The following is a 206906-nucleotide window of genomic DNA, read 5'->3' as shown; positions in this document are numbered from 1 at the left end:
CCCGCCCGCCCGCCCTCGCGGCCCCGGGGGGGGGTGCCACCGTGGCCCCCCCCGCCGGGCCCCGCCCCGGCGCCGGCGCGCGGGGCCCCGCGCCGGTGAACCGGACGGGGCCCCGTCGCGCGGAGCGGGCGGTCAGCGTGTGACGACGTGCCGCTCATTGGGAACGCAGTGCGTCATGGTGAGCCCTTCGACGTCCCGGGGCGGGTTGTCCCCGAGATTGGCCAGGCGCTTGCGGTCCTCCTCGGTGAGGTCCTGGCTCTGCAGCGGCTCCAGGTGGGCGACGTCCTTCGGGGCGATGCCCAGACCCTCGCCGACCCGCAGCCCGAGGTCGTTCTCGACCAGCAGGAAGTGCCACACCATGCGCTCCTGCACCGGCCGGTCGCACTGGGACAGCAGGTTGACGAAGTTGTGCACCAGGTCGTCGCGCTCCCACTCCTGCATGAGCAGGTAGCGCTGGCCCGCCTGGAGGTAGTCGTTGGTGCGCGGGATGCGCTTGCGGGTGAGCCCGCCCCGGATCTCCGGGCCCTGCTCGTCATGGGTGGGGTACTCGGCCTCGCGCAGGCCGCCCAGGATCGACGGCTCGTAGTTCACGGTGGGGTTCTCCCCGCCGCCGTCCACGTAGTACGCCATCTGGCCGCCGCGCTGGTTGGTGCGCACCGACGCGTTCTTGGCGTGGTTGACCGGGAGCTGGAGGTAGTTGGGGCCGACCCGGTAGCGCTGGGTGTCGCTGTACGAGAAGGTCCGGCCGACGAGCATCTTGTCGTCGGAGAAGTCCAGGCCGTCGACGAGGACACCGGTGCCGAACGAGATCTGCTCGTTCTCGGCGAAGAAGTCCTCCGGCATCCGGTCCAGCACCATCCGGCCCACCGGCTTCGGCGGGAACTCCTGCTCCGGCCAGGTCTTGGTGTCGTCGAGCGGGTCGAAGTCGAGCTCCGGGTGCTCGCCGTCCTCCATCATCTGGACCAGCAGCTCCCACTCGGGGTGGTCCCCGCGGGCGACCGCCTCGTACAGGTCCTTGGTGGCGTGACCCAGCGAGTCGGCCTGGACGTTGGCCGCGTCCTCCTCGGTCATGCTGCGCACACCCTGCTTGGGCATCCAGTGGTACTTGACCAGGACGGTCTTCCCCTCGGCGTTGACCCACTTGTAGGTGTTGACGCCGAACCCCTGCATGTGGCGGTAGTCGGCGGGGATCCCGCGCGGGGAGAACAGGTTGACCAGCATGTGCATCGCCTCGGGCGTCTGCGACATGAAGTCGAAGATCCGGCGCGGCTGCTGCTCGAAGGTGACCGGGTCGGGCTTGAGGGCGTGGATGACGTCCGGGAACTTGATCGCGTCCCGGATGAAGAAGACGCCCAGGTTGTTGCCGACCAGGTCCCAGTTGCCGTCCTCGGTGTAGAACTTGACCGCGAAGCCGCGCGGGTCGCGGGCCGCCTCGGAGGAGTCACGGCCGCCGATGACCGTGGAGAAGCGCACGGCCAGGTCGGTGCGCTTGCCGCGCTCCTGGAACAGCTTGGCCCGGGTGTAGCGGCTGATCGGCTCGTCCCCCCAGGACCCGTAGGCCTCGAAGTAGCCGTAGGCGGTGACACCACGGGCGTGGACCACCCGCTCGGGGATCCGCTCCCGGTCGAAGTGGCTGATCTTCTCCAGGAACTGGTAGTTCTCCAGCGTGGCCGGTCCCCGGGCGCCGACCGTGCGCTGATTCTGGTTGTCGTAGACCGGGTGGCCCTGCCGATTGGTGAGTACCTTCCGGTCGTCGCCGGGTGCGGGCCCCTGGCTCGATACGTCCGTCACGATCCTCGGCTCCTCTGCTTCGTCGGTACGACGCCTGTAGGGCAATGCCTGATATGTCGCAGTATGCTCCGTTACCCCTCGCGCGGGCCCCCCTAACCCGCCACGGAATCCGGCCGCCGGCCGGCGCCCGGTGCGGCCCGGCCGCTACCGGCGGCCCGCCGCCGAGCCCACCGCCGCTCCCGCGCTCACGGCGCCGTCGCCGGAGGGGCCGCGTCCGGCGTGCACCGGCAGGTGGTAGACCGCGAACGCCCGGCCGATCACCGGCTGGGCGACATTGCGCACCCGTACCCCCGCGCTCGTCATGCCGTGCTCGGTGCCCATGTGCGCGTGCCCGTGGACGGCCAGGTCGGCGCCGGCCTCGTCCACCGCCTCCGCCAGCAGGTAGCTGCCCAGGAACGGGTAGATCTCCAGCGGCTCGCCCGCGAGGGTGTCCGGCACCGGGGCGTAGTGGGTCAGGGCGATGCGTACCGCGCAGTCGGCCTCCGACAGCATGGTCAGCGAGTCCCGCAGCCCGTCCGCGCAGCGGCGGGTGTACCGGATGAACTCCTTCATGACCGGTTCGCCGAACTCGCCGCCGCTGCGCCCGGCGAAACCGCCGCCGAACCCCTTGGTCCCGGCGATGCCCACGCGCGTCCCGCCGACGCTCAGCACGGTGCCCGCCCCCTCCAGCACGGTCACGCCCGCGCTGTCGAGGGCGGCCGTCACCTCGTCCTGCTGGTCGCTCTGGTAGTCGTGGTTGCCCAGGACCGCCACCACCGGCACATCGAGGCCCCGCACCTCGCCGGCCACGATCTCGGCCTCCTGGACCGTGCCGTGGCGCGTCAGGTCACCGGCGAGCAGCAGCAGGTCCGCGCAGTCGCCGAGGGACTCGAAGGCCGGCCGGAGCACCCCCGCGCTCCCCGGGCCCAGGTGGATGTCGCCCACCGCCGCTACTCGGATCACGACAGCTCCTCCGGATGGTCGGGTGCGTCGCCGCAGACGACGACGAGGTCCGCGCGCAGGGGCAGCCCGGACAGCTCCTCCTCGGCGATCCGCAGGATCTCCTCCCGGCAGGCCGGGCTGGAGACCGTGCCGTAGAGCATCACGGCCGTCCCGCGCTGTTCGATACGGATGCCGAGTTCGGCGATGTCCTCGCTCGCCAGCCGGTCCCGCAGATGGGCGATGCGGTACTCGGCGGTGTCGGCGGCGCTCATGACGATGCCTCCGGTGGGTCGATGACGTTCAGGCGTTCCAGCAGGAACAGGAACGCCTCGGGCATCGGGGACCCCTCGCTCTCCGCGCGCAGCAGGTCCCAGTCGATCTTCTCACGCAGGGTCCGCGCGATCGGGAGTACGGCTCCGAAGTCGCAGTGGTGCTCGGAGAACGCGGCCAGCAGGCTGGCCAGCAGGTCGGTCGGCGCCAGCACCGGCATGCGCACCGAGTCCACCGGCAGCGTCTGGGCGCGGCCGAGGAGTTCGGGGGTCACCGGGTGCCGGGCCAGTTCGAAGATCAGGTCGATCTCCTCGCCGTAGCACCGGGCCTTGATCAGCCAGTCCTCCGGCGGTACCCGGACCTGGATGCCGGCCTTCTCCAGCTCCTCGGTCACCGCCCCGGCGTCCTCGCGCAGAATGGCGAAGTCCGTGTCGTGCTGGAGGCTCTTGGGCACACCGTGCGCGTACGCGGCGACGCTGCCGGCCAGGGCGAAGGGGTGGCCCGCGCTCTTGAGCAGCGCCGCCACCTGCTTGGTGGCCTCCAGAATGGCCTGGGTGCGGTCCGGGGGCAGCCCGGCTGCGTCCGTCGCCTCGGCGCCCGGGCGGGCGGCCGGGGGCGGCCCTTCGGCGGCGCCCGCCACCGCCTTCCCGCCGGCCAGTCGCAGTCCGGACGGCTCTGCCGGGCTGGCTGGCTGGGCGGCGTCTTGCGGGTGATTCCTCACGGTGTTCCGTCCTCCTCGTCGGCCTGCGGGAGGCGGTTCGGGTACCCGCCGTTCCCACATGTATGGCTGCCGGGCGAACGGCTCAGCCACCGGTGCGCCGGCGGCGCCGGGACACCGTGGTGGTGAGGACGGTGCCGGTGGTGACGAGCACCGCGGCGGTGGCGGCGAGCAGCCACAGGACGGACCGCGACCCGGTGTCGGCGATCTCGCCGGCCGGGACGGACGCGGTGGCCGGGCCGTCCGCCGCGGGGAGGGCACCGGCGGCCGGCCCGGTGTCCTCCGGGCCGGGGCCGTCCGCCGGCGGCACGGCGCCGGACGGGGGCGGCGTGGTGTCGTTCGCCTCCGGGGACGGTGGGACGGCGGACTCGGTGGCGAGCGCGGTGGTGGACGCGGTGGCGGTCGGGACGTCGCGCGCCGGCGGCCGGAGTCCGTGGGCCGGCGCGCCGGGCGTCCGCGAGGCCGCCGCGTCACCGTTCCCGTGCCCGTCGTCCCCGTCGTTCCCGTTCCCGTCGGTGCCGGTGCCGGTGCCGGTGCCGGCACCGGTGGCCGGGTCCTGAGCGGTGCCCGTGCCGCACTCCAGCCGCGCGGCGAACGGCGCGCGGCGCATCTCACCGGCGTCCACGGCGCCGCCCCGCGCCCCGGCGAGCCGCCCCGCCGCCAGCGAACGCACCACCACGTCGCCCTCGACGGCTGCCGGGCTCAGGTCCGTCAGGTGCGCCCGGGGCGCGTAGACACTGCCCCGGAGCGTCGCGCCCGCCCTCAGGGTGATCGCGGTGGCGTCGGGGAAGGCCCACAGGATGTACCGGGCGTCGGCTTCGCCGAGGCCCCTCATCTCGGGCGCACGCCAGGAGAGCTCGCCGCCCGAGCCCCGGGTGTCGACCACCACCACGAGCGGTGCCGTCGCGGCCGGCCGGCTCTCGAAGGTGAGCGTCCCGGTGCCGGCCAGCTCCGCGCCGGTCAGGCGCAGCACATTCGTCCGGCCGGCGACCGGCCGCACGGCGCCGCCGTCGCCCACCACAACGGTCGCCGGGCACCGGGCGAGCCGGTCGGCGCGCTCCCGGTGGGTGGCGAAGAGGGCGTCGAAGTCCGGCAGGCCGCGTGCCCGGCTCACCGAGGCGGCCGGCTGCGGGGTGGACAGCTCGATGCGCGGGACACCGTCGTAGCCGGCGCGGGCGGGGACGACCCGGGTGTTGACCGCGGCGCCGTCGGCATCGGTGTCCACGGCCGCGCTGCCGTCCAGGTCGCCGATCTTGACGTACCCGTCGCCCAGGACCCTGACGACGCCGTTCGCGGCGCTTCCGGTGAAGTCGACACCGCCCCCGACCAGGAGCGCCGAGGGCTGCGAGTCGCCGGGCGCGACGAAAGTGCCCGCCGAGCGGCGCGCGATGTCGTAGCCCGGCCCGAAGGCCAGGTCGCCGCCCACCGCGACGGTGCCCTCCGCCGCCGTACCGGCCAGCAGCGCGTTCCCGTGGGTCATGACGCCGAAGCCGTGGTTCCCGGCCAGCGGGTTGCCGATCGCGTCCGCCGCCTGTGCCCCGGGCGCCGGCGGAGCCGCCCCGAGGCTCATCGCGCACAGCACCGGCAGGAGAACCGTTCCCGTGAATCGCATAGCAGCAGAAAATATGACCAATGTGGTCGTTCGCGGCGGCGACGCGCCCACCGGCCGGGGCCGCCGGCCGGTGGTTCACCTGGCCGGGGGAGGGCCGGCGCCCGAGGGTCAGTCGCCGCGGGGCGGTTCGGCGGCGGCCGGGTCCAGGATGCGGGTGAGGAAGTGCCGGGTGCGTTCGTGCCGGGGGTCGCCCACCACCTGCGCCGCCGGGCCCTCTTCGACGATCCGTCCGTCGTCCATGAAGACCACCCGGTCGGCGACCTCGCGGGCGAAGCTCATCTCATGGGTGACCACCATCATGGTCATGCCCTCGGCGGCCAGCATCCGCATGACGGCGAGCACGTCCCCGACGAGCTCGGGGTCCAGCGCCGAGGTGGGCTCGTCGAAGAGCATCACCTCCGGCCCCATGGCCAGCGCCCGCGCGATCGCCACCCGCTGCTGCTGCCCGCCGGAGAGCTGGGCCGGGTAGGCGTCCGCCTTGTCGGCCAGACCGACGCGCGCCAGGTTCTCCCGGGCGGTCCTCGCCGCCTCCTCCTTGCCGCGCCGCAGCACCCGCCGCTGCGGGAGGACCAGGTTCTCGGTCACGGTCACATGCGGGAAGAGGTTGAACTGCTGGAAGACCATGCCGATACGGCGGCGTACGGCGTCGATGTCGACGTCCGGGTCGGTCACCTCGGTCCCGCCGACGAACACCCGGCCCGCCGTCGGCTCCTCCAGCAGGTTCACGCACCGCAGCAGCGTCGACTTGCCGGAGCCGGAGGGACCGATGACACAGACCACCTCCCCGGCGGCGACCTCCAGGTCGATGCCGCGCAGCACCTCGTTGTCGCCGAACGACTTGTGCAGGTCCCGGACCTCGATCTCCGGCCGCCCGGCGTCCCCCGCCGTCGTTCCCCGGCCCTTGCCCAGGTACCCGCCCGTTTCCTCGCGCATCGCGTCCCTCACTTCGCCTTCGCGGCACGGGCCTCGAGGCGGCGCACCACGAAGCTCAGCGGAACCGTCACCAGCAGGTAGCACAAACCGGCGACGAGGATGGGCGTCGAGTTGGCGGTCTGACTGGCCAGGTCCCGGCCGAACTTGGTCAGTTCGCGCTCCTCCAGGGTGACGCCGAGGAACAGCACCAACGAGGAGTCCTTGAACAGCAGGACCAGTTCGTTGGTCAGCGGCGGGATGACGATCCGGAACGCCTGCGGAATGATCACCGACACCATGGCGCGACCGTGGGAGAAGCCCAGCGACCGCGCCGCCTCCATCTGACCCTTGGGCACGGCCTGGATGCCGGCCCGGATGGTCTCGGCCATGTACGCGGCGGCGACCAGCCCCAGGCCGAGCGCCACCTTGCCGTACGTGCCGCCCGGGATCTCCGTCCCCGGGAACGCCAGCGGCACCGCCACACCAACGAAGATGAAGATCAGCAGGGCGGGCAGGCCCCGGAACAGCTCGATGTAGACGCTCGCCACCCACCGGTACGGCGCGACCGACGACAACCGCATCAGCGCGATGACCAGCCCGAGCACCAGGCCGAACAGGAAACCGGAGAGGGTGTAGACGACCGTGTTGCGCAGCGCGGTGGTGATGATGTCGGGGAAGAGCTGCTCGGCCAGGTCCGCCTGCGCGAACTGGTTCCGCAGGCGGTCCCAGTCGGCCTTGACGGCGATCAGCGCCACCACGGCGGCGAACACGGCGTACTGCACGCCCTGCCCGATGCGGCGCCGCTGGCGCCGGGTCACGCGAGAGGTCACGACCGGCCCTTGGGCATGGGGCCGATCCACTGTTCGTACAGCTTCTTGTACGTGCCGTCGGCCCGCGCGTCCTTGATCGCCTTGTCGATGGCGGCCCGGAGCTTGTCGTTGCCCTTCTTCACCGAGAAGCCGTACTGCTCACCGGTCTCGATGTTCTGGCCCACGGCGAACGCGCCGGCGTTGGCCTTGTCCTTCAGCCAGCCCTGGACCACGGGGTAGTCGATGACCACCGCGTCGACCTGGCCGGTGCGCAGCCCGTTGAGGACGGCGTCGGAGCTCTCGAACGCCACCGGGTCGAATCCCTGGCTCTTGGCGTAGCTCTCGCCGGTGGTCTCGGCCTGCGCGCCGAGCTTCAGCTTCCCGCTCCTGACGTCGGCGAGTGTCGTCGCGCCGCTCTTCCTGGTGGCCAGCAGCGCCTGTGTGGCGTCGAAGTACGGGACGGAGAAGTCGACGTTCTTCTTGCGCTCGTCGGTGATGGTCATACCGGCGGCGGCGAGGTCGCACTCGCCGGAGTTGAGGAAGGCGCCGGTCTTGAAGTTCTCGAACGGCGTGTCGAGGATCTTCTGTTCGACTCCGAGGTTCTTCGCCACCAGGTCCACCAGCGCCACGTCGAAGCCGACGACCTTGCCGTTCTGCTCGAACTGGAACGGTGGATAGGGCAGGTGGGTGCAGGTGGTGAGCTTCCCCTTCTCCACCACGGGCACTCCGCCGGCCGCCTCGCCGGGGCCCTCCCCGCCGGAGGAACAGCCGGCCGCCAGCACCAGCGCGGCCGCGGCGGCACAGGCGGCGGTGAGGTCGCGGGGGGTGCGGTGGACGCGCTTGCCGTCGGTAGTCCTGGACACGCTTGACCTCCATGGGCGCGGGGCGGTGCCGGTGGGGCGACCACTGCCCATGATCGTATGACATGAACGGCGCGGCGTCGCGGAGCTGGACGGAGCGGGCCGGCCGGTTCCCGGGCAGCGCCGGTGACCTGGCGTCGTCCGGCCGCCGGGCGGGCCGCGGCGCCCACGGGCGGCCGGACGCCGCAGAGCGGACCTGGACAGGGAGCTCCTTCAGGAAGCAGACCCGGTCCTGTCCCGGATCGTTGTGGTCGCTGTGCACCGGCAGCCCCTCGATCTCCCGGTCGCCCTTCTCCGGGCTGAAGCCCATGGCCCGGTGGAACGCCAGGGCGCCGGCGTTGCCCGGTGAGGTCGGCGCCCGCACCTCGTGCCGCCCCGCCGCCGCGGCCCGGGTCATGAAGGCCGCGTACATGCCCCGCGCCAGCCCCTGGCCGCGCAGCCCGGGATCCACCGCGACCAGGTGGATGTACGCCTCCGCGGGGTTGTCGGCGGAGTGCAGACCGATCAGGAACGCCCTGACCCCCGTGATGTCCTCGACCACCAGACTCGTCCCGCCGAAACAGCGCAGAAGAGCCTGGGCAGCGTCAGTGCCGGATCGCGGGACTCGGCCGGGGTACGCGCGCCGTCCCACCACCGCTGGACGCACTCGACGATGGCGCGATGGTCCGAGACGCGCGCTCGGCGCGTGAGTGGCATGTCGCTCCCTCGTGGGTCTGCGGGTTCCCCCAGGAGAGTCCGGCCCGCCGAGCCGGTGCGCCATGCCGGCCGCGGCCCGGCCCGGTGCCCGGCCCACGGCGTGTCGCGCCGCCGGGCCCACCCGGACCGGCGCCGCGGGGCGCCGGTCCGCCCCGACCGGAGCGGGCCCACCCGTACCCGGGCGGGGGAACGGCGCGCGGCAGGTGGCGCAGACGGGGACGGCCGCCGCGACCATCCGTCGCCCCCGCCCTCCCGGCCGGGGGGCCGGGCCGGTCCGGGCGGAGCCGGTGGGCGTGCCCCGCGCCCCGGGCGCACCGGCGGACGCGGACCGGGGCCGCACCGGCCGCGGGCGGCGCCGCGGGTCGTCATCCGTGCCCGGTGTCCGGGGCGCGCAGCGCCGAGACCAGGCGCAGCAGCCGGGCCTCGTTGCCCGACAGGCCGGCGGCGCGCAGGGCCCTGTCCGCCTCCGCCATGGGCGAGGACAGATACGCCGCCGCCAGGGGGGCGAGCGCCGGATCGGTGAGCACGGCCTGCGCGGTCTCGACCAGACGTACGTAGGCCTGGGCCGCGGCGCGCTCGTCGGTGGTCAGCGTGGTGGTCATCTCTGGCTCCCTGTCGACCTGTTGGGGCCTCCCACTCTGGCGCACGGCACTGACAACGCCCTCGGTCCGCGTCGGCCGGCCCGGGCGCCCGGGGCTACCGGGACGCCCGTCCCGACAGGTACTCCTCCAGCCGCGCCAGGAAGGTCTCCTGGCCCCGGACCAGCAGCGGCGCCGCCTCCCGGGGCGTGCGCCACGCCACCCGGTCCACCTCGGGGAATTCGACGGACACGCCCGATCCGCGCGGCCACTCCATGCTGAACGTGCCCGGCACCACCCGCGCCGGATCGAGGTCCCCCTCGACGGCCCACACCGTGACCAGCTTGCCGTTCGCCTGGCGCGCCTCCCCGAGCGGCACCCGCTCGCCGTCCGGGGCCGGCAGCCCCAGCTCCTCGGCGAACTCCCGGCGCGCCGCGGCCTCGGCGGCCTCACCGGGCTCGTACTCGCCCTTGGGGATCGACCAGGCCCCGGCGTCGCGCGAGGCCCAGTACGGCCCGCCCATATGGGCGATGAGCACTTCCAGGCGGCCCTCCCGGGTACGGAACAGCAGCAGACCCGCACTTCGCTTCACCGTCATACCGGCCAGTCTGCCCGCCGGCCGCCGCCCGGCCCCCGGTTCCGGCGGGCCGAATGGACCACCCCGAGCGAGGGAACCGGAACACGATGTCCGAAGCACCCGGCCCGCACCCCCACCACCCCGGCCCGCACCCCGACCGCCCCGGGGACCCCGAGGACCCCGGTTTCCCCGAGCGTGAGGCGGCCGGGGCGCCGTCGGTGCCCCGGCTCGACGAACGCGTCACCCACTGCCGGGCCTGCCCCCGTCTGGTGGCCTGGCGCGAGCAGGTCGCCCGCGAGGGCCGCCGGGCGTACACCGGCTGGGACTACTGGGCCCGGCCGGTCCCCGGGTTCGGACCGGACGACGCCGCGCTCCTGATCGTCGGCCTCGCCCCCGCCGCCCACGGCGGCAACCGCACCGGACGGATGTTCACCGGCGACCGTTCCGGCGACGTCCTGTACGCGGCCCTGCACGAGACCGGCCTCGCCAGCCAGGCCGAGGCCACCGACGCGCACGACGGACTGCGCCTGTACGGGGTACGGGTCACCGCCCCGGTCCACTGTGCCCCGCCCGCCAACAGGCCCACCCCCCAGGAGCGTGACACCTGCCGCCCCTGGCTGGCCGGTGAGCTGCGGCTGCTGCGGCCCACCGTGCGCGCGGCCGTGGTGCTGGGCGGCTTCGGCTGGCAGGCGGTGCTGCCCGCGCTGACCGCCGCCGGCTGGGCGGTGCCGCGCCCCCGGCCCGCCTTCGCGCACGGCGCCCGGGTGACCCTGGCGGCCACCGACGGGGGGGCGGACCTCGAACTGTTCGGCTGCTACCACGTCAGCCAGCGCAACACCTTCACCGGTCGGCTGACCCCGGCCATGCTCACGGACGTGCTCACCCGCGCGGCCTCGGCCGCGGGACTGGGAGGGTGACGGAACGCCGCCGTCAGGGGCCCACCCCGATCCGCACCGGGCCGCCCGCCGGGTCGGCCCCGGCCACCCAGGCGCCGGGCAGCGACACCGAGCGGGACGGTGTGAGCGTGCCGGGCAGGCGCCGCCGGTACAGCGGTACGCCGTCCTGAGCGGCCACCAGGACCGGCCGGACCAGGCGCCGGCCGGCCCGTACCAGGAACCGTCCGGGCACCGCGCCGGTGAGGTTGGGCGCCACCCACCGCAGCGGCTCGTCCACCACCACCGCCACCCGGCTCCCCGGCCACGGCGCCGCCCCGGACAGGTGGGCGAGCACCCCGGCCGCCACCGCCCGGCCCTCGGTGACGGCCCGGGAGGAGCCCTCACCACCGTGCAGGACGTCGCCCACGGCGAACACCCCGGTCGCCGAGGTGCGCAGCGCGGCGTCGACCGCCGGGCCGCGCGTCCCCGGGTCCAGCGCCACCCCGCCGTGCCGGGCCAGTTCGTGCTCGGGGATCCAGTCGCCGGTGAACACCACCGTGTCGCACGCCACGGTCGTCTCCCGCCCGCCGGCGTGCCGCAGCCGCACTCCCGACAGCCGCCCCCGGCCCAGCAGTCCGGTCACCTGCGTCCGCCCGAGCACCGGGACCGGTGCCACGAGCCGCCCCGGCGCGAACGCCCCGGGGCGCGGCCACGGCTCCGTGGTGACCAGCGCGGCCACCTCGGCGCCGGCCCGGCCGAGCGCCCGGACCGCGTGCCGGGCGCTCGGCTCCGCGCCGACCACCACGGCCCGGGTGCCGACGTCCTGCCCGTACAGGTACACGGCCTGCTGGAGCTCGCCGGCCGTGAACACCCCGGCCGGGCGGGTGCCGGGTACCAGGCGGGCGCTGCGCGGACGCTCCCGGGCGCCGGTCGCCAGCACCACCGCCCGCGCGGTGATCCGCTCCAGCCCGGCCGGGCTCGTCGTGTCCAGGGTGAGCGCGCCGGCCCAGCCGGTGGCGGTGACACCGGTCCGCACCACCGCCCCCGCCGCCACCGCCGCGCCGGCCAGGTGCCGTGCGAGACCCGGGCCGCCCACCGTCCGGGGCGGCTCCCGCAGTGCCGACCCGGAGCGGTGGCAGTGTCGCAGCGCGCCCCCCGGGTGCCGTTCGCGCTCCAGCACCTCCACCGTGCCCACGCCGGTGGCGGCCAGCCGCGCGGCGGCGGCGAGCCCGGCCGGCCCGGCGCCGACCACCAGTACGTCCACCACCCTGGTACGGCGGTTCACCGCGGGCCTCCCTCGAACAGCGCCCGCACGGCCGCCCCGCAGGAGTACCCCTGGCACCGGCCGGCCCGGGCCCGGGTGCGGCGCCGCAGCCCGTCCAGCGAGGCGGGCGGGACCGTGCTGGCGAGCGCGTCGCGGATCTCGCCGCGCGTGACCCGCTCGCAGTGGCACACCACCACGCCGTACTCCGGGTCGGCGGCGATGCGCTCCGCGCTGCGGTAGGGGCGGTCGAACGCCTCGCCCAGGTTGGGCATCGTCACCGCGGGCACCTCGGCGGGCGCCCCGAGCTCCAGCCCGGCGTCCGCCAGCAGCCCGGTCACCTGGGCGGCGATGGCCATGGACGCGGTCAGGCCGGTGGAGCGGATGCCGCCGACCGTGACGTACCGCTGCCCGGGGTGGCAGGTGATGCGGTAGTCGTCGTGCCCGGTCGCGGCGCGCAGCCCGGCGTACACCGCGGTCACCTCCTCCGCCAACAGCTCCGGCAGGATCCGCCGGCCCCGCTCGAGCAGGTAGGCGATGCCCTCCGCCGTGGACTCGGTGGCCGTCCTGTCGCCGGGGCCCAGGTCCTCGGCCGTCGGGCCGAGCATCACCTTGCCGTGCACGGTGGGGGAGACCAGCACGCCCTTGCCGAGCGCGGTCGGCACCGGCAGCAGGATGTGGCGGACCAGGCCGCGCGCGAACGCGTCGAACACGATGAGCTGGCCGCGCCGGGGAGTCACGGTGAAGTCCTCGTGCCCGAGCCGCCGGTCGAGCTCGTCGGCGTACAGGCCGGCCGCGTTGACCAGGTAGCGGGTGCGCAGGACGCCCCGGCCGGTGGCCAGTTCGTGCGAGCCGGTGACCGCCTCCACCCGGCAGTTCAGATGCAGGTCGACGCCCGCGCGCACGGCCTGTGTCGCGTAGGCCAGGGTGGTCGTCCAGGGGCAGATGACGCTCTCGCCCGGCACGTCGAGCGCGCCGAGCGCCCCCGGTCCCAAACGCGGTTCGCGGGCGCGCAGTTCGGCGGCGCCGATGATCCGGGTGTCGTGGCAGCCGTTGCGCTCGGCCTTGCGGACCAGCGCGGGCAGGGCGGCGAGCTGTTCCCGGTCCCAGGCGACCAGCAGTGCCCCCAGCGGTTCGACCGGTATGCCGCTGGACGCGGCGTAGGCGGCCAGCCGCCGCCGGCCGTCCCGTACGAGGCGGGCCTCCAGCGAGCCGGGCACCGCGTCGAAACCGGTGTGCAGGATCGCGGTGTTGGCCTTCGACGTGCCTTGCCCGACATCGTCCGCCGCTTCCACCAGCGCGGTGCGCACCGGGTGGCGGGCCAGCTCCCGGGCGATGGCCGAACCCACCACCCCGGCGCCGACGACCACCACGTCGTACGGGTCGGCGGGCAGCGGGCCGGCCGTGGTGAGCGTCATGGCGTGGGGCCCGGCAGGGCGGCCACCGCCGCACGGAACCTGTCCATCCGCTCGGCCGCCCGGTCCGCCGGGACGCGGGGCTCGTACACGGCGGCGGGTCTCCACTCCGGGATCACCCGCTGCAGCGGGAGCGCCGGATCCAGGCCCAGCCGGGCGAGGGCGCCCACGCCCAGCGCGGTGGCGTCCGGCAGCGCCGACACCTCCACGGGCAGTTGCAGCAGGTCCGCCTGGGTCTGCATGAGCAGCGCCGAACGGGTCAGTCCGCCGTCCACGCGCAGGGACTCCAGCGGCGTGCCGAGGTCGGCGGCGGCCGCCCGCGCCAGCTCCACCACCTGGGCCGCGATGCCCTCGCACAGCGCCCGCACCAGGTGCCCGGCGGTGGTGTCCAGGCCCAGTCCGGTCAGCGAGCCGCGCAGGTCGCCGCGCCACCACGGCGCCGCGAGCCCGGCCAGCGCCGGTACGAAGGTGACGCCGCCGGCGTCCGGTACGGAGGCACCGACCGGGTCCAGGTCCGCCGCGCCGGAGATCACGCCCAGGTCGGTGAGCCAGCGCACCGCGGACGCGGCCGTGTACACCTGCCCGTCCAGGCAGTAGCTGGTCCGTCCGGCGAGCCGCCACGCCACACAGCTGACCAGCCCGGACGTCCCGCGCCGGGGGCGGGAACCGGTCTGCGCGAGGAGGAACGCGCCGGTGCCGTAGGTGCACTTGGCGGCGCCCGGCCCGGTCGCGCCCTGGGCGAACAGGGCCGCCTGCTGGTCCACCAGCAGACCGGTCAGGGGCACCTCGCCGGTGCCGAACGCCGAGGTGGCGCCCGCCGCCGGCCCGGCCGAGTCGACGATCCGCGGCAGCCGCTCACCGGACAGTCCGTACACCTCCAGGGCGGCGGGCGACCACTCCACACCGTCCAGGTCGAGCAGCTGGGTGCGCCCGGCCGTCGCCGCGTCCGTCACGAACGCCCCGGTCAGCCGGTGGACCAGCCAGGAGTCACTGGTGGTGACCACGCCCTCGCGGGTCAGGTGGCGGCGTATCCACGCCATCTTGGGGGCGGCGAAGTACGGGTCGAGCGGCAGCCCGGTCGTCCGGCGCAACAGGTCGGCGTGCGGGGCGAGTCCGGCGCACAGCTCCGCCGCCCGGCGGTCCTGCCATCCGATCGCCTCGGTGAGCGGCCGGCCGGTGCGGGGGTCCCACGCCAGGACCGTCTCGCCCTGGTTGGCCAGCCCCACGGCGATGACCGGTTCACCGGCCTCGGCCAGCGCCCGGCGCCCGGCGGCCAGGACCGAGTCGAGCAGCTCGCGGGGGCCGACCTCCACCCGGCCGCCCGGCAGGTACCGGGGGCGCACCGCGGCGGCCCCGGATCCGATCACACCCCGCTCCGGACACACGACCAGGGCCTTGGTGCCCGAAGTGCCCTGGTCGACGGCCAGCACAGGGCCCGTCATCGCCCACTCCCGTCCGGTCGGGTCGACCTCGTTCGGAAAACGCCGAAGGTGCCGATCGGAAGACCTTGATCGCCGCACGGAAGCCTGCGGCAGCTCGGCGGCGGCGTCAAGGCGCGGTGCTGTCCGATGACATCTCAACTTCCGAAACTGGCCGGATAGTTACGATCTTTTATGAAAGTGGACCGCCGCGGTCCAGAGCGCTCTATAGTGATCGCCGATCAACGCCATGTGACCACCCCCGAGTTCGGTCTCTCTTGTGGCACCGGCCTGGCCGCAGCACGGCGGCCCGCCGCCGGTACGCCGACACCCCCCGCTCAGAGGACCCATGACCACCACACCGCCACCGGCCTGCCGTGCGCGTCCCGCCCGCCGGCCCCGCACCCCGGACGGGACGGGCTGATGCCCGGTCCCGAGTTCCGGCCGGTCTACCACCCCGCGGGCCACGACGCCGCGCTGCGCGCGGTGGTGCAGGACCTGCGCACCGGGCGCTGGGTGTCGATGGCCCAGCTGCTGGCGGGCACCTCCGACTGGGCGCTGTGGACCCAGCGCACCCAGGTGCTGGCCGCCGTCGCCGCCGGTTCCGACGTGGTGCGGGCCTGGCGGGCGGAGGAACCGCACAGCGTGGCGGCGGCCGTGATGCACGCCAGGGTCGCCGTGGAGCGCGCCGTACGCGGCCACCGCGAGGGGCACCCGAGCACCGGTGAGCTCTGGCGGCGGGCCTGGGACGCCTGTCGCGCCGCCGCCGACGCGGCCCCCGACGACCCGGTGCCCTGGGTGTGCCTGCTGGCCCTCGCCGTGCTGGACGACCAGCAGAGCATGGCGGAGCACCGGATGCGCCCGCCCGGGCCGTTACTGCCGGCGGGCCCCTGGGGCCTGCTGGCCCAGGCCGACAAACGGGACCCGCACAACCGCGAGGCGTACCACCGCATGCTGCAGTTCCTCTACGCGCGCCGGCCGGGGCCGGGGGCCGGCTCGCTGTCCGAGGCGGTCAACTTCGTCCAGTGGGCCGCCGGTTCGGCACCGCCGGGATCCGCCCTGCACGTCCTCCCGCTGTATCTCAGGGTCGAGCGCTACCGTCGCGAGCGCGGCCAGGACAGGGCCCTGGACCTGCACTGGGTCGCCGAGGACGCGACCCGCGACGCCCTGCGGGCGCTGCTGACCTGGTTCGACCACGCCGTGCCAGCCACCTCCTCGCTGCTGGACCTCAACCACCTGGCGCACGCCCTGTGGGGAGCCCTCCGGTTCGGCGACGCCGCCCGGGTCTTCGCGGCCCTCGGCCCGTACTACACCCCGCAGCCCTGGGCGTACCGCACCCGCGACCCCGGCGACCGCGCGCTGGCCGAGGAAGTGTTCGCGCGCGCCCGCGGCCGGTGCCTGAGCGCCGCCCCGGACGGCTGACCGCGCCCGCGGGCGCCACCGGGACTCCGGCACCCGCTCCCGCACGACCCGCACCGTCGCTCCTTCCCGTCGTCCCCACCCGGAGGTAACACCGCCATGTCCCGCACCCTGTGGGCCGGTCCGGAAGAGCCGGCACCGCCCAAGGACGAAGAGCAGCGGCTGAGAGAGCTCGGCTACCAACCGGTGCTGGCCCGCCGCATGGGCGGTTTCGGCAACTTCGCCATCAGCTTCTCCGTGATCTCCATCCTCTCCGGCTGCATGACCCTGTACGGCTTCGGGCTCGGCACCGGCGGGCCCGCGGTGATGATGTGGGGGTGGCTGGGCGTCGGCCTGTTCGTGCTGTGCGTCGGCATGGCGCTCGCCGAGGTCACCAGCGCCTACCCGACCTCCGGAGCCCTCTACTACATGGCCGACCGGCTCGGCGGGCGCCGCTGGGGCTGGTACACCGGGTGGCTCAACCTGCTGGGCCTGCTCGGGGCGATCGCCGGGATCGACTACGGCGCCGCGCTGTTCACCGGCGCGTTCCTCAACCTCCAGTTCGGCTTCGCGCCCACGCCCGGCTCGACGTTCGTCATCTTCCTCTGCGTCCTGCTGCTGCACGCCGTGCTGAACCTCTTCGGTGTCCGCCTGGTCAGCCTGCTCAACTCGGTGAGTGTCTGGTGGCACCTGGCCGGTGTCGCCGTCATCGTCGGCGCCCTGGTCGTGGTTCCCGACCGTCACCAGTCGGCCGAGTTCGTCTTCACCGAGTTCGTCAACGACACCGGCTGGGCCAGCCCGTTCTACGTGGCGGCGGTCGGCCTGCTGCTCGCCCAGTACACCTTCTCCGGCTACGACGCCTCCGCCCACCTGTCCGAGGAGACCTCCAACGCCTCGGTCTCGGCCGCCAAGGGCATCGTCCGGGCCATCTGGGTGTCGTGGATCGCCGGCTTCGTACTGCTGGCCGGACTCACCTTCGCGATCCAGGACTACGCGGGCACCCGGAACAGCGCCACCGGCGTGCCGCCCGCGCAGATCCTGCTCGACGCGCTCGGCACCGGCGGCGCCTCGGCCCTGCTGCTGGTCGTGATCGTGGCCCAGCTCTTCTGCGGCAACGCCGAGGTGGCCGCCGCGAGCCGGATGGTGTTCGCCTTCAGCCGCGACAACGCGCTGCCCGGCTCCGCCCTGTGGCGCAAGGTCTCCAGCCGCACCCAGACCCCGGCCAACGCGGTGTGGCTCTCGGTGGCCGTGGCCGGCGTGCTCGCCCTGCCCTCGCTGTACTCGGCGACCGCCTACGGCGCGGTCACCGCCATCAACGTCATCGGCATCACCCCCGCGTACGCCATCCCCGTCCTCCTGCGGCTGCGGGCCGGTGACCGCTTCGAGCCCGGCCCCTGGAACCTGGGGCGCTGGAGCCGGCCCATCGGCTGGACGGCGGTGGTCTGGGTCGCGTTCGTCACGGTCCTGTTCTGCCTGCCGCAGAAGTCGCCGGTGACCGTCGACTCGATGAACTACGCCGTGATCGCCCTCGCCGCGGTGCTCGCCCTGTCCAGCGTCTGGTGGTACGTGGCCCGCCGCTCCTACGGCACCCCCGCCCCCTACGGCACCGCCCGCGAGCAGGCGGAGATCTCCGAGGGCATCGTCTGAGCCGCCGGCCGGTGCGCCGGCGCACCGGTCAGGCCGTGAACTCGTAGGTCCAGCAGGCGGCGTCCGGCGCGAACCGGATGTCGGTGACCTCCAGCACATGACCGTGCTGGTCGCAGACCTCCCGGTGGACGGCCAGGCGGGCCGCCGTGCCCGGGCCGCTGCTGACGCCGATGGACTCCCGGCGCGTCAGCCGCAGCCCGGCCCGGTGCATCCAGTGGTACAGCAGCCGCAGGTCGGGCCGGTCCGGCCAGTCCTCCGCACGGAGCAACCGGCCCAGCTCCGGCACCTCGGCCAGTGCGTGCCGGGAGAAGCGGGAGTGCGCCTCCTGTGCCGCCGGGTCCGCCGCGGCACCGGCCCGCGGGACCCGGTGGCGGTGGACGAGCGAGCGCTCACCGGGCCGCAGGCCCAGCCGCTCGGCGAGCTCCGGCGGGGTCGGTTCCCAGGCCAGGCTGGTCACGGCGGAGGCGTCCGGGGCGCCCGGGCCGCACGGGAAGTGCAGCAGGGCGGGGGCGAGGACCGGCCCCCGGCTCACGGGTCCCCCGGGCGCGGCGAACGTGCCCCGTCGCTCGGTGACCACCAGCCGCTCCTCGCGCAGGAGTTGCAGCGCGTTGCGCACGGTCTGCCGGTTGACCCGGAACCGGTGGACCAGGGAGCGCTCGGACGGCAGCCGGGTGCCGGGCGCGATGCGCCGCTGGGTGAGGTCGTCGCGGAGTGCCGCGGCGACCTGGAGGTAGAGCGGCAGTGCCGCGGGGGCGTGGGACTCAGCCATGTTCAACCCTCAATTTCCTTAGCTCAGCGTAGTCGTGTGCGCCCTGTCGGTGATCAATGCCTATCATTGGTCTAAACCCTTTGGAAGGGCCGTCCGGGCAGCCGCCCGCACTCTGACCGAAAACGGATTCACCGCCCCTGGCCTCGGGTACCCGGGCGGCGCCCCCGCAGGATTCCGGTGAAGGGACAGGCGAGATGAGGGCCGTGACATGGCAGGGCAAGCGGGACGTGCGCGTGGAGACGGTGCCCGACCCGAGGATCGAACAGCCGACGGACGCGGTCATCAAGGTCACGTCCACCGCGCTGTGCGGCTCGGACCTGCACCTGTACGAGGTGCTCACGCCGTTCATGAGCCCGGGGGACATCCTGGGGCACGAACCGATGGGCATCGTCGAGGAGGTCGGCGCCGGTGTGGCCGGGCTCAGGCCCGGTGACCGCGTGGTGGTCCCCTTCCAGATCGCCTGCGGCCACTGCTGGATGTGCACCGCCGGCCTGCCGACCCAGTGCGAGACCACCCAGGTGACCGAGGAGGGAATGGGCGCCGCCCTGTTCGGCTACTCCCGGCTGTACGGCTCCGTACCGGGCGGCCAGGCCGAGTACCTGCGCGTCCCGCAGGCGCAGTTCGGCCCGATCAAGGTTCCCGAGGGCCCGCCCGACGACCGTTTCCTGTACCTGTCCGACGTCCTGCCCACCGCCTGGCAGGCCGTCCAGTACGCGGCCGTCCCGCCCGGCGGCTCGGTCGCGGTCCTCGGACTGGGCCCGATCGGCGACATGTGCTGCCGCATCGCCCTCCACCAGGGCGCCGCCCAGGTGATCGGCGTCGACCTGGTGCCCGAACGCCTGCGCCGCGCGGCGGACCGGGGCGTGGAGGTCTTCGACCTGGGCGCCCACGACAGCCAGGACGAGCTCCTGGAGGCGGTCAGGGACCGCACCAAGGGCCGGGGACCCGACGCCGTGATCGACGCCGTCGGCACCGAGGCCCACGGCAGCCCGCTCGCCCGCACCCAGCAGCAGGCGGCCGGACTGCTCCCCAAGGCGTGGGCGGCCCGGCTGCACCAGAAGGCCGGCACCGACCGGCTGGCCGCGCTGTACCTGGCCATCGAGCTGGTACGGCGCGGCGGCACCATCTCGCTGAGCGGCGTCTACGGCGGCGCCGCCGACCCGCTGCCGATGATGACCCTGTTCGACAAGCAGATCCAGCTGCGCATGGGGCAGGCCAACGTGCGGCGCTGGACCGACGACATCCTGCCGCTGCTGACCGACGAGGACCCGCTGGGCGTGGACGGCTTCGCCACCCACCACGTGCCGCTGTCCGACGCCCCGCACGCGTACCGGATGTTCCAGCAGAAGGAGGACGGCGCGGTCAAGGTCGTCATGCGGCCCTGAGGGCTCCGGCCGGTTCGTCGCCCTCCCGCTGCGGGGGCGGTCCCGCCGGCGACGGGTGGACCGGCCCGAACAGCACCGCGCGCACGATCGCGGGCGTGAACAGCGCGCTCGCCGGAGCCGTCAGCGAGAGCACGGCCCGGAACGCGGCGCCGACCAGCGGGTCACCGGGGGCCCGCTCCTGGACGCGCCGCAGGTACCAGCCGGCCGGCCGGTCGGCCCGCCCGGCGCGTACCGCGTCGCCCTCGGCGCCGGGCATGTTCCGGTCCGCCCCGGCGGAGATGTCCCACGCGGGACCCGCCGCCGCGCACAGGGCCCGCTGGACGCGCCGGGTGGACGGCGTACGGCGCGGGTCGGCCAGCGCGTCGCGCAGCGCCACCGCGCCGATCGCCGCGACCGACACGCCCTGCCCGTAGACCGGGTTGAAGGTGCACAGGGCGTCGCCGGCCGCCAGGAAGCCGGCCGGACGGCGCCCCGGGAGGTCGTACCTGCGCCGGACGTTGGCGGTGCGGCGGAAGCCGTGCACGGGGGACTCCGGCTCGGCCTTGACCAGCCAGTCCCGCAGGACCGGATGGGGCAGCTTCCCGGCGAACCGCTCGAACCCCTCCCCGTCCGTGGGCGGTTCGCCGCCCCGCAGCCCGGACAGGGTCACCAGGTGGCGTCCGCCCTCGACGGGGAGCGCCACACCGCCGTACGGCTGGCCGGGGCCGGGTACGAAGTAGTACCCGACGCAGTCGGTGTCGGCGCCCGCGCGCCGCCGGTACAGCCGGGAGGCGTAGGCCAGACCGGTGTCGAGCGTCTCCTCGTGCGGCGGTTCGGCGCCGATGGCGGCCAGCCACGCGGGGGCGCGCGAGCCGCGCCCGGACGCGTCCACGACCAGGTCCGCCGCCAGGACGCGCGGCTCCGCCCCGCCGGGCCCGCCCGCGGCGGCGCCCGCGCCGCGCTCGCGCACCAGCACCCCGCGCACCCGGGCGGCGTCGCCGGCCAGCCCCACCGCCTCGGTGCCCTGGAGGGTCACGATCCGCGGGTCGGCCAGCACCCGGCGGCGGATCAGCCCCTCCAGGAGCGGCCGCGACCCGGTGAACAGGTAGGCGGACGCCGCCGTGCGGCGGTACCAGCGGCCCGCCTCCCAGTGGCCGATGTCCTCGGGCATGCCGACCCTGGGCGCGCCCTGCGCGCGCAGCTCGCCGGTCACCCCGGGCAGCAGCTCCTCCAGGGCCCGCAGGCCGCCCTCCAGCAGGACGTGCGTGTGGTGTCCCTGCGGAACGCCCGCCCGGGGAGCCGGCTCGCCCGGGTAGTGGTCCCGCTCGACGACGGTGACCCGCCCGGCGTGCTCGGCGAGCACCCGGGCCGTGAGCAGTCCGGCGACGCTGCCGCCGATCACCACCGCGTGCCGCGCCCGGCGGTTCGTCAACTGGTCGGCCATGCCCGCCCCTTGGTGTCGTGGGTCTAGGGCTGACCAGTATCCACGGCGGGCCGGGGAACGTCGCGCGCGCCGAGCCGGAGATGCTCGATGTGGTACACGGCCTCGTCCAGGAGCTGGGCCACGTGGTTGTCGTACAGGCTGTACTCGATCCGGCGGCCCTGGCGTGTGCCGGTCACCAGGCCCAGCGCCCGCAGGAGCCGGAGCTGGTGGGAGACCGCCGACTGCTCCATGGCGACCGCCTCGGCCAGCTCGGTCACTCCGCAGGGGCCCTGCCGCAGCCGGGTGAGGATCATCAGCCGGGACGGGGTGGCGAGCGCCTGGAGCGTGGCGGCGATGGTGGCCGCCGACTCCGCGTCGAGGCGGGCGGTGGGGGTGATCTCACCGTGTACTCCATGTCCCATGCAGATCATCGTAGCCGCGGGCCCTCGCACACAGATGAAGAGCTCTTCATGTGTTCAGCTATGGTGGTGCCGTTCCCGCCCTCGACGCGAGAGGTGTGCCCGACGATGGTTTCCCCGGCACTCGACACCCGGCTCCCGGCACCGCCCGCCGCCGCCCCGCCCCCGACCCGCAGGACCAGGCTGTCCGCGCTGCCCGAGGTCCGCTGGGCCGCCCTGTCGGCGGCGGCCTTCCTCGCCGCTCTCCCGCTCGACCTCGCCGGGGCGCCCGCGTGGGCCTGGGGACCGCTGTACGCCCTGTGCTACGCCGCGGGTGGCTGGGAGCCGGGCTGGGAGGGGCTGAAGGCGCTGCGCGCGAAGTCCCTCGACGTGGACCTGCTGATGGTGGTCGCCGCGCTGGGCGCCGCCGCGATCGGGCAGTACCTCGACGGCGGCCTGCTCGTGGTGATCTTCGCGGTCTCCGGCGCGCTGGAGGCGCTCGCCACCCGCCGCACCGCCGACTCCGTACGCGGTCTGCTGGACCTCGCCCCCGAGCGGGCCGTCCGGCTCGCCGGCGAGCGGGAGGAGCCGGTCGACGTCGCCGCCCTGCGGGTCGGGGACACCGTCCTGGTGCGGCCGGGGGAGCGGCTGCCCGCCGACGGCACCGTCGTCGACGGGGCGAGCGACGTCGACCAGGCCACCATCACCGGTGAACCGCTGCCCGCCCCCAAGACCCCGGGCGACCAGGTCTTCGCGGGCAGCCTCAACGGCACCGGGGCGCTGCGGGTGCGCGTCGACAAGGACGCCTCCGACTCGGTCATCGCCCGGATCGTCGCCCTGGTCGAGGAGGCCAGCGCCACCAAGGCGCCCACCCAGCTGTTCATCGAACGCGTCGAACAGCGGTACTCGGTCGGTGTCGTCGTCGCCACCCTCGCGCTGTTCGCCGTGCCCCTCGCCCTGGGCGCGGACTTCACCGGGACGCTGCTGCGGGCCATGACCTTCATGATCGTGGCGTCCCCCTGCGCGGTGGTCCTGGCCACCATGCCGCCGCTGCTCTCCGCGATCGCCAACGCGGGCCGCCACGGCGTGCTCGTCAAGTCGGCCGTGGTGATGGAGCGGCTGGGCACGGTCGACCGCGTCGCCCTGGACAAGACCGGCACCCTCACCGAGGGCGCGCCGCGCGTCGCCGGGGTACGGCTGCTGGCCGGCGCCCCGGCGGAGGAGGACGTCCTGTCCCTGGCCGCCGCCGCGGAGTTGCCCAGCGAGCACCCGCTCGCCCGCGCCGTGGTGGCCGCCGCCCGTGAGCGCGGCCTGCCGGTGGGGCGCGCCGAGGAGTTCTCCTCCGCGCCGGGCCGGGGGGTGCGTGCCCTCGTCGGGGGCCGTGAGGTCCGGGTCGGCCGGCCATCGACCGCGGCTCCCGCCTCCGGGTCCCGGGCCTCCGCGCGGACGGCGCCGGATCCCGTCTCCGGCGTGGTGAGCGAGGTGGAGGAGGCCGGGCACAGTGCCGTGGTGGTGACCGTCGACGGGGCCCCGGTGGCCGTTCTCGGCATCGCCGACCGGCTGCGGGAGGGGGCCCCGGCGGCCGTCGCCGCGCTCGGCCGGCTCACGGGGTCCGCGCCCACCCTGCTGACCGGTGACAACGCCCCCGCGGCGCGGCGTGTCGCGGCCGAGGCGGGCATCACCGACGTACGGGCCGGGCTGCTGCCGGCCGACAAGGCCGCGGCGGTACGGGAGTGGGAGCGCGCCGGGCAGCGCACCCTCGTCGTGGGCGACGGTGTCAACGACGCGCCGGCGCTGGCCGCCGCGCACAGCGGTGTCGCCATGGGCCGGGCCGGCTCCGACCTGGCCCTGGAGACCGCCGACGCCGTCGTGGTGCGGGACGAACTGACCACCGTCCCGGCGGTGGTGGCCCTCTCCCGGCGGGCCCGCCGGCTCGTCACGCAGAACCTGGTGATCGCCGGGGTGTGCATCGGCGCCCTGGTGATCTGGGACCTGGCCGGACACCTGCCGCTGCCGCTGGGCGTCGCCGGCCACGAGGGGTCCACCGTCCTGGTCGGCCTCAACGGGCTGCGGCTGCTGCGGGAGTCCGCCTGGCGCAGGGCGGCCGCCACCGCGGCGTGAGCCACCGCGCCGGGCCGGCGGTCAGCCGCTGGTGGCGACCCCGCAGCCGATGGCGATGAACAGCCACCCGGTGACCCGCTCCCAGCGCCGCCGAACGGCGGGCCGGTCGAGCGCCTGCCCCACCGCGCCGGCCAGGGCCACCAGGGCCGCCCAGTACACCGCGCCGACCGCGACGTCCAGCAGCCCGAGCAGGAGGATCTGCCCGGGCAGCGGGGCGTCGCGGTCCACGAACTGGGGCAGCACGCTCAGGAAGAACAGCGCCGCCTTGGGGTTGAGCACATTGGTCAGCAGCCCTTCGGCGAAGTGGGACCGGACGCCCCGGTGGTCCGGTCCCGTCCGGTCGCGGCCGGGGCGCCCGGGGCGCGCGGCGACCGTGCGGCGCGCGTCGCGCAGCGCCCGCACGCCCAGGTACACCAGGTACAGCGCGCCGGCCAGCTTGACGGCGGTGAAGGCGGCCGCCGAGGTGGTGGCGAGGGCGGACAGCCCGGCCGCCGCGGCCAGCATGTGGACGCACAGTCCGCACTGGGCCCCGGCGGCCGCCGCCAGCCCGAGGGCGCGCCGCCGGGCCGCCGAGCGGACGACCACGAGGAAGTCGGGGCCGGGGATCACATAGGCGAGCACCACCACGGCCAGGAACCCGGCGAGGTCGACGGACACGCGCGCACTCCGATCGCGGCGGACGCCGATGCCGTGACCGGCCGCGCGCCGCCCGCCACGGGCGTGGGCCGTACCGGGTCCGGTGCCCCGTACGGCCGGGTTCACGCAGGATCCGGACGGGACCGGGCGCCTCGGGGTGGCCCGGAGCGGTCTCCCGGGCCGCGCGGGGTGCCGGCGCCGGCGGGCCGGCGGGGCCGCCCGGTCGCCGGGTCTCAGCCCGCCGGGTGGATCAGGCCGCGCTCGTAGGCCTTCACCAGGCGCTGCGGCACCTGATGGGCCGTGCCGTCGACCGTGACGGTCACCAGCTGGGGCGTGCTCGCCTTCCACTGGGCGCGGCGGTGGCGGGTGTTGGAGCGGGACATCTTCCGCTTGGGTACGGCCATGACTGCGGGACCTCCATCGTCGGTACGGTGGCGGTCACGCTATATGAAAACGATTGCCATTAGCAATCCGGTCGGCCGAGCCCCTCCAGCGCCTCGGTCAGCCACGCCACCCAGAACCGCTCAAGCTCGATCCCGCCGCGCAGGACGAGATGGCGCAGCCGGTCCGCCTCGGTGTCCCGCTCCGGCGGGAACTGGCGCCGCTCCATGTCGGCGTACTCGTCGAGCTGCCGCCGGTGCAGCGCCAGATGGCGCTCCAGCTCGTCCGCCATCCCCTCGGTGCCGACCACCGCCGCCGCGCGCAGACGCAGCAGCAGGGCGTCCCGGGTGGGCCTGGGGTCCTCGCTGCGGCGGACCCAGGCGGTCAGCTCCGCCCGGCCCTCGGGCAGTACCTCGTACTCCTTCTTCTGCCCCCTGGCCGGAACCGGCGCGGGCAGGGCCCTGATGTGCCCCGCCCGCTCCAGCTTCCCCAGCTCGCGATAGATCTGCTGGTGCGTCGCCGACCAGAAGTAGCCGATCGACCGGTCGAAGCGGCGGGTCAGCTCCAGGCCCGACGACGGCTTCTCGAGCAGGGCGGTGAGGATCGCGTGCGGGAGTGACATGACCGCATCCTAGGGACGGCGGATCACAGGCCGGCCGCCAGCCGGGTCCCCTGGTCGATGGCCCGCTTGGCGTCCAGCTCCGCCGCCACGTCGGCGCCGCCGATGAGGTGGACCGGCCGTCCGGCCGCCACCAGCTCCTCGTACAGCTCGCGCCGCGGCTCCTGCCCCGCGCACAGCACCACCGTGTCCACGGGCACGGTGCGGGCCTCGCCGTCCACGGTGATGTGCAGGCCCTCGTCGTCGATCCGCTCGTACGCCGCCCCGGCGACCATCGTCACGCCCCGGTGCTTGAGCTCGGTGCGGTGGATCCAGCCCGTCGTCTTGCCGAGACCCGCGCCGACCTTGGACGCCTTGCGCTGGAGCAGGTGCACGGTGCGCGGCGGCCTCGGCCGCTCGGGCGCGCGCAGCCCGCCGCGCCCGGTGTAGTCGGTGTCCACGCCCCACTGCCGGAAGTACGTCTCGGCGTCCCGGCTCGCGCCCTCGCCGCCGTCCGTGAGGAACTCGGCGACGTCGAACCCGATGCCGCCCGCCCCGATGATCGCCACCCGTTCGCCGACGGGCGCCCCGTCGCGCAGCACGTCCAGGTAGCTGACGACGGACGGGTGGTCCACGCCCTCGATGGCGGGCGTGCGCGGGGTGACACCGGTCGCGACGACGACCTCGTCGTACTCCGCGAGCAGCCCGGCCGTGGCGTGGATGCCCAGCCGCACGTCCACACCGCGCAGCTCCAGTTGGGTGCGGAAGTAGCGCAGCGTCTCGTCGAACTCCTCCTTGCCCGGCACCCGCCTGGCGATGTCGAGCTGCCCGCCGATCCGGTCCGCCGCGTCGAACAGCGTGACGTCGTGGCCGCGTTCGGCGGCGGAGACCGCGCAGGCGAGCCCGGCGGGACCGGCGCCGACCACCGCGATCCGCTTGCGCAGCCGGGTGGGGGACAGGACCAGCTCGGTCTCGTGGCAGGCGCGCGGGTTGACCAGGCAGGAGGTGATCTTCCCGCTGAAGGTGTGGTCCAGGCAGGCCTGGTTGCAGCCGACGCAGGTGTTGATGGCCTCCGGGCGCCCCTCGGCGGCCTTGGCGACGAAGTCCGGGTCGGCGAGGAACGGACGGGCCATCGACACCATGTCGGCGCGGCCCTCGGCCAGCAGCCGCTCGGCCACCTCGGGGGTGTTGATCCGGTTGCTGGTGATCAGCGGTACGGAGACCGCGCCCATGAGCTTCTTCGTCACCCAGCTGTAGGCGCCGCGCGGCACCGAGGTGGCGATGGTCGGGATGCGGGCCTCGTGCCAGCCGATCCCGGTGTTGATCATCGTGGCGCCGGCCGCCTCGATCTCCTTGGCGAGCGCGACGACCTCCTCCAGGGACGACCCGCCCGGGACCAGGTCCAGCATGGAGAGCCGGTAGACGAGGATGAAGTCCTCGCCCACCCGCTCGCGGGTGCGGCGGACGATCTCCAGCGGGAAGCGGACGCGGTTCTCGTACGAACCGCCCCAGCGGTCCTCGCGGCGGTTGGTGGCGGCGGCGATGAACTCGTTGATCAGATAGCCCTCGGAGCCCATGATCTCGACCCCGTCGTACCCGGCCGACCTGGCCAGCTCGGCGGCCCGTACGTAGTCCTCGATCGTCCGCTCGACCTGGGCGTCGGTCAGCTCGTTGGGGACGAAGGGGCTGATCGGCGCCTGGAGGGCGCTCGGCGCGACCAGGTCGCGGTGGTAGGCGTACCGGCCGAAGTGCAGGATCTGCATCGCGATGCGCCCGCCCGCCGCGTGCACCGCGTCCGTCACGACCCGGTGCCGCGCGGCCTCCTCCTCGGTGGTGAGCTTGGCGCCGCCCTCGTACGGGCGCCCCGCCTCGTTCGGCGCGATTCCGCCGGTCACGATCAGGCCGGCGCCGCCCCGGGCGCGGGCCGCGTAGAAGGCGGCCATGCGCTCGAAGCCGTTCTCGGCCTCCTCCAGCCCGACGTGCATGGAGCCCATGAGGACCCGGTTGGGCAGGGTCGTGAACCCGAGGTCCAGCGGGCTGAGCAGGTGCGGGTACGGGGCCGGGGTGGGGGTCGCGGTCATGGGGCGCCTTCCTCGCGCGGTGTCGTCGTCCCAGTTCTAGACGACCCCGCGGTCCTTGTGCAACAAGTTGCACAACCTGGCCGGCGTGAGCTGCGCTACGTGCCGGTCCGGCGGCCTCCCGGGGCGGGGGGCCACGGCCGGGACGCGCCCCCACCGCCACCGAGGCCACCGAGGTAGTCGGTGAGGCAGCGCCGTGCCGTCCATCCCTGCTCCTGGGCCCTGCCCACGTCGAGGACCACACCGTGCGCGAGCTGCCGCACGGCGTACCGGGTGAGGGCCGGCTCGGTGTCCGGGCGCGACCGGGCGACGGCCTCGGCGACGGCGCCGGCCGCCGCCGCCAGCCGGACCGGGAGGTGCAGGACCCGTACCGCCACCCCGTGGGCGCGGGCCACCGACCGGAGCGTCTCGTCCCGGCGGTACGGCCGGGGGTCGGCGATGTTGTAGGCGCCCGGCGGCCAGCCGGCGGCCGTCAGGCACGCGTCGGCGAGGTTCTCCACGGCCGTCAGGCTCAGCTCGACGTCCGCGCCGGGCAGCGGCAGCACACCGCGGCGCACCCGGGCGAGCAGCCGGGGGACCAGGTGCGGGTCGCCCGGGCCGTACACGGCCCGCGGCCGCAGCACCACCGCGCCGGCCGCCAGGGCCAGCGCCTCCCCGGCCGCCTTGGTCCGCCCGTAGGCGTTCGGCTGCCCGCCCACCGGGTGGTCCTCGCCGATCGGGGACCGCCCGGCGCCCGGGGCGTACACGCTGGCACTGCTCACCCACACCACGGGGCGGCCCGCCGCCGCCCGGAGCAGCCGGGCCGTGCCGTCGACGTTGACCGCGCGCATCGTCCGCTCGGCCGGCGAGCCCGGCACCGGGTCGCCGACGGCCGCCGCGCAGTGCACCACGACATCGGCGCCGGCCAGGTCGGGCACGGCCGTCTCCGCGTCCCAGGGCACGTGCCGGCCGACGGGTCCGGGCCGCCGGCCCACGCACAGCACGTCGGCACCCCGGGCGGCGGCGGTGGCGGCGACGTGGGAGCCGCAGAAGCCGCTGGCCCCGGTCACGGCGATGGTGGTCATGACTCCTCCGGGAGCCCGCGGCCGGCGGCGGCCCGGACGGTGAGGGAGCGCCAGCCCGGAAGGGCGGCGCGGCGGTCCGCACGGGCGCGGACGACATACGGGCGGTACGGCGCCAGGGCGGCGAGGGTGTCGTCGAGCTGGGCCCGGGCCAGCCGGGCGCCGGGGCACGCGTGCGCGCCCGCCCCGAAGACCAGTCGGGCCACGGCGGGGGAGGCCGGACGCAGCGCGTCGGGCGGGTCGCTGTGCGCACCGGCCGCGTGCCGGGCCACCAGGATCAGCCGGTCGCCGGCCCGCACCGGGCAGCCGTCCACGGTGGTGTCGGCGCCGGCCGCCGCGACGCGCGGCAGCAGCGGGGAAGGGGCGGTGACCCGCAGCAGCTCCCCGACCAGGTCGGGCCGCAGCCGGTCGTCCGCCGCCTGGCCCCACAGCCCGGCGTCGGCGCACCAGGCCGCGGCCCTGGGCAGGGCGGCGACGGTGGTGTTGACCGCCGCGACGGCGAGCACGGCGCGCAGCCCGGCGTCCGCAGCGGCGTCCGTACCGTTCTCCGTCCCGGTCCGCGTGCCGGGCGGGGAGAGCAGGGACTGGAGCCGGGCGGTCGCCGCGGCGGCGGCCCGCGCGGCACCGCGTGCGCCGGGCCCGGGCAGGTGATCGCGCACGGCCGCGGCCGCGGCCTCGGCCGCCGCGTCCGCGACGGCGAGGGGGTCGGCAGCGGTGCCGAGCAGGGCGCGGACCGTGGCACCGGCGAGTTCCCGGGCCAGAGGCACGAGGTCGACGTCGTGCCCCCGGCCCAGCGGGGCCAGGCGACGGTCGAGTACCTCCAGCCACACGGGCCGCAGCCGCGCCACGCCGGCCGCCCCCAGGCTGTCGGCGACCGCCCGGCGGGTGTCGCGGTGACCGGCGCCCTGCTGGTCGAACAGCATCCGCCCCTCGCCGCCCGACAGCTCCCGCGCGGCGCCCCCCGTGGTCCCGGCGGCCGTCCGGTCGAGCGGGACCCGGGTGAGGACCTGCCGGTACGCCTGGGCGCCGTGGACGAGCACCGTCCCGCCGAACCGTGTCACGGTACGCCGGCGGGTGGCTGCCAGCAGGGCGAACAGGACCGGGTGGGAGCGGGTGTAGACCCGCCGGTCCCGGCGGCGGGCCGCGCGGTCCGCCGGGGAGGAGGGGGAGCTGGTGACGGCCGACTCCTCGTCAGGGGTGGGGGCGGCCGCGGCCGTCCGGGGCGCGTCGGCCGCACCGGAGGCGGCGGACCCGGGGCAGGGGCGTACCGGGACGGCGCTCATCCGGCGCTCCCGGGCGCGCCGGGCCGGACCCCGGGGGACGGCCGGGTGTCCGGCGGGGTCGCCTCGGACGAACAGGCCGCCGCCGGGTGGCCCGCCGCCGCGCGAACGGCGGCTCCGGGCAGCCCGGCCCCGGGGACGGCCCCGGAGAGCCGGGCCTGCGGCCGGCGGAACCGGGGCCGGCGGTTCCAGGCCCGGGACACGGTGCCCGCTTCGGGGTCCCCGGCCAGCCGGGTCGCGGCGAGCCGCGCCGTGGCCGCCCGGTCGGGCTTCAGCGAGCGGCCCGACAACGGGATGTCGGCCAGCAGCAGCGCGTCCGGCCGTGCGGTGCCCATCCGCTCCAGCGGTCCGGCCAGGGCGGCGCGGACCCGGCCGTGGTCGGCGCCCCGGGCGGGCTGGACCACGGCGACGAGGCGTTCGTCGCCGTCACCGGCCGGAACGCCCACCAGCAGGGCCAGTTCGACCCCGGGCACGTGCAGGGCGGGTTCGTACAGACCCGGGTAGACGTTCTCCGCCCGCCGGAGCACCATGTCCTTGCAGCGGCCCTCCAGCACGATCCGGCCGTCCGCCAGGCGTGCCCGGTCACCGGTGGCGACCCAGGGATCGGGGTCCTCGCCGAGGTAGCGGTGCCGGGCGGCCGGCCCGGACAGCAGCAGCTCGCCGGCGGCCCCGGTCCTCGCCTCGACACCCGGCAGCGGCCGGCCCACGAGGTCGCCCGCGGCGGTGAACGCGGCCTTGTCCGCCTGTTCGACGGCAGCCGCGGGGAACAGCTCGGTGAGCGCGTACACGCCCCACGCCTCGTCGGCGCCGGCGTCCTTGACCCGGGTGAGCAGGCCGGCGCCGGCCGGTGCCGACCCGGTCCACACCCGGCCGGTGAACCCGGCGCCCGCGTCCAGTGCCGCCCGTAGCGCGGGCGGCGTCAGATACGTGGCCCGCGGCTCCAGACGGCGCAGTTGCCGGGCCAGGACGCGGGGCGAACGGGCGGGCAGCGCGACCGGCGCGCCGCTCGCCAGGGACGGCACCAGCACGAAGAACGTCCCGCCGAGCACGGGCAGGCCCGCCTCCGGCCGCACCAGGCCGGTCACCGTGGCCATCCCGGCGGCGAGCGACGAGCGGGAGTGGACCACCGCGCGGGGCCGGGACGTCGTTCCGGAGGTGAAGACGACGACGGCGTCGCCGTCCTCGTCCACCGGCCGGGGCAGCACCACCGCGCGGCCGGCGTCCAGCGCCGGGGCGCAGCCGGGCAGCCGGGGCCCGACCGTCGCGACCGGGCCGAGCGCGGCCAGGTCGGGCAGGGCGAGACGGGCGCGGCGGGCCAGCGGACGCGCCCATCCGGCGACGGCCTGCGCGGTCGCGTCGGCGAGTACGACGTCGGGGCGGGCCAGGGCGAGCCGGGCCCGCAGGACGTCGGGGCCGGCCCCGGGGTCCAGGACCGCGGCCCGCAGCCCGAGGCGGTGCGCGGCGAGCATCACCGCCAGGGCGCGCGGCCCGGGCCGCACCGCGACACCGACCGTGCCACCGCGCTCCAGGCCCCGGGCGTGCAGGGCGGCGGCGTAATGGCCGGCGAGGTCGGACAGTTCGCCCCGGGTGGCCCTGGTGCGCGTGGCTCCGGTACGGGTGGTGCCGAGCACGGCGGGCCGGTGCGGGTCGCGCCGCAGCGCGCGGTCGAGGGCGTCCAGCATCAGCGCGGGTCCTCCCCGTGGCGGCCCGGGCCCTTGTCCAGGTACCAGCGGGCGGTTCCGACGACCCCGTAGGCGCGCAGCCGCCGGGTGGAGTTCTCCACGACCATGTCGCGGGCGTGGACGATGGCCGTCGTGCGGCGCCGCACCCGGTTCAGGAAGAGCCGGTCGGTGGGCGAGGGGCGGCGCGGCATTCCGCCGACGGCCTCGTACAGCCGGGCCGTGATGGCCATGTTGTTGCCCGCGTGCATCCGGTAGGGGGCCAGGTAGCCATGGCGCCGCCGGTGCGCGGGGCGTATCCGTCCGAAGAACGCCGCGAGCGCCACCATGGCGCGGAACCCGGCCCGGCCCAGCGGCCCGTGCTCGTCACGGCGGGCCTCGATACGGCCGCAGACCATCCCGGCACCCCGCTCCAGCGCGGCCCGCGCCGCCCCGGTCCAGCCGGGGTGCGGCACGCAGTCGGCGTCGGTGCGGGCGAGGAGGGTGGCGCCGTGCTCGACGGCGTAGCGGAAACCGGTGTCCACCGCACACCCCACGCCCTTGTCCCGCTCGGTCAGCACGTGCACGGGGAACGGCGCCCGGCGGGCGAACTCCCGGGCGATCCCGGCGGTGGAGTCGCCGGAGGCGTTGTCGACCACGACGAGGGTGAAGTCCCGGTCCCGCTGGGAGGCCAGCGCCTCCAGGGTGGTCCCGATCCGGGCCGCCTCCTGGTGGGCGGGCACGACGACCCACAGGGCGCTCATGACTTCTCCCAGACCATGGTCATGATGCTGACGCCGCCGCCGAGGCCGACGAAGAGCACCCGGTCCCCCGGGCGCAGCCCGTCGTGGACGCGGTCGAGCTGGATCCCGAGGGTGGCGGAGGCGACATTGCCGGTCTCCGGGACCGTGACGACCAGCCGGTCCGCCGGCACCCCGGTGATCTCCCTGAAGCGTTCCAGGTACGGCACCGTCACCTGGTGCACCAGGACGTGCCGGTAGTCCGCCCACTCCGGGCCGGTGCGCCGGCGGACCCGGTCGAGCACCGACGCGCCCACCTTCTCGAACACCTCGCGCAGTTCGCGGCCGTCGCCGTGGAAGTACGTGTGCTCCTCCCCGCGCGGGTGGCGCGAACCGCCGCCGGCGATCCCGCCGACCGGCCAGTGCTCGGAGTGCGTCTCGGTGTCCACGTCCAGGATCCCGCCGCGTTCCACCGGCTCCAGGACGACGGCCGCGCCCGCGTCGCCGAAGGTGTAGCCCGCGAACCCGTCCCGGAACTGGCGCAGGCTGTCCGGCCGGTGGCGGACCGCCCGGCTCGGTGTCTCACCGGTGACGACGAGGGCCCGGCGGGCCCGCCCGGCCATGATCATGGCGCGGGCGGTGTCGATGCCGTTGACGAAGGAGTTGCACGCGTTGGTGACGTCGAGGGCGTGGGCGCGCGAGCCGAGTTCCGCCTGCACGATGTGCGCGGTCGCCGGCTCGACCATGTCCCGCGTGGCGGAGGCGAACAGCAGCAGGTCGACGTCGAGCGGGTCGAGACCGGCCCGGTCGAGCGCGGTGCGGGCCGCGGTCACCGCCAGGGTCGAGGCGTACTCGCCCTCGGCGGCGACCCGGCGGGTCGTGATCCCGGTGACCCGCTCGAACACACCGGCCGGCAGCGGCAGCCCACTGGCCGTTGCCACCCGCTGCCGCAGGTGCTCGGAGGTCACGGTCCGATCGGGCAGGCAGGAGCCCACCCCGGTGATGCCGACGCGGACGGGACCGCCCTCGGCGGCGTTCTGTCTGTGCATGTCAGGAAGCTATGCGGGCGGCGGACGGTGGGCATGAGTGCGCGTACTCATCCCGACGTGGGTAGCGGGGCCCCGCCGCCGGGTCGCCCGGGCCCCCGCGACCGGGGGTCCGGGACGCCGGCCCGGTCCGGGGCGCGGGCGGTGGCTCGTACGCCGGTCAGTCCCGGTTCCGCTCCGCTCTCCACACGGTGCCGCGCGCTTCGTATTCGAGCATCTGCTCGATGTTGATCGCCGCTTCGGCGCCCAGTTCACGGCGGACCAGCCACAGGGCGAGGTCCAGGCCCGAGGTGACGCCGCCGGCGGTGACCAGGTCACCGTCGTCGACGACGCGGGCGTTCTTGAGCACACCGCCCTGCTTCTCGAGGTCGGCACGCGCCCGGTGGTGGGTGGTGCAGGGGCGTCCCCGGGTCAGTCCGGCGGCCGACAGCAGCATCACCCCGGTGCACAGGGCGCTGATGGTGAGGCCCTCGCGGCGCGCGGCGGACAGGGCCCGGGGAAGGACACCGTGCCGGATCTCCGCCCGGACACCCGGCTCGTCAGGGCGCGCGTACCCGCCGCCGGGCACCACCAGGACGTCCGCCTCACTGGGCGCCCAGCGGTGGTCCACGCGCACCTGTGTCCCGTACGCGCAGGTGACGGCGCGGGCGCCGGTCGCGCTGACGTAGCGGACATCGACCGTGCGGTCGGTGAAGTAGCCGGATGCCGAGAACACCTCGTAGGGCGAGACGAAGTCGAGTTCCTCCACACCGTCGAACAGCACGACGTGTACGCGCAGGGGTCCTCCGGGACGGGGGGCGCGAGGTGGCGTCGCGGCGGCGCGGTCCGCCGTGCCGGCGGCCAGTGTCGCGGCACCGAGTGCCGTCGAGGTGCGCAGCAGGGTTCGTCGCTTCATGTCATACCTCTCTTCGCGCGGCTGGGCGCGACAGCGATGGGGTGGGGGACGGGCGGGGCATCGGCGCCGGGCCCGGAGTCGCTCGGCCCTGCCGGTCAGGGGGCGACACCGGCCCGGCGGGCGGGCGGGCGCGGGAGGCGGACCCGCCCGGTGGTCCGGGAGGCGGGGCGCGGCGGCGCCACCGGCGCCGGCCGACCGCGCGGTCGACGGCGGCGCCGCGCGGCGGCGGGCGCGGTGACCGCGTGGCCCCGGCCGGCACCGGGCCGACGGCCGGTCAGCGGGCGAGCGGCTCGTCCGCGAGGTAGGGGGGCGCGGGGTCGTACTGCAGGGTGCGCCGTACGGAGCGGGCATGGTCCCGGCCGTGCAACTGGCCGACGAGCCAGAGGGCGCTGTCGATGCCGGCCGAGACTCCCTGGCTGGTGAGCAGGTTGCCGTCGACGACGTAGCGGGCGTCGCGCACGACGGTGACGTCACCGCGCGCCTCGAGTTCGTCGTTGTGCTGCCAGTGCGTCGCCACCCGGCGTCCCCGGGCCGGCCCGGCGGCATGCAGCAGGAACGCTCCGGTGCAGACTCCCACGACCCACGCGCTCCGCGCGGAGGTCTCCGCTATCCAGTCGGTGACCCGCCGGTTGTGCGGCTCGGTCTCCCTGGCCCCGCGGCCGCCCGGGACGAGCAGCACGTCCAGTGCTGGATGGTTGTCGAGGGTGTGGTCCGGCAGGACCCGCATGCCCTTGGCGCAGCGCACCGGGGCGTCCCGCTCGGAGATGAGCACGGTGTCGTCGGCGCCGTCGCGCAGGGCGGAAGAGGTGGTCAGTACTTCCCAGGGGCCGGCGAAGTCGAGTTCCTCCGCGGTGTCGAAGAGGAGGATGCCGTACGTCGTCATGGGTGGTCGCTCCGGTCTCAGCGGGGTGGGTGGTGGGGGAGGCCCCCCGGGGCGCGGGCCGCCCCCGAGAGGGCCGCGTCCAGGTGTGTGGCCCGGTCCGGCCTTTTCCGGCCTGATCGAGACACCCCTAGGCGTGCCAGACGGTGCCACGGCGCTCGTACTCGAGAACTTCCTCGGCGAACACGGCCGTCTCCGGTCCGAAGAAGCGCTCGACCAGCCACAGCCCCAGGTCGATGCCCGAAGTGACCCCGCCGCAGGTGACCAGGTCACCGTCGTCGACGACCCGGCCGCCGACGACCCGGCCGCCCTGGGCCTTGAGGTCCGCCACGGCGATGTGGTGGGTGGTGCACGGCCGGCCGGCGGTGAGCCCGGCGGCGGACAGCAGCATCGTGCCGCTGCACACCGCGCCCAGCACCAGGCCGGGACGCCGGGCGGCGGCCAGTGCCCGGGGCAGCACCCCGCGCCGTACCTCCCGCTGGAGCCCGGACCCGGCACCGTACCCGCCACCGGGCACGAGGATCAGATCGGCCGAACGCGGCGACCAGGGGGTACGGCAGACGATCTCCATACCGGTGGCCGTCGTCACGGTGCGGGGCCCGTCGACGGACACGAACGACTGCGCCGCCAACTCCGCCCCGACGATGCCGAACACCTCGATGTGACCGGCGAAGTCCTGCTCCTCCACCCCGTCGTAGAGCACGGTGTGCACGCGCAGCGGTCCACCGCGCCGACGGGCGGACGCACCGGCGGACGTGGCCGTGGACGCGGAGTACGCCGCCGCGCGGGCCGATGCCGCGGCGTTCGGTGCCGCGCCCGCCAGACCGGCGCCGGCCGCCACGGCGGCGCCGGTGCGCAGCATCTCTCGTCTGGGGACAGGGGACATGTGGTTCCTCCGGAAGGGCCTCGGGCGCGGCGCCCGGGCCGCCCGCGGGCGTCGCGGGCGGCCCGGGCTGTGCGGACGCGTCCAGTCTTCCGGCGGGTGGTGACCGGCGACAGTGGCACCAGTGCCGATGAGGCGCAAGATGCTGCCAGGGCCCGGCCGCCGCACCGGGAGACAGCCGGAGGGGCCGTGTGGTCAGGGCCGCACCCGGAAGGCCGCCCGGTAGGCGGAGGGCGTGGTCCCCACCTGGCGCGCGAAGTGATGGCGGAGCGTTTCGACGGATCCGAACCCGGTGGCCTCCGCCACGAGCCGCACGGGGACCTCGGTGGTCTCCAGCAGTTCCCGCGCGCGCTGCAGACGGTGGGCCAGCAGCCACCGCAGAGGGGTACTGCCGGTCTGGGCCTGGAAGTGCCGTGCCAGGCTGCGCTTGCTCATCATGGCGTGCGCGGCGATGTCGGCGACCGTCAGCGGTTCGTGCAGCCTGTCCCGCATCCACTGCATCGTGTCACCGAGGTCGGCCGAATCGGACTCCGGAACCCGGTAGTCGATGAACTGCGCCTGCCCGCCGGTGCGTTGCGGGGCCATGACCATCAGGCGGGCGACGTCGGCGGCCATCGCCGCGCCGTAGTCGCGGCGCACCAGGTGCAGACACAGGTCGAGACCCGCCGCTACCCCCGCCGAGGTCAGCACCCGCCCCTCGTCGACGAACAGCACCGACGGATCGACGTGTGCCCCCGGGTACTCCCTGGCCAGCGCCTCGGCGAACCGCCAGTGCGTCGTCGCGCGCCGTCCTTCCAGCAGCCCCGCCCGGGCGAGCACGAAGGCCCCCGTGCAGATGGAAGCCACCCGCGCCCCCCGGCCGGCCGCCTCCGCCAGCAGCCGCACGGCCCGCTGGTGCGGCTCCCGTTCCGCCGGAACACCGGGAACGACGACGGTGTCCGCGTCGAGGGCGTCATCCCACCGGTACGCGGAGGAGAGCCGGAACGGCTGTGCCGGACCGGCCGCCGCCGTCACCGTGTCCTCGGCGCAGACCCGCACCTCGTAGGCCGGCTCTCCGTCCGGGTGCGCCGCGAACGCGAACACCTGGCAGGGAATGGCCAGGTCGAAAGCCGATACGGAGTCGAGCGCCAGAACCGCAACCACATGCATACGACCGGACCCTATGACAACGGCTCAACCGCATCACCACCGCCAACGCGTGGGTGAGCGACGCCGTCCCGGCCGGCCGCCCCGGCACCGGGCAGGAGGGCTGCGTCGCCGTCCGGGACGATCCGTCCCGGCGCCCGCCTCGGCGGTGGCGGGCGCCCCCCACCCGCCACCGCCCCGGCCGCCGGTGCGGGGAGCGGCGGGCACTAGCCGCCCCGTACCGCCGCGGCCCAGGTCTCCAGCTCCTCGGGGGTACGCGGCCCGGGGTCGCCGGCGCCCAGCAGGCCCCGTTCGCGCAGCACCCGCGCCACCGCCATGCCCCACGGCCTGCGCAGCCGCGCCGCGTCCAGCAGCTCCTGGTCCGCCAGCAGTTCCGCGACCGGGCCGGTGCGCAGGCCGTCCGGGGACAGCACCGCCGCGTCGTCGGCCCAGCGCAGCGCCAGGTCCACGTCGTGCGTGGCCATCACCACCGTGGTCCCGGCCGCGCGCAACCGGTCCAGGACGTCGAGCAGCCGCTCCTGTCCGTGGGGGTCCAGGCCGGCCGTCGGCTCGTCCAGGATCAGCACCCGGGGCCGCATGGCGACCGCGCCCGCGATGGCCGCCCGCTTGCGCTGCCCGTACGAGAGCAGGTGCGTCGGCCGGTCCTCCAGCGCCACGATGTCCAGCGCCTCCAGTGCCTCACGCACCCGGTCCCGCACCTCCGCCTCGGCCAGGCCGAGGTTCATCGGCCCGAACGACACGTCCTGCCCCACCGACGCGGCGAACAGCTGGTCGTCCGGGTCCTGCACGACGAGCTGCACCGTCGTCCGCAGCCGGGTCAGCCCCGCCCTGTCGTACGAGACGTCCTTACCGGCCAGCCGCAGCCGCCCGCTCGCGCACTTCAGCCCACCGCTGAGCAGCCGCAGCATGGTGGTCTTGCCGCTGCCGTTGCGGCCCAGCAGGGCGATGGCACGCCGTTCCGGTACGGCGAAGTCGACGCCCCGCAGCACGGCGGGCCCGTCCTCGTAGGCGTATCCCGCGCCGACGAGCTCCACGACGGGGGACGGATTCATGGCAGGAACCTTTCGAGTACGAGAGTGAGGGCGACGAGTCCGGCGAGCAGTGCCCCGCTGGCGCCCAGGAACCGGCGGTCCACCGTCGCCGGGGGTACCAGCACCCGCAGCGTCCCGTCGTAACCGCGCCCCGCCAGGCCGCTCTGCAGCCGCGCCGCCCGGTCGAAGGCGCGCACGAAGGCCGTCGATCCCAGCCCCGCGAGGGACCGCCAGGCGGCCGCCCGGCCGGTCAGCCCGAGCCGGGCCGCCTGCGCCTGCCGGATGCGCGCGACGGAGTCGAGCAGCAGGAAGCTGATCCGGTACATCACCAGGGCCACGTCGACGACCGGCGCGGGCACTCCCGCCCGCACCAGCCGGGGCAGTACGTCGGAGACCGGCGTGGTGAACGCGAACAGCAGCACCCCCAGCGAGGCCGCCGACGTGCGCAGCAGCAGGTTTCCCGCCTGCACCGGTCCGTCCGGCGCCGGTGTCACCCACCCGTCCGCCCCGCCCACCTGGAACAGCAGCGGGACCGCGCCCGTCACACAGAACCCGAGCGGCACCCGCCACGCCCGCCACAGCCGGCGTGGCGCCACCCCGGCCGGGCCCAGCAGGACGGCCAGCGCGGCGGCCGCGACGAGCACGGCACCGGGCCACGGCGGCAGGGAGACCGCGCACAGGGTCAGGCCGAAGCCCAGCACGGCCTTCTCGCAGGGATGACGGCGGCGCCAGCGGCTGCTGTGCGCCGCCGCGTCGATCGGCAGCATTCCCGGCCCGGCTAGGCGGAGGGCCGCCGGGCACCGGCCCCGGTGCCGCCTCCTGTACCGGTGCCGGCTCCCGTACCGGCCCCGGCTCCGGTGCCGCTGTCCGTGCCGGTGCCCGCGCCGCCCCCGGCGAGCGCCCGCTCCGCACCCTGCCGACGGCCCTTGCGCAGCCCGAAGTAGTACGCCAGCACCCCGGCCCCGAGGGCGGCCTGCACCGCGAACAGGGCCGACTCGACCTCGCCCGACGGCGGCTCGTACAGGGGGGTGAACCACGGCTCGTAATCCGGCTCCAGCTCGGTGATCGCCGTCTCCGCCTGGGCGTCCGCGCCCGCGAACGGCTCCTCCTTGTGGTCGCCCATGCCCAGCGCGAGGGGCAGGACGGCCAGCGCGACGACGACGAGCACCAGCAGCGTGTTGATCTTGGCGTTACGGCTCATCGGGCCACGGCCTCCTTCTTCTTCCCGTTCACCAGGAGCACCCCGAGGCGGGTCAGCTCACCCTTGCTGGACTGGATCAGCAGCCGCATCACCAGCACGGTGAGCAGCCCCTCGCTGACCGCCAGCGGGATCTGCGTGACCGCGAAGATCCCCAGGAACTTCGCCAGCGAGCCGGCGATGCCGGTCGCCGGGTCGGGGAACGCCAGCGCGAGCTGCACACTGGTCACGCAGTACGTGGACAGATCGGCGACGAAGGCCCCGAAGAACACGCCGACCATCAGCGGCACACCGGACGCCCGCAGCAACCGGTACACCCCGTACCCCGCCCACGGCCCGACGACCGCCATGGAGAAGGCGTTGGCGCCCAGTGTGGTCAGCCCGCCGTGCGCCAGCAGCAGCGCCTGGAAGAGCAGGGTGATGGTGCCCAGGACCGCCATGACCGGCGGCCGGAACAGGATGGCGCCCAGACCCGTGCCGGTAGGGTGGGAGCAACTGCCCGTCACCGACGGGATCTTCAGGGCGGACAGCACGAAGGTGAACGCGCCGGACGCGCCGAGCAGGAGCGTCGACTCGGGGTTCGCCTTGACCTCCCGGGTCAGCGCCCGGACGCCGTGGGCGACGAAGGGGGCGGCCGCGACGCCCCAGGCGGCGGCGTGTATCGGGGGCAGATAGCCCTCGGCGATATGCATGATGGGGAGACCCTCTCCAGCACCTCGTGGATGGACAACGCGCCCTGGCCGGTCTCCTGGCTGACGGGTCATGCCGCCGCGACTCCGCCTTCCCGGACGCTGCGGTCTCCCGCGGCGGTCCAGTGGCTTCCCGGGGGATGGAGCCGGACTTCCCGATCACAGTGGCGAGGGCCGCACCGGTACTTCACCGGTTTCCCGTACACCAAGGCCCTGCGACACTAGTGGTTTGACCAGGTACATCACAACCCGCGCACGCACCGGCGCGCGGTCCGGCCCCACGCCCCCCGATCAACCCTCGCGGCAGCCGTACGCCTCGGTGCGCCGCCGCCACCGCCCGGGTCGGCCCCTGGCGGGCCGGTACCCCGGCCGCCGCCCGCCGGGATTCTCACTGCCTGCCCTTCTCCGGGGGCGGGCACCACCGACTCTGGCGCAGACCACCCCGCTTGCCGCAGAAACCGACCTGCCGGGGCGGCTTCTCGCCGTCGACGTGCTGCACCGAGATCAGCTTGTCGAGGGGGATCTGCCGGTCCACCACTCCACCGAAGTCGATCCTCCCGCTCTCCCCGTCCAGGGCCGCGCCGCCGTGGATGCTGCTCAGTGAGTGCCACACCGCGGGCGCGGTGAGCGGCAGGTCGGGAGCCGTGTCCTGGAGCTGCCCCAGTGCCTTCACGTACAGGTTCACCGCGTCGAACGCGAGGGAGGCGTGCCCGTCCAGTGAGGTGTTCGCGAGCTGCTCGCACTCCGTGGGGAACAGTTTCCGCATGGTGCTGTAGAGATCGCTCTCACTGTCGCAGGAGGCCGACCCCAGGGTGAAGTCGAGGAAGTCGAACGGCACCTTGGGGAAGGCGCTGCGCCGTACCGGGTCGGCGGCGAGCCGTGCCACGTCGTCACCGCCCAGCAGAGCCGGCGGATCCGATCCGCACGCGGAGTTCACCCCCGACAGCAGGGTCTCGAAGTCCTCCGACCGGCCCGCGAAGAAGACCAGTCCCTGATACCCGCAGGCCCGTTCCCCCACGGTCCGCGCCCCTGGCCGGCCCGCTGCCTCCGGCGGCGCTGGTGAGGGTTTGTAGCCCTGTTGCTCCACCGGGAAACCGGCGGCGGCGAACGCCGCGGCCGCGTCGTCCCGCAGGTTCTCGCTGTACTCGTCGGTCGGGTCGGCGGAGTAGACGACCCGGACCTGGCGGCGCGGCAGTCGCGCGCGGCCCAGGGAGGACGCGTACGCCGCGGCGACCGTGGCCTCGCGGCGGTTCTGCGGCGACACCTGGTAGTACATGGGCGAGTGGTCGTCGAGCGTGTCGGCCGAGAGCGTCGTCGCCACCATCGGCAGTCCGATGCGGGTCAGCTCCTTTATCGTGGTGATCGTCGCCTTCCGGCTCTGATCGAGCCCGGTCACTCCCACGATGGACGGGTCGCGCCGCATCATCCGCTCCACCGTGCCGACGACCTTCGGCCCGAAGCGCATCCCCGACCCGGCGCTCGCCGGGTAGACGCGCAGCAGCGGATCGGTGGCTCCCCTCTTGTCCAGCTGGCGCCGCTGCGCGCTCGCCGCGCCCTGCAGCGCCTCCCGCACGTACGCGAGCGCGTTCGGTGCCTGCCCGGAGCTGCTGAGCAGGGCCGAGAGGTGCACCAATGTCACCACGGGCCGCCGCTTGAACCTCCGGTGGATCCCGTCGACCTCGTCGTTCTGCCTGGCGATCACCCGCAGGGCGTTCTGCAGGGCCTTGTCCGTGGTCCCGAACGCGTAGCCGTTCGGCGCCACTCCGACGCACTCGCCGGTGCTCTGCCGTTCCAGGGTGGCCGCGTCGGGGTCCGAGCGGCTCAGCCCGCAGTGCCGCTGCTCCCACCGGTCCTCGGCGACCGGGTTGACCAGGCCGACGATCCCGCCTCCCAGGAGCGCCACGGCGACCAGGGCGGCGACCACCGTCACCCAACGCCTCGCCCAGCGGGGCGGTGGATCGACCTCCAGTTGCCTGGCCGGCCCCAGCTGGTCCAAGTGCAGTTGGTAGGCGGTGTCGCCCGGCGGCAGCGGCGCCGGCACATCGACCACCAGGTACCAGACGTCGGCCGTCCGGCTCCGCCCCGCCTCGTGGAACCAGTGCCGCCAGATGCCGTGGACATCCACCGACAGGGGCCTGCGGACGAGCCCTTCGAAGCCGGAACCGTCGCCGGCGCAGACGACCAGCAGCGGATCGAACACACCGGTCTCGTTGCGTACGTCGATGATCGACCTGATCAGCCCGGTACCGCAGTTCTCGTCGCTCACGTCCCGGAGGAACGCCACGCAGTAGGACGTGCGGCGCGCGGCCCGCCGCCGCCAGAACCGCCGCCGGTAGGCCACCCTGAGATCTTCCAGGAAGGCGTTGACCATCAGCTTGCCGACCTGTTCGGGGTTCTCCCGTCCCCAGCGGGGCTGCGTCAGGCGCATGGCGAACCCGGCGAAGGTCCCCGGGTCACGTGGCGCCATGTAGGGCTGGCGCATCAACCACCGGTATTCGGCGCCCAGTCCGCGCCACGCGCGGAACCAGACGATGGGAAACACGTGCAGGCCCAGGACCAGCGCCCACCAGGGCACCTGTCCCTGTACGGACACCTCGGTGTCCGGGCTGCGCAGCACACCGAACAGACGCCTGCGCATGAACTCCCGGTCACGCAGTCTGCGCAGCAGCTCCCGGTCGTGCTGGGGGTCGGCCTCCTCCCCGGTGTAATTCGACTCCAGCAGCCAGTTGACGAGACCGAACCGGCGGAACCTGACCCGTCCGTCGCTGCCGTTGCTCGCGGATGAATACTCCTGTGCCAGTGCGACGAGAACGCGCCGGTAGAATTCGATGGGCTGCCAGTCGGCGTCCAGATCAGCACGCTCCCGGGCCACCTCTTCGCGCAGCCGCGACGTCTGGATGAACTCGTGCGGAATGCGAACGGGCCGCGCCCGCCCCAGGGACGACTTGATGTCGTCGACCAGCGCCTGCTGGTCAGGGCCTATCAGGCAGACCACCGGAAGCCCGCTCCGGCCGGGAACGCCTTCCGGCAATTCTCCTTTCCTCGGCCGGCGGACGAGTCTGTTCAGTAAGCTGAATACTTTGTCGGCGTTCTCGAAGACGGATACCATGGTCTCCCCGTTGACCTGGCTGACGGCGTGCCGATGTGCTGTCGCAGCCATTCCACGTTACCGTCCGACGCCGAATGTTCACCCGGTCGTCCGCGAATCCCTCCACTCCACCCGGCCCCGGCGCCCCGTTCCCCGACGGCGCCGGGCACCCTCGCGCGCCCGGGCGCGGCGACGACCGGCGCGCTTCGGCAGCGTCGCGGGGTGAGTTGGCCTGTTCCGGCGGGGGTGGTGCGCGGCCGGCGGTGGTGGGGCCGCACCACGGGCGGATCGCGTCCGGCTCCGGGACGCACCAACCGGTTTCGGTCATCACTCTGTTGCCTGGCCGAAACTGGTGCCATGCTGTGGCGCCTGGCCCCATCGCCCCGGTGAGGGGTACAGGGCCCCGCCCGCACGCTGCCGCCCGGGCGGGGCCGCCTCCCCTCGGGAGGGTCGACGCCCGCCCGTGTCCCGATCCGGTAACCCGCGCCCGGCCGTCGCCGGACCTGTCCAGGCTGGCGGCTCCGCCGGGCCCGATGTCGGGGGGTGCCCGGCCGTACCGTGAGGGACATTCGTGCTCCGTACCCGTACCGCAGCCGCCGCCGTGACCGTGGCGGCCTTCGCCGGCCTGATAGCCCTGCCCGCCCCCGCGCAGGCCGCCGGCCATGCGGCACAGTCTCCCAGCCGCGCTCCTCGCCGGCACCGCGCCCCTGGCCCGGCCCCGGTCGTCGCCGGTGCCGTACCGGAAACGCTTCCCCGAACGGCCGGCGCCGTCCGTGACACGGCGGCCGGAAAGCGGCAGCGTGGGGAGCACGGAGCGCGGCCCCCACCCGAAGGAGACGTCCATGCCCCTGCCCGTGATCCTGGACTGCGACCCCGGGCACGACGACGCCTTCACCATCATGCTGGCCGCCGCCCACCCCGCCGTCGAACTGCTCGCCATCACCACCGTCGCGGGAAACGCGACGATCGAGAAGACCACCCTCAACGCCCGCCGGATCTGCACCGTCGCCGGGATCGAGGGCGTGCCCGTCAGCGCCGGCCTGGGGCGTCCGCTGTGCGGGACGGGCCTGGTGGCCGGGAACATCCACGGTGAGTCCGGCCTGGACGGCCCGGGGTTCGGCGAGCCGACCGTACCGCTCGACCCGCGTGACGCCGTGACGCTCATCCGCGAGACGCTGCTGGCCCATCCGGTCCCGGTGACGCTGGTGCCCACCGGGCCGCTCAGCAATGTCGCGGCCTTCCTGCTCGCCCACCCGGCCCTCGCCGCCGAGCGGGTCGAGCGGATCGTGCTGATGGGCGGTTACACCGGGCGCGGGAACCGCACGCCCGCCGCCGAGTTCAACATCGCCGCCGACCCCGAGGCCGCCGACATCGTGTTCTCCAGCGGCCTGCCCGTCACGATGATCGGACTGAACGTCAGCCACCAGGTACCGGCCACTGCCGATGTGCTGGACCGTCTCGACGCGCTCGGTACGCCGCTGGCGCGGTTGTGCGCCGAGCTGCTGACGTTCTTCGGCACCACCTACCGTGAGGTCTTCGGCCTCACCGCGCCGCCGCTGCACGATCCGCTGACGGTGGCCCACCTCGTCGCCCCCGGCCTGGTCACCCTGGTGAGGGCCCCGGTCGCCGTCGAGCTGACCGGCACCCATACCCGGGGCGCCACGGTCGTCGACCTCGACGGAGTCACCGGCCGCCCCGCCAACGCCGACGTCGGCATCGGTGTGGACGCCCCCGCCTACTGGGACCTGATCATCGAAGCCGTACGCACGCTCGGCTCCGCCCGGTGACGCCCCCGGCGGACGCCGGCGCGTCCACGGCATCCGCTACGACAACGGGGCGCCGGCGCGTCATGGCGGTCGTCGGCGTGCGGCTGATCCCCGAGGACGAGCGGCCGGGGTGCTAACGGATCGTCCGGTCGGACCGAGCCGGGCGACGTGTCCGGGGCGGCGACCTGCCCGGCGAACGGCCGGCCCGGCCGGGCGACATGTCCGGGCGACCTGGCCGGCGCCCTGTCCGGGCCGGCCACGGGCGGAGCGGGCGGGCGGGGAAACGGGCAGGCCCCGGAGCGGTGCTCCGGGGCCTGCCGTGCCGTGCCGGGTCAGGCGGGGGTGATGTTCTCCGCCTGCGGGCCCTTCTGGCCCTGCGTGATGTCGAAGGTCACGGCCTGGCCTTCCTGGAGCTCACGGTAGCCAGTGGAGTTGATGTTGGAGTAGTGCGCGAAGACGTCCGGACCGCCGCCGTCCTGCGCGATGAAGCCGAAACCCTTTTCGGAGTTGAACCACTTGACGGTTCCGCTGGCCATGCTCGTGCCTCTCAGTCGATATCGGATCCGCACCGCGCGGACCCGGAGGTGATCGCCCTGGTCCCGCACTGCACAGCAAAGCGCCCACGCGAGCGCGCGGGCAGGTACTGCGAACCACGACATCTGGGAAACGACGCTACACCGCGGAACGGCCTCTCACCAGAGAGCAACGATCACCAGTTCGGGCTAGTGGCCACCGAACAGCCGGGATGAGCAGCGCCGAAAGGAGCCGCAGCGGCGCCCGAAACGCCAGGGATCTGCTCGTTCGCCCGGCTCCGCCGGCCGCCGGCCCCACCCGGGCGTCCCCGCCCGGCCGTCGCGGGCGACAACCGGTGGCCGAGCCGTCCGGCCCAGGCCGGACGACCCACCGGGTCAGTCGGGCACCGGGTCGCCGAACCCCCGCCGGCGGGCGGCTCCGGGGCGGCAGCGCAACAGCCGGCCCAGGACCAGCCGGCCGCCGCGCAGCGCGCCGTGCCGGCCCAGGGCCTTGACGGCATAGGTGGAGCAACTGGGCGTGTACGGGCAGCAGGCGGGCCGGGCGGGGCTGACCCTGGCCCGGTAGTGGCGGACCGCCTCGTACATGGCGCCGGCCACCCGTCCCGCCGGACGCGGGGCCGCGGGGTCCTCGGCGGACGCGGCGCCCGGCCGCCCGGCCGGCCGGGCCAGGGCGAGGACCAGCACGGCCGGCCACAGGCCGGAACAGGACCGGCCGCAGCAGGCGCAGCCGTCGAGCGCGCCCTCGACGCAGTGCTCGTCCCGCCCGTCGTCCCCCCTGCGCCCGCGCCGCCGCTTCCCGTACCGCTGTCCAGGCATCCCGCCCGCCCCTCCCGACGTCCGACCCGGATGCTACCGGCGGCGCCGGGAGGCCCGGTCAGGGCCCTGCCACGACGGCGGTGACGGAACCGGAACGGCCGGTCAGCCTCCGACCGTTCCGGCCAGACCGGTCAGCTCCGGGCCCGCCGCCCTGGCCGCCGGGCGGGCGGCACGGCGCAGCGCGACCGGCGACATGGTGGGGGAGAGGGGAGCGGACACGAAGGAAGGGGCGGACGGAGCCGGGGCCGGGGACGAACCGAGTGTGGAGCCTCCCCGCGTCTCGGCGGTGATCAGGTCCACGCAGGCGAGCAGGTCCTCCTCGTGGGCCACCCGGCGCAGGCGGTGCGCCGCGCTTCCGTCGGCCAGGGCCCGCTCCGCGAGGTCGCGTACGGTCTGCCAGTCGCCGCAGGCCTCCAGCGCCGGGCGCAGGCGCCGCACCATGTCCCGCACGACGGCGGACGCGGGTGCCGGCATCCGGGTGACCGGGTCGATCAGGTCACCCTCCAGACCGGACCGGGCGGCGCGCCAGGTGGCGGTGCGCAGCCACTCGCGCCGGCCGCCGCCGCAGGCGCACGGGGCGGCACCGTCCTCCAGCCGTGCGGTGGCGTCCGTGACGAGCGCGCGGAACAGTCCCGCGAGCAGCACCACCGTCTCGGCGCGCGGACAGGCGTCGCTGATCCGCAGTTCCAGCGTCCCCAGGTGCGCGGAGGGCCGTACGTCGTAATAGACCATGCCCGGGTCGCTGATGACCCCCGACCGGACCAGCTCGTCCAGCGTCGCGTCGTACTCGGCGGCGCTCTCGAAGCAGCCGGCGGGGCCGGCGGTGGGCCAGCGCTGCCACACCATGGTCCGCCAGCTCGCGTACCCGGTGTCCGAACCGAGCCAGAAGGGGGAGCTGGCGGACAGGGCCAGCAGGACCGGCAGCCACGGCGAGACGGCGCACATGACGCGTACGGCGGTGTCGCGGTCCGGCACGTCCACATGGACCTGGGCACCGCAGATGAGCTGCTCGTCCACGAGGCGCCGGTACTCGTCGGCCATGTGGGCGTAGCGGTCGTCCGCGGTGACTCCGCGCGGCCGGGGGGGGCCCAGCGGAACGGTGCCCGCCGCGGCGACGGCCAGTCCCTGGCGTGCGGCTGCCGCGTCCAGGAGCCGCCGTGACCTGAGCAGGTCGGTGTGCAGGTCCTCCAGCGAGGCGTGGACCCCGCTGTTGGACTCCACCACCGACCGGTGCAGTTCGGCGGTGAACTCCTTGCCGGGCAGCCGGCTCAGGATCGACCCCGCCCGGTCGACCATGACACCGCTCTCCACGTCCACGACGTGGAATTCCTCCTCGACCCCCATGCGTGCTGGCACGGCCACTCCTACCCGGTGACTTCTCGGACGCTCCGCCGTGCCCCGTGGGGCCGGCGAAGCACTGTGCGACGCCTGGTGCCCGGCTTTCCGGCGTCCAACCGGAGCGGACGCGTGTTCGTCGTGTCACACCCGTGTCGCGCGTGTCACGCTCGTGCCGCACCCGTTCGACACCGGTGAGCGGCGCGGGTCCGGGGTACCCGGGGCGGGCGAGCCGACAGAGAGGCGACTTTCGAAATGATCAATGAGAGCCAGGTACGCGAGCTGCTCGAAGCGGCCGACGACGACACCGCACTGGTGCTCCTGGAGGGCCGGGCGCGGGTGCTCGACCCGGCGGAGCTCAGGTCCGACGAACACCGGGGGGCCGCGGTCCTCCTCACCCGTGGCGACCTCGTGGAACGGCTGGGCACCTCGTCACCGGCGGAGCACGACCTGAAGGCCCTCTCGGCGACGCTGCGGACCATGGCCGCGGAACTCGGCGCCTGACCGCGAGCGGTGCCTGGTCCCGGGCGGCGCCCCGGCCTCCGGCGGGCCCGCCCGGGACGGTCTCCCGCCCCCGTCGCGTCCCGGCCCCGGAGTGCCTGTCCCGTGGCCGGGGGCGGGACCGCGGTGGTCCCCGGCCCGCTTCCACCCCGGTCACGGTTTCACCCTCCCGCGCGGGGAACTCGTCCGGTCCCGCTCGTCGGGCGACCGACCGAGCGCCGACACCGACGAGCCCCCAGGAGGAGCCGTGCCAGAGCCAGGTAAGCGGGACGAGCAGGACAAGTCGCCGCTGGAACGTGTCACCGGCGAGAACGACGTCCATCCGGAGGAGGAGCGCGGCGAGCGCGCGGGCGGCGCCGAACGGAGCGGCGGGGGCGGGCCGGGCACCGCGCCCGGGGAGGGGCCGCACGACCCCGACAGCGGCTGACCCACCCGCGGAAGGCCGGCGCGAACCACGGCCCGCCCCGCTCGCGCCGGCTGGTCCGCGCCCGCCCCGACCGGTCACGCGCCACCGGGTCAGGTGATCGACGCGCCCTGCCGCACCAGCAGCGCCACATCGATGCCCGCCACGACGATCGAGGCGAGGAACGGCGCCCCGGCCCGTCGCCGCCCGGCGACCGCGCCGCCCACGGCGACCAGCACGGCCGCCGCCAGGGCGGCCGGACAGGCGGTCCCCGACGCCCCCGGCCGGCCGAGGGCCAGCAGCGCGGAGGCCGCCACCAGCGGGACGGGCAGCAGCAGCCGCGTCCTGGCCGGGCCCAGCCGCTGCGGCCATCCGCGCACCCCGGTGGCCAGGTCCGCACCGATGTCCGGCAGCACATTGCCCAGATGCGCCCCCACGCCCAGCAGGGCCCCGGCGACCCACACCCACCAGGTCGGCCAGGGGCTCCCCGGCAGGCCCAGCGCGACGAACGCGGGCAGCGCGGCGAACCCCACCGCGTACGGCAGCCAGGACAGGGCCGTCCCCTTCAGGCCGAGGTTGTACGCCCATGCCGCGCCGACACCGAGGAGGTGGACGCCGCCGGCGGCCGGTCCGCAGGCGAACGAGAGCGGTACGGCGAGTACCAGCGCCACCACGGCCGCCGCCCGCAGGGCCGGGGCGCTCACCGAGCCGGACACCACCGGTTTGCCGTACCGCCCGGCGGCGCGGTCCCGGCCGGCGTCGACCGCGTCGTTGCTCCAGCCGACGGAGAGCTGCCCCGCGAGGACGGCCGCCGCCACCAGCGCGCAGCCGCCCGTGCCCCGGCCGGCCGTCGCCGCCAGCGCCGTCACCAGCAGGGTGACGGCCACGGCGGGAACGGGGTGGCAGGCCGCCGCCAGCCCGGCGGCGGTACTCCGGCGGCGCGGCGCGCAGGATTGCGCCGGGGCGCCGGCCCCGGTGTCCCGGCGGGCGGCGTCCCCGCCCGCGGCGTTCTCGACGGCGTCCCGACCGGTGGCGTCCACCCGCCGATGGTAGGCATCCAACGGGGGACCGGGCGGTACGACGGCCCGGCGCGGGGGCAGGCATGGGGACCACACCCCCCACCTGGAGCTCGGATGACCCGGATCGCAGCCGTGCACGGAGTCCTCGCCCCGTACCGGCACGCCCAGCGGGACATCACCGACATGGTGGCCCGGCACTGCCTGTCCGAGGGCGCGGACCGGGGCCCGCTGGACCGTCTGCACCGCGGGGTGCGGGTGCGCTCGCGCCACACGGTGCTCCCGCTGGACCGGTACGGCGAACTGGACGACTTCGGCGCGGTCAACGACGCCTTCATCGCCGGTGCCGCGGACCTGGGGGCGGAGGCGGTCACCGGAGCACTGGGCGAGGCGGGACTGTCCCCACGCGATGTGGACCTGCTGGTCTTCACCTCGGTCACCGGTATCGCCGCGCCCTCCGTGGACGCCCGGCTCGCCGGACGGCTGGGGCTGCGCCCGGACGTGAAACGGCTGCCGGTCTTCGGCCTGGGCTGCGTCGCCGGCGCCACGGGGATCGCCCGGCTGCACGACTACCTGCTGGGCCGGCCCGAGCAGGTCGCCGTCCTGCTCTCGGTCGAACTGTGCTCACTGACCTTCCAGCGGGCCGACACCTCCCCGGCCAACCTGGTCGCGACCGCGCTGTTCGGGGACGGCGCCGCCGCCGTCGTCGCCTGCGGCGCGCGGCGGCATCCGCCGGCCGGCACCGGCCCCACCGTGGTGGCGAGCCGCAGCCGCCTCTACCCGGACACCGAACGGCTGCTGGGCTGGGACATCACCGGCGCCGGTTTCCGCGTGGTCCTCGACGCGGCCGTCCCCGACGTGGTGCGCAAGACCCTCGCCGGCGAGGTCGACGGCTTCCTCGCCGACCACGGCCTCCGGCGGCACGACGTGACCGCCTGGGTGAGCCATACCGGTGGCCCGAGGATCCTCGACGCGGTCGCGGAGGCGCTGGACCTGCCGGAGGGCGCGCTCGACGCCAGCCGGCACTCGCTCGCCGAGGCCGGCAACCTCTCGTCGGCCTCCGTGCTGCACGTCCTGCGCGACACGCTGACGGCCGCCCGCCGCCCGCCCGCCGGAACCCCCGGGCTGCTGCTCGCCATGGGGCCCGGCTTCTGCACCGAACTGGTCCTGCTGCGCTGGTAGACACGTGGAAACGGGGAGAGAGCCGTGATGTGGTACGCCGTGCTCGTACTGGCCGTCGGCGCGGAACGCGTGGCCGAGCTCGTGGTCGCGCGCCGCAACGCGCGCTGGAGCCTGGCGCGGGGCGCCGTCGAGTCGGGACGGCGCCACTATCCCGTGATGGTGGCCCTCCACACCGGGTTGCTGGCCGGCTGCCTGGGTGAGGTGTGGGCCCTGGGGCGGCCGTTCCACCCGGTGCTCGGCTGGAGCATGCTCGCGGTGACCGCGGCGGCCCAGGGGCTGCGCTGGTGGTGCGTGCGCACCCTGGGGCCGCGCTGGAACACCCGGGTGCTCGTCCTGCCCGGCCTGCCCCTGGTGTGCGCGGGGCCCTACCGGTGGCTGCGGCACCCCAACTACGTGGCGGTGGTGGCCGAGGGCCTGGCACTGCCGTTGGTGCACGGTGCCTGGCTGACCGCGACGCTCTTCACCGTGGGCAACGCCGCGCTCCTCACCGTGCGCGTCCGCTGCGAGGAACGGGCGCTGGGACGGACGGGGGCCGTGAGGACCCCGGAACCGGTGGCCGGCCGGGCGGCCCGGGCCCCCGCGGCCGGCCCGGCGCAGGACGGCTCCGGGGCGGCGGCCGGCCCCGCGGCGGGGACCGGCGGCGGGCCCAGGTGATCGACGTCCTCGTGGCGGGCGGCGGGCCCGCCGGGCTGGCCACCGCGATCCACGCCGCGCTGAACGGGATGGAGGCGGTGGTGGTCGAGCCGCGGCCCGGGCCCGTCGACAAGGCGTGCGGGGAAGGGGTCATGCCGGGCGGAGTGCGCTCCCTGCGCGCCCTGGGCGTGCACCCGGCCGGCCGGGAGCTGCGCGGCATCCGGTACGTCGACGGACCGCAGATGGCGCAGGCCCACTTCCGGGACGGCGGCGGCCTGGGCGTACGCCGTACCGTCCTGCACGACGCGCTGGCCCGGCGGGCCGCCGAACTCGGGGTGCGGGTGCTGCCCGGCCGGGTCGGCGACGTACGGCAGGGGGCGCGGTACGTGACCGCCGCCGGGCTCACGGCCCGGTGGCTCGTGGCGGCGGACGGTCTGCACTCCCCGGTCCGCCGCGCGGTCGGCCTGGACCTGCCCGACCGCCTGCCCCGGCGGTACGGCCTGCGGCGGCACTACCGCGTGCCGCCCTGGTCGGAGCTGGTGGAGGTGTACTGGTCACGGTACGGCGAGGCCTATGTGACACCGGTCGCCGGCGACCTGGTCGGGGTGGCCGTGCTCAGCACGGCGCGCTGTGACTACGGCACCCACCTGGCCCGGTTCCCCGAACTGGCCGCCCGCCTCGGCGCCGGGACCGCCGTCGGCGGGGTGCGGGGCGCCGGACCCCTGCGGCAACGGGTGCGGGGCCGGACGGCGGGCCGCGTCCTGCTGGTCGGTGACGCGGCCGGGTACGTCGACGCGCTCACCGGCGAGGGCATCGCGCTCGCCCTGGCGTCGGCCGACGCGGCGGTGCGGTGCCTGCGGTCGGGGCGGCCCGGTGACTACGAGCGGGCCTGGCGCCGGCTGTCCCGGCGGCACCGGCTGCTCACCGAGGCGCTGGTCCGGGTCTCCTGCCGGCCGGGCGCCGCCCGTCTGGTGGTGCCGGCGGCCTCGCGCATGGCGCCGCTGTTCACCGCGGCCGTCCACGCCCTCCGGTGACCGTGCCCGCCGCGACGGGCGCTCGCCGGCGGAGAACCGGCGGTCCCGGCCCTTGCGGCGGGACCGCCGTACGGGCGGATACTTGACAGATGGACTTGTCCGCACCAGGGCTCGCCGGTCTGCGCGAGCGGCTCGGGAGCAGCCTGTTCACCCGGGTCGCCGGTCCCTCGGGCCCGGACAACCGCGCCCGGATCCACGGCACGCCGGGACCCCGCTGGTTCGCCCCCGGCCGGCCGATCCGGACCGTCCACGGCGACGCCTCGATGTTCATCGGCGGGCTGAGAGCACTGCTGCTCCAGTCGCTGCACCCCCTGGCCATGGCCGCGGTGGCGGCCCACTCCGGCTACCGGGGCGACCCGTGGGGGCGCCTCCAGCGCACCAGCACCTTCCTCGCCGTGACGACCTACGGCACCGCGGACGACGCGCGCCGGGCGGTGGAACGGGTCCGCGCGGTGCACGGGCGCGTCCACGGCACCACCGCGGCGGGGGAGCCGTACCACGCCGCCGACCCGCACCTGCTGGCCTGGGTGCACACCGCCGAGGCCGACAGCTTCCTCCGCGCCCACCAGCGCTACGGCGCCCACCCCCTGGACCCGGCCGGCTGCGACGCGTACGTCGCCGACATGGCTCGGGTGGCGGTGGCGCTGGGCGTGCCCGACCCGCCGCGCGACCAGGCCGAGCTGGCCGAGCGGATGGCCGCCTACCGGCCGGAACTGCGTGCCACCCGGGAGGCCCGCGAGGCGGCGCGCTTCATTCTGCTCCGCCCGCCCCTGCCGTGGATCGCCCGGGCCCCCTACGCCGTACTCGCCGCCAACGCGGTGTCCACGCTCCCCCGGTGGGCCCGCGAGCCACTGGGACTGCCCCGCCTGCCCGGCGTGGAGGAGACCTGTGTGCGGCCGGCCGGACAGGCGCTCACCCGGACGATCCGCTGGGCCATGACACCTCCCGCGCCCCCTCGGGGGGAGGTGGGCGCCGGGCCGTGACGGCGGGTCAGCCCGCCGGGGATTCCGCGCCGGCCGACGTCCGGCACTCCGGATGACCCCAGCCCCTGTCCAGCTTGGTGATCGCCGCGCCCGCCGGATAGGGCGCGCCGCACGCGCAGCGACCGGGGAACTTGGCCTTGATCGTCCGCGCCGGCCCGCCGGCGGCCTTCCCGCCCGTCGCGTCCTTCGCGGTGCCGCCCCGGCCGGCCGGGGTCCTGCGTGCCCCGCCTGCCCTGGCGCGGGACGGGGCGGCGCGGGCGGGGTCGGGCACGGGAATGTCCGGCCGGCCCAGAGCCGTCCCCGAGGGCTGCTGGCTGGCGGCCGCCTCGCCGGCGGCCTGGTCCGCGATGGCGTTCAGCGGATCGCCGTCCACCTGGTGGGCGGGCACGTACACGAACTCCACCTCCCGGTCGGCCAGCAGCAGGTCGATGCGCTCGATCAGCTCGCGGTTGGCGACCGGCTTGCCGCCCGCGGTCCTCCACCCGCCGCGCTTCCAGCCGGGCAGCCACTGGGTGACGGCCTTCATCGCGTACTGCGAGTCCATCCGTACCTCCAGGGACGTCCCCGGGGCGACGCTCTCCAACAGCTTGAGCAGCGCGGTCAGTTCGCCCACGTTGTTGGTGGACCTGCCCAGCGCTCCCGACTCCCAGCGCTCGGGCCTGCCCTGGGCGTCGGCGAGCACCCAGGCCCAGCCGGCCGGACCGGGATTACCCTTGGCCGCCCCGTCACACGCGGCGATGATGCGTTCAGACATCCCTCGATCATGCCAGTGCGCCGGCCGGGACCGGTCCCCGGTGCGGGCCGGGGTGGAGCGGGACCGCGCCGGTCGCGCCGCGCCGGGCTGCGAGGGCGGCGGGCCCCGGCTCGTCGCGGGGCCCTCCGGCGGGGCGGGTAGCGTAGGCCACGCAGGACACCGGGCCGCAGGGAAAGGAAGACGCTTGCCTCAGCCCTCCGACGCCCCCAAGGCGCCGACCATGGCGGACGTCGCCCGGGTGGCGGGCGTGTCCCACCAGACGGTGTCACGGGTGCTCAGCAACCACCCGAACGTCCGGGAGACGACCCGTACGCAGGTCCACCAGGCCATCGCCCGGCTGGGGTACCGCCGCAACTCGGCCGCCCGGGCACTGGCCACGCGTCGCACGCACACCCTCGGCGTCATCGCGGTCAACACCACCCTCCACGGGCCGGCGAGTACCCTCGCCGGGGTGCAGGAAGCGGCCCGGGACCAGGGCTACCTGGTCTCGACCGTCACCCTGCGCACCGCCACCCGCGCGGCGCTCACCCAGGCCATGGACCACCTCACCGCGTGGGGGGTGGAGGGCGTCGTGGCCATCACCCCGCAGCGCGAGACGGTGCGGGCCCTCGCCACCCTGGACACCCCCTGTCCGGTGGTCACGGTGGAGGGCGGGCACAGTCTCGACCTGCCCGGCGTCTCCGTCGACCAGGTGCTCGGCGCCCGTATGGTCACCGAGCACCTGCTCGCCACCGGGCACCGTACGGTGTGGCACGTCGCCGGCCCCCGGGACTGGCTGGAGAGCGAGGCGCGCACCGAGGGGTGGCGCAGCGCGCTGCGGGAGGCGGGGGCCGAGACTCCGCCGCTCCTGCGCGGCGACTGGAGCCCCCTGTCCGGCTACCACGCCGGGCAGCAGCTCGCGGGGCACGCGGCGGCCCTCGTCCCCGGGCAGCCGGCCCGGCTGACGGCGGTCTTCGTGGCGAACGACCAGATGGCCCTGGGAGTGCTGCGGGCGCTGCGGGAAGCGGGCGTCCGGACCCCGGCCGACGTGGCGGTGGCCGGTTTCGACGACATTCCGGAGGCGGAGTTCTTCCCTCCGCCGCTCACCACCGTCCGCCAGGACTTCGCCGCGATCGGCCGGAGCAGCATCGCCCTGCTGCTGGACCACATCGAGGGCCGGACCACCGAGATCACCCACCTGACGGTCGAGCCGGAACTGATCGTCCGCGCCAGTACCGCCCGCCGCCCGGACCGCGCGTCACCCCACTGAACCGGACCCGTCCCGGCACCGGCCGGTGGCGGATGACTTCGGCCCACTTTTGTTAGCGCACACAGACCGGCTCCGCCCCAGGGTGTGGCGGGAGGGTGCGTCCCGTCGCGTCCGGCCCCTGAGTCGCGACCCTGTCGGCTGGTTGGGTGCGGGCGCTGTTGACAGTCGCTTTGTTAGCGCTAACAATTCCGGGGCGGGTCCGCACCGGACACGCATACCGGGCGGCGCCCGGCCCAGCGGCGGGCAGCCAGCACCCCGCCCCGCCACGACGAAGGACGTGAAAGTGACCGCGACCCCTCCCGCCCGCCACCCGGAGAGCTACGTCGTCGGTGTCGACTTCGGCACCCTGTCCGGCCGGGCCGTGGTCGTCCGGGTGCGCGACGGCGAGGAGCTGGGCTCCGCCGTCCACGCCTACCCGCACGGCGTCATCGACCGGGCGCTGCCCGGCGGCGGCGCGGTACTGCCTCCCGACTGGGCCCTGCAGCACCCCGAGGACTGGCGCGAGGTCCTGCGCACCGCGGTCCCCGCCGCCGTCGCCGCGGCCGGTGTCGACCCGGCGGCCGTCATCGGCATCGCCACGGACTTCACCGCCTGCACCGTCCTGCCGGTCCGCCGTGACGGCACCCCGCTCGCCGAGACCGGGCTGGGCGTACGCCCGCACGCCTGGCCCAAGCTCTGGAAGCACCACGCGGCCCAGGGGCAGGCCGACCGGATCAACCACCTCGCCCACCAGCGGTCCGAGAAGTGGCTCTCCCGCTACGGCGGCCGGATCTCCGCCGAATGGCAGTACGCCAAGGCCCTCCAGGTGCTGGAGGAGGACCCGACGGTCTACGCGGCCACCGAGCGCTGGATCGAGGCCGCCGACTGGATCGTCTGGCAGCTGACCGGAGCCGAGAGCCGCAACACCTGCACCGCCGGCTACAAGGGCATCCACCAGGACGGCCACTACCCGGGCGAGGACTACCTGGGCGCGCTGCACCCCGGCTTCGCCGACTTCGCGCGCACCCGGCTGGAGCACCCGCTCTCCCCGCTCGGCTCGCGGGCCGGGTCGCTGACCGCCGAGGCCGCCGCCTGGACCGGGCTGCCCGAGGGGATCGCCGTCGCCGCCGGGAACGTCGACGCCCATGTGGCGGCCGCCGCGGCGCAGGCGGTCGACAACGGCCGGCTCCTCGCCGTCATGGGCACCTCCACCTGCCACGTCGTCAACGCCGCCACCCTCGCCGACGTCCCCGGCATCTGCGGAGTCGTCGACGGCGGCATCGTCGAGGGCGCCTTCGGCTACGAGGCGGGCCAGAGCGCGGTCGGTGACATCTTCGCCTGGTGGCTGGGGCAGGGCGTACCGGAGGAGTACCGGGCCGAGGCCGACGCCAACGGCGAGGATCTGCACCAGCTGCTGTCCCGCAAGGCCGCCGGCCAGCCGGTCGGAGGTCACGGGCTGGTGGCCCTCGACTGGATGAACGGCAACCGCTCCACCCTGGTCGACCACCACCTTTCCGGTGTCGTCGTCGGCCTCACCCTGGCGACCCGCCCGGAGGACGTGTACCGCGCGCTGCTGGAGGCCACCGCCTTCGGCACCCGCGCCGTCGTCGAGGCCCTGGAGCGGGGCGGCGTGCCCGTCCACGAGTACGTCGTCACCGGCGGGCTGAAGAAGAACGCCCTGCTGATGCAGATCCACGCCGATGTGCTGCGGCGGCCCGTCTCGCTCGCCGTGTCCTCCCAGGGCCCGGCGCTGGGCTCGGCCATCCACGCGGCGGTCGCCGCCGGCGCCTACCCCGACGTGCGCGCCGCGGCCTCGGCCATGGGCCGGGTCGACCGCGCCGTGTACCGGCCGGACCCGGCGCGGGCCGATGTCTACGACGCGCTGTACGCCGAGTACCGCGCCCTGCACGACCACTTCGGCACCGGACCCGACAAGCAGATGCACCGGCTCCGGGCCATCCGCGACCGCGCCCTGGCCGGCCGGAGCGCCCGGACCGCCAACGACAGTGAGGTGTGACCCATGACGTCCCCCATCGACCTGCTGCGCCGCCAGGTCAGCGACCTGCACCAGGACCTGGTCCGTTACCGGCTCGTCGTGTGGACGGCCGGCAACGTCTCCGCCCGTGTCCCGGGCGAGGACCTCATGGTGATCAAGCCCAGCGGTGTCGCCTACGACGAGCTGGCCCCCGACAACATGATCCTCTGCGACCTGGACGGGAACGTGGTCGAGGGCGAGTACGCGCCCTCCTCCGACACCGCCGCGCACGCCTACGTCTACCGGCACATGCCCGAGGTCGGGGGAGTGGTGCACACCCACTCCACCTACGCCAGCGCCTGGGCGGCGCGGGGCGAGGCGGTGCCCTGCGTACTGACCGCCATGGCCGACGAGTTCGGCGCCGAGATCCCCGTCGGGCCCTTCGCGCTGATCGGTGACGACTCCATCGGCCGCGGGATCGTCGAGACGCTCCGGGGCCACCGCTCGCCCGCGGTGCTGATGAAGAGCCATGGCGTCTTCACCATCGGCAAGGACGCCAGGGCCGCCGTGAAGGCAGCGGTGATGTGCGAGGACGTGGCCCGCACCGTCCACATCTCCCGTCAGCTCGGCGAGCCGCTGCCGATCGCGCAGGACGACATCGACCGCCTGAACCACCGCTATCAGAACGTGTACGGCCAGCCGCGCGCTGCCCGGTGAGGAGTTCCCCCATGACGTCACCCGAGGAACGCGAGATCTGGTTCCTGACGGGCAGTCAGAGCCTGTACGGCGACGACACCCTGCGCCAGGTGGCCGAGCAGTCGCGCCGGATCGCCGACGCGCTCGACGACGACCCCGGCGTCCCCTTCCGCGTCGTCTGGAAGCCCGTCCTCACCGAGGCCGGATCGATCCGGCGGATCTGCCTGGACGCCAACGCCGACGACGCCTGCATCGGCCTCGTCGCCTGGATGCACACCTTCTCCCCGGCCAAGATGTGGATCGCCGGCCTCGACGCGCTGCGCAAGCCGCTGCTGCACCTGCACACCCAGGCCGACGCGGCCCTGCCGTGGTCGTCCATCGACATGGACTTCATGAACCTCAACCAGGCGGCCCACGGGGACCGGGAGTTCGGATACGTCCAGTCCCGTCTCGGCATCGCCCGCAAGACCGTCGCCGGACACGTCTCCGACCCGTCGGTGGCCGCCCGGATCGCCGCCTGGGCCAGGGCCGCCGCCGGCCGGGCGGAGCTGAGCGGCCTGCGGCTGGCCCGGTTCGGCGACAACATGCGCGACGTCGCCGTCACCGAGGGGGACAAGGTCGAGGCCCAGCTCCGCTTCGGTGTGTCCGTCAACACCTACGGGGTCAACGACCTGGTCGCGGCCGTCGACGCGGTCGCCGACGCCGACATCACCGCACTGGTGGAGGAGTACGAGGAGACCTACCGGGTCGCCCCCGAACTGCGCGGCGGCAAGGACCGCCACGACTCGCTGCGCTACGCCGCCCGGATCGAGCTCGGGATGCGCCGCTTCCTCACCGACGGCGGATTCCGGGCGTTCACCACGAACTTCGAGGACCTGGGCGGGCTGCGCCAGCTCCCGGGGCTCGCGGTGCAGCGCCTGATGGCCGACGGCTACGGCTTCGGCGGCGAGGGCGACTGGAAGACCTCGGTCCTGCTGCGCACCCTCAAGGTGATGGCCGCCGGCCTGCCCGGCGGCACGTCCTTCATGGAGGACTACACCTACCACCTGGAGCCCGGGCGGGAGCTGATCCTGGGCGCGCACATGCTGGAGGTGTGCCCGAGCATCTCGGCCGGGGTGCCGTCCTGCGAGATCCACCCCCTGGGCATCGGCGGACGCGAGGACCCGGTACGGCTCGTCTTCGACGCGCACACCGGCCCGGCGGTGGTGGTCGGACTGGCCGACATGGGGGACCGCTTCCGGCTGGTCGCCAACGAGGTCGACCTGGTGGAGCCGGTCGAACCGCTGCCGAACCTGCCGGTGGCCCGGGCGGTGTGGCGGCCCCGCCCCGACCTCCGTACCTCCACCGAGGCCTGGCTGACCGCCGGCGCCCCGCACCACACCGTCCTGTCGAGCGCCGTCGGCGCCGAGGAGCTCGGTGACCTCGCGGACATGCTGGGAACGGAACTCCTGCTGATCGACGAGGACACCACGATCCGCCGGTTCGCCCAGGAGCTGCGCTGGAACCAGGCGTACCACCGCGTGGCACAGGGCCTGTGAGATGAACGGGCGCTGGGGCGGCGACGGGGCTGCGGCCGGGCGCCGGTCACCGTCCCGCCCGGCGGCACGTCCCCGCCCCCCACCCGGGGGCCCCGCCCCGCCGGGTACCCACCCGGCGGGGCGCCCGACGCGCGGGGCGTGCCTCGCGCGAGCCGACCGTCCACGGCGCCGCCCGCGCGCCATCACCCCGAGGGACAGATGTGAGCCGCACTCACCCCCGTACTTGGATCGCCCTCACGATCGCCGTCGTCCTCTCCCTGTTCTGCACCGCCGTCGGCGGGCCGGCCGCGGCGGCCGCCGGTGCCGCCTACACCAACCCGGTGAAGGCACAGAAGGGCGCCGATCCCTGGCTGGAGTACCACGACGGCAACTACTACCTGGTGACCACCTCGTGGTCCTCCGAGATCACCATGCGCAAGTCGCCCACCCTCGCCGGTCTCGCCACCGCGCCCAGCGTGCAGGTGTGGTCGGACAGCACGCCCTCCCGCTGCTGCAACATCTGGGCCCCCGAGATCCACTTCCTCGACGGCCGCTGGTACCTCTACTACACCGCCGGGGAGGGCATCACCGACTACAACAGGACGCAGCGCCTGCACGTGCTGGAGAGCACCGGGGCCGACCCGATGGGCCCGTACCGCTACAAGAACCGGCTGTACGACCCCGCCCACGACGCCTGGCTGATCGACGGCAGTGTGCTGCGGGCCGGCGGGAAGCTGTACCTGCTCGGCAGCGCGACGGGCAACGGCACCCAGAACCTGGTCATCGCGCCGATGAGCAACCCCTACACGGTCAGCGGTTCCCTGCGCACCATCTCCACGCCCACGCACGCCTGGGAGCGGCAGGGCGGGACCGTCAACGAAGGCCCCGAGCCGCTGTACCGGAACGGCAGGACCTTCGTCGTGTACTCGGCCAGCTTCTGCAACACCCCCGACTACAAGCTCGGCCAGCTGGAGCTGACCGGCCCCGACCCGCTGAACGCCGCGTCCTGGACCAAGAAGGCCACCCCGGTCTTCCAGCGCGACGACGCCGCCGGCGTCTACGGACCGGGCCACAACGGCTTCTTCACCTCGCCCGACGGCACCGAGAGCTGGATCGTCTACCACGCCAACGACCGCGCGGCCGAAGGCTGCGACAACGGCCGTACCACCCGCGCCCAGAAGTTCACCTGGAACGCGGACGGCACACCGCATTTCGGCACCCCCGTGGCGCTGGGCGCCTCCCGGCCCGGCCCCTCCGGCGAGACGGCGGCCACCCCCACCTCCTACACCCTGGTGAACCGCGCCACCGGCAAGTGCCTGGACCTGGAGAACGCCTCCCCGGCCGACGGGGCGAACGTCCGCCAGTGGACCTGCAACGGCGCCGCCGCCCAGAAATGGCGCTTCGAGGACCTGGCCGACGACACCAGCAGGCTGGTCAACGTCGCCAGTGGCAAGGCCCTGGACGTCGCCGGCTGCTCCACCGCGGACGGGGCCGACGTACGCCAGTGGACCTGGCTGGACAACACCTGCCAGCGCTTCCGGACGGTGGTCAGCGCCACCGGCGGATGGGTGCGGCTGGTCAACGCCAACAGTGGCAAGGCCCTGGACGTCGCCGGCTGCTCCACCGCGGACGGGGCCGACGTACGCCAGTGGACCTGGCTGGACAACACCTGCCAGCAGTGGCGGATCAAGACCGGCTGACCCCTCCGGCCCCCACCACACAGGAGAAGGAAACCGCGATGAGAACACGTCAGCTCCCCGGCGCCCTGATCGCCGGAACCGCCCTGGCGGCCGCCGTGCTGCTGCCCGCGCCGGCCGGGGCGGCGTCGGCCGCGCCCACCGCGTCGCCCGCCGTCACCTACACCAACCCCCTGGTGAACCGGCGTGCCGACCCGCACATCGTCAAACACACCGACGGCTACTACTACTTCACCGCGACCGTCCCCGAGTACGACCGCATCGTCCTGCGCCGGGCGACCACCATCCAGGGCCTGTCCACCGCCCCCGAGAAGGTGATATGGACCAGGCACGCCACCGGCGAGATGGGCGCGCACATCTGGGCACCCGAGATCCACTTCATCGACGGCAAGTGGTACGTCTACTTCGCCGCCGGACGGACCGACGACATCTGGAAGATCCGGATGTACGCCCTGGAGAGCTCCGCCGCCGACCCGCTGACCGGCGCCTGGACCGAGAAGGGCCGCATCGCCACCCCGATGGACAGTTTCGCCCTGGACGCGACCACCTTCGTGGTGAGGGGGGTCCGCTACCTCAGCTGGGCGCAGAAGGACCCGGCGATCGACACCAACTCCAACGTCTACATCGCCAGACTCGCCAACCCCTGGACCATCAGCGGCACCCCGGTCCGCCTCACCGTGCCCACGTACCCGTGGGAGACGGTCGGCTTCAAGGTCAACGAGGGACCGGCCGTGATCCAGCGCGGCGGCAAGGTGTTCATGAGCTACTCGGCGTCCGCGACCGACAGCAACTACTGCCTCGGTCTGCTCACCGCCTCCGCCACCGGGAACCTGCTCGACCCCGCCGCCTGGAAGAAGAGCCCCACCCCGGTCTTCACCAGCAACACCGCCACCGGCCAGTACGGCCCGGGCCACAACTCCTTCACCACCTCGGAGGACGGCGGGAGCGACATCCTCGTCTACCACGACCGCGGCTACAAGGACATCACCGGTGACCCGCTGAACGACCCCAACCGCCGCACCCGGGTGCAGAAACTCCACTGGAGGGCCGACGGCACCCCCGACTTCGGCATCCCGGTCGCCGACGGCGCCACGCCCGGGCGGCTGGCCTCCCACAACTTCCCCGACCACTACGTCCGGCACCGGGAGTTCCGCGCCCGGCTGGAGGCGGACGTCGACAACCTCGCCGACTCGCAGTTCCGCACCGTCACCGGGCTCGCCGGCGGCGGGACCGTCTCCCTGGAGTCGGCCAACTTCCCCGGTCACTACCTCCGCGGCAGGAACGGCGAGGTCCGGGTCGAGCGGAACGACGGCACCGCGGCCTTCCGGGAGAGCGCCAGCTTCCACCAGCGGCCCGGCCTCGCCGACCCGGCCGGTGTCTCCTACGAGGCGTACGCCTCCCCGGGCCAGTACCTCCGGCACGCCGGCTTCCTGCTCCACGTCCAGCGGGCCGACACCGCGCTCGCCCGGCAGGACGCCACCTTCCACCAGCACTGAGCCGCCGCGGCCGGGCGCCGGCCGAGGCACACCGAAACGCTCCGCCCGGTCGCGCGACCGGACGGAGCGTTTCGGTGTGCGCAGGGGTCAGGAGCCGGCCCGGCGCTTGTTGTAGACGTCGAAGCCGACGGCCGCCAGCAGCACCAGCCCCTTGATGACCTGCTGGTAGTCGGTGCCGATGCCGACCAGCGACATGCCGTTGTTCAGCACTCCGAGCACCAGGCCGCCGATGATCGCGCCGAGTACGGTGCCGACGCCTCCGGAGGCCGAGGCACCGCCGATGAAGGCCGCCGCGATCGCCTCCAGTTCGAAGTTGATACCGGCCTGAGGGGTACCGGCGTTGAGCCGCGCCGCGAAGACCAGACCCGCCAGCGCGGCCAGCACGCCCATGTTGACGAAGGCCAGGAAGACGATCCGCTTGCTCTTCACCCCGGACAGCCTGGCGGCGGCCTCGTTGCCGCCGATGGCGTAGGTGTGGCGGCCGAGGACGGAGTTGCGCATCACATAGCCGAAGGCGACGAGCAGGACACCCAGGATCAGCAGCACGATCGGGAAGCCGTGGTAGCTGGCCAGCAGCATGGTGAACGCCACGACGGCGGCCGTGATGGCGGCCAGCTTCGCCAGGAAGAAGCCCAGCGGCAGCAGTTCCAGCCCGTACGAAGCGGCCCGGCGCCGGCCGCGGACCTCCTGGAGGACGGCCACGGCCAGCACGCACAGACCCAGCAGCAGCGTCAGGTTGTGGTAGTCGGTGTACGGCCCGGCCTCGGGCAGGAAGCCACTGCTGATCTGGCGGAAGCCCTGGGGGAAGGGGGCCACCGACTGGCCCTGGAGCAGGATCTGGGTGCCGCCGCGGAACAGCAGCATGCCCGCCAGGGTGACGATGAACGAGGGGATGCCGACGTAGGCGATCCAGAAGCCCTGCCAGGCGCCGGCCACCGCGCCGATCAGCAGCGCCAGCACCAGGGCCACCGGCCACGGCACGTCGTGCTTGACCATCATCACGGCGGAGGCGGCGCCGACGAAGGCGGCCAGTGAGCCGACCGACAGGTCGATGTGCCCGGCGATGATGACGATCATCATGCCGATGGCCAGAATGAGGATGTAGCCGTTCTGCTGGATCAGGTTGGTGACGTTCAGCGGCTTGAGCAGCGTGCCGTCGGTCCAGACCTGGAAGAGCAGCACGATCAGCGCCAGCGCGACCAGCATGCCGTACTGCCGGAGGTTGCCCCGCAGGGTGCGGAGCAGCAGCGCGCCGGCGCCGCCCCCGCCGGTGGGTCCGGCGGGCCCGGGGTCCGGGGCGGACGCCGGGATGTCCTTGATGTTCACCTGAGCCATGCCTTACACCTGCTCGTTCGGGGTTGCCGCGCTCACGGTCATGAGGCGCATGAGGTTTTCCTGGGTGGCGTCGGCGCGGTCCACCTCGCCGGTGATCCGGCCTTCGGCCATGGTGTAGATCCGGTCGCACATGCCGAGCAGCTCCGGCAGCTCCGAGGAGATGACCAGGACGGCCTTGCCCTGGGCGGCCAGATCGGCGATGACCGTGTAGATTTCGGCCTTGGCGCCGATGTCGATGCCCCGGGTGGGTTCGTCGAGGATCAGCACCTCGGGCTCCGAGAAGATCCACTTGCTGAGGACGACCTTCTGCTGGTTGCCGCCGCTCAACTTGCCGGTCTGCGCGAACACCGAGGGCGCCTTGATGTTCATCGCGCGGCGGAAGCGCTCCGCGACCTTCGTCTCCTCGTGCTCGCTGACCCAGCCGCGCCGGGAGACCTTGCCCAGGGCGCTCAGCGAGATGTTGCGGCTGATGCCGTCCATCAGGTTGAGTCCCAGGTGCTTGCGGTCCTCGGTGACGTACGCGATGCCGTGGCCGATGGCCTCCGGCACCGTGCGGGTGCTGATCTCCTCGCCGTGCAGCAGCACCCGGCCGCCGGTGCGGCGGCCGTAGGAGCGGCCGAAGACGCTCATCGCGAGTTCGGTGCGGCCGGCGCCCATCAGGCCCGCGATGCCCACGATCTCGCCCCGCCGCACCTGGACGGACACCCCGTCGACCACCTTGCGGTGCAGGTCGATCGGGTGGAGGACGGTCCAGTCCTCCACGGCGAAGGCGACGTCGCCGATGTCGGGCGTGCGCTCGGGGTACCGGTGCTCCAGGTCGCGCCCGACCATTCCCCGGATGATGCGGTCCTCGGAGATCCCGCCGGCGCCGACCGGGATCGTCTCGATGGTCCGGCCGTCGCGCAGGATGGTGACGGCGTCGGCGACCCGGGCGATCTCGTTCAGCTTGTGCGAGATGATGATGCAGGCGATGCCCTGGTCCCTGAGCTCCAGGATGAGGTCGAGCAGCTTGCGGCTGTCCTCGTCGTTCAGCGCGGCCGTCGGCTCGTCCAGGATCAGCAGCCGGACGTCCTTGGCGAGGGCCTTGGCGATCTCGACGAGTTGCTGCTTGCCCACACCGATGTCGGCGACCCGGGTCTGCGGGTTCTCGTGGAGGCCGACGCGGGCGAGGAGCTCCTTGGCGTGGGTGAGGGTCCGCTGCCATCCGATGATGCCGTGCGAGGCGTGCTCGTTGCCCAGGAAGATGTTCTCCGCGATGGACAGGTAGGGGATCAGGGCGAGTTCCTGGTGAATGATCACGATGCCGCGCCGCTCGCTGGCGCGGATGTCCTTGAAGGCGCAGCTCTCGCCCTCGAAGAGGATCTCGCCCTCGTAGGAACCGTGCGGGTGCACTCCGCTGAGCACCTTCATCAGGGTGGACTTGCCGGCGCCGTTCTCGCCGCAGATGGCGTGGACCTCCCCGGGGGCCACGCGCAGGTTGACGTCGCTGAGCGCTCTGACGCCGGGGAAGGACTTGCTGATCGAACGCATCTCGAGGACGGGTCCGGCCATGGTGGTGCATCCGTTCGACTCGGGGTGGCGGGTGCGGGGCGGCGCCGGTCGTGGCACGGCCGCCCGTACGCCCGCCACCGGCTTCGCGGCCCGGCACGGGCCGGATCGTGGCTAGGAGAGCTGGTCCGCGGTGTACTGGCCCGACTCGACCAGCACCTTGCGGTAGTTGCCCTTGTCCACGCTGACCGGTTGCAGCAGATGGGCGGGGACGACCTTGACGCCGTTGTCGTACTGCTCGGTGTCGTTCACGGCGGGCTCGCCGCCGGTGAGCACGGCGTCACCCATCTGCACGGCCACCTTGGCCAGTGCGCGGGTGTCCTTGTACACGGTCTGGGTCTGCTCGCCGGCGATGATGGACTTCACCGAGGCGAGCTCGGCGTCCTGGCCGGTCACCACCGGCAGCGGCTTTCCGGCCCCGCCGTACCCGACGCCCTTGAGGGACGACAGGATGCCGATGGAGATGCCGTCGTAGGGCGAGAGCACCGCGTCGACGCGGGCGGACGTGTACGCCTTGCTGAGCAGGTTGTCCATCCGGGACTGCGCGACACCGCCGTCCCAGCGCAGGGTCGCCACCTGGCTGAAGGCGGTCTGCCCGCTGCGGACGACCAGCTTCCCGGCGTCGATGTGCGGCTTGAGGACGCTCATCGCGCCCTGGAAGAAGAAGGTGGCGTTGTTGTCGTCCGGGGAGCCGGCGAACAGTTCGATGTTGAAGGGCCCCTTGGCGTTGCTGAGGCCGAGCCGGTCGGCGATGTACCTGCCCTGGAGGACACCGACCTTGAAGTTGTCGAAGGTCGCGTAGTAGTCGACGTTCCCGGTGCCGCGGATCAGCCGGTCGTAGGAGATGACCTCGACGCCCGCGTCGGCGGCCTTCCGCAGGACGTCGGTGAGCGAGGAGCCGTCGATCGCGGCCACCACCAGCAGCCGGGCGCCCTTGGTGATCATGTTCTCGATCTGCGAGATCTGGTTCTCCACGACGTTGTCGCCGTACTGCAGATCCGTCCGGTAGCCCTTCGCCCGGAACTGCTCGGCCATGTTGGCACCGTCGTTGATCCAGCGTTCCGAGGACTTGGTGGGCATCGCGATGCCCACGAGACCACCCCGGTCGTCCTTCTTGTCCGCGTGGGGACCGACGCCGTTGGCGCTCTGGCCGCAGGCCGCCAGCGTCAGTGTGAGAGCCGCCGCAGCGAGGCCCGCCGAACCCTTCCGCACATTTCCTCCAGTGATCCGCCGCGACGTCCCTGTCCCGGCCCAGACTGCTTCTCCGTCTGGCGTGACAAGAGTGTTAACGCTAACAGGACGGGGGTCAAGGGCTGGTGAGATCACCGTTGCGCATCGCATTCCGGCGGTGAGGGGGTGGGTGGGCCAGCCGTCCGCTCACACGCGCGAGGGCTCGACCGAGCGTGGACCGCAGTGTTTTGTTAGCGCTAACAATGGCTTGTGGCGCCGGTCACCGCCGTGCGGCGCGCCGGAGCCTCCGGCGCAACCAGGCCCGCAGCCGCCGCAGCGGTCGTGGCGCCGCCCGTCCCGGCGGCCCACTGTGCGGGACCAGCGGTACCCGCGGCATCAAGTACCGCTCCCCGGAGGTCTCCAGGACGCAGAAGGGCACCTCGCCCAGGTCCCCCACCCGGACGGTGATGGGCCGGGGCGGGTCACCGGGCAGCTCGGCGGCGAGCACGGCGACCCCGCGCCGCCGGCCCGGGCACAGGGCGACCACCTTGCCGTCCACCAGCACCTCCACCGGACCGGACGGCCCGGTGAGCTCGACCGAGACGGAATGCCCGTCCTGGTCGAGGTGGAAACGATGACCGCGAGCCATGGCGCGCCTCCGGCCGCTGCGTGCCGCCACCGGTCCCCCCGGACCTCCAGGGTAGGCGCCGCCGCCCCGGCGCGCCGGGTCCGGCGGGGGGGCCGCACGCCAGCCGGCGACCCCACGGCCCGGACGCGCGCGCGGCGCGGCAGCGTGCCCCGTCGCCGGAGGTCGCCGGAGACCTCCGGGAGTCCCGGACGGGCGTGCCGGTCCGCGCGGCCGTGCCGGTGGCACACGTGGTGGCCGTACCGGGAGCGCCCGCGGGTGACGCCGGGTCAGGCCGGACGGTGTTCGATCGCCACCGCCACGGGGCCACCGGGGCCCGGGGCGCACCGCGCCACCGCGCCGCGCGTGGCACCGGGCTCCACCTCCACCCAGGGGGACCACCCGTTCAGTCCGCCGTCGCACAGCACCTGGGCCCGGAACCGGCCCGCCCTGTCCCCGCTGTTGAGGCAGGTGGCGGTCCCGGTCTCCTGGACCGTGTCGACGCTCCAGACGCACTCCAGCACGTGTGTGGCGCCGGGCCCCGCCCGGTGCGCGGGCGGGTGCGCCCCGGCCCGTGCCGGGGAGAGGGCCACCAGGAACATCGCCACCGCCGCCACCGCGGCGGCCCGTGGCGGTACCGGGTGCCGGACCGTTCGCTCGTTCACGTCGACTCGTTTCTCGCGCGCCCGCCGGCGGCGGGGTCGTCCGCCTCCCAGTCAACGGCCCCGGCTCGCCGCTCGGCGCGTGAGGAGGGCAATCGGGTGACCCGGCCGGGGGCGGAGCCGTGCCCCACCGGCCCCGGCCGGCGCCACCGCCCCGGGGGACCCGGACGCGCCGCCGCCGCGCCGCCGGGCGGTCCGGTGCGCGGGGATGGGCCGCCCGGCGGCGGGAACAAGGAGTCCATGACTGTGCCGAAGACCAGCGTCCTCGTACTCGACAGCGCCGAACCCGAAGACCTGGCGGACTTCTACGCCAAACTGCTGGACGCCCGGGCGCGACGCGGAACCGACCCCGACTTCATCGAAGTCGTCGGCCAGAACGGCGTGTGCCTGGCGATCCGCCGCGACCACGGCTACGCGCCGCCCAGTTGGCCGCGCCCCGACGACTCGCAGCAGGCCCATGTGCTCATCCTGGTGGCCCAGGACGACATGGACGAGGCGGAGCGGGAGGCCGTATCCCTGGGTGCCCGACCGGTGGAGACCAGGGACAACTCCGGTCCGCGCGACATCCGCACCTACGCCGACCCGGCCGGCCACTCCTTCACCCTCGCCGCCCGCGAAGGACGCTCGGCGGAGTGACCCGACGCGGACGCGGCGACGTTACTCGTGCGTTCCGCACAGCCGATTGCTGACTCCTGTGACTGTCGGCGGCGGGCCCCCCGGTGACACCGTCGTGTCTGTCGCCGACCGAGGGAGCAGGTGTGATCAAAGGCTACGCCGCCTTCTGCGACGCGGACCGTCACTTCTACGACGCGCCGCACCGGGTGTCCGCCGACGGCACCGGACGCGGGGGAGTGCTGTACGACGCCGCGCTCGCCCCGGTGCCCGCCGGATGGCAGCGCCACCGCAGTGGGGACTGGCTGGCCCTGCGGCCGATCGACCACACGCTGCCCGCCCAGGGATGGAAGATCCATGTCTCGGCCCGCCTGGAGAACGCCGAACGGATCCTGGCGAAGGTCGCGGAGTACTGCCTCACCCGTTCCATCGCCTTCAAGTTCGTGCCCAGCCGGTACCTGCTGCACAACCGCAACGCCAAGTACGCCGACCGTGCCGCCAGCGGCAAGTTCATCACCGTGTATCCCGCCGACGACGCACGGTGCCACCGGATCGCCGACGACCTGGCGGCGCTGCTGGCCGGCGAGAGCGGTCCGTACATCCTCAGCGACCTGCGCTGGGGCGAGGGGCCGGTGTACGTCCGCTACGGCAGCTTCACCCGCCGCCACTGCTACGGCGAGGACGGCGAGCTGTGCCCGGCCGTCGAGGACGCCGAGGGGCGGCTCGTACCCGACCTGCGGGGACCGGTCTTCCAGATCCCCGCCTGGCTGGAGGCGCCCGCCTTCCTCAAGCCCCACCTGCACGCCCGGGCCGCCGTGACCCTGGCCGACATCCCGTACACCATCGAGCGCGCCCTGCACTTCTCCAACGGCGGAGGCGTGTACGTCGGCCACGACCGCCGCACCGGCGAGAAGGTCGTCCTCAAGGAGGGCCGGCCGCACGCCGGTCTGGCCGCGGACGGCGCCGACGCCGTGGAGCGCCTGCGGCGCGAACAGGCCGCCCTGGAACGGCTGGCCGGACTGCCCTGCACGCCCGAGGTCCGCTCCGCCTTCACCCTGGGCGAGCACCACTTCCTCGCCATGCAGTTCATCGAGGGCAAGCCGCTCAACAGCTTCTTCGCCCGCAGGCACCCGCTCATCGAGGCGGACCCGACCCCGGAGAGGCTGGCCGAGTACACCGACTGGGCCCTGCGGACACACGGCCTGGTGGAGGAGGCCGTCGACGCGGTGCACGCCCGCGGAGTGGTGTTCAACGACCTGCACCTGTTCAACATCATGGTGTCCGAGGACGAGTCGTCCGTGGTGCTGCTGGACTTCGAGGCCGCCGCCCACATCGACGAGGGCCGCCGCCAGACCGTCGCCAACCCGGCCTTCGTCGCCCCGGCCCACCTGCGGGGCTTCGCCGTCGACCGGTACGCCCTGGCCTGCCTGCGCCTGGCCCTTTTCCTGCCGCTGACCAGCCTGTTCGCCCTGGATCGCGGTAAGGCCCGGCATCTCGCCGACATCGCGGCCGAGCAGTTCCCGGTGCCGCGCGCGTTCCTGGACGAGGCGGTCGAGGAGATCACCGGAGGGCCGGCCGGACCGGAGCACGGACCCGGCCGGGGGCCGTACCTGCCGGTCCGGCCCGCCGACTGGCCCCGCAGCCGGGACTCCATGGCGGGCGCCGTGCTCGCCTCCGCCACCCCGGAGCGCGAGGACCGCTGCTTCCCCGGCGACATCGCCCAGTTCGCCACCCCCGGCGGCGGTCTGACGTTCGGCTACGGCACCGCCGGAGTCCTGTACGCCCTCGCCGGGACCGGCGCCCCGCCGAGTCCGGACGCCGAGGAATGGCTGCTGCGGCACACCAAGGAGCCCGAGTCCGGCACGCCCCTGGGCTTCTACGACGGCCTGGCCGGCATCGCCTGGACCCTGGAGCGGCTCGGACACCCCGCACGCGCCCTGGAACTGGCCGAGCTGACGCTGCGCCGCCCCTGGGAGGACATCGCCCCCGACCTGCACAGCGGGCTCGCCGGCGTCGGTCTGGCCCTGGACTCGCTCGCCGCCTCCACGGGTGAGGGCGCCCTGCGCGACGCGGCCCTGCGCTGCGCCGACCTGGTCGCCCGCGCCGCGCCCGGCATCACCCGGGCCGGCCTGCTGCACGGCTCGTCCGGCGCCGCCCTGCTCTTCATACGCCTGTACGAGAGCCACGGCGACCCCGCCCTGCTGGACCTCGCGGCCGAGGCGCTGCGCCGCGACCTGGACCACTGCGTGACCAGTGCGGGCGGCACGCTCCAGGTCGACGAGGGCTGGCGGACCATGCCGTACCTCGGCGCCGGGAGCGTGGGCATCGGCATGGTGCTGGACGACTACCTCGCCCACCGCGACGACGACGCCTTCGAGCGGGCCAGGCGCGAGATCGTCCGGGCCGCCCAGGCCACCTTCTACGCGCAGCCCGGACTGTTCCGCGGCGCCGCCGGCATGGTGCTGTACCTCAGCCGTACCACCACGCCCGGCCCGGGCACCGGGCCCTTCGACGTACGGCGCCAGATCGACGCCCTCGCCCGGCACGCCGTGCCGTACCAGGGCCATCTGGCCTTCCCCGGTGAGCAGATGATGCGGCTGTCGATGGACCTCGCCACGGGGACCTCCGGCTGCCTGCTCGCCCTCGGCAGTGCCGCGCCCGGCGCGGACGCGCACCTGCCGTTCCTCCCGCCGCTGAGGCGGCCCACGAGCCGGCCCCATCCAGGGGCCGCGACCATGCACACCGTCCCCCTGAAGGAAAGGAAATCATCATGACGCTTCTCGACCTGCAGTCCATGGACATCCCGAAGGAAGAGGCCGCGGGCGACGTCGCCACCGGCAGCCGCGCCAGCCTGCTCCTCTGCGGTGACAGCAGCCTGAGCGTCACCACCTGTAACTGACCCTTCCCGCCGCGCGGTGCCGACTGCCGCGCGACTGAACGGTCAACCGGTCCCGGGCGGCGTGAGCCGCCCGGGACCACCCGTGCCACCGCACCGACCTCGCCCGAGGAGGACACCCGCCGAGATGACCTCCCCGCCGCCCCCCGCCGACCCGGCGGACCCGACCGGCCCGGGCGCCCGTGCCCACGACCGTGCCACCACCGGCCCGGCCGCCACCACCACCGGCCCGGCCGCCACCACCACCGGCCCGGCCGCTACCACCACCGGCCCGGCCGCCGCCGCGGCCCCCGGCCCCGCCCCGTCCACCGTCCGGGACGCCGCCGCCGACCGGCTGCTGCTGGCCGCCGCGCGGCACAGCGCGGGCCGCACCGCGGCGATCGCCGTCTGTTCCGTGGCCTCGGCCGCCGCCGCCCTCGCCGAGCCGGCCGTCCTCGGCCGCACCCTCGACCTGCTGCTCGACCGCTCCGCCGACGCGGCCCGCTGGACCGCCCTGTGTGCCGCGGTGATCGCGGCGGAGGTCCTCCTCGACGCGGTCGTCGCCCTGCTCACCGGCACCGTCAACGCCCGCTCCACCGCCTGGCTGCGCCGGCGCGGCACGGCCCGGCTGCTCGCCGCCGCCCCGCACCGGGCGGCCCGGTTCGCCCCCGGCGACCTGGCGACCCGGCTGACCGCCAACGCCACCGACGCGGGCACCGTGCCCGCGGCCGCCGCCGGAACGGTGGCCACGCTGCTGCCACCGCTGGGCGGGCTGATCGCCCTGCTGCTCATCGACCTGTGGACGGCCGCGGCGTTCCTGGCCGGAGTGCCGCTGCTGGTGCTGCTGCTCCGCGCCTTCGCCCGGGGCTCCTCCGACACCGTCTCCCGCTACCAGCGGGTGCAGGGGCGCATGGCCGACCGGCTGGTCGAGGCGCTGGCCGGGGCGCGGACCATCGCCGCCGCCGGCACCGCCGCGCGCGAACAGCGGCGCATCCTGGCCCAGTTGCCCGAGCTGTCCGCCGAGGGACGCCGGATGTGGCTGGTCTACGGCCGGGCCGTGGCCCGCAGCGGTGTCCTGATGCCGCTGCTGGTGTGCGTCGTCCTCGCCGTCGGAGGTGTCCGGCTCGCGGCCGGGGCCATCGGCGTGGGCGAGCTGCTGGCTGCCTCCCGGTACGCCGCGCTCGCCGCCGGCGTGGGCGCGGTCGCCGCGACCCTGGGGGCGCTGGTCCGCGGCCGTACCGCCGCCCGCCGCACCGGCGAGCTGCACACCCTGCCGCCGCTCTCCGCGCCGGCGCCCGGCCCGCCCGCCGACGGCCCCCGGGCGTCCGGCCGCGGCGGCCGGTGGGCCTCCCTGCCCGCCGGCGGCCCCGGCACCCTGGAACTGCGCGGTGTCACCGTCGTACGGGACGGGGCGGCCCGGCTGCGCGGCGTCGACCTGCGGGTTCCCGGCGGGGCCACCGCGGCCGTGGTCGGCCGGTCGGGGGCGGGCAAGTCCCTCCTGGCCGCCGTCGCCGGGCGGCTCACCGGCCCCGACGAGGGCCGCGTGCTGCTCGACGGGGTGCCCCTGGACGCCGTCGGCCCCGGGGAGTTGCGGCGCGAGATCGGGTACGCCTTCGCACGGCCCGCCCTGTTCGGGGCGACGGTCGCGGACGCGATCGCCTTCGGCGGTGAACGGCCGGCGGCCGGCGCGCTCCGCCACGCCGCCCGGGCGGCGGGCGCGGACGACTTCGTCCAGCGGCTGCCCCGGGGGTACGACACCCCGCTCGACGACGCTCCGCTGTCCGGCGGCGAACTGCAACGCCTCGGTCTGGCCCGGGCCTTCGCCCACGTGGGGCGGCTGCTGATCCTGGACGACGCCACCTCCAGCCTCGACACCGTGACCGAACGGGAGGTGGAGCGGGCGCTGGCCGCCGACGTGCGGGCGGGCACCCGGCTGGTCGTCGCCCACCGCCTGTCGTCCGCCGCCCGCGCCGACCTGGTGATCTGGCTGGACGCCGGGCGGGTACGCGCGGTCGGCGCGCACCGGGCCCTGTGGCGGGACCCCGCCTACCGGGCGGTCTTCGCCGCCGCGCCGCCCGCGGCCCCGGGGACCGCCCCGCCGTCCGTGCCCGCCGGGCCCGCCGGGCCCGCCGTGCCGGGCGCGGCCGACCGGCCGGGCCGCCCGTGACGGCCGCCGGGACGGCGTACGAACGAGGGGCACTGCGCCGGGTGCTGCCCCAGGGGCGGCGCTTCCTGCTGCGCAGGAAGCGTGCCCTGCTCGCCCTGGCCGGCTGGTCCGTGCTGGAGTCCGCGCAGACCTTCGCCGGCGGCTACGGCGTCGCGCGGGCCCTGGACGACGGTTTCCTGGCCGGCCGCACCGACGTGGGCCTGCTGTGGCTGGCCATGACCGGCGCCGCGACCGTCCTGGGCGGCCTGGCCGTGCGCGGGGTCTTCACCGGCCTGGCCGGCCTGGTGGAGCCGCTGCGCGACGGGCTCGTCCGCCGCGCCGTGTCCCAGGCACTCGCCACGGCGGTGGCCGACCCCGCGCGCGCCGACGGCACGGCGGTCTCCCGGCTCACCCACCAGACCGAGATCGCCAGGGACAGCTTCGCCGGGCTCGTCCTGACGGTCAGGTCCTTCGTCTTCACCGCCCTGGGAGCCCTGCTCGGCATGGCCTCGCTGGCTCCCGCGCTCCTGCTGGTGGTCCTGCCGCCACTGCTGCTGGGGCTGGTGGTGTTCCTGGCCACGCTGGTGCCGATGGCCGCCGCGCAACGCGCGTTCCTCGACGCCGACGAGGCCCTCGCCGCGCGGGTGGGAGCCGTCGGTGCCGGACTGCGCGACGTGGTGGCGTGCGGCGGTGAGCGGCGGACCGCCGAGGCGCTGGACCGGCTCATCGACGCGGAGGCCCGGCTGACGCGCTGCCTGGCGCGGTGGGCGGCGGTCCGCACGCTCGCCCTGGGCGCCGCCGGGCGGCTGCCGGTGGTCGCCCTCCTGGTGGCCGCACCGTGGCTGCTGCGGGGCGGGCTCTCCGCGGGCGCGCTGCTCGGCGCGCTGACCTACCTCGTACAGGCGCTGCTGCCGGCGCTGCACGCCCTGATGACCGCACTCGGCGCGGCGGGCACGCGGCTGCTCGTGGTCCTCGACCGGTTCCCCGCCGGGACGCCGGCCCCGCCGCCGGGCCGTCGCCCGGCCGGCGCCCCCGGGAAGGATCCCGGTGTTGGGGGCGGCCCGCCCGCCGCGGAACTGCGGGGCGTCTCCTTCGCCTACGGCTGCGGCGCCCGTCCGGTGCTGGACGGACTCGACCTGGTGGTGGCGCCCGGGGAGCACCTCGCCGTGGTGGGCCCCAGCGGCATCGGCAAGTCCACGCTCACCGCGCTGCTCGCCGGGCTGCTGACGCCCACCCGGGGCACCGTGGCGCTCTGGGGCGTCCCCGCGCGGGACCACGGCCGCCAGGAGCCGCCGCCGCGGGCCCTGCTGCCGCAACAGGCCTACGTGTTCACCGGTACCGTCCGCGAGAACCTGCTCTACCTGTGCCCCGACGCCCCGCCCGAGCGAGTGGAGCGGATGACGCGGGCGCTGGGGCTGCGGCCCCTGGTGCGGCGGCTCGGCGGCCTCGACGCCATGACGGGGCCCGGGGAACTGTCCAACGGGGAGCGGCAGTTGCTGGCGCTGGGGCGGGCCTATCTGTCACCCGCCCCGCTGCTGCTGCTGGACGAGGCCACCTGCCATCTGGACCCGGAGGCGGAGGAGCGGGCCGAACGCGCCCTGGCGGCACGGCCGGGCACGCTCGTGGTGGTCGCGCACCGCGTCTCGTCGGCGCTGCGGGCCGATCGGGTGCTGGTCCTGGACGGCGAGCGGGCGGACTGCGGCACGCACGGGGAACTGCTCGGCCGCTCCGCTCTCTACCGTGATCTGGTGGGCCTGTGGCGGCCCGGTGCGGGGTGAGGGGCACCGCACCGGCGCGGGCTCACATCCAGCCGGCCCCCTGGGATATGCGGATCGCGTCGATCCGGTTGCGGGCGCCGACCTTGCGGGTCGCCGAGGACATGTAGTTCCGGACCGTGCCGTTGGACAGGTGCAGGCCCCTGGCTATCTCGGCTATGGACTCCCCCTCGGCCGCCCGGGCCAGCACGCTGAGCTCCCGCGCGGTGAGCGGCATGCGCGCCGCCTCCAGAAAGCCGAAGGCGAGCGATTCGTCCACGAACCGCTCGCCTTCGGCGACCTTTCTGATGGCGCGTACCAACCTGTTGGGGGACCCGTCCTTGTCCACGTATCCCAGCGCGCGCGCCTCGAACGCTCTGCGCAGCGCGCCCGGCCTGCCCGCCGAGGCGAGCACCAGCAGGGCGGTACGCGAGTGCAGCAGGCTTCTGGCCGGACCGCGCCCGCCGTCCCCGCCCTCACCCCGGTCCCGGCCGGCGCGGTCCGCGAGCAGGCCGCCGGTCCCGCCGCCACGGTGGAGGTGGCCGCCGCCCTCGTCGTCCCGGCCGCCGTCGAGCAGCCCCCCGGCCCCGGGACAGTCCAGGTCGACCACGCAGACGTCCGGCCGTAACGACTCCGCGTCACGCCCCGCCGTGCGCCAGCCCGCCGAGAAGACGTCGAACGAGCCCTCCGATTTCAACAGTGCCGTCAGCGCCGATCTCATCAGGCTGACGCTGTGCACCACAAGAACCCTGGTCACACTGGTCCCCCCTCCACTTGACTACCCGAAACCCCACGGTGACCGTCGTCATGGTCACCCATCGGCTGCCCCCGAGTACGAGGGAAGAACCTTTCTGCGGGTGGTGTAAGGGCGCGTGGACCCCCGTATTGCGCCCCTTGTGCTTCAGTGCCACTCGTACGGGGTATTGCCGATCGGCCGGGGAATCCCTGGTGGGGCGCCGGCTCAGACGAAGTTCACCCCAGTCCGCTCCAGCAGCGGATCGTCGGCGAGTTGCCACAGCGGTACCGCGTAGTTGCCGACGCCGTAGCGCCCGCCGAAGTGCAGGCCCAGCACCCGGTGGTCGACCAGGTCGAAGACCGGTGAGCCGCTGTTGCCGCCCAGGGTCGAGCAGTCGTGCTTCATGACGTTCGCGTCCGGCACGAGTTCCGTGGCCGTGCCGGGCTGGAGCCGCTTGACGTTGTAGACGTCCATGAAGATCCGGCGCATCGACTCCGGTTCGTTGCGCCGCCCGTCCCACGCCGGGTACCCGACGCAGTACACCGGGTGCCCCGGCAGGTCGGGCGGCCCGTCGGCGGCCACGGCCAGCGGCGCGGGCAGCGGGCCCGAGCCGTCCCGGGCAGCGACCCGCAGCAGCGCCATGTCGACCTCGGGGTGCACGCCCAGCACCTCGACGACCTCGAAGGACGGCCCGCCCTCACCGGGCGGCGCCCCGAACTCCTCACCCATGTCGAGCCGGGCCGCCATGCCCTGCTGGACGGTCCAGCCCTCACCGTCGCTCGCGGTGAACTCGACCGCCACATGGCGGTTGGTCATCACGACGTCCGTGCCGACCAGGAAGGCGGTGCCCACCCAGTCCAGGCTGTGGTGGCCGGTCACCTCCACCCGGCCCACGCGCGCGATCGACTCGCGGATCGCCGCCCGGTGGCCGTCCAGCACCGCCCAGTCGCCCGCCTGCGCCGGGAAGTCGCATCCCCGCACCAGGATGGCGGGCCGCCCCTCGAGCAGGACGATCGCCTCCATGCCGAAGGACTCGTCATCGGTGATCTCGTCGGCGCGCCCCTCGGCCAGCTTGTCCAGACCGTCGGCGCCGGACGACAGCACCCGGTCGCGCTCCTGGGCGGCGAACCGTTCGATCTCGCCGGAGGGCTGCTCCTCGGCCGGGAGGTCCTCCGCCGACTCGGGGACCTCCCGTGCCAGGAAGTCCCGCACCCGCCGGGCGACCTCCCGGGGGTCCGGGAAGACCTGCTCGGGCCCGGTCGCCACCGGGGACACCGGTGCCCGCCACGGCCTGTCCCGTCCGCCGGTCCCGCTGCCACCGCTCACTTCGCTCACTTCGCTCACCTCGCTCCGCCTCGGGCGGCGTCCTGCGCCGCCCGGACCTCGGCATGGACCTCCGGGCTGCCGGCCTCCAGATGCCGCATCACGGTCGCCACCTGAGTGCCGACGTTCACGAAACCCGTGGCCCGCCCCTGGAACATCACGTTCTCCACGCGCCGCGTCCCCCGGTGCAGCGCGACCACCTCCCAGTCGTCGGTCAGCACCGGCGACCCGGACGATCCGCCGCGGGTGTCGGTGAAGTACCGCAGGTCGCGCTCGTCGGCCTCGTAGACGAGGTTGTTGCGCAGGGCGACCCGCTTGGGCTGCCCGCCGGGGTGCTGGATGATGTTGACGGCGACGAAGTCGCCCGGCGCGACCGCCAGGGGACCTCGCGCGAGCCGCAGCACCGGCCGGGCCGGTTCGCCGTCCAGCCGCAGGACCGCGTAGTCCAGGTCCGCGTCCCAGGCGAGGAGATCCGCGACCGTCGCCTCCTCGGCGGCCTCCTCGTCGTCGTCGGTGTCGTACCCGAACCGGCAGTGGGTGTGCCGGGCCTGGAGGAGCAGGTCGCCGTCACCGGCCGGCGGCCGCCCGGCGCCGGTACCGGTCCGGGCGTTGACCACATGGTGGTTGGTCACCAGCAGTGACGGGGCCAGCAGCCACCCGGTGCCGGAGTGGGGGAAGCCGTTCGGCCGGAGCGGGGCGCCGTCCTCGTACGGCGGGACCTTGAGCCGGGCGACCGCCGCCCCGGCCTGCTCGCCGTCGCGCAGGAAGGCGAACGGGACGGTGTCGTCGCGGTGGACGATCTGCTCCTTGGTCTCCGGGACGGGCAGCCCCGCCGGTATGTCCGGCTCCCCGCCGGCCCGCCGGGCGACCTCGTCCAGGGCGCGCTGGAAGACCGCCATGGGCCCGGCCTCGGTGGTCTGCGCGACCGCGTTGCGCAGCCAGATCTCCAGCGGCACCGAACCGTCCACCAGCCGCTCCACGCGGTTCATCCCACTCAGGTCGGAGTGCACCTGGAGGCCCGGCGCGGCCAGTTGCGGCAGCGTCCCCCGGTAACGCGGCAGGATGCCGTCGAACAGCAGGGGCCGTACCGAGGGGTCGGCAAGTCCGCTGTCCAGGGCGGCGTCCCGGACCTCCAGGAGCTCCTGCGGGGAGAGGTAGGTGTTCATGACGGGCCGTTCCCTTCCGCACGCGGCCGGGCGGCGGAGTGCTCGGCGGCGCCGCCCGGCATGTCACCGCCCGAGCCCAGGCCCATGGCCTCGGCCACCCCGGCCGCGATCTCGCCGCTGTCGTCGGGCACCTCCAGCAGCCGCCGGGCGAGCGCGTCGAGGCTGCCGTGGGCGTGCGCCAGGCGCAGGATCCCGGTGATGCCGGAGGGCGGGGCCGTCCCCGGCCGGCGCCCCGGCGCCGCCTCCTGGCGCAGCACCTCCATCACCGGGCCCAGCAGCGCCGGTTCCCGCGACACCGCCCGGCAGATCGCCGCCCCGAGGACCCGCGGCGCCTCCTCGCCGGCCGGCAGCCCCACCACGTCCAGCGCCTCGTCGAGCACCCCGGGATAGCGGGTGTGCATCTGCGACGCCACCGCCCGTACCAGCACCGGCTGGTCGGCCAGGACGGAACCGGGCAGCAGCCGCAGCCGGCGGACGAGCCGGGTACCGGCGTCGCCGCCCGGCGGGCCGGCCGCGTCCGCCCTGGGGAGCAGCCGGGCACGGGCCAGCAGGGCGCCCACCGCCTCCAGTTCCAGCCCGGCCCGTACCGCCAGGTCCTCCGCCGCGCGCAGGTCCCGTTCGGCGCCCGCCAGGTCGCCCGCCTCCCGGGCGAGCCGGGCGGACAGCAGCAGCAGTTCCAGGTGCCGGTGCGCGCACCCGGCACGCTCGGCGGGGCCGGTGGCGGCCGCCACGACCCGCCGCGCCTCCTCCAAGCGCCCCAGCCGGTCCAGCGTCTCGGCCAGCAGGGCGTGCAGCGCGCTGCACGGCGTCCACGGTCGCCGCTCGGCCAGCCGGGTCAGCGCGGCGTCGGCGAGCCCCTGCGCCAGCAGGTCCTCGACCTCCCGGGCGGCCATCCGCTCCCAGTCCTCCTGGTCGGCGCCGGCCATCACCCGCTCCTGGGCACCGGTGCCGAGCCGGGCGGTGAGCAGCGCGGCCGCCCGGGGGCCCATCTCCCGTTCCGCCCCGGCCAGGAACCGTTCGACGCCCGGCAGCCAGCGCTCCTCCACCGCGCGCGGATCCTCCTCCAGCCGCAGCCGGTGGTAGATCTCCTCGGCGCGGGCCTCGACCCCCTCGCGGGCCGCGTAGTACTGGACCGCGCGGCGCTCCACCTCACGGGTCAGGGCACCGCGGTCGCCGCCCGTCAGCCGCAGCATGATCGCGCGTACGTCCTTGCGGTGCCGCACGGTCCCCGGACGGTACGGCTCGACCAGGTCGAGCCCGGCCAGCTCGTCGAAGAGCGCGCGGGCCTCCTCCGGGGTGCCCACCCGCAGTCCGCACGGCGCGGCCAGGACGTCCTTGATGATCTCGGGGGTGATGATCCGCAGCACCAGCCCGGGGTGGGCCAGGCGGCGCACCCGCTCGTCGGTGATGTGGTGCAGGATCCGGTCGTACAGGATTCCCTGGACCAGCATCTGGTCCACCTGGTGGAAGAACTCGTCCCGCCGTTCGGGCAGGTCGTCGATCAGGGCGCCGGTGCGCCCGGGGTCCTTCCCGGCGAGTGCGGCCGCCCGGGCGGCGAGCCGCAGACTCAGCGGATGGCCCCCGACCCGGCCGGCCAGCGCCCGCGCCACCCCGGGGTCCGCCACCCCGCACGCCTCCAGCAGGGCGACGGCCGCCTCCCGGTCCAGCTCGCCGAGCTCCAGGTCCAGGGACGCCATGGGCTGGGCGGGATGCCCCACCGGCGCCCGCCCGGACACCAGCACCCGCAACCGGGGGTAGACGTTCCGGAAGGCCAGGAACATCGCCCACAGCCTGCCCAGCGCCGGCGACCCCCGGTACTGGGCGGCCTCGAACGAATCCAGCACCAGCACGAACGGCGTGTCCGCCCGGCCGGCCGCCGACACGGCCCGCAGCAGCACGTCCGCGACCCGCCGGAACAGGTCCGTCTCGCGCTCGGTGGCCAGCGCCTGCATCTCCCGTGACGAACCGCGCCCCACCGTCGCCCGGGTGGTGGCCAGCCGGTGCAGCTGCGCCACCCGCTCCTCGTCCTCCCGCTCCAGGCGCGCGGCGCGCTGGCACTCCTGCGCCAGCACGTCCAGCTCGGCGTGGTACGCCGGGTACTGCACGCCCAGCTGGCGGGCCGCCTCACCGATCAAGGTGGCCGGCTCGTGCACCGAGAGGGTGGGCCGTTCGAAGTCGACGTACGCGAACGGGAACCCCTGCTCCGGCCGGCGGACGCTGCCGAGCAGGAACGCGGCCAGCAGGGTGCTCTTGCCGATGCCGCCGGGACCGTGGACGACCAGCGGCGGCGCCGGACCGGGCGGCGGCGCGCGGCCCTCCGACAGCCCGGCGTACTCGCGCAGCCGCGCCAGCTCCCGGTCCCGGCCCTGGAACGGCCCGCCGACGAGGCGTTCCAGGGGTTCGAACAGCCGGGCCCGCTCCAGCTCGCGCTGGAGCTCCTCGGTGGCGGGCAGCCCGCTCACCCCCGGCACGCAGGACAGCCAGAGCACCGCCTGGAGGATGTCGGTCAGCTCGTCGGCGCTCCTGCCCTCCGGGCGCGGCGGGTGGCCCGACAGGTACGCCAGGCAGGCCCGTTCCGGCCCCGGCTCCCCGCCGAACAGGGCGGCGTTGTCCGCCAGGGCGCGCAGCGCGGCGTGCGGACCCGCCAGGGAGCGCAGCGCCTCCTCGCGCACCTCCGACCGCAGCGTCCAGGTCGCGCGGCCCGCCCCGCCGACGGCCACGCAGTCGTCGAGCAGCTCCAGCACCGCTCCGCCCTTGGGGTGCCCCTCGCCGGGCAGCCGCAGCAGCAGCGGGTCGAAGCGGGTCAGCAGACAGGCCGCCTGCCGGTAGGCGCGGCGGGTCTCGGAGACGGCGGGGGAGTCGTCGTCCCCGGCCCGCAACTCCTCGCGCAGCCGGGTGGCGAAGATCTCGCGCAGGTCAGAGCGACCGATAGACATGGATGGCCCTCTCCGCGGCCGTGCACACCGCGCGCATGTAGCTCTCGCCGCCGTCCGCCGCGCGGTGCGCGGCACGCAGGACCTCCTCCACAGCCACGTCCACCAGCGCCGCCAGGGTGGCCTCGGCCTGCTCACCGTCGCCCAGGGACGGCGGAGGCGACTCGTGGAAGTACTGCTCGAAGAAGCCGTACAGGTCGTCCCGGTCCACGACCCGCGCCGTGTCCCGGCACACGCTGCCCCGCAGGTCGTAGGGGAGCTGGCGCATCGAGGGCCCGTAACCGAGCAGCACCAGGCGGGGCGCCCGGTCGTGGCGGACGCCGGCGTGCTCGTAGATGGCCAGGGCGAGCTTGCCGATCAGGTCCCACACGTCGGAGGTCGGGTCCAGCTTGTCGCAGTCGTCCAGCACCAGCCAGAAGTGGTCGTCGGCGGCGGTGGCCCGGCCGACCACCCAGTGCACCGCGTCGTCGAGGGAGGGGAGCGGATCGCTCAGCTCCGACGGGGGCGGTGGCGCGAGCCCCGCCCGGGGGTCGGCGACGAACTCGGCGAGCCGCCGGACGACCTTGACGGCGGTCGAGGTCCGGCACAGGGTGACCCGGGCCGGCCGGAAGCCGCTGTGCTGGCCCACGTGGCGGATCAGGTGGTACGTGTACGACCTCCCGCTGCCCGGCTCGCCGTCCACCAGCAGCACCGACTTCTCCGGATCGGTGACGAACCGTCGCAGGGTCTCCCGCAGCCGCCGGCGGTCGATGAAGACCACGGTTCCGTTCTTCATCACGCAGCTGCGGAAGCTGTCCTGCGAGGCGTGCACCCGCTGGTCCTCGCGCAGCCGCTCCAGGAACTCCTGGGCCTTGGCGACCTCCGGCCGCACGAGCAGGTGGTCGGACGACGCCACCGCTTCGACCAGCCTGAGCTGGGCGGGGATGTCCCGGCGCGAAGCCCGCACCAGCGCGCGGGCGTTGTCGGAGCTGACCGCCGTCAGCGGCAGCGCGGAGACGAACTCGGCCGGGAACCCGTGCTGCGCGAGCCTGCTGTGCGGTTCGGTGGTCTCCAGCAGGCACTCCCGCGCCCACAGGGTGACCAGGTCCCATTCCGTTTCCGCCAAAGGCATGCCGCACCACCTGCCGGGACGGCCTCGCTTTCCCGATACCAACTGCCTCCGCTTGTCATGTTTCCACCCGTCTCAGCCCGCCGCAAGACGGTCGAGCAGACGGCGGCACACCTCATTGACCTGCGGGTTCGCCAAATATTCAACGATGCCGTGATGGTTGTCGCTGTCGTTGCTGACCAGCAGGTCGGTGACCCGCTCGGCCGGCGGGTACTCCGGCCTCAGGGTGTGGTCCAGGGCCACCAGGTCCCGCGGGTCGGAGGCGTTCAGCCAGGACCGGACTCCCGCCGGCACCGCGGGCGGCTCGGCCAGGTGGTCCTGCACCTCGGTGACGGCCAGCGGTGAGCCCACGGTGACGAAGAGCTCGGTCTCCCGCTCCAGCTCCGTCAGTACCTCGTAGGCGACGATCGACCCGAGGCTGTGTCCGACGACGATCAGCGGGGCGCCCTCCACCGCCGCCAGTTCCGCCCGCACCACCTCGCGGATCGCGTCCCCAGCGCCGCCGAAGAAGTAGGCGTGGACGTCCTTGAAGGTGTACTTGACCAGCGTCCGGAACACCGCCTTGCGGGCGGGCGCCGGCAGCGGCAGGGCCTCGGCGGGGACGCCGCCCGGCGGGCCGTCGGGGTTCCGCCCGCTCCCGGCATTCCCGGCGCTCCCCGCACTCACGGTGCTCTCGGCGAGGGTGTCCGCGAGGTAGGTCATGTCCCGCAGCCAGCCGCCGAGCGGGTCGCCCTCCCCGCCGGTCCAGGGTCCCTCCGGCGCCGCACCGCCCGACTCGAACCAGGCCTCGCCCAGGGCCCGCGCCACGAACTCCTCGGGCGGCTCGGCCGCCACCGGCTGCGGCATCTCCTCGACGCCCCCGGCTTCCCGGCCGTCCAGCGGGTCGGGCCGGTCGTCCGGCAGTGGCGCGTCGTACCGGAGCGGAGCCCAGTACGCCATGCGCGAGACCCCGGCCATGTCGGTGCCGAACAGCGCCCGGTCCCACTGGGACTTCAGGAGCTCGGCGCGGACCTTGTTCCCATTGCCGTGCACATAGATCACCGCGGGGCGCATGGTGCCTCCCACCACCGCCGGAAGACGGAACGGCGGTCACTGTCAGTATTGGCCCGCCCCGGGCCCGCCGCAATCGGCGCCGCCGGTTCAGCCCCCGGCGTGCGCCGGGGCCCGGTCGCGGCCGCCCGGGTGGCGGTGGCGCCACGCCCAGAACACGGCGCAGGACACCAGGGCCCAGCCCGCCAGCACCGCGAACGGGAAGAGGTGCTGGTGGCCGCCGAAGTAGACGGCCGTGTGCTGGGCGTTGACCGAGGCGCCGGGCGGCAGCCAGCGCCCCAGGAGTCCCAGGGGGGACGGCAGCAGCGGCCAGGAGACCGCGCCGCCCGACGAGGGATTGCCGAGCAGCACCATCAGCCCCCAGGTGGGCAGCATCGCCCAGCGCCCGATCAGGGTGTTGAACATGGTGAAGACCATGCCGGAGGCGAACATGGTCAGGGACAGGATCAGCCACGACTCCGCGAACGGCAGATCGACCGCGCCCAGCAGCCAGTCCACGGTGGCCGCGACGGCGAACCCGCCGAGCAGCGCGTACGCCGCGGTGAACGCGATCCGCTCGGCCGGGTCGAGCCCCCGGGCGTGCACGCTCAGCTGGATGGCACCCACGAACCCGATGATCACCGCGGCCAGGGAGACGTAGAACAGCGCCAGCCCGCGCGGGTCGCCCGGCTGGAGCGGGGCGACGTCCCGTACCCGCACCGGCACCCCGGTCGCCCTGCTCACCGCCGCACCCGACTCGCTCAGCAGCTGCGCCACCGAGGCGCCCGACGCGCCGGCCACGTCCAGCTCGACCCGGCCCGGCAGGACCGCGAGGATCGCGAAGACCCGCTGCTCCTCCACCGCGGCCCGCGCCTCCTCCCGGCTGCCGTACCTGCGCAGCTCCACCGACGCGTTGAGCGCCTCCTCCAGGCCGGCCACGAACCGCCTGCCGTGGGCCGAGTCAGGGGCGCCGACCACGGCGGTGGGAATGTGCCGGGGAGTGGGGTCGGCCATCGTGTAGGTGTAGGAGCCGGCGAACAGCGCGGCCGCCGCCGCCAGGATCAGCACCAGCACCGAGGCCGGCAGGAAGGGCGACTGCCGGAACGCCGCCCACCGGGTCGGGGTCCTGGCGTGCGCGCCGTGTGCGGGGCGCTCCGCGGATGTATCGGGCATGGCGCCAGGCTAGGACACGCATATCGCCTCAATCGGGGCGGCTCGCACACCGGTGCGGGGCCGCTGTCGCCCCCCGACCTGCTTGAACCGGCAAGGACGGGGTACCGTCGGAGGAGCCGAACAGCGGCGAGGCAGGTACGCGGAGGTGGGATGGCGGTCCGGTATGGCGCGGAGGGGGCCATGGACGAGCGCCCCCATTCCACCCTGGTCGTCGACCGGACGGCGCACCCTCGGGGCGTGCGCGTGTCCGGTGAGGTGTATCTGGACACCAGGGCCGAGTGGGATCACGCACTGCACCGCCTCGCCCTGCGCGACGAGGACATTCACATGGATCTGACGGGGCTCACCTTCGTCGACGTGGCGGGAGCGACCTCGCTGGCGCACGCGGCGCGCAACCTGCCCGCGGGCCGGCGCATCGTCGTCCGCAACCCCCCGCCCTCCCTGAGCCGTGCGCTGGACCTGTTCTGGCCGGGCCTGACGGCGATCGAGGTCGCGAGGTGAACCCCAGCATGACGCCCGAGACGGAGCCGTTCGTCCATCCGGCGCTGTTCTACGCGGACGAGGACGCCTATCTGGCGGGCACCGTGCCCTTCATGGAGGCCGGGCTGGCCGCGGACGAGCCGGTGGCGGCGGCCGTGCCCGGGGAGAACCTCGCACTGCTGCGCAAGGCACTGGGCCGGCACGCCGAGCGGGTGCGCCTGCTCGACATGCAGGAGGCCGGCCGCAACCCGGGCCGGATCATCCCCCGGGTGCTGCGCGCCTTCGCCGACGCCCACCCCGGCCGGCACGTGCGGATCATCGGAGAGCCGATCTGGCACGGCCGCAGCGACGCCGAGTACCCCGCCTGCGCCCAGCACGAGGCGCTCATCAACCACGCCTTCAGCGGCCGTACGGCGACCATCCTGTGCCCGTACGACACCTCCCGGCTGGACGAGCGGGTGCTCGCCGACGCGCACGCCACGCACCCGCTGCTCATCGAGGACGGCGCCGAGCGGGCCAGCGACGCCTACGCGCCCGACCGCGTCGTCGCCGACTACAACGTGTCCTTCTCCCCGCCGTCCGGCGCGCGGGAGCTGGCCTACGACGCCGACCTGCTGCCCGACGCGCGCAACTTCGCCACCCACCACGCGGCCGCCCTGGGGCTGGCCGCGGAGCGCCGTGACGACTTCGCCCTGGTGGTCGCCGAGCTCACCACCAACAGCGTGGTCCACGGCGGCGGCACCGGCACGGTACGGGTCTGGGCCGAGGCCGGGCAGGTGGTGTGCGAGGTGCAGGACGGCGGGCTGCTGAGCGATCCGCTCGCCGGCCGCCGGCCCGCCGCACCCGGCCAGATCGGCGGGCGCGGCCTGCTGCTGGTCAACTACCTCTCGGACCTGGTCCGGGTGCACACGGACCGCCGGGGCACCACGATCCGCTGCTGGTTCCCCCTGCTCCCCGGCGGCCCCGCCACCGCCTGAGACGGCTCGGGCCACCGCCCGAGCACGTCGGGGACCACCGTCCGAGGACACGTCGGGGACCACCGTCCGAGGACACGTCCGGGACCGGGCTCGGCGAACCCCCTCCGGGACGTCCGAAACAGCTCGCGCCGAGGCCGCTGCCCCGCGCGCCCGGGGGCCCCGATCCACGGATCGGGGCCCCCGGAGCGGACCGGCGCCCGGGGGCGGGCGGCTCAGCTCACCTCGACACCGACCAGACAGGTGTCGTCGTCGGTGTCCGAACGGCTGTGCGTCAGCAGCCGGTCCAGGTAGCCGTCCAGCTCCTCCGCCGGCGCGCCCGCGATGGACAGCAGCTGCTCCAGGGCCTGCTCCACGGAGCGGTCCCGGCGCTCGATCAGGCCGTCGGTGTACATCAGCAGCCGATCCCCGGCCTCCAGCCTCACCTGCCGCTCCTCGTACGGCGCCTGTCCCACGGCGCCGAGGAGTATCCCGGCCGGCAGCGGCAGGGACGCCGCCTTGCCCTCCCGGACCAGCACCGGCGGCGGATGGCCCGCCCGGGCCCAGCTCAGCACACGCGTGTCCGGGTCGTAGATCCCGCAGATCGCGGTGGCCGTCACGTGGTCCGTCAGATGGTGGGCCACCTCGTTCAGCCAGCCCAGCAACTGCGCGGGGCCCGCTCCGGTGGCGGCCAGGCCCCGCAGCGCGTTGCGCAGCACGACCATGCCGGTCGCGGCCTTGATGCCGTGCCCGGCGACGTCCCCCACCGCCAGCATGACCTTCCTGGTGGGCAGTACGACCGCGTCGTACCAGTCACCGCCGACCAGGTGCTCCTCCTCGGCGGGCCGGTAGCGCACCGCCACCCGCAGCCCGGAGGTGTCGACCGGGGCCGGCGACGGAGGCATGATCGCCTGCTGCAACTGGAGGGCCAGCCGGTTGCGCTCGGCCGACCGCTCCTCGGAGTCGGCCAGCCGGTCGCGCGTCGCCGCCAGCGCGACCTCGGTCCAGTGCTGGGCCGAGACGTCCTGGAACGCCCCGCGGACCGCGAGCAGGTTGCCGCCCGGGTCGACCACCGGCTCGGCCACGACCCGGATGTAGCGCACCACACCGTCGGCCCGCTGGAGCCGGAACGCCGTGGAGGCGGCGTGGCGGTGGTGCAGCAGCGTGCGCAGGAACCGCCCGATCGTGACGGAGTCGTCCGCGTGGGCGTGCTTGTGCAGCCGGTCCAGCGGGATGGGCGACGCGCTGGTCGGCAGCCCGAACAGCGAGAACAGCTCGTTGTTCCAGATGATCTCGCCGCTGACCGGGTTCTCCTCGAAGCCGCCGATACGGCCCAGCCGCTGCGCGTGCTGCAACAGCTCGGCCAGCCGGGAGGCCTCGTCCTCCAGCCGCCAGCTGACCAGCACACTGTCCCCGAACCGGCCCACGCCCACGCGGGCGACCGGCATCAGCGGTATGTCGGCGACCAGCGCGTTGAGCGTCATCCGCTCGGCGCGGAAGGGCTCGCCGGTGGCGTGGACGCGCAGCACCTGGTCGTAGAGGCTGCCCTCGCGGGCGCTCAGCGGGTAGGCCTCCAGCAGGCTCAGCCCGATGACCGCCCCCCGGGAGCGGCCGGCCGGATCGGTGAACTGCCCGTTGACGTGCGCGATCCTGAAGTCGACCACGCTGTCCCGCTCGTCGAGGAGCGGACGCAGCACCAGCGCCGGGTCGAGCAGCCCGTCGGCCAGGTCCACCAGCGCGGTCAGCGCGGCGTCCGGCTCCTGGCCGGCACCGCCGACCGCGCCGGGATCCGTCCCCGGCAGCGTGTGGGCGCACAGCTCCGCCAGCGCGTCGAGCTGCCGCATGGTGATCGAGCTGAGCGGCGGCTGCGGATGCGGCCAGCACACCTCCAGCACCCCCAGCAGCCGGCCGGAGAGCTGCGCCGGCAGCACCGCCCGGGCGCCGCCGGTGCCACGCCGGTGGCCGATGCCCACCACATCGGTGGGGAGCGTGCCGAACCAGAGCGGCGCCCGCTCGGCCAGCACCCGCTGCGGCAGTGTCCTCATGCCCGGGGGCACATAGCGCCACCGTTCGGCCTCACCGCGCGGGAAGCCGGCGTGACCGGCCAGCGTCAGCCCGCCGTCCCGGTCGGCGGACCACAGCGCCAGGGCGCAGGCACCCAGCGGCGCGAGCGCCTGGTCGAGCAGCGACTCCACCGCGGACTGCGGGTCGCCGGCCAGCGAACCGGCCTCGGCCGCCCGCAGCCGGAGCACCGCCGGGGCGACCACGCCGTCGCCACCGGTCCGGGCCCGGGGCAGGGCGTCGGTGACGTGGTCACCGGACGCCCCGTTCACGATGTCGGCGGCCAGCTCCAGCAGCGGCAGCCGCGCCGCCTCGGACAGCTCCTCCAGATGGCGCGCCGACTCGGTCGGGCCGCCGTGCCCGCGCTCCACCAGGATGCCCGTCGCGATCCCGATCAGCGCCCGCGCGTCGGCGGACTGCTGGGCCAGCGCGAGATCGCGGCGCAGTTGCTCCACCGTCCCCGCGAGCGCGTCGACCCGCTGCTCCTCCCGGCTCACCGGTTCAGCCACCGGCGCATGCAGGCCACCAGGGCGTCCGCGTCGACCGGCTTGGTGATGTAGTCGTTGGCGCCCGAGGCCAGGCTCTTGTCCCGGTCGCCCTCCATGGCCTTGGCGGTCACCGCGATGATCGGCAGGTCGGCGTGCTCGGGCATGGCCCGGATCGCGGCGGTCGCCGCGTAGCCGTCCATCTCCGGCATCATCACGTCCATCAGGATCAGCTCGATGCCGTCGTGCTGGGACAGCACCTCCAGCCCCTTGCGGCCGTTGTCCGCGTGCAGCACCCGCATCCCGTGCAGTTCGAGGATGCCGGTCAGCGCGTAGACGTTACGGGCGTCGTCGTCGACGACCAGCACCGTCCGGCCCGACAGACCGCCGTCGGCGGGCACCTCGGAGTCGGCCACCGGCTGGAGCGGGGCGGCGGGGGTCGACGAGCGCACCAGGGGCAGCACGTCCGTGGGACGCTCGGCGGTCAGGTGCAGCGCGATGCGCTCGCGCAGCTCGTCCAGGCTGGGCAGCAGCTCCAGCGGCCGCAGCCGGGACCACTCGGTCAGTCTGCGCTCCTGCACGTGGTCCAGCCGGCGCGTGTGGTGCGCCAGCACCGGGACCTGGCGCAGCGCCGGGTCGCCCTCCATCGCCTCCAGGAACCGCATCGCGGCCCCGTCGGGCATGTCCAGGCCCAGGACGACGCAGTGGCACGGCTCGGAGGCCAGCGCGGCGGCGGCCTCCTCCGGGCCCACCGCGGTCCGCAGGTGCACCGGACCGCGCGCGTCACCGACACTGCTGCTGTCGGCGAGCTCGGCGACCGCGCTCTCGGCGACCAGCGACAGCAGGCCGCCCTGGCGGTCCTCGATCACCAGCAGACGGCGCTGCCGGGCGGCGGGTGCCGGCTCGGGGACCGTCAGGTGCTCACCGGTGCTCTCCGGTCCGGCGTCCCGGGCCTCGAACCGGGCCGTGGGCAGGTAGAGCGTGAACGTGCTGCCCTCGCCGGGGCTGCTCGCCGCGTGGATCGCGCCGCCCAGCAGGTGGGCGATCTCCCGGCTGATGGACAGCCCCAGGCCGGTGCCGCCGTACTTGCGGCTGGTGGTGCCGTCGGCCTGCTGGAACGCGCCGAAGATCGCCTCAAGGTGCTCCTCGGCGATGCCGATACCGGTGTCCAGGACCCGGAAGGCCAGTGCCGGTCCGTGCTCGCGGACCGACGCCGGCACATCCGCCTCGACGGCCGGCGCGATGCGCAGCTCCACCGCGCCCGCCTCGGTGAACTTGACCGCGTTGGACAGCAGGTTGCGCAGGATCTGGCGCAGCCGGGAGTCGTCGGTGACCAGGTCGGTGGGGACGCCCGGGGCGACGCTGACCCGGAAGTCCAGGCCCTTCTGCGCCGTCATGGGGCGGAACGTCGCCTCGACGTACTCCAGCAGCCGGCGCAGCGGTACCCGCTCCGGGTTGACGTCCATCTTTCCGGCCTCGACCTTGGACAGGTCCAGGATGTCGTTGATCAGCTGGAGCAGGTCCGAACCGGCGGAGTGGATGACCCCCGCGTACTCCACTTGCTTGGGCGTCAGGTTGCGGGTCGGGTTCTGCGCCAGCAACTGCGCCAGGATGAGCAGGCTGTTGAGCGGGGTGCGCAGTTCGTGGCTCATGTTGGCCAGGAACTCCGACTTGTACTTGGACGCCAGCGACAGCTGCTGGGCCCGGTCCTCCAGCTCCTGCCGGGCCTGCTCGATCTCCAGGTTCTTGGTCTCGATGTCCCGGTTCTGCGCGGCCAGCAGCGCCGCCTTCTCCTCCAGCTCCGCGTTGGAGGTCTGCAGCTCCTCCTGGCGGATCTGCAACTCCTCGGAGCGCGCCTGGAGTTCGGTGGCCAGACGCTGCGACTCGCCCAGCAGCTCATCGGTGCGGGCGTTGGCGACGATGGTGTTGACGTTGACGCCGACGACCTCCATGAGCTGGTCCAGGAAGTCCCGGTGCACCTGGGTGAAGGCGTTCACCGAGGCCAGCTCGATCACCCCGAGCACCTGGTCCTCCACCACCACCGGCAGCACGATCAGGCTCGACGGGTCGGTGGCCCCCAGGCCGGAGGAGACGGTGATGTAGCCGGGCGGCAGGTTGTCGACGGCGATGGTGCGCCGGCTGCGGGCCGCCTGGCCCACCAGGGACTGGCCCAGCCGGAAACTGACCGGCCGGTCGACGGCGCCGGGGCTGCCCGGGTGGCCGTAGGAGGCGATCAGGTCGAGCTCGGCCTCGCTCTCGGTGTCCTGGGCCAGGTAGAAGCCGCCGTACTGCGCGCCGACCAGCGGCGTCAGCTCGTCCATGACCAGCTCGGCGACGACCGTCAGGTCCCGGCGGCCCTGCATGAGCCCCGAGATGCGCGCCAGGTTGCTCTTGAGCCAGTCCTGCTCCTGGTTGGCCCGGGTGGTCTCGCGCAGCGACCGCACCATCGAGTTGATGTTGTCCTTGAGCTCCGCGACCTCCCCGGAGGCGTCCACGGTGATGGACCGGGTCAGGTCGCCCTCGGCGACCGCGCTCGTCACCCCGGCGATGGCCCGCACCTGCCTGGTGAGGTTGCCGGCCAGCTCGTTGACGTTCTCGGTCAGCCGCTTCCAGGTGCCGGACACGCCCTCGACCTCGGCCTGCCCGCCGAGCCGTCCCTCACTGCCCACCTCGCGGGCCACGCGGGTCACCTCGGCGGCGAACGACGAGAGCTGGTCGACCATCGTGTTGATGGTGGTCTTCAGCTCCAGGATCTCGCCCCGGGCGTCGACGTCGATCTTCCGGGTCAGGTCGCCCTGGGCGACGGCGGTGGTGACCTGGGCGATGTTGCGCACCTGGTTGGTCAGGTTGTTCGCCATCGAGTTGACGTTGTCGGTCAGGTCCTTCCAGGTACCCGCGACGTTCGGTACGTGTGCCTGCCCGCCGAGCTGTCCCTCGGTGCCCACCTCGCGGGCCACCCGGGTCACCTCGTCGGCGAAGGCGGAGAGCGTGTCGACCATGGTGTTGATCACACCGGCCAGCGCGGCCACCTCGCCCTTGGCCTCGACGGTGATCTTCTGGGACAGGTCGCCGCGGGCCACCGCCGTCGCCACCTGGGCGATCGAGCGGACCTGGCCGGTCAGGTTGGAGGCCATGACGTTGACGTTGTCGGTCAGGTCCTTCCAGGTGCCCGACACGCCCCGCACGGTGGCCTGGCCGCCCAGGTTCCCCTCGGTGCCCACCTCGCGGGCCACCCGGGTCACCTCGTCGGCGAACGCGGAGAGCTGGTCGACCATCGTGTTGATGGTCTCCTTGAGCTCCAGGATCTCGCCGCGCGCGTCCACCCGGATCTTCTGGGAGAGGTCACCCTGCGCCACCGCCGTGGTGACCTGGGCGATCGACCGGACCTGCGCGGTCAGGTTGTCGCCCATCACGTTCACGGACTCGGTCAGGTCCTTCCAGGTGCCCGAGACCCCCTTGACGTCGGCCTGGCCGCCCAGGCGGCCCTCGGTGCCCACCTCGCGGGCCACCCTGGTCACCTCGGAGGCGAACGCCGAGAGGGTGTCCACCATGGTGTTGATGGTGGTCTTGAGCTCCAGGATCTCGCCCCGGGCGTCGACGTCGATCTTGCGGGTGAGGTCGCCCTGCGCCACGGAGGTGGCCACCGCCGCGATCGAGCGGACCTGGGCGGTGAGGTTGCCCGCCATGAAGTTCACCGAGTCGGTCAGGTCCCGCCAGGTGCCGCCCACGCCCGGTACCTGTGCCTGGCCGCCCAGGCGGCCCTCGGTGCCCACCTCACGGGCCACCCGGGTCACCTCGTCGGCGAAGGCCGACAGCTCGTCGACCATGGTGTTGATGGTGTTCTTCAGCTCGTGGATCTCGCCGCGCGCGTCAACGGTGATCTTCTGTGAGAGGTCGCCCTTGGCCACGGCCGTCGCCACCTGGGCGATGTCACGCACCTGGGTGGTCAGATTGCCGGCCATCGCGTTGACCGAGTCGGTCAGGTCCTTCCACGTGCCGTGCACGCCGGTGACCTCGGCCTGACCGCCCAGCCTGCCCTCGGTGCCCACCTCGCGGGCCACCCTGGTCACCTCGGAGGTGAACAGCGAGAGCTGGTCGACCATGCCGTTGAAGACGCCCGCGATCTCCCCCAGGAGGCCGTCGGCGTCGGTCGGCAGCCGCGTACCGAAGTCGCCGTCGCGGACGGCCGTGAGCCCCGCCAGCAACTGGCGCAGCTCGGGCTCACCGGCCACGCCGGCGGCCTTGCCCGTCCTGGCGCCGCGTACGGCCGTACGCCCGTCGGTGCCCTGCCCTGACGCCATCGTCACTCCCGCCCCTCGCCGTCCTCGTACCACTGTGACCGGCCGGAAAGGACCGGTCGGGGACGCGTCCTCGACGGCGTCCCGACGTACAGTGTCACAGTTGTCATCAGGCAACAGTCTCGCAGGTGTACGGGGGGCCGCGCCCCACGGACCGGCTCGCCGGAGCGCGGCCGGAAAAATTTGGCGGGATTTCCGAGGCATGGACGGGTGTGACGCGGGTAAGCGCGCCGCACCGGCGCCGCCGGAGTGATCCGCGGCACGAGAACGACCAAGGGGAGACGAACGTGACCACCGTTGCCTGGACGCGGACGACGACCGGGACCGGTGCGCCGGACGCGGACGGGGCCGGTGCCGGACGGGTCGTCGAGGTCGCCGACCCCCGGGCCCTGGCGCCCAAGGACGCGCGGGCCCTGTCCAAGCCGCTCTTCGAGCGGCTGGCCGTCCTGGAGGAGGGTACGCCGGAGCACCAGTACGCGCGCAACACCCTCATTGAGATGAACATGTCGCTCGTGCGCTACGCGGCCGGCCGCTTCCGCAGCCGGGGCGACGACATGGAGGACATCGTCCAGGTCGGCATGATCGGGCTGATCAAGGCGATCGACCGGTTCGAGCTGTCCCGCGAGGTGGAGTTCACCACCTTCGCCGTGCCCTACATCGTCGGGGAGATCAAGCGGTTCTTCCGTGACACCAGCTGGGCCGTCCACGTGCCGCGCCGGCTCCAGGAGGCGCGGATCGAACTGGCCAGGGCCACCGAGGAGCTCAGGTCCAGGCTCGGCCGGACCCCCACGGCGGGCGAACTGGCGGAGCTGATGAACCTCACCGAGGCGGAGGTCACCGAGGCCCGCCTCGCTTCCAACGGCTACAACTCCGCCTCCCTCGACGCCGCGCTGAGCGGTGACGACGAGGACGGCGAGGCGAGCCTGGCGGACTTCATCGGCCAGGAGGAGCCGGCCCTGGAGCTCGTGGAGGACTTCCACGCCCTGGCCCCGCTCATCGCCGAGCTGGACGAGCGCGACCGCCGGATCATCCACCTGCGCTTCGTCGAGGAGCTCACCCAGGCACAGATCGGGGAACGGCTGGGCGTCTCCCAGATGCACGTCTCGCGGCTGCTGTCCCGCACCCTGAGCCGGCTGCGGGCGGGCCTGCTGACCGCCGACTGACCGTTCGCCGGAAACCCGTGGTGCCCCTGGTGATCGCGAACCTAGGGTGAGGGGCATGGACCACACAACGGTGAACGGCGTCACCCTCCGCTACGACGACTCGGGGCCCCGGGACGGCCTGCCCGTCGTCCTCCTGCACGGGCACCCCTTCAACCGCACCCTGTGGGACCCGCAGGCCGCCGCGCTGACGGCGGCCGGCCACCGGGTGGTCGTTCCGGACCTGCGCGGTTACGGGGACAGCGAGGTCGTGCCGGGCCGGACGACGCTGGACCGCTTCGCCGACGACACCGCCGCGCTGCTCGACCACCTGGGGGTGGAGCGCGCGGTGGTCGGTGGTGTGTCGATGGGCGGGCAGATCGCGATGGAGTTCCACCGCCTGCACCGGGAGCGGGTGCGGGCCCTGGTGCTCTCCGACACCTCGCCGGTCGCCGAGACCGAGGAGGGCAAGGCCGCCCGCAACGGCCTGGCCGACCGGCTGCTCGCCGAGGGGATGGACGGGTACGCGCGGGAGGTCATCGACCGGATGATCGCCCCCTACAACGTGACCGGACGGCCGGACGTCGCCGCGCACGTGCTGGGCATGATGCGCGCGACCGCGCCGGAGGGTGCGGCGGCGGCCCTGCGCGGCCGGGCCGAGCGCCCGGACTACCGTGAGTCGCTGGCCGCCGCGGCCGTCCCGGTGCTGGTCGTGGTGGGCGCGGACGACGTCTACACCCCGGTCCGCGACGCCGAGGCGCTCCACGCGCTGGTCCCGCACTCCGCACTCGTCGTCATCGACGGCGCCGGTCACCTGCCCGGCCTGGAACAGCCCGAGCGGTTCAACGCCGCGCTGCTGCCCTTCCTGGACGCCCTGGTCTGAGCCCCGTCCGCCGGCCCCCGTCCGCTCAGGACTCCGGCGGCGGCGCGGAGCCCTCGGTGTCGGGCGCGGGCGGGGAGCCGGGAGCGGGCGGCTGCTCCTCGGGAGTGGTCTCGCCGGCGGGTTCCTCCGTCGTCGTGGTGTCGTCCGGAGGCGTGGTGGTGGTGTCGTCCGGAGGCGCGGTGGTCTCGTCCGCGGGCGTGGTGGTGGTGTCGTCCGGGGGCGCGGAGGGCGGCAGGTGCGAGGTCGAGGGGGGAGCCGTGGGCGTCGGCGGCAGCGTGGAGACCGTCGGGGAGGGGCTGGCGTCCGGCGGCGCGGTCTCCGTGTCGCGCGGCTTCCCGCCCGGCTTGCGGGCGATCCAGTCCCCGGTCCTCACGTCCCGCAGGACGAAGGTGTCCACGTCCCGCTCCGCGGGCGCCACGACCACCGCGTTCGCCGTCCGGTAACCGGGCCACGGCTTGCCGACCGGCCGGGGCTTCTTGTGCAGTACCGGTTCGTCCAGCGGGTTTCCGCAGGCGCACCGCACCCGGGGCACGCCCTGCCGGTCGACGAGGACGGCGGTGCCGGCCTGGAGCACCGCCTGGTATCTGGTGGCGGCGCCGTCGCGGTAGCCGTGGTTGGTGACCCAGGTGTCGTAGCGCAGCCGCACCGGGGTCAGGGACCGCAGGTGGTCGGGGACGGCGGACGGCTCGATGCCCAGGGCGGAGGCGAACGCGCGGTTCTTCGCCGGGTCGCCGGCCAGGTAGTCGATCTGGCGCGGGACGTCGCAGCTCGCCACGTTCTTCGTGCCGCCGTACAGGCCGGCCGTCGAGCCGCGGAACTGGCGCAGGGCGGTCGGGGTGCCCTGCCTGGTCGGGCTGGCGTCGGTGGCGGGGGCCCGCGGCTCGTCCTCGTCCCGTGCCGTGGACGGGGTGAACGGGTCGGGCCCGGTGGCGGACACCGGCAGCAGGGACAGCTCGCCGCCCGCGGTGCCGCCGCCGTCCCCGTCCCCGCCGGGCCGGGTGAGGACGACGACGAGGACCACCGCCACCACGAGCGCCGCCACGGCCGCGGCCACCTTCGGCACCGACCGCCACCACGGGCGGCCCGGCCCGCCGCCCGGGCCGCCCCCGGTCCGGCCGGGGCCGCCCGCGCCACCGCCCGCACCGTCGCGGGCCCCGCCGCCGGAGCGCGGCGGCGGCGGTGGGCCGGCCTCCTCCGGGCGGGAGGACCCGCCGGACAGCGGCCCCGACGGGGGACCGGTGGGGCGGCCGGAGGAGGGGTCGGACGGGCCGGAGGGCGGGTGGGAAGTCACGTTTTTCCCTTTCTTCCGTTCCGCGCCATTGTGTGTCTGCTCCCCGTACTCCCCGCAAGCCGGGAGGACGCCCGGCCCGGGCCTCCGCCCGGCGCGGGCCGGCCGCCGGCGGGCGGCCCCGCCGGCCCCCGCTTAACGTGGCAGGGTGAGCCGCCAGCGACCCAGCACACCGGACACCGCGCCCCCCGGCGCCCCGCCCGGCACCGCGCGGCGCGTCGTCCGCGACTGGCGCGACGCCCTCGTCGCGGTGCTCGCGGGCCTGGTCGCCATGGCCGTCACGGCCGCCCTCGGGCTGTGGGCGGCCGGCGCCGGCGACCTGCCGGGAGGCACCTTCCCGCACGTCCTGGCCGCCGTCGTGGTCATGGCGGCGGGCGGCTCGGTCGAACTGACCGGTGGCGCCGGGATCATCGCCGGGACGGACGCCCGGCTGACCGCCATGCCCCTGACGGTGACCCTCGTCGGCGCCCTGGCGGCCGGCGGCTGCTTCCTGTGGCCGCTGCGGCACCACGCCGTCGCCGGCACCGGCGCCCTGCTCGGCCGGATCGCCCGTACGGCGGTGCTGTGGCTGGCGGCCCTCGCCCTGCTCACCGCCCTGGCCCGGCGCAGCTTCGAGGTCGCCCCGGCCGACTCGCCGGCCGCCCTGATCGGCGACCTGCTGGACGCCACGCCCACCGTGGGCTTCCGCGCCGAGCTGTGGCCCACCCTCGGTCTCGGCCTGCTGTGGCTCCTGGGCGTCCTGCTGATCGCCCTGCTCGTCTCCCGCCGTGCCCCGCTCCCGGTCCGGCTGCTGCGCCACCAGGAGGCGGTCCGCCCGGCCGCCTTCGCGATGCTGCTGCTCCTCCTCGCCTACGTGGGGCTGGGCCTGCTGATCGGCCTGGTCGTGGCGGCCACCCGGGGCCACCCCGCCGAGACGTTCGCGGTGCTCCTGCTGGGGCTGCCCAACGTCGTCTGGACCGCCCTGGGCCTGGGCATCGGGGGCTCGTGGGACGGCAAGGTGGACGGGCCGTTCGGCCTGCCGATGCCCCAGCTCCTCGACCGCGTCCTGCGCGGCGAGCGGGAGACCACCCTCGACGTGGGGGCCCTCGCCGCGTACGACGCGCGGGCCTGGTGGCTGGTGCCGGTCGCCGCCCTCCTGCTGCTCGCCGCCGCCTTCACCGCCGCGGTCCGCTCACCGGCCCGCACCCGGCTGTGGCAGCACGCCCTGCGCCTGGGAGTCGCCTTCGCGCTCACCCTCCTGGCCGTCTGCCCGGTCACGGACCTGTTCGCCCGCTACGGCCTGTCCCTGCTGGGCATCGGCGAGATCGAGGAGCTGGGCGGCGAGGTGGCCCTGCGCCCCCACACCTGGACGGCGGCCGGCCTGGCCCTGCTGTGGGGCCTGGTCGCCGGCTTCCTCGGCGGGCTGCTCGCCACCCGGGTACGCCGCCGCGGCGAGACCACCACCGGGCCCTAGCCGCCGAGCCCGGGGAACACCGGCAGCGCCCAGCGCGGCGGCAGCGGCGGCGGCTCCACCGGCCGCGCCCCGGACGGCGCCGTACGGGCCGGCCCGCCACCGCGTCCCGTGACCGCGGCCCGCAGCTCGGCCACGAACCGCAGACAGGTGTCGTACCGCTCGTCCGGGGCCTTCGCCAGGGCCCGCGCCAGCACTCCGTCGACGGCGGCCGGCAGCCCGGGCCGCTCCCCGGTCACCGGCGGCGGCGGATCGTACTGGTGGGCCCACAGCAGGGCCATGTCGTCGTCCCGGCGGAACGGCGGTACGCCCGTGAGGGTCTCGAAGACCACGCAGCCGAGGCTGTACACGTCGCACCTGCCGTCCACCGGGCGGCCGGAGATCTGCTCGGGCGCCACGTAGTCGAGGGTGCCCACGAACTGGCCCACGCTGGTGAACCCGGTGAGCGACAGGGACTTCTTGGTCAACCCGAAGTCGGTGAGGTAGACGTGCTCGGGGTGGTCGCTGTCGGTGCCCTCCGCGACCAGGATGTTGCCCGGCTTGACGTCCCGGTGCACCAGGTCGTGCGCGTGCGCCGCGTCCAGCGCGGAGGCCACCTGCACGGCGATCCGCGCGGCCTTCTCCGGCGGCAGCGGGCCCTCGTGGTCCAGCAGCGCCCGCAGGTCCTGCCCGGCGACGTACCGCATGGCGATGTAGAGCACCCCCTCGGTCTCCCCGGCCTCGAACACCGGCACGATGTGCGGGTGGTCGATGGCGGCGGCCACCCGGGACTCGTGCGCGAACCGCTTGCGGAAGGTGTCGTTGCGGGCCAGTTCCGGGGCGAGCAGCTTCAGCGCCACCGTACGGTCGAGCCGCAGGTCCCGCGCCCGGTACACCACCGCCATGCCGCCGCGCCCGATCTCGCCCTCCACCAGGTAGTCGGCCACCCGCCGGCCGATCAGCCCGGACGCCCGGCCCGACGGCAGCCGGGTGTCGTCCGGCGGACCGTTCACCGCTCCTCACCCGCCGGGCCGGAGGGACGCCCGGCCTCGCCGGCGCGCTCCACCAGCCGGGTCGGCTCGGCGTCCGCGCCCCGTGCCGCCGACGGGCCACGGGCGGGCGCGGAGCCCCGGCCGGCCGCCGGAACGGGTCCCTGGGCGGGCCCCGTGGGCTGCTCGGCGAGCTGAGTGGGCCGGTACCCGGCGGTCGGGGCCGCCCCGTCCGCGTTCGGCGCCGCCGGCCCGGCGGCCGCCGACGGGCCCGCCGGAGCGGCGTAGGTGCTCAGCCGGGTGCCGTCGCAGTACACCCAGCGCTCGTGCTCGGCCTCGTACAGCCACAGCCCCTCGCCGTCGACGACCAGCCCCACCCGCAGGCCGCGCGTGCGGCGCCGGAAGGTGTCGCCGTCCCCCCGCCCCGCGGCCAGGTCGCCGGCCGCCTGCCGGTAGCGGCTCAGCGACTCCTCCACCCGGGCCAGCAGCGGCCCGGGGTCGGCCGTCCTCGCCATCGGCTGACCGGCCACCGGCGGATCCGGCGGCACGGAGACCAGCAGCCGCCCGTCCACCCAGGCCGACCAGCCGTTGGAGCAGGCGACCAGGGCCCAGTCGCCGAGCCGGTCCACCAGTTCCACCGGCAGGAACGGGTCCAGCGGCACGCTCGGCCGGGAGGGGTCGGGGGCCTCCCAGGTGGGCAGCCCGTCACGCGGCACCACATGGGTGGGCCGGAAGTCCGGGTCTGCGGCCGGGAGGGAGGAGCCGGGAAGGACCATGGGCCGGGCCTACTTTCGCATGATCACGGGTTCGTGCCGGCGCAGCAGTCGGGTGACCGCGTACCCGAGGACCAGGCAGAGGGCCACGAGCATCCCCATGTCGAACAGCCAGGTGCCCAGGGAGTGCGCGAACAGCGGGTCCGCCGTCTTCTCGTCCGGCACGATCCGCGCGATGTCGATGGTCGAGCCCATGGCCCCGAACGCCCACCGCGACGGAATGAGCCAGGAGAGCTGCTCGACCACCGGCGATCCGTGGATCGTCAGCAGCGCGCCGCAGAAGACGACCTGGACGATGGCGAGGAGCACCAGCAGTGGCATGGTGACCTCCTCCTTGCGCACCATCGCCGACACGAACAGGCCGAGCATCATCGCCGTGAACGACAGCAGCGCCACCGCCAGGGTGAGTTCCACCAGCGCGGGCAGGACCACCCCGTCACCGCCCGGGACGTTCAGCGGGACACCGATCAGGGCGACCAGGGTCAGCACCACGGCCTGCACCACCGTGATCAGACCGAGCACCACCACCTTGGACATCAGGTACGCCGATCTGGACAGGCCCACGGCTCTCTCCCGGCGGTAGATGGTCCGTTCCTTCACCAGCTCCCGCACCGCGTTGGCGGCGCCCGTGAGGACACCGCCGACGCACAGGATGAGCAGCACGTTCAGCGTCGACTCGGGCCCCAGGCCGCCCTCGGACAGCGCCCGGGCCATCGCGCCCATCACGAACGGCAGCGCGACCATGATGGCGAGGAAGGTCCGGTCGGCGGCGAGCGCCGCGGCGTACCGGCGCACCAGCGTCCGCAACTGGGTGCCCCAGCTCTGCGCCTTCGGCGGGGGCGGGGGAGCGGCCGGAGCCAGGGGCCCGTCCGGCCCCGGCCGGCTCATGGCGGCGGTGATGTACTGGTGGTGGAAGCGGGAGGCGCGGTACCGCTCGGCCCAGTCGCGTTCCCGGTCGTTCTCGAACGCCTCGAACGCCTCGGGCCACTCGGCGAAGCCGAAGAAGCCCAGGGCGTCCCCCGGCGGTCCGTAGTAGGCGATCCGGCCGCCCGGCGCGAGCACCAGCAGCCGGTCGCAGACCTCCAGGCTCAGCACACTGTGGGTGACCACGACGACCGTACGGCCGTCGTCGGCCAGCCCCCGCAACATGTGCATCACCGAGCGGTCCATGCCCGGGTCGAGGCCCGAGGTCGGCTCGTCGAGGAACAGCAGCGACGGCTTGGTCAGCAGCTCGAGCGCCACGCTGACCCGCTTGCGCTGGCCGCCGGACAGACTGTGGACCGGCTGGCCCGCCCGCTGCTCCAGGCCGAGCTCCCGGATGACCTCGGTCACCCGGGCCCGCCGCTCCGACTTCTCGGTGTCCTCGGGGAAGCGCAGTTCGGCGGCGTAGCCCAGGGCCCGCCGTACGGTCAGCTGGAGGTGCAGGATGTCGTCCTGCGGCACCAGGCCGATGCGCTGGCGCAGCTCGGCGTAGTCCCGGTACAGGTCGCGCCCGTCGTACAGCACCGTGCCCCGGTCGGCGGGCCGCAGGCCGGTGAGCGCGTTGAGCAGTGTGGACTTGCCGGCGCCGCTCGGCCCCACCACCGCCAGCAGGCACTTCTCGCCGACCGGGAACGACACCCCGTCCAGCAGGGTCTTGCGGCCGTGGTCGACCGTCACCGACAGGTCCTGCACGTCCAGCGAGACCTCGCCGGTGTCGGTGAACTCCACGAGCCGGCCGCCGGCCAGGCAGAACGCCGAGTGGCCGATACCGATGATGTCGTCGGGCGCCACCCGCTCCAGGGTGACCGGCCGGCCGTTGAGAAAGGTGCCGTTGTGGCTGCCCAGGTCGTGGATCCAGTAGGTGCCGTCCGGCTCGGCGCGCAGCTCCGCGTGCCGCCGGGAGACCACCAGGTCGTCGACGACCAGGTCGTTGTCCGAGCCGCGCCCGATGCGCACGGTGCGAGCCGGCAGCGGCCGTACCGAGGTGGGCCGGCGGAAGGTGCCGGTGGCGGCGGGCACGGATACGGCGGACGGGCGGGGTGTCGCGGCGGGCGGCCCGTGGCCCGCCAGTACGGCGCGCGGGCCGTCGGCGGGGTGCCCGAACCGGATGACGCTGCCGGGCCCCACGTTCCACAGGTGGACGCGCCGGCCACCTTCGGTGAAGGTGCCGTTGGTGCTGTCCTCGTCCTCCAGCGTCCAGTGCCCGTCGTCGGGCCGCAGCACCGCGTGGTGCCAGGAGACCCGGGCATCGGCGAGCACGATGTCGCTGGTGGGGTCGCGCCCGATGCGGTAGGCCCGGGTGGGACTCATCACGGTGGAGTCCCCGCCGACGTCGACGACGAGCTCGGGCGTGGGCGCGGCGGGCACGGAAGGCCGCTCTGCCATAGCAGAATCGTATCTTTCCGGACCTGTCCCCGCCTGGTCGGAGCGGCGCGCCGGCGGCCCGGCGCCGGCACCCGCCGCCATGTGCCGGGCGGCAGCGCGGGGGCCGTCCGGCCGGCGCGCCGCCGGTGGCGCGTTCCCTCCCGTTGTGTGCCGAATGGTTTGGACCCCGGCTCCCGGGAACGCGAACAGCCGGACCGCCGCCGATCAGGACCGCGCCGGTCCGCGACCAAGGAATCAGGAGGCACCATGACCGACGACCGCGAACCCCAGGACCCCACCACCGGCCACCCGCGGCCCGACTTCCCCGACCAGGAGCAGCGCCACCCGGGCTGGACCGGCCCCATGGACCCGCCACCGGACCACGGTGAGGACTCCTATACGGGCAGCGGGCTGCTGGAGGGCCGCGCGGCCGTGGTCACCGGCGGCGACTCCGGCATCGGCAGGGCGGTGTGCCTGGCCTACGCGCGCGAGGGCGCCGACGTGCTGTTCACCCACCTCCCGGAGGAGGAGGACGAGGCCCGCGAGACGGCCCGGCTGGTGGAGGAGGCCGGGCGCAAGGCGGTCCCCGTGGTCTGCGACATCCGGGACGAGGAGCAGTGCCGCGCCCTGATCGAGCGGGCCACCGGCGAGTTCGGGCGGATCGACATCCTGGTGAACAACGCCGCCTTCCAGATGGCGCAGCCCGACGGCATCGAGGCCATCACCACCGAGCAGTTCGACCGGGTGATGAAGACCAACCTGTACGGGATGTTCTGGCTCACCAAGATGGCCCTGCCGCACATCCCCCGGGGCGGCAGCGTCATCAACTCCACCTCGGTGCAGGCCTACAAGCCCAGCCCGCCGCTGCTCGACTACGCCATGACCAAGGGGGCCATCGTCACCTTCACCCAGGGGCTGGCCCAGATGGTCGCCGAGCGCGGCATCCGCGTCAACGCCGTCGCCCCCGGCCCGGTGTGGACGCCGCTGATCCCCGCGACCATGCCCGACACCGCCGAGTTCGGCAAGCAGTCGCCGCTGGGCCGCCCGGCCCAGCCCGCCGAGATGGCACCGGCGTACGTCTTCCTCGCCTCGCAGCGCGCGAGCTACATCACCGCGGAGATCGTGAACGCCACCGGTGGCACCCCGCTTCCGTGAGCGGGCGGACCGGCCGGGGAACCCTCTGGTCCTGGACCACCTGGGAGGCGGCCGCGGTCGGGCGCTCGGTACGCCGGGCGCTGACCGGCCCGGGGCCCGAACGGGACATGGCCGTCCAGTCGCTGAAGGCCGCGGGCGCCGCCATCCTCGCCTGGGCGGTGGCCGGCTGGTGGTGGCAGGCGCCGCTCGCGCTGATGGCGCCCTGGACGGCCGTCGCCCTGGTGCAGAGCACCGTCTACCGCTCGGTGCGGGCCGGCCTCCAGCAGGTGGTACTGATCTTCGCCGGCACGGTGCTGGCCGCCGGAGCCGTCCAGCTCACCGGCGACACCATGGCGGCCATGGCGATCGTCCTGCCGCTGACCGCCCTGCTGGGCAACTACTCGCGCTTCGGCGACCAGGGCGTCTACGCGTCCACCACCGCGCTGTTCGTCCTGGTCTACGGCTCGTACTCCGGCTTCGACATCGTGCACCGGCTGCTGGAGACCCTGCTCGGCGCGGCCATCGGCATCGGCGTCAACGCCCTGGTCCTCCCGCCGGTCCACCTGCGCCACGCCCGTGAGTCGCTGCACCGGGTCCCCCGGGACGGCGCCGAACTGCTGCGGGCCATGGCCGAGGGCATCGAGCGGGGCCACGGACAGCGCGACGCCCAGGAGTGGCACAGCCGGGCCAGGCGGTTCGCCTCCTACCTCGGTGACCTGCGCAACGCCCGGACCTGGGCCAGGGAGAGCCACCGGTTCAACCCCGCCGGCCGGATCCGGCGCCGCGGCGAACCCGGGCTGCCCCCTGCCGAGTGGGACGCCGCCTGGGAACGCGTCGCCGACCACCTGACCGCGCTGACCGCCCTGCTCGCCGGAGCGGCGGGAGACGAGCCCAGGCTCAGGCCGCCCCCGGACAGCGTCCTGCGGGACGTACCGGCGCTGCTGCGTCCCCTGGCGGACGTCTGCGAGGCGGACTGCGCCGCGCTGGGCGCCCGGGCGGGGACCGGTGCCGGAGCAGGACGCGACGCCGACCGGCCCGGCGGTGACCGCGGCGCGCAGCAGGACGGGGGTCCCGACCGGGACGAGGCCATGGCCCGGGCCTGGGAGGCGCACGCCCGGCTCAAGGCCCGGCTGGCCGACGCCGAGGCCGGCGACCACGAGACGGCCACCTCCGTCGGCGGCCTGGCGGCCGAGACGCAGCAACTGCTGTACGTCCTCCAGGACGCCCGCCCCGCCCCCACCACCCCGGAGAGCTGAGCGCCGGCCGCCACCGTCCCGGACGGTGGCGGCCGGTCGCGCTGCGCCCCGGGAGGCCGGCGGCGCCCGCTCGCCGGGCCCGGCCCGGGCGGGCCCGGCCCTGCGACACGGCAGGCGCGTCCCGGCACCGCTACGGCTCCCGGCCGTCCTCGCGCGCCTCGTGCGCTTCGCGCTCCTCGCGCGGCCAGGTGCGGGTGTCGCGGGGCTCCACGTACGGCTCCTGGGTCTCCGGCATACCACCGCTGATCGCGCGCTGCCGCGCCAACTCCGCGTCCAGCTCCAGGCCCAGCAGGATCGCCAGGTTCGACAGCCACAGCCAGATCAGGAACGTGATGACACCGGCCAGGGTGCCGTAGGTCTTGTTGTAGGACCCGAAGTTGGCCACGTACAGGGCGAACCCGCCCGACGCGAGCAGCCACAGCAGCACCGCCAGCAGGCTGCCCGGGGTCAGCCAGCGGAGGCTCTGGCCATGGACGTTGGGCGCCCGCCAGAACAGCAGGCCGATCATCACCACGACCAGGACGACCAGCACCGGCCACTTGGCGATGCTCCACGCCGTGACCGCCGCGTCACCCAGACCGATCGCCTGGCCCGCCCGCCGGGCCAGCGGCCCGGTGAACACCACGATCACCGCGCTCATCGCGAGCAACAGCATGAGGACCAGCGTCAGTCCGACCCGCAGCGGCGTCACCTTCCACACCGGACGCCCCTCCGGCAGGTCGTACACGGCGTTCGCGGTACGGATGAAGGCGCCCACGTAGCCGGAGGCGGACCAGACGGCCGCGACCAGGGAGACGATCGCGATCAGGCCGCTGGTGCCGGAGCTGTCCTGGAGCTGGCGCACCGCGTCGCCGAGGATGTCCCGTACCGGACCGGGAGTCAGCCGCTGGAGGTTGTCCAGCACGGCCCGGGTCGCCGACTCCCCGACCACGCCGAGCACGGACACCATCACCAGCAGGGCCGGGAAGGTGGACAGCACGCCGTAGTACGTCAGGGCCGCGGCCCGGTCGGGGAGCTCGTCGTCCATGAACTCCCGGCCGGTGCGCCGCAGGACCGCCGCCCACGAGCCGGCGGGCAGGTCCGTCGGCGCCTCGGGCGTGCTCCGCCGCTCCGGCGGGTCGCCGCCGGCCGTCCGCCCCCGGGCCGGAGCCGTGCCGTCGCCCTTGTCGATGTTTGCCATGCGCGTACGGGTTACCCGGCAGGCGCGCCCCAAGCCGCCGCCGGCCGCCCGCGTTGCGGCGCCGCCCGGGGCGCGGCAGGGTCGACAGAGCGACTGCGAGGAGGACCCCATGCCCATCGCGACGGTGAACCCGGCGACCGGCGAGACACTGAAGACCTTCGACCCGCTGGAGCCCGCCGAGGTGGAACGGCGGCTGGCCGCCGCCGGGACGGCCTTCCGGGAACACCGCACCACACCGTTCGCCGAACGGGCCCGCCTGCTGCGGCGCGCCGCGGACCTGCTGGAGGAGGATCGGGACGACATCGCCCGCACCATGACCACCGAGATGGGCAAGCCGCTCGCGGCGGCCCGCGCCGAGGCGGCCAAGTGCGTCAAGGCGATGCGCTGGTACGCCGACAACGCCGAACGGCTGCTCGCCGACGAGCACCCCGACGCCGACCAGGTCCGGGACTCCGGCGCCGTCACCGCCCGGATCCACTACCGGCCGCTCGGCCCGGTGCTGGCCGTGATGCCCTGGAACTTCCCCCTCTGGCAGGTCGTGCGGTTCGCCGCGCCCGCGCTGATGGCCGGCAACGTGGGACTGCTCAAGCACGCCTCGAACGTCCCGCAGACCGCGCTGTACCTGGAGGACCTGTTCCGCCGGGCGGGCTACCCCGAAGGCTGTTTCCAGACCCTGCTGGTCGGCTCGGCCGCCGTCGAGGGCATCCTGCGCGACCCGCGGGTGGCCGCGGCCACCCTCACCGGCAGTGAACCGGCCGGGCGCTCGGTCGCCTCCGTCGCCGGCGACGAGGTCAAGAAGACCGTCCTGGAGCTCGGTGGCAGCGACCCGTACGTGGTGATGCCGTCGGCCGACGTCGGGCGGGCCGCCGAGGTGGCGGTCACCGCCCGGGTGCAGAACAACGGCCAGTCCTGCATCGCCGCCAAACGGTTCATCGTCCACGCCGACGTGTACGACGCGTTCACGGAACGCTTCACGGCCGGCATGGCGGCGCTCACCGTCGGCGACCCGATGGACGAGTCCACCGACGTCGGGCCGCTCGCCAGCGAGCGGGGGCGCGACGAACTGGCGGAGCTGGTGGACGACGCCGTCGGCGCGGGCGCGACCGTACGGTGCGGCGGCGGCCGGCCCGAGGGGCTGGAGCGCGGCTGGTACTACCGGCCGACCGTGCTGAGCGACGTCACCCCCGGCATGCGGATCCACCGCGAGGAGACCTTCGGCCCGGTGGCGGTGGTCTACCGGGTGGGGAGCCTCGACGAGGCGGTCGACCTGGCCAACGACACGCCTTTCGGACTCAGCTCCAACGTCTGGACGCGCGACGAGGAGGACGTACGCCGCTTCGTCCGCGACCTCCAGGCGGGCGGCGTCTTCGTCAACGGCATGACCGCCTCCCACCCGGCGCTGCCGTTCGGCGGCGTCAAGCGCTCCGGGTACGGGCGGGAGCTGTCCGGCCACGGCATCAAGGAGTTCTGCAACGCCACCACGGTCTGGCAGGCCGGCTGACGCCCCGGCGCCGTGCCGCCCTCACCCCTCCTGGAGCGGCCGCGCCACCTCGCCGGCGGGCGGAGGGGGTGGCGGCGTGCCGTCACCGAACGGACGGCCGCCCAGCTCCTCCCGGTGGTGCGGGGTGAGCCAGCCGCGCGGGTCGGGGCCCCGGGGCACGATCCGGGTCGGATTGATGTCCTCGTGGACCTGGTAGTAGTGCCGCTTGATGTGATCGAAGTCGACGGTGTCGCCGAAGCCGGGTGTCTGGAAGAGGTCACGCGCGTAGGCCCACAGCACCCGGTCCTCGGTCAGCTTGTTGCGGTTGCACTTGAAGTGGCCGTGGTAGACCGCGTCGAACCGGACCAGGGTGGTGAACAGCCGGACGTCCGCCTCGGTGATGGTGTCGCCGACCAGGTAGCGGCGGGTGGACAGGTGCTCCGACACCTGGTCGAGGCGGGCGAACAGCCGCCCGTACGCCGCGTCGTAGGACTCCTGGCGTTCGGCGAAGCCGGCCCGGTACACCCCGTTGTTGATGTCGCGGTAGACGCTTTCCATCCGCTCGTCGATCTCGTCGCGCAGTGCCTCGGGGTAGAGGTCCGGCGCTCCGTCGCGGTGCAGGGCGCGCCACTCGGTGGCCAGGTCCAGTGTGATGCGGTGGTAGTCGTTGGTGACCAGCCGCCCGCTCGGTACGTCCACCACCGCCGGGACGCTCACGCCCCCCGCGTGGTCCCGCTCCCGGGCCCGGTACGCCTCGGACAGGTACCGGATCCCGAGCACCGGGTCCCGGCCGTCCGGGTCCAGCGTGAACCGCCAGCCGCCCTCGTCCTGGACGGGGTCGGCGACCGCGAGGGACAGCGCGTCCTCCAGGCCCAGCAGCCGCCGCACGACCAGGGACCGGCTCGCCCACGGGCAGGCCCGGCTGACGACCAGCCGGTAGCGCCCGGCCTCGACCGGCCAGCCGTCCCGGCCGTCGGCGGTGATCCGGTCCGTGAAGTGGCCAGGGGAGCGGGTGAAGCCGGCGGAGTAGTTCACGGGAGCCCTTTCTCGCGGCACGGCGCGCGGACCGCGCCGAGACTGCGGGTACCCGTACCCGCCCACCGCCACCGGCGTACCACCTCGACCGCGCGCACCACCGGAACCGGGCAGCGCGGGGGCACCGGCCGTGTGTCCCGCCGGGCGTCGCGTGGGCAGCGCGAGGCCGCTGCCAGGGCCTGGGCGGAACGCGCCGCCCCTCGTCGAGCCCCGCGTGGCGGGGCGCCGTCCCCGACGCCCCGGCCCGCGGCGCCAACCCGGTTGCCCCGGCCGCCGGTTGCGGCGGTGGGGGCCGGGTGCGGATGCCACCAGGAGGAGCAGTACTGTGCGCGATACGCCGCGACCGGCGGCGTACGACAGTACCGGCACCCGTCTCCGTACGGAGGACCCCCCTGATGACCCTGACCGCCAGACCGAGGCGGAGCGCCGCGGCGCTCGCGACCGCCGCGCTCCTCGGCATCACCGGCGTGGCGCTCTCGGCCACCGCCGCCGAGGCACACACGCCCGCCTGGTCCGTGACCTGCTCCCAGGTCCAGGTCGACCTGACGGACTACTCACCGACCGCCCCCAACGAGGTGACCGTCACCGTCGACGGCAAGGACCTGCTGCCGACGGAGAAGTTCGGCCGCGAGTTCCACAAGGAGCTGGCGCTGCCCGAGCACGACAAGGAGCTGACCGTCCGACTGGTCGTCAAGGCCGGCGACGGCGACGGCTTCTCGCGCGACGAGACCAAGACCGCCCCCGTGTGCGACGGCACCAGGCCGACCCCGACGCCCACGCCCAGCACCACCTCGCCGTCGCCCACGCCGAGCACCGCCTCGCCCACGCCCACGCCGAGCACCACGCCCAGCGAGACCGCACCCGCCCCGGCGCCCCCGACGACGCCGTCCGCGGTGCCCTCCGCCCCGCAGTCGGCCGCGCCCAGCCCCGCCGGGCCCGACCTCGCCGAGACGGGCTCGTCCAGCTCCACGCCGCTCATCGGTGGCGCGGCCGTGGCCGTGCTGGTGGCCGGTGGCGTCATCCTGTGGGCCGTCCGCAGGCGTCGCGCCGCCTAGGACGCGTCCGCGCGACGACCCGTCACCCGCCCCCGGGCGGACCGGGCGCCACTCGCGCCCGGGCCCGGCCGGACACGGCAGACCGGAGACGGTCAGGCCGGGAACGGCGGGCCGGGAACGGTCCGGTCCGGCCGCGCCGCCCGGCCCCGCCGCGCCGGTTCGCCGGCCGGCGCCTGACGCGTGCGGGTCCAGGTGAGCAGTTGTCCGGCCGACCAGGTGTTGATCACCCGGTCGGCCGGTACGCCGCACTCCTCGGCCCGAGCGCATCCCAGGATCTGCCAGTCCAGCTGGCCCGGCGCGTGCGCGTCGGTGTCGACGGCGAAGAACACCCCGGTCGCCACCGCCCGCCGCAACAGCCGGCGGGGTGGATCGAGCCGCTCCGGACGGCAGTTGATCTCCACGGCCGTACCGGAGTCGGCGCACGCGGCGAAGACGCGTTCCGCGTCGAACTCCGACTCCGGCCGGCCCCGCCCCGACAGCAGCCGCCCGGTGCAGTGCCCCAGTACGTCCATCAGCGGGTTCGCCACGGCCCTCAGCAGCCGCCGGGTCATGGCGGGGCCGTCCATCCGCAGCTTGGAGTGGACCGACCCCACCACCAGGTCCAGCCGGTCAAGCAGCTCCGGCTCCTGGTCGAGCGAACCGTCCAGCAGGATGTCGCACTCGATCCCGGTCAGCAGCCGGAACGGCGCCCACTCCTCGTTGAGCCGGGCCACCACGTCCAGTTGCTCGCGCAGCCGCTCGGCCGACAGGCCGCGCGCGACCGTCAGCCGGGGCGAGTGGTCGGTGAGCACCGCCCACTCGTGCCCCAGGGCCGCCGCCGCCCGGCCCATGACGTCGATCGGGCTGCCCCCGTCCGACCAGTCGGAGTGCAGGTGGCAGTCGCCCCGCAGCGCCGCCCGCAGGGCCGCGCCCGGCGCGTCCGCGTTCCGCGCGAGCGCCTCGCCGGCCTCGCTCGTCAGCCGCCGCAGATACGCCGGTTCCTCACCGGCCAGGGCCTCGCGCACGACCTGCGCGGTCTTCGGGCCGACGCCCTTGAGGTCCTCCAGGGTGCCGGCCGCCACCCGCCGGGCCACCTCGTCCTCGCCCAGGGCCGCCAGGGCCGCCGACGCCGTACGGAAGGCGCGCACCCGGTAGGTCGGTGCCTGCGCCCGCTCCAGCAGGAAGGCGATCTCGTCCAGCGCCTCTACGGGGTCCATCACGACCCACCCGGTCCGTGGCCCGGCGCCGCGCCGCCCTGCCTGGACGACGGCGACGGTCCGATCTCGCACCACACGGCCTTGCCCTCGCCGCGCGGCTCCACCCCCCAGCGCAGGGCCAGCGCGTCCAGGAGCAACAGCCCGCGGCCCGATGTGGCGGCCTCGCCCGGGGTACGGCGCCGGGGCCACGCGCTGGACCGGTCCTGCACCGACAGCCGCACCCGGCGGGTCGGCTCCGGCAGCACCTCCAGGGTCAGCACCGCGCCGCCCTCGGTGTGCAGCAGCACGTTGCCCAGCAGCTCGCCGGTGATCAGCTCGGCGTCGTCCGCGAACGTCCCCATCTCCCAGTCGCGCAGCGCCCGCCGCACCACCGCCCGCGCTTCGGACAGCCCCTGCGGATCGGCCTGGTGGATGTACTGGTGGATGCGCGGCGCGCGCGGCGTACCGGGGTCCGGGCTGCGCCGCAGCACCAGCAGGGCCACGTCGTCACCCGCCCCCCACCGCTCCCAGAACCGCTCCGAGAGGTGGTCGGCCAGCGCCTGCGCCTCGGGCGGCCCGCCGCTCACCGCCTCCGCCAGCGCGGCGATCCCGTCCTCGATGTCGGCGCCCGGCTCCTCGACCAGCCCGTCGGTGCACATCACCAGCGTCTCGCCCGGCACCAGGTCGAGCCGGGTCTCGGGGAACTCCTCGTCCTCGAAGAACGACGCCACGCCCAGCGGCAGCCCGCCGCGCAGCTTGGGCAGCCCCACCCGGCCGTCCGTGTGCCGGATCAGCGGCCCCAGATGCCCGGCGCGCACCGCCCGCACCGTGCCCGTGTCCAGGTCGACCTGGGCGTAGGTGCAGGTCGCGAACCGCTCGGTGTCCAGTTCGGCGAGGAACCGCGACGCCCGGGCCAGCACGGTCGAGGGGGCGTGCCCCTCCCCGGCGTAGGCGCGCAGGGCGATCCGCAGCTGACCCATGATCGCGGCGGCGTGCGTGTCGTGGCCCTGCACGTCGCCGACGACGACGCCCACCCGGCTCTTGGGCAGCGGGATCACGTCGTACCAGTCGCCGCCGACCTGCCGGCCGCTCCAGGCCGAGTGGTACCGCACGGCGATCTCCCCGCCCTCGACGGCGGGGATGCGGCGGGGCAGCATCGCGGCCTGCAGCCCGGTGGCGAGCTCCCGCTCCTCGTCGAACAGGATGGCCCGCTGGAGGGACTGGGCCACGATGGCCGCCAGGCCCAGCGCGAGGTTGCGCTCGTCCGCGGTGAAGGCGGTGGGCGCCCGGTAGAACAGCGCCATCCCGCCCAGCATCCGGGCCTGGGCCACCAGCGGCAGGTAGGCGGCCGCCCGGAACCTCAGGCGCTCGGCGTACGGGGCGAGCGCGGGGTAGTCCTGGACCAGGTCGGGGAAGGAACTGCTGAACAGCGGACGCCCGCTGAGCACCGTGTCGGCCAGCGGCATCCCGCGGTCCAGCCGCCGCACCCGCAACCTCTCCAGCACGTCCAGGGAATCGCCGCTGAGGGCGATGATGTTCAGCGAGCCGTTCTCCACCAGACCCAGCGCCAGGCCGTCCGCGCCCAGCCGGGCCAGCCCGCCCGGGCCGGTCAGCGCGGCCGTCACGTCGTCCACGGTCACCGCGCGGGACAGCGCCCGCGTGGTGCGCTCCACGATGTCGGTCTGCCGCTGTCTGCGCTTCTCCAGTTCCATGACGAACGCGGAGTGGGTCATCTCGGAGGTGGCGTCCCGGACGATCCCCACGATCCGGTGGGCCCGGCCGTCCCCGTCGCGCAGGATGCGCGCCTGGACATGCGTCCACTGCGCGGAGCCGTCCTCCAGGGGGAGGCGCAAGTGGGCGGCGTAGGAGGAGTGGCCCCCGGTGAGCGCCTCCTGGATCACGCCGTCCAGCCGGGCACGCTCGGCGGCGTCCAGCCGGTGCACCAGCGTGTCGGGCCGGGAGTCGAACGCTTCGGGCGCCAGGCCGAACACGAGCAGCCCCGCCTCGTCGACGTCGATGGTCCCGGCGTCGAGATCCCAGTCGAAGCTGCCCGTCCGATTCATGGCGAGCCGCTCGGTGGGCCCGATCTCGCCGCTGTGTGCCCAGTTGTCCGTCATCTCCCTCATTGTCGAGCCGGGCACGGGGGAACGCCAAGGTGTCGTGAGGGTGAGGCCACGCGGCCCCTGTCGCACCACCCGCCCCGTCGCCCGCTCCACCGGGCTCACCGGGGCCCGGCCGGGCCCGGGGGGACTGCCGCGGGGGACAGGTGGGCCCGCAGGCCGGTGCGGTGGCCCAGATCCGGCAGCGGACGGACGCGCCAGCGGCGCGCGTACGCGGGAACGCCGCCCAGGTCGGAGACGAGTACCGCGACCGGCCGGCGCAGCCCCGTCGCGGTGAGCGCCCCGGGCGTGATGCTGCCGTCGTGCCCGGACGGCTGGCGCGAGGCGCAGCCCGCGCGGTACGCCACCCGGATCGCGTCCTCGCCGCTGACCACGCACGGCGGACGGACGCCCTGGGCCCGCAGCGCGGCGGCGACCCGGCCGAGGTCCACGGTGTCACGGCGCACCCGGTCCGCCACCGACTCCAGTACCCGGTACTGCACCGCCAGGTGCCCGGCGACGGCGACCGCGAGCAGCGCCACGGTCCCGCGCCGCCACCCGGACGGCCGGTCCCGGCAACCCCGCACCACCCGCACCAGGGCGTACGCCACCGGCAGGGCCAGCAGGGCGTAGGAGGGCAGCAGGAAGCGCGGCGCCGCGTAGCCGACCGTGAACAGGTACGGCACGGCCGACGCCGCGCCGGCCACGGCCGCCAGGGCCACCGGCGCCCGGTGGCGGGTGCGGGCCGCCAGCCACACGCCGCCCGCCACGAGCAGGGGCAGGGCGAGGAACCACCCGGCCGACACGGGATGGTGCCAGGGCACGTCACAGGGGCGGCACAGCGTGCGCCCGCCCAGCGCCCGCACATGGTCGTCGGCGGAGAAGTACCAGCCCAGGCCCCCCTGGATCTCGCCGGCCCGGCGCAGCCGCGCCACCGGGCCGCCGTAGCGCGCGTACGCCTCCACGACCCACGGGGCGCATCCCGCGGCCAGTCCCGCGGCGAGCGCCGCCACCACCGGCGGACCCCGGCGGCGTACCGGCCGGGCCAGCGGCACCGCCGCCGCCAGCGGCAGGGCCAGCCACACCGCGTCGGCCGGACGCATCAGCGCGGCCAGTGCCACCCCCGCCCCCAGACCGGGCAGTGCCCACCGGTCGCCGCGGTCCCGCACCGCGCGCAGGAAGCAGCCGACGGCGACCAGCCCCCCATAGGCCACCCACAGGTTGGGCATCGCCTGCGGACCGTAGAACAGCGTCACCCACAGGCTCGCGAACAGCGCGCCGGCCACGGCCGGTACCGGCGCGGGCAGCAGCCGCCGCCACACCCACAGGGCCACGAACAGCCCGCAGCCGGACAGCAGGGCCAGATGGACGCGCAGCGCCGCCACCGAGTCGGTCAGTCCGGCCACCGGCGCCGCCAGGAGGGTGATGCCCCGGGCCCGGGGCGCGCTGAAGAACGCCGCCGGCGCCCGCGTGCCGACCTGACTGACGTACACCGTCTCGTCCCAGCCGAGCCCGAGACCCGGTACGACCAGTACCAGCTGCGCGAACGCGAAAGCGGCGGCCACCGCCGCCGGCCCCCGCGGCACGCGGGCCGCGCCCCGGTCCGCAGGGCCACGCCCACCCGCGGCCGTGGCGCGCGGCCCGCCCCTGGCGCCGGGGGTGGCGCCGGTGAGCACCCGTGATGCGCGCATGTCCCGCCTCGCTCGCCGCCTCGCCGGCCGGTACGCGGGGCCCACGGCGCGGCCCCGGCCCGGATCCCCTCCACGCTGCGGTGATCCGTGGCCGGCCCACCACACCGGGACGGCACTTGGCGCAGCGGTGCGCCCGGAACGAGTGAGCCGGTGCCTTCCGGGACCGGCGCCGGGATGCGGCCGACCGGCCGGCCGTGGTTAGCATCCGCCCGGGGGCCGCCCACGGATGGCACGGAGGCCGTCATGGACAAGACACCAGGTTCGCGCCTGTCGAGGAACCGCGCACGACTCGGCTACAAGGTGGGCTACGCCCTGAGCCACCCGCACCGGGTGCTTCCCTACCTGCGGCGGGCCGGCCGCGACAGCCTGCTGCGGCTGCGGCACCGCGGCAGCCACGTCGCGTACTACCGGGCCGTGATGGCGTCCGACACCGCCCGCAGCCCGCTGGCGGCGGTCGGCGGCGGGCCGTCCCCCGAGCGCTGGCTGGCCATCGGCCAGTTGCAGTACGACTACCTGGTGGGACACGGGCTGACCCCCCAGGACCGGCTGCTGGAGATCGGGTGCGGCAACCTGCGCGCCGGCTGGCGGTTCATCGACTACCTGGAGCCCGGCCACTACTACGGGATCGACATCTCGCCCGACATCCTCATCGAGGCCAAGAAGACCCTGGTCCACTACGGACTGCAGGCCAAGCTGCCCCACCTCACCCCGGTCGACGACCTGACGCTGGACTTCCTGCCCGACCGGTGGTTCACGGTGGTGCACGCGCACAGCGTGTTCTCGCACTCGCCGCTGGAGGTCATCGACGAATGCCTCGCCCACGTCGGACGGGTGCTGGCACCCGGCGGGTTCTTCGACTTCACCTTCGACCGTACGGAGGGGCCCGAGCACCACGTCCTGGGCGAGGACTTCTACTACCGCACCCGGACACTGGTCCGCCTGGCCGCCGAACACGGTCTGGACGCCCGCTTCATGGACGACTGGGAACAGCTGCCGCACGGCCAGTCCAAGCTCCGGCTCACCCACCCGGTCCCCGAACCCGGTGACCGGCCGGCCGGGCCCGGCACGACAATGGCCGGGTGACATACGGCTACCGCGTACTCGGTGACACCCGGGTGCTCCGCCCGGACGGCACCCTGGTGCCGCTCGCGGGGCCTCGGCTGCGGGCGCTGCTCACCGCCCTGGCGGCGGCCGGGGGGCGGGCCGTCCCGGCCGGTGACCTGGCCGCCCAGGTGTGGCCGCCCGGCGCCGCCGGTGGCCGTGCCGGTGCGCCGGCCGACGGGCCGGCGGCACTCCAGGCCCTGGTCGGGCGGCTGCGCCGGGCCCTGGGCCGGGAAGCGGTCGTCTCCGTCCCCGGTGGTTACCGGCTGGCCGCCCGGCGCGAGGACATCGACCTGTTCCGGTTCGAGCGGCTCGCCGCCGACGGTGTGGCCGCGCTCGGCGGAGGCGACCCGCGGGGCGCGGCCCGGCTGCTGGACCAGGCGCTGGCCCTGTGGCAGGGGCCCGTGCTCGCCGACCTGCCGGACCGGGACGAGGACCCACTGGTGGTGCGGACGGAGCGGCGGCACACCGGGGCACGCCGCGCCCGCCTCGCCGCCGAGGTGGCGCTGGGCCGCCCGGAGCGCGCCCTGGACGGCCTCGCGGAGCTGACCGCCGAGCGGCCCCTCGACGAACCCGCCGCGGCTCTGCGCATCCGGGCGCTGCGCGCGGCCGGCCGCCCGGCCGAGGCCCTGGCGGCGTACGGGGAGGTCCGGGCCCGCCTCGCCGACCTCCTCGGCACCGAACCGGGCCCCGAACTGCGGTCCCTGCACGCCGAGCTGCTCGCCGGCGCCCCGGGTGACGCGGTCGGCGCGGACGCGGGACGGCCCGCGCGCGGCACCGGGGGAGCCCTGGCCCGCGTCCCGGGAGACGGGCGCGGCTTCGGCGCCGCCGCCGCGACCGGCCAGCCGCACGGCGCCGGGCACGGCCGGCCGGACCCCGCGCACGACGCGGCGAACCGCGCCGCGCACACCACCGCGCCGCACCACCCCCGGGCCGCAACCGCCGTACCCGCCGGGCACCCTTCGACCGCGCCCGGCAGCCTCCGCGCCCGGCTCACCTCCTTCGTCGGCCGCGACGCGGAACTGGCGCGGCTCGTCGCGGAGCTGGGCCGGCGCCGCCTGGTCACCCTGCTCGGCCCGGGCGGCGTCGGCAAGACCCGTCTGGCGCTGGAGGCGGCGGACACGGCCGGCGGGGCGTGGCCCGACGGCGTGCGGGTCGCCGAACTGGCCCCGGTACGGGACGAGGACGGTGTCCCCGGGGCCGTACTGACCGCTCTCGGCGCGCGTGAACCGCTGCGGTGGACCGCCGGGGCACCGGCCCGCGATCCGCTCGGCGTCCTGGTGGAGCACTGCGCCCGCAGGCGGCTGCTGCTCGTCCTGGACAACTGCGAGCACGTCGCCGGCGCCGCCGCGGCCCTCGCCGAGACGGTGCTGACCGCCTGCCCCGGCATCACCGTGCTCGCCACCGGCCGCGAACCCCTCGGGGTGCCGGGCGAGACCGTGCACCCGGTCGAACCGCTCGGCCACGACGCGGCGCTGCGGCTGCTCGCCGAGCGAGGAGCCATGGTACGGCCCGGTTTCGAGGTGTCCGGCGATCCGGACGCCTGCGCCGAGATATGCCGCCGTCTCGACGGCCTGCCGCTCGGCATCGAACTGGCCGCGGCCCGCCTGCGTGCCCTCAGCCCCCGCCGGATCGCCGACCGGCTGGACGACCGGTTCCGCCTGCTGACCGGCGGCAGCCGTACCGCGCTGCCCCGGCAGCGGACGCTGCGCGCGGTCGTGGACTGGTCGTGGGAGCTGCTCGACGACACCGAACGGGCTGTGCTGCGGCGGCTGTCGGTCTTCTCCGGCGGGTGGGCGCTGCCTCAGGCGGAAGCGGTCTGCGCCGAGCCGGACACGGTGGAACGGCTCGCCTCCCTGGTCGACAAGTCCCTGGTCGTCACCGTCCCCGCGCCCGCCGGCGACCTGCGTTACCGGCTCCTGGAGACCGTCGCCGACTACGCCGCCGAACGGCTGGCCGAGGCGGGGGAGCGGGAGGCCACGGCCCGGCGCCACCTCGCCGCCTACCGGGAGCTGGCACGCACCGGCGAGAGCGAACTGCGCGGCCCGCGCCAGTCGCACCGGCTGACGGAGTTCGAGACCGAGCACGACAACATACGGGCCGCCCTGCGCACCGCCGTCGAACTGGGCGAGGAACCACAGGCGCTGTGCCTGGCCCTGTCCATGAACTGGTTCTGGCAGCTGCGCGGCCACCAGGCGGACGCCCGCGCCTGGTCCGTGGCCGCCGCCGGCCTCGGCCCCGACCCGTTCCTGCCACCGGTGCGCCGCGCCGTGCCGATGACCGGCCGGTGCACCGACACGCCGCCGCCGTGGCCGGAGGAAACCCTGTGGGAGGCCCGGCGCGGCGTACGGCTGATGGCGCTCGCCGCCGACGGCGACCAGGAAGCCGCTCCGGCGGGACCGGGGAACCGGGGCCGGCTGGAGGCCGTCGCCGACGCCTACCGGCCCGGCCTGCCGCAGAACTGCCGCCAGCCGGGCGCCATGTGGTTCTTCGTCCGGCTGATGCTCGGCGAGTTCGGCGGGCTCGACGACACCATGGACGCCTGCGTGGCCTCCGCCCGCGAGCACGGCGACGACGGCGAGCTCGGCCTCGCCCTGCTGATGCGTGCCAGACTGCGGCATGCCGCCGCCCGGGACGCCGGCGAGGCACTGGAGCGTTTCGAGGCGGCGGGCGACCCCTGGGGGGTCGCCGAAGCGCTGTCGGCGCGTGGGGAGGCGTACGAGCGGGAGGGCCGCCACGCCGACGCCGCCCACGACTACGAGCGGGCCGTGGCGGCCGCCGGGCAGACCGGCGCGCGCACCCAGGCCGCCGTCTTCCAGGCGCGGCTGGCCCATGTGCGGCTGCGCACCGCGACCGGCCCCGCCGAGCGCGAGCGCGCCGAACGGCTGCTGCGGGAGGCGGCCGAGGACGCGGCGGAGCACGGCGTGGAGGCGGTCAGCACCGCACGGCTGCTGCTCGCCCAGCACTACGGGGACACCGGGCGCACCGCGCTCGCCCGCCGCCAGCTGGACACCGTCGAGGAGGAGCTGGCCGCCGGTACGCCCGGGATCCTCACCGGCCTGGTCCTCGGCCTGCGCGGCTGGCTGGACTGCCTCGACGGGGACCACGCCGCCGCCCGGTCCCGCGTGGCGGCGGCCCTGCGCCGGCTGAGCCCCCTGGCGTACCTGGTCGCCCCGCACCTGATCCTCAGCCAGTTCCCGGTGGCGGCCTGGGCCATGGGCCGGGCCGGCGGCGGGCTCGACGGCGCGAGGCTGCTGGGGGCGTACGACCGGCACCTGCCCGGCGCCGGGGGAATGGGCTTCCGGCAACTGCCCCACGAGACGGAGGCGGAACTCCGCCGGCACGCGGAGGCGCGGCTGCGGGCCGTCCTGGCCCCCGGTGCCTACGCCCGCGCCCACGCCGAGGGCGGCGGCCTCACGGTGCCGGAGGCCGCCGCCCTGGCGGAACGCCACGGCGGCTGAGGGGGAGGCACGGGCCGAACCGCTCGGGCAACGGCGGCCCGCCTCCGAGCGGTACGCGGCCCGGTGGGGAAGCCGCGGTCGGACCCCGGCTCCGGGAGGCCCGTGGGTTCAGCCGTCGAGGCCGGCGAGCCGTTCCCGCGCCTCGGCCAGATCCTCCGGAGTCGGGGCGTCGTCCTGGCTCAGCCGGTGGCGCCAGTAGCCGGTGAAGTCCACCGATCCCCTGGCCAGGCCCCGCTCGCCGACCAGGTGCCGGCGCAGGGCCCGTACCACGCCCGCCTCACCCGCGAGCCACGCGCACCCCTGACCGGACGGCAGGTCCGCCGTCCGTACCGCCTCCAGCAGCAGCCCCCGGCCGTGCAGCCAGTGCACGGTCAGCTCCCCGGAGCTCGGCAGCGGCTGCTCCTCCGCCGGGTCGGGCACCTCCACGTAGGCCACCGCCCGGTGGCCCGCCGGCAGCGCCTCGGCGATCGTGCCGAGCGCCGGCAGGGCGCACTGGTCCCCGGCCAGCAGCGTCCAGCCGGCCGTGCCCGCCGCCACGGGGCCGGCGAAGGCGGCCGAAGGACCGAACATCCCGAGCGTGTCGCCGGGCCGCGCGCGGCGTGCCCAGCGGGTGGCGGGACCCTCGTCCGCCGCGTCGCCGTGCAGCAGGAAGTCGATGTCGACGGTCCGCCGCCCCGGGTCGTGCGCCCGGATCGTGTAACTGCGCATCCACGGCCGCTCGTGTTCCGGGATCGCCTGGTAGGCGGCGTACCAGCGCATCACGTCGCCGTCCGCCCCGTCCGGTTCCGGCAGCACGGGTGCGCTCCGGCCCGGCTTGGGGAAGAACAGCTTGACCTGCTGGTCGGGGCCGGCCAGGAGGAAGTCGGCGAGGGCCGGTCCGCCGAAGGTGATCCGGACCATCCGCGGGGTGACCCGGCGGACGGCGGTGACCCGGACGTGGCGGACGGGCAGCGGTGCGGACTGGCTCATCGGGGGCTCCTCGGTCGAGCGGTGCCGGACGGTTCGCGCCCACGGTCACAGCCGCCACCGACATCCTTCCGACACCGTGCCGACACGGGCGGTGCAGCACGTGCGATGCGGGTACTCGGCGACGACAATGTCCAGTGCAGACGAACAAGGAGGCGGCATGAACGCTGAGTCCGATTCGATCTCCCAGCGCGAGGGCGTCACTCCGGACGCCCTCCTGCACAGCGGCGCGGAGGGTGAGTTCACCGCGGAGGACGTGGTGCTCGCCTCGGGGCGTGACGTCAATCCCGAGAACCTCGCCTGGGCGGAGCGCAGGATGGCCGAGAAGGGCAAGGCGGCCCTGGACGAACTGCTTCCCTGATCCCCCGGCCCCGGCCGGGGGATCAAAGGCCGACGTCGGCGGGCCGCGCGACCGTGTCCCGGTGTCCCGCGGGAGCGGGCCGCGTGGCCCGATGTCCCGCCGCGCCAGCGGCGCCGTTCCGCGCCGGGGCGCGAGTGCGCGCCCGCCGGGTCCGGGCCGGCCCGTGGCTCGCGCGCGGGAGCCACGGGCCGGGCCCGGGACCCCCGGCCCCGCGCGGGGCCGCCTACGCGGGGGCCGGCGGCGGCAGCGGGGGCAGCGGCCGGCGCAGCGACGTGCGGCCCGCGTCCCACGCCTCCAGCACCTCGTCCGCCCACCGGTCGTCCAGCCAGGTCGTGGCCCTGATGCCGAACACCACGTCCGCCGCGAGTCCCGGCTCGCGGGCCAGCAGGTCGCCGAGCACGTCGCGGCGCATCACCTGCTCGTGCACGGCGTCCGCCTCGATGTGCTCGGTGAAGAACCGTACGCACCGCTCCTCGGCGTCCAGCCGCTCCAGTGCCTTCGCCATCCGCCGGGCACCGGGCGGCGAGGTGATCTCGATGACGGCGAACGTGCCGACCGCCGCGCCCCGCAGCGACCGGTGCAGCCCGAACAGGGACATCGCGTTGACCTGGGCGAGCGTGGTGGCCGGAGCCAGGTCCAGGTACCTCCCGTACGACGGGTCGAGCCCCGCCCCGTCCATCAGCTCCGCGAACAGGTGCGCGTGCACCCGCTCCGCGCGCCCGCCGCCGAACTCGTCGAACGCCACCGCCACCAGCGAGGCCTTCGCCTGCCCCTCCAGCCGGGGGACCAGCCACGCCTGCGGGTCGGACTCCTTGAGCTGGTACAGCGAACGGTGCGCGAGGTACTCGCGCATCAGCTCCCAGGTCCCCCCGTCCATCAGCCGGTGGGACACCCCCTGCCCGTCCACCGGCTCCACCAGCAACGGCTCGATCGCCGCCGCCACGTCGTCGTCGGCGGGCACCGCCTCGCGCAGCGCCGCCAGGAAGGCCTCCTCCATGGGGCGGCGCAGCCCCAGCAGCGCCGGGTCCCACTCCCGCTCGTCGGGCACGCCCTCCAGCGCCCGGTAGTGCGGCTCGTAGCTCAGGTACAGCGCCAGTTGCAGGTCCTCGCCCAGCGGGTCCGCCCCGGCCACGCTCACTTCCGGCGCCGTCCCCTCCAGCAGGACGCGCCGTACGGCCGCCGACAGCGGCCCCCGCTCCTCGGGCATCGGTCCCACGCTCACGAGTTCTCCTCCGTACCGTCCATGTCCACCTGCTCCAGCGGCCGTACCGCCGGTCCCTGCGTCACCTTGCCGTCCACGTCGAAGCGCGAACCGTGGCACGGGCACTCCCAGGCGCACTCCTCGTCGTTGAAGTGCACGATGCAGCCCATGTGGGTGCAGCGCGCGGACACCGCGTGCAGCGCCCCCGAGGCGTCCCGGTGCACCGCCAGGCGCCGTCCGGCGACGCGCACCACCGCGCCCCCGCCCGGCGCGATGTCCTCCACCGAGTCGGCGTGCGCGCCGGGCACCCGGTCGCCGATGAAGTGCTTGGCCACCTGGGCCTGCAGCCGCAGTATCGCCGGCGCCTCGCGCACCGGGTGCAGCCGCACCGGGTCGTACAGACTCGTCCAGGCCGGTTCCCGGCCGCGCATGCGGGCGGCGAGCAGCGCGCCCGCCATCACCCCGTTGCTCATGCCCCAGCCGGCGAAGCCGGTCGCCACGTAGGTGTGCCGGGAGCCCGGATGCAGCCTGCCCACGTACGGGACCCGGTCGGTGGTGTGGTTGTCCTGGGTGGCCCACCGGTGGGAGAGCCGCACGCCCGGGAACCGTTCGCGGGCCCACGAGGCGAGCCGTTCGTACCGGGCGCCGACCTCGCCCTCGTCGACCGTGCCCGGGGTGAACTTCTCACCGGTGACGATCAGCAGCCGCTGCCCGTCCGTGTACGGCGCGGTGCGCACCGAGCGGGTACCGCCCTCCGGCGTCAGGAACACCCCGCCCGGGTCGCGGCCGGCGGGCAGTGCCCCGGCCACCACCAGTTCCCGCTTGGGCTCCAGCCGGGTGAACAGCAGCGCCCGGTCGAACACCGGGTAGTGCGTGGCGATCACCACGTCGCGTGCCCTCACCGTGTGCCCGGCGCTCGTGGTCACCTCGCACGGGGTGCCCTCCTTCAGACCGGTCACCCTGGTCCGCTCGAAGATCCTCCCGCCCAGCACCTCCAGGTCGGCGGCGAGCGCCAGCAGGTACTTGCGCGGGTGGAACTGCGCCTGGTCCTCGACCCGGACCGCCCCCGCCACCGGGAAGGGCAGTGGCACATCCGTCACGTACGAGGCGGCCAGCCCGGCCGCGCGGGCCGCCTCCGCCTCCTCGCGGAGCTCGTCGGTCTTCCCCGGGTCCTCGGTGTAGGTGTACGCGGGCACCCGCTCCAGGTCGCAGTCGACACCCAGCTCCTCGCTCACTTCCGCCACCCGCTCCACCGCGAGCTGCTGGGAGTGCGCGTACAGCCGCGCGGCCCGCGCACCGTGGACGGACCGGATCCGCGCGTACGCCAGGCCGTGCAGCGAGGACAGCTTGGCCGTGGTGTGCCCGGTCACCCCGGAGGCGATCCGGTCGGCCTCCAGCAGCACCACCCGGTGTCCCGCGCGCGCCATCTCCCAGGCCGTGCACAGGCCGGCGACACCGCCGCCCACCACGGCCACCTCGGCCTCGACGGACTCACCGAGGGCCGGCCGGTCAGGTCCCGGGGCGTACTCCATCCACAGCGAACCGGAACGGGAACCGGAACCGGACTGGTTGGTCATCACTTAACTCCTCAACCGTTTCAGCGGAGATCTTCGAGGTACCCGCTACGCATGCGACTACTCAGACCGCGCGGCGTGTACGCCCCCCAGGAGGACACGGCGCTGCTCGCCCGAGCCGCCCGCAGTGAGCTGCGCACTCTGCGCCAGCAGCCCAACGTCGACGTCGTGGACGTGCTCGACGTGGGCACCGGCACCGGGGCGCTGGCCCTAGTGGCGGCCCAGCAGGCATCGGCGCGGGTGACCGCCGTGGACATATCCCGGCGGGCGGTGCTCGCCGCGCGCCTGAACGCCCGCCGCCACCGGCTGCCGGTCTCCGTGCGCCGGGGTGACCTCACCGGCCCCGTCGCGGACCGGCGCTTCCACCTCATCGTGTCCAACCCGCCGTACGTACTGTCGCCGGGCCGTGCCCGTGGCGCCCAGCGCACCTGGAACGCCGGCACCGACGGGCGGGCCGTCCTGGACCGGCTCTGCGCCGACGCGCCCGGGCTGCTGCGTGACTCCGGGGTCCTGCTGCTGGTGCAGTCCGCCCTCTCGGGCGTGGACACCACCCTCGACCAGCTCCGGGACAGCGGGCTGCGGGCCCGGGTCGAGCTGCGCGAGACGATCCCCTTCGGTCCGGTGATGGCCCGGCACGCCGACTGGCTGGAGCGGCGCGGAGCCATCCCCCCCGGCGAACGCAAGGAAGAGCTGGTGGTGATCCGTGCGCAGCGGAGCTGAACGCGTGGTGATCGACCCGGAGGGCCCGATACTCCTCGACGGGCCGGTCGAGGTGACGACCCCGGACGGCGACACGGTCCGCTCCGACCGCTTCATGGTGGCCGTGTGCACCTGCCGCCGCAGCCGCCGCTACCCGTGGTGCGACACCAGCCACCGGCGCCGGACCCGCCGAGCGGGTGAGCGGGAAGCGGAGGGTGATTGAAAGCGCCGGGGCTGCGCACTCGTACCCCATGACCTACCGGAACCCCAACCCCAATCCCGACCCGGACCCGGACCGCACCGCCGGTCCCGCCCCCGGCGGCGGCGTGCCACCGGGTGAGACACCGCCCGACGAGTCGAGCATGAGCGGGGCCGGGCCCCAGGAGACGCACAACCCGACGACCGGCTGGGCCAAGGCCCCGCTGGCCGTGATCCTGCTGATCTCCGTACTGGTGGCGGCCCTGTTCGCCGCCATGGCGGTGATGATCGCACTCTGAACGGCCCACGGCCTTCGGCGGGCACGAGCAACGAGGAGGACACCGCGCATGGCGACCGCACGGCAGCTGACGACCAAGGACGCCGAGTACGTCGGGGAGGACGAGACCCTGACGCGGGCCGCCGGGAGGATGACCCGGCTCGGTGTCGGCGCGCTGCCGATCCGCGACGGTGACGACAGGCTCACGGGCGTGTTCACCGACCGCGACATCGTGGTGGAGGCGCTCGGCGCCGGCAAGGATCCCGCCACCACCACCGCCGGCGACCTCGCCCAGGGCGAGGTCGTCCACGTCGACCCGGACGACGACGCGCGGCTGGTGCTGCGCGGGACGACCCGGCACCAGGTCCGCAGGCTGCCGGTGATCGACGAACACCGCCTGGTCGGCATGATCGCCCAGGCCGCCGTGGCGCGGGCGCTGCCGGATCCACAGGGGGGCGACCTGCTGCAGGCGCTGTCCACCGACTGAGCGGCCGCCATGACGGGCCGCGTGCTGGTGGGAACCTGCTCCTGGACGGACAAGGCACTGGTCGCGAGCGGCTGGTACCCGCCCGGCTCGCGGGACGCGGAGGGCCGGCTGCGGCACTACGCGTCCCGCTTCCCGGTCGTGGAGGTCGACTCGACGTACTACGCGCTGCCCTCGGCCCGGAACGCCGGGCTCTGGGCCGAGCGCACCCCCGACGGTTTCGTGTTCGACGTCAAGGCGTTCGCCCCGCTGACCGGGCATCCGGTCACCGTCGGCGCGCTACCGCCCTCCCTGCGCCCGCCGGGACTGCCCGGCTCCGCCCGGCTGCGGGCGGGCCGGCTCCCGCCCGATGTGCTCGCCGAACTCTGGTACCTGTTCCACGAGGCTCTGGAACCGCTGCGCGCGGCCGGCCGGCTGGGCGCGGTGCTGTTCCAGTTCCCGCCGTGGTTCGCGCCGGACGAGCGGGCGTACGCCTACCTCGACGAGTGCCGTGAGCGGGCGGGCGGGACGATCGCCGTGGAGTTCCGGCACCCGGCGTGGTTCGCCGCCGAGCACCTGAGCGCCACGGCCGAGTTCCTGAAGACTCGGGACTTGCCGTTCGTGGCCGTCGACATGGCCCAGGGCCTGGCCGGGTCGCTGCCGCCGGTGACGCTCGCCACCTCGCCCCGGCTCGCGGTCGTACGGTTCCACGGCCGCAGCGCCGCCTGGGGCACCGGCAGCAAGGAGGACCGGTTCCGGCACGTCTACACCCCCGGTGAGCTGTCGCCGTGGGTGGGACGGGTACGGGAACTGGCGCGCGCGGCCGACGAGGTGCACGTGCTGTTCAACAACTGCTGCGGCGACTCCGCCGTGCGCGCCGCGCGGACCATGACGGAACTCCTCACCGGCGCCGCCCCGGAGGAGTCGGCACCGCGAGCGAGGTGACGGGACACCTGGGTCCGGGGGGTGGCCGGCGGCAGCGCCGAACGCGGGGACCGGTCCCGAGCGGATCCACCGACGGGCGGCACCCGGCCGGGCGGCCGGGGGGTACGGGGCGGCCCGCCCGCCCCTGGTGGTGGGGCGGGGCCGGGACCGGGCCTGTTCGGCCCCGCCCCGGTGACCCGGCAGCCGCACCACAAGCGCGCGTCGTCGTCGTCGTCGACGACAACACCTCCCTGGACGACGCCCGGGGCCGCCTCAGGAGGGCCGCCGGCTTCGCCGGCACCCGCACCTGCGGCACGGGGCGGGCCGCCGGGCGGGCCGGCGCCCGGGCCCCGGCCCGGGCCCGGCCGTGGCGGCGGGCGTCGGCGCTCGAGTACGCCCCGCTGCCTCCGTACGCCCACCGGCGGTACGGCGGGCCGGCACCGGACCCGCGGACCGTCCCGTCCGGACCCGTACCCGTTCCGGGCACCGGCCGCCATACTGGACGGCCGGGGAGGGCGTAGCGATTCGACGGGGGCGAGAGCGCGCTATGGGCGACATCGGGCTGCTGCTCCAGGGCCGTTACCGGCTGCTGGAGGTGATCGGACGCGGGGGCATGGGGGAGGTCTGGCGCGCCACCGACGAGGCACTGGGCCGCCGGGTCGCGGTCAAGTGCCTCAAGCCGCTCGGACCGCGGCGGGACGAGAACCTCACCCGGGCGCTGCGCGAGCGCTTCCGCCGCGAGGCCCGGGTCGCCGCGGCGCTCCAGCACCGGGGCGTCACCGTCGTCCACGACTTCGGTGAGGACGACGGGGTGCTCTACCTGGTGATGGAGCTGCTGGAGGGCCGCAACCTCAGCCAGCTCATGGCGGACAACGCCCACCGGCCGCTGCCGCTGCGCGACGTCCTCGGCGTCGCCGAACAGATCGCCGACGCGCTCGCCTACACCCACCGGCAGGGCATAGTGCACCGGGACCTGAAGCCCGCCAACATCATGCGGTTGCCCGACGGCACCGTGAAGATCTGCGACTTCGGCATCGCCCGCCTGGGCGGCGACATCGGCTTCACCTCCCGGCTCACCGGCACCGGCATCGCCATGGGCACCCCGCACTACATGTCGCCCGAGCAGATCGGCGGCGGGCAGGTGGACCACCGCAGCGACCTGTACTCGCTGGGCTGCGTGCTCTACGAGATCGCCACCGGCGCCCCGCCGTTCGACCTGGACGACGCCTGGTCGATCCTGGTCGGGCACCGCGACACCCCGCCCCGGCCGCTGCGTACGCACCGGGCGGAGGTGCCCGCCTCCCTCGACCGGATCGTGCTGGACCTGCTCGCCAAGTCACCCGAGGGCCGCCCCGCGGACGCCGCGGACCTGCGCCGCCGCATCTCCCACGCCCTTCCGGCCCTGGTGGCGCCGGAGACCGCGTCCGACCCCCGCCCGGGGCCGCCGGCGCGCGCACCGGGGCTGCCCTCCTGGACCGGTGGCATGTCCACCGGACCCAAGGCGGTCGGCGCGGCCCTCCTGGGCGCCACTCCGCTCGACCCGTCGGCGGGACTCACCGGCGGCTGGACCACCCCCCGCCCACCGGGCCCCGCCACCGTGCCCCCCGCCGCCCCGCCCGGCCGGCACGCGGAGGCCTACCGGGCGGCCTGCGAGGTGGCCGCCGCGCGCGCCCGGGTGCTCGGCCCCGAACATCCCGACACCCTGGTCAGCATGGGCGAGGTCGCCCACGCGCTGGGGCGGCTGGAACGCTGGACCGAGGCACTCGCCGTGCACCGCAGGGTCGCCGACGCCCGGGCCCGGGTGCTGGGCGAGAGCCACCCGGACACCCTGGCCGGCCGCCACGACCAGGCGCACTGCCTGGAGCGGCTGGGCCGGCCCGCCGAGGCGGCCGGACTGTACCGGCGGATCGCCGCCCTGCGCGAAGCACCCTGGTCCCGACCGGCCGCCGCGTGCTACGAAGAGCCATGACCGCAACGCGCCGGTACGACGCCGTCATCGTCGGCGGCGGCCACAACGCCCTGGTCGCCGCCGCCTATCTGGCCCGCGCCGGGCGCACCGTGCTGGTCCTGGAACGGCTGGCGGCCACCGGCGGGGCCGCGGTCTCCGCCCGGCCGTTCGCCGGTGTGGACGCCCGCCTCTCCCGCTACTCCTACCTGGTGTCCCTGCTGCCGCGGAAGATCGTGCGCGAGCTGGGCCTGCGGTTCACCGTGCGCCGGCGCGCCGTCTCCTCGTACACGCCCGTCGAACGCGCCGGCCGGCCGGGCGGGCTGCTGGTGGGCGCGGGCCGCACCCGCGCCTCGTTCGCCGCGCTCACCGGATCGGACGCCGAGTACGCCGCCTGGCGGCGGTTCCAGGCGATGACCGCCCGGGTCGCCGAACGGGTCTTCCCCACGCTCACCGGGCCGCTGCCCGCCCGCGCCGCCCTGCGCGCCCGGATCGGGGACGAGCGGGCCTGGCGCGCGTTCTTCGAGGAACCGGTCGGCGTCGTGATCGAGGAGCACTTCCAGGACGACCTCGTACGGGGCGTGGTGCTGACGGACGCCCTGATCGGCACCTTCGCCGACGCCCATGATCCGTCGCTGGTCCAGAACCGCTGCTTCCTGTACCACGTGATCGGCGGGGGCACCGGCGACTGGAACGTGCCCGTCGGCGGCATGGGCGCGCTGACCGACGCGCTCGCGGGAGCGGCCCGGGCGGCGGGCGCCGAGCTGCGCACCGGCCATGAGGTGACCCGGGTGGAGACCGACGGCCGCAGCGCCGAGGTGACCTTCCGCACCGCCGGCGCGGAGGGCACGGTGGCCGCCCGGCACGTCCTGGTGGGCGCCTCTCCCCATGTCCTGGCCGGGCTGCTCGGCGAGCAGGCCCCACCCCCGGCCGAGGGCGCCCAACTGAAGGTCAACATGGTGCTGGAGCGGCTGCCCCGGCTCCGGGACCCGTCCGTCGACCCGCGCCAGGCGTTCGCGGGGACCTTCCACGTCGCCGAGGGATACCGGCAGTTGGCCGACGCCCACCGGGAGGCGGCGGCGGGCCGGCTGCCGAGCGCCCCGCCCTGCGAGCTCTACTGCCATTCGCTGAGCGACCCGTCGATCCTCGGGCCCGGCCCCGCCGCCCGGGGGTACCAGACGCTCACCCTCTTCGGCCTGCACGCCCCGGCGCGGCTCTTCGCCCGCGACAACGACGCCGCACGCGCGGCCCTCCTCACGGCCACGCTCGCCACCCTCGACGCCCACCTGGCGGAACCGCTCGCGGACTGCCTCGCCGTCGACGCCGAGGGCCGCCCGTGCGTCGAGGCCAGTACCCCGCTGGACCTGGTACGGGACCTGCGGCTGCCCGGTGGCCACATCTTCCACGGTGACCTGGCCTTCCCGTACGCCTCCGGGGCGACCGGCCGGTGGGGAGTGGAGACCGGTCACGCCAACGTGCTGCTGTGCGGGGCGGGCGCGGTACGCGGCGGCGGCGTCAGCGGCGTCCCGGGACACAACGCCGCGATGGCCGCGCTGGGCCGCTGAGGCACCGGACCGGCGCCGGACACGCGGATGGGCGCCCCGCCCGGGGCGCCCATCCGAGGACCCGTCAGGGTCCGTGGCCGTACTGCCCGTCAGGTGGCGAAGCAGGTGGCGTGCAGGTCCTGGACCTTGACGTCACCGGCCTTCACATGACCGCCGGACAGCCAGCAGCCTTCGACGTCGGCGGGGGAGGCCGCCGCCGGAGCGGCGGCCAGGAAGCCGACAGCCAGCAGACCGGTAAGAACGAGCGAAATGCGCCGAAGCATGGTTTCTCCTTCGAGAGAGGGACTCGGCACGACTGTTCATCAGGGAGGGCCGCCCCGCACCCCGAGTGGTGCGGGCGGGTGGCCCCGGCGCTCTCGTGTCACCCGGATTCACCACCCCCCGCGGCGGCGCACACTTTAGGACAGAACCACTCAGGATCGTGCCCATGGCATGGGACGCGTGGTTGCCAGCGAGGTGGCGGGCGCGTTTGATTGAAAGCGGAAGAAGCGCAAGCGGAAGCGGCCCATGGTGGTTGGGCCGGGAAGGAGACGCCGAAGTGGAACTCGTACTGCGCCGCGGAAGGGCGGACGACGCCAAGGACTGCGGCACGATCTGTTTCGAGGCGTTCTCCGCGATCGCCCGCGCGCACGGCTTCCCGTCCGACATCCCGACCGGTGACGAGGCCACCGGCATGATGGAGCATCTGCTCGAACATCCGGGGTTCTACAGCGTGGTGGCCGAGCTCGACGGCCGGATCGTGGGCAGCAACCATCTCGACGAGCGGTCGAGGATCGCCGGCGTCGGGCCTCTCACCGTCGACCCGGCCGTCCAGAACTCGGGTGTCGGGCGCCGGCTGATGCGGGCCGTACTGGACCGGGCCGCCGAACGGCGGGCCGCCGGCGTCCGGCTGCTGCAGAGCGGCTACCACAGCCGTTCGTTCGCGCTCTACGCCAGTCTCGGGTTCGAGTTCCGCGAGACGCTGGCCTGCCTGCAGGGTCCGCCGATCGGCACTTCGCTGCCCGGCTACCGGGTGCGGCCGGCGACCGAGGAGGACCTGGCGGCCTGCGACGAGCTGTGCCGCGGTGTGCACGGCTTCGACCGCGGCGGTGAGCTCGCCGACGCCGTACGGGCGGGCACCGCCCGGGTGACCGAACACGACGGACGGATCACCGGCTACGCCACCGACCTGGGCTTCAACGCGCACGCGGTGGGAGAGACGTCCGAGGACGTCAAGGCCCTGATCGCCGCGGCGCCCGCCTTCGGTGGCCCCGGCATCCTCGTACCGGCCCGTGACACGGCCCTGCTCCACTGGTGCCTGGCACACGGCCTGAAGGTGCAGCAGCTGATGAGCCTGATGACCGTCGGGCTCTACCAGGAACCGGGCGGCGCGTTCCTGCCGTCCATCACCTACTGACGGCCGCCGAGCGGTACGGACACCCGGCACGGGCGCCCCGACGGCGCGCGCCGGGGCCCGGACCGGCGGGCGGCGCGTACGGCGCGCCGCCGGTCCGGGCCGCGGGCGGTGGCTGGTCAGGTCCGGGTCGGGGGGTCCTGCTTCGGGTCGCTGCCGAACTCGTCCCTGATCCTCTGCTGGCCGGTGTCGACCTGGCCGCTGTACTTGCCCCGGGTCCGCTTGTCCACGTGGTCGCCGGCCTTGTCGACCGCCCTGCCGGTCTGCTCCTCGTGGCCCTTCAGCTTGCTCTTGATCTTGTCCAACATGGACATTGGGTCAACCTCCTGGCCGAGTGGTTCCCCCGGCTCCAGTGTCGCCGCAGGGCGCGCCCGGCGCATCCGCGAAGCGGGCCCGGCCACCGGCGGGGCGTCAGTCGCGGGAAGGGACCCAGCCCGCCGCCTCGACCCGGGCCGCGTCGGCGGGCCTGGCCTCGTCGAAGAGGGTGCGGTGGCCGTCCTGGACCCGGATGCCGTCCACGTACACCCCGCGCCCCACGTACAGCCGGTCGGTCGTGTACCGCCAGCGCAGGCGCACCGCCGTGCCGCGCCACCCCGACAGGTCCGCCTCCAGCCGGTGCCAGACCCGTCCCGACCAGCCGGTCACCGACCCGGCCGGGCGCGGGTCCTCGCCGTCGCGCGCGGTGGTGAACGCGAGCGGCGACCAGGTGGCACCCGAGTCGTCCGACGCCTCCAGGAACAGCGCGTCCGCGCCGGGCTCGGTGTCCCACCACAGCGCACAGCGCAGCCGGGCGCGCGGCGACGCGGGGGTGAGGGCGGGCAGGGTGAGGGTGGCGGTCCGGTCCGCCGTCATGCCGGCGAACCAGGCGGCGCGCCCGCGCACGGGACGGACGGGCACCGCCCTGGCCATGTTGTTCGCGGCGGCCACCCGGGGCGCGGAGCCGGAGCGCCAGGTGCGCGAGGGGTGCACCGAGTTGCCCAGGACGATCAGGAAGGAGTCCGTGGTCGGGTCGAGGACCAGGCTGGTGCCGGTGAAGCCGGTGTGGCCCGCGGTGCGCGGCGTGGCCATGGCGCCCATGTACCAGTGCTGGTGGAGCTCGAAGCCCAGGCCGTGCTCGTCGCCGGGGAAGGCGGTGTTGAAGTCGGTGAACATCAGCTCCACCGACTCGGGCCGCAGCACGCGGGCCCGCCCGTAGGCGCCGCCGTTGAGGAGCGTACGGGCCAGGACGGCCAGGTCCCAGGCGCAGGAGAAGACTCCCGCGTGGCCCGCGACGCCGCCGAGGCCGAAGGCGTTCTCGTCGTGCACCTCGCCCCACACCAAGCCCCGGTCCAGCCCCGACCAGGGCCGCCGGGCGTCCTCGGTGGCGGCGATACGGGGCCGCCACGAGGCCGGCGGGTTGAAGCGGGTGCGGCTCATGCCGAGCGGGGCGGTGATCTCCTCGCGCAGCAGCACGTCCAGCGGGTGGCCGGTGATCTCCTCCAGGACCAGTTGCAGGGTGATGAGGTTGAGGTCGGAGTAGAGGTACGCGCTGCCGGGGGGACGCGCCGGGACCTGCCGCCACAGCCGCCGCAGCTTCCCCTCCCTGGTCGGTTCCTCGTAGAGCGGGATCCACGCGGGGAGCCCGGAGGTGTGGGTGAGCAGTTGGCGGACCGTGATGTCCTGCTTGCCGCCGCCGGCGAAGTCCGGGAGGTGGGCGGTGACCCGCCCCTCCAGCTCCAGGGCGCCGCGTTCGATCTGCTGCACGGCCAGGATCGAGGTGAACAGCTTGGTGACCGACGCCAGGTCGAAGACGGTGTCCCCGGCCATCGGGACGCGGCGGTCGGCCGGGAGCTCCACGCCCGTGCCGGTCTTCTCGTCGTAGCCGGAGTAGCGCACCGCGTGTCCGATGGCCCGGTGCAGCGCGACCGTGCCGCCTCGGCCCGCGAGCAGTACCGCCCCCGCGTACCAGGGGTGCCTGGGGGAGGGGCCCAGGAACCGTTCGGCGTCAGCCACCAGTTGGTCCAGATGCTCCTGGAGCAGTCCGGCCCGCTCGGCGGAGCCGGGGCGCAGGGTCGGCCGCCCGCCGTGGGCGGGGCCGTGGACGGCGGCGGCCGCCGGGGCGGCGCCCGGCACCGGACCGATCATCAGCGCACCTCCCAGAGCCAGGACGCCGCCACCCAGCCGGCGCCTGGTGACACCGCTGCTCCTCGTCTCCCCGGAGGCCGGGCCGGATCCGTCCGCCGCCGTGCTCCCGGGGTGCCCGTCTCTTCCACTCATGGTCGCCCACCCTCCCTGAAGGAACCCTCCGGATCCGTCCGCCACGGTGGAGACTTTTGTGGGCTTGCATGGGCACGTCAAGAAGGTGGGTGCGGTGGAGTTCCACCGGCCACCCTCCCGGCACCCCGTTTCGGCCCAGCGTGCCGCGCGCCGCGTGCACCGCTCTGGCAGCGTGGCCGCATGAGCGGCACCCCGGCACGGCAGGCAGCGCCACTGCGGCAGTGGACCACATGGGCGCCGCTCGTCGCGGTGGCCGTCCTGGCCGCCTGCTGGGGCCGTGACCTGCCCGGCCCGGCCGTCGCCGTGGTCGGACTCTGCCTGATCGGCTCCGTCCTGGCCGCCGTGCACCACGCCGAAGTCGTCGCCCACCGGGTCGGCGAGCCCTTCGGCTCCCTGGTCCTGGCCGTCGCGGTGACCGTCATCGAGGTCGGGCTCATCGTCATGCTGATGGCCGGTGGCGGCGACAAGGCGTCCACCTACGCCCGCGACACCGTCTTCGCCGCCTTCATGATCACCTGTAATGGGATCGTCGGCCTGTCCCTCCTGGTCGCGACCCTGCGTACCCGGACCACCGTCTTCAACGCCGAGGGCTCCGGCGGCGCGCTGGCCACCGTGACCACCCTCGCGGCCATGACCCTCGTCCTTCCCGCCTTCACCACCGGCCACCCCGGCCCGGAGTTCACCGGTGTCCAGCTCGCCTTCGCCGCGGTCGCCTCGCTGTGCCTGTACGGGCTCTTCGTCGCGGTGCAGACCGTCCGGCACCGCGACTACTTCCTGCCGGTCACCCGCGACGGCGCCCCGGCCGGCCCCGGTGACCACGCCCCGCCACCCACCGCCCGCGAGACCTGGTGGAGCCTGGGGCTGCTGGTGGTGGCACTCGTCGCGGTCGTCGGCAACGCCAAACTCGTCTCACCCTCCATCGAGTCGGGCGTCGAGACGGCCGGGCTGCCGAACGCGGTCGTCGGCGTCGTCATCGCGCTGATGGTGCTCCTGCCGGAAACCCTCGCGGCGGTGCGCGCCGCGCGCCGGGACCGCGTGCAGACCAGCCTCAACCTGGCCTACGGCTCCGCCATCGCCAGCATCGGCCTGACGATCCCGGCCATCGCGCTCGCCTCGGTGTGGCTGTCCGGACCCCTGGTGCTGGGGCTGGGCCCCCTGCACCTGGTGCTGCTCGCGCTCACGGCGGCGGTCAGTGCCCTGACCGTGGTGCCCGGACGGGCCACTCTCCTCCAGGGTGGCGTGCACCTGGTGCTGTTCGCCGCTTTCGTCTTCCTCTCGTTCAGCCCCTGACCCGCACCACTCTCAGCTCCGGGTCGGCCAGGATGTCCCGCTCGCAGAACCGGGCGGTCACCCAGCGCTCACCCGAGTACCGCGCCGTCTGGTCGCTGAAGTGCGGCGAGTGCGGGTTCGCGGACTGGGAGTACGTCAGCAGCGTCCGCGCCACCGGGCAGCGGCCGCCGTCCCAGCCGACCGCCTGGATGTGGCTGGAACCTTGTGCCACCTCCGGATAACCTCCGCCCGCCGGGTCCCACCGGGCCTCGGTCTTGTTCCAGACGCCCAGCGCCTCGGTGCCGCCGGGCACCGGGTAACGCCTGCCGCCGCGCACCACGAACTGGTGCGCGCCGAGCGGCGCGTCCAGCGCGATCCCCGCCGCCCGCAGCTCGGCCACGGCCTGCCGCAGCGCCGTGCCGAAAGCGGGCGAGGAGGTGTTCAGGGTGTGCGGGGTACGGACCGGGTCGGCCGCCGAGAACGGCACCTGCCACTGCTCGGCGGGTGGCGCGGCCGCCGTGAACCGGCGCCAGAAGCGGTCGAAGAGCAGTGCGCCCTGGCTGCCGGTGTCCGTCGTCCGGTCCCAGCGGCCGAGCACCCCGCACGCCTCGGCGTCGTCCGGCAGCGCGGCCGGGCAGGCCCTCGCCGCGTCGGCGGCGGCCAGGTCCCCGGCCGGCGCCCGGTTGGCGAACTGCTGGAACCGCAGGTCCGCCACCGTGAGTCCGCCCCTGGCCGCCATCGCGGCGACGTCCTCGACAGCGCCCCGGGTGCGCAGCGAACGCGGCGTGGCGACCGTCCCGAACACCCGCTCGTAGCCGGTCAGCGGGCGCTCGGCGTTGGCCAGCCAGGCGCTGTCGTTGGAGTTCACGGCGTACGGCGCGTCCTTGAGCACCGGCATCCGCGACGGTCCGAGGATTCCCGGCTGCACGGCGTCGCGGTCCGCGCCGAGGGCGCAATCACCGCGCGAACCGTCCAGCACCGCGACTCCGGAAGCCGGATACGTCACCTGGCCCAGCGGTGTCGAACAGCGCCGCGCCAGTTCCTCGGTGATGCGCGGCAGCACCTGCGACTGGGTGAACAGGGTGTGCCCGGCCGCGTCCGCCGCGATCGTGTTCACCCACGGCAGCCCCTGGGTGCGGCGAAGCGCGTCCAGCACGTCCCGCGTCGAGCGGGCCCCGGCGAAACCCAGCGCGGTGTCGCCCGCGCGCAGGTTGACGGCGTTGGGGTCGTTCAGCGCGTACGCCGTCGTCTCCGACCACGGCAGCGGCAGGGACCTGCCGAGCGAGGTGACGACCGGCCCGTACCGGGTCCACCACTGGGTACGGGTGACCGGCGGGCCGTCCTTGACCGGCACCGTGACCGTCCGCCTCGCCATCCGCTCCCGCCTGCCGTCGACCAGGTGGACGGTGGGGTCGGCCGGGTCGAGGGAGAGCTGGTGCAGGTTGAGCGTCACCCCGGTGGCGACCGTGTGGCTCCAGGCCACCTTGTCGGTGAAGCCGATGCTGACCCCGGTGGTGCCCAGCAGCGATCCGCCCGAGACGTTGAGCTCGCCCGGGATGGTCTGCTGCGACTGCCAGAACCGGCGTCCGCCGTGCCACGGGTAGTGCGGGTTGCCCAGCAGCAGGCCGCGCCCGTTCGCGGTCGTGGAACCGCTGAAGGCCACCGCGTTGGAACCCATGTCGGCGGTCGAGGTGTCGAACAGCGCACGGGCCGCCTCGGCCGTACGGGCCGGGTCCGCGCGCCCCTCCGGCCCGGGGCCCGGGGGCCGGGCGGCCGTGATGCCGTCCACGGCGCGGCCCTGGCCGCCGAGCACGGCCAGGGCGAAAGCGCGCCCGGCGACGTCCAGTCGCCCGACCGGCCGGACCCAGTCGGCACCCCGGCACGCGGGATCGGTGATCCTGTTCCGCTCGAGCCAGGCGTTGTAACCGGCCGCCCAGCCGCGCATCATCTCCCGCACCCGGTGACTGGGGCCGGCCGGGGCGGGGGCGGCGAGCAGCCGTTCCACCGTGCCCGCGTCCCGTACCCCGCGGAAGTACAGGTCACTGGAGAAGTTGGTGGTGGCGGACGACAGCGAACCGTCGGGCGCGGCGTCCGGCCCGAAGTGCCGGGAGCGGTCCCCGCGCACGGTCACGAACCCGTCGGCGAGGACACACACCTGGTCGGCCGCCTGCGCCCAGCCGGTGCCGAAGCCCAGGCCCGCGTAGTCGCCGGCCACGATGTGCGGGATGCCGTACCCGGTGTACCGGATGACGGCGGACAGGCCGCCACCGGACGAGTGGTGCCGTCCTCCGGGCGCGGCGGGGGAGGGAGCCGCGGGTGCGACGGAACCGGCGAGCGCGGCCACCGCGAGCGCGGCCGGCAGCAGGCTCCTCAGGCGGGTGCGGAAGTGCAACGTGCCTCCCGGAGGGGCGGATGCGGATCCTCGTCGGACCATGCACCCACCCGCCCGCCCGCTGTGTCAACACCGCGTCCGGCGGCACCCCGTCCCGCCCCGGCCGGTCCGGCGCCCAGGAATCCCACCCTCCGGATCGCCCCGGCCCGGCCCCGGCCCGGCCCCCCGGTCCGCCGGTGCAGGCCGCCGATGCCGGCAGGTCACGTGCCGCGCAGGTCGACGATCCGCCTCAGCTTGCCCTCCGACCGCTCCAGCGTCTCCGGGGCCACCACCTCGACCCCGACCGACACGCCGATCCCGTCCCTGACGGCCGCCGCCACCGCCCGCGCCGCCTCCGCCCGCTGCCCGGGCGTCGCCTCCGCCCGCGCCTCGGCCCGGACGGTCAGCGCGTCCAGCCGGCCCTCCCGGGTCAGGCGCAACTGGAAATGCGGGGCGAGGTACGGCGTACGCAGCACGATCTCCTCGATCTGCGTGGGGAACAGGTTGACCCCGCGCAGGATCACCATGTCGTCACTGCGCCCGGTCACCCGTTCCATCCGCCGGAACACCCGTGCCGTCCCCGGCAGCAACCGGGTCAGGTCCCGTGTCCGGTACCGGATGACCGGCATCGCCTCCTTGGTGAGCGTGGTGAACACCAGTTCGCCCCGCTCCCCGTCCGGCAGCACCTCGCCCGTCACCGGGTCGACGACCTCCGGGTAGAAGTGGTCCTCCCAGATGTGTGGCCCGTCCTTGGTCTCCACGCACTCCTGCGCCACCCCCGGGCCCATCACCTCCGACAGGCCGTATATGTCCACCGCGTCGATCGCGAACCGCTCCTCGATCTCCCGCCGCATCGCGTCCGTCCACGGCTCGGCACCGAAGACCCCCACCTTCAGCGAGGTGCGGCGCGGGTCGACCCCCTGCCGCTCGAACTCGTCCAGGAGGGTGAGCATGTACGAGGGCGTCACCATGATGACCTCGGGCTGGAAGTCCTGGATCAGCCGCACCTGGCGGGCCGTCATCCCGCCGGACGCCGGGACGACCGTGCAACCGAGCCGCTCCGCGCCGTAGTGCGCCCCCAGGCCGCCGGTGAACAGCCCGTACCCGTAGGCGACATGGACCGTCTGTCCGGGCCGACCCCCGGCGGCGCGGATCGACCGCGCCACCACATCCGCCCAGGTGTCCAGATCCCGGTCGGTGTACCCGACGACCGTGGGCCGGCCTGTCGTCCCGCTCGACGCGTGGATCCGCCGCACCCGGGACCGCTCCACGGCGAACATCCCGAACGGATAGTGCTCCCGCAGGTCCGACTTGGCCGTGAAGGGGAAACGGGCGAGGTCGGCGAGCGTACGACAGTCCTCGGGGCGCAGCCCCGCCTCGTCGAACGCCCGCCGGTAGAAGCCCACGTTCTCGTACGCGTGGCGCAGGGTCGCCCGCAGCCGCTCCAGCTGAAGCGCCGCCAGCTCGTCACGGCCGAGCCGCTCCCCGGCGTCGAGCAGGTCCGTCATGTGCCGTTCTCCCGTCCCGAGGCGTCATCATGTCGACCGACCATTCGGTCGACACGTCGGGGATCAGTAATCCAAGCCGCCCGCCCGTTGGCAAGGGGCCGGGAGCCGGTGTGTGGGTGCGCGCGGCGGCGGGGCGCGGCCGCCACCGGTCGGCCAGGACCTGCTCCCGGGCCGGCCTCGGCCTGTCCCGTGCCGGTCCCGGTGGCTACGCTGAGCGCGCACGGGGAACCGGGAGGGAGCACGCACATGGCAGATGCCACCGCCGAGCGACAGCCCAGGGGATGGGGCAAGCCGGATCTCGACCTCAGCGACGCCGACTGGCGGGCCAGCAGTCAGGGGGCGGACGTCCAGATCGCGTTCGTCGAGGGGTTCATCGCGATGCGCAACGGCCGCCGTCCGGAAAGCCCGTCGCTCGTCTTCGCCCCGGCGGAGTGGCGGGCGTTCGTCCGTGGCGCCCTGGAGGGCCGGTTCGACGTCACCTGACCCCCACAGCGGGGACCGTGAACAGCGGCTCGTCACCGGCCAGCCGGGTGACGAGCAGCGCGGCCGGCGGGATGACGACGAGGACGATCAGCCAGGACAGTGGACCGGGGAGCCGGAACCGGTCGTACGCCCTAGGCTGGTGATCATGAGTGGAGAGCGTGATCTGACCCGGCTCATCGCCGGCATGCGGCCCGAGCAGAACCCCGGCCGCTATGTCTTCGCCACGGTCGACGGCCCCGCCGTCCCGCCCGGTCTGCACCCCGTCGTCACCGTCGCCGAGTCGGAGGGGCTGACCGTGGTGGTGCGGGAGGAGGAGGCCGACGCCGCTTCGCTCCCGTACGACTTCGTGGCCGGCTGGATCACCCTGCGTGTCCACTCGGCGCTGGACGCCGTCGGGCTGACCGCCGCCGTGGCCCGCGAGCTCGCCGACGCCGGACTGAGCTGCAATGTGGTGGCGGGCCACCACCACGATCACCTCTTCGTGGAGTACGCCCGGGTGGGCGAGGCCCTCACCGCGCTGCGCCGCCTCGCACAGCGCTCGGCCTGAGCCCGGCCCCGTCCCGGAGAGGACGCCCGGCCCGCGCCCCGACCCACCCGGCGACTGCTGGGCACGGGGACGGACCGGGCCGCGGCGGCCGCCGCCCGCGGCGGTGAACCGGGCCGTGGCAGGGGCGCCCGGGAGGCCCCGGCGACGGGGCGCCGGGGAGCGGACCCGGCGCGGCCCGGGACGCCCGGGCACGTACCATGGCGGCATGTCCTTCCTCCGCCGCCGCAGCGCCGCCACACCCGCCGGCCCGGACTTCGATGTCCTGGCCATGGACCCGGGCGACTGGCCCGGCAACCTCGGTGCCGGTCTGCTCCCCGCCGCCGACGGCACCTGTCAGGGCGTCTTCCTGCGGTACGACCTGTTCGGCGGCCGCGGCCCGGCGATGATCATCGGCAACCTCCCGGAGGGTTCTCCGGCGCGTGAGCTCGGGGAGGGCCAGATCCCCTTCGAGGTGGCGCAGCTCCTCGCGGCGCTGGAGAACGACGAGCCGGTCGAGGTCGTCGAGACCGAGGACGTGCCGGTCATGCAGGGCGACAACCTGCTCGTCGTGCGCCGCCTGAAGCTCTCCGAGAGCCGGATCTCCTGCGTCCAGTTCGACCGCAGCGACAACGTCCTCGTCACCATCGCCAGTTGGGACCGGCCGATCACGGACGATCTGTACGCCCTGCTCAAGCCGCTGCCCGCGGAACTCTTCCAGCAGGGCTGACGGCACCCCCCAGCCGGACGCCGCCCGGACACGGGCCCTCCCGCGTGCGGAGCATGCCCGGGCCGCTGTCCGGACCGCCGACTAGAGTCGGAACCATGGCTACCGACGAGGGGAACACGACCGCGACCGCGCGGGTGGACAGCTGGATCTGGGCGGTACGGCTCACCAAGACACGCTCGCAGGCCGCCACGGCCTGCCGGGCCGGCCACGTCCGGGTGAACGGGGAGCGTGCCAAGCCGGCCCAGCCCGTCCAGGCGGGCGACGAGGTCCGGCTCTTCCACGCGGGCCGCGAGCGCGTCGTCGAGGTGAAGCGGGCCATCGCCAAGCGGGTCGGCGCGCCCGTCGCCGCCGAGGCGTACGCCGACAACAGCCCGCCCCCGCCGCCCCGCGAGCACGTCGCCCTCGCCGGTGTCCGGGACCGCGGCGCCGGCCGGCCCACCAAGCGCGAACGCCGCGAACTGGACCAGCTCCGCGGCATCCGCCCGTCCTGACCGCCGTCGCCGTGCGACCCCGGGGCCGTCGGCGAGGACCGTCCGGGCCCGGCCGGATCGTCGCCCGGTCACCGCGGTCGCCCCGGTCGCCCGGCTGGATCGTTTGCCCCGGACGCCCGAGCGTCCGGGGCAGGCCCGGCCGGCTCCGCCGTCACCCGGCGAACAGCCCCGCCACCCTGGCCGCCGACGTTCCCAGCCCCGTCGGACCGCCGCGCCGCACCGCCGTACCGCTGCCCGAGCGCACGTCCTCGGCCCGGTAGCGGCGCACCCCGCGGTGCCAGTTGAGGATGCCCACGAGCCAGTCCTCCAGCTCCCGCACGTACGTCTCGACCGCCGCCCTGCCCTCCTGGCCCAGCCCGTGCTCCTCGTACAGCACCGGCAGCTCGTGCTTCTTGATGTGTTCGAACTGGCGCAGCCGGCCGCGCATCAGATCGCCCACGATCGCCACACCGGTCGGGTAGTCGCAACCGAAGAAGGACTGCACCACCAGCACCCCGTTGTGCACCTCGCCCTCGACCTCGATCTCCTTCTGGTACGAGAAGAGGTCGTTGAGCAGCGTCCCGTAGTCCGCCGCCGAGTTCTCCAGGCCGCGCAGGGGCCCACTGCGCAGGATCTCCGGCGGCAGCCGGTGCGCGTGCCGCAGCCGCGCCAGGCTCATCGTGAGATCCGACCCGAAGGTCAGGCGCCGCATCTCCACGTAGTCCACCGGATCGGGCACCCGGTGCTGCGCCTGGTTGTGCAGCTCCCACAGCCAGCTCTCCAGCATGTCGTCCAGCGCCCGGCGCAGTGCCTGCCGTGCCGGCGGCCCCATCGGCCCGGCGGTGCGCGCCCACAGGTCGGCGAGCGCCCGCTCCATCGGACTGACGGCGACACCGGCGCCGGCCGCCGGGTCGGCCACCGGCATACAGGCCATGAGCCGGTCGGTGCAGAGCTTGGCCCCCAGCAGATCGCGCGGCCGGCCGAACACCATGGGGTAGTAGTCGTCCCCGTACGTGCCCCAGGTCAGCCACTCGGCGCTGAGCTCCAACTCCTCGGCGGTGGCGTCGGGGTCGAGGCCGGCCGAGCACAGCGCGAAGTCGAAGCCGGCCAGCATCGGCCGGTCCCAGATGTCACCGAGCAGGCCCATCCGCTCCGCCCAGGCCAGGGACTTGGCGCGGGCGTCGTCCAGATGCGGGCTGAGCGTCAGCGGGTACGGCAGGTCGAACTCCGGCAGCAGCGAGGGGCCCACCGACTGGTGCGGCACATGGGTCAGGCCGCGCAGCCGGGCGGCGGCCGGGCGGCCGAACAGGGTGTGGACGTCGAGCGCCGATGTGCCCAGCACTCCGTTGAGCGACGGGGAGACGCCGCGTGTCCCCTCGTTCATGTACCGGCTGGAGCGCGTGTGCCACTCGTGGCCGCCGGACTGCCAGTCCTGGAGTCCCTTGGCATAGGCGGCGACCGCGCCGGTCTCCGCCGGAGTCAGGCCCTTCTCCCGGCAGAGGGCGGGCACCTCGGTCACCGCCGTGTTCTCGAACTGCTGGAGACGCGAGGTCAGCAGGTCGTTGACGGCTTCGGCCGCCTCCTGCGTCGAGCATCCCAGGAAGGTCTCCAGCACCAGCACGCCGTTGCTGTTCTCGCCCTCCTCCTCGACCTCCCGCTGGTAAGAGAAGAGGTCGTTGCGCAGGTGCACCGCGTCGGAGAACGCGTCACGCAGCACCCGCAGCGGCCGGGACCCGGCCACCGCCTCGGGCACCTCGGCGCCCGCCGCGTACTCCACCAGCCCGGCCGACCAGGGCGCCCCGCCCACCTTGCGGCGCATCTCGATGTACTCGACCGGGTTGGCGATCCTGCCTTCCCGGATGTTGGCCAGCTCCCACATCGACTCGTTCAGCAGGTTCTCGGTGGCCTCGGCGAACCGGGCCCGCCAGGCCGGTGACATCGCGGGTACGGTACGTGCCCACAGGTCGGCCAGGCCCGCCTCGACCGGGTGGACCGGCTCCGGTGTGCCCCGGGCGGGGTCCGTCGGCATGAAGGCGGGCAGCCGGTCCAGGTACGCCTTGGCACCGGCCAGGTCGGGGGTGCGCTTGAAGACCTCGAGGAAGTGGTCGTCGAAGAAGAAGACCCACACGTACCAGTCGGTGACCAGGGACAGCGCCTCGGCGTCGCAATCCGGGTGGGTGTAGGCGCACAGCAGGGCGTAGTCGTGCGCGTCGAGGTCGTGCTCCTCCCAGATGCCGGACCCCTCCAGCATCCCCATCCGCCGCGCCCACTGTTTGGTGTGGGCGCGCGCCGCCTCCAGATGGGGATTGAGGCGCGCCGGATACGGCACATAGAAATCCGGCAGGACGAAGGGCTGTGCCATGCGTGCCAGGCCTTTCGGTAAGCGTGTGGGCTAGCGCGCCAGCCCTACCCTTCGCCCGGGTGGCCTACGCAACACCCGTATTAGTCATATGAACGCCAGCGGTGCGACCGAACGCCGGCCCGTGCCGACGGCCGGACCGGCGACCGCCCCGCTTGGGTCCCGGGTCCGCCGACCGGCCCTCCCTCATAACCCCGGCCGGGGTCCGAGGCCCACCGGCCGGTGACCGCGACGGCACGCCCCCCACCGGGTCGTCGCGGGCCGCGCGCCCGGCGGCCGGCCGTGTGGACGGCGCCCGGACCCGGGTCGCTCGGCCCGTCACGCCCGGCGGACCGGCCGGTGACCGCTCCCGGGCGGCGGGAAACGACAGGGGCCGCCGGGACCCAAGAAGTCCCGGCGGCCCCTGACGGCCTTCGTTCCACAGCGTCTTCAGCGCCTGAGCGTCACCGCGTGGCAGGGCGGGAGAACGTCGTCCGTGCTCCACGGCCCCCGGCGGGGTCAGGCGTGCGCCCGGCGGCCTCGCCCGGTGACGAGGCGGTAGAGCGCGAGAACGATCACGGATCCGATGATCGCGGCGATCCAGGTGGACAGGTGGAAGAACCCGTCGATGGAGTCCACCCCGAAGACGACCTTGCCCAGCCAGCCGCCCAGGAGGCCGCCGACGATTCCGATGAGCATCGTCACGAGGACGCCGCCGGGGTCCTTACCAGGCATCAGCGCCTTGGCGATCGCTCCGGCCAGCAGACCGATGATGATCCACGCGATGATTCCCATGCTCGACCTCCATGACGGTTACGCACCTCCCGCCGGCGGCGGGGACGAATCATCGCGTTACCTGGGGCGGTACCGGTAAACACCCGCGGGGCCCGGGTGCCGCGTCGTGGGGCCGGACGGCCCCCGCCCGGAGAGGCGGAAGTCCCGGCAGGCCGGGCCGGACGGCGGGTGTGCGGTACCGCGCGCCGGGGAAACCACCAACGGCCGTTCATCGCCTGGCCGCACCGCGCGGGACGGCGCGTCCGCCACCGCACCGGGCGGGGGAGCGAACAGCCGGACAGGGCACCCGTCATTCAGTGGACCGCTCGCGCCGGGCCCCGGCTTCCGCGGGCCACCGACCTGTGCGTGCCGGCCGGTGGGCCCCACCGGATCCTTCCGGGTGCGCACCCGGGCCGCGGGGACGCGGTGGGCCGCGCCGAACGGCGACGCGCCGGCCGGTAGTGCGCCGTGCCCCGGCCGTGGTGCTCGCCGTGTGTGGCGGTATGCGCGCCCCGGGCATCGGCGTGGCTGTGGCCGAGCCGGTGCCCGAGCCGCCCCCGGGCCCGTACCGGGTGCTCGTCACCTCCACGGAGCCTCCCGTCGCCGCGTACGGCCCGCCGTCGGTCCTCGATCGTCCCTGACGGCCCGGGCATGACGTCCCGGGAATGACGTCCCCGGAACGGGCCGGGCATGACGTCCCCGGAACGGGCCGGACGGGACGTCACGGGCCGGTCGCGGGAGCCGGTTCCAGCAGCGCGCCGGGTGTCCGGTGCCTCGGCATGGGACACCCGGCGCGCTTCCCCCTCGTGGGGCGGTCAGCGGGTGCCGACCGCCGCGCGCACCGCCCGCCGGGCCAGTGCGCAGTCGTCGTGCAGCCGCCTCAGCAGCAGCCGCTGTTCCTCCCCCACGGACACCGCACCCGGCTGGGCCGGCACCGAGCCGGCCGGTGGGGCCTCTCGTATCGTGCGCTGCACCGCCGTCTCGTACGTACGGATCTCCCGGGTCAGCACCAGCATCAGGTTCACCAGGAACGCGTCCCGTGCCGTCGGCCCGCCGACCTGCGCCAGCTGGCTGATGTGCCGCCGGGCGGCCGGCGCGTCGCCCAGCACGGTCCACAGGGTCGCCAGGTCGTATCCTGGCAGGTACCAGCCCGCGTGCTCCCAGTCCACCAGCACCGGACCGGCCGGTGAGAGGAGCATGTTGGCGAGCAGCGCGTCACCGTGGCAGAACTGGCCCATGCCGTGCCGCCCGCCCGCCTGAGCCAGGCCGTGCAGCAGCTTCTGCAGGTCGTCGCGGTCCCGGTCGGTGAACAGACCGAGCTCGTGGTAGCGCGCGATCCGCGACGGATAGTCGAGCGGTGCCTCGAACGTCCCGGCCGACGGCCGCCACGCGTTGAGCCGGACGACCGCGCCGAGCACGGCCCGCAGGTCGGCGCGGGGCGGCACCTCGGACACGTGCCGGGTGAGGGCCGCGGCGCGGCCGGGCATGCGTTCGACGACCAGCGTGCAGTTGTCCGGGTCCGCGGCGATCAGGCGCGGCGCCCGCACCGGCGGCCGGTGCCGGACGAAGGTGCGGTAGGCGGCGATCTCGTGCCGGAAACGCTCCACCCAGGCGGGGGAGTGGTCCAGTAAGCACTTGGCGACCGCGGTCATCCGTCCCGTGGTGCCCACGATCAGCACCGAGCGCCCGCTGCGCCGCATCACCTGCACCGGGTTGAACTCCGGGCAGACGCGGTGCACCGAGGCGATGGCCTTCCGCAACTGCGCGCCCTGCGCGCCGGACAGGTCGATGCGCCCGCTGAGCGGCCCCGTCACGGCCCCCGCCCAGCGCCGGGGCCGGCCCCCCGCCTGGGACGGAAGCGGATACGGCCCGCTGCCGACCGGGGTGGATCGCTGCGGCCGGGGCGGGGCGGACACGGAGGACGATGCTGTGTACATGAGGCGAGACAGATCCCTTCGTGCGCCGACGAGTTATCCGCGCTGCCCCGTCCCGGCGACCGGCCGACACCCTGGGGAATGAGGTCCGGTCGCCGGGACGGGGTGGCGCGTTCCTACCTGACACCCGGGCGCGGGTGGCACACCATCTGGCGGACCCTGGCGAACCCTGGCGAATAGTCGCCAGCCCTATGCCAGGCGGTTACTGTCAACTCAGCCGAGAACCTGGGGGCTTGACGTGACCGGAGAACCCAACACCCGCCTTGCAGACCTGTTCGGCCTCGCCGGCTGGTCCAAGGGCGAACTCGCGAGGCTGGTGAACCGGCAGGCGGCGGCCATGGGCCACCCGCAGCTGGCGACCGACACCTCACGGGTCCGGCGCTGGATCGACATGGGGGAGACCCCGCGCGATCCCGTGCCGCGGGTGCTGGCGGCCCTGTTCACCGAGCGACTCGGCCGTGTCGTGACCATCGAGGACCTCGGGTTCGTACGACACGGGCGCGCCGGGAAACGGCGGGACGTCAGGAACGACGACAACCCTGACGGGCTGCCCTGGGCGTCCGAGCGTACGGTCGCGGTCCTCACCGAATTCACGGGAATGGACCTCATGCTCAACCGACGCGGCTTGGTGGGCGCGGGCGCCGCGCTCGCCGCAGGCTCCGCACTCACCAGTGCCATGCAGGACTGGCTCCGTACCGACCCCTCTCCTCCCGTCGGCATCCGCCGGGGTGGCGACCCCCTGCACGCCGATCCGGCGGGGTTCGACCGCTACGAGGCGGCCCCCGTCGGGTCGCAGGAGATCGAAGCGCTGGAGCGCTCGGTCGAAGTGTTCCGCGCCTGGGACGCCGCGCGCGGCGGTGGCCTCCAGCGCAAGGCGGTGGTGGGCCAGCTCAACGAGGTGGGCGGCATGCTCGCCTACCGCCACCCCGACCACCTCCAGCGGCGCCTGTGGGGCGTCGCCGCCAACCTGGCCGTCCTCGCCGGCTGGATGTCCCACGACGTGGGCCTGGAACCCACCGCGCAGAAGTACTTCGTGATCGCCGCCCACGCGGCCCGGGAGGGCGGCGACCGGCCGCGCGCCGGGGAGGCGCTGTCCCGCGCCGCCCGCCAGATGGTCCACCTGGGCCGCCCGGACGACGCCCTGGACCTGATGCAACTCGCCAGGTCCGGTTCGGGCGACGAGGTGCTGCCGCGCACCCAGGCGATGCTGCACACCATCGAGGCGTGGGCGCAGGCGTCGATGGGCCGCGGCCAGGCGATGCGCCGCACCCTCGGCGAGGCCGAGGAGCTCTTCGTCTCCGACAAGGGGGACGTGCCCCCGCCCAGCTGGATGCAGATGTTCGACGAGGCCGACCTGCACGGTATGCAGGCCCTCGCGTACCGGACCCTGGCCGACCACGATCCCTCGGCCGCGCTCCCCGCGCAGCGCCATGCCAAACAGGCCCTGGAGCTGCGCGAGGGCGGTCGCCAGCGGTCGAAGATCTTCGACTACATCTCCCTGGCGTCGGCGTGCTTCATCGCCGACGACCCGGAGCAGGCCGACCGGTACGCCCGGTTGGCGCTGGTGTCGATAGGGGAGACCTCCTCGCACCGCACCTGGGACCGATTGCGGGAGATGTACCGGCTCACCGGCGAGTACGGGGGTTACTCCAAGATCGACGACCTCCGTGAGGAGATCGAGGTGGCCATGCCGAGCAACCTCAGGAAGCCGCCGAACGCCCGGACCGCGCCCGGCGCGCGGACGGAGCCGCGGAGCACCCGGATCTAGCCCGCCGGCACGGCACGCCGCACGGCCGTCCCCACCGGACTCGCACTCCGGCCCGTACGCCGCCCTCCGGCGCCGCACGGACGCCCGATCCGGCTGCCCCGCCCCTCCACCGCCACCCGTCAGCGGGCCCCCCTCACCGCTCGTCGCCGACCCTGGCGACCACGACACAGGCGTCGTCCTCGTGGGACGGTACGCCGAACTCCTCCACCACCGACCGCACACACTCCCGCGCACCGTGCGCCCCGGCGACCCGTGGCGCCAGACCCAGCAACCTGTCCGCCCGGGAGTTGCCCGTGCCGGGGTCGCCGGCCGGCCCGTCCGTGTGCAGCATCAGCACGTCCCCGGGCAGCAGCCGCACCTGGGCCTGCTCGTACGCCGCCCCGGACGTCGCGCCCAGCAGCACACCGTCCGGGCGGGTCAGCGCGCACCCCGTCCCGCCGCGCAGCAGCAGCGGGGCGGGGTGTCCGGCCTGCGCCCAGCGCAGCGTCCCGGACGCCGGGCTGTACCGGCAGCACACCGCGCTGCCGAGAGCCGCCTGGGCCGACGACTCCAGCACCTGGTTGAGGTGGCCCAGCAGGGCGCCCGGCTCGATCCCCGCCACCGCCATGCCCCGCAGCGCGCCCAGCAGCAGCGCCATCGCGGACGTGGCGCTCAGACCGTGCCCGGTGAGCTCGCCGACGGTGAGCAGCGCGTCCCCGCCGGGCAGCTCCATGGCGTCGTACCAGTTGCCGCCCATCAGGGCGGTGCCGCGCGAGCGCAGGCAGTGCACCGCCACGTCCAGCGCGGCCGTGCCCCGCCGGGGCAGGCGCAGCGGGCCCTGCCACGCCGGCAGGACCGCCTCCTGGAGCTCCACGACCACCCGGTGCTCGGTCTGCTCCAGGTGCCGGCGGCGCTGGAGCGAGTCCCGCGACTCCCGTACCGCCCGCTCGCTGCGACGCAGTTCGCTGACGTCCCGTAAGACGGCCCACATGGACGCGGTGCACCCGTCGGCGTCCAGCACCGGCTCGCCCATCATGTGCAGGGTCCGCACCCGCCCGTCGCCGCGGACGATCCGGAACTCGCCGTCGATCGGCTTGCCGTCGATCAGGCAGCCGGTGACCATCGTGGTGAGCAGCGCCTGGTCCTCGGCGAACACCATGGAGGGCAGCTCGTCCAGGGACATCGGCCCGGTCCCGGGGGAGCGGCCGAGGATCCGGTACAGCTCCTCCGACCAGTTCACCTCGTCGGTCAGGAGATTCCACTCCGCGCTGCCGACGCGGCTGAGGAGGGATCCGGCGGGCCGCTCCTCGGAGCCGGCCCCGGCGTCGGGCGGGGACACGTGCGCCTCCGCCGGCCCGGGCTCCGCCTCGGGCGCGAGCAGGTCCGGCGGGCCTTCCTTCAACTGGCCCAACTGGGCGCGTACGTCGTCGAGCTGATGGGCGGCCAGTTCGCACAGCGCGCGCTGCCAGCGTCCCTGCGGGTCGTCCTCGTCGGCCACCGCGTCCCGGCGGACGGCGTCCAGGTCGCCGCGGAGCCTGCGGGTCTGCGAGATCAGGGCGTCCACCGTGCCGCGCTCGGGCGGCTGAGGGGCGGAACGGTCCGCGAAGAGATGGGACGGCATGTGGTACTCCGATACAGGCGCGGCGCGCGGCCAGGGTCGTCAAAGCAGTGACCGGTTACGACTGTTGCACAGGCGGACAGGGCCTGTAAGACGTTTGGCGACACTCGATCCGGTGGTGCTTTTGGCATATGCCAAGGGCGTGGCGGGATTCGGCCACCGGCGGATCACGGCAGGACCGCGTCCACGCATCCTCCGCCGACCCGCGGGGCGCCCCCGGTGGTCGCCGGCGCCTGCGGCGAGCCGAGGTGGACCACCATGTGCGCGATCTCCTCGGGTTCGATCGGCCGCCCCAGCGGTGACCGCGGCCGGTGCTCGTGGACGGACTCCCGCCGTGCCTGCCGCCCAGGATAGGTCCCGGCCGACCGGCCCGTACCCGGACTCCTCGACGCCACCGGTGCGGGTGGGGCCGGTGATCACGGAGTTGACGGTGACGCCGGTTCCGGCGGCTTCCTCGGCGAAGTCCCCGCCCACCGCCGGCGGCACGGTCCCGGCCACGCCGTACGGGATCAGCCCGGCCGGAAAGGTCGTCCGCCTCGGGCAGCGGCCCCGCCGCCGGCGCCGGCCCGGCGGTGGCGGGAACCACCTCGGCGACGGGCGCCTCCCCGTGCGGCCGTGCGACCGCGGGCGTCACGCCGTCCGGGCCGCGCCCGTCGACCGCCACCGGGGTGTCCGGGAGCGTCCGGCGCGCCGCCCGACGTGGACCGCCCCGCAGGGGGTACTCGCTGTGTCCCGGCGCGGTGCCGGGGACCGGACCGTCGGAGGGCGAGAACCGTGAGCATGGAAGCCGGCAAGAGGGTCGTCGTCACCGGAGCCACCGGAAACGTCGGCACCAGCGTGGTGGCGGCTCTGGCACAGGACCCGCAGATCTCATCCGTACTGGGGCTGGCACGCAGGGTGCCCGGATGGTCGCCGCCCAAGACCCAGTGGGCGTCGGTGGACCTCGCGCAGGAGACCGACCTGGTGCGGCATTTCGAGGGTGCCGACACGGTGATCCACCTGGCCTGGGCCTTCCAGCCGACGCACGACCCGGTCAAGACCTGGCGCACCAATGTGCACGGCAGCCTCCAGGTGTTCCGCGACGTCTCCGCGGCGGGCGTGCCCGCGCTGATCCACGCCTCCTCGGTGGGTGCCTACTCGCCCGGACCCAAGGACCGGCCGGTCGACGAGTCATGGCCCACGCACGGCTGGCCGGAGGCCGCGTACTGCCGGGAGAAGGCCTATCTGGAACGGGTCCTCGACTCCTTCGAGGTGCGCAACCCCGGCGTGCGCGTGGTGCGGATGCGTCCGGCGTTCCTCTTCAAGGAGGAGTCGGGCAGCGAGCAGCGCCGGATCTTCGCCGGGCGCTTCATGCCGGGCCAGCTCGCCTCGCCCAGGGCCGTGCCCGTCGTACCGGACATCCCGGGGCTGCGGTTCCAGGCGCTGCACACCGACGACGCGGCCCAGGCGTACCGGATCGCCGTCACCGAGGACGTGCGCGGCCCCTTCAACCTGGCCGCCGAGCCGCCGGTGGGTGCGGCCGAGCTCGCCGGGCTGCTCGACGCCCGTGTCGTCCGGGTACCGCGCCCGGCCGCCCGCACCCTGCTGGCCGCCGGGTGGGGACTGCGGCTGATCCCCGCCTCGCCGCAGCTCTTCGACGCGGTGCTGCGGCTGCCGATGATGGACTGCACCCGGGCCAGGGCCGAGCTCGGCTGGCGGCCCGAGCGCACCGCCCTGGAGGCCATCGCGGAGATGCTGAAGGGCATGCGCGGCGGCTCGGGCATGGACACCGCGCCGCTGGCGGGCCGGCGGGCGAGCTGACGCCCCCACCCGCGCCTCCGCACGGGTGACGATCCCCCTCCGCGTGGGCAAGCCTCAAGAGAGGGCCGGGACGCCTGGGCGTCCCGGCCCCGGCAGGCTTCGGGCGAAGGGGGGGCAACCGTGCCGGACAGGCGTCCTCGCGGCTACCAGCCGGGCTGGCAGCCGCGCCCGCCGACCGTGGAGCTGCTGGCGGCCGTCGAGATGATCCTCGGCAGGTATGCCGCCCAGCTTCCGCTGACGATCGGCCAGATCTGGTACGCGGCGGTGGCCGACGGGGTGCTCGCCAAGCAGGAGAGGACCTACAAGCGCCTGGTCGAGGTCCTCGGCATGGCCCGCCGTTCCCGCCGGATCTCCTGGCTGGCGATACGCGACGACACCGGCCCGGCCGTCGAGCCCCGCGCGTACGACGGCCCCGACGGCTTCCTCCGGGCGCTGGGCGAGGCGGCCCGCGACTACCGGCTCGACCGGCAGGCCGGCCAGGAGGCCCGGCTCGAGGTGTGGTGCGACACCGCCGGCCTGGCGCCCCAGCTCGCCGCCGTCACCGACCCCTGGGGCGTGCCGGTGTACGCGGGCACCGGCTTCACCAGCCTGTCGGGCAAGCGCGCCGCCGCCCGGCGGGCCGCCGCGGGCGGGCACGACACCGTACGGATCATGGTGATCAGTGACTGGGACCCGGGCGGACTGCACCTGTTCCGGGCACTGCGGGAGGACATCACGGCGTTCGCCGCGCTCGACGCCCCCGACGTCCGCATGGAATTCGAACGCCTGGCCGTCACGGAGGCGCAGATCGCCGAGCACGCCCTGCCCACCGCGCCGGTCAAGGCCACCGACCGCCGGTCCTTCCCCAGCACCTCCACCACCCAGGCCGAATCCCTGCCCCCGGACGTACTGGCCGGTCTGGTGCGCGGGGCCATCACCCGCCGTCGCGACACCGCCGTCCTGGCCGAGGTCCTCGACCGGGAGGAGACACAGCGCAGGGTCCTGCTGGAGCACCTGCCGGGCCCGGGCCTGCCGCTCGGGGCGGCCCGCCACGGCCCGGACGGGGCGCCCCGGCGGGCGCCGGGCCCAGTCAGGGCGGGCTGCCCGGCCCCGCCTCCCGGCGGAGCCGGTCCAGCCGGGTGATGACCGGGGTCGCCGTGGCACCGTGCAGTATGACCGACACCAGGACGGTGAAGGCCACCGCCGCCCACAACGGCCCCGCCAGCCCGCCGAAGTCGTGGTGGCCGAAGGCGTACGCGAGGTAGAACAGCGACCCGATGCCCCGCAGGCCGAACACCGCGGTGACCACCCGCTCACGCGGTCCCGCGCCGAAGCCCAGCTGCCCGAGCCAGCCGGTCACCGGCCGGACGACCAGCAGGAGCAGCAGCGACACGGCCGCCCCCTGCCAGGACAGGGCCGCCAGGCCGCCGGTCGCGATGAACCCGCCGAGGAGGAAGAGCAGCACCACTGTCAGCAGCCGCTCGATCTGCTCGGTGAACTCGTGCAGCACGTTGTGGTAGCCGTGGCTGCGCTCGGCGGCCCGCAGGGTGCAGGCCGTCAGGAACACGGCGAGGAACCCGTATCCGTGCAGCAGTTCGGTGACCCCGTACGCCAGGAAGGTCGCGCCGAGGGCCACGAACCCCTCCATGTGCTCCGACAGGCGCAGCTCCTGCGCCCGGGCACGGAAGAACATCCACCCCAGCAGCCGCCCCACGACCACCCCGGCCAGCACGCCCACCGCGATCCGGCCCAGTACGTCCGCCAGTACCCATTCGCCGATCCACCCCGCCGACCAGCCGGTGCCCGCCGCCGCGGCCAGGGCGAGGGCGGCCAGGACGAAGGGGAAGGCCAGGCCGTCGTTGAGCCCCGCCTCGCTGGTGAGGGTGAACCGCACCTCGTCCTCGTCGTCCTCCGAGTCGGTCGGTTCGCCCACCCGGACCTCGGCCGCCAGCACCGGATCGGTGGGTGCCAGGACCGCCGCCAGCAGCAGGGCGGCGGCGGGCGGCCAGTCCAGCAGTGTCCAGGCCAGGACGGCGGTCACCGCGATGGACAGCGGCATGGTGATGCCCAGCAGCCGCCAGGTGCCCGCCCAGGAGCGCGGGCCCATCGGCCGGTTGATGGCGAGCCCGGCGCCCATCAGGGAGACGATGACGCAGACCTCGGTGATGTGCTCCACCCACAGGCGGTCGCGGATCGGGTCGACGGCCGGCAGCGGCACCGGCAGCAGATAGACGAGCACGCCGGCCGCCAGGAAGACCATCGGCATGGAGAAGGGGCGCTTGAAGACCACGCGCGGCAGGACGGCAGCGGCGAGCGCCCCCACGCCCAGGCCGCCGTAGATGAGATCGGAGAGGGTCACTCCGCCTCCGCCGCGGATATCGGGCTCATGCGGCCGGAGTCTGTGTCGTGATGGTGAACAGGGCCCCGTCGGGGTCGCGAAGCGTCGCCTCCGTGCCCGGCAGGTGGCCGATGACCGTGCCACCGTGCCGCCGGACCGCGTCGACACAGCGGTCGACGTCCGGTACCGGGAAGTGGACCTGCCAGCGCGGCCGGACCGAGGGGTCGGGCGCGGCCTCCAGGGCGCCGGAGCCCAGCCGGGCGACCACGTGCCCGCCGCTGCGCAGGACGACCTCGTCCTCCTCGTACTCGACGTCGCAGCACCCCGGCCGGTCACAGGCCCAGTCCAGGACCTCGCCGTAGAAGATGGCGGCCTCGAAGGCGTCCCTGGTCTGCAGCCTCACCCAGGCGGGGGTCGCGGCGCGCCAGGTCTCCCAGCCGGTCAGCAGCTGCCCCTCCCAGATGCCGAAGACCGCGCCGTCCCGGTCGGCCGCCAGCGCGCCGCGCCCCACGGTGAAGCCCACCGGGCCCACGGCGACGGTGCCGCTGCGTTCCCTGATCCGGGCAGCGGTCTCGTCGGCGTCCAGCACCGCGAAGTACGGCGTCCAGGCGACGGCCACCTGCAGGGCCGGGGCGAGGGCCCCGATCCCGGCGACCGGCCGGCCGTCCGCCAGGGCGACGCTGAACTCCTCACCGAGCCGGGCCGGGCGGAACGTCCACCCCAGCACGTTCCCGTAGAAGTCCTGGGCGGCCCGCAGGTCGCGGGCCATGAGGCTGACCCAGCACGGGGCGCCGAACACCGTGCTGCTGGAGGTTCTCTCCGAGGCCGTCGTCGCTGTCGGTTCTGTGTTCATGTGCGAAACCGTTCTGGTGTCACCGTTGTCGGAGCGCCACCGGCGGGTGAGCCGCCACGAGCGCCGTTCACCGGTGCGGGCCACGGGGGCCGAGGGCGGGGGCTGCCGAGGGCCGGTCGCCGAGGGGCTCCGGGACGGCTCGCCCCACCGGGCTCCGGCCCGCTGTCCATCCTTGCACTGTTTGCTACGGCGAGTCCCTTGCGGGGTGCTTCGTCCCCGAGGCAAGCCGAGACCCCCGGGTGGACGTGCCACCCCGGGGGCCCGGCTCAGCCACCCCGGATGCGGGGCGCTTGGAGTTAACGGGGCCGACTTTGCCATCCCCGCGGCCCACCGGGCGGCGGGCGGCGCGAGCGGGGGGCCGTACATCACCCGTCCGGCTCCGGCCGGCGCCCGCGCGGTGCGTGAGCGCCGGCCGGAGCCGGACGGCGGGCCGGCAACCCGGTCCCGGCCGACCCGGGCCCGGCGGACGCGCCGGCCCGGCCCCGTGACCGGCCGTACCGGCCGGCCGGCGTGGTCAGACCTCGCCCCGCCAGGCGCCGGTCTCCGCGCCGCGCGACTCGATGAAGGCCTTGAACCGCTTGAGATCCCCGGCGACCTGGCGCTTGACGAATCCCAGCTTGTCGCCGAGGGTTTCGGCCAACCCGTCGGGGTCGAACTCCATCTGGAGCATCACCTTGGTGGTGGTGTCGTCAAGGCGGTGGAAGGTCACCACGCCCGCCTGGCGCGCCTCACCGGCGACGGTCGTCCAGGCGACCCGCTCGTCGGGAATCTGCTCGGTGATCTCCGCGTCGAACTCCCGCTTGGTGCCGTTCACGTTGGTCACCCAGTGGGTGAGGGTCTCGGTGCGCTGCTCGATGCGCTCGACGCCCTCCATGAACTCGGGGAACGTCTCGAACTGGGTCCACTGGTTGTAGGCGGTGCGCACCGGCACGTCGACCTTGATCGATTCCTCGACCTGCGACATCGTTCTGCCTCCTCGCTGGGCCCCGAGAGCCCGGCCGTACGCCGGGCAACGACCACATCGGTTCCCTTCCGCACCCGCATGCCCTCTCGGCGGCGACTGAATCCGGCTCCGTCCGGACGGACGCGACGGGCGGGGAGCGGCGCCCGCGCGGCCGCGCGGCAGGCTCCGTGCCGCACCGCGCCGCCTTGGGGCGGCGGTGCCGGAGCCTGCCGCGCGGCAGGGGTCAGGCCGCCACCGCCGCGGGGGCGAGCTGTGCCTGGCCGAACAGCAGGGCGTATCCGTCCGGCAGCCGGGCGAGCAGCCGCCGCAGCAGGCCGGGACCCGCCAGGCGGGCGAGCACGCCCAGTACCGACCCGGCGTCCCAGCGGGCGGTGGCCGGGGTCGCGCCCCCGGTGCGGGCGGCCAGGTCGTCGACGAACTCGCCGCCGGTCAGAGGCGTGGCCGCCGGAATCCCCGCGGTGAGCTCACGGGCCGCCGCCCGGGGCAGCAGCCGGGCGAGGTCGGCCCGCTCCCGCCCGGTCAGCTGCCGGCCCAGCGCCGCCAGCACGGTGCGCGTGACCTCCTCGGCCTGCTCGGCCGTCGGGTACAGGCCGTCCCGCCTGACCGCCTCGATCAGCTCGTCGAACGTCATGCCGTGCTCCCGCTGTCCGGCGTGCGCGTCCGGCGTATCGACATGGCAGTGCCTTTCTCGTGTGGAGGAGGGCCGGATGGGCCCCAAGGGAGAGCCGCCGGTGTCAGGCGGTGATCCGGCGGGGGGCGGCTCCGGCCGGGCCGCCGTTGACCTTGATCCTGCGCGGTTTGGCCTTCTCGGCGAGCGGCAGGCGCAACGTCAGCACGCCCGCGTCGTACGAGGCCTCGATCCGCTCGACGTCCAGGGAGTCGCCCAGCAGTAGCCGGCGGGTGTACGTACCGGCGGGGCGTTCCGAGGCCACCACCTCCGCGTCCTGCGGCGTCGGCGAGCGGCGTTCCGCGCGGACGGTCAGCACATTGCGTTCGACGTCCAGGTCGATGCTCTCCGGGTCGGCGCCCGGCAGGTCGAAGTGGACGACGAACTCCTCACCCGTGCGATAGGCGTCCATCGGCATGACCGCCGGGCGGGCAGCGGTCTCCAGCAGGTGCCGGCCGAGCCGGTCGACATCACGGAACGCGTCGGCGCGCATGAGCATCACGGGTCACTCCTCTCCTTGGCACTGCGTGCGATGCCCTATGGCTTCTTATATAGCCCACCGGGTAGAAAGTTGACAACAAGCGACTCAAGCAGGAGGGCGGAGTGAGATCCACTTCGGCCGGGGTACCCGCGCCCCATGAGCGGAGCGGTACAGGCGGGACTGTGGGGACTGGTGGCCGGGTCGGCGCTGCTGCTGGGCGCGGCGGTCGGGTACGGCGTACGGGTGTCCCAGCGGGTGATCGCCTCGGTGATGGCGTTCGGCGCCGGCGTCCTGCTGTCGGCGGTCTCCTTCGAGCTGGTGGGCGAGGCCTACGACCAGGCGGGCCTCGCCCCGGCCGCCATCGGGACGGTCGCCGGCGCACTCGCCTACACCGCCGGCAACATGGTCCTGGCCCGCAGGGGCGCCCGGCACCGCAAACGCTCCGGCCGCCATCGAAGCCAGCCCACCGAGGCCCAGCAGGGCGGCTCGGGCATGGCCCTGGCGCTGGGCGCCCTGCTGGACGGGGTGCCGGAGTCCGCCGTCATCGGCGTCAGCCTGCTGGACGGCGGCGCGGTCAGCATGGTGACCGTCGCCGCGGTCTTCATCAGCAATGTGCCCGAGGGGCTGTCGAGCTCCGCCGGGATGAGGCGGGCCGGCCGTGGCCGCGGCTACGTCTTCGGGGTCTGGGGCGCCATCGCCGCCGCCTCCACGGTCTCGGCCGTCCTCGGCTTCACGCTCCTCGGCGGCGCCTCCCCGGCCGTGGTGGCCGCGGTGACCGCGCTCGCCGCCGGCGCGATCCTCGCCATGATCGCCGACACGATGATCCCGGAGGCGTTCGAGGACGCCCACCTGGCCATCGGGCTGATCACGGTGTGCGGCTTCCTGGTCTCCTTCGCCCTCTCCCACGCCTGAGCGCCCCGGTCGCGCCGGCACGCGCGACCCCCACCTGACCGCTCGGGCGCACGCCGTCACGCCGCCGACAGCCCGTCGCCCCGTCACCCGTCACGCTGTCACGCGGCGGGCAGGCCGTGGTCCGCGAGCCGCCCCACCGTCAGCCCCCGTTCCCGGCACTCCGCCACCAGCCCGGGCAGCGCGCCCAGAGCGGCGCGCCAGGCGCCCGGCGCGCTCACCACGTCCGAGTCGTGCAGCAGCACCGTCCCGCCGCCGTGCAGTGTCCTGGTGACCTCGGCCCGTACGCCCCACGGCGTCGCCCCGGCCGTCCAGTCGCGCCCCCACGCCGACCACAGCACCGGCCGCAGCCCGGCCGCGCGTGCGGCGGCCCACCGGCCGCCGGTGAGGACGCCGTACGGGGGCCGGTACCAGAGCGGCCGTGCCCCGCAGGTCTCCGCCACCACCTCGGTGGCGCGCGCCACGTCCCGCAGGTCGCCCAGCGGCCGGGGGAGCCACGGCCGCTCGTGCTCCCAGCCGTGCACCGCCAGCTCGTGACCCGCGCCGGCGATCAGCCGCCCGAGCCGTGGCCACCGCGCCAGCCGGGCGCCCAGCACGAAGAACGTGGCCCGTACCGCGAGGGCGTCCAGCGCGCGCAGGAACTGCGGTGTGCTGTCCGGATCGGGGCCGTCGTCGAAGGTCAGCGCCACCCGCGCCGGGTCGCCCCGCCCGTCGAGCCCCGGGAACAGCGTCCGGCGCACCCCCGGCAGCCAGGTCGCGGCGGGCCCGATGTGCCAGCCGGCCACGGCCAGGCAGAGGGCGGCGGCGCCGGCCCCCGCCGCGGCCCCGATCCCCGCCACGGCCCCGGTCGCCGCTGCCCCGGTCCCGGGGGAACCCGCGCCGCCGCCCATGCGCACCCTCACCATGAGCCGTCACCCTCCACCTCGTCGGCCACCAGGGGCGAGCGCGCCAGTCCCACGCACCCGGCCACCAGTACGGCCAGCGCCACGACCTCGAACACCACCCGCCACCCCAGGTGCACCCGTTCGGCGAACAGCGTCACCCCCAGCACCACGCTCAGCAGCGCGTCCCCCAGGGTCAGCGCGGGCTGCGAGGCCACCAGCGTGCCCGCCCGCAGGGTCACCTGGAGCAGCACGAAACTCGCCAGTCCCACCCCCACCGCCGCGTACGGCTGCCAGCTCCCCAGCACCTCGCCGACCCCGTCCGGCAGCCGCCCCAGCGCGTCCTTCAGCAGCGCCGCCGTGCACGCGAACCCGGTCGCCGTCGCCGTCCCCAGCACCGCGGCGCGCGGCGCCGGAGCGAGCCGCGGGGAGACGGCGATCAGCAGGCCGACGAAGGCACCGGCCCCCACCGCCGTCCACAACCAGTCGCCCACCGGAACCGCCACCCGGCCGCCCGAGGGGTCCGCCAGCGCCAGGAACGCGGCCAGCCCCACCGCCATGGCGGCGAACGCCCACCGCGTCCGGGTGTCCGGGCGGCGCCGGAAGACCACGCCGCCCAGCAGCAGGGTGAACATCAGCTCCGTACTCATCACCGGCTGCACCACCGACAGCGGGCCCGTCGCCAGCGCCAGCGCCTGGAGGACACCCGAGACCGCGAGCAGCGCCGCCCCCCACACCCACACCCGCCGGTGCAGCAGCCCGGCCGCCCAGGACCCGCGTGCCGCGGAGCCGGCGGCGCCGGCGTCGGCCGCCGCGCGCCGTTGCAGCACCGACGCCCCGGCGTTGCCCAGCGCGGCCAGCAGCGCCAGGCAGATCGACAGCGCCGTCATCGGGACCCGGTCCTCCCTCCGCCGGCCACCGGGCGCTCAGCCGAACCGCTTGGCCAGCGCGCGGAAGACCCCCGGCAGCGCCCCGCGCAGCCGCGCCGGCGCACCGAGCCACCCCGGCACGAAGGAGTCGGTCCCGCGCCCCCGCACGGCCGCCCGCCACACCGCGTCCGCCACCCGGCCGGCCGGCACCGGACGGGGGTGCTCACGGGGATAGGGGACGCCGCGGCGGCCGAAGAACGGCGTGTCCACCGCGCCCGGCGACACCACCGACACCCGTACGCGCGTCCCGGCCAGCTCGTACCGCAGGCTGTCGGCGAAGGCCACCAGCGCCCCTTTCGTCGCGGCGTAGACCGCCTCGTTCCGCACCCCGACGCTCCCGGCGATGGAACCGATCAGCACCACCCTTCCGGACCCGCGACGCACCATCCCCGGAAGCACCAGCCGTACCAGGTGGACGACGGCGGACAGGTTCACCGCCACCAGCCGGTCCACGTCCTCGGCCGGCATCTCCACGAACGGGCCCGCCCAGCCGATCCCCGCCGCCACGACCAGCACGTCGACCCGGCCCCCGGCCGCCAGCGCGTCCGCCGCCAGCCGCTCCACGCCGGCCCGCTCACCCAGATCCGCCGCCAGGGCCCGGCCGCCCGTCCGGCGCGCCACCGCGGCCAGGCGCTCCCCGTCCCGACCGGCCAGCAGCAGCCGCCAGCCGTCCGCCGCGGCGAACCGCTCGGCCACGGCCTCACCGATCCCCGAGGACGCACCCGTCACGAGCACCACCGGCCGTACCGTTCCCGGTCCGACAGCTCGACGGGGCGCAGCGGGCATGGCGAATCCTCCGGTTTCGCGGTCCTCCGGCACGGGAAACCGTGCCCTTCCAGCCTCCTGGTTTCCCGCCGGACCGCCTCCCGGCGGCGGCCACGCAGGCGGTGGTCCATCCGAACAGGCCGGTTCTTCCCGCCGCCCGGCCGCGGCATGCGGCCGCCCGCCGCGCCGAACACCATGGGGCGACGGAACGACGACGACAACCCGTCCGGCGGAACCCCGCCAGTGGGAGGACGCCTCATGGGGCGACGGTGCCTGGTGCTCAGCGCCGGCATGGGAGCCGGTCACGACGCGGTGGCCGGCGAGCTGGCGCGCCGGCTGCGCGAGAGCGGCCACGAGGTCCTGGTCCGGGACGTCCTCACCCTCCTGCCCGCGGGCACCGGAGCGGCGGTGCGCGGCTTCTACCGGTGCACGGTGCGGCACGCGCCCCGGTTGTACGAGGCGATCCACGCCGTCTTCCTGGCGCCCGCCGAACCCAACCGCCCGGCCACCCGGCGCGCCGGCGTGTCACCCCTGGCGGCGCTCGGCGAACGCCCGCTCGGCGCACTCGTCGGGCGGTGGCGGCCGGACGTGGTCGTCTCCACCTTCCACCTCGCCGGCCAGATCACCGGCCGGATGCGCGCCCGGGGCGCCCTGCGGGTCCCCAGCGCCGTGTTCGTCACCGACTTCGCCGTCCACCGGGCCTGGCAGCACCCGCACAACGACCTGTACCTGTGCGTCTCCCCGGCCGCCGCCGAGGCCGTCCGGGCCGGCACCGGCCGCACCACCGGGGCGCCCGGCCCGGTCGTGCCGCCGGCGTTCCACCGGGCGGCCGCCGCCGGTCCCTCGCGCTGGCGGGCCGTGCTCGCCGGGCACGGCGGCGACCGCCCGCCCGTCCTGCTGTCCGCCGGGGCCTGGGGCGTCGGCCCCGGCCTGACCGCCACGGCCACCGCCCTCGCCGGCCACGGCTGCCTGCCCGTCCTGCTGTGCGGACACGACGAGCGGCTGCGCAGGCGTGCCGCCCGGCTGCCCGGGGTCCTCGCCCTGGGCTGGGTGGACGACCTCCCGGAGCTGATGTCGGCGGCCCGGCTGCTGGTCGACAACGCCGCGGGCCAGACCGCCGTCCAGGCCCTCGCCGCCCGGCTCCCGGTCCTCGGCCACCGGCCCATCGCCGGGCACGGCGCCCAGGGGGTGCGCGAGATGGCCGCCCAGGGGCTGACCACCTTCGCCGCCGACACCCGCGAGCTGCTGGCGGCGGTCGACCGGCTGGCCCGCCCGGGACCGGAGCGCGACCGGCGGACGGCACGCGGCGCGGCGGTGTTCCGGGACGACGCGGCACGCCTGGTCGCCGGACTCGCCGAGCGGCGGACCTGACGAACCGTCGCCCGGCGCCGGCGCGCGGCGGGCTCAGCCGCGCCGCCGCCGGCCGAGCGGGCGGCGCAGCGTACGGGCCAGGTGCCAGCGCTCCTCGTACAGCAGACGGCCGACGAGCGCGCCGCCGAAGACCACGAACCCGACACCGACCAGCCAGGACTGGACCACCAGCATCGTGCCGACCGGCCCGTACGTCACGGCGTTGGAGGCGATCAGGGGCGAGAACACCAGCCGGGAGAAGACCCGCAGCCCCGCCAGCCCGATCACCGTCGCCACCGCGCCGGGGAGCAGGGCCCTCCACGGCAGCCGCCCGCCGAGCAGCAGCCGCTGCGACCACCAGAAGAACCCCACCGTGCTCACCACGGCGACCGTGCCGCGCCAGGCGAGTTCACCGCCCTGGGCGGGGCGGGAGGCGACGTGCGCGGACAGCAGCAGGAAGGCGATGAGCAGGGCCAGCCACACCAGGTGCCGCCACATCGTGTGCCAGCGGGCCGCCGGCAGCTCCCAGACCTTCTCGTAGCCCGTCTGCACCACACCGCCGAAGGTCAACCCGAACACCGCCAGCGCCGCGAGACCGAAGCCGGTGGTCGTCTCCAGCGCCTTGGTCGGCGGCGCGAACAGCAGCTTCACCTCGTCCTTCGACCCCGTCGCCACACCCAGGCCGTCGGTCAGCCACTCCGCGAACCCCTGCCCGTTCGCCGGGTCGGCCGCGGCGACCACGATGAGCAGCGGCACCAGCGTGAGCAGCCCGAGCGCGGCGAACCCCATGGCGCGGTGCATCAGCTCCAGCTGGTTGCCGCGCCGCCACCCGCGTCCGGCGGCCGAGCCGTGGAACGCGCCGTGCAGCCGGCCGAACCACCGGCCTTGGCCGTCGGCGCCGGAGGACTTGTCGGGCATGCACGTGGCATACCCGGCAGCCGTCCGCCGGCCATGGGCGGCAGCCGGGAACGGCCCGAATGGACGCCCGGCCGACCCCGCCCCGGCACCGGGCCGGGCCACCGTGCCCGGCCCGCGACCACGGGGCCTGGCGACATGTCGCCAGGCGCCGCGATGCCGTCACCCGGCCGGGCATGGTGGAGACCGCAGCGCTCGCCGAGCGCACCCCGGAAAGGAACCGGACCATGACGAACACGCGACGCGAACGCTCGGTCCTCGCCGCCGCCACGGCGGCCCTCGTCGGCGGCCTCCTCGTCCCGGCCGCACCCGCCCAGGCCGCACCCGCCCAGGCCGCGGCCTCCCCGGCCCGGTCCGCGGCCGAGGCGCGCGGGACCGCTCCGGCGTGTGTCAGCCGGGACGTCATCAAGCACGAGAAGACCGTCACCGTGGGGAACAACTGCGGTCAGGTCATGCACCTGAAGGTCGTCATCAACAGCGGACCGGACCTCAGGTGCTGGACCTACCAGCGCGGTGAGGCGTGGGTGTGGAAGTGGAAGACCGGCTCGTACGGCAAGGTGGTCACCTGCTGACCCGGCTCACCGCGACCGCCTCGGCCCAGCTCAGGCGACCCGCCCGGCGACGAACGGCAGCAGGGTCAGCAGCTCCGCCACCGGGGCCGGCGCCAGGGGCACCCCGAGAAGGCTGTCCCGGGCCAGCTCGAGGCGCCGACCGGCCTCCGCCTCCGCCGCCTCCCGGCCGCCCGCCTCCTCGACCAGGCGGGCCACATCCCTGACCCCGTCCTCGTCCAGCACCCCGGGGGCCGAGAGCAGGCCGGCGAGCCGGCCGGAGGCCGCCGTCCCGGACGCCAGGGCGGCCAGCAGCGGGAGCGTCTTCTTGCGGCGCCGCACATCGCTGTGCACCGGCTTCCCGGTGAGCGCCCGGTCGCCCCACAGCCCCAGCACGTCGTCGACCACCTGGAACGCGATGCCCAACTGCCGCCCCGCCGTGGACAGGGCATCCACGGTGCGGGCGGGGGCGCCCGCGAGCAGGGCGCCCAGCGCCGCCGCACAACCGAGCAGGGCGCCGGTCTTGCGCTCCGCCATCCGTACGTAGGCGTCGACGCCCACGGCACCCGGCCCGGTCCACGGGCGGCTCTCGAAGAGCAGGTCCTCGGACTGGCCCGAGACCAGCTCGCCCAGGTCCCGGGAGAGCCGGCGGACCGCCGCCGCGCCGTGCGCGTCCGGCGCGCCCGCCAGCACCTCGAAGGCCAGCGCGAACAGGGCGTCGCCGGCCAGCACCGCCGGGCCCGTGCCGTACGCCTTCCACACGGCGGGGCGCTGCCGGCGGGTCTCGTCGCCGTCCATGATGTCGTCGTGCAGCAGGGAGAAGGCGTGCACCAGTTCCACGGCCACGGCGCCGTCGACCGCCGCCCGGCCGGGCGACCCGGCGGCTTCCGCGCACAGGACGGCCAGGGCCTGCCGCACCCCCTTGCCCGAGGACCCGGCACGCGGCCGGCCGCCCACCTCGCACCAGCCGAAGGCGTAACCGGCCATCTCGGCGGGCCAGTCGTGCAGCCCGGCCACCCGGGCGCGCAGAGCGGGTTCCACCAGCGCGCGGCACCGGGCCAGGGATTCCGCAGCGGTCGGTCCCACCGGTGCGGTGCGGGCGGTGGCGGACCCGGCGGTCAGCGGGGACGTCATCGCGCGTCCCCCCGAGCGGCCCGGCCGGTGGCGCGGCACCGGGACAGCCCCAGCTCGTCATGGGCCTTGTCGACCATGGCGCTCGCGTGCCGCAGCCCCATCCGGTCCAGCACACCGCGCAGTTCGGCGAGGTCGGCGGCGGTGCGGGCGGGATCCGCCCCGAGCCGGGCGCGGGACTTGACCGCGCCGAGGCGGGACAGTGCCTGGCCGCGCGGCTCGTCCATCTCCCGGAACTCGGCGAGGGCCTGGTCGTACATCCGCAGCGCCTCCGCGTAGCGGCCGGCCCGGTAGAGCACGTTGGCGCGCATCTTGTGGTTGTAGGCCAGCGCGCTCGACAGGTTCATCTCACGGCAGCCGACCTCCGCCCGGGACAGCAGCTCCAGTGCCCGCCCGGTGTCCTTGTCGCGTACGGAGACGACGTCGGCCAGCCCGCGCAGCGCCCACGCGTGGCCCCGGCGGTCGTCGGCCTGGGCGGCTATCTCGGCGGCTTCCGCGAACATCTCGTAGGCGCTGTCGTAGCGCCCGGTGTTCCGGTGGATCTGCGCGATGCCCTCCAGCGCCCAGACGGTGTGCCGGGCCTCGCCCCGCTTGCGCGCCTCGGTGAGCAGCTCGTCGTGGAGCGCCTCGACGGCCTGGTAGTCGCCCTGTATCCGGCCGGTCTCCGCCAGGCCGGCCAGCGAGTAGCCGTACGCGACCACATCACCGCCCCGCTTGCCCATGTCGGCGGCGTGACGCAGCAGACGGAAGGCGAGCGGGAGGGAACCGCGCTGGCGGGCGAGGGTGCCGCCGCTCCACAGCGCCCACGCCATGGCGGATTCGTCACCGGCCGAACGGGCGGTGCGGTAGCTGGACTTCCACGCCCGGTCGGCGGCGCGCACATCACCCAGCCGGCGGTGTGCCTCGGCGACCGCCAGCGCGGCGCGCGCGGTCTCCCGTACATCGCCGGAACGTTCCGCCGCGGTCATCCGCTCCGTCGCCGCGGTGAGCACATCGGTGAGGGAGGAGTTCACCGACAGCGCGCTGAGCGCCCCCTGGTACTCCGGCGCGAGGGCTTTGCTGAACATGAGTGCCTTCCACCAGGGGCGGCCGCGGCCCGTACGGCGTCAGTGACTTCACCGGCGGTCCCCCTGTTCGTCCGTCTCTTCGTCTGGCTGCGCGCGCTTCGCGAGAGAAGAGGATCAACGGACGCGGGAGGTTCCAGTTTTCCCGGCCGAACCACAACACCCCGCTCCGTGCGGCGCTCGGCCGCTCGGAGCGGGGTGATGTCGGGGGAGTGCGGTGGCGGAGGGCGTGGCGGTCCGGCTACTTCACGCGCGGCCCCTCGCCCCGTGCGTCGTCGGCGTCGCCGTCCTGCGTCGCGGCGTCCAGCAGGGCGCCGAGCCTGTCGGTCTGGCTGAGGACGCCCGGGCCCTGGAGGCCACCCTCCACCGCCGCGTGGGAGGGAGGGGTGACGAGGGCGGTGACCACACCTGCGGCGAGGGACGCCACTGCGAGCATGCTGCGCTTCTTCATGCCCCTATCAACGGGGGAGGCGGGGCAGAGGTCACGGCACGCCGTCAGGACGGGGGGCGGGCCGGTCCGCCGCGGGGGTTCAGCGCACCCAGACGTCCATGACGGGGGAGACGGGGCGCCCGCCGGCGACGATCCGCAGCTTGTTGTGGCCCTTGAGCCCGAGCACGACACGCAGGTTGTAGGTGGACTTGCGGGTGGTGTTCATCGAGGCGGGCAGCGAGACCCACGCCTTGCCCTGCTTCTGCTGGAGGGTGACCCGGGTGCCGGGCCGCATGCCCTTGACGACGCCGCGGACGCGGAACTGCTGCCACGCCCTGACGCTCTTCGTGGTGGTCGACGCGGACGCCTTCGCGGTGACCGGGGCCGTGACCTGGCGGTCGGCGGGCGAGACCGAGGAGACGGCCATCGCCGCTCCTACGGAGCCGGCCAGAACGGCGGCTGTGGTGAACCCGGTTGCCCACGTACGGCTGCGCTGCTTCATCGAGACTGTCTCCTGGTGAGAGGGGCGGATGTAGCGCGCCCACCATAGACATATCGGGCGTTTATCGGATGATCCGACACGTACGGGTCCGTTGATTGTTCGCACGACCGGGCGTGCCCGTCGCGGGCGGGCCGGACGGCCGTCACCGCCTCCGGCCCCCCGCGTGTCCGTGCGGGGGCCTCAGCCGCCCAGCGGCAGACCGGAAGCGGGCAGTCCGCCCAGCAGCGCGCCACCGACCGGCAGGGGGGACGCCTGACCGGGCGACTGCGGTCCCTGGCTGCCCAGCGGGCCCGCGGCCCCACCGCTGTTGAGGCTGGTGACGATCGGGCTCTGGGCCGCGGCGGGAGCCGGACCGCCGTCGGCGAGCGCGGGGGACACCGCCGACACGGCGGCTCCCGCCGCCCCGGCGCACACGGCGATCAGGCGGGTGGTGGTACGAAGGCTCATACGGCGCTCCTGGGGAGAGGGAAGAGGTGGCGCGTGCTCACCGTCCTGTGCAACGAACGGTGCCCGCCGCCGACACTGCCTGCCCCCCGCCGGCCCCGGCCGGTGCCCGGGACCGGCGCCACCGGGCGTCACGCGGGCTGGTCGCTGTAACCGCAGATCCACGCGAGCGCGTCATGCACACCGCTGAGGTAGTCCCGGGTCCCGGGGGAGACCGTCCGGTCCTCCAACTGGACCACCACGGCGTCGACTTCGGCGGTCAGCAGAGGAAGACCGGGCACTCCGGCGGCACCGGCCGCGGTGACCGGAGCACGCTCGGCGTGGCCGGTGGCCCACTCGTACGCGGCCGAGGCCCCCGCGCGGAACTGGGGGGACCGCCGTTCGGCCGCGTCGTCCCGGCGCGCCGCCTCCACGTCGGCGGGGGTGCGGACGCCGATGTGCGACGCGGCCTGGTCCTGCGATGTGTCTCGGGGGGTGGTCACCTCGGTCGCCTGCCCTTCGCCGTACCACGTGCCGCGCACCGCCGTGCGGCGGTGCCGCCGTGCTGTCCGCGGAGGTCGCGGAGACCTTCCGGGTACCCGGACGTCCGCCCGTCTCACCGGGCGGGCGGCCCCGATCCGGACGCCCGGTGGACGAAACCGCCCGGGGCCAGTTCCCCCCGGGCCTCGAAGCGCCGGCCGGGGAACGGATACGGTGCTGCTGTGGTGATCAGTGTGGAGAGTACGCCCGGGACAGCGCTGGTGCTGGCGGCCGCGCCGTTCGGCAGGGGCCGTCTGATCGACGCGGTGGCCGTGCTGCCCGCGCTCGCCGCCGTGCCCCCGGCGGCTTTGAGCGGGACGGACGCGGCGACGCTGGTGGAACTGGCCGACCCGCTCGACCCACAGGCGGTGCTGACCCGGCTGCGCGCCGTCGTCACGGCCCCCGGGCCGCTGTCCCTCTACATCGCCGGGCAGCTCCACCTCGACCACAAGCAGCACCTGCCGCATCTCGCGCTGGCCCGGACGACCCCGGCCACCCTGCGCTACACCGCGCTGCCCTGGCACTGGCTGGCCGGTGAGCTGAAGGTACGCCCCCCGGGCGCCACCACGGTCGTCGTCGACCTGGTCGCCGACGCGGAGACCTGGCAACGGCTGGGCACCGACCGCTCGGTGCTCGCCCTCGGCGACGGCGTGCGCCTCTACGGCCGGGTCACCCCGCCGCCGGGGCGCCGCAGGGTCGCCGAGCCCGAGTACCTGAAGGCCTGCACGGCCATCTGGCGCAGCGGGGCCCGCCCGCCGCTCGCCGCCCTCCACCACCGAGCCGCCGAGCAGACCGGCACCGGCGCGATGCTGCTGGCCGCCGACCGCGCCCCGTACTCCCCGCACGCCCCGGCCGGCTCGCACGCGCCCGCCACCCCCGGGAACGCCGCGCCCCCCGCTCCCGAGACGGCCCCCGATCCGCTGCCGGCGATCCTCGCCACCGCCCACGCCGGATCCCACGACGAGGCGGCAACGGCCGCCGCCGCGTGGGAGCAGCACGCCCTGCGGACGCACGGGCCCGGATCGGCGCAGGCGATCCACTGGCTGGAGGTACGCGCCGACCTCGCCCGCCTCGCCGGCGACGCGGGCCGCAGCTGCGAGCTGTGGATGGCGGCCGCCCGCGCCCGGCTGGACCGGCACCAGGCCGAGGACGCCCAGGACGTCGAAGCCGCCGTCGACCGCGCCCACCACCAGTGGGAGCAGGTCCGCGACGCCCGGACGGCCCAGGCGCTCGCCCCCGTCCTCGTCGCACTGCGCCGCCGTGTCCCCGGGCGCCGGAGCGGCGCGCTCCAGGCGGTCCAGCGCCGCCTCGAACGCTGGCACGCCGCCCCCGCCGCCCCGCCGCGCTGACCGGGGGAGCCTCCCGCCGCGCGGGCCACGCCGCGCGCGGGGCACACTGCTGGGATGAGAGGCGCACGGCTGCGGTTCGACGGCTGGATCGCCGGGCTCGGAACCACTTCCGGCACCCGGCTGGTCCTGGGCCACTGGACGCACTCGCCGTTCGGCCCGTTCAGCGATGTGATGCTGCAACGGCCGGACGGGGAGCGCCTGCTGCTCGCCCCCACCCCCGAGGTCGCGGACTTCGTCGCCGCGACGTACCGGTTCGAGACCGTGCGGGTCGTGCCCGTGACGGTGACGGCCACGGACACCGTCTGGCGGGTCGCCGCCGGGGAGCTCGCCCTGTCCTTCACCGTCGGCGCCCGCCCGCCACTGGGCCGCCTGCTCCGGGCCGTCCCAGCCGCCCTCGCCGTCCGTCCGGCCTGGAGCACCCTCGTCGCCCTCCCCGCCCGGCTGCTGCCCGGCGTGCGCACCCGGGGGAGCGCCGGCGGGGGCCGGCGGGAGTGGTACGGCGCGCGCGACCTGCGGCTCGTCAGCGCCGCGAGCGCCACCTTCGAGGGCGCCGGGCTGGGCGGCCTCGCGCCGGTCGACCCGCCGGTGGGGTTCGGCTTCGGCTCCGCCCCGCGCACCCCCGCCCTGGTCCGCGTCACCACCACGGTCCGCCTCCCGCCACAGCCGGCCCAAGGGCCCCAGTGGTTACCGCCGTTGCCCCAGCCCGGGCCCCGGCGCCCGTCGTCCGGGCGGGGCGACCGGCCCGGATCGGACGCGGCCAGGCATGACAACGGGGCGGGCCGGTCACAGATGTCACCATGACCGATTCCGCACGCACCCCCACCACCCCGCCGTCCGACCGGGCGGTCGCCGAGCGCCTCGTGCCGGTCTGGCTCGACGAGGCGGCCCGGTACGACGCCCGCGCAGCCGAGGCGGCTAGGCAGGACTGGGAGCAGGGCCGGCTGTCCGCCGACGCGGCCCGCGAACTGGCCGACTGGGTGACCGCCCGGGTCACCGACACGGGCTTCAACGAGGACGAGGGCCCCACCCCCAAGGGGCCGGCCCGCGTCACCGTCGCCGACAAGGCGGCCGTCCACCGATGGCTGGCCGACCAGGGACACGACGTCTGACGGCACGCGCCGAGCGGCGCCGCCTGCACCGGCCGCCCGGCCGGCCCCGGCGGCCCCGATGGCCCTGGGCCCCCCGGGGCCGGAGCCGGCGGGGCCGGCCCGGGAGCGGCTGCCCCTCGATCCGCTCCATGTCGGCGCCGTACGCGCCCCGCGCCGAGCCCAGGCCGGCCGGCACCAAGGACCCGTTCCGCACGGCGGACCGCCACGGCCGGCCAGGAGCGGCCCGGGGGCGTCGGCTGATCCGCCGGGTCCGCCGCCGATCGGGGGCACGACCGTACCCGGCGGGGGACCGGGCGCCGACCGTGACCGGGGCGCCGGCCGGCACGCCGCGCGGCGAAGCGGGCGTGCCGGGCGCGCACGGCCGGGAAGCGCCGGTGCGGCCGGTCAGGGTACGGCCAGCTCGTAGAAGCCCCTGCCGAAGGTGGCGGCGACCAGGCGGTGGTGCCCAGGGTCGTACTCGATGTCGTCCACCGGCACCGCGGGCATCCCCCGGCCGAGGCGCAGCCACAGCCCGCCGCCCGTCGCGGACACGAACACCCCCTGGTCGGTGGCCGCGTACAGCACCTTGCCGCGTCCGACGACCAGGTCGTTGACGGGCGCGGCCGGAAGGTTGCCGGTCAGGTCCCGCCAGCGCCGGCCGCCGTCGGTGCTGCCGTACACATGGGCGAGCCGGGACCCCGCACGGTAGCCGGAGTGGGTGGTGTGGACCCGGTCCGGGTCGTCCTCGTCGACGACGACGCGGGTCACCCACGGGCGGTCGCGGGCCAGTTCGGTCCAGGTGGCGCCGAGGTCCCGGGTGACGTGGACGCGGCCGTCGTCGGTGCCGGCGTACACGGTCCGGCCGTCGCCGGCGGGAGCGACGCTGGTGATGGTGCCGTAGTTGGGGTACAGCGGGTCCGGGCCGGGGCCGCCGGACAGGTCGGGGCTGATGGGCCGCCAGGTCGTACCGCCGTCCGTGGAGCGGTTGAGCACTTCGGCGCCGTAGTAGACGACCTCGGGGTTTCGGGGGTCGAGGACCACCGGGGTGAACCAGTTGCGGCGCTGGTAGGTGGTCCGGTCGGCGAAGTAGGTCAGGGTGTCGCCGCCGTCCTGGGAGCGGAAGCAGTTGCCGTACTGGTAACAGGCGATCACGCGGTCGGCGTCGGTCGGGTCGATGAGGTTCTCCTCGCCGTCGCCGCCGAGGTACTCGTTGAAGCGCTCACCGCCCCATGAGCGCAGTGAACCGTTGTCCTGGGCCCCGCCGGAGAGCCGTGAGGTGTCCTGCGGGGTGATGGCCGCGCTGTAGAGCTGGGTGTACGGCTGGTGACGGGACTTCACCCAGCCGCCGTCCCCACGGGCGTCGGAGCGGTAGACCCCGCCGTCGTTGCCCAGGTAGACGCGGCCGGGCCGGTGCGGGTCCCATGCCATGGCGTGCTGGTCGACGTGGATGCCGGTGTCGTCGTAGGTCCAGGTCGCGCCGGCGTCCTTGCTGGTCGCCAGGGGCACTCCGGCGACGTGCAGATGGCGGGCGTCGGCCGGGTCGGTCCAGATCTTGCCGAACCACCAGCCGAACGTCGACTGGGACTCGGCCAGCTTCGGGTCGGCCGGCGTGCGGCTCCAGCTGTCACCGCCGTCGGTGGAGGTGTAGAAGCCCTCGAAGGACCCGTTGGTCCTGTTGACGATGGCGTAGAGCCGGTCTCCGGCGACGGCCAGGCCGATCCGTCCCACGTCGGGGTCCGGCGCGGGGAGCCCACCGCCCAGCCGCTGCCAGGTCCGGCCGCCGTCGGCGGAGCGGAAGACGCCCGAGCCCGCGCCGCCGTAGGCGCGGGTGCGCGGGGTGCGCCGGTGGTCCCACATCACGGCGTACAGTTCCTCGCCGCGTACGAACACCTCGGTCGCCCCGGTGAACTCGTTGGCCCCGGCGAGGATCCGGCGCCAGGTGTTCCCCCGGTCGTCCGAGCGGTACACGCCCCGGTCACCGCCGCCGTTGTAGAGCGAGCCGGCCGCCGCCACGTACAGCCGCCGGGGATGGGCCGGGTCCACCGTGATGGCACTGATCGCACCGGAGTCGCGCAGCCCGGCCGGCCGCCAGTGGGCGCCCCCGTCGGTGCTGCGGTAGAGGCCCGTTCCCTCGTAGGTGATGCTGCCCCCGCCCGGGTTGGGCTCCCCGGTACCGGCGTACAGGGTGCCGTCGGGGCCCACGGCGACCGCGCCCATGGCCTGGGTCGAGCCGTCCGGCCACGCGGGGTGGAAGGTCCGCCCGGCGTCGGTACTGCGCCAGACCCCACCGCTGGCGGCGGCGGCGTACACGGTGTCGGCCCGGCGGGGGTCGAGTGCCAGGGAGACGACCCGGCCGCCGATGTTGGTCGGGCCCAGCGCCTTCCAGCGGCCGGGCGCCACGGGCAGCCGGCGGGCCTGCGCGGCGGCGTCCTCATGGGCGTGCCGGGGCATGGGCCGCCCCGGCAGGGCCTTCTGCGCGTAGCGGTACTCGGCCGGCGCGGCGGGCCCGCGCACCGGCCGGTACACATCGGGTGGTCCCGGGGGCGCCGCGGCCGCGGGCGCCGTCATGATCGCGAGGCTCGCGAGCGGGGCGAGGAGCAGATGGAGCCGGCGTCTGCGCATGGACACCCTCTTGAATCGTCATGGTCATCTCAAGACTCAGGAGACGTTAGGAGATGCCGCCGCGCGGACAGAAGTCGCCCGCCGGACTTTGTCCGGCCGGGAAGCACCCGGGGCGGGGCCACAACGGCACGGTGCGCGGCAACGACCGCGACACTTCGGCCGATCGACTGTGCACGCGGCGGCCCGCCGCTACGGTGGCGGGGTATGAGCGCCGACGACATGAGCTTCGGGGACGAGTGGCCACTGCCCCCGGCGTGGATGTTCGACTGCACGGAGTGCGCGCGCCTGTACCGGGTGATGAAGCACACCCTCGCGGTGGTCGACGAGCTGCGGCTGACCGGGGAGAGCGGAGTGGACCACGACCCCATGGACAGCGTGCCGGGATCACAGACAGGCCTCGCCCGTCACCTGGCCCTCGCCCACCGGGAGCTGGTGCCCGACTGGACGCCGGGGTGCCCGGGCTGCGCCGACCACCGGGGCATCCTCGACCGGGCCCCGTCCACCGGATCGCTCCTGGTCGCCACCGAGCACCGGGCGGCTCATCTCTTCGTTCCGCCGGGCGGGGTGGGCATCGTCTGACCGGGCGCCGTGGGTCCGCTGTGAGCGGTGAGACGGCGGACGGCCGGTGGTGCGGCCCGTGGCTGGCCGAGAGCCGCCCCTGCCGGGCGCCTCCTCCCGCTCGATGAGTTGTCATGGAACGTGTAGGTACACGCATCTCTTGGGAGGAAACGTGCGACTGCTACGGACAATGACCGCCCTGCTCGCGCTGACGGGCGCGGGCGCCATGGGCACCACCGGAACCGCCGGCGCCCTGGACGCACCGGTGGGGCACGCCGCGGAGGCCTGCTCGACGGCCTGGGGCAGCGGCGTGAAGTCGGCCGGCGAGGCGCAGGCCGACCCCCTCACCACCATCACGACCCGGCGGGGCCGGTGCTTCGACCGCATGATCTTCGACACCGGCGGCGCCAAGGGGGACCTGCGCCATTACGTCGGCTACGTCGGCACCTTCCGCCAGGACGGATCCGGCGACCGGATCCCGGTCAGCGGCGGCGCCATCCTGCAGATCTTCGTGTCCGCGCCGAGCTACGACTCCACCACCGGCAAGCCCTCCTACGACGCGAAGGCCGGACAGCCGCTCCCGGGCGTGAACCTCACCGGGTACCGGACGTTCAAGGACACGCGGTTCGGGGCCAGCTTCGAGGGCCAGACCCAGATCGGCCTGGGCGTCCGTGCCAGGCTGCCGTTCCGGGTCCTCCAGTCCGGTGACGACCTGATCGTCGACGTCGCCCACACCTGGTGACACCCGCCCCGGCGCCGTCGGGCGCCGGCCGGGCCCGGGTGCCGGCACGGCACCGTTCCGGACAGCTCGCCGGAAGGGGCCGCCGTCGTGCCCCCGTCCGGTCCGCGCGGCCCTTCCGCCCGGCCGGGCCGATCGGCGCTACGGCTGGTGGTGCGCCGCCTCGGGCCTGCGGATGTGGAGCATGTCCTGATCGTGGGGCATGGTGAAGCCGCCCGCCGGATCGGTGAAGTGCCGGCGCACATAGGCGCTCAGCTCCCGCCGGGTGGGCAGGGCCTCGGCCGCCCCCGGCGCCGGCACGCTGAGGTGGAACTCGGCAACGGCCACGGCCTCTTCCAGACTGCCGCCGTGGTAGTGGACCGGGAGCGTTTCCAGGCGCGCCGCGCCCACCAGCGGCGACGCCGTCGCCGCCAGCTCCTCCGCCAGGCCGGCCAAGTCGAAGCGGGCGCCGGTGAAGTGCCGCACCATCCGCATACAGGCGTTCGCCGGGTTCTGCAGGGCGACCAGGAGTTCCCCGCCGGGCCGCACCCAGCTCAGGATGCGCAGCAGGGCCGGCGTCCACTGCTTCCGGGGGAGGTAGTACAGGACGTGGGACAGGAGCGCCAGGTCGACGGGCGTTTGCACCTGTGCCTCCAGGACCGGTTCGCGCAGGATCACGGCGTCGGGGCAGTTGCGGCGCAGCAGCTCGTACATGTGCTCACCGGGTTCGACGCACAGCGTCTTCTCGAAGAAGGGACTCAGGTGCTTCGTCGTCGTGCCGTCCGCCGCCCCGACGTCGAGGAACGTCCGCCGGGTGGGCAGGCGCCGCACCACATCGGTCAGGTAGGCGTGCGTGACGTCCTTCTCGTCCGTTCCGGCGAGGAAGGCCCGGAAGGCCTCCCGGTAGCTCTTGCCGTCCACCACGAGCGGAGTGACCCGCTCGTTCAGGCTCCGCTGTGGCATGACCCGCGCACCTTCCGACGAAACAGCGCCGCGCGCCACGGCGGTGATCCACTCTGGCACCGGGGTGTCCGTGCTCACGGCCCGGACGCGCCTGCCGCCGAGCCGCACCGGAGCACACGGGTCCCCTCGTCGCGCGCCCCACGCGCGCCGGACGCGCCGGAGCGCCTGAGGGCCGGAGCGCCCGCGCCGGGCAGCCGGGCGCCCGGCCGTCCGCGCACCGGTCCTCGGGGCGCCCGTCACCGGCCCGGGACGTCCGGCGGCACCGGGGCGCGGTCCGGGCCGTGCACCCGCCGGTGGGCCAGCGCCCACCAGATCTCCGCCAGGTCGGCCGGATCGCGCAGACTCGTCCCGGACAGCGCCTCGAACCGCCGCAGGCGGTTGCGCAGGGTGTTCGGGTGCACGAACGAGGTTCGCGCCGCGGCCTCCAGCCGCAGGCCGTGGGCGAGGAAGGCCGCCACCGCCTCCTCCAGTTGGGCGCCGTCCTCCCCGAGCTCGCGCAGCGGCGCGAGGCGCTGGCGCACCAGGCGTTCGCCCAGGTCCGGGCGCTGCACCACGGCGGCGCACAGGCCGAGTTCGTCCCCGGTGTACACGCCGGTCAGCCCGAACGCCACCGCCACCCGCAGGGCCAGGGACGCCGAGCCGAACTCCTCGGCCACGTCGCACGGACGTGCCGCGGCGCCCAGCCCGAGCACCAGGCCGCGCAGCAGTTCCGCGGGGCGCGCGGCCAGCAGCCCGGCCACATCGCCGTCGACCGTCGTCACCATCGGAGCGCCACCGGGACCGGAGGCGGTCCACGGGCGCAACAGCCCGATGACCCGGTCGGTGTCGGTGGGGCCGATGGCCGCACGGGCCCGGAACGGCATCCCGGCGGCCGTGGACCCGGCCCCCCGTGGGCCCGGCGTTCCGCGCCGCCCGGCGCCGCACGATCCGTACCGTCGCGGCCGCCGCCCAGGACCACACCTGTTCGCCGATGGCCAGCAGTTCCTCCGGGTGCGCGCGGCGGGCGGTCATCTCCCGGCTGAACCGGGACCACACGACGTCGACGCCGATCCGGTGCGCCCGGATCACGTCGTCCACCGGAAGCGTGTCGCCGATGGAACCGGGCGAGCCGATCGGGAGGACCGGCGGCGGGGAGCCGGCCGGTCCGGGCGTACCGGCCCGCGTCACACCCGCCGCGCCCCGCTCCGGCGACCCCGGACCGGTGTCGTCCGCGTCCTGCCCCCCGCACAGCCGGTGCACCACGGTCAGCCCCCGGTCCACCCCCCGCGCCACCCGCAGGGTGAGCAGGTCCGGCGGCACCCGCCCGTACGACGACACTTCGGCCCGCAGACGGCCCGTCACCTCTTCGACCAGCGGCCCCAGGTCGGCCCGCAGCCCGGCGACCACCGCCGGCACCGTTGTGGAAACCTCCACCACACCCCTCATCGCTCGGTGCCTTCCTCCATGGTGCGTGAGCGTGACGACCGCCATGCTGGGACCGGCCGGTCTCGCTCCCGCCGCCCCGACGGGCCGGGCAGCGGAACGACTCGGGGCGGCGCCGGACGGCGCCCACCCCCCACTACGCGAAGGACTCCCATGGCCGTTCCCTGGCGCCGCGCGGCGCTGCCCGCCGCCGTCCTCGGCGTACTCGTGCCCATCGGTTTCGGTGCGCAGGCGCTGCTCTCCGGGTCCTCCGGCGGGGCACCGGAACCGGCGGACACCACGGCGGGCCGGCCGGGCGGCACCGTGTCCGCCCCGGCGTTCGCCGGCGCGGAGAGCGACCACGGCGACGCCGTCGTCGCACAGCCCACGGACCGGCCCGACCAGCGGGTCCACGCCCCGCCGTACGGATCGCCTCGTACGACCAGCGGCTCCGGCGAGCGGTGCTGACGACGACCGGGAAGGACACCGTCCGCCCCGGTGACGTCGTGGCCGCCGCGCCCAACCGGTGGGCGCCGGCCGGTGCGCTGTTCAAGGTCGCCGAGGTGACCGGGTCCTCCGGCGGCCGGGTGACGGTGAGCACCACGCCCGCGACCCTGCCGGAACTCCTCGGCGACCGCACGGTGGAACAGCGCGCCGCGGTCTCCGCCGACCGGCTGCGGGTCACGCCCCTGTCGTCCGGGGTGACCGTGACGACGGGCCGGCCCGCCACGACGCCGAGCGGGTCCCCGGACCCCGCGGCACCGCCCCCGGGCCCGGCCGCGCCGGACGCCTCCACCTCGGGCGACACGCCGGCCTCCCCGGCCCCGGTCCCGGCCCCGTCCGTCTCCGCCTCCAGGTCCGCGCCGGTGCGGGGCGCGGCCGGTACACCGCGTGCCGTCCCGGGCGACCAGGGGCGCGCAACGGCCGGCGCGCCCGACCAGACACCCACCGCGGTGCCCGGCGGGACCTCCGCCGGGGCGTCCACCGGCCCGGCGGCCCCCGGACCGTCGAGTTCCGGCCTTCCCCGGGAGGCGGCCCGAGCGCTGACCACGCTCCGGCTGGCCCTCGACGTCCCACTGCCCGCCGGGATCGGGGCGACCGACCGCTCCCCGGCCCGGCTGGCCGGTGAAGTGCGCTTCACGCCCGAGGTGTTCTTCCAGTACGAGAAGCGGGGCGGGCTGTCCGTCCGGCCCGAGCGGGCGGCCGTCGGGCTCGGCGGGTCGTACGGATACGACTGGCAGGTACACGGCAAGGTGACCCGCGCGGTCGAATCCGGCGGGATCACCACACCCCTCGCGTCCGTCACCGGTCAGCACACCTTCTGGATCGGCCCGGTGCCCGTGGTCGTCAACACCGAGGTGGTCTTCGTCCACCGCTTCACCGCCGACGGCCGCATCGTCCTCGACGCCGAGCAGCGCACGGCCGGTTCGTTCGGCATCGGTGCCCGCTACGACCGTACGCGGGGCTGGCAGGCGGTCCGGCACGCCGAGCAGCGCACCGAGGGCGGCATGCCCAGGGTGGAGGGTGCGGCCGCCGCCCAGGCCACCGTCGGCGCCCGTGCCACCGTGTCGCTGTACGACGCGGCGGGCGTCGGCGGCGAGCTCTCCGTGCACCTGCGCGGGCGGGCCGCCGCCGCGACGGACGGCCCACCCGCCTGGGAACTGGTGGCCGGCTACGACCTCAGGACCCAACTGACACTCCAGTTGCGGATCTTCGGCATCCGGATCCTGGACCTGCGGACCACCCCCTACACGCTGCGCGGCGAGCGGCGGCTCTTCGGCCGGGGCACTCTGCCTCCGGTGTGAGCCCGTCACCGCAGGTGCGGCGCGGAGCCGGTCGGGCCCGACCCGTACGGGGGGCGGGCCCGACCGGCGCTCTGCCGTGCGCGGTGCGCGAGCCGGTCCCGGCCCGGTCATCCGCCCCCGGTGGCGGTGTCGCGGCGGCGGACGAGAACGGCCCCGCCCACGGCGGCCAGCACAGCGGCCGTGGCGCCACCGGCCACGACCGCGCCGCTCCGGTCCGCCGGAGACTCCCCGGCAGGCCCGGACGCGCCCGCCGCCACGGCGCCGGCGGGCACCGGAGCCGGTCCCCGTGCCGCTGCCGTACCGGGCACGGGCGCGGGAGGCGCGGCCGTCGGCCCGAAGCCCCCAGCCAGACCCTTGCGGTCGTAGGACGACCCGGGCAGCTTGTCCGCGTACCGGGCGCGGACGAGTTCCCGGTACGCGGCCAGCGGAAGCGACCGCGCGCCACCCAGGCCGGTGACGGCCTGTTGGTTGAGCGGCTCGACGGTGCCCGCACGGGTGACCCGGTACCAGGCGTGGATCTGCGGTTCGGCGAAGACCTGGCCGCCGTTGGTGGCGCGCTCGGCCAGGGCGGCCTCGGCGTCGGTGTCCCGGATGCCCGCCAGTTGCCAGGCCGCGCCCCGGCCCCCGGGGGCGAGGAGGACGGCGGCGCGCTGCCCGCCGGGGGCGCTCACCCGGGAGACCAGGTAGCTCAGCCGCAGTGCCGTCCCTCGGGAGGTCCGCTCCGTGCCGCCGACGAAGCCGGGCGTGAGCTCGTAGAGGGGCACGGGGTCCTGCACCCGCACGGAGTCCGGTGCCGTGGCGGCCCGGCCGCCCTGCCGGGGGGCGCCGGCCGTGCCCCCGTCGGCGGCGGGCTCCTTGGCCAGCCGCGCGGCGTCCAGGAACCGGGAGACGCTGACCAGCACCTGGTCCGAGTGGGCCGTCCGCCGGGCGGCGTCGTAGTGGGGGACCGCGGGGGCGGGCGGCTCGGCGGCCCGTGCCACCCCGGTGCCGCACAGGGCGGCACCCAGGGCGGCGAGGGCGAGCGCCGAGGCGGTCCGGGTCAGGGCACGGCGGGGCGGCCGTGCTGGGTTGGTGCGCATGGGACGGGGCTCCTCAGCCATGGATGCCGACGCGGGTGTGGGTCCACTGGAAGGAAGAGTTGGCCGAGTAGGCGCCGTACTTCCACCAGGTGTAGGTCTGGGTTCCCGGCCAGGGATCGCCCACGGCGATCATGCCGGTGGTGCTGTCGTACCCGTGGACGACGTTCATGTGGCCGCCGCCGGTGGCGTAGCCGATCCGGACGGCGAAGGGCCTTCCGTTGGCTATCTCCTGGGTGATCTCGCCGAAGGACGCGTTGCGGTACAGGTCGCGTCCGCTGCTGCGGAACCCCATGTGCGTCAGCGCGTTGGCCATGTCACCGAGGGTGGCGGGCCGGTTGTTGCAGTCCAGCCGGCTGTTCCGGGCGGCGAGCCGGCAGAACTCGTACTGGTCGTACTGGCGGTAGCCCCAGTAGTGGGCGATCGTCAGCCCGGAGGCGTCCCAGCACCACTGGTCCTTGACCTGCTTCAGCATGGTGATGTCCAGCGCGGTCCAGGACGCCGGCCGGGTGGCGGTACAGGCCGGGAGGCCGCTGGTGTTCTCGGAGATGAACGCGTCGGCGACGTAGAAGGCCCCGGTCCAGATCCAGCGCGAGTTCTTCTCGACGGTGTCGCCGGTGGTACGGCAGACCATGGGCAACCGGTCGCCGACCGCCGCGCTGCCGGTGATCCGGGAGGAGAGGAACGGCGTCTCGCGTTCGTTGACGGTGGTGTAGCGGCCCTGTCCGCCGACGACGGTGCCCATGACCGGGCCGGCCTGGGCGAAGGTGTGGAGACCGAGGAGCAGAGCGCCCGTCAGCACGGCGACCGCCGTGGTGAGCGCTGCCTTCTTCCCCGGTGATCTGCGACGTTTGTGCTGCATGTGCTTCCTGTTTCGTGAGGGAGTGGAGTACCGCCGGCCGATGCCCCCGGGAGCCGGCGCCGGTTCGGCGTGGCGTGCCCGGTTCGGTGTGCCTCGGGACGGCCGGCGCACCCGGGTGGCCGGCGCGGGACGGCACGGCGTGGCGTGACGGTGGGCGTTCAGCGCCGCGCGGCGCCGCGGCGGCGCAGCCACCAGGCGCCGGTGACGCCGGCGGCCGCGAGGGCGCCGGCACCGGCCGCCACGGCGAACACCGTCGTGCCGGAGGGCGGCCCACCGGCCGGCGCGGGCTCGTCGGGCGCCGAAGCCCCGACGGGCGGGGCGGCCCCGCCGGCCGGTGCGACCGGTGCGGCCGTGCCGGCCGGGGGGCCGGCCACGGCCGGGCCCGCCGACGCGGCGGCGGTGACCGTGAGGTCGCGTATGCCGCGCCCGAGCCCGGGGAAGGCCGCTTCGACCGTGACCTTCCACCGGCCCGGCGCCAGGGCCTCGCGGGTGGTGTACCTGTGGGCGCTGCCGGGCAGCGGTGTCAGGCGCCAGGGGCCCGCTGTCCTGGTACCGGTGGCGTCGACGGCGCTGAGCGTGGCCGAGACCGGTTCGTCGACGGGATCGCTGTCGTTCTCCCAGGTGACAGTGGTCTCCACATGGCCGTCGCGCTGGCCGGTGATCTCCAGGCGCAGTGTGTCGCCGTGGGCGTGGGCCGGTGCGATGGTGGCGGGGGAGAGGGCGAGGGCGCCCGTGAGGCAGAGAGAGACCGCGAGGGTCCCGCGGAGACGCATGGGGTGGGTGAACTCCTGACGGTCTGGTGATCCGGCCGGTGCGGTGCGGTGCGGTGCGGTCCGGTCCGGTGGTCCGCCCGGTGTGGCGGGTGGTCCGGCGGGTCCGTTGGTCCGGCGGGCCCGGCCGGTGTGTCGGGTTTGGCGGATCGGCCCCGAGGGGGCCGATCCGTGGCGTCCGGTCCCATCGGTCGTGTCGAGGCCGCCATGACCGTGGTTCCCGGTCCTGGTGGGGCGCGGTGGCGCGCCCCACCAGGGCGTCCCGGCCGCGGGGCGGCGGGACGCGGACGGGGGTCAGGAGAGCCTTTCCGCCGTCCAGACCTGGGCCGGATTGCTGTCCGAGTGCTGGAGCTCCAGCAACCAGGCACCGTGGTACGGGCGGTTGCTGACGCCCAGGACGAGCGAGCCGCCCTTGGCCGTCAGCTTCACCCCGTTGCCGCTCCCGGTGAACCGCCACTGCTGGGAGGCCGCGTTCCCACAGGGCTGCTGGGCCACCCACTGGCCGGCCACCGGAGCACCGCCGACCTGAAGGCACTTGCCCGACGCGGCGGAGCGGACGCGGGTGTATCCGCCCCCGGCGTCGTCGAAGTACCACTGCTGCGCGGTGGTCCCGTTGCGCTGGGAGCCGACCAGGACGGTGCCGTCGGCCGTCCGGCCGCCCCAGATCTCGGCGGTCACGCCGGTGGAGCCATTGGCCAGCAGGTGGCGGGCGGCCGGGGTGACCGTACCCCCGGCCTTGGCGGTACGGAACGACGCCGCCCTGCCGGGCCGGGAGTCACGGCCGTTCCGGTCCCGGACGGCCACGGCGATGGTGTAAGAGGTGTCCGGCGTCAGGTTGTAGACGCGGGCCACGCTGGACTGGACCCACGCCATCGGCCGCCCGTTGAGCACCAGTTGGTACCAGGCGGCGGAGCTGACGGCCGGCCAGCTCACCATCGCGGAGTCAGGAGTGATCTGCCCCACGGTGACGTCCGGACCGGCCGTCGGTCCGGGGTTAGGCGTCGGAGTGGGTGTGGGCGTGGGCGTCGGGTCGGGGCGGGTGCCGCCGCGCCGCATCAGGAACTGGTTGTCGGCGATGTTCCAGTGCGTCGCCAGGTAGCTGCCCGGCCTGGGGTTGGTGTGGAAGTAGTCGTCGTGATTGCAGTCCAGGCGCTCGTCGCTCCTGCGGTCGGCGCAGACGTTCCGCATGGTCGGGTAGTACGGGGAGTCCGAGTAGCACATGACGTCCCACTCGTCCGTGCAGTGTGCTCCCCGGCTCGTGTTGGGGGCGCTGTTGTTGACGGCGCCCAGGTTGTGGCCCAGTTCGTGGGCAGCGGTGAATCCGCCCCAGCAGCCCGAGTCCGTACGGCCGTAGGAGGGGCCGAAGTTGCTGAGGTTGTCCTGCCCCGGGCGTTCGTCACCGTTGAACGTACCGATGCCGCAGTAGACCTGCGCGTCCGCGAAGATCATGTACTTGCGGTCCCGGCGGTTGAACCCCTTGCCCGCGAGGGCCTTGTTCATGGCACTGAACTCCGCCATCGCCGCGGCGGGGAGCTCGACGCTGAGCACGGTGGGGGTGCAGTCGGCGTCCGTCACATAGCGGATGTGCCGGACACCGCCGGTCTCCTGGGCACTGGCCGCGTAGATGACGTCCGCGTCCGCCGCCCACTTCTTGAACGAGGCCCAGTACTGGGCGTACCGGTCGCGGCCCGGTGCGTGTGCGTACACCACCTGGACCCGGTTGCCGGTGCTGCCGTCACCGTCGCACTGGACGGTCTGGCCCGTGGGTCCGCTCGGTGTCTTCGTCCCGGCCGCCGGCGTGCCACCCGCGACACCGGTGGTCACGGCCCTGCCCGTCGAGGCGTCGAGCACGGCCGGGGCGCCGGGGCCGCCGGGGCCGGCTGGGCGAGCGGCGCCGGCGGGGGGCTTGTCCCCGGTGGGCCTGTCCGCGGGCCTGTCCGTGGGGTGGGGCGCCGCCTCCGCCCTGACGGCCGGCGGGGTGTCCTTCTTGATGTCGACGCCCTTCGGCGGGGCGTCGGGGCCGTGCGTGCAGTGGCCGGTGCTGGTGCGGAGCACGCCGGCGCAGCGGTCCCCCTTGGCGGCCACACGCAGCCCGTCGTAGACCAGGCCGCGCTTGGGCTCGCTCTTCGGTATCTCCTTCAGCGGTTTCGGTTCCGCCTCCCGTGCCGGCTCCGCCGCGGGCCGGGGTGCCGTCGTGGAAGCCGCCGCGGCCTGTGGCGCGGTGACGGTGCCGTTGGTCCCGGCTCCGGCCCGGTTGCCGTCACCGGCGCTGGTGTCGGGGAGGGCGGCGTCGAGTCCTACGACGCCCGCGAGTACTGCCGCGGCCACGGTGGTGGCCGCCCATATCAGGCGCTTGGGCTTCCGTCCATGGGCAGTCTGCTTTCTTCGCCTTCCAGGCAAGGCGCACCTCGTTTTCCTTGGTCAGGGGAATGGGTGCGCGGAAGCTTGCCAGACAAGATCACTGAGGATAGCCGGGCAAATCGGAAAGCTTTATGTTCAACCAAAATCTTTGCTCCCAGGACTGTTTGACGCATCGTCAACTTCCCTTCCTCAAAACGCACTTGGCCGGAGGGAGATCGCTTGGTCTAGGCCTTCTTCCGTCTTTCCGTGATCCAATCGAAATACGATTCAGGATTATTAGACGAGTGGTAAATCAAGGAACATGGCTGGTGGTGTGCCAGCGGTGACTTATCGTCAGCGACCTCCAACGGTTACTTGGGGTAGCCATGAGCGAACCTTGTGGACCGGAGGCATGGTCACCGGCGCGGTCTCTCGTGCCTGCGGGCGCCGGAGACGTTGTCGGGGGCTGCCCGGCCACGCACTCTGCGGCACGTCGTCGATCACGCGGAGTGACGAAGGAAAATGCACCGACAGCGCGAGAGGTTTTTTCGGCAGGTTCTCGGCGCTGTTCGGGCGGCTTCCCGGTCGCCGATTTCCCTTGGGCAATGGCGGATGCAACGGGGGCCCGATTCGACGGTGAAGCGGAAGTCCGGCCGGCCGTCGGTCCACGGGGAAGGGCCGGGTGCGCTGATCGATGCGGCTGCTGACGCGGCACGGTCCGGGGCGGGCATTGTGCCGGGAACGGCCACGGCCGCACCGGCGACCCATCGGGCTGAGCCCAGGACCCGGCGGCCCGCCGCGGCCGCCCGGCCCGGCTCGTCCGTCCGGCCGACCGGACGGAACGGCCGGCGACCCAACGGCCCACCGGCCTCCGGCAGCGGCTCACCAGGGCCGGCCGGGACCTACTGCCCGCGTCGTGCCGTTCCCGGCAGCGCGGTGACCGGTGGGGCAGCGGTGGTGCCGGCCACCGCCTGCTCCGTTACTCGAACCGCGCGGGGTCGCCCGCCCCCCGCCGTACGATTTCGGCGTCGCCGCCCGAGAAGTCGATGACCGTGGTCGGCTCGGTGCCGCAGTCACCCGAATCCAGCACCGCGTCGACCACGTGGTCGAGCCGTTCCTTGATCTCCCAGCCCTGCGTCAGGGGCTCGTCCTCGTCGGGCAGCAGCAGGGTGCTGGAGAGCATCGGCTCACCGAGGTCGGCGAGCAGGGCCTGCGTCACCACATGGTCGGGAATGCGGACCCCGACCGTCTTCTTCTTCGGGTGCATCAGCTGGCGGGGCACTTCCTTCGTCGCGGGGAGGATGAAGGTGTAGCTGCCGGGCGTGGCCGCCTTGATCGCGCGGAACACGTCGTTGTCGATGTGCACGAACTGGCCCAGCTGCGCGAAGTTCTGGCACACCAGGGTGAAGTGGTGGCGATCGTCCAGGTTCCGGATGGACCGGATCCGGCCGATGCCGTCACGATTGCCGAGCTGGCATCCCAGTGCGAAACAGGAGTCGGTCGGATACGCGATGAGCGCGCCGGCGCGGATGCTGTCGGCGACACTTCTGATGGTGCGCTGTTGCGGGTTCTCGGGGTGTACGTCGAAATACTTCGCCATCCGCCGAGCGTACGTGATCAGGACTTCCGTCCCCGGGCGGCGACCGGCCCGACCGGTCACCGCCGGACCGCGCCGTTCAGCTCCCGGAGCCGGAGGCGACGGCGTTGCGCCGGACAGTCAGGTGCAGGGTCAGATACGTGCTGGGCGAGTCCTGCGTCGAAGGGCCCGGAATCGTCAGCGGGCCCATGTGCCCGACACCGCCCAGGCCGAGCCGGGCGGCCGGCCGGTACCCCGCGGCGGTGGCCGGGTCGTCCGCGAGCGGCCGGAGGACCCGGGGGCGCCGCCCCGGTCCGGTCGCCGGCCACTCGGCACCTCATGTCTCCTCCGCGCGGAATGCCGATATCGAACGGCACCCTGTCGCAGGCCACGCCACCGGCGCCCTGGGGTGAGGGGCCCGGACGCCTCGCCGGCGCCCCGGCACGCGGGAAGCGGTCGGGGGAGCGGTCACCGGCCGCGGGGAACGCCCAGTGCCTGCCCGGCCCGGGCCACCGCCGTACCGAGCAGGGAGGCCCCGGCGAGAAGTCCCAGCCGGCAGGCGTCGACGAGGCCGTCCCAGGCCAACTCGCCCTGCTGGTGGACCACGAACCCGTCGTAGAACAGCCAGCACACCAGGGCGGCGAACGGGACCGCCCGGAGGCGGGCGCGCAACCCCACGACGGCCGAGAGCGCGCAGTAGGCGACCAGGGCGACCGCCGGGTGGCGCAGACCGCCCACCGCGCCGAGTACGGGCGGGAGGCAGGCCGAACCGACGAAGAGGGACGCGCACACCACCGGGGTGGAGTGCGCGCTCGGTGTCCGCCGTTGTGCCAGGGGCATGGCTCCACCTCGATGTCGGGTCTCGGGCGCCTCGCCGGTCCGGGCCCGGACCGGTGGCAGCGGGTCGTCACCCACTGTGCGCCGGTGTGGGCCGCGCGCATAAGCGCGCCGACCGGCCATGTTCGGTCGCCCGTTGACCGGAACCGGCGGGCACCGGCTCGCGGTGCGTCCGGCTACCGGCTACCGGCTACCGGCTACCGGCACCTGGGCGGGGCGTGCCACGGGGACTGCGGGACGCACCACTGGCGCGCGGACCGTCGTCGCCGGCCGCGCGCCACGCGGGTGCGCGACGGTGAGCGCCCGCGGCCCGCCCGGCACGACCGTTGGGCCGGACCGTTCAGTGGCGGCCGGCGACCGGCGGGCCGGCCGCGCCCTCCTCCACCGGCCGGGTGCCCGCCGCGCCGGTGTCCCTCCGGCCGGCCGCCGGCCCGCCGGTCTCAGCGGTCGTACCGTGGGCCACCGCGCCCGGGCCGGTGACCGCGTCGGTGTCGTCGGGGCCCGCGTGGGCGAGCATCAGCCCGCCCCCCATCGCCAGCACCGCCGCGACCCGCAGTACTCCCACGCGTGTCTCCCTGCCCGCCATGCCGCACGCTCCTCCCTGCTCGCTCGGGAGCCGTTCCCCCGGACGACCGCACACGTTGGCAGCGGTGGCCGGGAGCGCGCGGCCGAACGGCGCGGCGCTCCCACGTTCGAGGGACAGAGGGATTACCCGCGCCACCGGGCGCCCCGGGTGTCACCGGGCGTGCGGGCGTCCGGTCCCCTGTGCCGCGTCCGAGCGCCGCCGCGAGCGAACCGGCTGACGGCCCGTCAACTCGCGGCTTCAGCGGTACGTGTCCCGCATGGGGAACCAGGCCGGTGCCGGGCGGGGCCACGGGGACTCCGGGCCCGGGTGCCCTCCCGTGCGGCCGGGCGCGCCGGGCGGGATACCCGGGCCGACGGGACCGGGCCGTGGCGCAGCGGCCTGCGCAGCGGTGGAAGGACGACCGGGTGCCGGCCGGGCCCCCGCTCGCTCCCCGGCCTGTCCACCGGAGCCCGGGGCCGCCGAGGACGCACCGGCCGCACCGCACCGGCCGCACCGCGCCGCGCCGGCCGGCCCGGCACCCGCCCGGCCCCGCCGCCCGGCCCGGTGCGGGCGCGCGGGCGCAGGCCATCGGCCCGTTCGCCGTCCCGGGGGGCCCGGGCCACCGGTGGTGGGCGCCGCTGAGTCGTCCCGGATGCGGAGAAGCGCCTCCGCCGGCCGGCGGAGGCGGACGCTCCCGGCGGTGGACGTGTGCGGGCGGGCGGACGCCCGAGGCTGGAGCTCCCGCTGACGGAGGGAGCACCCGGATGGAACGCTGGGACCAGGTCGGCCGGTACGCCGGACACGCGGCGGCACTGGCGCTGTCGCCGTACCTGATCATCAAGGTGGTGTTGGTCATCGGCACTGCCCTGGGGATGGTGCCGGTGGGAGAGGGGTTCAGCCGGGGCGGCTGGCTGCTCTTCAACGCGGTGACCGTCGGCATGGCGGGGGTCGGTGTCGCCCTGGCGCTCGCGCTGGTACGGCCCTGGGGGAATCGGATTCCGGGCCCTCTGGTGGCGTTCTGTGCCTGGACCGGGTCGGGCTTCCTGGTGTCGATCCTCCCGTACGCCGTGCTCAGTACGCTGCTGGGTGCCGTGCGCGGCGACGCGGCCGGGGCCTCGGGGGACGACACCCCCGCCCTGCCCGGCTGGGAAGGCACCCTGATCCAGGTCAGCTTCGTCGGAACGGGGCTCGGCCTCGCCCTGGCGCTCCCCGCCCACCTGCGGCGGCGCTGGCCGGAAGTGTTCACCGGGCGAGCCGGTGAGGCGACGGCCGGGTGCCGTGGGCCGCTCCCGTCGCGGCCGTGGTCGGCCTGGTCTGGCTGTACTGGGCGGTCGGCGGCACCTGGGGAATCGCGCGTCCGGCCGAGCGGCACATCGAGGGGCACCTGCTCACCGGCCTGGGCGCGTGCTGGGCGCTGGCCGGCTCCGCCGCCGTCCGGGCGCTCGCCCGGGCACGTCCCACCCGGCTGCCCCGCCAGTGGCTGCTGGCGCTCGGCTGGCTCGGGTCGGGTTCTCTCTTCGCGTGGAGCGGCTGGAAGCTGCCACTCACGCTGTTCGTCGCGCTGACCCGCCCGAGCGACGCGACCCCGCCGGAGAACCTCGCGGTCGCCGCGGTGCTGCACCTCGCCGCCGTCGTGGCGGGCATCGGCATGCTGAGGTCGCTGGTCGGCCCGGTGCGTCCGGCGCGCGTCCCGGAGCCCCCGGAGCGGGCAGCGAGGCGTGGGCGCGGGGTGCCCGGTCCGGCGGCGCGTCGAGGCCCGGCACTTCGCTCCCCGACCGGGCCGGACCCCGCCGGCCCTGCGGCGGGATGCGGCCCGGAGGCAGGGGAGGGCGGCGGCCCGGCTCAGCCCGTCAGGTGAGCCAGGACCGAGCGCATCGCGCGGCGCACGGCCCCCCGGGACTCGTCGGTGAGGTCCAGGGTCTCGAAACCGTGGCGGCCGTGCGGCACATCGACCACCTCCACCGCCGCGCCGTGGTCCTCGGCCGCGGAAAGGAACTCCTGGACGGTGGCGGCGATCTCGGGCAGTTCGCGTCCCACCCTGATCAGGACGATGGGCAGGTCACCCGCGCCCGCCACCGCTCGTGCCGGGTGGAAACGGCTGTCGGCCAGACCCCAGTTGGGCAGCGGCGCCAGGATCGGGTAGTCGGCCGCCAGGCAGCGCAGCCACGCCGGGGGCGTCGCCAGCCAGTCCGCCGTGATCGGACCGCCGCCCGAGAAGAACCACAGCGCGACCCGGTCCGCGTCCACCCGGGGATCGGCCCGGACCCGGTCCACCGCGGCGGCCACGTCCGCCGCCGCGCGCTCGTAGTCGGCCACGTCGTGCAGCCGGTGGTCGAGGGTCACGCCCACCACTCCCTGCCCGGCCGCGTACCGGGCGTACCCCATCAGGGTCGGCCAGTCCCGCGGGGTCGGCCGGGCCCCGGCGGGCACGGGACCGCCGTGCACGAACACCACGGCCGGCCGCGGGCCCTCGGCGCCGGGCAGGTACAGGTCGATGTTCCCGGTCCGCTCGCGGGGCAGTTCGGGCACGTCCAGGAGGAACGGCCGCAGGTGCGCGGGCGGTTCGGCGGCGTCGGCCGGCCGCAGCCGGTGCCCCTCGCCGGACGCGGCCCGCAGCAGCACGTCCGCCAGCTCGGCGGGGCAGGACAGCATCGGCCAGTGCCCGGTGGGGAGTTCGAAGAAGGTCACCCCGGGGCCGGTCAGCCTCTGGAGAGCGGGGTCGCCGGCATCCACCAGTAGCTGGACCATGCCGATGCTCGTGCCGTTGCCGGTGCACAGCACCCCGGTCGTGGGAACGTCGGCCACCGCGCCGGTCAGCCGCAGTGGCTGGAGCAGCGTGCCGAGCGGCTGCGGCGCGGCGAGCGCGGTGAGCCGGTCCAGCGCCGCGCCGGGAACGCCGGCGGTGCTGCCCCAGCGCGGCCACTCGTCATGGGCCGGGGGCGGCAACTCCCCGGCCCGGGCCGCGCCGCCCGCCCCTGGCCATCCGCCCGGCCGGCCCGGCTCACCCGATCCGCCCGATCCGCCCGGCTCGGCGCGCGCGACCAGTCGCTCGCGCAGCGACCGGTCGGGGACCGCGGCCAGGGCCGGGACGCCGTCCTGCGGTATGCCGGCGTCCAGGTGGACGATCCGGGCGATGCGCTCCGCCCGCCGGTCGGCGGCGCCCAGCACCGGGTGGATGCCGTAGTCGTGACCGACCAGCACGATCTCCCGGCCGGCCGTCGTGCCCACCGAGTCGATCACCGCGAGCACGTCCGCGATGTGTGTCTCCAGGTCGATACCGCCTCCCGCCTCACCGGGGGGCCCGCCGAGTCCGGTCAGCGCCACCGCGTGCACGTCGGCCCCCGCCGCGGCCAGTCGGGCGGCCGTCTCCTCCCAGACATGCGCGCCGGTGAACACGCCGGGAACCAGGATGAATACGGTCATGGCCTCTCCTCAGTACGTCGTCGCCCGCGGCCCGGCCGGATCACCGGGCCGCGCTCGCCGGTACCGTAGGAACTCCCCCTGAGGGAGGTTCAAGTGTCCACGTCGCACGACGGTCTCTGCGGCATCGGCGAGCTCGCCGAGCGCGCCGGAGTCACCGTGAAGACCGTCCGGTTCTACTCCGACAACGGCCTGCTGCCGGAGGCGTCCCGCAGCGCCGGCGGGCACCGCCGGTACGGCCGGGACGCGCTCGACCGGCTGCGCCTGATCCGTTCCCTGCGCGCCCTCGACCTGCCGCTCCCCGCGGTGCGCCGCGTCCTGGACGCGGAGGACGGGGCGGGCGGCGTGCTGGAGGACGTCGTCGCCGGGCAGCTCCGTGAACTCGGCTCCCGGCTCACGGCCCTGCGCTGGCGGGAGGCGGCGCTGCGGCTGGTACAGGAGTGCCCGCCCGGGGAGCGTGCCGACCGGCTGCGCCTGGTCGGCGCGGTCACCGCACCGCCGAGCACGGCCCCGCTGGCGCGGTTCTGGCGCGGCTGGCTGCCGTCCCGGATGCCGGCCCGGGCGACCGCCGCCTTCCTGGAGGCGGCGGTCCCGCCGCCGCCCGACGACCCGGGCCCGGCCCAGGTCCTCGCCTTCGCGCGGCTGAACGACCTGGTGCTCCGCCCGTGCCCGGGCGACGAGCAGCCACAGCCCGAGGCGCACAGGGCCACGGGGGCGCGCGGCGCGGCCGTCCTGTACGCGGGCCTGGCCGAGGCGTACGAGCTGGCGGGCGCACAACTGCGCCAGGACCGGCCCCCGCACCCGGGTGAGGCGCTGGACGGCTTCGTGGCCGCGTACGCCAGCGCGTACGGCGCGCGGGACACCCCGGACTTCCGCCGCCTGCTGGCGAGGCAGCTCGCGGCCGACCCGCGGATCGACCGGTACTGGGAGCTGGTGGCCGAGGTGATCACCCCACCCGGTGGCCGGACGGAGCCCACCCCGGGTTCCGCGCACGACTGGCTGCTCGCGGCACTGGACGCCCAGACGGCCGCGGCGGCGGCCTGAACCCGCCGCCCGGCCGCCTGTCCTCCACGACGCCTGCGGGGAACCCACTCGCCCGTCCGGCCCGCGCCCGCCGCCCGGACCGGCTGCCGCACCGTCAGCCGGTGGCGCGCACCGTCAGCACGGCGCTCCGGCGCCCGGTGGGCCAGGCCGCAGGGCATGACCCGCCGCCGGCCTCGCGGCATGTCCGGGGCGGCGTATCATCGGCCACAGTTGTTGAAAATGAAATGACTGTGTGTGGAACGACTCCTGGAGGGGGGAGCGTGCGATGAGCGACGCCGAGAGGGAACCCGCCGAACCGCCCCACGGGACCGCCGGGGCCGCCGGGACCGCCGGACAGGCGCCGGCGGTCGACCTGCTCACCGCGCGGGACGTCCCGCTGGGCGGCCCGAGGGCGATGACGGTACGGCGCACGCTGCCGCAGCGGACCAGGACGCTGATCGGGGCCTGGTGCTTCGTCGACCACTACGGCCCCGACGATGTCGCCGGCACCGGTGGGATGGACGTCGCCCCCCATCCGCACACCGGTCTGCAGACCGTGAGCTGGCTGTTCAGCGGAGAGATCGAGCACCGCGACAGCCTCGGCACCCACGCCCTCGTCCGCCCCGGGGAGCTGAACCTCATGACGGGCGGCCACGGCATCAGCCACTCCGAGGTCTCCACCCCCGGCACGACCGTCCTGCACGGCGTCCAGCTCTGGCTGGCGCTCCCCGGCGAACACCGGCACACCGGCCCCGCCTTCCAGCACTACGCCCCGAGTCCGGTCCGGGTGGCCGGAGCCGACATCAGGGTGTTCCTCGGGTCCCTCGCCGGTGACACCTCTCCCGTGCGGACCCTCACCCCCCTCGTCGGCGCCGAACTCGTCCTCCCGCCCCGCTCGACCACCACACTGGAGGTCGACGCCGGGTTCGAGCACGGCCTGCTCGTCGACCAGGGGGAGGTCCGCATGGCCGGAACGCTGCTGCGCCCGACGGAGCTCGGCCACCTCGGGCCGGGCAGCGCCGTACTGACGCTGACGAACGAGACGGACACCGCCGCTCGAACGGTGCTGCTGGGCGGGCCGCCGTTCGAGGAACGAATCGTCATGTGGTGGAACTTCATCGGGCGGTCCCACGAGGAGATCCGCCAGGCCCGCGAGGACTGGATGAGCGGCGACCGCTTCGGCGAAGTGCGTGGCTACGACGGGAGCCGGCTGCCTGCCCCCGAACTCCCGCCGGTGGCGCTGAAGCCGCGCGGGCGGGCGGGCTGAGCGGCGCTGACACACGGGGCCGGCCATGGCCCGGTGGCCGCGCACCGCGGCCGGGGGCCGACGTCCCGCCGGCGAGCGGGATCCCGTCCTCCGCCGACGTGACGTCCGGGCGCTTCGTCAGCGCTCGCCCGCGTCTGCTCGCTGATAGATGTCCGGGATGCCGTCGTGGTCGTCGTCGCGGTTCTCCTCCTCGTACAGGCGCCGGTAGACGCCGTTGCGCCGTCTGATGAGGAGGGCGGCGAGAGCGGCGGCGATGAGGGAGCCGGTCAGGACAGCGGCCTTGACGTGCTCGACGGCGGCCGGGTCGGGGAAGGCGAGTTCGCCGATCAGCAGGGCGACGGTGAAGCCGATCCCGGCCAGTACCGCCATGGCGAGGACGTCCGCCCAGGCGAGTTCGGGATTGAGCTGGGCCCGGGTGAACCGGGCGGCGAGATAGGTGCCGACGAAGATGCCGAGGGTCTTGCCGATGACCAGTCCCACCACGACCCCGAGCGGTTCGGGCCGGGTGAAGACCTCCGCCAGGGCGGCGCCCGAGATGCCGACGCCGGCGGCGAAGAGTGCGAACAGGGGCACCACGACACCCGCGGAGACGGGGTGGAGCAGATGGGAGGTGCGCTCGGCGGGCGAGGCGGTCTCGCCCTTGTCGCGGGTCGTGCGCAGGATCAGGCCCATGGCGACGCCGGCGACGGTGGCGTGGACGCCGCCGTTGTACATCAGCGCCCAGGTGACGACGCCGAGCGGGACGTACCACCACCAGCCGCGGACGCGGCAGCGCTGGAGCACGTAGAAGACGATCAGGCCCGCGAAGGCCCCGCCGAGCGCCGCGAGATTCAGGTCGCTGGTGAAGAAGACGGCGATGATGAGGATCGCGCCCAGGTCGTCCACGACGGCGAGGGTGAGCAGGAAGGCTCGCAGCGCGGCGGGCAGGTGGGTGCTGAGCACGGCCAGAACGGCGAGCGCGAAGGCGATGTCGGTGGCCATGGGGACCGCCCAGCCCTCCAGGCTCCCGCCGCCGGCCGCGGCGGTGGCGGCGTACAGGGCGGCGGGCACGATCATGCCGCACACCGCGGCGATGACCGGAAGTGCCGCGGTGGCGGGGGTGCGCAGCTCTCCGACGACCAGTTCGCGTTTCAGCTCGATGCCGGCGACCAGGAAGAAGACGGCCAGGAGCCCGTCGGCTGTCCAGTGCTCCACCGAGAGGTCCAGACCGAGGGCCGGAATGCCGAAGTGGAAGTCGCGTATCTGTTCGTAGACCCCGCTCCAAGGGGTGTTCGCCCACACCAGTGCCACGACGGCGGCGACGAGGAGCACCAGCCCGCCGACGGTCTCCGTCCGGAGGGCCTGGACGACGGCGTTGCGCTCCGGCAGCGGGAGCAGGCCGAGGAAGGGGGAGCGTTCGCGGGGCGCGGCGGACATCGGGGAAACCTCCGGGGCGTCGACATGAGGGCATACGGCCCCAAGGACGCCGACCAGACTTCCCGGCACACCGCGCGCCGTTGCCCACGAAGGTGGGGCGTTGACGCGTTGTTCACACCCTAACCGCCTGCCGCGCGGCCCGCCAGACCCCATTTCACCTGCGGAAACGGGGTCTGGCGGGCATGGCGGCGGGCCCGTGCACACCCAGGCGCGAGGTGTGCGCGGGCCCTCCTCCGGGAGCCGGGCCGCGGGGGCGGTCAGACGGTGGTCCTCACCGGCTCCGGGTCTTCTTCGGCCTCACCGGACTCGTCGAGTTCGCCGGCCTTGCGGGCGCGGACGAACTCCAGGAAGGAGTTCAGTTCGCGCTTGACGACCGGGGCGAGGAGGTACAGGCCGATGATGTTGATGACGGCGAGCATGAAGAGCACCGCGTCGGCCATGTCGATCAGCGTCTGCAGCGTGAGCAGGGAACCCGCGACCGCGAACAGCGTGTAGCAGATCTTGAAGGTCAGCTCGCTGGCCTGGCTGCGGCCGAAGAGGTGCGTCCAGGCCTTCATGCAGTAGTAGCCCCAGGTCAGCACCGTGGAGATGGCGAACAGCATCACCGCGACGGTGAGGATGTACGGGAACCAGGGCAGGACGGTCGCGAAGGCGTCGGAGGTGATGGTGACGCCGCCGATGGAGTCGTCCTTGCGGGCCTGGGCCCAGCTGGCGGGGTTGGCGACGACGATGGTCAGCGCGGTCATCGTGCAGATGACGACGGTGTCGATGAACGGCTCCAGCAGCGCGACCAAGCCCTCGCTGGCGGGGTGCTTGGTCTTGACCGCGGAGTGCGCGATGGGGGCGGAGCCGAGACCGGCCTCGTTGGAGAACGCGGCCCGCTTGAAGCCGATGATCAGGGCGCCGAGCACACCACCGGCCACACCCTGCGGGTTGAAGGCACCCTCGACGATCGAGACCAGGGCGGCGGGCACGGCGGTGACGTTCACCAGGATGACGACCAGGCAGGCCGCGATGTAGATGCCGGCCATGGCGGGCACGAGCTTGCTGGTCACGTTGGCGATGGAGCGGATGCCGCCCAGCAGGACGATGCCGACCAGCGCGGCGATCAGGATGCCGAAGAAGAGCGCGCCGGCGGAGGAGCCCATCAGGCCGCCCTCGCCGCCGGTGACGGAGACGAGCTGGGCGTAGGACTGGTTGACCTGGAAGAGGTTGCCGCCGAAGAGGCCGAAGAACAGGACGAAGAAGGAGGCGAGGACCGCGAGGACCTTGCCGAGGGTCTTGCCGTTCTTGCCGAATCGGTCGGCCAGGCCCTTGGGCAGGTAGTGCATCGGGCCGCCGGAGACGGTGCCGTCGGCGTGCACCTCGCGGTACTTCACACCGAGCGTGACCTCGACGAACTTGGTGGCCATGCCGAGCAGGCCGCACAGGATCATCCAGAAGGTGGCGCCGGGGCCGCCGATGGAGACGGCGACCGCCACGCCGGCGATGTTGCCGAGACCGACCGTGCCGGAGACGGCGGCGGTCAACGCCTGGAAGTGGTTGACCTCGCCGGCCGACCCCTTCTCGTCGTACTTCCCGCGCACCACGTCGATGGCGAGACGGAACTTGCGGACCTGCACGAACCCGAACCAGCCGGTGAAGACCAGGCCGGCGATGACGAGCCAGGCGACGATGAGGGGCAGGTCCGTACCCCCGACGGGCACGGCGTAGAAGACGACTTCTCCGAGCCAGGTGGCTATGGGCTCGAAGAATCCGCTGACGGCTTCGTCGACGGACTGGGTGATGGAGTCGAGTGACACTGTGGCTACCTCGATGCGCAGGGCCGGGGCACGGGAGGGGTGCACCGGTTGGTGTGCGGTCTTTGAGCGAACGCCGTTGTCCGATCGGCGACCCTGGGTGCCGTATCCGCGGACTCGGAACGTGATCACCCTGGTCGTACTGCCGGTGCGTGCCGGCTGCTCCACAGTGTGGCGAGGGGTGGTGCCACCTGCGAAGTTGCGTAGTTCTACCACGACCTTTACGGATTCTTTAGTGACGCAGATCACATAACCATCAGTAATATTCGAAAGTCCCAGCGAACGAAATCGGACCGTTACGCGAAGTCGGGTATCCGCTGAGCGGACAAGCCGCCCGCGCCGCGGACGGCACACGGCAGCCGCGGCATCCGTCCCGGCGCCCCCGCTGACCCGGTGCCGGCGTCCGTACCGCCCGGCGGCCACGGGGCGCCGGACGGCCGAGCGGCGCGCGGACCGCCGTCGACGACCCCGGTCGTCCCGCACCGAGTGCGGACGGTACGGTGCCCTCGCCAAGGACCTGTCAAAAGCACGTAGTGAACGTGTAAGGTCGACAGCGGAGTGCCGGGAAGCCTGGTCGGCGACAGAGGACACATGTCTTCGCCGATCCGGGGGGTCCCATGGCACTCGTTGCTGTTTTCGGAGCCGCGCTGCTCAGCGCGGTGCTCCTGTCGGGCCTGGCGGCGCGGACGGCACTGGCCGCCGCGTCCCCCCTCCTCGCCGGTGGGGTGCTGCCGGCCGACGGCCGTGCGTGCCCCGTTCCCTCCGGGACTCCCGGCCGGCGGGAGAACCCGGTCGCGGCCCGGCCCGGGCGGGGTTTCGCCCCGGCGGTCCACCGGCCGCTCCTGCCGCCGGCCGGCTGCCCCCGGCGTGAGGCGGCGTTCGCCCCGACCGCCCCGGGTGTCCCCTGCTCGCCGCCGTCACACCGGCACCGACGTGCCCGTCACCCGCGTCCGGACGCCGACGACCTCGCCGCCGTCCCGTCACGAGCCGGCGGTGCCAGCCGCTCCTCCCGGCGAACCGTCGGCGGTCGGAGGGCCTGAGCCGTGCGAGCGGTGCCCCGCCCAATGTCCACCAACGGTGAAGGATGCCCCATGGGATGGTTTCTCGGTCTCGGTTTCGCAGGACTCGCGTTGCTGGTCCTGGCGCTGCTCTTCGACGGGTTGCTCGACGGAGTGTTCGACGGCTTCGGCGGCGGGCTGGACGGCCTGCTGTCCCTGCCCGTGATCGCGGGGTTCGTGTCGATGCTCGGCTTCGGCGGGGCGCTCACGCTCGGCGCCACCGGGCTCGGAGCCGCCACCGCGACCGGCGCCGGCGCCCTCGCCGGTACCGGGGCGGCCTGGCTGACCTGGCGGTTCAGCGGTGCCCTCATGCGCGCCCGGACCGATCGGGCACCACGCGGTGACGACCTCATGGGCACCGCCGGCTCGGTCGTCACCGCGATCCCCGCGACCGGCTACGGCGAAGTGCTGCTCCACCTCGGCGGACAGCCGGTCAAGTACGCCGCGAAGAGCGCCACACCCGTCGCCCGCGGTACCGAGGTCTGGGTCGACGCGGTGCTGTCCTCCACCTCCGTTTCGGTCAGGCCCGTCACACGGTGACCCCGGCCGCGCACCCCTCTCCACACCCGTCACACCCGTCCAAGCCGCACCCCTCCATGCCCACGCATACCAACGAAGGAATATCTGTATGAGCCCTGTACTCACCGCTGTGGTGGGCATCGTCGTTCTGATGGTGCTGCTCGCCCTCGTCGTCATCACCCGCTACAAGGTCGCCGGTCCCAGCGAGGCGTTCATCATCACCGGCCGTCGCGGCAAGAAGTCCACCGATCCGGAGACGGGCAGGGTCTTCACCGACAACAGTGGCCAGAAGGTCGTCGTCGGTGGTGGCGTCTTCGTCGTCCCCTTCGTCCAGCAGAAGTTCACCCTCGACCTGTCCTCCCGGCACATCCCCGTCGCCGTGCGCGGCGCGGTGACCCTGCGCGGGGTGAAGGCGAACCTGGAGGGCGTCGCGATCGTCAAGGTCGGCGGCACCGAGGACTCCATCCGCGCCGCCGCCCAGCGGTTCCTGATGCAGCAGGACGGCATCGTCGGCTTCACCCAGGAGGTGCTGTCGGGCGCGCTGCGGTCCATCGTCGGCCGGATGTCCGTGGAGGACATCATCCGTGACCGGGCCGCCTTCGCCGGCCAGGTGGCCGAGGAGGCCGAGGCCAGCCTGTCCGGGCAGGGCCTGGTGCTGGACGCCTTCCAGATCCAGGACATCACCACCGAGGGCTCCTACCTGGAGGACCTGGGCCGCCCCGAGGCCGCCCGTGCGAAGCAGGAGGCCGACATCGCCGAGGCCGTCGCCCGCCGGGCGTCGGAGCAGGCACGGCTGAAGGCGGAGGAGGAGATCGCGATCGCCCAGCGGACGTTCGCGCTCAAGCAGGCCGAGATCAAGGCCGAGACCGACGAGGCCGCCGCGAAGGCCGCGGCCGCCGGGCCGCTCGCCGAGGCCGACCGCCAGCAGGAGATCCTCAGCCAGCAGGAGAAGGTCGCCGAACGGCAGGCCGCGCTGACCGACCGTGAGCTGGACACCAAGGTCCGCAAGCCCGCCGACGCCGCCCGTTACCAGGCCGAACAGGAGGCCGAGGCCCGCCGTATCGCTCAGGTCAAGGAGGCCGAGGCCGAGGCCCAGCGCGCCCGGCTGACGGGTGAGGGTGAGAAGGCCCACCGGGCGGCGCTCGCCGACGCCGTGCGCATCGAGGGCGAGGCGGAGGCTGCCGCCATCGCCGCGAAGGGCGGAGCCGAGGCCGAGGCCATGCGGAAGAAGGCCGACGCCTTCGCCCAGTACGGCGACGCCGCGGTACTCCAGATGCTGGTCGAGATCCTGCCCCAGGTCGTCGGCAAGGCCGCGGAGCCGCTGAGCGCGATCGACAAGCTGACCGTCATCTCCACCGACGGCGCCGGCCAGCTGCCGCGCACGGTCGCCAACAATGTGACGCAGGGCATCGAACTGCTCAACGCCGCCACCGGGGTCGACCTGACGTCGATGCTGCGAGGCATCACCGGGAAGGGCGCGGAAGCGGCGGCGCCCGCCGGCCGGGCCTCGGACGACGGCAGGATCGACATCACCGGCTGAGGACGGCCGCCGGCGGGGGAGGGCGGTACGAGAAACGGGGCCGGGGCGCGGCACCCGCCGGCGCGCCGCCGGTGGGTGCCGGTGCCACTCCGTCCCTCCTCGCACCACCGCGACCGGACGGGAGTGCTCACGGCCGGGGCCCGCCGGACAGGCGCGCCCGGGCGCGTGAGTGCCGGCCGGGACCCCCGGCCACGAGCACCGGCCCGGCGCCTCCCGCGCTGGGCCCCGCCGCCGAGGGGTACCCGGGAATCCACCGGGTCCAAGGCCGGCCCCGGCGGCCGGGGCCGGCGAGTGGAGACCGCCACCGGCCATCGGCCGGTCCGGCGGGCTCGGGGCTGACCGAGGAGGAGGACCGTGCACCTCTCCGACGAGGAACTGCTGGACTTCGACACCGGTGCCCTCGACGACTGGGACGAGGCCCGGGCGCGAGCCGCACTCGGCGGCGAGGACGGCGCTCTGTACCGCAACCATCTGCACATCGCCCTGCACCTGGACCGCTGGGCGGAGGCCGAAGGCCGGCGCACCGACACCGACGCGCGATACCGGGCCGGCTACACCCAGGCACTCGCGGACATGGCCGCCTTCCTCCGGCAGACGTACTACCTCCCCGGGGGCGACTGAGCGCGCTGCCGGCGCCCGGCGCCCGCCCGAGGCGCCGAGCGGACCACGCGGACGGACGCACCACGCGGACGGGCGGGGGCCGGGCGCGGCGGCCCGGGACGGGCCGACCCGGGACGCTCGCGGTCACGACGGGTGCCGCCGGCCGTGCGGCGCGCGGGCAAGCGGCCCGGCGGCGGCTCACCGCCCCAGCGCGCCGGCCGGAGTCCGCCGGAACGCCCGTACGCCACCGCGGACGCGAGGACCGGGCCCCCGCTCGGGGGCTCGGGGACGCCTTTCCTCACGGCGGGGAGTGCTGGGGCGTCTGCGGGCCGGGAATGCCGACGAGGCCCGCTGCCTGGGCCGTCGGTTCGGCGCGGGGGCCGAGCCACTCGCACAGCAGGATGGTGGCGTCGTCCTGGAGGCGTCCGTCGTGGTGGTCCAGGACGGCGCGGGTCAGGCGGCGCAGGGTCTCCGGGACGGGCAGGCCGTCCGCGTGCTGGCGCAGGATGAAGTCGGTGAAGCGTTCCAGGCCGAACTCGGTGCCGCCGCTCGTGCGGGCCTCGGTGATGCCGTCGGTGTAGAGCACGATCCGGTCCCCGGGCGCCAGCTGTTCGCGGCACACGGTGACTTTCAGTCCCAGGCCGGTGCCCATGGGGTGGGCGGGGCGGCAGGAGAGGTGGGTGGGGCCGCCGTCGCCGCGGATCAGGATCGGCGGGTGGTGGCCGCGGTTGACCCAGGACAGCACACCGGTGGAAGCGTCCAGGTCCGCCTGGATGCCGGTGACGTAGCGGCCGTGGCCGTACTGCTCGACGAGGGCTGCCTCGATCCGCTCGGTGATCTCCACCAGGCCGGCCCCCTGCCGGCGGGAGTTGCGGCAGGTGGCCATGGCCAGGTTGGCGCTCAGCCCGGCCGCCGTGTCGTGGCCCATCGCGTCGAAGATCGCCAAGTGCACCACGTCACCGGCGGTGGAGTAGTCGAAGGCGTCCCCGCTGACCTGGTAGGCGGGTTCCATCGACGCCGAGATCACCACCCGCCCGTCGGCGTACGAGCGCGGTGGCATCAGGTGCCACTGCATCTCGGCCGCGATGTTCATCGGCGCGCTGCGCGTCAGGCGGGCGAAGGAGTCACTGCTGGTCTGCTTGCTGTGGACGATGAGCGCCACCAGGGAGGCCAGGTGGCTCATGTCCTCCTCGGCCCGCGCGTCCTCCAGGGCCGTGGTGACGCGCAGTACGCCCAGGCGCTCGGCGCCGTGCAGCAGCGGCACCCACCACTGCCTGCCCTCCGCCCCCGCCGGACGTCCCGGCCCCGGCTCCGCCGGCGCGCCGGGCAGGATCCGCCCCAACTGGTACGCCCGCCCGGCCAGCGACGTCTCCATCGCCAGCTCGCCGTCCTCGCCGTCCGCTCCGCCGCCCGCGTCGGGCCCGAGCCCGGTGAGCAACCGCAGCACCCTGCGCTGCAGGTCCCCCAGGTAGATCCGCACCTCGGAGAAGCCCGCCGCCCGCGCGTGCTCGGCCGTCTTGCCCGGCAGCAGCTCCAGTGGCATCAGATGGCTGGCGGCCAGCAGCCCGCCCAGCATCCGCCGCCCACCGGCGTCCCGCTCCGCATCGCTCACGCTCATCACAGCACCCTTCCGCCTCGGCCCCCATCGGCACGTTGGCGCGTACAGGCGTCTTGTGCCCCGCTGGCCGGTCCTCGCGCACCCGTACTTGGGCCGGCGCGGATCCCCGGTGTGCTGATCGGACCGCAGAGCCGGTCGGGGCACGGCCGAGGCGCACCGCTCCCCACCGTGCCGGGGCACCCGCGGGTGAGCCGGGTCGCGCGAGAACAATGGGGCACACCGGTCGGACGGCGGCCGGCCCGCCGCGCGACGAGGTCGTCGTGCGCTTCCCCGTCCGGTGCCGCGAGCGACCGTACGTGGTTTCGCGTGGTTGCGGCGTCCGCTGCCCCCGGCCGTTCCTCCTCCGCCGGTCCGCCCGGTCACCGGAGGTGTTCCGCTCCCGGAGCCAGTGGCGTCAGCGCTCGCCGGTGTGGTCCAGGATCGCGGTGGCGAGCGGTATGTGCACCTGCCGGGGGAGGGCGTGCCCCATGCCGGGGATGTCGACGACGCGTGCGCCCCGGATCGCCTGGGCGAGGTGGTGGGCGTGCGGCGGTGGGTGGACCGGTTCGGCGGGGGCGTTGACGACGAGGGTGGGCACCTCGGTCCGGGCGAGCCGCTCGGTGCGGTCCATGCCGGAGGCGTCGGCGCGGGCGTGCGCCGTGCTGGTGGCGTAGTGCCCGGTGTGCTCGACGATCCGCCGTTCCCGGGCGCGGGCGTCCTCGGCGTCGAAGGGCAGCCGATCGCCGCCCAGGATCCGCCAGTGCCCGACCCTCCGTTCCAGCTCCGCGTCCAGGCCGCGGTCCGTCACGGGGCGGGACCACATCTCCAGCAGGCGCGGGTCGATGCCGGGGAGTTCCCCGGCCGGGACCGGGGTCCCGTCGGGCCGGACGTACGGGACCGTACTGAGTGCGACGGTACCGATCAGAGTGGCGCTGAGCACCCGGTCGGGGCGGTCGGCGACGAGGAGTTGCGCCAGCATGCCACCGAGCGACATGCCCACCAGATGGGCGCGTGTGACACCGAGGCCGTCCAGCACCGCGAGGGCGTCTTCCGCGAGTCGGGTGAGGGGGTAGGGCCGTTCGTCGAACGCCCAGGTGGACCGGCCGGTGTCGCGGTGGTCGTAGCGGATGACGCGGTGACGGGTGGCGAGCATGTCCACGAGTTCGTCCGGCCAGCCGAGGCCGGGTGCCTGCGCGCCCATGATGAGCAGCAGCGGGGGCGCGTCGGTGGCACCACGGTCCTCCACCCAGAGGCGTACACCGGGCGCGGCGTCGACGAAGCGTTCCATGATGTCTCTCCTGTGGGGATCGAGGGAGCTATCAAGACGAGACGTATCGTATCGCTAGGGGGTCGCTGGCCGCCAGGGTGACCGGCCGGGTCGGTCCTGGGGGTGCGCGAGCCCCGGCCTCCCGCCCCGCGGGGTGTGATGATGGAGGCAGGTGGGGGCCGGTCGGCGGAGGGAAGTGCCGTGGCTGAAGACGCCGAACGATCCGGTCGCCCGGGTGCCGGGTCCGCCTCCAGGCAGGGGCGTGACGAGAGCGCCGAGGAGCGCGCGGACCGGATGTGGGTGGAACTCCTGCAGGAGCTGCGTGTGGCGCAGACCGGTGTGCAGATCCTCTTCGGTGCCCTGCTCATCGCCGTCTTCCAGCCGGTGTTCACCGACCTCGGCGGCACCGACCGGGCGATCTACGTCGCCGCTGTCGCACTCGGTGCCGCCACGGTCGGCACGCTGATCGGGCCGGTGGCGCTGCACCGCATGGTCGCCGGCCGCCACATCAAGCCGCAGACCGTCGTCCTGGCCTCCCGTATGGCCAAGATCGGCGTCATCATGCTCGCCGCCACCCTCGCCCTGACCCTGCTCCTCCTGCTCAGGGTGGCCCTGGACGACACCCTCGCCCTGTGGCTGACCACGGCCGTCACCGCCTGGCTCGTCTCCCTGTGGTTGTTGCTGCCCATCTGGGCCAGGCGCCACTACACCTCTCGCCCATGAGGTCCGGCTGCGGAGGTCGACCGACGTCGGCGGCGCGATCATGATCGAACAGCCGGACGGGCGAACGCGCCCGGAAGGCCGGCGGCCAGGACGGCGTCGTCCTGCCCTGCCAGCCCTCCCGGCGGGCACCCCCGCCCCGCGCCCGCACCGCGCCCGCGCCGACGCCGCAACCGAGAGGCCCACCATGACGCAGCCCGCTGCCGCTGTGACGGTCCGACGAGTCGACGCCGGGCACCGCTACGAGATCCTGGTCGACGGCGTGACCGCGGGCTTCGCCGCCTACCGCGACCAGGAGGACCGGCGTGTCTTCCACCACACCGAGATCGGCGGGGAGTTCGCCGGACGCGGCCTGGCATCCGTGCTCGTCCAGCAGGCGTTGAGCGACGTCTGGGACTCCGGGAAGCGCCTCGTGCCGGTCTGCCCGTACGTGGCGAAGTGCCTGCGCAAGCACGACGGGTTCGCCGACATCACCGACCCGGCGACCCCCGACGTTCTGCGGTGGCTGGACACCGCCCTGGCGCGCTGATCCACCGGTACCGCGGCTCGCCGCCCCGTCGCGGCAGGCGGCCCGCCGTCCGGACGCGGGCCGGGTACCGGCGACAGCGATCCGGTCCGGTCCGGTCCGGTCCGAGCCGGTCGGGTCCGATTCGGGACGGGAGCGCGGGGTACCAGCGCCGGAGTACGACGCACCCCGCACCATCGCAGGAGGTTCTCATGGGCAAGCTGGGCGACATGGCGAACAAGGCCAAGGAGATGGCGAAGGGCCACCCGGACCAGGCGGACAAGGGTGTCGAGAGCGCCGAACGCCTGGTCGACGAGCGGACCGGGGACAAGTACGACACCCAGACCGACAAGGCCGCCGACGCCGCCCGTCGCTCCTACGGAGGCGGTGGCACGGTCGGCCGGTGACACCGCACCCCGGACCGGGCCCCCGGCGCACCGCGCCGGGGGCCCGGTCCGCGCCGGGACCCGAGTGGTTCGTGGCGGGCGGGCGCCCGGCTGCCGGCCCGGCGTCCTCGCCTCCCCGCCGCCGGGTCAGGTGGTGAGCAGGCGGTTGAAGAACGACCGGTACTGGCGCAGCGCCATGCGCAGGTCCTCGGTGTTCGCCTCCTCGCCCTGGTTCCACTGTCCTTCCAGTTCCCTCTTGTGATCCGCGAACGTCGAGGCCAGTCGCTGCATGACATCGGCGACGAGGGCGTCGGCGCTGTGCACGGCCTCGCGCGGATCGTCGACGAACTGGTTCTGGATGTCCTGCCAGCGGGTGCGGAAGCTCTCCGCGTCCTCCGTCCTGAGAAGCTGCGGGGCCTCGCCCTCCCCGGGGCCGGTGTCCTGAGAAGCGGCCGCCCCGGAGGCCGGGGTCCCGGGGGTGGTCTCTCCGCTGTCGGAAGCTCCGGGGGCGGTGTCCTCGGACGTGGTGTCCGCCGGGCTCGTCCCGTCCTCTGGGGTCCGTTCCGGGGTCAGGAACCCGGTGGTGTCCTCCTCCGGGTCCGTGGTGTTTCCGGCTCCCGTGGCCTCACCGGGAAACGCCGGGGGTTCGGACCGTTCCCCGAACCCTTCGCTCGTGCCCGGGTCGCGCGGCTGGGCGAGGTCCTCGGTGGAAAGACCGCTCTCGGTCGGTTCTGGTGTGTGCTCGCTCTGCATCGCTCCTCCGTACGCCTTGAGGTCAGGCCGGGGTGTGACGGGCCTGGCCCCCATCGGAGAGCAACTCGTCGAACAGCGCCCGGTAGTGCACCATGGCACCGCGCAACTGCTCGGTGGTTGCCTCGTGTTCCGTGCTCAGCCGGTTGACCTCGTGTGCGGCCCGGTAGTGCTCCAGCGTGCGGCCGTGCTCGACGGACAGGTCCTTGAGCCGCTGGCTCAGCCCCTCGGTCGGATAGCCGCGTTCCCGCATGAGGGAGGTCACCAGGAGGTCCGCGTCCTGTACGGCGTCCTCCGGGCGGTCCACGAACTCTCCCTGCACACTTGCCCAGTCCCGGCTGTAGCGGTCCCGCGCGTCGCTGGACAGCGGCTTGATGTCCAGCGAGTCATGGCGCTTCTCGCGTGCGCTGAGCTCGCGCTCGGCCGCGAGTCTCCCTCCGGTGTCCTCCACCGTCCGTTCGTACTCGGGGCCGAAACGCTCACGCAGGCGCCGGCGGCGCTGGAGGAGAGTGACTGCCACGGCGACGAGAGCGAGTACCACCACAACGGGGATGATGATCGCCAGGAGGGTCCCTGTTTCCATCGAACCGATCCCCTCGCTAATGCCCGATATGTCATTTTTTAGGGTAGCTCTCCTGTCGCTCCGGGAGAATGGCGCTTCTCCGCGTCCCGCCCCCCTCTCCTCGTGTCCCGACCTCGTCGGCGATTGTCGTCACCTCTCGGACGCACCGTCTTGGCGGCATACCCCCAGGGGGTATATTGTTCCTGTTGTGGGACCCCTCGACGGGGGCACACTGAGACCGAATGGGGATGACTCGTCATGGACCACAGCACTCACCACACCGGCGCGGATCACGAACAGACCGCGCGCGAGATGATCCACGGCCCCCACGAGCACGCCGCGCACACCGGACACGGGAACCACGCCCGGGGCGGAGCGTCCTGGGGGACCGCGGCGAAGGCGACCCTGCACTGCCTCACCGGGTGCGCCATCGGCGAGATCCTGGGCATGGTCATCGGCACCGCCCTGCTCTGGGGCAACGTGCAGACCATGGTCCTCGCGATCACGCTGGCCTTCGTCTTCGGTTACTCCTTCACCCTCTTCGCGGTCAGGCGCGCCGGCCTGACCCTCAAGGCGGCGATCAAGGTCGCGCTCACGGCCGACACCGTCTCCATCGCGGTGATGGAACTGGTCGACAACGGCATCATCGCCCTGACACCGGGCGCGATGGACGCCCACCTGTCGGACGGGCTGTTCTGGTCGGCGCTCCTGGGCGGCTTCGCCGTCGCCTTCCTGATCACCACCCCGGTCAACAAGTGGATGATCGGCCGCGGCAAGGGGCACGCCGTCGTCCACGCCTACCACTGACCCGGCCCGCGCCGATCGGCGGGGCGGCCCCGCTCCGGTGCGGTGGCTGCCCGGCCACGTCCGCGTCCGGTCCGGCGGATCAAGGGGCGGGGCGGCCAGGTCACCGCGCGGGCCGGCGCGACCGTCCGAGCGGCGTTCACCGGCCGGAGGGGTGACCATGGAACGTGTGGAGGCAGCGCGGTCGTACGGCGTACGGCCCGACGGCGGCGGGCACCGGCCGGGGCGAGCCGCACCGGGCGGCACCGGCCGGGGGAGGACGGCCGCCGGATGAGTGACCAACTGCCGATCGAGGAACTGATCAGCGGAGCCGCCCAGAGCGCCGGGGGATGGCTGGGGGCCCTGCCGGTGGCACAGGTGGCGACCGGCGCGGACGGGACGATCGTGCGCTGGAACCACGTGGCGCAGGAACTGCTCGGTTACGAACCACCGCAAGTGGTGGGCAGGCACATCGCCGACCTCCTCCACCCGGGAGCGGACCGGAGTCTGGGCCGGTCCTTGTGGGAGACCGCCGCCACGGGCCGCGGGGTGATGGGCACGGTGACCGCCTGGCACCACGACGGGCACCCGCTGGAACTGGAGATCTGGGCGTGTCCGGTGTCCGGCCGGCGGCAGGACGCCTCCGCGGTGCTGGTCTTCGCGGCCGACGCCCACGCGGCGCGCCGGATCCGTGGGGCGTCGGCGGTGTGGGACGGGCTGTTCGTCCGCTCGCCGGTCGGTATCGCCATCCTCGACACACAACTGCGGTTCCTCCAGGTCAACCCGGCGCTGGAGGCGATGAACGGACTGTCCGAGGCCGCCCATGTGGGCCGGCGCCTGGCCGAACTGCTGCCCGAGGTGAACGCGGGCGAGATGGAGGAGGCCATGCGGCAGGTCCTGGCGACCGGCGAGCCGGTCCTGGACCGGCGCCGCACCGGCCGTACGCCCGCCGACCCCGACCACGACCGGGTGTGGTCGTGCTCCTACGTGCGCGTGGAGGATCCGGGCGGCCGGGCGATCGGTGTGATCGCCTCGCTGGTCGACATCACCGAGCAGCAGCGGGCCCACACGGAGGCGGAGGCCGGGCGGCGCAGGCTGGCGCTGCTCAGCGAGGCCAGTGTCCGTATCGGCGCCAGCCTGGAACTGGAGCGCACGGCCCAGGAACTGGCCGATCTGGCCGTCCCCCACCTGGCCGACGCCGTCACCGTGGACGTCCTGGACACCCTGGCCCGCGGCGAGGAGACCGGTGTGGGGCTGGCCGGGGGCGTCGCGCTGCGGCGCCTGGGCAAGGCCCCGCTGACCGGGTCCGCCGTGGCACACGTCCTGGCCCCGCTCGGCAGGACCCTCTCCTTTCCCGCCGCCGCCCCCTACACCCAGGCACTGGCCGCCCGGCAGCCCTTCCTGGTGGCCCGCATGGACGAAGCGGCCATCGCTCCCGCCGCCCGTCATTCCACGAAGCCCGCACAACTGCTCGCCATGGGCGTGCATTCGTTCATGATGGTCCCGCTCGTGGCACGGGACGTGGTGCTCGGTGTCGCGTCCTTCTACCGGGCCCGCCCCGCCGCGCCCTTCGGCGCGGACGACGTCACCCTGGCCGGCGAGCTCGCCGCCCGCGCGGCCGTGAGCATCGACAACGCGCGCCTGTACCTCCGGGAGCACGAGACCGCGGTCGTGCTCCAGCGCAGCATGCTGCCGCAGCACATCACCCCGCCGCCCGGGATCGAGGTCGCCCACCGGTACCTGCCCGCCAGCGACGTCAACGAGGTGGGCGGCGACTGGTACGACGTCATCGCTCTCGGCGGAGGCAAGGCCGCGCTCGCCATCGGCGACGTGATGGGCCACGGCATCGCCGCGGCGGCGGTGATGGGCCGGCTCTCGGCGAGCGTCAGGGCGCTCGCCCGGCTCGACCTCGCCCCCGACGACCTGCTGCACCAGTTGGAGGCGGCTCTCGACGAACTCATCGAGCCGATGCTGGCCACCTTCCTCTACATCGTCGTCGACCCGGCGACCGGTCACTGCCACGCCACCCGCGCGGGCCACCCGCCTCCGGTGGCCGTGGCCCCCGACGGCACCGCCCGGCTCCTCGACACACCCCCCGGAGCGCCGCTGGGAGTGGGTTCGATCCCCTTCACCACCACCGAGTTCACCCTCGCTCCCGGCAGCGTCCTCGTCCTGTTCACCGACGGCCTCGTCGAAGCCCGCGGCTGTGACATCGACGACCGTCTCGCCGAACTGACCCATCTCCTCTCCCAGCCGTTCCCGTCCCTGAGCGGGCTGTGCGACAGCCTGCTCACCCACCTGGTTCCCGCCTCCGCGGACGACGACATCGCCCTCCTCGCCACCCGTCTCGGCCCCATCGGCTGAGCTTTCCCTCCCGGCCGGGCACCCGGTGGGGAACGCCCGCGGGAAGCACCGCCGAAAAAGCTCATCCCACCGGCAACCTTTCGCCGGGCGGCTGCCACTGAACGGCGTAGGACGCCACAACGAAAGGACCGCGTGAGTTGAGTACGCAACAGGAACGGCGCGCCAGGCACCGCCGCAAGCTGACCGGCCGGCGGGCGCTGATCGGCGGTGTCGCGGGGTTCGCCGTGACCGCCGCCGCGGTCGTCGGCAGCGGGATGCTGGCCCCGGCGGGCGCCGCCACGGCCTGGCCGTCGGCCAAGCAGGACAAGCAGGACAAGCCCGTGACCAGCACCATCGAGGTCTCGGGGACGTACGACGGCAAGCTGCAGCGGTTCTACGGCAGCGGCGCGCTCGGCGGGGACGGCCAGAACGAGGGCCAGGACCCGATGTTCAAGCTCAAGGACGGCGCCGTCCTGAAGAACGTCATCCTGGGCTCACCGGCCGCCGACGGTGTGCACTGTGCGGGCAGCTGCACACTGCAGAACGTCTGGTGGGAGGACGTCGGCGAGGACGCCGCCACGTTCAAGGGAACCTCGGCCTCGGCCACCTACACGGTGACGGGCGGCGGTGCCAGGAAGGCGTCGGACAAGGTCTTCCAGTTCAACGGCGCCGGCACGCTGACCGTGACCGGCTTCCAGGTCTCGGACTTCGGCAAGCTGGTCCGCACCTGCGGCAACTGCGGCAAGCAGTACAAGCGCACCGTCGTCATCAGCGACGTGGACATCACCGCACCCGGCAAGTCGGTCGTGGGCATCAACCAGAACTACGGGGACACGGCCACCCTCAGCAAGGTGCGCGTGCACGGTGACGCCAAGCGGAAGCTGAAGATCTGCACCCGCTTCCAGGGCAACAACACCGGCAAGGAGCCCAAGGAGCTCGGCAGCGGCCCGGACGGAACGTACTGCCGGTACAAGGCGTCCGACGTCACCTACGACTGACCTCACCCGAGGGCGGGGGCCGGCCGCGTGTTCACGGTCCGGGCGGCAGGCGCAGGGCGAGGAGGGCCACGTCGTCGGTGCTGTCGTGGGCGAGG

The 206906-nt window shown here is 74.7% G+C and carries 177 protein-coding genes, 4 pseudogenes and 1 riboswitch; of the genes and pseudogenes, 73 read left to right on the top strand and 108 right to left on the bottom strand.

Annotated elements, in window-relative coordinates:
- Positions 1 to 132 precede the first annotated feature (132 nt).
- The 11 genes and pseudogenes from AB0H53_RS11840 to AB0H53_RS11790 all read right to left on the bottom strand — a co-directional run bounded on the left by AB0H53_RS11840 (position 133) and on the right by AB0H53_RS11790 (position 9765).
- A complete protein-coding gene (locus tag AB0H53_RS11840) occupies positions 133 to 1791 on the bottom strand; it encodes a catalase (protein ID WP_362110183.1) in 1659 nt (552 codons plus the stop codon).
- A gap of 144 nt (positions 1792 to 1935) precedes the next feature.
- Positions 1936 to 2733 carry a metallophosphoesterase gene (locus AB0H53_RS11835; protein WP_362110181.1) on the bottom strand — a complete coding sequence of 266 codons (798 nt, stop codon included), beginning with the start codon at positions 2731 to 2733 and terminating at the stop codon, positions 1936 to 1938.
- On the bottom strand, positions 2730 to 2984 hold the full coding sequence (locus tag AB0H53_RS11830; protein ID WP_362110179.1) for a hypothetical protein: 255 nt from the start codon (positions 2982 to 2984) through the stop codon (positions 2730 to 2732). The genes AB0H53_RS11835 and AB0H53_RS11830 overlap by 4 nt, the downstream gene beginning before the upstream one ends.
- Complete coding sequence (locus AB0H53_RS11825; RefSeq protein WP_362110177.1) at positions 2981 to 3703, bottom strand: nucleotidyltransferase family protein; 723 nt, start codon at positions 3701 to 3703, stop codon at positions 2981 to 2983. The genes AB0H53_RS11830 and AB0H53_RS11825 overlap by 4 nt, the downstream gene beginning before the upstream one ends.
- Positions 3704 to 3785: 82 nt before the next feature.
- Positions 3786 to 5312 (bottom strand): choice-of-anchor A family protein, encoded by a 1527-nt coding sequence (locus tag AB0H53_RS11820; RefSeq protein ID WP_362110175.1) that lies wholly within the window; start codon positions 5310 to 5312, stop codon positions 3786 to 3788.
- Between the two features lie 108 nt (positions 5313 to 5420).
- Positions 5421 to 6245, bottom strand: a complete 825-nt coding sequence (locus AB0H53_RS11815; protein ID WP_362110173.1) for an amino acid ABC transporter ATP-binding protein — start codon at positions 6243 to 6245, stop codon at positions 5421 to 5423.
- 8 nt (positions 6246 to 6253) lie between these two features.
- The gene (locus AB0H53_RS11810; protein ID WP_362110171.1) at positions 6254 to 7054 is read right to left on the bottom strand and encodes an amino acid ABC transporter permease; all 801 of its coding nucleotides are present in this window, start codon (positions 7052 to 7054) and stop codon (positions 6254 to 6256) included.
- A complete protein-coding gene (locus tag AB0H53_RS11805; protein ID WP_362110169.1) occupies positions 7051 to 7896 on the bottom strand; it encodes an ABC transporter substrate-binding protein in 846 nt (281 codons plus the stop codon). The genes AB0H53_RS11810 and AB0H53_RS11805 overlap by 4 nt, the downstream gene beginning before the upstream one ends.
- Before the next feature lie 358 nt (positions 7897 to 8254).
- Positions 8255 to 8653: pseudogene (locus AB0H53_RS11800) on the bottom strand (GNAT family N-acetyltransferase); the annotation flags it as partial.
- 301 nt (positions 8654 to 8954) lie between these two features.
- On the bottom strand, positions 8955 to 9191 hold the full coding sequence (locus tag AB0H53_RS11795) for a hypothetical protein (RefSeq protein WP_362110167.1): 237 nt from the start codon (positions 9189 to 9191) through the stop codon (positions 8955 to 8957).
- 94 nt (positions 9192 to 9285) lie between these two features.
- Positions 9286 to 9765, bottom strand: a complete 480-nt coding sequence (locus AB0H53_RS11790) for an NUDIX domain-containing protein (protein ID WP_362110165.1) — start codon at positions 9763 to 9765, stop codon at positions 9286 to 9288.
- Between the two features lie 86 nt (positions 9766 to 9851).
- Here AB0H53_RS11790 and AB0H53_RS11785 point away from each other — a divergent pair, with 86 nt between their 5' ends.
- Positions 9852 to 10661 (top strand): uracil-DNA glycosylase, encoded by an 810-nt coding sequence (locus AB0H53_RS11785; protein WP_362110163.1) that lies wholly within the window; start codon positions 9852 to 9854, stop codon positions 10659 to 10661.
- A 13-nt stretch (positions 10662 to 10674) separates the two neighbouring features.
- On the opposite strand, the gene AB0H53_RS11780 is transcribed toward AB0H53_RS11785, so the two are convergent.
- Genes AB0H53_RS11780 through AB0H53_RS11770 form a run of 3 tightly spaced genes read right to left on the bottom strand, consistent with a single transcriptional unit; the run spans position 10675 to position 14737 of the window.
- Positions 10675 to 11904: an FAD-dependent oxidoreductase gene (locus AB0H53_RS11780; protein WP_362110161.1), complete on the bottom strand. Its 1230-nt coding sequence runs from the start codon at positions 11902 to 11904 to the stop codon at positions 10675 to 10677.
- The gene (locus AB0H53_RS11775) at positions 11901 to 13298 is read right to left on the bottom strand and encodes an FAD-dependent oxidoreductase (RefSeq protein ID WP_362110159.1); all 1398 of its coding nucleotides are present in this window, start codon (positions 13296 to 13298) and stop codon (positions 11901 to 11903) included. The genes AB0H53_RS11780 and AB0H53_RS11775 overlap by 4 nt, the downstream gene beginning before the upstream one ends.
- The gene (locus AB0H53_RS11770; protein WP_362110158.1) at positions 13295 to 14737 is read right to left on the bottom strand and encodes an FGGY family carbohydrate kinase; all 1443 of its coding nucleotides are present in this window, start codon (positions 14735 to 14737) and stop codon (positions 13295 to 13297) included. The genes AB0H53_RS11775 and AB0H53_RS11770 overlap by 4 nt, the downstream gene beginning before the upstream one ends.
- Positions 14738 to 15136: 399 nt before the next feature.
- Here AB0H53_RS11770 and AB0H53_RS11765 point away from each other — a divergent pair, with 399 nt between their 5' ends.
- Positions 15137 to 16135: a hypothetical protein gene (locus AB0H53_RS11765; protein WP_362110156.1), complete on the top strand. Its 999-nt coding sequence runs from the start codon at positions 15137 to 15139 to the stop codon at positions 16133 to 16135.
- A gap of 96 nt (positions 16136 to 16231) precedes the next feature.
- Entirely contained in the window at positions 16232 to 17758 is a 1527-nt protein-coding gene (locus tag AB0H53_RS11760) for an amino acid permease (RefSeq protein WP_362110154.1), read from the top strand.
- Between the two features lie 28 nt (positions 17759 to 17786).
- Here AB0H53_RS11760 and AB0H53_RS11755 read toward each other — a convergent pair whose 3' ends face one another.
- A complete protein-coding gene (locus AB0H53_RS11755; RefSeq protein WP_362110152.1) occupies positions 17787 to 18527 on the bottom strand; it encodes a GntR family transcriptional regulator in 741 nt (246 codons plus the stop codon).
- A 194-nt stretch (positions 18528 to 18721) separates the two neighbouring features.
- On the opposite strand from AB0H53_RS11755, the gene AB0H53_RS11750 reads away from it, so the two are divergent.
- On the top strand, positions 18722 to 19912 hold the full coding sequence (locus tag AB0H53_RS11750) for a zinc-dependent alcohol dehydrogenase (protein ID WP_362110150.1): 1191 nt from the start codon (positions 18722 to 18724) through the stop codon (positions 19910 to 19912).
- Here the strand turns inward: AB0H53_RS11750 and AB0H53_RS11745 are convergent.
- Together AB0H53_RS11745 and AB0H53_RS11740 are read right to left on the bottom strand one after the other, a co-directional pair.
- Entirely contained in the window at positions 19899 to 21335 is a 1437-nt protein-coding gene (locus tag AB0H53_RS11745; protein WP_362110148.1) for a monooxygenase, read from the bottom strand. The genes AB0H53_RS11750 and AB0H53_RS11745 overlap by 14 nt on opposite strands.
- Positions 21336 to 21358: 23 nt before the next feature.
- On the bottom strand, positions 21359 to 21736 hold the full coding sequence (locus AB0H53_RS11740; protein WP_362110146.1) for a metalloregulator ArsR/SmtB family transcription factor: 378 nt from the start codon (positions 21734 to 21736) through the stop codon (positions 21359 to 21361).
- Between the two features lie 105 nt (positions 21737 to 21841).
- Between AB0H53_RS11740 and AB0H53_RS11735 the strand changes: the two genes are divergently transcribed.
- Positions 21842 to 23833: a heavy metal translocating P-type ATPase gene (locus tag AB0H53_RS11735; protein ID WP_362110144.1), complete on the top strand. Its 1992-nt coding sequence runs from the start codon at positions 21842 to 21844 to the stop codon at positions 23831 to 23833.
- 21 nt (positions 23834 to 23854) lie between these two features.
- On the opposite strand, the gene AB0H53_RS11730 is transcribed toward AB0H53_RS11735, so the two are convergent.
- The 18 genes from AB0H53_RS11730 to AB0H53_RS11645 form a co-directional block, all read right to left on the bottom strand.
- Positions 23855 to 24490 carry a LysE family translocator gene (locus AB0H53_RS11730; RefSeq protein WP_362110142.1) on the bottom strand — a complete coding sequence of 212 codons (636 nt, stop codon included), beginning with the start codon at positions 24488 to 24490 and terminating at the stop codon, positions 23855 to 23857.
- Between the two features lie 212 nt (positions 24491 to 24702).
- Entirely contained in the window at positions 24703 to 24873 is a 171-nt protein-coding gene (rpmF, locus tag AB0H53_RS11725; protein ID WP_362110140.1) for a 50S ribosomal protein L32, read from the bottom strand.
- Between the two features lie 59 nt (positions 24874 to 24932).
- A complete protein-coding gene (locus tag AB0H53_RS11720) occupies positions 24933 to 25472 on the bottom strand; it encodes a PadR family transcriptional regulator (RefSeq protein WP_362110138.1) in 540 nt (179 codons plus the stop codon).
- A gap of 23 nt (positions 25473 to 25495) precedes the next feature.
- Positions 25496 to 27529 carry an NADPH-dependent 2,4-dienoyl-CoA reductase gene (locus AB0H53_RS11715; RefSeq protein WP_362110136.1) on the bottom strand — a complete coding sequence of 678 codons (2034 nt, stop codon included), beginning with the start codon at positions 27527 to 27529 and terminating at the stop codon, positions 25496 to 25498.
- A 95-nt stretch (positions 27530 to 27624) separates the two neighbouring features.
- Positions 27625 to 28590 carry an NAD-dependent epimerase/dehydratase family protein gene (locus tag AB0H53_RS11710; protein ID WP_362110134.1) on the bottom strand — a complete coding sequence of 322 codons (966 nt, stop codon included), beginning with the start codon at positions 28588 to 28590 and terminating at the stop codon, positions 27625 to 27627.
- Entirely contained in the window at positions 28587 to 29870 is a 1284-nt protein-coding gene (locus tag AB0H53_RS11705) for a cytochrome P450 (RefSeq protein ID WP_362110132.1), read from the bottom strand. Before AB0H53_RS11705 ends, AB0H53_RS11710 begins: the two co-directional genes overlap by 4 nt.
- Entirely contained in the window at positions 29867 to 31549 is a 1683-nt protein-coding gene (locus AB0H53_RS11700; protein WP_362110130.1) for a class I adenylate-forming enzyme family protein, read from the bottom strand. Before AB0H53_RS11700 ends, AB0H53_RS11705 begins: the two co-directional genes overlap by 4 nt.
- Positions 31549 to 32289: a glycosyltransferase family A protein gene (locus tag AB0H53_RS11695; RefSeq protein ID WP_362110128.1), complete on the bottom strand. Its 741-nt coding sequence runs from the start codon at positions 32287 to 32289 to the stop codon at positions 31549 to 31551. The genes AB0H53_RS11700 and AB0H53_RS11695 overlap by 1 nt, the downstream gene beginning before the upstream one ends.
- Entirely contained in the window at positions 32286 to 33314 is a 1029-nt protein-coding gene (locus tag AB0H53_RS11690) for a ketoacyl-ACP synthase III (RefSeq protein ID WP_362110126.1), read from the bottom strand. Before AB0H53_RS11690 ends, AB0H53_RS11695 begins: the two co-directional genes overlap by 4 nt.
- 157 nt (positions 33315 to 33471) lie before the next feature.
- The gene (locus tag AB0H53_RS11685) at positions 33472 to 34206 is read right to left on the bottom strand and encodes a DJ-1/PfpI family protein (RefSeq protein ID WP_362110124.1); all 735 of its coding nucleotides are present in this window, start codon (positions 34204 to 34206) and stop codon (positions 33472 to 33474) included.
- 274 nt (positions 34207 to 34480) lie between these two features.
- Positions 34481 to 35089, bottom strand: coding sequence for a DJ-1/PfpI family protein (locus AB0H53_RS11680; protein WP_362110122.1), 609 nt, complete (start codon positions 35087 to 35089; stop codon positions 34481 to 34483).
- A gap of 127 nt (positions 35090 to 35216) precedes the next feature.
- Positions 35217 to 35972 carry a DJ-1/PfpI family protein gene (locus tag AB0H53_RS11675; protein ID WP_362110120.1) on the bottom strand — a complete coding sequence of 252 codons (756 nt, stop codon included), beginning with the start codon at positions 35970 to 35972 and terminating at the stop codon, positions 35217 to 35219.
- 192 nt (positions 35973 to 36164) lie between these two features.
- Positions 36165 to 37118 carry a helix-turn-helix domain-containing protein gene (locus AB0H53_RS11670; protein WP_362110119.1) on the bottom strand — a complete coding sequence of 318 codons (954 nt, stop codon included), beginning with the start codon at positions 37116 to 37118 and terminating at the stop codon, positions 36165 to 36167.
- Positions 37119 to 37321: 203 nt separating this feature from the next.
- Positions 37322 to 38167: an ATP-binding cassette domain-containing protein gene (locus AB0H53_RS11665; RefSeq protein ID WP_362110117.1), complete on the bottom strand. Its 846-nt coding sequence runs from the start codon at positions 38165 to 38167 to the stop codon at positions 37322 to 37324.
- On the bottom strand, positions 38164 to 38913 hold the full coding sequence (gene cbiQ / locus AB0H53_RS11660) for a cobalt ECF transporter T component CbiQ (RefSeq protein ID WP_362110115.1): 750 nt from the start codon (positions 38911 to 38913) through the stop codon (positions 38164 to 38166). The genes AB0H53_RS11665 and cbiQ overlap by 4 nt, the downstream gene beginning before the upstream one ends.
- Positions 38914 to 38924: 11 nt before the next feature.
- Entirely contained in the window at positions 38925 to 39347 is a 423-nt protein-coding gene (locus AB0H53_RS11655) for an energy-coupling factor ABC transporter substrate-binding protein (protein WP_362110113.1), read from the bottom strand.
- The gene (locus AB0H53_RS11650; protein ID WP_362110111.1) at positions 39344 to 40036 is read right to left on the bottom strand and encodes an energy-coupling factor ABC transporter permease; all 693 of its coding nucleotides are present in this window, start codon (positions 40034 to 40036) and stop codon (positions 39344 to 39346) included. The genes AB0H53_RS11655 and AB0H53_RS11650 overlap by 4 nt, the downstream gene beginning before the upstream one ends.
- A gap of 28 nt (positions 40037 to 40064) precedes the next feature.
- A riboswitch (cobalamin riboswitch) is annotated at positions 40065 to 40286 on the bottom strand.
- Between the two features lie 135 nt (positions 40287 to 40421).
- The gene (locus tag AB0H53_RS11645) at positions 40422 to 43064 is read right to left on the bottom strand and encodes a hypothetical protein (protein WP_362110109.1); all 2643 of its coding nucleotides are present in this window, start codon (positions 43062 to 43064) and stop codon (positions 40422 to 40424) included.
- Between the two features lie 899 nt (positions 43065 to 43963).
- Here AB0H53_RS11645 and AB0H53_RS11640 point away from each other — a divergent pair.
- Positions 43964 to 44908 (top strand): nucleoside hydrolase, encoded by a 945-nt coding sequence (locus AB0H53_RS11640; RefSeq protein WP_362110107.1) that lies wholly within the window; start codon positions 43964 to 43966, stop codon positions 44906 to 44908.
- Positions 44909 to 45219: 311 nt separating this feature from the next.
- Here AB0H53_RS11640 and AB0H53_RS11635 read toward each other — a convergent pair whose 3' ends face one another.
- From AB0H53_RS11635 to AB0H53_RS11625, 3 genes are all read right to left on the bottom strand, one after another.
- Positions 45220 to 45423: a cold-shock protein gene (locus tag AB0H53_RS11635; RefSeq protein ID WP_362110105.1), complete on the bottom strand. Its 204-nt coding sequence runs from the start codon at positions 45421 to 45423 to the stop codon at positions 45220 to 45222.
- A gap of 372 nt (positions 45424 to 45795) precedes the next feature.
- Positions 45796 to 46236 carry a membrane protein insertion efficiency factor YidD gene (yidD, locus tag AB0H53_RS11630; protein WP_362110103.1) on the bottom strand — a complete coding sequence of 147 codons (441 nt, stop codon included), beginning with the start codon at positions 46234 to 46236 and terminating at the stop codon, positions 45796 to 45798.
- Between the two features lie 102 nt (positions 46237 to 46338).
- Positions 46339 to 47592 (bottom strand): glutamate--cysteine ligase, encoded by a 1254-nt coding sequence (locus AB0H53_RS11625; protein WP_362110101.1) that lies wholly within the window; start codon positions 47590 to 47592, stop codon positions 46339 to 46341.
- A 234-nt stretch (positions 47593 to 47826) separates the two neighbouring features.
- Here AB0H53_RS11625 and AB0H53_RS11620 point away from each other — a divergent pair, with 234 nt between their 5' ends.
- Together AB0H53_RS11620 and AB0H53_RS11615 are read left to right on the top strand one after the other, a co-directional pair.
- On the top strand, positions 47827 to 48075 hold the full coding sequence (locus AB0H53_RS11620) for a hypothetical protein (RefSeq protein WP_362110099.1): 249 nt from the start codon (positions 47827 to 47829) through the stop codon (positions 48073 to 48075).
- 244 nt (positions 48076 to 48319) lie between these two features.
- Positions 48320 to 48499, top strand: a complete 180-nt coding sequence (locus AB0H53_RS11615; RefSeq protein WP_362110097.1) for a hypothetical protein — start codon at positions 48320 to 48322, stop codon at positions 48497 to 48499.
- Between the two features lie 89 nt (positions 48500 to 48588).
- Here the strand turns inward: AB0H53_RS11615 and AB0H53_RS11610 are convergent, their stop codons facing one another.
- Positions 48589 to 49515, bottom strand: a complete 927-nt coding sequence (locus tag AB0H53_RS11610) for a UbiA family prenyltransferase (protein WP_362110095.1) — start codon at positions 49513 to 49515, stop codon at positions 48589 to 48591.
- Positions 49516 to 49608: 93 nt separating this feature from the next.
- Between AB0H53_RS11610 and AB0H53_RS11605 the strand changes: the two genes are divergently transcribed.
- The 4 genes and pseudogenes from AB0H53_RS11605 (at position 49609) to AB0H53_RS11590 (ending at position 53323) form a co-directional block, all read left to right on the top strand.
- Positions 49609 to 50673, top strand: a complete 1065-nt coding sequence (locus AB0H53_RS11605) for a 3-oxoacyl-[acyl-carrier-protein] synthase III C-terminal domain-containing protein (protein ID WP_362110093.1) — start codon at positions 49609 to 49611, stop codon at positions 50671 to 50673.
- Positions 50674 to 50697: 24 nt separating this feature from the next.
- Positions 50698 to 51198, top strand: a pseudogene (locus tag AB0H53_RS11600) (isoprenylcysteine carboxyl methyltransferase family protein); the annotation flags it as partial.
- Positions 51199 to 51323: 125 nt separating this feature from the next.
- A complete protein-coding gene (locus AB0H53_RS11595) occupies positions 51324 to 52340 on the top strand; it encodes an NAD(P)/FAD-dependent oxidoreductase (RefSeq protein ID WP_362110091.1) in 1017 nt (338 codons plus the stop codon).
- Positions 52341 to 52429: 89 nt separating this feature from the next.
- Positions 52430 to 53323 carry an oxygenase MpaB family protein gene (locus AB0H53_RS11590; protein WP_362110089.1) on the top strand — a complete coding sequence of 298 codons (894 nt, stop codon included), beginning with the start codon at positions 52430 to 52432 and terminating at the stop codon, positions 53321 to 53323.
- Positions 53324 to 53330: 7 nt separating this feature from the next.
- Here the strand turns inward: AB0H53_RS11590 and AB0H53_RS11585 are convergent, their stop codons facing one another.
- Positions 53331 to 54077, bottom strand: a complete 747-nt coding sequence (locus AB0H53_RS11585) for a ribonuclease H (protein ID WP_362110087.1) — start codon at positions 54075 to 54077, stop codon at positions 53331 to 53333.
- Between the two features lie 184 nt (positions 54078 to 54261).
- Between AB0H53_RS11585 and AB0H53_RS11580 the strand changes: the two genes are divergently transcribed.
- The 6 genes from AB0H53_RS11580 to AB0H53_RS11555 all read left to right on the top strand — a co-directional run bounded on the left by AB0H53_RS11580 (position 54262) and on the right by AB0H53_RS11555 (position 62686).
- Complete coding sequence (locus AB0H53_RS11580) at positions 54262 to 55326, top strand: LacI family DNA-binding transcriptional regulator (RefSeq protein WP_362110085.1); 1065 nt, start codon at positions 54262 to 54264, stop codon at positions 55324 to 55326.
- A gap of 283 nt (positions 55327 to 55609) precedes the next feature.
- Positions 55610 to 57322: a ribulokinase gene (locus AB0H53_RS11575; protein WP_362110083.1), complete on the top strand. Its 1713-nt coding sequence runs from the start codon at positions 55610 to 55612 to the stop codon at positions 57320 to 57322.
- Positions 57323 to 57325: 3 nt separating this feature from the next.
- Positions 57326 to 57997 (top strand): L-ribulose-5-phosphate 4-epimerase, encoded by a 672-nt coding sequence (locus AB0H53_RS11570; RefSeq protein ID WP_362110081.1) that lies wholly within the window; start codon positions 57326 to 57328, stop codon positions 57995 to 57997.
- A gap of 11 nt (positions 57998 to 58008) precedes the next feature.
- Entirely contained in the window at positions 58009 to 59514 is a 1506-nt protein-coding gene (araA, locus tag AB0H53_RS11565; RefSeq protein WP_362110079.1) for an L-arabinose isomerase, read from the top strand.
- A 200-nt stretch (positions 59515 to 59714) separates the two neighbouring features.
- The gene (locus AB0H53_RS11560) at positions 59715 to 61193 is read left to right on the top strand and encodes a family 43 glycosylhydrolase (protein ID WP_362110077.1); all 1479 of its coding nucleotides are present in this window, start codon (positions 59715 to 59717) and stop codon (positions 61191 to 61193) included.
- Positions 61194 to 61231: 38 nt separating this feature from the next.
- Positions 61232 to 62686, top strand: coding sequence for a family 43 glycosylhydrolase (locus AB0H53_RS11555; protein ID WP_362110075.1), 1455 nt, complete (start codon positions 61232 to 61234; stop codon positions 62684 to 62686).
- Positions 62687 to 62773: 87 nt separating this feature from the next.
- Here AB0H53_RS11555 and mmsB read toward each other — a convergent pair whose 3' ends face one another.
- From mmsB to AB0H53_RS11530, 5 genes are all read right to left on the bottom strand, one after another.
- Entirely contained in the window at positions 62774 to 64021 is a 1248-nt protein-coding gene (mmsB, locus tag AB0H53_RS11550) for a multiple monosaccharide ABC transporter permease (RefSeq protein WP_362110073.1), read from the bottom strand.
- A 3-nt stretch (positions 64022 to 64024) separates the two neighbouring features.
- Positions 64025 to 65572 (bottom strand): multiple monosaccharide ABC transporter ATP-binding protein, encoded by a 1548-nt coding sequence (mmsA, locus tag AB0H53_RS11545; protein ID WP_362110071.1) that lies wholly within the window; start codon positions 65570 to 65572, stop codon positions 64025 to 64027.
- A 111-nt stretch (positions 65573 to 65683) separates the two neighbouring features.
- Positions 65684 to 66781: a multiple monosaccharide ABC transporter substrate-binding protein gene (gene chvE, locus AB0H53_RS11540; protein ID WP_362110069.1), complete on the bottom strand. Its 1098-nt coding sequence runs from the start codon at positions 66779 to 66781 to the stop codon at positions 65684 to 65686.
- 238 nt (positions 66782 to 67019) lie between these two features.
- Positions 67020 to 67388, bottom strand: a complete 369-nt coding sequence (locus AB0H53_RS11535; RefSeq protein ID WP_362110067.1) for a hypothetical protein — start codon at positions 67386 to 67388, stop codon at positions 67020 to 67022.
- 266 nt (positions 67389 to 67654) lie between these two features.
- Positions 67655 to 68029 carry a hypothetical protein gene (locus AB0H53_RS11530; protein ID WP_362110065.1) on the bottom strand — a complete coding sequence of 125 codons (375 nt, stop codon included), beginning with the start codon at positions 68027 to 68029 and terminating at the stop codon, positions 67655 to 67657.
- Between the two features lie 237 nt (positions 68030 to 68266).
- On the opposite strand from AB0H53_RS11530, the gene AB0H53_RS11525 reads away from it, so the two are divergent.
- From AB0H53_RS11525 to AB0H53_RS11505, 5 genes are all read left to right on the top strand, one after another.
- Entirely contained in the window at positions 68267 to 68662 is a 396-nt protein-coding gene (locus AB0H53_RS11525) for a VOC family protein (protein WP_362110063.1), read from the top strand.
- A gap of 122 nt (positions 68663 to 68784) precedes the next feature.
- Entirely contained in the window at positions 68785 to 71412 is a 2628-nt protein-coding gene (gene lanKC, locus AB0H53_RS11520; RefSeq protein WP_362110061.1) for a class III lanthionine synthetase LanKC, read from the top strand.
- Complete coding sequence (locus AB0H53_RS11515; RefSeq protein ID WP_362110059.1) at positions 71409 to 71537, top strand: SapB/AmfS family lanthipeptide; 129 nt, start codon at positions 71409 to 71411, stop codon at positions 71535 to 71537. Before lanKC ends, AB0H53_RS11515 begins: the two co-directional genes overlap by 4 nt.
- 124 nt (positions 71538 to 71661) lie before the next feature.
- Positions 71662 to 73680, top strand: coding sequence for an ABC transporter ATP-binding protein (locus tag AB0H53_RS11510; RefSeq protein ID WP_362110057.1), 2019 nt, complete (start codon positions 71662 to 71664; stop codon positions 73678 to 73680).
- Complete coding sequence (locus AB0H53_RS11505; RefSeq protein WP_362110055.1) at positions 73677 to 75437, top strand: ABC transporter ATP-binding protein; 1761 nt, start codon at positions 73677 to 73679, stop codon at positions 75435 to 75437. Before AB0H53_RS11510 ends, AB0H53_RS11505 begins: the two co-directional genes overlap by 4 nt.
- 22 nt (positions 75438 to 75459) lie before the next feature.
- On the opposite strand, the gene AB0H53_RS11500 is transcribed toward AB0H53_RS11505, so the two are convergent.
- The 7 genes from AB0H53_RS11500 to AB0H53_RS11470 form a co-directional block, all read right to left on the bottom strand.
- A complete protein-coding gene (locus tag AB0H53_RS11500) occupies positions 75460 to 76134 on the bottom strand; it encodes a response regulator transcription factor (RefSeq protein WP_362110195.1) in 675 nt (224 codons plus the stop codon).
- 240 nt (positions 76135 to 76374) lie between these two features.
- Complete coding sequence (locus tag AB0H53_RS11495; protein WP_362110193.1) at positions 76375 to 77475, bottom strand: serine protease; 1101 nt, start codon at positions 77473 to 77475, stop codon at positions 76375 to 76377.
- A gap of 14 nt (positions 77476 to 77489) precedes the next feature.
- A complete protein-coding gene (locus tag AB0H53_RS11490; RefSeq protein ID WP_362110053.1) occupies positions 77490 to 78638 on the bottom strand; it encodes a trypsin-like peptidase domain-containing protein in 1149 nt (382 codons plus the stop codon).
- A complete protein-coding gene (locus AB0H53_RS11485; protein ID WP_362110051.1) occupies positions 78635 to 81574 on the bottom strand; it encodes an ATP-binding protein in 2940 nt (979 codons plus the stop codon). Before AB0H53_RS11485 ends, AB0H53_RS11490 begins: the two co-directional genes overlap by 4 nt.
- The gene (locus AB0H53_RS11480) at positions 81555 to 82682 is read right to left on the bottom strand and encodes a hypothetical protein (RefSeq protein WP_362110049.1); all 1128 of its coding nucleotides are present in this window, start codon (positions 82680 to 82682) and stop codon (positions 81555 to 81557) included. Before AB0H53_RS11480 ends, AB0H53_RS11485 begins: the two co-directional genes overlap by 20 nt.
- A 72-nt stretch (positions 82683 to 82754) precedes the next feature.
- Entirely contained in the window at positions 82755 to 83732 is a 978-nt protein-coding gene (locus AB0H53_RS11475; RefSeq protein WP_362110047.1) for a hypothetical protein, read from the bottom strand.
- 87 nt (positions 83733 to 83819) lie between these two features.
- Entirely contained in the window at positions 83820 to 84881 is a 1062-nt protein-coding gene (locus tag AB0H53_RS11470) for an ABC transporter permease (protein WP_362110045.1), read from the bottom strand.
- Between the two features lie 180 nt (positions 84882 to 85061).
- Between AB0H53_RS11470 and AB0H53_RS11465 the strand changes: the two genes are divergently transcribed.
- Entirely contained in the window at positions 85062 to 85382 is a 321-nt protein-coding gene (locus AB0H53_RS11465) for an STAS domain-containing protein (protein ID WP_362110043.1), read from the top strand.
- 8 nt (positions 85383 to 85390) lie between these two features.
- Positions 85391 to 86338, top strand: a complete 948-nt coding sequence (locus AB0H53_RS11460; protein WP_362110041.1) for an anti-sigma factor RsbA family regulatory protein — start codon at positions 85391 to 85393, stop codon at positions 86336 to 86338.
- A gap of 212 nt (positions 86339 to 86550) precedes the next feature.
- Here AB0H53_RS11460 and AB0H53_RS11455 read toward each other — a convergent pair whose 3' ends face one another.
- On the bottom strand, positions 86551 to 88884 hold the full coding sequence (locus AB0H53_RS11455; RefSeq protein WP_362110039.1) for a SpoIIE family protein phosphatase: 2334 nt from the start codon (positions 88882 to 88884) through the stop codon (positions 86551 to 86553).
- Positions 88869 to 93161 carry a HAMP domain-containing protein gene (locus AB0H53_RS11450; RefSeq protein WP_362110037.1) on the bottom strand — a complete coding sequence of 1431 codons (4293 nt, stop codon included), beginning with the start codon at positions 93159 to 93161 and terminating at the stop codon, positions 88869 to 88871. Before AB0H53_RS11450 ends, AB0H53_RS11455 begins: the two co-directional genes overlap by 16 nt.
- Positions 93162 to 93445: 284 nt before the next feature.
- Between AB0H53_RS11450 and AB0H53_RS11445 the strand changes: the two genes are divergently transcribed.
- Together AB0H53_RS11445 and AB0H53_RS11440 are read left to right on the top strand one after the other, a co-directional pair.
- Positions 93446 to 94321, top strand: a complete 876-nt coding sequence (locus tag AB0H53_RS11445; RefSeq protein WP_362110035.1) for an RNA polymerase sigma factor SigF — start codon at positions 93446 to 93448, stop codon at positions 94319 to 94321.
- Between the two features lie 55 nt (positions 94322 to 94376).
- Positions 94377 to 95180, top strand: a complete 804-nt coding sequence (locus AB0H53_RS11440; protein ID WP_362110033.1) for an alpha/beta fold hydrolase — start codon at positions 94377 to 94379, stop codon at positions 95178 to 95180.
- 25 nt (positions 95181 to 95205) lie between these two features.
- Here the strand turns inward: AB0H53_RS11440 and AB0H53_RS11435 are convergent, their stop codons facing one another.
- Complete coding sequence (locus AB0H53_RS11435) at positions 95206 to 96243, bottom strand: DUF6777 domain-containing protein (RefSeq protein ID WP_362110031.1); 1038 nt, start codon at positions 96241 to 96243, stop codon at positions 95206 to 95208.
- 373 nt (positions 96244 to 96616) lie between these two features.
- Here AB0H53_RS11435 and AB0H53_RS11430 point away from each other — a divergent pair, with 373 nt between their 5' ends.
- Entirely contained in the window at positions 96617 to 97921 is a 1305-nt protein-coding gene (locus AB0H53_RS11430) for a streptophobe family protein (RefSeq protein ID WP_362110029.1), read from the top strand.
- Here AB0H53_RS11430 and AB0H53_RS11425 read toward each other — a convergent pair.
- The 3 genes from AB0H53_RS11425 to AB0H53_RS11415 are packed head-to-tail and all read right to left on the bottom strand — an operon-like array spanning position 97918 to position 102026.
- Positions 97918 to 98910, bottom strand: a complete 993-nt coding sequence (locus AB0H53_RS11425) for a serine/threonine-protein kinase (protein ID WP_362110027.1) — start codon at positions 98908 to 98910, stop codon at positions 97918 to 97920. The two genes, AB0H53_RS11430 and AB0H53_RS11425, sit on opposite strands and share 4 nt — an antisense overlap.
- Complete coding sequence (locus AB0H53_RS11420; protein WP_362110025.1) at positions 98907 to 99662, bottom strand: hypothetical protein; 756 nt, start codon at positions 99660 to 99662, stop codon at positions 98907 to 98909. The genes AB0H53_RS11425 and AB0H53_RS11420 overlap by 4 nt, the downstream gene beginning before the upstream one ends.
- Before the next feature lie 9 nt (positions 99663 to 99671).
- Positions 99672 to 102026 carry an FHA domain-containing protein gene (locus tag AB0H53_RS11415; RefSeq protein ID WP_362110023.1) on the bottom strand — a complete coding sequence of 785 codons (2355 nt, stop codon included), beginning with the start codon at positions 102024 to 102026 and terminating at the stop codon, positions 99672 to 99674.
- Between the two features lie 246 nt (positions 102027 to 102272).
- Between AB0H53_RS11415 and AB0H53_RS11410 the strand changes: the two genes are divergently transcribed.
- A complete protein-coding gene (locus AB0H53_RS11410; RefSeq protein ID WP_362110021.1) occupies positions 102273 to 103160 on the top strand; it encodes an SDR family oxidoreductase in 888 nt (295 codons plus the stop codon).
- Positions 103157 to 104395 carry an aromatic acid exporter family protein gene (locus AB0H53_RS11405; RefSeq protein ID WP_362110019.1) on the top strand — a complete coding sequence of 413 codons (1239 nt, stop codon included), beginning with the start codon at positions 103157 to 103159 and terminating at the stop codon, positions 104393 to 104395. Before AB0H53_RS11410 ends, AB0H53_RS11405 begins: the two co-directional genes overlap by 4 nt.
- 130 nt (positions 104396 to 104525) lie before the next feature.
- Here the strand turns inward: AB0H53_RS11405 and AB0H53_RS11400 are convergent, their stop codons facing one another.
- Positions 104526 to 105575 (bottom strand): YihY/virulence factor BrkB family protein, encoded by a 1050-nt coding sequence (locus AB0H53_RS11400; protein ID WP_362110017.1) that lies wholly within the window; start codon positions 105573 to 105575, stop codon positions 104526 to 104528.
- A gap of 109 nt (positions 105576 to 105684) precedes the next feature.
- Here AB0H53_RS11400 and AB0H53_RS11395 point away from each other — a divergent pair, with 109 nt between their 5' ends.
- Positions 105685 to 107076: an NADP-dependent succinic semialdehyde dehydrogenase gene (locus AB0H53_RS11395; protein WP_362110015.1), complete on the top strand. Its 1392-nt coding sequence runs from the start codon at positions 105685 to 105687 to the stop codon at positions 107074 to 107076.
- A 21-nt stretch (positions 107077 to 107097) separates the two neighbouring features.
- On the opposite strand, the gene AB0H53_RS11390 is transcribed toward AB0H53_RS11395, so the two are convergent.
- On the bottom strand, positions 107098 to 108090 hold the full coding sequence (locus tag AB0H53_RS11390) for a glutathione S-transferase C-terminal domain-containing protein (protein WP_362110013.1): 993 nt from the start codon (positions 108088 to 108090) through the stop codon (positions 107098 to 107100).
- 395 nt (positions 108091 to 108485) lie between these two features.
- Here AB0H53_RS11390 and AB0H53_RS11385 point away from each other — a divergent pair, with 395 nt between their 5' ends.
- The gene (locus tag AB0H53_RS11385) at positions 108486 to 109145 is read left to right on the top strand and encodes an LAETG motif-containing sortase-dependent surface protein (protein WP_362110011.1); all 660 of its coding nucleotides are present in this window, start codon (positions 108486 to 108488) and stop codon (positions 109143 to 109145) included.
- 92 nt (positions 109146 to 109237) lie between these two features.
- Here the strand turns inward: AB0H53_RS11385 and AB0H53_RS11380 are convergent, their stop codons facing one another.
- The 3 genes from AB0H53_RS11380 to AB0H53_RS11370 all read right to left on the bottom strand — a co-directional run bounded on the left by AB0H53_RS11380 (position 109238) and on the right by AB0H53_RS11370 (position 113984).
- The gene (locus AB0H53_RS11380) at positions 109238 to 110341 is read right to left on the bottom strand and encodes a PHP domain-containing protein (RefSeq protein ID WP_362110009.1); all 1104 of its coding nucleotides are present in this window, start codon (positions 110339 to 110341) and stop codon (positions 109238 to 109240) included.
- The gene (locus AB0H53_RS11375) at positions 110341 to 112437 is read right to left on the bottom strand and encodes a SpoIIE family protein phosphatase (protein WP_362110007.1); all 2097 of its coding nucleotides are present in this window, start codon (positions 112435 to 112437) and stop codon (positions 110341 to 110343) included. The genes AB0H53_RS11380 and AB0H53_RS11375 overlap by 1 nt, the downstream gene beginning before the upstream one ends.
- Before the next feature lie 104 nt (positions 112438 to 112541).
- Entirely contained in the window at positions 112542 to 113984 is a 1443-nt protein-coding gene (locus AB0H53_RS11370) for a hypothetical protein (protein WP_362110005.1), read from the bottom strand.
- Positions 113985 to 114353: 369 nt separating this feature from the next.
- Between AB0H53_RS11370 and AB0H53_RS11365 the strand changes: the two genes are divergently transcribed.
- A complete protein-coding gene (locus AB0H53_RS11365) occupies positions 114354 to 115193 on the top strand; it encodes a class I SAM-dependent methyltransferase (RefSeq protein ID WP_362110003.1) in 840 nt (279 codons plus the stop codon).
- A complete protein-coding gene (locus tag AB0H53_RS11360; RefSeq protein ID WP_362110001.1) occupies positions 115190 to 118672 on the top strand; it encodes a BTAD domain-containing putative transcriptional regulator in 3483 nt (1160 codons plus the stop codon). The genes AB0H53_RS11365 and AB0H53_RS11360 overlap by 4 nt, the downstream gene beginning before the upstream one ends.
- Positions 118673 to 118780: 108 nt before the next feature.
- Here AB0H53_RS11360 and AB0H53_RS11355 read toward each other — a convergent pair whose 3' ends face one another.
- On the bottom strand, positions 118781 to 119641 hold the full coding sequence (locus AB0H53_RS11355) for a siderophore-interacting protein (protein WP_362109999.1): 861 nt from the start codon (positions 119639 to 119641) through the stop codon (positions 118781 to 118783).
- A gap of 157 nt (positions 119642 to 119798) precedes the next feature.
- Here AB0H53_RS11355 and AB0H53_RS11350 point away from each other — a divergent pair, with 157 nt between their 5' ends.
- The gene (locus AB0H53_RS11350) at positions 119799 to 119999 is read left to right on the top strand and encodes a hypothetical protein (RefSeq protein ID WP_362109997.1); all 201 of its coding nucleotides are present in this window, start codon (positions 119799 to 119801) and stop codon (positions 119997 to 119999) included.
- Between the two features lie 223 nt (positions 120000 to 120222).
- Here the strand turns inward: AB0H53_RS11350 and AB0H53_RS11345 are convergent, their stop codons facing one another.
- Positions 120223 to 121221, bottom strand: coding sequence for an iron-containing redox enzyme family protein (locus tag AB0H53_RS11345; RefSeq protein WP_362109995.1), 999 nt, complete (start codon positions 121219 to 121221; stop codon positions 120223 to 120225).
- On the bottom strand, positions 121218 to 122777 hold the full coding sequence (locus AB0H53_RS11340) for an FAD-dependent oxidoreductase (RefSeq protein ID WP_362109993.1): 1560 nt from the start codon (positions 122775 to 122777) through the stop codon (positions 121218 to 121220). The genes AB0H53_RS11345 and AB0H53_RS11340 overlap by 4 nt, the downstream gene beginning before the upstream one ends.
- A gap of 51 nt (positions 122778 to 122828) precedes the next feature.
- On the opposite strand from AB0H53_RS11340, the gene AB0H53_RS11335 reads away from it, so the two are divergent.
- The 7 genes and pseudogenes from AB0H53_RS11335 (at position 122829) to AB0H53_RS11305 (ending at position 128845) form a co-directional block, all read left to right on the top strand.
- Entirely contained in the window at positions 122829 to 123494 is a 666-nt protein-coding gene (locus tag AB0H53_RS11335; RefSeq protein WP_362109991.1) for a HemK2/MTQ2 family protein methyltransferase, read from the top strand.
- Complete coding sequence (locus AB0H53_RS11330; RefSeq protein WP_362109989.1) at positions 123478 to 123696, top strand: CDGSH iron-sulfur domain-containing protein; 219 nt, start codon at positions 123478 to 123480, stop codon at positions 123694 to 123696. Before AB0H53_RS11335 ends, AB0H53_RS11330 begins: the two co-directional genes overlap by 17 nt.
- A 28-nt stretch (positions 123697 to 123724) precedes the next feature.
- Positions 123725 to 123970 (top strand): DUF6480 family protein, encoded by a 246-nt coding sequence (locus AB0H53_RS11325; protein ID WP_362109987.1) that lies wholly within the window; start codon positions 123725 to 123727, stop codon positions 123968 to 123970.
- A 48-nt stretch (positions 123971 to 124018) separates the two neighbouring features.
- On the top strand, positions 124019 to 124435 hold the full coding sequence (locus AB0H53_RS11320) for a CBS domain-containing protein (RefSeq protein WP_362109985.1): 417 nt from the start codon (positions 124019 to 124021) through the stop codon (positions 124433 to 124435).
- Between the two features lie 9 nt (positions 124436 to 124444).
- Entirely contained in the window at positions 124445 to 125356 is a 912-nt protein-coding gene (locus AB0H53_RS11315) for a DUF72 domain-containing protein (RefSeq protein WP_362109984.1), read from the top strand.
- A 526-nt stretch (positions 125357 to 125882) separates the two neighbouring features.
- Positions 125883 to 127281 (top strand): annotated as a pseudogene (locus AB0H53_RS11310) (serine/threonine-protein kinase); the annotation flags it as partial.
- Between the two features lie 19 nt (positions 127282 to 127300).
- Complete coding sequence (locus AB0H53_RS11305; RefSeq protein WP_362109982.1) at positions 127301 to 128845, top strand: NAD(P)/FAD-dependent oxidoreductase; 1545 nt, start codon at positions 127301 to 127303, stop codon at positions 128843 to 128845.
- An 89-nt stretch (positions 128846 to 128934) separates the two neighbouring features.
- Here AB0H53_RS11305 and AB0H53_RS11300 read toward each other — a convergent pair whose 3' ends face one another.
- The gene (locus AB0H53_RS11300) at positions 128935 to 129108 is read right to left on the bottom strand and encodes a hypothetical protein (protein WP_362109980.1); all 174 of its coding nucleotides are present in this window, start codon (positions 129106 to 129108) and stop codon (positions 128935 to 128937) included.
- A gap of 275 nt (positions 129109 to 129383) precedes the next feature.
- On the opposite strand from AB0H53_RS11300, the gene AB0H53_RS11295 reads away from it, so the two are divergent.
- Positions 129384 to 130241, top strand: a complete 858-nt coding sequence (locus AB0H53_RS11295) for a GNAT family N-acetyltransferase (RefSeq protein WP_362109978.1) — start codon at positions 129384 to 129386, stop codon at positions 130239 to 130241.
- A gap of 116 nt (positions 130242 to 130357) precedes the next feature.
- On the opposite strand, the gene AB0H53_RS11290 is transcribed toward AB0H53_RS11295, so the two are convergent.
- Positions 130358 to 130552 (bottom strand): antitoxin, encoded by a 195-nt coding sequence (locus AB0H53_RS11290; protein ID WP_362109976.1) that lies wholly within the window; start codon positions 130550 to 130552, stop codon positions 130358 to 130360.
- A 97-nt stretch (positions 130553 to 130649) separates the two neighbouring features.
- The gene (locus tag AB0H53_RS11285) at positions 130650 to 132362 is read right to left on the bottom strand and encodes a serine hydrolase (RefSeq protein ID WP_362110191.1); all 1713 of its coding nucleotides are present in this window, start codon (positions 132360 to 132362) and stop codon (positions 130650 to 130652) included.
- 312 nt (positions 132363 to 132674) lie between these two features.
- Here AB0H53_RS11285 and AB0H53_RS11280 point away from each other — a divergent pair, with 312 nt between their 5' ends.
- Positions 132675 to 133784, top strand: coding sequence for an ionic transporter y4hA (locus AB0H53_RS11280; RefSeq protein WP_362109974.1), 1110 nt, complete (start codon positions 132675 to 132677; stop codon positions 133782 to 133784).
- On the opposite strand, the gene AB0H53_RS11275 is transcribed toward AB0H53_RS11280, so the two are convergent.
- Positions 133774 to 136197 (bottom strand): penicillin acylase family protein, encoded by a 2424-nt coding sequence (locus AB0H53_RS11275; protein ID WP_362109972.1) that lies wholly within the window; start codon positions 136195 to 136197, stop codon positions 133774 to 133776. The two genes, AB0H53_RS11280 and AB0H53_RS11275, sit on opposite strands and share 11 nt — an antisense overlap.
- Before the next feature lie 158 nt (positions 136198 to 136355).
- Positions 136356 to 137642 carry a phenylacetate--CoA ligase PaaK gene (gene paaK / locus AB0H53_RS11270; RefSeq protein WP_362109970.1) on the bottom strand — a complete coding sequence of 429 codons (1287 nt, stop codon included), beginning with the start codon at positions 137640 to 137642 and terminating at the stop codon, positions 136356 to 136358.
- 246 nt (positions 137643 to 137888) lie between these two features.
- Between paaK and AB0H53_RS11265 the strand changes: the two genes are divergently transcribed.
- The 4 genes from AB0H53_RS11265 (at position 137889) to AB0H53_RS11250 (ending at position 139869) form a co-directional block, all read left to right on the top strand.
- Positions 137889 to 138125 (top strand): DUF397 domain-containing protein, encoded by a 237-nt coding sequence (locus AB0H53_RS11265; RefSeq protein WP_362109968.1) that lies wholly within the window; start codon positions 137889 to 137891, stop codon positions 138123 to 138125.
- A gap of 145 nt (positions 138126 to 138270) precedes the next feature.
- Complete coding sequence (locus AB0H53_RS11260; protein ID WP_362109966.1) at positions 138271 to 138672, top strand: ACT domain-containing protein; 402 nt, start codon at positions 138271 to 138273, stop codon at positions 138670 to 138672.
- Positions 138673 to 138877: 205 nt separating this feature from the next.
- The gene (locus AB0H53_RS11255; RefSeq protein ID WP_362109964.1) at positions 138878 to 139378 is read left to right on the top strand and encodes a hypothetical protein; all 501 of its coding nucleotides are present in this window, start codon (positions 138878 to 138880) and stop codon (positions 139376 to 139378) included.
- Between the two features lie 95 nt (positions 139379 to 139473).
- Positions 139474 to 139869, top strand: a complete 396-nt coding sequence (locus AB0H53_RS11250; protein ID WP_362109962.1) for an RNA-binding S4 domain-containing protein — start codon at positions 139474 to 139476, stop codon at positions 139867 to 139869.
- A gap of 151 nt (positions 139870 to 140020) precedes the next feature.
- On the opposite strand, the gene AB0H53_RS11245 is transcribed toward AB0H53_RS11250, so the two are convergent.
- The 3 genes from AB0H53_RS11245 to AB0H53_RS11235 form a co-directional block, all read right to left on the bottom strand.
- Positions 140021 to 142210, bottom strand: a complete 2190-nt coding sequence (locus AB0H53_RS11245; protein WP_362109960.1) for a terpene synthase family protein — start codon at positions 142208 to 142210, stop codon at positions 140021 to 140023.
- 495 nt (positions 142211 to 142705) lie between these two features.
- Positions 142706 to 142981 (bottom strand): GlsB/YeaQ/YmgE family stress response membrane protein, encoded by a 276-nt coding sequence (locus tag AB0H53_RS11240; RefSeq protein WP_362109958.1) that lies wholly within the window; start codon positions 142979 to 142981, stop codon positions 142706 to 142708.
- A gap of 794 nt (positions 142982 to 143775) precedes the next feature.
- Positions 143776 to 144897 (bottom strand): aminoglycoside phosphotransferase family protein, encoded by a 1122-nt coding sequence (locus AB0H53_RS11235; protein WP_362109956.1) that lies wholly within the window; start codon positions 144895 to 144897, stop codon positions 143776 to 143778.
- Between the two features lie 235 nt (positions 144898 to 145132).
- Here AB0H53_RS11235 and AB0H53_RS11230 point away from each other — a divergent pair, with 235 nt between their 5' ends.
- Positions 145133 to 146662, top strand: a complete 1530-nt coding sequence (locus AB0H53_RS11230) for a hypothetical protein (RefSeq protein WP_362109955.1) — start codon at positions 145133 to 145135, stop codon at positions 146660 to 146662.
- Positions 146663 to 146795: 133 nt separating this feature from the next.
- Here the strand turns inward: AB0H53_RS11230 and AB0H53_RS11225 are convergent, their stop codons facing one another.
- Positions 146796 to 148262 carry a SpoIIE family protein phosphatase gene (locus AB0H53_RS11225; protein WP_362109953.1) on the bottom strand — a complete coding sequence of 489 codons (1467 nt, stop codon included), beginning with the start codon at positions 148260 to 148262 and terminating at the stop codon, positions 146796 to 146798.
- A gap of 164 nt (positions 148263 to 148426) precedes the next feature.
- Positions 148427 to 148781, bottom strand: a pseudogene (locus AB0H53_RS11220) (SDR family oxidoreductase); the annotation flags it as partial.
- 252 nt (positions 148782 to 149033) lie between these two features.
- Here AB0H53_RS11220 and AB0H53_RS11215 point away from each other — a divergent pair.
- Both AB0H53_RS11215 and AB0H53_RS11210 read left to right on the top strand, forming a co-directional pair.
- Positions 149034 to 150059: an NAD-dependent epimerase/dehydratase family protein gene (locus AB0H53_RS11215; protein ID WP_362109951.1), complete on the top strand. Its 1026-nt coding sequence runs from the start codon at positions 149034 to 149036 to the stop codon at positions 150057 to 150059.
- Positions 150060 to 150179: 120 nt separating this feature from the next.
- Positions 150180 to 151181, top strand: coding sequence for a hypothetical protein (locus AB0H53_RS11210; protein ID WP_362109949.1), 1002 nt, complete (start codon positions 150180 to 150182; stop codon positions 151179 to 151181).
- Here the strand turns inward: AB0H53_RS11210 and AB0H53_RS11205 are convergent.
- The 5 genes from AB0H53_RS11205 to AB0H53_RS11185 form a co-directional block, all read right to left on the bottom strand.
- The gene (locus AB0H53_RS11205) at positions 151129 to 152397 is read right to left on the bottom strand and encodes a cation:proton antiporter (protein WP_362109947.1); all 1269 of its coding nucleotides are present in this window, start codon (positions 152395 to 152397) and stop codon (positions 151129 to 151131) included. The genes AB0H53_RS11210 and AB0H53_RS11205 overlap by 53 nt on opposite strands.
- A 25-nt stretch (positions 152398 to 152422) precedes the next feature.
- On the bottom strand, positions 152423 to 153229 hold the full coding sequence (locus tag AB0H53_RS11200) for a VOC family protein (RefSeq protein WP_362109945.1): 807 nt from the start codon (positions 153227 to 153229) through the stop codon (positions 152423 to 152425).
- A gap of 514 nt (positions 153230 to 153743) precedes the next feature.
- Positions 153744 to 154193: an SRPBCC family protein gene (locus tag AB0H53_RS11195; protein ID WP_362109943.1), complete on the bottom strand. Its 450-nt coding sequence runs from the start codon at positions 154191 to 154193 to the stop codon at positions 153744 to 153746.
- A 223-nt stretch (positions 154194 to 154416) separates the two neighbouring features.
- The gene (locus tag AB0H53_RS11190) at positions 154417 to 154824 is read right to left on the bottom strand and encodes a DUF2267 domain-containing protein (protein ID WP_362109941.1); all 408 of its coding nucleotides are present in this window, start codon (positions 154822 to 154824) and stop codon (positions 154417 to 154419) included.
- 103 nt (positions 154825 to 154927) lie between these two features.
- Positions 154928 to 155359, bottom strand: a complete 432-nt coding sequence (locus tag AB0H53_RS11185) for an Hsp20/alpha crystallin family protein (RefSeq protein ID WP_362110189.1) — start codon at positions 155357 to 155359, stop codon at positions 154928 to 154930.
- A 138-nt stretch (positions 155360 to 155497) separates the two neighbouring features.
- Between AB0H53_RS11185 and AB0H53_RS11180 the strand changes: the two genes are divergently transcribed.
- Positions 155498 to 156253, top strand: a complete 756-nt coding sequence (locus AB0H53_RS11180) for a ZIP family zinc transporter (protein ID WP_362109939.1) — start codon at positions 155498 to 155500, stop codon at positions 156251 to 156253.
- Between the two features lie 98 nt (positions 156254 to 156351).
- Here AB0H53_RS11180 and AB0H53_RS11175 read toward each other — a convergent pair whose 3' ends face one another.
- Genes AB0H53_RS11175 through AB0H53_RS11165 form a run of 3 tightly spaced genes read right to left on the bottom strand, consistent with a single transcriptional unit; the run spans position 156352 to position 158846 of the window.
- Positions 156352 to 157140: a polysaccharide deacetylase family protein gene (locus AB0H53_RS11175; protein ID WP_362110187.1), complete on the bottom strand. Its 789-nt coding sequence runs from the start codon at positions 157138 to 157140 to the stop codon at positions 156352 to 156354.
- Positions 157141 to 157148: 8 nt separating this feature from the next.
- The gene (locus AB0H53_RS11170) at positions 157149 to 158021 is read right to left on the bottom strand and encodes a DMT family transporter (RefSeq protein WP_362109937.1); all 873 of its coding nucleotides are present in this window, start codon (positions 158019 to 158021) and stop codon (positions 157149 to 157151) included.
- 36 nt (positions 158022 to 158057) lie between these two features.
- A complete protein-coding gene (locus tag AB0H53_RS11165; protein WP_362109935.1) occupies positions 158058 to 158846 on the bottom strand; it encodes an SDR family NAD(P)-dependent oxidoreductase in 789 nt (262 codons plus the stop codon).
- Positions 158847 to 159083: 237 nt separating this feature from the next.
- Between AB0H53_RS11165 and AB0H53_RS11160 the strand changes: the two genes are divergently transcribed.
- On the top strand, positions 159084 to 160196 hold the full coding sequence (locus AB0H53_RS11160) for a galactosyldiacylglycerol synthase (protein ID WP_362109933.1): 1113 nt from the start codon (positions 159084 to 159086) through the stop codon (positions 160194 to 160196).
- 33 nt (positions 160197 to 160229) lie between these two features.
- On the opposite strand, the gene AB0H53_RS11155 is transcribed toward AB0H53_RS11160, so the two are convergent.
- On the bottom strand, positions 160230 to 161093 hold the full coding sequence (locus AB0H53_RS11155) for a YhjD/YihY/BrkB family envelope integrity protein (protein WP_362109931.1): 864 nt from the start codon (positions 161091 to 161093) through the stop codon (positions 160230 to 160232).
- A 224-nt stretch (positions 161094 to 161317) separates the two neighbouring features.
- Between AB0H53_RS11155 and AB0H53_RS11150 the strand changes: the two genes are divergently transcribed.
- Positions 161318 to 161662, top strand: coding sequence for a hypothetical protein (locus AB0H53_RS11150; protein ID WP_362109929.1), 345 nt, complete (start codon positions 161318 to 161320; stop codon positions 161660 to 161662).
- Between the two features lie 30 nt (positions 161663 to 161692).
- Here AB0H53_RS11150 and AB0H53_RS11145 read toward each other — a convergent pair whose 3' ends face one another.
- The 6 genes from AB0H53_RS11145 to AB0H53_RS11120 form a co-directional block, all read right to left on the bottom strand.
- The gene (locus AB0H53_RS11145; RefSeq protein WP_362109927.1) at positions 161693 to 162772 is read right to left on the bottom strand and encodes a polyprenyl synthetase family protein; all 1080 of its coding nucleotides are present in this window, start codon (positions 162770 to 162772) and stop codon (positions 161693 to 161695) included.
- Positions 162769 to 163836 carry a tetratricopeptide repeat protein gene (locus AB0H53_RS11140; protein WP_362109925.1) on the bottom strand — a complete coding sequence of 356 codons (1068 nt, stop codon included), beginning with the start codon at positions 163834 to 163836 and terminating at the stop codon, positions 162769 to 162771. Before AB0H53_RS11140 ends, AB0H53_RS11145 begins: the two co-directional genes overlap by 4 nt.
- Before the next feature lie 238 nt (positions 163837 to 164074).
- The gene (locus AB0H53_RS11135; protein ID WP_362109923.1) at positions 164075 to 164284 is read right to left on the bottom strand and encodes a hypothetical protein; all 210 of its coding nucleotides are present in this window, start codon (positions 164282 to 164284) and stop codon (positions 164075 to 164077) included.
- A gap of 79 nt (positions 164285 to 164363) precedes the next feature.
- Positions 164364 to 164765 (bottom strand): hypothetical protein, encoded by a 402-nt coding sequence (locus AB0H53_RS11130; RefSeq protein WP_362109921.1) that lies wholly within the window; start codon positions 164763 to 164765, stop codon positions 164364 to 164366.
- A gap of 180 nt (positions 164766 to 164945) precedes the next feature.
- Positions 164946 to 165212: a hypothetical protein gene (locus tag AB0H53_RS11125; protein ID WP_362109919.1), complete on the bottom strand. Its 267-nt coding sequence runs from the start codon at positions 165210 to 165212 to the stop codon at positions 164946 to 164948.
- 128 nt (positions 165213 to 165340) lie between these two features.
- A complete protein-coding gene (locus AB0H53_RS11120; RefSeq protein ID WP_362109917.1) occupies positions 165341 to 165691 on the bottom strand; it encodes a hypothetical protein in 351 nt (116 codons plus the stop codon).
- Between the two features lie 219 nt (positions 165692 to 165910).
- On the opposite strand from AB0H53_RS11120, the gene AB0H53_RS11115 reads away from it, so the two are divergent.
- Genes AB0H53_RS11115 through AB0H53_RS11105 form a run of 3 tightly spaced genes read left to right on the top strand, consistent with a single transcriptional unit; the run spans position 165911 to position 168186 of the window.
- Positions 165911 to 167077 (top strand): hypothetical protein, encoded by a 1167-nt coding sequence (locus AB0H53_RS11115; protein WP_362109915.1) that lies wholly within the window; start codon positions 165911 to 165913, stop codon positions 167075 to 167077.
- Between the two features lie 54 nt (positions 167078 to 167131).
- Entirely contained in the window at positions 167132 to 167878 is a 747-nt protein-coding gene (locus tag AB0H53_RS11110; RefSeq protein WP_362109913.1) for a hypothetical protein, read from the top strand.
- Positions 167875 to 168186: a hypothetical protein gene (locus AB0H53_RS11105; protein WP_362109911.1), complete on the top strand. Its 312-nt coding sequence runs from the start codon at positions 167875 to 167877 to the stop codon at positions 168184 to 168186. The genes AB0H53_RS11110 and AB0H53_RS11105 overlap by 4 nt, the downstream gene beginning before the upstream one ends.
- Positions 168187 to 168570: 384 nt before the next feature.
- Here the strand turns inward: AB0H53_RS11105 and AB0H53_RS11100 are convergent, their stop codons facing one another.
- Complete coding sequence (locus AB0H53_RS11100; protein ID WP_362109909.1) at positions 168571 to 170787, bottom strand: glycosyl hydrolase; 2217 nt, start codon at positions 170785 to 170787, stop codon at positions 168571 to 168573.
- 204 nt (positions 170788 to 170991) lie between these two features.
- On the opposite strand from AB0H53_RS11100, the gene AB0H53_RS11095 reads away from it, so the two are divergent.
- Both AB0H53_RS11095 and AB0H53_RS11090 read left to right on the top strand, forming a co-directional pair.
- Positions 170992 to 171366, top strand: coding sequence for a hypothetical protein (locus AB0H53_RS11095; protein ID WP_362109907.1), 375 nt, complete (start codon positions 170992 to 170994; stop codon positions 171364 to 171366).
- A gap of 151 nt (positions 171367 to 171517) precedes the next feature.
- Positions 171518 to 172087 carry a hypothetical protein gene (locus tag AB0H53_RS11090; RefSeq protein WP_362109905.1) on the top strand — a complete coding sequence of 190 codons (570 nt, stop codon included), beginning with the start codon at positions 171518 to 171520 and terminating at the stop codon, positions 172085 to 172087.
- 138 nt (positions 172088 to 172225) lie between these two features.
- On the opposite strand, the gene AB0H53_RS11085 is transcribed toward AB0H53_RS11090, so the two are convergent.
- Both AB0H53_RS11085 and AB0H53_RS11080 read right to left on the bottom strand, forming a co-directional pair.
- Positions 172226 to 173026: a methyltransferase domain-containing protein gene (locus AB0H53_RS11085; RefSeq protein WP_362109903.1), complete on the bottom strand. Its 801-nt coding sequence runs from the start codon at positions 173024 to 173026 to the stop codon at positions 172226 to 172228.
- A 236-nt stretch (positions 173027 to 173262) separates the two neighbouring features.
- Positions 173263 to 173889 (bottom strand): helix-turn-helix domain-containing protein, encoded by a 627-nt coding sequence (locus AB0H53_RS11080; RefSeq protein ID WP_362109901.1) that lies wholly within the window; start codon positions 173887 to 173889, stop codon positions 173263 to 173265.
- A 712-nt stretch (positions 173890 to 174601) separates the two neighbouring features.
- On the opposite strand from AB0H53_RS11080, the gene AB0H53_RS11075 reads away from it, so the two are divergent.
- Positions 174602 to 174895, top strand: a complete 294-nt coding sequence (locus tag AB0H53_RS11075) for a hypothetical protein (RefSeq protein WP_362109899.1) — start codon at positions 174602 to 174604, stop codon at positions 174893 to 174895.
- The gene (locus AB0H53_RS11070; protein WP_362109897.1) at positions 174889 to 176232 is read left to right on the top strand and encodes a hypothetical protein; all 1344 of its coding nucleotides are present in this window, start codon (positions 174889 to 174891) and stop codon (positions 176230 to 176232) included. The genes AB0H53_RS11075 and AB0H53_RS11070 overlap by 7 nt, the downstream gene beginning before the upstream one ends.
- A 107-nt stretch (positions 176233 to 176339) precedes the next feature.
- On the opposite strand, the gene AB0H53_RS11065 is transcribed toward AB0H53_RS11070, so the two are convergent.
- The 7 genes from AB0H53_RS11065 to AB0H53_RS11035 all read right to left on the bottom strand — a co-directional run bounded on the left by AB0H53_RS11065 (position 176340) and on the right by AB0H53_RS11035 (position 184258).
- Positions 176340 to 177311: a hypothetical protein gene (locus AB0H53_RS11065; RefSeq protein ID WP_362109895.1), complete on the bottom strand. Its 972-nt coding sequence runs from the start codon at positions 177309 to 177311 to the stop codon at positions 176340 to 176342.
- A 13-nt stretch (positions 177312 to 177324) separates the two neighbouring features.
- Positions 177325 to 178170, bottom strand: a complete 846-nt coding sequence (locus tag AB0H53_RS11060; RefSeq protein WP_362109893.1) for a papain-like cysteine protease family protein — start codon at positions 178168 to 178170, stop codon at positions 177325 to 177327.
- Between the two features lie 158 nt (positions 178171 to 178328).
- Entirely contained in the window at positions 178329 to 178943 is a 615-nt protein-coding gene (locus tag AB0H53_RS11055) for a hypothetical protein (protein WP_362109891.1), read from the bottom strand.
- A 291-nt stretch (positions 178944 to 179234) separates the two neighbouring features.
- Positions 179235 to 181268 carry an RICIN domain-containing protein gene (locus AB0H53_RS11050; protein ID WP_362109889.1) on the bottom strand — a complete coding sequence of 678 codons (2034 nt, stop codon included), beginning with the start codon at positions 181266 to 181268 and terminating at the stop codon, positions 179235 to 179237.
- A gap of 991 nt (positions 181269 to 182259) precedes the next feature.
- Positions 182260 to 182880 carry an L-threonylcarbamoyladenylate synthase gene (locus AB0H53_RS11045; protein WP_362109887.1) on the bottom strand — a complete coding sequence of 207 codons (621 nt, stop codon included), beginning with the start codon at positions 182878 to 182880 and terminating at the stop codon, positions 182260 to 182262.
- Between the two features lie 444 nt (positions 182881 to 183324).
- On the bottom strand, positions 183325 to 183696 hold the full coding sequence (locus AB0H53_RS11040) for a hypothetical protein (protein WP_362109885.1): 372 nt from the start codon (positions 183694 to 183696) through the stop codon (positions 183325 to 183327).
- Positions 183697 to 184033: 337 nt separating this feature from the next.
- Positions 184034 to 184258 carry a hypothetical protein gene (locus AB0H53_RS11035; protein ID WP_362109883.1) on the bottom strand — a complete coding sequence of 75 codons (225 nt, stop codon included), beginning with the start codon at positions 184256 to 184258 and terminating at the stop codon, positions 184034 to 184036.
- A 1273-nt stretch (positions 184259 to 185531) separates the two neighbouring features.
- On the opposite strand from AB0H53_RS11035, the gene AB0H53_RS11030 reads away from it, so the two are divergent.
- Positions 185532 to 186116, top strand: coding sequence for a hypothetical protein (locus AB0H53_RS11030; RefSeq protein ID WP_362109881.1), 585 nt, complete (start codon positions 185532 to 185534; stop codon positions 186114 to 186116).
- On the opposite strand, the gene AB0H53_RS11025 is transcribed toward AB0H53_RS11030, so the two are convergent.
- Entirely contained in the window at positions 186101 to 187681 is a 1581-nt protein-coding gene (locus tag AB0H53_RS11025; RefSeq protein WP_362109879.1) for an alpha/beta hydrolase, read from the bottom strand. The genes AB0H53_RS11030 and AB0H53_RS11025 overlap by 16 nt on opposite strands.
- A gap of 93 nt (positions 187682 to 187774) precedes the next feature.
- Here AB0H53_RS11025 and AB0H53_RS11020 point away from each other — a divergent pair, with 93 nt between their 5' ends.
- Positions 187775 to 188722: a MerR family transcriptional regulator gene (locus AB0H53_RS11020; RefSeq protein ID WP_362109877.1), complete on the top strand. Its 948-nt coding sequence runs from the start codon at positions 187775 to 187777 to the stop codon at positions 188720 to 188722.
- Positions 188723 to 189116: 394 nt separating this feature from the next.
- A complete protein-coding gene (locus AB0H53_RS11015; RefSeq protein WP_362110185.1) occupies positions 189117 to 189968 on the top strand; it encodes a pirin family protein in 852 nt (283 codons plus the stop codon).
- 117 nt (positions 189969 to 190085) lie between these two features.
- Here AB0H53_RS11015 and nhaA read toward each other — a convergent pair whose 3' ends face one another.
- Together nhaA and AB0H53_RS11005 are read right to left on the bottom strand one after the other, a co-directional pair.
- Positions 190086 to 191384 (bottom strand): Na+/H+ antiporter NhaA, encoded by a 1299-nt coding sequence (nhaA, locus tag AB0H53_RS11010; protein ID WP_362109875.1) that lies wholly within the window; start codon positions 191382 to 191384, stop codon positions 190086 to 190088.
- A 257-nt stretch (positions 191385 to 191641) separates the two neighbouring features.
- The gene (locus tag AB0H53_RS11005; protein ID WP_362109873.1) at positions 191642 to 193186 is read right to left on the bottom strand and encodes an alanine/glycine:cation symporter family protein; all 1545 of its coding nucleotides are present in this window, start codon (positions 193184 to 193186) and stop codon (positions 191642 to 191644) included.
- A gap of 1088 nt (positions 193187 to 194274) precedes the next feature.
- Here AB0H53_RS11005 and AB0H53_RS11000 point away from each other — a divergent pair.
- The 3 genes from AB0H53_RS11000 to AB0H53_RS10990 all read left to right on the top strand — a co-directional run bounded on the left by AB0H53_RS11000 (position 194275) and on the right by AB0H53_RS10990 (position 196921).
- Positions 194275 to 194781, top strand: coding sequence for a hypothetical protein (locus tag AB0H53_RS11000; RefSeq protein ID WP_362109871.1), 507 nt, complete (start codon positions 194275 to 194277; stop codon positions 194779 to 194781).
- A gap of 88 nt (positions 194782 to 194869) precedes the next feature.
- A complete protein-coding gene (locus AB0H53_RS10995) occupies positions 194870 to 196300 on the top strand; it encodes an SPFH domain-containing protein (RefSeq protein ID WP_362109869.1) in 1431 nt (476 codons plus the stop codon).
- A 354-nt stretch (positions 196301 to 196654) separates the two neighbouring features.
- On the top strand, positions 196655 to 196921 hold the full coding sequence (locus AB0H53_RS10990) for a hypothetical protein (protein WP_362109867.1): 267 nt from the start codon (positions 196655 to 196657) through the stop codon (positions 196919 to 196921).
- 277 nt (positions 196922 to 197198) lie between these two features.
- Here AB0H53_RS10990 and AB0H53_RS10985 read toward each other — a convergent pair whose 3' ends face one another.
- Together AB0H53_RS10985 and AB0H53_RS10980 are read right to left on the bottom strand one after the other, a co-directional pair.
- On the bottom strand, positions 197199 to 198518 hold the full coding sequence (locus tag AB0H53_RS10985; protein WP_362109865.1) for a PP2C family protein-serine/threonine phosphatase: 1320 nt from the start codon (positions 198516 to 198518) through the stop codon (positions 197199 to 197201).
- A gap of 394 nt (positions 198519 to 198912) precedes the next feature.
- Positions 198913 to 199785, bottom strand: a complete 873-nt coding sequence (locus AB0H53_RS10980) for an alpha/beta hydrolase (protein ID WP_362109863.1) — start codon at positions 199783 to 199785, stop codon at positions 198913 to 198915.
- Between the two features lie 180 nt (positions 199786 to 199965).
- On the opposite strand from AB0H53_RS10980, the gene AB0H53_RS10975 reads away from it, so the two are divergent.
- The 3 genes from AB0H53_RS10975 (at position 199966) to AB0H53_RS10965 (ending at position 201396) form a co-directional block, all read left to right on the top strand.
- The gene (locus tag AB0H53_RS10975; protein ID WP_362109861.1) at positions 199966 to 200487 is read left to right on the top strand and encodes a DUF6328 family protein; all 522 of its coding nucleotides are present in this window, start codon (positions 199966 to 199968) and stop codon (positions 200485 to 200487) included.
- Between the two features lie 184 nt (positions 200488 to 200671).
- Entirely contained in the window at positions 200672 to 201013 is a 342-nt protein-coding gene (locus AB0H53_RS10970; RefSeq protein WP_362109859.1) for a GNAT family N-acetyltransferase, read from the top strand.
- Positions 201014 to 201201: 188 nt separating this feature from the next.
- Positions 201202 to 201396, top strand: coding sequence for an antitoxin (locus AB0H53_RS10965; protein WP_362109857.1), 195 nt, complete (start codon positions 201202 to 201204; stop codon positions 201394 to 201396).
- Between the two features lie 126 nt (positions 201397 to 201522).
- Here the strand turns inward: AB0H53_RS10965 and AB0H53_RS10960 are convergent, their stop codons facing one another.
- Together AB0H53_RS10960 and AB0H53_RS10955 are read right to left on the bottom strand one after the other, a co-directional pair.
- Positions 201523 to 202128 carry a hypothetical protein gene (locus AB0H53_RS10960; protein WP_362109855.1) on the bottom strand — a complete coding sequence of 202 codons (606 nt, stop codon included), beginning with the start codon at positions 202126 to 202128 and terminating at the stop codon, positions 201523 to 201525.
- A gap of 22 nt (positions 202129 to 202150) precedes the next feature.
- Entirely contained in the window at positions 202151 to 202708 is a 558-nt protein-coding gene (locus tag AB0H53_RS10955) for a hypothetical protein (protein ID WP_362109853.1), read from the bottom strand.
- A gap of 237 nt (positions 202709 to 202945) precedes the next feature.
- On the opposite strand from AB0H53_RS10955, the gene AB0H53_RS10950 reads away from it, so the two are divergent.
- From AB0H53_RS10950 to AB0H53_RS10940, 3 genes are all read left to right on the top strand, one after another.
- Positions 202946 to 203494: a DUF4396 domain-containing protein gene (locus AB0H53_RS10950; protein WP_362109851.1), complete on the top strand. Its 549-nt coding sequence runs from the start codon at positions 202946 to 202948 to the stop codon at positions 203492 to 203494.
- A gap of 267 nt (positions 203495 to 203761) precedes the next feature.
- On the top strand, positions 203762 to 205834 hold the full coding sequence (locus tag AB0H53_RS10945; RefSeq protein WP_362109849.1) for a SpoIIE family protein phosphatase: 2073 nt from the start codon (positions 203762 to 203764) through the stop codon (positions 205832 to 205834).
- A 137-nt stretch (positions 205835 to 205971) separates the two neighbouring features.
- Positions 205972 to 206811, top strand: coding sequence for a pectate lyase (locus tag AB0H53_RS10940; RefSeq protein ID WP_362109847.1), 840 nt, complete (start codon positions 205972 to 205974; stop codon positions 206809 to 206811).
- Positions 206812 to 206906 lie beyond the last annotated feature (95 nt).

The organism is Streptomyces sp. NPDC050856 (assembly GCF_040653855.1).
In the GTDB taxonomy this organism is placed as follows: Bacteria; Actinomycetota; Actinomycetes; order Streptomycetales; family Streptomycetaceae; genus Streptomyces.
The sequence above is the reverse complement of the archived record's forward strand: the minus strand, read 5'-3'. Positions and strand labels throughout refer to the sequence as shown.

Bases quoted from the DNA above. Each gene is read 5' to 3' on its own strand.
- AB0H53_RS11045 (WP_362109887.1), bottom strand. From the start codon at position 182,880: ATGGCGAAGTATTTCGACGTACACCCCGAGAACCCGCAACAGCGCACC.
- AB0H53_RS11175 (WP_362110187.1), bottom strand. From the start codon at position 157,140: ATGGGCGGCGGCGCGGGTTCCCCCGGGACCGGGGCAGCGGCGACCGGG.
- AB0H53_RS11640 (WP_362110107.1), top strand. From the start codon at position 43,964: ATGCCCCTGCCCGTGATCCTGGACTGCGACCCCGGGCACGACGACGCC.
- AB0H53_RS10985 (WP_362109865.1), bottom strand. From the start codon at position 198,518: ATGAGCGTGAGCGATGCGGAGCGGGACGCCGGTGGGCGGCGGATGCTG.
- AB0H53_RS11820 (WP_362110175.1), bottom strand. From the start codon at position 5,312: ATGCGATTCACGGGAACGGTTCTCCTGCCGGTGCTGTGCGCGATGAGC.
- AB0H53_RS11690 (WP_362110126.1), bottom strand. From the start codon at position 33,314: ATGCACAGACAGAACGCCGCCGAGGGCGGTCCCGTCCGCGTCGGCATC.
- AB0H53_RS11305 (WP_362109982.1), top strand. From the start codon at position 127,301: ATGACCGCAACGCGCCGGTACGACGCCGTCATCGTCGGCGGCGGCCAC.
- rpmF (WP_362110140.1), bottom strand. From the start codon at position 24,873: ATGGCCGTACCCAAGCGGAAGATGTCCCGCTCCAACACCCGCCACCGC.
- AB0H53_RS10945 (WP_362109849.1), top strand. From the start codon at position 203,762: ATGAGTGACCAACTGCCGATCGAGGAACTGATCAGCGGAGCCGCCCAG.
- AB0H53_RS11060 (WP_362109893.1), bottom strand. From the start codon at position 178,170: ATGCAGCACAAACGTCGCAGATCACCGGGGAAGAAGGCAGCGCTCACC.
- AB0H53_RS11180 (WP_362109939.1), top strand. From the start codon at position 155,498: ATGAGCGGAGCGGTACAGGCGGGACTGTGGGGACTGGTGGCCGGGTCG.
- AB0H53_RS11145 (WP_362109927.1), bottom strand. From the start codon at position 162,772: ATGACGTCCCCGCTGACCGCCGGGTCCGCCACCGCCCGCACCGCACCG.
- AB0H53_RS11675 (WP_362110120.1), bottom strand. From the start codon at position 35,972: ATGTCCCCTGTCCCCAGACGAGAGATGCTGCGCACCGGCGCCGCCGTG.
- AB0H53_RS11200 (WP_362109945.1), bottom strand. From the start codon at position 153,229: ATGAACACAGAACCGACAGCGACGACGGCCTCGGAGAGAACCTCCAGC.
- AB0H53_RS11095 (WP_362109907.1), top strand. From the start codon at position 170,992: ATGAGCGCCGACGACATGAGCTTCGGGGACGAGTGGCCACTGCCCCCG.
- AB0H53_RS11555 (WP_362110075.1), top strand. From the start codon at position 61,232: ATGAGAACACGTCAGCTCCCCGGCGCCCTGATCGCCGGAACCGCCCTG.
- AB0H53_RS11130 (WP_362109921.1), bottom strand. From the start codon at position 164,765: ATGAAGCAGCGCAGCCGTACGTGGGCAACCGGGTTCACCACAGCCGCC.
- AB0H53_RS11775 (WP_362110159.1), bottom strand. From the start codon at position 13,298: ATGACGCTCACCACGGCCGGCCCGCTGCCCGCCGACCCGTACGACGTG.
- AB0H53_RS11670 (WP_362110119.1), bottom strand. From the start codon at position 37,118: ATGCATGTGGTTGCGGTTCTGGCGCTCGACTCCGTATCGGCTTTCGAC.
- AB0H53_RS11705 (WP_362110132.1), bottom strand. From the start codon at position 29,870: ATGAGCGCCGTCCCGGTACGCCCCTGCCCCGGGTCCGCCGCCTCCGGT.
- AB0H53_RS11415 (WP_362110023.1), bottom strand. From the start codon at position 102,026: ATGGCAGAGCGGCCTTCCGTGCCCGCCGCGCCCACGCCCGAGCTCGTC.
- AB0H53_RS11735 (WP_362110144.1), top strand. From the start codon at position 21,842: ATGGTTTCCCCGGCACTCGACACCCGGCTCCCGGCACCGCCCGCCGCC.
- AB0H53_RS11515 (WP_362110059.1), top strand. From the start codon at position 71,409: ATGACGCTTCTCGACCTGCAGTCCATGGACATCCCGAAGGAAGAGGCC.
- AB0H53_RS11280 (WP_362109974.1), top strand. From the start codon at position 132,675: ATGAGCGGCACCCCGGCACGGCAGGCAGCGCCACTGCGGCAGTGGACC.
- AB0H53_RS11605 (WP_362110093.1), top strand. From the start codon at position 49,609: ATGACCCGGATCGCAGCCGTGCACGGAGTCCTCGCCCCGTACCGGCAC.
- AB0H53_RS11480 (WP_362110049.1), bottom strand. From the start codon at position 82,682: ATGCCTTTGGCGGAAACGGAATGGGACCTGGTCACCCTGTGGGCGCGG.
- AB0H53_RS11570 (WP_362110081.1), top strand. From the start codon at position 57,326: ATGACGTCCCCCATCGACCTGCTGCGCCGCCAGGTCAGCGACCTGCAC.
- AB0H53_RS10995 (WP_362109869.1), top strand. From the start codon at position 194,870: ATGAGCCCTGTACTCACCGCTGTGGTGGGCATCGTCGTTCTGATGGTG.
- AB0H53_RS11015 (WP_362110185.1), top strand. From the start codon at position 189,117: ATGACGGTACGGCGCACGCTGCCGCAGCGGACCAGGACGCTGATCGGG.
- AB0H53_RS11490 (WP_362110053.1), bottom strand. From the start codon at position 78,638: ATGAACACCTACCTCTCCCCGCAGGAGCTCCTGGAGGTCCGGGACGCC.
- AB0H53_RS10950 (WP_362109851.1), top strand. From the start codon at position 202,946: ATGGACCACAGCACTCACCACACCGGCGCGGATCACGAACAGACCGCG.
- AB0H53_RS11395 (WP_362110015.1), top strand. From the start codon at position 105,685: ATGCCCATCGCGACGGTGAACCCGGCGACCGGCGAGACACTGAAGACC.
- AB0H53_RS11420 (WP_362110025.1), bottom strand. From the start codon at position 99,662: ATGGTCCTTCCCGGCTCCTCCCTCCCGGCCGCAGACCCGGACTTCCGG.
- AB0H53_RS11815 (WP_362110173.1), bottom strand. From the start codon at position 6,245: ATGCGCGAGGAAACGGGCGGGTACCTGGGCAAGGGCCGGGGAACGACG.
- yidD (WP_362110103.1), bottom strand. From the start codon at position 46,236: ATGCCTGGACAGCGGTACGGGAAGCGGCGGCGCGGGCGCAGGGGGGAC.
- paaK (WP_362109970.1), bottom strand. From the start codon at position 137,642: ATGACGGACCTGCTCGACGCCGGGGAGCGGCTCGGCCGTGACGAGCTG.
- AB0H53_RS11185 (WP_362110189.1), bottom strand. From the start codon at position 155,359: ATGCTCATGCGCGCCGACGCGTTCCGTGATGTCGACCGGCTCGGCCGG.
- AB0H53_RS11290 (WP_362109976.1), bottom strand. From the start codon at position 130,552: ATGTCCATGTTGGACAAGATCAAGAGCAAGCTGAAGGGCCACGAGGAG.
- AB0H53_RS11340 (WP_362109993.1), bottom strand. From the start codon at position 122,777: ATGACCAACCAGTCCGGTTCCGGTTCCCGTTCCGGTTCGCTGTGGATG.
- AB0H53_RS11195 (WP_362109943.1), bottom strand. From the start codon at position 154,193: ATGTCGCAGGTCGAGGAATCGATCAAGGTCGACGTGCCGGTGCGCACC.
- AB0H53_RS11160 (WP_362109933.1), top strand. From the start codon at position 159,084: ATGGGGCGACGGTGCCTGGTGCTCAGCGCCGGCATGGGAGCCGGTCAC.
- AB0H53_RS11680 (WP_362110122.1), bottom strand. From the start codon at position 35,089: ATGACGACGTACGGCATCCTCCTCTTCGACACCGCGGAGGAACTCGAC.
- AB0H53_RS11475 (WP_362110047.1), bottom strand. From the start codon at position 83,732: ATGCGCCCCGCGGTGATCTATGTGCACGGCAATGGGAACAAGGTCCGC.
- AB0H53_RS11750 (WP_362110150.1), top strand. From the start codon at position 18,722: ATGAGGGCCGTGACATGGCAGGGCAAGCGGGACGTGCGCGTGGAGACG.
- AB0H53_RS11355 (WP_362109999.1), bottom strand. From the start codon at position 119,641: ATGAGCCAGTCCGCACCGCTGCCCGTCCGCCACGTCCGGGTCACCGCC.
- AB0H53_RS11785 (WP_362110163.1), top strand. From the start codon at position 9,852: ATGTCCGAAGCACCCGGCCCGCACCCCCACCACCCCGGCCCGCACCCC.
- AB0H53_RS11155 (WP_362109931.1), bottom strand. From the start codon at position 161,093: ATGCCCGACAAGTCCTCCGGCGCCGACGGCCAAGGCCGGTGGTTCGGC.
- AB0H53_RS11235 (WP_362109956.1), bottom strand. From the start codon at position 144,897: ATGTACACAGCATCGTCCTCCGTGTCCGCCCCGCCCCGGCCGCAGCGA.
- AB0H53_RS11635 (WP_362110105.1), bottom strand. From the start codon at position 45,423: ATGGCCAGCGGAACCGTCAAGTGGTTCAACTCCGAAAAGGGTTTCGGC.
- AB0H53_RS11620 (WP_362110099.1), top strand. From the start codon at position 47,827: ATGATCAATGAGAGCCAGGTACGCGAGCTGCTCGAAGCGGCCGACGAC.
- AB0H53_RS11300 (WP_362109980.1), bottom strand. From the start codon at position 129,108: ATGCTTCGGCGCATTTCGCTCGTTCTTACCGGTCTGCTGGCTGTCGGC.
- AB0H53_RS11465 (WP_362110043.1), top strand. From the start codon at position 85,062: ATGGACGAGCGCCCCCATTCCACCCTGGTCGTCGACCGGACGGCGCAC.
- AB0H53_RS11440 (WP_362110033.1), top strand. From the start codon at position 94,377: ATGGACCACACAACGGTGAACGGCGTCACCCTCCGCTACGACGACTCG.
- AB0H53_RS11770 (WP_362110158.1), bottom strand. From the start codon at position 14,737: ATGACGGGCCCTGTGCTGGCCGTCGACCAGGGCACTTCGGGCACCAAG.
- AB0H53_RS10955 (WP_362109853.1), bottom strand. From the start codon at position 202,708: ATGGAAACAGGGACCCTCCTGGCGATCATCATCCCCGTTGTGGTGGTA.
- AB0H53_RS11650 (WP_362110111.1), bottom strand. From the start codon at position 40,036: ATGCATATCGCCGAGGGCTATCTGCCCCCGATACACGCCGCCGCCTGG.
- AB0H53_RS11450 (WP_362110037.1), bottom strand. From the start codon at position 93,161: ATGGCGTCAGGGCAGGGCACCGACGGGCGTACGGCCGTACGCGGCGCC.
- AB0H53_RS11350 (WP_362109997.1), top strand. From the start codon at position 119,799: ATGAACGCTGAGTCCGATTCGATCTCCCAGCGCGAGGGCGTCACTCCG.
- AB0H53_RS11585 (WP_362110087.1), bottom strand. From the start codon at position 54,077: ATGTCTGAACGCATCATCGCCGCGTGTGACGGGGCGGCCAAGGGTAAT.
- AB0H53_RS11000 (WP_362109871.1), top strand. From the start codon at position 194,275: ATGGGATGGTTTCTCGGTCTCGGTTTCGCAGGACTCGCGTTGCTGGTC.
- AB0H53_RS11470 (WP_362110045.1), bottom strand. From the start codon at position 84,881: ATGCCCGATACATCCGCGGAGCGCCCCGCACACGGCGCGCACGCCAGG.
- AB0H53_RS11400 (WP_362110017.1), bottom strand. From the start codon at position 105,575: ATGGCAAACATCGACAAGGGCGACGGCACGGCTCCGGCCCGGGGGCGG.
- AB0H53_RS11135 (WP_362109923.1), bottom strand. From the start codon at position 164,284: ATGAAGAAGCGCAGCATGCTCGCAGTGGCGTCCCTCGCCGCAGGTGTG.
- AB0H53_RS11105 (WP_362109911.1), top strand. From the start codon at position 167,875: ATGACCGATTCCGCACGCACCCCCACCACCCCGCCGTCCGACCGGGCG.
- AB0H53_RS11170 (WP_362109937.1), bottom strand. From the start codon at position 158,021: ATGACGGCGCTGTCGATCTGCCTGGCGCTGCTGGCCGCGCTGGGCAAC.
- mmsB (WP_362110073.1), bottom strand. From the start codon at position 64,021: ATGGCTCAGGTGAACATCAAGGACATCCCGGCGTCCGCCCCGGACCCC.
- AB0H53_RS11275 (WP_362109972.1), bottom strand. From the start codon at position 136,197: ATGGTCCGACGAGGATCCGCATCCGCCCCTCCGGGAGGCACGTTGCAC.
- AB0H53_RS11110 (WP_362109913.1), top strand. From the start codon at position 167,132: ATGAGAGGCGCACGGCTGCGGTTCGACGGCTGGATCGCCGGGCTCGGA.
- AB0H53_RS11075 (WP_362109899.1), top strand. From the start codon at position 174,602: ATGGCCGTTCCCTGGCGCCGCGCGGCGCTGCCCGCCGCCGTCCTCGGC.
- AB0H53_RS11745 (WP_362110148.1), bottom strand. From the start codon at position 21,335: ATGGCCGACCAGTTGACGAACCGCCGGGCGCGGCACGCGGTGGTGATC.
- AB0H53_RS11325 (WP_362109987.1), top strand. From the start codon at position 123,725: ATGACCTACCGGAACCCCAACCCCAATCCCGACCCGGACCCGGACCGC.
- cbiQ (WP_362110115.1), bottom strand. From the start codon at position 38,913: ATGCTGCCGATCGACGCGGCGGCGCACAGCAGCCGCTGGCGCCGCCGT.
- AB0H53_RS11265 (WP_362109968.1), top strand. From the start codon at position 137,889: ATGGCAGATGCCACCGCCGAGCGACAGCCCAGGGGATGGGGCAAGCCG.
- AB0H53_RS11140 (WP_362109925.1), bottom strand. From the start codon at position 163,836: ATGTTCAGCAAAGCCCTCGCGCCGGAGTACCAGGGGGCGCTCAGCGCG.
- AB0H53_RS11125 (WP_362109919.1), bottom strand. From the start codon at position 165,212: ATGAGCCTTCGTACCACCACCCGCCTGATCGCCGTGTGCGCCGGGGCG.
- AB0H53_RS11100 (WP_362109909.1), bottom strand. From the start codon at position 170,787: ATGCGCAGACGCCGGCTCCATCTGCTCCTCGCCCCGCTCGCGAGCCTC.
- AB0H53_RS11685 (WP_362110124.1), bottom strand. From the start codon at position 34,206: ATGAAGCGACGAACCCTGCTGCGCACCTCGACGGCACTCGGTGCCGCG.
- AB0H53_RS11315 (WP_362109984.1), top strand. From the start codon at position 124,445: ATGACGGGCCGCGTGCTGGTGGGAACCTGCTCCTGGACGGACAAGGCA.
- AB0H53_RS11525 (WP_362110063.1), top strand. From the start codon at position 68,267: ATGACTGTGCCGAAGACCAGCGTCCTCGTACTCGACAGCGCCGAACCC.
- AB0H53_RS11245 (WP_362109960.1), bottom strand. From the start codon at position 142,210: ATGGCACAGCCCTTCGTCCTGCCGGATTTCTATGTGCCGTATCCGGCG.
- AB0H53_RS11385 (WP_362110011.1), top strand. From the start codon at position 108,486: ATGACCCTGACCGCCAGACCGAGGCGGAGCGCCGCGGCGCTCGCGACC.
- AB0H53_RS11715 (WP_362110136.1), bottom strand. From the start codon at position 27,529: ATGACCGCGACCCCCACCCCGGCCCCGTACCCGCACCTGCTCAGCCCG.
- nhaA (WP_362109875.1), bottom strand. From the start codon at position 191,384: ATGTCCGCCGCGCCCCGCGAACGCTCCCCCTTCCTCGGCCTGCTCCCG.
- AB0H53_RS11795 (WP_362110167.1), bottom strand. From the start codon at position 9,191: ATGACCACCACGCTGACCACCGACGAGCGCGCCGCGGCCCAGGCCTAC.
- AB0H53_RS11740 (WP_362110146.1), bottom strand. From the start codon at position 21,736: ATGGGACATGGAGTACACGGTGAGATCACCCCCACCGCCCGCCTCGAC.
- AB0H53_RS11240 (WP_362109958.1), bottom strand. From the start codon at position 142,981: ATGGGAATCATCGCGTGGATCATCATCGGTCTGCTGGCCGGAGCGATC.
- AB0H53_RS11025 (WP_362109879.1), bottom strand. From the start codon at position 187,681: ATGACCGTATTCATCCTGGTTCCCGGCGTGTTCACCGGCGCGCATGTC.
- AB0H53_RS11040 (WP_362109885.1), bottom strand. From the start codon at position 183,696: ATGCCCCTGGCACAACGGCGGACACCGAGCGCGCACTCCACCCCGGTG.
- AB0H53_RS11190 (WP_362109941.1), bottom strand. From the start codon at position 154,824: ATGACGTTCGACGAGCTGATCGAGGCGGTCAGGCGGGACGGCCTGTAC.
- AB0H53_RS11535 (WP_362110067.1), bottom strand. From the start codon at position 67,388: ATGGCTCGCGGTCATCGTTTCCACCTCGACCAGGACGGGCATTCCGTC.
- AB0H53_RS11710 (WP_362110134.1), bottom strand. From the start codon at position 28,590: ATGACCACCATCGCCGTGACCGGGGCCAGCGGCTTCTGCGGCTCCCAC.
- AB0H53_RS10980 (WP_362109863.1), bottom strand. From the start codon at position 199,785: ATGGAACGCTTCGTCGACGCCGCGCCCGGTGTACGCCTCTGGGTGGAG.
- AB0H53_RS11065 (WP_362109895.1), bottom strand. From the start codon at position 177,311: ATGCGCACCAACCCAGCACGGCCGCCCCGCCGTGCCCTGACCCGGACC.
- AB0H53_RS11665 (WP_362110117.1), bottom strand. From the start codon at position 38,167: ATGAATCCGTCCCCCGTCGTGGAGCTCGTCGGCGCGGGATACGCCTAC.
- AB0H53_RS11250 (WP_362109962.1), top strand. From the start codon at position 139,474: ATGGCTACCGACGAGGGGAACACGACCGCGACCGCGCGGGTGGACAGC.
- AB0H53_RS11055 (WP_362109891.1), bottom strand. From the start codon at position 178,943: ATGCGTCTCCGCGGGACCCTCGCGGTCTCTCTCTGCCTCACGGGCGCC.
- araA (WP_362110079.1), top strand. From the start codon at position 58,009: ATGACGTCACCCGAGGAACGCGAGATCTGGTTCCTGACGGGCAGTCAG.
- AB0H53_RS11510 (WP_362110057.1), top strand. From the start codon at position 71,662: ATGACCTCCCCGCCGCCCCCCGCCGACCCGGCGGACCCGACCGGCCCG.
- AB0H53_RS11085 (WP_362109903.1), bottom strand. From the start codon at position 173,026: ATGCCACAGCGGAGCCTGAACGAGCGGGTCACTCCGCTCGTGGTGGAC.
- AB0H53_RS11755 (WP_362110152.1), bottom strand. From the start codon at position 18,527: ATGGCTGAGTCCCACGCCCCCGCGGCACTGCCGCTCTACCTCCAGGTC.
- AB0H53_RS11255 (WP_362109964.1), top strand. From the start codon at position 138,878: ATGTCCTTCCTCCGCCGCCGCAGCGCCGCCACACCCGCCGGCCCGGAC.
- AB0H53_RS11150 (WP_362109929.1), top strand. From the start codon at position 161,318: ATGACGAACACGCGACGCGAACGCTCGGTCCTCGCCGCCGCCACGGCG.
- AB0H53_RS11365 (WP_362110003.1), top strand. From the start codon at position 114,354: ATGGACAAGACACCAGGTTCGCGCCTGTCGAGGAACCGCGCACGACTC.
- AB0H53_RS11720 (WP_362110138.1), bottom strand. From the start codon at position 25,472: ATGTCACTCCCGCACGCGATCCTCACCGCCCTGCTCGAGAAGCCGTCG.
- mmsA (WP_362110071.1), bottom strand. From the start codon at position 65,572: ATGGCCGGACCCGTCCTCGAGATGCGTTCGATCAGCAAGTCCTTCCCC.
- AB0H53_RS11500 (WP_362110195.1), bottom strand. From the start codon at position 76,134: ATGAGATCGGCGCTGACGGCACTGTTGAAATCGGAGGGCTCGTTCGAC.
- AB0H53_RS11695 (WP_362110128.1), bottom strand. From the start codon at position 32,289: ATGAGCGCCCTGTGGGTCGTCGTGCCCGCCCACCAGGAGGCGGCCCGG.
- AB0H53_RS11335 (WP_362109991.1), top strand. From the start codon at position 122,829: ATGCGACTACTCAGACCGCGCGGCGTGTACGCCCCCCAGGAGGACACG.
- AB0H53_RS11460 (WP_362110041.1), top strand. From the start codon at position 85,391: ATGACGCCCGAGACGGAGCCGTTCGTCCATCCGGCGCTGTTCTACGCG.
- AB0H53_RS11225 (WP_362109953.1), bottom strand. From the start codon at position 148,262: ATGCCGTCCCATCTCTTCGCGGACCGTTCCGCCCCTCAGCCGCCCGAG.
- AB0H53_RS10960 (WP_362109855.1), bottom strand. From the start codon at position 202,128: ATGCAGAGCGAGCACACACCAGAACCGACCGAGAGCGGTCTTTCCACC.
- AB0H53_RS11765 (WP_362110156.1), top strand. From the start codon at position 15,137: ATGCCCGGTCCCGAGTTCCGGCCGGTCTACCACCCCGCGGGCCACGAC.
- AB0H53_RS11285 (WP_362110191.1), bottom strand. From the start codon at position 132,362: ATGATCGGTCCGGTGCCGGGCGCCGCCCCGGCGGCCGCCGCCGTCCAC.
- AB0H53_RS11700 (WP_362110130.1), bottom strand. From the start codon at position 31,549: ATGCTGGACGCCCTCGACCGCGCGCTGCGGCGCGACCCGCACCGGCCC.
- AB0H53_RS11410 (WP_362110021.1), top strand. From the start codon at position 102,273: ATGACCGACGACCGCGAACCCCAGGACCCCACCACCGGCCACCCGCGG.
- AB0H53_RS11830 (WP_362110179.1), bottom strand. From the start codon at position 2,984: ATGAGCGCCGCCGACACCGCCGAGTACCGCATCGCCCATCTGCGGGAC.
- AB0H53_RS10965 (WP_362109857.1), top strand. From the start codon at position 201,202: ATGGGCAAGCTGGGCGACATGGCGAACAAGGCCAAGGAGATGGCGAAG.
- AB0H53_RS11790 (WP_362110165.1), bottom strand. From the start codon at position 9,765: ATGACGGTGAAGCGAAGTGCGGGTCTGCTGCTGTTCCGTACCCGGGAG.
- AB0H53_RS11375 (WP_362110007.1), bottom strand. From the start codon at position 112,437: ATGACGGACAACTGGGCACACAGCGGCGAGATCGGGCCCACCGAGCGG.
- AB0H53_RS11485 (WP_362110051.1), bottom strand. From the start codon at position 81,574: ATGTCTATCGGTCGCTCTGACCTGCGCGAGATCTTCGCCACCCGGCTG.
- AB0H53_RS11080 (WP_362109901.1), bottom strand. From the start codon at position 173,889: ATGCCGTTCCGGGCCCGTGCGGCCATCGGCCCCACCGACACCGACCGG.
- AB0H53_RS11260 (WP_362109966.1), top strand. From the start codon at position 138,271: ATGAGTGGAGAGCGTGATCTGACCCGGCTCATCGCCGGCATGCGGCCC.
- AB0H53_RS11380 (WP_362110009.1), bottom strand. From the start codon at position 110,341: ATGGACCCCGTAGAGGCGCTGGACGAGATCGCCTTCCTGCTGGAGCGG.
- AB0H53_RS11590 (WP_362110089.1), top strand. From the start codon at position 52,430: ATGGACTTGTCCGCACCAGGGCTCGCCGGTCTGCGCGAGCGGCTCGGG.
- AB0H53_RS11655 (WP_362110113.1), bottom strand. From the start codon at position 39,347: ATGAGCCGTAACGCCAAGATCAACACGCTGCTGGTGCTCGTCGTCGTC.
- AB0H53_RS10970 (WP_362109859.1), top strand. From the start codon at position 200,672: ATGACGCAGCCCGCTGCCGCTGTGACGGTCCGACGAGTCGACGCCGGG.
- AB0H53_RS11760 (WP_362110154.1), top strand. From the start codon at position 16,232: ATGTCCCGCACCCTGTGGGCCGGTCCGGAAGAGCCGGCACCGCCCAAG.
- AB0H53_RS11165 (WP_362109935.1), bottom strand. From the start codon at position 158,846: ATGCCCGCTGCGCCCCGTCGAGCTGTCGGACCGGGAACGGTACGGCCG.
- AB0H53_RS11320 (WP_362109985.1), top strand. From the start codon at position 124,019: ATGGCGACCGCACGGCAGCTGACGACCAAGGACGCCGAGTACGTCGGG.